Below are 226,540 nucleotides of genomic sequence, written 5' to 3' on the forward strand. Positions count from 1 at the left end.
TTGAAGACCGTATCGCCCAGCTCGGCGGCAAAGCCGATGTTGAGGGTGCCGGTGGCGGTGGCGGGGTCGAAGTTATCGGCGTCGCCCTCGTTGATCGAGGACCACAGGTCCAGCATGTCGCGAATCTTCGGCCCCAGTTCCAAGGCTCGCGGCGTCGGCGTCAGGCCGTGCGGCACGCGGATGAAGAGGGGATCGTCGAAAATTTCGCGAAGGCGGCCCAGCGAATGCGAAACCGCAGGCGCGGTCATATGCATTTTCTCCGCGACATAGGTCGCGTTTCGCTTGCTGAGCAGCTCGGTAAAAATCACGAGCAGCTTGGTATCCACATTCACCATGATCTCACCCAGGTTGGATTGGGAATTGGGAATGACCGTATCGTCACTTGCATTGGCTGCACATCGGTGTTTCCAGCACTTTCACAGTGTAAGAGCAAAGCTGGGAACGGAACAGGAATTCCGCGCCAGCCCCCTGCACCGTGCCGGCCTCGTCCTTTTGCCAAGATCCTGGCAAAAGGACCCGCCCAGGCTTCCGATAGCTGGAGTTGCAAGCAGACGACAAGGCGGCATCCCAGGGAATGCCGCCTTGTTCCGTGCGCAAACCAACCTATCCCGGCAAACTTACTTGGCGACCACGCGAGCCATTTCCAGCACCTTGTTGGAATAGCCCCACTCGTTGTCGTACCAGCTCACGATCTTGACGAAGGTCGAGTCCAGCGCGATGCCGGCTTCAGCGTCGAAGATCGAGGTGCGTGCATCGCCGCGGAAATCCGTGGCAACCACCTTGTCTTCGGTGTAGCCCAGCACGCCCTTGAGCGCGCCCTGGCTCTGTGCCTTCATTTCGGCGCAGATCTCGGCGTAGGTGGCACCCTTTTCCAGCTCGACGGTCAGGTCGACCACCGACACGTCGGAGGTCGGCACGCGGAACGACATGCCGGTCAGCTTCTTGTTCAGCTCGGGAATCACCACGCCCACAGCCTTGGCAGCGCCAGTGCTCGACGGGATGATGTTTTCCAGGATGCCGCGGCCACCGCGCCAGTCCTTGTTGGACGGGCCGTCGACAGTCTTTTGCGTGGCGGTGGTAGCGTGCACGGTGGTCATCAGGCCGCGCTTGATGCCCCACTTGTCGTTCAGCACCTTGGCGACCGGCGCCAGGCAGTTGGTGGTGCAGCTGGCGTTGGAGATGATCGCCTCGCCCTTGTACGTGCCGTGGTTCACGCCGTACACGAACATCGGGGTGTCGTCCTTGGACGGTGCCGACATGATCACCTTCTTGGCGCCCGCGTCGATGTGCTTCTGCGCGCCTTCCTTGGTCAGGAAGATGCCGGTGGATTCGATCACCACGTCGGCGCCGATCTCGCCCCACTTCAGCTCGGCCGGATCCTTGACGGCGGTCAGGCGGATCTTCTTGCCATTGACGATCAGGGTGTTGCCGTCGACCGACACTTCGCCGTCAAAGCGGCCGTGCACCGAGTCGTACTTCAGCATGTAAGCCAGGTAGTCGGGTTCGAGCAGGTCGTTGATGCCGACGACTTCGATTTCCTTGAAGTTGGCGGCGGCTGCGCGGAACACCATGCGCCCGATGCGGCCGAAGCCGTTGATGCCGATCTTGATGGTCATGTTTATCTCCTGAGTAGGCTAACGATCGATGGATGCGGGAAAGCGTCTGCCGGCCCGCGCGGCCGAGTCGACCGCTGCGCGGGCCCGGGAATACCTGTTACTGACCGAGTGTGTCGCGCACGGTGCGCACGACGTTCTCGACCGTGAAGCCGAAGTGCTTGAACAATACGCCAGCGGGGGCCGATTCGCCGAAGGTGTCGATGCCCACCACGGCCTGGACCTGGTACTTCCACCAGAAATCCGTCACGCCGGCCTCGACCGCCACGCGCGGCACGCCGGCCGGCAGCACGGATGCCTTGTAGGCAGCGTCCTGCTTGTCGAATACCGTGGTTGCCGGCACCGAGACCACGCGCACGTGCACGCCGTCCGCAGCCAGTTGCTCGGCGGCGCCCACGGCCAGGCCCACTTCCGAGCCGGTGGCGATGATCACGGCATCCGGACGGCCGGTCTTGGGATTGTTGCCGGCGCGCAGCACGTAGCCGCCCCGCGCGATGTTGGCACGAGTGGCGTCGTCACGCGTCTGGAACGGCAGGTTCTGGCGGCTGAAAATCAAGCAGCTCGGGCCGTTCTCGCGGCGCACGGCCTGGGCCCAGGCCACAGCGGTTTCGGTGGTGTCGGCGGTACGCCACACGTCCATGTTGGGGATCAGGCGCAGGCTGGCAACGTGTTCGATCGACTGGTGGGTCGGGCCGTCTTCGCCCAGGCCGATGGAGTCGTGGGTGAACACGAACAGCGTGCGGATCTTCATCAGCGCCGCCATGCGCAGGGCATTGCGGCTGTAGTCGGAGAAGGTCAGGAAGGTGCCGCCGTAAGGGATGTAGCCACCATGCAGCGTGATGCCGTTCATGATGGCGCTCATGCCGAACTCGCGCACGCCGTAGTTGATGTGGTTGCCCCAGGCATCGCCGCGCACGGCCTTGCTGCCGGACCAGTTGGTCAGGTTGGAGCCGGTCAGGTCGGCCGAGCCACCCAGGAATTCCGGCAGCACCGGCGCGAGCGCCTCGATGGTGTTCTGGCTGGCCTTGCGGGTGGCGATGGTTTCTGCCTTTTCCTCGCACTTGGCCAGGAACGCGTCCACGGCGGCATCGAACGCGCCGGGCAGCTCACCGCGCATGCGGCGCTGGAATTCACCGGCTTCGTACGGGAAGCGCTCTGCATAAGCCTCGAACAGCGCGTTCCAGGCCTTTTCCAGCGAACCGCCACGGGCCTTGGCATCCCATGCCGTATAGACTTCGGCCGGCAGCTCGAACGGGGCGTGGGCCCAGCCCAGCGCTTCGCGCGTGGCCAGGATTTCAGCGCCACCAAGCGGCGCGCCGTGCACATCGTGGCCACCTTCCTTGTTGGGCGCGCCCTTGCCGATCAGGGTACGGCAGCAGATCAGGGTCGGACGGTCGCTGTGCTTGGCTTCGGCGATGGCGGCATCGACGGCGGCGGCGTCATGGCCGTCCACCGCGCGGATCACATTCCAGCCGTAGGCTTCAAAACGCTTCGGGGTGTCGTCGGCGAACCAGTGCACCACGTCACCGTCGATCGAGATGCCGTTGTCGTCCCAGAGCGCGACCAGCTTGTTCAGCTTGAGCGTGCCGGCCAGCGAGCAGGCCTCGTGGCTGATGCCTTCCATCAGGCAGCCGTCGCCCAGGAACACATAGGTGTGGTGGTTGACGATGTCGAAGCCCGGGCGGTTGAATTCCTCGCCCAGCAGGCGTTCAGCCAGCGCCATGCCGACCGCGTTGGTCAGGCCTTGGCCCAGCGGGCCGGTGGTGGTTTCCACGCCCGGGGTGATGCCATATTCCGGGTGGCCTGCCGTCTTGCTGTGCATCTGGCGGAAGTTCTTCAGCTCGCCCAAGGGCAGGTCATAGCCGGTCAGGTGCAGCAGCGCGTAAAGCAGCATCGAGCCGTGGCCGTTGGACAGCACGAAGCGGTCACGGTCAGCCCACTTGGGGTTGCTCGGGTTATGCTTCAGATGACGGCCCCACAGCGCAACCGCGATATCCGCCATGCCCATCGGCATGCCGGGGTGGCCTGAATTGGCCTGCTGGACGGCGTCCATGGCCAGGACGCGGATGGCGTTGGCCATGAGTTGGACGGGCTGCGAAGCGTGCGGACTGGCGGCGGGATGAGCGAGGTGAGACATGCGGCGGGAACCTGGCGGCGGGAAAAGCGCAATTTTACCAGATCAAAGGGGGGAGTTAGGCCACCCGGCGGCCCCGCCTGGCGGCCATCTGCAATGGACCGAATGGCTTTCCCCTGGCGTTGGCACCACCTTGGGCCAGATTCGGCTGCTCGCGGCAATGCGCTCGCCGTACCAGCAAATCGAGATTGGCGAGCATCCCCGCTTTGGCCGGATCTTCCGCCTCGATGGCCGCATCATGAGCGCGGAAGGGGACGCCTTCATCCAGCATGAACTGATGGTGCACCCCATGGCGGTGGCCCACGGCGCGGCGCGCTCCGCGCTGGTGGTGGGTGGCGGCGACGGCGGCTCGGCGCATGAATTGCTGCGCCTGCCGTTCATGCGCGAGGTGGTGGTGGCCGAACTCGACCCCGATGTCGTGACACTGGCGCGGGCCTGGCTGGACGGCATCCACCAGGGCGCCTTCGACGATCCACGCGTGCACCTCGCTATTGGTGATGCACTGGGCTTGATGGAAGCCTTTGGCCGCGCGGGGCGGCAGTTCGACCTGATCGTATTTGATTTAACCGAGGCCGACGACGGCAGCCCGGCGGCGGCGCTGTTCTCCGCCCACGGCCTGCAAACCGCACGGCGCTGCCTGGCGCCCGGCGGCGCGCTGTCCCTGCACCTTGGCCCGCCGGAACACCGGCCCGGCTCGGTCCGCGTGCTCGCCGCGCGCTTGCGGCAGTGCTTTGCGCAAGTCCATCCCATCACCACCTTTATCCCCGTCTACGGCGCGCAATGGGCCGTCGCGCTGGTCAGCGACACCCTCGATGTGCGCGGCGCCGATGCCGCGCAACTCGACGAGCGGCTGCGCGCGTGGAAGCTCGATCGCAAGCTGCGCTGCTACCACGCCGCGCTCCATCCAGCCTTGTTCGCCCTGCCCCTGCACCTGCAGGCGCTTTTCGACAGCGCCTGCGCTCCCGCGTAAGATGCTCACTCGCACCGCGGGTCTTGCCGCCCAGGCAAGCCCCGCGCGGCTTCCCGTAACCAGGAGACGATCATGACAAGACCGGCCAACACCCCCTGGCTCACCCCCTACCTGACGGTCGGCAACGGGCGCAGCGCGCTCGACTTCTACCACCGCGCCTTCGGTTTCAGCGCGGGGAACGTGGTCGACGAGAACGGTGTACCGACCCACGCCGAGATGCACTACCAGGGCGAGCTCATCGTGATGTTCGCGCCCGAAGGCGCCTGGGGCAGCACCGCGCGCTCGCCCCGCTCGCTCGGCGTCGAATGCCCGCAGACGTTCTACGTCTACTGCGATGATGTCGACGCCATGCACGCGCGTGCCGTCGCCGCCGGCGCGGTCAGCCTGATGGCGCCCGCCGACCAGTTCTGGGGCGACCGCTACTGCATGGTCGAGGATCCCGATGGCTACCGCTGGGGCTTCGGCAAGCCGGTGGACAAAGCCGCCGGCAAGAACGAGGACGGATCCGCCTGATGCCACCTCGCTTTTTCATCGATGCCGCGCTGGCTGCCGAGACCGACATGCCGCTGCCCGAAGCCGTGGTGCGCCATGTCCAGGTGCTGCGGCTCAACCCCGGCGACGACATCACCCTGTTCGACGGGCGCGGCGGCAGCCATGCGGCTACCCTGGTCGAGATCGGCAAGCGCCATGCGCTGGCGCGGATCGGCAGCCACGATCCGTTCGAGGCCGAGCCGCCGTTCCGCGTCACCCTGGCGCAGGGGCTGGCGGGCGGCGACAAGATGGACTGGCTGATCGAGAAATCCGTCGAGCTTGGCGTTGCCGCCATCCAGCCGCTGCAGGCGGCCCGCTCGGTGGTCCGGCTCTCGGGGGAACGGGCGCAGAAGCGCCATGCGCACTGGCAGGCGCTGGTCGAGGCCGCATGCGAGCAATGTGGGCGCAATCGCTTGCCGGAGGTCGCACCTGTCGCTAACTTGGAATCCTGGCTGGGCCTGCAGGCGAAGCCTGCAGCGGCCCAAGAAGGGGCACGGCTGCTGGTATCGCCGCGGGCCTCGCAGTCGCTGGTAGCGTTTGCCACCGAGCAGCGCAATGCATTGCTGGACCACGGCGTGACATTGCTGATCGGGCCCGAAGGCGGGCTGGCGCCGGACGAGGAAGCGGCGGCGCTGCGCGCCGGTTTCACCGGCGTGTCACTCGGGCCGCGCATCTTGCGTACAGAAACTGCCGGGCTTGCTTGCCTGGCCACGCTCAACGCGGTACTGGGCGGATTTTGACGGCACCCGGGCCATTCCGGCCCGGCGCCACACTCACCGGAAGGAGTCGATCATGGGACTACTCGATAGCGTGCTGGGCGGAGTGCTCGGGCAGCGCGGCAGCGGCGAAGCGGGAGCTGGCGGCCTGAACCCGAAGATGATGATGGCGCTGGGGCTGCTGGCCATGCTGGCCATGCGCCATAAGGGCGGGGACAGCAGCGGCGGCGCCGCGCAGGATCCGGCCTCGGCAGGTGCGGGGGGCCTCGGCGGCCTTGGCGGACTGCTCGGCGGGCTGATGGGTGGCGGCGCGGCCGGTGGCGCACCAGGCGGCCTCGATCTGGGCGGATTGCTCGGCGGCCTGCTGGGCGGCCAGGCCGGTGGCGCGCCCGAGCTGGGCGCGGCGGCCGCCGGCATCGGTGCCTTGCAGCAGGTCCTGGCCCAGGCCGGCCTGGGCGAACAGGTCAACTCGTGGATCGGCACCGGCGCCAACCAGCCGGTCTCGCCGTCCGCGCTGGCCAGCGCACTGGGTGGTACCGGCGCGCTGGAGAGCCTGGCCGAAAAGACGGGCCTGTCCCAGGACGATGTCGCGGCCCATCTCAGCGAAGGACTGCCAGAGCTGATCGACAAGCTGACGCCGCAAGGCCAGGTACCGCCGGCGGCGTAACCCCGCGCCCTGCCGGCAAAGCAAAAGGCCCGCTGCTAGCGGGCCTTTTTTGCTTGCTGTCTTCGCTACAGGCGGCTGGCGCTCACGCGAAAGAGTAGAACACGCGGAACTGCACCTTGCGCTCGGCCCAGAACTCCGCCGCGTCGCGGAACACATCGAGCAAGACCTCGCGCCCTTCCTTGTCGAACTTCTGGGCAATCGGCAGGCCTTCGAGCACGATCACGAAGCCGGGCTGCGGGCCCGCCTTGTAAATCAGGTCGGTCAGGCAATCGGCCAGCGCATCGAAATTCTTGCCGAAATGCTTGGGAAAGAGGAAGTTGGTGGCGATGGTTTCCAGCACTTCCGCCTTGCTCTGGCAGTGTGCGCAGTTCGCATACAGGAAATGCTGGCCCAGCTCCACCGCGGCCTGCGCGAGTTCGGGCACGCGGAACGCGCGGATCGACTGGACGATGTTTGGACGCACCGTCTTGAACAGGGTCATGGCTCCCTCTTGGCTGCCGTCAGTGCCGGCTGCGGGAACGGGTGCGAGCGGCGTTTGTTGCGAGAGCTCGTTGCGGGGCATCGTCAACACGTTGTCGTAAAGATTCCGGGCCTGGGTCTGGGCCCGCTGCCAGCCATCTCCGGCGCCGCGCTCTTCGCGGGCGGCAAGGGCGTCGCCCAGTCCGAAAATGTCAGTCATCATTTGGCTATCCGTTTGAAACTGTTGTAGTGGTCGTCCGTGTAGTAACAGTCGTTGGTGGCGCGTTGATCACCGCCACATACGATCCGTCGTGCTCCTCGATTTCGGCTGTTTGTCTTCACCGTGTATTCGCGGTAGTAATTGCGCGACCTTTGCGGCAAGGCGCGCTCGTAGTTGCCGAACCTCGAGCCATCCTTGGCGTAGGGAAACGGGCCACCCGCTTCGATCCGCTCCAACGTGGACTGTGCCTCGTTGGGCAACTGTTGTACTGCGATGGTTCCCGTGCCGTCATCGGCCGCCTGGCGTGCCAGCACCGGCTGCGCCAGCGCGCACGACAATGCCACGCCTGCCAGCACCCGGCTTGCCACTCGCGCCAGACCGGCGACTGAAATCCATTGTGATGCGCGCTGCGTCAAAGGAATCTGGGAACCCACGTTGCTTGTCTTGATTTGAGGACACCAACCAAACGATCCCGGCGCCGCTGCGCGGTTGCCGCGCCACCTAAACTGCCCATTTTGCCTGCGCCCCGGACTGCCTGCGCGTAAATCGACAGCTTCGTCGCGCGTGTAACGAGCGCGTACTTCAAAGGCATAAGGTTACGCCCATGCTAATAAATAATCAATCCCCGCCCCCGGGCAGAGTGGAAAACCTCAATTGTTTCAATATGTTAAGCAAATGTGTGTGCACACTGACGGGGTGCCGGTGGCAGTAAAAAGACAATAAAAAAGCCGGGCAAGCCCGGCTTTTCAAGACTAACAGCGGTTTAGCGCTTGGCTGCCGCGTCCACCACCACCAGCGACGTCATATTGACGATACGCCGCACCGTAGCCGAAGGCGTCAGGATGTGGACAGGCGCCTTGACGCCGAGCAGGATCGGCCCGATCGCCACATTGTTGCCCGCCGCGACCTTGAGCAGGTTGTAGGCAATGTTGGCGGCGTCGATATTCGGGCACACCAGCAAGTTGGCCTCGCCTTTGAGGGTGCCATCCGGCACCAATGTGTCGCGCAGCTTCGGGTCCAGCGCGCAATCGCCATGCATCTCGCCATCCACCTCGAGATCCGGGGCACGCTCGCGCAGGATCGCCAGGGTTTCGCGCATCTTCTGCGCCGACGGCGCTTCGGATGTGCCGAAGTTCGAATGCGACATCAGCGCCACCTTGGGGATGATGCCGAAGCGCTTGAGCTCTTCGGCGGCCATCAGGGTGATCTCGGCCAGCTGGCCAGCGGTCGGGTCGATGTTGACGTGGGTGTCGACCAGGAAGATCTGGCGGCCCGGCAGGACCAGCCCGTTCATCGCGGCGTACACCTCGTTGGTGCCACCCAGCACCTGGTCGATGTAGCGCAGGTGCGCGGCGGTGGTGCTGACCGTGCCGCAGACCATGCCGTCGGCCTCGCCCTGCTTGACCAGCATGGCGCCGATCAAGGTGGTGCGGCGGCGCATTTCCAGCTTGGCGTACTGTTGCGTGACGCCCTGGCGAGCCATCATCTTGAAGTACGCCTCGGAGTAGTCGCGGAAACGTGCGTCGTGCTCCGGGTTGACCACGGTAAAGTCGATGCCGCCGCGCAGGCGCAGGCCGAAGCGCTCGATGCGGTGGGCGATGACGGCAGGGCGGCCGACCAGGATCGGGTTGGCCAGCTTTTCGTCGACGATCACCTGCACCGCGCGCAGCACACGCTCTTCCTCGCCCTCGGCGAAGACGATGCGCTTCTTCTCCATGTCGACCTGGCGGGCAGCCGCGTAGATCGGCTTCATCAGGGTGCCGGAGTGGTACACGAACTGCTGCAGTTGCAGGCGGTACGCGTCCATGTCCTTGATCGGGCGCGCGGCCACGCCGGACTTCATGGCGGCCTCGGCCACCGCCGGCGCGATCTTGACGATCAGGCGCGGATCGAACGGCTTCGGAATCAGGTACTCAGGGCCAAAGGACAGGTCCTGGATGCCATAGGCGGTGGCGACGATGTCGCTCTGCTCCTGGCGCGCGAGTTCCGCGATGGCATGCGCCGCGGCGACTTCCATCTCACGCGTGATGGTGGTCGCGCCGCAGTCCAGCGCGCCGCGGAAGATGAAGGGGAAGCACAGGACGTTGTTGACCTGGTTCGGGTAGTCGGTACGGCCGGTGGCGATCACCGCGTCCGGGCGCACTTCCTTGACAAGCTCCGGCAGGATTTCCGGGTTGGGGTTGGCCAGGGCCAGCACCAGCGGCTTGTCGGCCATGCGCTGGACCATGTCCTGCTTGAGCACGCCGGCGGCGGACAGGCCCAGGAAAATATCGGCGCCGTCGATCACTTCAGCCAGCTTGCGCTTGTCGGTCTTTTGCGCGAAGCGGGCCTTTTCCGGATCCATCAGCTCGGCGCGGCCTTCATAGACCACGCCAGCCAGGTCGGTCACCCAGATGTTCTCGAGCTTCATGCCGAGGTCGAGCAGCAGGTCCAGGCAGGCCAGCGCCGCGGCACCCGCGCCGGAGGCCACCAGCTTGACCTTGCTGATATCTTTGCCGACCACGGTCAGGCCATTGACCACGGCCGCGCCGACCACGATGGCGGTGCCATGCTGGTCATCGTGGAAGACGGGAATCTTCATGCGCTCGCGCAGCTTGCGCTCGACGTAGAAGCACTCGGGCGCCTTGATGTCTTCCAGGTTGATGCCGCCGAAGGTGGGCTCGAGCGCGGCGATGATCTGCACCAGCTTCTCGGGGTCCTTCTCGTCGAGCTCGATGTCGAACACATCGATGCCGGCGAACTTCTTGAACAGGCCCGCCTTGCCTTCCATCACCGGCTTGGAAGCCGCCGGGCCGATATCGCCCAGGCCCAGCACCGCGGTGCCGTTGGTGATCACGCCGACCAGGTTGCCGCGCGCGGTGTAGCGGAATGCATTGAGCGGATCGGCGACGATTTCCTCGCACGCGTAGGCCACGCCCGGCGAGTACGCCAGGGCCAGGTCACGCTGGTTGGACAGCGGCTTGGTCGGCGTAACGGAAATCTTGCCCGGGGTCGGAAACTCGTGATATTCCAGGGCAGCTTTGCGCAGCGCCTCACGCTGCTGCTGCTTCAGGTCGTCTTGGGGCGTGGGCTGCTGGGGACTGGTCATCGGCGCATCTTCCGGTCGGTGGAGCCGTTAATCACGTATGGGACACGAAATGGCGGGTCGGCTCCACGTACCCGCAGTCTCTTCCTTTGGAACCTGGCATTTTATATTGTGAAATATTATTTCACAATAAGCGTTTTGCGCGAGGCACCTTTGCGTTTCGGTACAATATGCCGCATGCCGCCAGCGCTGAACAGCAGGGCGAAACCCGCAGCGGCCGCGTCCCGGCGAGGTTTCCCTGGCCCTTCGCAGAATCTCCGCCGCCCCGACCCCCTTCATGCCTGATTCCTCCAGCGCCCAGCTCTCCGAGTTCGACCTGATCCGCCGCTTCTTTACCCGGCCCGCACAGAAGGCGGTACTGGGCGTGGGCGACGATTGCGCACTGATCGAAGGGCGCCCCGGCCACAACCTTGCCATCAGCACCGACATGCTGGTCAGCGGACGGCACTTCTTTCCGGACGTGGCGCCGCGCTCACTTGGGCACAAGGCGCTGGCGGTCAACCTGTCCGACCTGGCGGCCATGGGTGCCGAGCCCCGCGCCTTCACACTAGCGCTGGCGCTGCCCGATGCGCAAGCCGCATGGCTGTCCGAACTGGCCGCCGGCATGCTGGAACTGGCAGACGCCCACGGCTGTGAGCTGATCGGCGGCGACACCACGCGCGGCCCGCTGACGCTGAGCCTGACAGTGTTCGGCGACGTACCTGTGCATAAGGCGCTGCGACGCGATGCCGCACGCCCTGGCGACGATATCTGGGTCTCCGGCACGCTTGGCGATGCCCGCCTGGCGCTTGGCGACTTCCGTGGCGAATGGCTGCTGCCCGAGCCGGATTTCAGCCAGGTGCGCCCGCGCATGGACACGCCAACGCCGCGCATCGCGCTGGGCATGGCACTTCGCGGCGTGGCGCATGCGGCACTCGACATTTCCGATGGCCTGGTCGGCGACCTCGGCCATATCCTGGAGCGCTCCCAGGTCGGTGCCCTGCTCGATGTCGACGCCCTGCCCCGCTCGACGGTGCTGGCCAGCCAGCCGGAGGCGCGCCAGCTGGAATGCACCCTGGCCGGCGGCGACGACTACGAACTGTGCTTTACCGCGCCCGTGGGGGAGCGCGACCACATTGCCGCCATCGGCGCGCGGCTCGGGCTGGCGCTGACGCGCGTCGGCGCCATCACGCCCGAGGCTGGCCTGCGCCTGGTTGACCGCGACGGCAATCCGAGCGCTTACAACGGCACCAGCTTCGACCACTTCGCGTCCCCCTGACAAGCTGGCGTCCGCCATGTCATCATGCAGCCATGCGGGGCACCAGACCCTGCCCGGACACGCCGTCCGGAATCATCCCATCCGAACCAGACGAGCCAACCCCTGATGTCCGCCTACCCGCCCGGGCCTACCGCGCACGATCCCGCCCTGACCCTGGAAGCCGGCCAGGCCGCCAAGGTCACGCGCCCCACGGCGCGTTTCATGCTCTCGCACCCTGCTCACCTGATCGCGCTGGGCTTCGGCTCTGGACTATCGCCAGTCGGGCCCGGCACGGTCGGCACGCTGTACGCCTGGCTGTCCTACGTGGTGATCTCGATGTGGGTGCAGCCGGAAACCTGGCTGTGGCTGATCGTCGGCGGCTTTGTGCTGGGGCTCTGGGCGTGCGCGCGCACGGCACGCGACATGGGCGTGTTCGACCACGGCAGCATGGTCTGGGACGAGATCGTGGCGTTCTGGCTGGTCATGGCCTTTGTCATGCCGACCGGGTTCTGGGGCCAGCTCGCGGCGTTCCTGTGGTTCCGCCTGTTCGATATCGTCAAGCCGGCGCCCATCGGGCATCTCGACCGTACGCTCAAGGGGCACGGCCTGCGCGGCGGCTTCGGCGTGATGTTCGACGACATCATGGCCGCCTTCTACACGCTGCTGGTGTTCGCCCTGTGGCGTTCGCTGTGATTGGCCACTCCCCCCAACCTATCTACTGAATCCGCCATCATGTCCGTCAGCCGCTTGCTCGACCAACTCGCCGTCCAGGTCGGAATCTCCCTGAACGAGAAGTCGCTGTTGCTCGCCACCGCGGAATCCTGCACGGGCGGCCTGGTGGCCGCGGCCGTTACCGATGTATCGGGTTCGTCAGGGTGGTTCGAGCGAGGCTTCGTCACGTACTCGAACGAGGCCAAGTCGACCATGCTGGGCGTGCCGGCCAAGCTGATTCGCGATCATGGCGCGGTCAGCGAGGAAGTGGCGCGCGCCATGGCCGAAGGGGCCTTGCTCAACAGCCGCGCGCAGGTGGCGTTGTCGATCACCGGCGTGGCCGGGCCGACCGGCGGCACGCCGGATAAGCCCGTGGGCATGGTGTGCTTCGGCTGGAGCAACCGCATCACCACCACGGTGGAAACGCAGCGCTTTCGCGGCGACCGGCAGCAAATCCGCCGCCAGGCCGCGGAATACGCGATTCGCGGCCTGATCGAGCTGGTCCGCAACGAGGCCTGAGGGCTCAGGCACGCGCGGCGGCCGGCAAGCCGCCGGCAATGCGGCGGTTCAGCCCTGGCGGAAGCGATTGATGGTTTCGCGCGTTTGCAGCGCGACGTTGCGCGCGGCGGCCGCGAAATCCTTCTCGCGGCTGGCGTAGAGGATGGCGCGCGACGAATTGATCATCATGCCGGCGCCAGCGCCGGTGCGCCCGGCCCGCACGGTAGCCTCGATGTCGCCGCCCTGGGCGCCGATGCCAGGAATCAGCAGCGGCATGTCGCCCACGATCTCGCGCACCTTGGCAATCTCCGCGGGGAAGGTCGCCCCCACCACCAGCGCCATCTGTCCATTGGTATTCCAGCGCGTGGCGGCCGCCTCGGCCACCACCTGGTACACCGGCTTGCCATCCACCGGCAGGAACTGCACGTCGGAGCCGCCCGGGTTGGAGGTGCGGCACAGCACGATCACACCGCGATCCGGATAGGCCAGGTACGGCTCCAGCGAATCCAGGCCCATATAGGGATTGACCGTGACCGCGTCCGCCCGGTAACGCTCGAAGGCTTCGATAGCGTACTGCTGCGCGGTCGAACCGATGTCGCCGCGCTTGGCGTCCAGGATCACGGGAATCCCGGGGTGGGCGTCATGGATATAGGCGATCAACTGCTCGAGCTGGTCTTCGGCGCGCTGCGCCGCGAAATAGGCGATCTGCGGCTTGAAGGCGCAGACCAGGTCGGCGGTGGCGTCGACGATCTCGCGGCAAAAGGAGAAGATCGCGCCGCCCGTGCCCGTCATGGACAGGGGCAGCTTGCCCGGGTCGGGGTCTAGCCCGACGCAGAGGAGGGAATCGTTGCGCTGCCAGGCTGCAGCCAGCTGCTCGGTGAAGGTCATGGGATGCTCGCTAATCTGGGTCGGCCGCGTCGGCTGCGCGCCGGGCTTGTCAAGCCGGGTCGGCGCTCCCCCGCGACAACAGTCGTTACCGCGATTTTACCCGCTGCGTGCTCTGTTCTGCCGTTCTTCCTCGATACAAAGAGCGGCGTCGCACACACAGGCCGGCCGGGGCCTGCGCACGCAAATGATGAAATGCAGCCAGATCGAGATGCCGGTCGGCGTGCCGACCTTCGGATGCTGGTGGCCACTCTGCCCTTCCTGCTGCTCGAACCGCTATTGTGGCGCTGGCGCCAAAGCGCGCGGGCGGCATAACAACGCACTGCGCGCCGGCGCCTCCCATTCACCCACATTTCACTTAACAATCCCCCCCTCGTTGGGCTACACTCGCGGCCATCATAATCCCGGAGAAACTACGTGGGCAGTAGCATCGGGTGTTCGTGTTGCCGCAGCCAGATTGCGATCGCACCGAATGCCATGTCACTGCGGGCTGCGTAACGACGACCGCCGGAGCCGGCTTTATCCCGCTCCACCGCCTCGTCGGACTCGCCCGCAGCACATACTGCGGGTGAGTGTTCTTCCGTGTCCCTGACGGCCGCTGCCGCGCGCCGCTTCGTTCCGGACTAATCCCTCCCCCGGCTTGCCAGCCATGAACGGCAAACGCCATCGCCTTGCGCGCCCTTCAAGCGCACAGCGCGATCACGCTTGCCAGCGGCCCTGTGCTTCGCCGTTTTCGCGCGAAGCATGGGCTCGCCCCATGGCCGGCGAGCCAAGCCTGCGCGTTTCTTCGCCAAACGCAACAAGGAAGCCCTGGGATGATCAACCTGTTCGTCCTGCAGAAAGGCCGGCTCGCACAGGAGCAGGTCGACGATCGCAATGAACTTCTGCAGCACAAGCCGATCTGGATCGATGTCATCAGCCCCGATGACGAGGAACTCGCCTGGATCAAGGAAGCCTACGGCGTAGCCTTGCCGGAGCTGGAAGACCTGGGCGACCTGGAAGCCTCGGCCCGCTACTTCGAGGGCGAGGACGAGAACATCCATATCCGCACCGACTTCCTGCTCGACGAGGAAGACATCTCGCGCAACGTGCGCGTGGCGTTCGTGCTCACGCGCGACGTGCTGTTCTCCATTCACGACGAAGACCTGCCGGTGTTCCGGCTGGTGCGGCTGCGCGCGCGCATGCGCCCGGGCTCGGTGCGCAACGCCAAGGACGTGCTGATGGACCTGTACGCCACCGACGCGGAATATTCGGCGGACTCCATCGAGGAAGTCTACGAGCGGCTGGAGGAAGCCAGCAAGCGCGTGCTGGCGGAGAACGTGACCGATGCCGCGGCGGCCGACGTGCTGGAAACCATCGCCCGCGAAGAAGACTTGAACGGCCGCATTCGCCGCAACGTGATGGACACGCGCCGCGCGGTCTCCTTCCTGATGCGCAGCCAGCTGCTGTCGGCCGAGCAGCAGGACGAAGCCCGCCAGATCCTGCGCGACATCGACTCCATCGAGAACCACACCGCGTTCCTGTTCGACAAGATCAACTTCCTGATGGACGCCACGGTCGGTTTCATCAACATCAACCAGAACAAGATCATCAAGCTGTTCTCGGTGGTCTCGGTGGCGCTGATGCCACCCACGCTGATCGCCAGCATCTACGGCATGAACTTCAAGTTCATGCCGGAGCTGGACTGGGCCGCGGGTTATCCTTGGGCCATCGGGCTGATGGCCGTGTCGGCGGCGATCCCGCTGGTGTACTTCAAGCGCAAGGGCTGGCTAAGCTGAACGGCGCCTGATCGGCACCTGAACCGCGCTGCCCCGGACTCAGTCGGGCAGCGTGGCCGCGCCCATGCGGCGCGCGATGATGTTGGCCTTGACCTTGAAGTTCACGCGCACATTGGCGCAGTACTCCTTCTTGTCGAAGCACTTCGGCGCCGGCAGCGCCGCAGCCAGGCGCGCTGCCTGGCCCACGCTCAGCTTGGCGGCGCTGGTCCTGAAGTAATGCTGGGCGGCGGCCTCCACGCCGAACACGCCCTCGCCCCACTCCACCGAATTCAAATAGATCTCGTAGATGCGCTGCTTGTCGAGCCAGAACTCGAGCATCCAGGTAATGGCCAGCTCCTGGCCTTTGCGCAGGTAGTGCTGCTCGGACGAAAGGAAGAGGTTCTTGGCCAGTTGCTGCGTGATGGTGGAGCCGCCACGCACGATATGCCCGCGCTTCTTGTTGCGCTCCCAGGCATCGAGCATGGCATCGAGTTCGTAGCCGGGATGGTTGACGAAGTCGGCGTCCTCGCTGGCGATCACCGCGCGCTTGAGGTTGCGGGAGACATCGTCATAGCCGACCCAGCGGCGGTCCACCTGGCAGCTCCAGAACTTGAAGCCGCACAGACGCCACTGCTCGGCACGCATGAACGCCGTGGATGACGGGTTCACGGTTTGCCAGGCAGCGATCTGCAGGAAGAAATACACCTGCATGGCCAGCACGCCGGCGATCAGCGTGCCAAGCAGGTAGGCGAGCCAGCGCAGCAGGCTGAGGCCGCCGCCCCTGCCGTCTTGAGCCGCCCCGGGACGGGCGGTGCGCTTGCGCTCAGCCATGTTGGAGCCAGCCGGCCGGCGCTTTAGCGCGCGGCTTCGGCCTGCAGCGCCGCGCGCAGCGTTGCCAGCACGGGCGCGGTGGCGGGCCGCACGCCCCGCCAGTTGTAGAAGGCCTCGGCGGCCTGCTCGACCAGCATGCCCAGCCCGTCGCTGGTGCGCGCGCCACATTGGGCGGCGAACTTCAGGAATACGGTGGGCTCCGCGCCGTACATCATGTCGTAGGCGAGCACGTCCTTGCCCAGCAGTTCCGCCGGCACCGGCGGCAACTCGCCCTGCAGGCTGCTGCTGGTGGCGTTGATGACCACGTCGCAGGCGTCTTCATCGGTCAAACCCGCCAGCGCGTCAAAACCACCGCCCCACAGCTCCACGCCGTATTCGTCCGCTTGCTGGGCCACGTTTTCCAGGATATCGCTGGCGCGCTGGGGCGTGCGGTTGGCCACCACGATGCGATCCGGCCGGCAGGCGATCAGCGGCAGCATGGCGCCCATGGCCGCGCCGCCCGCGCCCAGCAGCAGGATGCGCTTGCCTTCGAGCAAGGTATCGAGATTGACCTCGATGTCGCGCGTGAGGCCGACGCCGTCGGTGTTGTCGCCGTGGATCACGCCGTCCTCGATCCACATGGTGTTGACCGCGCCCGCGCTCTCCGCGCGTGGCGTCAGGCGCTCGGCGAGGTCGTAGGCTTCGAGCTTGAACGGCACCGTCACGTTCAGGCCGTGGCCGCCGCCGTCGAAGAAGGCGCGCACGGTGGCAACGAACCCATCGAGCGGCGCCAGCAGGCGCTCGTACTCGATGGCCTCGCCGGTCTGCTGCGCGAACGCGGCATGGATGGCGGGCGAGCGGCTGTGCGCGATGGGGTTGCCGATCACGACGTAACGGTCGGCGGGAGTCTGGGATTGCATAGTGTCAGGTGATGGCGTCATCGGGACTGCAGGCGAGTTTCCAGCCCACTGCGCGAGAACTTGAATGTAGAGATCACTTCGAGAATATCCTGGCGCGCCTGCATCTGCGCCGTGAACCCGCCGAACGGCGCCGCCGCCCGCACGATGGCAACCGCCTGGCGGTCCAGCACGGGATCGCCCGAGCTCTTGACCACGTCGATGGCGTCGATGTTGTAGCCATCGCGGTTATAGCCAAGCCGCCCTTGCCGGTTAACGTTGATCACCAGGATCAGTTGCCCGTAGATCGGCTTGCCATTGCGTTGGGGGAAATCGATGGTGCCGCGCGCTTCGATCTTCTGGCGCAGGCGGTCGTAGTACTGCGCGTATTCCACTTCCTGCGCGCTGGTGGCGGTGAGCTGGTAGCGCTTGGGCCGCTTGGCGTATTGCTCGAGGTTGCGGCCAATCTCGGCTTCGAGCTTGGCCATCTCGTCGAGCGAGGTGCGTTCGTCCTGGCCGCGCAGCGGGTTTTCCAGGCGCTGCTGGCCGGGCTTGAGCGGCTGGCTGTGCACGGACGGCGCGGCTTCGCGCGACTGCGTCATCAGGCGCTGCTGCTCCTGCTCCATCTGCTCCACGCGGCGTTGCATCTGGCGCACCAGGTCGCCGTCCTTGGTGACGGTCTGGGCCGGCAGCGGCGTGGTGGCGCGCTGCTGGTCGTGCTCGCCACCGCCGTCGAGGTTGGCCTGGGCCAGCACGGTGGGGTTCTGCGGACGCTGCGCCGATTTGGAATTGACCAGCACCACATCGAGCGCGGCATCGGTGCGCTTGATCTCGAACGCCTCCGGCGCCACTACGCGCACGGTCAGCAGCAAGGCATGCGCCAGCAACGAGACGACCAGCGCCTTGGCCATCGTGCTGCTGGCGTTCCACCACTGGCGGGGAGAAAAAGCGGCTTTCACGATGGGCGGGACGTTGGCTGGGAAGCGTCGATCGGGCGAGACTGGGGCCGGGGTCCGTGGGACCCCGGGGTCAGACTGCGATTGTAAGGGAGCGCCTCGTTTTTTCCGAGGAACTCAGACCGCGCCGCCGGTGCCGGTGTCGCGTGTGTCCGACGCAGCGCCTTCGCTTGTGGCAGCTGCAGCACTCGCGGCTTCGTCGTCGCCGGTTTCCCCAGCCGCAGCGTCAACCTCACCTTCAGCTGCCGCTTCGGTTGCCCCTCCGGCCGCGCCCTCGGCAGCGGCTTCGGCGGCCTCCTCGGCCGCGGCTTCAGCGGCGGCTTGCGCCGACACTTCGCCGGCTTCGTCGTCCCGCTCCATCTCTTCCTGCGGCAGCTCGCCTTCGCCGGCAAACACTTCCAGGACCCGGCATGACACTTCCAGCGAGATCTCGTCGATCGCGCCGATCTCCAGCAGCACCTGGGTGCCGCGCGAAGCCTGCATCAGCTCCGGCACGCGCGTGACCAGCGGGATCTCGGCAAAGCGCACCGCGCCTTCCTTGAGCACCGAGCCCATCAGGCGCTCGCGCTTTTCCTGCTGCAGCCAGCGCAGGCACCAGTAGCGCTCCATGGTCGACTGGTGGTCGGCATAAGCGGCGTAGGTGCCTTCGAAATCCGCCACCGCGGCCAGCAGGTCCGAATCCTTGGGCTTGAACGGCGCCACCAGCTTGGCCGTGATGCCATGCTGGGCGACTGCCAGGATCTGCCATTGGTTGACCAGGTCGACGTAGCGGCGCAGCGGCGAGGTGCTCCACGCATATTGCGCCACGCCCAGCCCCTCGTGGGGCGCCGGGTAGGTCTGCATGCGGGTGCGGTTCATGCCCCAGGCCTTCTGCGTGCGGTAGATGCCCGGCACACCGTTGTCGGCAAGCAGCTTGCCCCAGGTGCTGTTGGCCAGGATCATCAGCTCGGCGACGATCTTGTCGAGCGGGGAGCCGCGGCGGCGCTGCTCGATGCGCACGCGTTCGCCGCCGTCTTCCAGCAGGTCGATGTAGAAGCTGTAGTCGGCGCGGTTGTGCGACTCGGGACGCAGCCCGCTGGCAAGACGCGCCTTCTGGCGTTCGTCGTGCAGCCAGCCGGAGAAATGGAACAGCTGGGTCAGCGCGTCGCGGAACGGGTAGTCGCCGGTGCCGGCGGCCAGCGCGGCCTCGGTCACCACATCCTCAAGCAGGTTGTGGCGCAGGTTGGCCGCGATCTTGACCAGCTCGGCGCGGGTTTCGCTGCTGATGATCATCTGCAGGGCCGGGTCGTAGACCACGTACAGCGACAGGGCCGGGCACTCGCGCCCTTCCTGCAGCGTGTAGCGCTCCACCACCGAATCCGGCAGCATGGTGATCTTGTCGCCGGGGAAATAGACCGTCGACAGGCGATGGCGCGCCACGGCATCGAGCGGCTCGCCACGGCGGATGCCCAGGCCGGGCGCCGCGATATGGATGCCCACGCGGATCTTGCCGCCTTCCAGCGGCGTGACCGACAGCGCATCGTCGATCTCGGTGGTGGTGACGTCATCGATGGAGAACGCCTCTACATCCGCACGCGGCAGGTCGCCGGCGGGTTCCGGCACGGCCACGTCGGGAAAGCCGGTGCCCTTGGGGAAGCACTCGGAGAGGAACTTGGCCTCATGCAGCGCGCGCGGGCTGGCAATGCCGCCCACCGCCACCATCAGCCGCATCGGCGACATGCCCAGCGCGGTGCAAGCGGCGTCCATCGCCTTGTATTCGAGGCTGTTCTTGTCGGGCTTGAACAGCAGTTGCAGTGCCTTGCCGCGGAACGCATCGGGCAGGGTCAGGGCCTTGAGCTGGTTCTCGTACTCGGCCTGCACCAGGGCTTGCTGCTTCTTGCGCTCGAGCGCGGCAAGCGCGGCCTTCAACTGGTCTTCCGGCGCGCGCTGGTAGCGCCCGCGGCCCTTGCGGCGGAAATAGACCGGATTGCCGTGCAGCGTCTGCGCCAGCGCGGCTTGCTGCACCACGCTCGCACCTGCGCCGTAGTACTCGGCAGCCAGGTCGACAAAGCCGAACTCGTCCTCCGATGCGCATTCCCACAGGAATTCCAGGTCAACCTCGCCGACCAGGTCGGCGGTCTGGCGCAACAGCTCGATCGCCGACGGCTGCGCGAACTGCAGCAATACGTCGCGCGACTTGACCTTGGTGCGCTTGCCCGCGGGCAGCTCCACCTGGTACGACTCGCCCTGCTGGGTCAGCACGGTGCCGGCGCGAATCTCGCCGCCTTCTTCGAACAGCAACTGCATGGATCGGTACTTTCAGAAATGCCGGGAACCGCACTTGGCAAACCAAGCACCCTGGCGCTTTGTCACGCCTGCGGGAACGGCCCGGTGAGAGAAATGGTGCAAGGCCGCCTTCAGGCAAGACGGCAACCGGACCTGAGATGATACCGCACCGCGCCGGCTGCAAGCCCGGCGCAGGGCGGGCTGTTACAGCGACATGCCGCCGCTGGCCTCGATCGCCACGCCATTGACGTAGCTGGCATCGTCGCTGGCGAGGAAGGTGTAGATGCTGGCGATTTCGGCCGGCTCCGCCAGACGGCGCAGCCAGCAAGACGATTTCATGCCGTCCAGCACCTTCTCCGGCACGGTCTGCAGGATCTCGGTGGCTACGAAACCCGGGCACACCGCGTTGACGCGCACGCCCTTGGGGCCCAGCTCGCGCGCCCACGTCTTGGTGAAGCCGATCACGCCGAACTTGCTCGCCGCATAGTTGGTCTGGCCGAAGTTGCCGTACAGGCCAACCACGCTGGAGGCATTGAGAATCACACCCTTGCCCTGCTCGGCCATGATGTCGGCCACGGCCTGGGCGCAGTTGAAGACGCCCTTGAGATTGACGTCGATCACCGCGTCGAACTGGACTTCGGTCATCTTGGTCAGGCGCGCATCCTTGGTGATGCCAGCGTTATTGACGAGGATGTCGATGCGGCCGTGCCTGGCCAGCGTGGCCGCCACCATGGCGTCGACCTCGTCGCGGCGCGTCACGTCGACCTTGTGGGCGCTCACGGTGGCGCCTGAAGCGGCGAGCGTCGCGGCGGCGGCGCGCACGCGTTCCTCCTGCACGTCGCAAAGCACCACCAGCGCACCTTCCGCGGCAAAGCGCTGCGCGGTGGCAAAACCGATCCCGGCGGCAGCGCCAGTGATGATGGCAACACGTCCCTGCAATTTCATGATGGTCGTCTCTTCTTCGTCGCGATTATCGATTTGGGGAAAGTTCTTGTTCTGGATGGCTACCTGGCGGCTTCTGGCTGGAACCGCTCAGTGCCGGCGCGGGCCGCGCCAGCAGGTCGGGCAGGAATACCTCGGTCACCAGCATGACGCCGTCGCCACGCCGGAAGGCCGAGCGCCGCGCGGGCAACGCCGATGACGCAGCGAGCTCCCGCATGGCCGGCACGGCTAGTTCCAGCCGGCGCCGCAGCGGGTGATGCGCAAGCAGGCGCGCAAAGGCAAACGGCTCGCGCCGCACGCGGGGATCGACGAACAGCGCGCCGCCCAGCGGGCGCTCGCCCAGGCCGCGCAGGAACGGCCAGTCGCGCCGGGCATGGTCAGGCTTCACCACGGTATGGGCAAAGATGGCCGGCACCCCGTCACAGATCAGCAGCACCTCGCGCGCCAGCGCGCGGCGGCGGGCAGGCAGCCCCAGCGCCTGCCATTCATCGGCAAGGGTGAGTTCCATGCGCTGCGCCAGGCGGCGCACCCGAAAAGCGTCCGACGCCGCCACCAGCCGGGCAGTGAGCGAGCCATCACCGGTCACCCAGCGGCGCAGGTTAGCGCTGATGGCGGGATCTTCGGGTAGATGGGCGTGCCAACCACTGCGGCGCAGATGCGCCCCGTTCATGCCGCGCTCATGCCCGTGGCTCCGGGCCGATGGGGTCGATGGCGTCGCCCTGGCCGATCTGGCCATCGGGTCCATAGCCGCAGAAAGCGAGGACTTCGTCGACGTAGCCGGCAAATTCGCTGATGCCGTGGTCGCTGCCCTCGATGACGCGCGTGTGCGCGCCGGGGAAGGCCGCCAGCATCTCGCGGTAGTCCAGCACCTCGTCGCCGGTCGCGGCCAGCAGGAAATAGCGCTCCGGCCGGGTGATGGGCTCGACCCGCAACGCCAGCAGTTCATCCAGGTGGTGGCGTTCCACCCGCACCGAGCCGCCGCCGTGCCAGAGCGGCTGGTCGCCCAGGTGGCGCTCCAGGTCGGTCCAGGGATGCACCGCCGGGTTAAGAAGCACGGCGCGGCAGCCGTGGCGCTCGGCCAGCCAGCGCGCATAGAAGCCGCCCAGCGAGGAGCCGATGATGGTGAGCGGCTGGGCGCCACCGGCCTGCGAGGCCGCGATGGCCGCTTCGGCCTGGGCGATAGCCTGGGCCGGCGACACATTCAGCACCGGACAGGCGTAATAGCGTCCCACGCCCCATTCACGCATGCGCTCCTGGACCAGGCGTGCCTTGAAGGACTGTGGCGATGAGCGGAAACCGTGCAGGTATAGCAGCATGCCAGGCCCCGCTCAGGCGGAAACACCTGCGGCAAAGGCATCCAGCAGCTTCTGGTGGACGCCGCCGAAGCCGCCGTTGCTCATGACCAGCACATGGTCGCCCGGGCGCGCGGCGGCTCGCACCGCGCGGACCAGCTCGGGAAGATCGCTGAACGCCGCCGCGCGCTCGCCCAGCGGCGCCAGCGATTCGGCCAGGTCCCAGCCCAGGGCATCCTTGCCGCTGGCCGCGCCATACCCGAACACCAGGTCGGCCGTCTCGAGGCTGGCCGGGAGCTGCGCCTTCATCACGCCCAGCTTCATGGTGTTGGAGCGCGGCTCCAGCACCGCCAGGATGCGCGCCGCGCCGACCCGCTTGCGCAGGCCGTCGAGCGTGGTCTGGATCGCCGTGGGATGGTGGGCAAAGTCGTCATAGACCGTGATGCCATTGACCACACCACGCACTTCCATGCGGCGCTTCACGTTAGCGAAGCGCGACAGGGAATCGATAGCCTGCGGCGCTGGCACGCCCACATGGCGGGCAGCCGCAATCGCAGCCAGCGCATTCATCCGGTTGTGCGTGCCTTGCAAGGCCCAGTTGAGCCGGCCTTGCAGCGCGTCGCCGAACCAGACATCGAAGCTGTCCTGGGTCACGCTATCGCTGGCGGCATCACCCTCGGCGGGCTCGCCCGCACGCCAGTCGCCGATGCCGAATTGCTCGGTCTCGCTCCAGCAGCCCCGCTCCAGCACGCGCGCCAGGCTTTCCTCAAAGCCATTGACGATCAGCCGGCCCTGCTCCGGCACCGTGCGCACCAGATGATGGAATTGCGTCTCGATGGCGGCTAGATCAGGGAAGATGTCGGCGTGGTCGTATTCCAGGTTGTTCAGGATGGCCGTGCGCGGACGGTAATGGACAAACTTGCTGCGCTTGTCGAAGAACGCCGTGTCGTATTCATCGGCCTCGATCACGAAGAAGTCAGAATCGGTCACCCGCGCCGACACGCCAAAATTCTGCGGTACGCCGCCCACCAGGAAGCCCGGCTGGTAGCCGGCATCTTCCAGGATCCAGGCCAGCATGGAGGTGGTGGTGGTCTTGCCGTGGGTACCCGCCACCGCCAGCGTCCATTTGCCGCGCAGCACATGCTCCCCGAGCCACTGCGGGCCGGAGACATAAGGCAGGTTGCGGTTGAGGATGGCCTCCATCAGCGGATTGCCGCGCGACACCACATTGCCGATGACGAACAGGTCCGGCTCCAGCGCCAGCTGGCCGGGATCGAAGCCCTCGATCAGTTCAATGCCCTGCGCCTCGAGCTGCGTGCTCATCGGCGGGTAGACATTGGCATCGCATCCGGTGACGCGGTGGCCAGCCTGTTTGGCAAGCACGGCGAGGCCGCCCATGAATGTGCCGCAGATACCGAGGATGTGAATATGCATGGGATTTAGGATTGGGCGGGCCAGGGCGGCCGGGCCGGGTTGCTTCTGGATGGAAAGAATTGTACCTGAGGGGGTGACGGCGACGCCGTGCGGGAAAGGCCAGCGGCCGGGCACGGCAGATTTCCGGGCCGGCGCCTTCGCCCCGAGGAATCTCCCCGTCACTGGCCACTCTAAAAAGCAAAACCCGACCCTAGCGCGCAGGCCGCTATCCCTCCGGTATCATCCCCCCATGCCCCGCCGCCCCACCCTCGACCCCATCCGCCTGCGCGAGGAAATCGCCCAGGCCGCCGCCCGCATGATCGCGGAAGATGGCACCGACTACGCCACGGCCAAGCGCAAGGCCGCGCGGCAGCTGCTGGGCGACGTGCGCGTGGCGGGCGAGTGGCTCCCCGACAACGAGGCCGTGGAAGCGGAGGTCCGTCTCTATCAGGCACTGTTCCACTCGGAGAGCCAGCCCCGCGTCTTGGCGCTGCTGCGCCGGCTGGCCGTGCTTGCCATGCGCGACCTCGCCGCATTCCGCCCGTACCTGGCCGGGGCCGTGCTCAATGGCACCGCCACCGAGCATTCCGACGTCTATCTGCAGTGCTTTTGCGATAGCCCCAAGGATCTCACCCTGCACCTGCTCAACGCTGGCGTGGATTTCGACACCAGCAAGACCCGGCACTTCGCCGGCCGCGGCGAGGTCGAGACCCTGAGTTTCCTCTGGAAGGGACAGTGGCCGGCCGTGCGCGATGCGCGCCTGCTGGCGGGAGAGATCCGCACGGAACTTGGCCAGCCCGTCGGCATCCATATAGCGCTGTATGATGCGGATGACGAACGCGGCGCAGTCCGGGCCGCGGCCAGCGGCCGGGTTGCCCGTGCCGATGTGGACGCCGTGCAGGCGCTGCTGGCGGCCGCCGAAGCGGCAGCCCCCCAGATGCCCGACGCGCCCGCAGCGGCCTGAGCGCCACCCTTGACCGGGAGCGCGGGCGAGGCCGGCCACAGGCCCTGCACCCCCTCCCCATGGAGCCCTCCGGGTTCTTACCTCTTCTATCAGCCGCTATCTTTCTTGCTGCCATGACCTCTTCCACCAGCACTCCTGTCCGCCGCAGCCGCCTCTGGGCCTGGCTTGCCGTTGCCGTCGTGGCCGCCGCCGCGGGCGCGCTGGCCGGGCACTATGTGTTTTCGCCCAAGCCGGCATCCGACGAGGCCGTCGAGACGTTCCTGCGCACGCAACTGCCAGATCCGGACGGCACCCAGATCAACTTCGCGCAACTTCGTGGAAAAACGGTGGTTGTGAACTTCTGGGCACCCTGGTGCGGTCCCTGCGTGGAAGAAATGCCCGACCTGAACGCGTTGCACAAGGAATACACGGGACGAAAAGTGGAATTTGTCGGCATCGGCATCGATTCCGCCAACAATATCCAGCAGTTCATCAAGAAGATCCCCGTCTCCTACCCACTGGCCGTGGCCGGATTTGCCGGTACGGAGCTTTCGCGCAATTTTGGCAATGCGGCCGGCGGCCTGCCCTATACAGTGATCATTGCGCCAGATGGCACGGTCAGCTACCGCAAAATGGGCAGGGTTTCCCCCGACGAGCTGCGCGCCGCGCTGCCTCGCAGCTAGCCATAAGATTCTTGATTTGGGGCGATTTTCTCCTAACCTTGTTCGATCATCACGCAATTTGATCGAAACGCGATTTCGCGACCCCAAAGTGCGGAATCGGGCCTGAAAACTCGCCTGCTTCGAAGCTGCCTATGTCTACGCTGCTAGACAAATCACTCTAAGCTACGGTAATCTCCGCGCAATTTCGTTGAAATGGTCGAGCCGCCGTGATCGATACGCCTCCCGAACGCCGCTCCCCCCGCTACCGCAAGGTGCTGGTCCTGCATGGACCGAACCTGAATTTGCTGGGCACGCGGGAGCCGGAAACTTATGGGTACACGAAACTAGCCGATATCGACCTGGCCCTCGCGCAGCGAGCCCGCCAGACCGGCATCACCCTGGCTACCTTTCAGTCCAACCATGAGGGCGCGCTGGTGGATCGTATCCATGCCGCGCGCGGCGAGGGCGTGGATTTCATCATCATCAACCCGGCCGCCTATACGCATACCAGCGTAGCGCTGCGCGATGCGCTGGCCGGGGTGGCGATTCCGTTTGTGGAAGTCCACTTGTCGAACGTGCATCGGCGCGAGAGCTTCCGTCATCACTCTTATTTCTCCGATGTGGCGATCGGAGTGATCTGCGGACTTGGCTGGCAGGGGTATCTGCTGGCGCTGGACTATGCCCTCGGGCAGGAGCGGGAACAGGCGCTGCCCAAGGCCTGATCCGCCCATTGATTTCTTAAACCGTTACAGCGCCCCCGGCGCCTGCCCCGCCGCCATGTTCGCGGCGGACCAAGGCAGCCCGCCGGAGGCGTCAGTTTTTCCCGGACGCAGCCACCAGAGCGGTGGCCGCCGGACAACCCGATTCAGGAGGATAGAAGATGGACCTGCGCAAGCTGAAGACGCTGATCGACCTGGTGGCCGAGTCCGGCATCTCCGAGCTGGAAGTCACCGAAGGCGAAGGCAAGGTGCGGATCGTCAAGGCGCCGCCGCAGGTCATCGCCGCGCCGATGGCCATGCAGCCGATGCAGGCACTGCCTCCGGCCGCCGCGCCGGTCGCGATGCCCGTCGCCGGTAGCGAGCCGGCCGCGCCGCAACTGCCGGTGGGCCACGTCGTGACCTCGCCGATGGTCGGTACCTTCTATCGCGCACCGTCGCCGGGCGCGGCGTCGTTCGTCAATGTGGGCGATACCGTCAAGGAAGGCCAGACGGTCTGCATCATCGAAGCGATGAAGCTGCTCAACGAGATCGAGTCGGACAAGGCTGGCGTGATCAAGGAAATCCTGGTCGAGAATGGCCAGGCGGTGGAATACGGCCAGCCGCTGTTCATCATCGGCTGAAACTGACCGGCATGCCGCGCCGCCCGCAGCCTGCGCCGGAATTCTCCGGCCAGCCACGGCGGCGACGGCCACCGGGCGTTCCTCGTCCCGGTGCCAGCACCCCCGCCCGCACTCCGGCTGCCCTCGCCGGAGACGCCACGATCCGCCGCGGTGGGACCGCCTTTCTCCTCGCAGAGAGTGACTATGTTTGAAAAAATTCTGATCGCGAATCGCGGTGAAATCGCCCTTCGCATCCAGCGCGCCTGCCGCGAGCTCGGCATCAAGACTGTGGTGGTGTATTCGGAAGCCGACAAGGAAGCCAAGTACGTCAAGCTGGCCGACGAAGCCGTCTGTATCGGCCCGGCCCCCTCGCCGCTGTCGTACCTCAACATGCCGGCCATCATCTCGGCCGCCGAGGTGACCGACGCGCAAGCCATCCACCCGGGCTACGGCTTCTTGTCGGAAAACGCCGACTTCGCCGAACGCGTGGAAAAGTCCGGTTTCGTCTTCATCGGCCCGACCTCCGAGAGCATCCGCCTGATGGGCGACAAGGTCTCGGCCAAACAGGCCATGATCAAGTCCGGCGTGCCGTGCGTGCCGGGTTCCGAAGGCGCCCTGCCCGACGACCCCAAGGAAATCCTGGCCACGGCGCGTGCCGTGGGCTATCCGGTCATCATCAAGGCAGCGGGCGGCGGCGGTGGCCGCGGCATGCGCGTGGTGCACACCGAGGCTGCCCTGGTCAATGCGGTCAACATGACGCGCGAGGAAGCCGGCCGTGCCTTCGGCAACCCGGAGGTCTACATGGAGAAATTCCTGGAGAACCCCCGGCACGTCGAGATCCAGATCCTGGCCGACCAGCATCGCCAGGCCATCTGGCTGGGCGAGCGCGACTGCTCGATGCAGCGCCGCCACCAGAAGGTCATCGAAGAAGCACCTGCGCCGCACATCCCGCGCCGCCTGATCGAGCGCATCGGCGACCGCTGCGCCGAGGCCTGCAAGAAGATCGGCTACCGTGGCGCCGGCACCTTCGAATTCCTGTACGAGAACAACGAGTTCTACTTCATCGAGATGAACACGCGCGTGCAGGTTGAGCACCCGGTCACCGAGATGATCACCGGCATCGACATCGTGCAGGAGCAGATCCGCATCGCCTTTGGCGAGAAGCTGCGCTGGCGCCAGAAGGACGTGCAGCTGCGCGGCCACTCGATCGAATGCCGCATCAACGCCGAGGACCCGTTCAAGTTCACGCCGTCGCCCGGGCGCATCACCGCGTGGCACATGCCCGGCGGTCCCGGCGTGCGGGTCGACTCGCACGCGTATGATGGCTACTTCGTGCCGCCCAACTACGATTCGATGATCGGCAAGATCATCACCTACGGCGCCACCCGCGAGCAGGCCATCGCCCGCATGCGGATCGCGCTGTCGGAAATGGTGGTGGACGGCATCCAGACCAACGTACCGCTGCACCGTGAGCTGATGCTCGATGCCAACTTCGTCGAAGGCGGCACCAGCATTCACTATCTCGAGCACCGCCTGGCCCAGAAGAACGTGGCCAAGGGCGGCAAGATCTGAAGCCCCGGCGCGGCCAGTCATAACTGATCGACAAGGATCGCCTGTGGCATTTCAGGAATGTGTGATCGAAATCGCACAAGATCAGGCCGAAGCCTGGTCTGACGCGCTGTTCGACCTCGGCGCGCTGTCGGTCTCGGTGGAAGACGCCGATGCCGATACGCCCGACGAGCAGCCGCTGTTCGGCGAGCCCGGCATGGAGCCGACCCGCCTGGCATGGAACCGCTCACGCGTGGTGGCGCTGTTTGACGACAGCGCCGACCCCGTGCTGGTGGTGGCCGCTGCCGCCAATGCGCTGGGCATCGACCCGGTGCCGGCTTACCAGCTGCGCCCCGTCGAAGACCAGGACTGGGTGCGCCTGACGCAATCCCAGTTCGCGCCGATCCGCATCGGCGAGCGCATCTGGGTGGTGCCGTCCTGGCACGACGCGCCGGACCCCGACGCGGTGGTGCTGGAGCTGGACCCGGGCCTAGCCTTCGGTACCGGCAGCCATCCCACCACGCGGCTGTGCATGCAGTGGCTGGAACAGAACATCAAGGCCGGCGAAACGGTGCTCGACTACGGCTGTGGCTCGGGCATCCTCGCCATCGTGGCGCGCAAGCTGGGCGCCGGCGACACGCTCGGCATCGATATCGACCCCAACGCGGTGGAAGCCTCGCGCTATAACGCCGAGCGCAATCGCGTGGAGGCCACCTTCGCGCTGCCGGAAACCGTCTCCGAGGCCAGCTACGACCTCGTCGTCGCCAATATCCTGTCCAACCCGCTGAAGCTGATGGCGGCCATGTTGAGCGCGCGGGTTCGCCCCGGCGGCCGGCTGGTGCTGTCGGGCGTGCTGGAGCGGCAGGCCGACGAAGTCGCCGCGGCCTACGCGCCCTGGCTGCCCATGTCGGTCTGGCGCAGCGAGGAAGGCTGGGTCTGCCTGCATGGCACCCGCGGTGAAGGCCCCGGCACCCAAAGCTGAGCCCAGCCCATGGCCGCCAAGCTCGTCACGCGTTGCCCGGCCTGTCGCACTGCCTTTCGGCTGGTGGCGGACCAGCTGCGGCTGCGCCAGGGACTGGTCCGCTGCGGCCAGTGCGACACCGTCTTCGATGCACGCGAGCACCTGATCGAGTTGCCGGCGCCCGAGCCGGCAGCCGGCCCTGAGACCGTCGCGCAGGCGGGGGAAGGCATTGCCGCCCCTGCCCCCGCCGCGCCCCCGGCACAGGAGGCGCCCGCCGGGCACGCGCACGAAGAAGCACACGAAGAAGCACACGAAGAAACACACGAAGAAGCACACAAGGCTGCCCGCGCACCGCGCGCCCCGCGCAAGCGGGCGCATGCCGTGGCGCACCCGGACGCGCAAGCGCACCCGGCCGAAGCCACCGCCGTGCCACACGAAGCAGCGCACGTCGACACGCCCCCCCAGCACGACCCCGACGACAGCCGCCCCGCCGCGCCCTTCGACCCCGGCTACGACCCTGGCTACGACGTGCCGGCGCTCGATGCGCCCACCGTCATGCTGTACCAGACGCAGGCGGAAGCGGACGAGGCCGTGCAGGCCGGCAACCATCGGATGGAGCCGGAAGCCGGCAACGCTGACCAGGACGAGGACGAGGACGAGCCTTCCGCGGTGTTCGTACCCGGCATCGTCGAGAGCGAGGAAGCCGGCCTTCCCGCCGAGGCCGAGGCAGAGCCAGAGGCATCGCGGGCAAGCGAAGCACCCGCGCCGGAAGCTGCACCCTGGCCGCGGCTCGATCCCAGCACGCTGGGCGACGACGATGCCACGCACACCGCGGACATCGCCGATACGGAAAGCGCTGCCAACACAGCGAAAGCGGCGAACGAAGCATCCGCCACCAGCCACGCCGCCACGAGTGCCGCCGCCAACACCGACGCCGACGCCGCGGCCATCCCGAGCGCAAGCGGCTACCTGCGCGCCGAAGCGCAGGACGACCTCCCCGAGATTCCCGAAGCGATCTCACGCGAACAGGCCGAGCGGCCGTGGATGCGCAGCGACACGCCTGCCACCCCGTCCTTCGCGCCCGACTTCCTGCGCCATGCGCGCGAGCGCGATCCTGGCCCGGCCAAGCGCAAGCGCATGCTGCAAAGGCTGGCGATCGGGTTCCTCGTGATTGCGGGCCTGGTGCAAGGCACCTACCTGGCGCGCAGCCAGTTGTCCGGCCGCTTCCCCGTATTGCGCCCTGCCCTCGAGGCGGCCTGCGCTGCGCTGGGTTGCGCGGTGGCGCCGTGGCGCGACATCGACGCCTTGCGCATCGAGAGCTCGCTGCTGCAAAAGCAGGATGACGAATCCGACGCCTACCTGCTCGCCGTGACGCTGCGCAACCAGGGCCGCGCCACCGTGGCGCTGCCCGCCATCGAGCTGGTCATGACGGATCTCCAGGACCAGCTCCTGCTGCGCAAGGTGCTCCAACCCGCCGACTACCTTGAAGCCGAGCAGCAGGCCTTTGCCACACATGGCCTGCGGGCAGGCACGGAGCTGCCGGTTCGGGTACGATTCCGGTCGCAGCAAGCGGCGGCAAACTACCGCGTGCTGATCTTCTATCCCTGACTTCCATCTGGGCTCGCCGCCAATCCCGAGCGCCCCCGATTTGCGAGCCCACATTTCACACAGGAGCACATATGAGCAACGTCACCCTCGGCGGCAACGCCATCGAAGTCGGCGGCAAGTTTCCGCAAGCCGGCGACAAGGCCCCCGCATTCTCGCTGGTCGGCAAGGACCTGAAGGATGTCACGCTGGCTGACTTCGCCGGCAAGCGCAAGGTGCTCAATATCGTCCCCAGCCTGGACACCCCGGTGTGCCAGGCTTCGGCGCGCAAGTTCAACGAAGCCGCCAGCGGCCTGGCCAACACCGTTGTGCTGACCGTCTCGGCCGACCTGCCGTTCGCCATGGGCCGCTTCTGCACCGCTGAAGGCCTGGCCAACGTGGTGCCGCTGTCGCTGATGCGCGGCGCCGACTTCAAGGGCAACTACGGCGTGGACATCAAGACCGGCCCGCTGGCCGGCGTGACCGCTCGCGCCGTGGTGGTGCTCGATGAGAACGACACCGTGAAGTACAGCGAACTGGTCTCGGAAATCAAGAACGAGCCGAACTACGACGCCGCACTGGCCGCACTGAAGTAAGCGCGCCACCTGCCAGGCGCGGCCACCCGGCAAAACGGGTGGCCGTTTTTGCATTCAGGGGCACCTGCATGACCCGGTGGCCCCATCAGCCCGCATTACGAGAATTGGAGAGAGCATGTCCAGCCTGATCTGTGGCTCCGTTGCCTACGACACCATCATGACGTTCGAGGGACATTTCCGCGAACATATCCTGCCCGACCAGATCCACATGCTGAACGTGTCCTTCCTGGTCCCGTCCATGCGCCGCGAGTTCGGCGGCTGCGCCGGCAATATCGCCTACACGCTGAAGCTGCTTGGCGGCAACCCGGTGATCATGGCTACCGTCGGCGTCGACGCCGGGCCCTACCTGCAACACCTGCGCGCGCTCGATATCGGCACCGAGCACATCCGTACCCTGCCTGACACCTTCACGGCGCAAGCGATGATCACGACCGACCTGGAGAACAACCAGATCACGGCATTCCACCCCGGCGCGATGAACCAGTCGCAGCTCTCGCAGGTGCAGGACGCGCTCGGCGGCAGCAACGCGCCCGGCCTGGGCATCGTCGCCCCCGACAGCCGCGAAGGCATGCTGCACCACGCGCGCCAGTTCGCCGACGCCGGCGTGCCGTTTATCTTCGACCTGGGCCAGGCCATGCCGCTGTTCAACGGCGACGATCTGCGCCAGTTCGTTGAACTCGCCAGCTACGTGACGGTCAATGACTACGAAGCCCAGGTTCTGCTGTCGCGTACCGGCTGGACCAGCGATGAAGTCGCCGCGCAGGTCAAGGCGTTCATCGTGACCCACGGCGAAAAGGGCGCCACCGTCTTCGCCGACAACCAGAAGTACAATATCGCCTCCGTGAAGGCAGATCGCGTCGTGGATCCGACGGGCTGCGGCGATGCCTTCCGCGGCGGCCTGCTTTACGGCATCGAACAGGGCTTCGACTGGGAAACAACGGGCCGGCTTGCCAGCCTGATGGGCTCCATCAAGATCGCGCACCAGGGTCCGCAGAACCACAAGCCGTCGCGCGACGAAATCGGTGAGCGCTTCCAGTCCGCTTTTGGCTACCGCTACGAGTAACACCTTTTCCGGGATTGATCCTATGCACACCCTGATTCGCACCAGCGCCATCGCGCTCGCCGCCGCAGCCACCCTGGTGGCTGGCTGCGCCGCGCAGTCGAATTCCGCCAGCATCTATAAGCCGGGCCAGGCGCAGCGCGAGCAGACCTTGCGCTACGGCGTGGTCGAGACGGTTCGCGAGGTGCTGATCCAGGGCGACCAGACCGGCGCCGGCACGATCGCCGGTGGCGCCATCGGCGGCATCGCCGCGGGCAGCACCATCGGCAACGGCGGCGGCTCGGTGGCAGCCGGCGTGCTGGGCGCCGTGCTCGGCGGCATCGCCGGCAGCATGGCCGAGAACAAGATCAGCCAGCGCCGTGGCCTGGAAATCACCGTGCGCCTGGACAACGGCGATATGCGCGCCATCGTCCAGGACGCCGACGAAGCCTTCCGTCCGGGCGAGCGCGTGCGCTTGCTGTCGTCGGGCGGCACGACCCGCGTCACGCACTAAGAGGGTACGCGGGACGGCATAGGGTGGCCCTGGGCGGCCCCGGATGGCCGCGCAGCGGGGGTGGCAGCCTAGGTTGCCGCCCCCGCTGCCCGATAGCTCCTGGCACGTTCTGGAGCGGTCTCAGGGACCGCGCCGCACACGCCGCAATACGACCCTGGCAAAGCGCTGCCCCCTTCACCGGAGCAGCGCTTTTTCTTTGCTGCGTTCCCGGGCCGGGCTGCCTTGTCCCGTGTCCTGTGTCCCGCGTTCCGTGCTTCGCTTGCCGTCTTTCGAGCGCCCATGAAAAAACCCGCCGGGCTTGCACCATCGGCGGGTTGGCAAGACTAGCGTCTTGCGGACCGGATACGCGGTATCCGGTCAGTGCGGCACGCCCTGCGTGCCTTGGCAATTCCCAGCGGTGGCCGTTGCCGGCACGCTTACGGACGGGTGCCCGTGGGGAAAGGCCATGCCGCAGCCGGGTTCAGCGCGGTCTTGGCAGCTGCAGCGGGTGCAACAGCAGGTGCAGCGGCAGGCTTGGCAGGCGCGGCCTTCTTGGCAGCAGCCTTCTTGGCCGGTGCCTTCTTGGCAGCAGGCGCCTTCTTGGCCGGAGCAGCCTTCTTGGCAGCAGCAGCCTTCTTGGCGGGCGCGGCCTTCTTGGCAGCCGGTGCAGCCTTCTTGGCCGGTGCGGCCTTCTTGGCGGCGACCTTCTTGGCCGGTGCGGCCTTCTTCGCTACGACCTTCTTGGCGGCAGCTTTCTTGGCCGGTGCGGCCTTCTTGGCTACAACCTTCTTGGCGGCAGCCTTCTTTGCCGGTGCGGCTGCCTTCTTGGCCGGCGCTGCCTTCTTCGCTACGACCTTCTTGGCGGCGACCTTCTTCACTGCGGCCTTCTTGGCCGGTGCAGCTTTCTTGGCCGGTGCTGCCTTCTTGGCGGCGACCTTCTTCACAGCGGCTTTCTTGGCCGGGGCGGCTGCCTTCTTGGCGGCCGGCTTGGCGGCGACCTTCTTAGCCGCCGGTTTCTTCTTTGCAGTCGTTGCCATGGATAACTCCTTCACTAGAGAGTGAATATCGAATGACCTAAGTTGGCGACCCGACCGACCCGAGGCGCGATACAGCGGTGCGACCCCAATCGAGCGAGCGATTCATCGGCGCACGGCGCGCGTTGTGGCCGCACGCTAATGAATTCGGTGGCAGGGGCACCGCGGCGCGCGGTGCGAATGTGGCCAAGCGGAGCCCGCAGCCGGGCTTCTGACGCTTGCCGCGCCCTGGAATTTTCGATCTGCCCGCGCCATCCGCCGGATCGGCGCGCGACATGAAAAGAGAGATATCGGCCGGCATTTCCGTGATGCGGGCTAGGCCACGCACACCACGTACGGCATTTTTTCGGGGGTAGTTCGCCCATCCCGTTACTGGGCCAAAGGAGACTGCACGCGTTTTAGAAAACCAGTACGGCTTGGTCTGCGTCAAAGTTCTAGTGCTCCTGAGCTACCTGTTTCATTGCATCGAAGTGGGTGGCGCTCATCGTTGCGCATCACGTCCAACCTCATCGTTGCATCTTGCTGTCTTGCCTGCCACGCAGGCCATGCAATGAAGTGAGACTCTTGTCAAGGCGAATCATAATTCGTTTGTTGGGCGATGTTAAGAAAAAAGTGCAAAAAAACTTGCGCGCGAGCATGACAACTTCATCGTCTTCATCGTTGCGCTGCGCTGACCTCGTCTTTGCTTGCGCGCGCTGCGCTCTCATCGCGTCTCTCGCACGCTCGCGACGCTGCTCGCGACCCTGGTCGATGCTGCTTCGACACAGCGTCGCGCGAGCGTGAAGACGTCGCTGGCGTGCTCCGGATTTTCAGCGCGCGCATCGCGCTCGGCACCTCTTCCATGCCCTTCGGCGATGCCAATTCCCGATCATTGTGTAAAGCCGGAAACCCGCATGCACAAAGGCTTTTGGGGAAGCAGAAAAGATCCGCGCGACAACCGTCGGCACGCGTTGCGCGAGCGCTGGGACGCGTGTTGCCCGGATGCGAGCGAGCGCTGCGATGACATCGGCAGCGCTATCGCGAAGACGCGCATCCGCAACGCGGCACGCGGCGCGGACCGTGCGCGTCGCCTCGACTCGGCACATACGCTCACGCGCAGCGCGCGCAGTGATGCGCCGACGCAACGGTTTGAGAATCGTCACCGCGACACGCGCTCTCCAACGATGCTCGAACGATGTCGATCGCCCTCTCGCGCTTGCATCTCGCACTTGCATCTCGCAGGCGTCGTCGACGCGTGAGATGCCCTTCCGAGTCTCGCATCGCTGGTGCTGTCACTGGTGATCTCGCCGGTGGTCTCACGGTGGTGTCGGCATGCGTGCGCCAGCGGATGACTTCGCGCGTCGGCAGGACGGCAGATCGCGTGGCGAGGCATCGGCTCGCGCACCATCCGAATGGACGACTGCCAACGGCAGCAGGCGCGCAAGTGCGCGCAAGAAACGAGAGCGTGGATGGCCGCACGCGCCGGCGCCCCTGCGGCGGCAAGCGCGGCATGGCGCCCCCACCTGAAACGCACCGCTAGAGGATTGCTTCGAGTGCCGGGCAGCGGACAATTTGCTGCATGACAGAATCCGCCAGCTTCCAGACGCCAGGCCGGTCTGCGGCGGTTGCCGCGAAGGCTTTGGTGCGTACGCAAAGGCGGGCTGGCGATTGCAGCGCGAGCCCATCGCCAGTAGATTGGCGTACGCGCGCCGACGGGCTGGCCTTGTGCTGGCATCATGGCGCGCACCAACTCGAAGAGGAGATCCCGATGCACTTTACTGCCCCCCGCTCCGTCGCACGCGCCGCCGCCGTCGCGGCACGCACCGCCGTGCTCGCCGGCGCGCTGCTGGGTAGCGCCGCTGCGCTGGCCCAGGCCACCCCCGCCGGCTCATGGAAGACCATCGACGACGCCACCGGCAAGCCGCGCGGCCTGGTGGAGATCAGCGAACAGAACGGCGTCTACAGCGGCAAGCTGGTCAAGAGCTTCACCGAGAACGACGGCAAGACCAAGGTGTGCGACAAGTGCACCGACGCACGCCGCGACCAGCCCATCATGGGGATGACCATCATCACCGGCCTGCGCAAGACCGGCGACAACGAGTGGAGCGGCGGCGAGATCCTCGACCCCGAAAGCGGCAAGCTCTACAAGACCAAGATGTCGCTGGCGGATGACGGCAAGAAGCTCAACGTGCGCGGCTACATCGGCATCAGCCTGCTGGGCCGCACCCAGACCTGGGAGCGCGAACGCTAGCCTGCCACGACCGGCGATGCCGGTGCCACCGACGGCACCGGCATCGCCGCCAGCTTGGCCGCGCGCATCGCCGCCGCGCCACCTCCGCCGCACCCATCCCCGCCCGCCCCCGCCCGCCCCACCGATGCCGCCCGCGCTCCCTTGCGCGGCATGCGGCCCGTTGCCTGCCATGCGCTGCCCGCATGACGACATGCGCAGAATTCGTTTTCGGCCCGGCGGCGCTGCTCCTACCATCGGACTACCTGCCGTGCGCCGATTGATCCCCGACCGCACCGGGCGGCGCTGCCACGCCGACCCGGCATCGACGCGGTGCGCGCACCGGGCCCGCCAACCCAGGAGGATGTCATGCACGCAAGCGCCCACCCAGAAGCGCCATCGAAGCCACCAGGCGTCAGCGGCGCGCAACGCCGCCGCGCCATCGTCGCCACCGTGATCGGCAACGGTCTCGAGTGGTTCGATTTCACCGTCTACAGCTTCTTCGCCGTCATCATCGCGAAGCTCTTCTTTCCCACCGGCAATGACCTGTCGTCGTTGCTGCTCGCGGTTGCCACGTTTGGCGTGGGATTCTTCATGCGCCCGGTCGGCGGCATCATCCTCGGGGTATACGCCGACCGCGTGGGCCGCAAGGCGGCGCTGTCGCTGACCATCCTGCTGATGGCGCTGGGCACCACCATGATCGGCCTGGCGCCCACCTATGATCAGATCGGTGTCTTCGCACCGCTGCTGATCGTGGTGGCACGGCTGCTGCAGGGCTTCTCCGCCGGCGGCGAGATGGGCGGCGCCACCGCCTTCCTGACCGAGTACGCACCGGTGGAGCGCCGCGCCTACTACTCCAGCTGGATCCAGGCGAGCATCGGCGTGGCTGTGCTGCTGGGCGCCGCGGCCGGTACCTTCGTCACCTCCGCGCTGAGCACCGAGGCGCTCAATAGCTGGGGCTGGCGCCTGCCATTCCTGCTCGGCATCGTGATCGGGCCAGTGGGCTACTACATCCGCCATCACCTCGACGAGACGCCGGCCTTCCGCGATGCCACCGACAAGTCGGACTCGCCGCTGACCGAAGTGCTGCGCGACTACCCGCGCCAGACCGCGGCCAGCTTCTCGATGGTGATCCTGTGGACGGTCTGCACCTACGTGCTGCTGTTCTACATGCCGACGTACTCGGTCAAAGTGCTCCATGTGCCGCAGTCGACTGGCTTCATCGCCGGCATGGTGGGCGGCGTGGCGATCATGGTGTGTTCGCCGCTGGTCGGGCTGCTGGCCGATCGCATCGGGCGCCGCGTGCTGCTATCGAGTTCGGCGCTGCTGATCCTGCTGCTGGCTTACCCGATGTTCGCCTACATCAACCAGGCCCCGGGGCTGGCTTCGCTGGTGGTCTTCCAGCTGGTGTTCGGTGTCCTGATCGCCACCTACACCGGCCCGATCCTGGCGGCGTTCTCCGAGCTCTTCCCGGCCAAGGTGCTGTCGACCGGATTGTCGGTCGCCTACAACCTGGCGGTCACCATCTTCGGCGGCTTCGCGTCGTTCATCATCACCTGGCTGATCGCCAGCACGGGCAGCACCATGGCGCCTGCGTTCTACGTGATGTTCGCCGCCGCCATCAGCCTGGCCGGCACGCGCCTGGTGCGCGAGCCAGCCTACCTGCGCCCGGCGCGGGCTATCCAAGCCGCTCAACCCGTCTAATCACCGTCCCGCGCATGAAACAGATCCTACTCAAAGGCGGCAACGTCCTCGACCCTGCCCACGGCAGCCTCCTGCCGCGCCACGATGTGCTGATCGAGGGCGAACGCATCGCCGACGTATCGGCCACGCCGATCCACGCGCCCGCCGCGCACGTGATCGACCTCGCCGGCAAGACCGTGATGCCCGGGCTGATCGACTGCCACGTGCACGTGCTGGCGTCTCTGGCCAACCTCGGCCTGAATGTGGTGCAGCCTAATGTACTGGTGGCGTTGCGCGCCGTGCCGATCATGAAGGCCATGCTCGAGCGCGGCTTCACCACCGTGCGCGATGCGGGCGGCGCCGACTGGGGCTTGTCGCAGGCCATCGAGACCGGCCTGGTGCCGGGCCCGCGCATCTTCCCGTCCGGCAAGGCGCTGTCGCAAACCGGCGGGCACGGCGACTTCCGCCCGCGCGCCGATGTGCTGGAGCCATGCTCGTGCGCCTTCCGTGCCGGCGCCATCGCCCGTGTGGCCGATGGCGTGGATGCGGTGCGCCTGGCGGTGCGCGAAGAGATCCAGAAGGGCGCCACGCAGATCAAGATCATGGCATCCGGCGGCGTGGCGTCGCCCACCGACCCGATCGGCAACACGCAATACAGTGAAGACGAGATCCGCGCCATCGTGGCCGAGGCCGAGGCGGCCCAGACGTACGTGATGGCGCACGCCTATACCGGCCGCGCCATCGCGCGCGCGGTGCGCTGTGGCGTGCGCACCATCGAGCACGGCAACCTGGTCGACCGCGCAGCCGCGCGCGTGATGCGCGAGCATGGCGCGTTCGTGGTGCCTACCCTGGTCACTTACGAAGCGCTCGCGCGCGACGGCGCGCGCCTGGGCTTGCCGGCGGAATCGGTGGCCAAGATCGAAACCGTGCGCCAGGCCGGGCGCGACTCCCTCGCCATCTATGCGGAAGCCGGCGTGCCGATGGGCTTTGGCTCCGACCTGCTGGGCGAGATGCACCAGGACCAGTCGGATGAATTCCGCATCCGCGCGGCGCTGCTCGGCAACCTGGAGGCGATCCGCAGCGCCACCTCGATCGCCGCCGCGATCCTGCAGCGCGAAGGCGAGCTCGGCACCGTGCGCGCCGGCGCGCTGGCCGACCTGATCGCGGTCGATGGCAACCCGCTGGCGGACATCAGTGTGCTGTGCGGCCAGGGCGAACACCTGGCGCTGGTGATGCAGGCAGGACGGCTGCATCGCCAGCCCGCCTGAACGAAGCCAGCGGCCGGGCCAAAGCCCCGCGCTACGACGACGGCTGCCGCTCCCTCTCCCCTCACGGGGAGAGGGAAGCCAACCTGGCGCTGGCGACCAGCCTCTCGCCATCACCGCGGACTATCATGGCGGCTATACCGTTCCACTCGCCGCCATGCGTATCTCCCCCCTTCCGCCCCTGCCTTGCCTGGTCGCCTTCGAGTCGGCCATGCGGCATGGCAGCTTCACCCGCGCCGCCAGCGAACTTCACCTGACGCAAAGCGCCATCAGCCGCCAGGTGGCGCAGCTCGAACACTTCCTTGGCAAGAAGCTCTTCATCCGCGAGCCGCGCGCACTGCGCCTGACCGTAAGCGGCCAGGCTTATGCCGAAGAGGTGCAGCGCCTGCTGTCGGCCTGCGCCGAAGCCACCGAAGATGTGATGAAGCGCAAGGGGCATGCCGAGCTGACGGTGGCCTGCTCCTGCGGCGTCGCGGTGCTCTGGCTCACGCCCAGGCTGGCAGCCTTTCGCACCGCGCACCCCGACATCCACCTGCGCCTGCTGGTCAACGACAGCCTGGCCTCGCTCTCGCCCGCCGAGTTCGACGTGGGCATGTATTACCTGCGCGAGGGGCCGCCGGCGGGACTGGCATCGCGCCGGCTTTACGACGAAGACGTGTTTCCCGTCTGCGCGCCGCACTACCTGGCCGGCCGCCGGCTGGAGCTGGCGGACCTCCCTGGCGAGACCTTGCTGATGCTGGAAGACGGGCAGCGCCAATGGATGTCATGGCAGACCTGGCTGGCGCACAACGGGCTGGCGGACGCGCGGCCAGCGCACAAGCTGGTGGCGAACCAGTATCCGATCCTGCTGCAGCTCGCCATCGAAGGCCAGGGCATCGCCCTGGGGTGGCGCCACATGATCGACCGCTGCCTGCAGGAAGGGCTGCTGGTGCGCGCCTGCGAGGCGAGCGCGAGCCTGGGCGGAGGCTATTACGCGGTGTGGCCGCAAGACCGCGCGGAGGCCGCGGCAGCGCGGACGTTCCGCAACTGGCTGGCACAGCAGAGCGCGGAAAGCCAGTAACGGGGGGCATGCGGATTCAGCGAATTGACAGGTTCGCTGGTTATGATCCGTCGCAGCACCTGAGGACCTAGCACCCGTGCACCCAAAACAGCCAATGGAGACAACCATGCGTATTCCCGCCACCAGCCGCGCGCTGGCCCTCGCCGTTCCCGCCCTGTTCGCCGCCGCCGGCTTCGCCATGCCCGCGCAGGCCGCCGATGCCTGGCCGGCCCATGTGATCAAGTTCGTCGTGCCGTTTACCGCCGGCGGCGCCAATGACCTGGTGGCGCGCGCCGCCGCCGACGCGGTTGGCAAGCGCCTGGGCCAGACCGTGATGATCGAGAACCGCCCGGGCGCTGGCGGCGTGGTGGGTGCGGACTACGTGGCCAAGGCCAAGCCGGATGGCTACACCTTCCTGATCGGCGCTGTCGGCACGGTCACCAACAGCCTGATCCGCGCCAAGATGCCCTACGCGGCCGACGACCTGGTGCCGGTCTCGCTGGTCGCGGTGAGCCCATCCGTGATCGTGGTCTCGCCGTCCCTGCCGGTGAACAACCTGAAGGAGCTGGTCGAGTATTCCAAGAAGCAGGCTTCGGGCGCCAACTTCGCCACCGCCGGCAGTGGCAGCACGCCGCACTTTGTCGAAGAAATGCTCAAGGAGAAAGGCGCGGTGCTGACCGTGGTGCCTTATAAGAGCGGCTCGGAGAGCATCACCGCGGTGATCGGCAACCAGGTCACGGCTACCTCCGAGGCCAGCGTGGTGGTGCTGCCCAACATCAAGGCCGGCAAGCTCAAGGCGCTGGGCGCGACCTGGGACAAGCGCATGAGCGCGGCGCCGAACATCGCGACCACTGCCGAGCAAGGCATGCCGGACGTGCGCATCGGCCACTGGGCCGGCGTGTTCGCACCCAAGGGCACCGACCCCGCCATCCTCAAGAAGATGAACGCCGAAATGAGCGCCGCCATGCAGACACAGGAAACGCGCGACCGGCTGATTCCCAACGGCATCGAACCCGCCGGCGGCTCGCAGGAGAGCTTCATTGCCTTCATCAAGTCGGAGCGCGAGCGCCTTGGCCGTCTCGCAAAAAACGCCAACATGACGGCGGAATAAGAAATATTTTCAGCCGTCCCTTACAACAAGGACGGTGAATGTCTGTATCGGGCCCGTTACGTACGGGCCCGTTTCATTTTATAAATGTGTTTTATGCGCATCTTTACATAGGTCATGTGCGCAATTGAATCCACGAACATCAATTCATGTTTCTAAATTAGAACATTAGACACGGCAACATATTGTCTGTGATCAAAAGACAACGTGAATTGCAACGCAAATCATTCGCATTTATATTCCGGCTCGCCCAACCATCATTGCCTTCCGCCGTTGGCCGAACCGATCCAGACGCGCACCTTCTCGCCGCTGCCGGCCGGCTCGTACCCGCGGCCGCACCGGAACCGAGAAACGACATGAATCGCCGCACGCCGATCGCGACTGCCCTGCTCGCGCTGTTCGCCACGCCCGTTGCCACCCTGGCCCAGACGGCCGCCACCGTCTCCGCGGCGCAGCCTACGACGTTGCATGAAGTGGTGGTGCAAGGCAGCAGCGCCAACGACGACTACAGCGCGGTGAAGAGCTCGATCAGCAAGCTGCCCGCGGAACTGCGCGACATTCCGCAATCCGTCACGGTGGTCAACAAAGCGCTGATCGACGCGCAGGGCGGCACCTCGCTGGCGGATGCGCTGCGCAATGTCCCGGGCATCACCATCGGTGGCGCCGAGGGTGGCCAGATCGGCAACAACATCAACCTCAACGGTTTCTCCGCGCGTACCGACATCTACCTGGATGGCTTCCGTGATCGCGGCCAGTACTATCGCGACGTCTTCGCGCTGGATTCGGTGGAAGTGCTGATGGGTCCCTCGTCGATGCTGTTCGGGCGTGGATCCACCGGGGGCGTGATCAACCAGGTCACCAAGAAACCGTCGCTGAAGGCCGCCACCGAAGTCACCGGCTCGGTCACCACCAACGGCCTGGTGCGCGCCACCGCGGACTACAACACGCCCACCGGCGAGACCTCGGCCTTTCGCATCGCGGCGATGGCCCAGGACGGCTCGGCTAGCACGCGCGACCAGACCAAGGTGAAGGACTTCGGCCTGGCGCCGTCGTGGCGCCTGGGCATCGGCACCCCCACCGAGATCACGCTGTCGGCGCTGCTGCAGCATAACGAGGACCAGCCCGACTACGGCCTGCCGGCCATCAACGGGCACCCGGTCAACGTCGACCGCAAGACGGCCTATGGCTTCAACGACGACCGCACCATCCAGGATGTGGCCTCGCTGGGCGCCACCGTTGATCACAAGTTCTCGCCCAACCTGCGCCTGCGCAACCAGACCCAGTTCAACTACGTCAACACCAACGCGCGCGAAACCGCGCCGAACGCCGTCGGCACGGTCAGGGGCGGCACCTTCGCCCCGCTGACCACCACCACGCTGCCGCTCGATGCGCTGTTCGTGCGCCAGCAAAGCCATGACCGCCATATCCGCGACTACTCGATCTTCAACCAGACCGAGCTGACCGCCAAGTTCGACACCGGCCCGGTCAAGCACACCGTGCTGGTGGGTGCCGAGATCGGCCACGATGGCTATGACAACCAGAACTACTACCGCAACGGCACCTGCAACGGCGTGCCGCTGAACGCTCCGGCAAGCGCCACCGCGGCCGCTGGCACCAGCGGCTACGCGGCGTGCGAGCCGGTCGTCAACCCGACCTACAGCAACTCGCCGGCCACCGCGCCGAGCGTGACCGGCAACCGCCAGGGCGCGGCGGCCAACACGCTGGCGGCCTACATCAACGACTCGGTGGAATTCAGCAAGCAATGGAAGCTGGTGGGCGGGCTGCGCTACGACAAGTACATTGCCAGCATCACCAATTCCGTCAACTCGTCCAACACGCTGGGCAGCACTGTGCTGCCCAGCGCCAACCAGACCGTCAACTTCACCAGCGTGCGCGTGGGCGGCATCTGGCAGCCGACCGAGGCGCAGTCCTACTACCTGTCGTACGGCACGTCGTTCAACCCGTCGCTGGAGCAGCTGGTGGGCACCGTGGGCCAGCAGAACCTGGACCCGGAAAAGAACAAGTCCTATGAAGTGGGCGGCAAGTGGGACCTGCTGGGCGGCGACCTGTCGCTGAATTCGGCGCTGTTCCAGATCACCAAGGACAACGCCCGCAGCCAGATCGACGCCACCACGTACTCGCTGGCCGGCAAGATCCGCGTGCGCGGCTTCCGCGCCGGCGCGACCGGCCGCATCACCAGCAAGTGGCAGGTCTTTGCGGGCTACACCTATCTGGACGGCGAGATCGTCAACGGCATCGCCGCTGGCACCCAGGGCATGGTCCCGACCAATACGCCCAAGCACACCGCGACGGCATGGACCAGCTACCGCGTGCTGCAGGACTGGGAAGTGGGCGGCGGCGCCTTCTATATGTCGCAGCGCTTCGCCAACAACACCAACACCGTGCAGGTCGGTGGCTACGTGCGCTGGGATGGCATGATTGCCTACCATCAGCCGAAGTACGACGTGCGCCTGAACCTGTTCAACGTGTTCGACAAGAAGTACTACGACGCGCTGATCCAGTCGGACGGCGGCCGCTCGGTGCCCGGCACCGGCCGCACCGCGATGCTGTCCTTCATCTATCGCATGTAAGCTGAGGTAAAGTGGCGTGATGCCTTGTCACGCCACGCGGCAGGGCCGGAAACCTCCCGCGCGCTGCCGCCGAACCCTGTCGAGATCGTCATGCTTGTCTGCATTCCCAAGGTCCTCAACGCGGAGCAGCTTGCCGTGCTGCGCCAGCATCTCGACCAGGCCGGCACGGCCTGGGTGGATGGCCGCGTATCGGCTGGCTACTCCGGCGCGCCGGTCAAGTTCAACCAGCAGATCGACGAGCGCGCCGAAGTGGCACAGCAGTGCCAGCACCTGATCCTTGGCATGCTCGAGCGCAATCCGCTGTTCATCAGCGCGGCGCTGCCCAATATCGTCTACCCGCCGATGTTCAACCGCTACAGCGAGGGCATGACCTTCGGCGCCCACGTGGACGGCGGCGTGCGCATTCATCCGCACAATGGCCGCAAGCTGCGCACCGACATCTCGGCCACGCTGTTCCTCAGCGACCCCGCCAGCTATGATGGCGGCGAGCTGCAGGTGGAAGACACCTATGGCACCCACAGCGTCAAGCTGGAAGCCGGCGACATGGTGATCTATCCCGCCACCAGCCTGCACCAGGTCACGCCGATCACGCGCGGCACGCGCGTGGCGAGCTTCTTCTGGATCCAGAGCCTGGTGCGCGACGACGCGCAGCGCGCGCTGCTGTTCGACCTCGACAACGCCATCCAGAAACTCAACCAGACCGGCGCCGACGATGGTGCGCGGCGCTCGCTGGTGGGTTGCTACCACAATCTGCTGCGGCAGTGGACTGAAACCTGAGCGCCGGCGCGCGGTAGCGCGCACCGGCGCCATGCGCTATGCAAACTGCTCCGCCAGCGCCGACCTGACCTTCCCGACCAGCTCCGCCTCTCCGGCCCGTGCCGGCAGCAGGAAAAACTCCGCCGTGGGCAAGGCCGGCAGCTTGAGCCTGGCCAGCGTAGCCGCATCGATCCGCGCCACGCCCGGCCCGATCGCCGACTCGTTCAGGCACGAGATGCCAAGCCCGGCAGCCAGCGCCAGATGCAGGCCAGCCACGCCCGACGCGGAATGGGCGATCACGTGGTCCAGGCGCCGTCTGCGCAGCGTCTGCACCACGTACTGATGCAGCGAGCAGGTATCGGGCAGCAGCACCAGCGGCAGCGGGCCGCTCACGCGCTCCGCCTCGCCTGGCGCCGCGACCCAGGCCAGCGCCTCGCGGCGCAGCACGGTGCCGCGCGCGCCCTTGGCGCCAGCCTGCGGGCTTCCTCCCTTGCCCGGCAACCGCATCGACAAGCCGATATCGAAATCATCGGTGTGCATTCCCGCATCGATGACGCTGCTTTTCGTCACCTGTACGTGCAGCCGCAGGTAGGGATAGCGCTCGCGCAGCGCGCGCAGCATGCCGGCGATCTCGCCCGGCCGGAAGTAGTCCGTCACCGCGAGCCGCAACTCGCCATCCAGCGTGTGGCCGCGCAGGTCTTGCAGCGCCAGTTCGGACAGCGCGAGGATGCGCCGCGCATGCTCGAGCAAGCGCGTGCCGGCGGGTGTCGGCGCCGCGCCCTGCTTGCCGCGCGTGAGCAGCGGCACGCCGGCGCGCTCCTCCAGCTTGCGCAGTTGCTCGCTGACCGAGGACTGCGACAGGAACAGCCGAGGCGCCGCGGCGGACAGGCTGCCGGCGTCCGCCACGGTCACGAACGTGCGTAGCTGGTCGAGTTCAAGTGCGCGCATGGCGGGCTCCCGTCTTGTTTCGGCATGGGTTTATTTCGGCGTGGGTTAATTTCGGTATTAACGATGGATAGTATCGCAAATTCCCGTTTTTCCGATGGAAGGCAAAGACCTAAACTGGCATCACTGACCCGCTGGGCCAAACCCGGCCAACCGAGTGAAACCGCCACAACAAAGGAGTCCGTCATGCCCCACATCAACCTGCAGATCTCCGGCAAGCCCAACGCATCGCTGACCCGCCGCAGCGCCGCCGCCGTCGCCGAGCTGACCCAGCGCGTGCTCGGCAAGAAGCCGGAGGTCACCGTCGTTGCCGTGCAGTACATCGACCACGACGCCTGGATCATTGGCGGCGAGCCGCTCTCGGAGCTTGGCCGCAACGCCTTTCACCTCGACATCAGCGTCACGGACGAAACCAACACCAAGGCTGAGAAAGCGCAGTACCTGAAGGCCGTGTTCGAGGCCCTCTCGGAGCTGATCGGCAACGTGCATCCGGTCTCATACATCCACGTAGTGGATGCGCGCGCCGCCACCTACGGCTACGGCGGCCTGTCGCAGGAATACCGCTACCACCACGGCTGAGCCCGGGCCACGGACGACGGCAAAAAAGCGAGCCTTTGAGGCAGGACATTGTCGCAGCGCAGCAAGCTGTGGCAAAGTCGGCACCTGATCTGCCGCGCGCGGCGCCACGATCGCCGCGCGCGCGGAAGAACCACAAGGAGAACCGATGTCCTTCCTGATCGTCCTGGCCGCCCTGGCCTTCCTGATGTTTGCGGCCTACCGTGGCTACAGCGTCATCCTGTTCGCCCCGGTGGCCGCGCTCGGCGCCGTTCTGCTGACCGAGCCTGCCGCCGTGGCGCCGGTCTTCTCCGGCATCTTCATGGAGAAGATGGTCGGCTTCGTCAAACTGTATTTCCCGGTCTTCCTGCTCGGCGCCGTGTTTGGCAAGGTGATCGAACTGTCGGGCTTCTCGGAGTCCATCGTGGCCGCCGCCATCCGCTATATCGGCCGCTCGCGCGCCAATGCGGTGATCGTCACGGTTTGCGCGCTGCTGACCTACGGCGGCGTCTCGCTGTTCGTGGTGGTGTTTGCCGTCTATCCGTTCGCGGCGGAGCTTTACCGGCAGAGCAATATCCCCAAGCGGCTGATGCCGGGCGCCATCGCGCTGGGCGCGTTCTCGTTCACCATGGATTCGCTGCCGGGCACGCCGCAGATCCAGAACATCATCCCCACCACCTTCTTCAAGACCACGACCTGGGCGGCGCCGGTGCTGGGCCTGCTGGGCTCGCTGTTCATCATCGGGGTGGGCCTCTCCTACCTGGAGTGGCGCCGCCGCGCGGCCATGGCGCGTGGCGAGGGCTACGGCACAGCGTTGCGCAATGAGCCGGAGCGCAGCCAGACCGGCCACCTGCCGCATCCGGCACTGGCGCTGCTGCCGCTGGTGGTGGTGGGCGTGGCCAACTTCGTCTTCACGCGCATGATTCCGCAGTGGTACGGCAGCAGCTACAGCGTGTCGCTGCCCGGGCTGGCCAAGCCGGTGGAGACCCAGATCGCCACCGTGACCGCGATCTGGGCGGTGGAGGCGGCGCTGCTGCTGGGCATCGTGGTGGTGCTGGCGACGGCGTTCGGCGCGGTGCGCGAGCGCTTTGCCGAGGGCAGCAAGAGCGCCATCGGCGGCGCGCTGCTGGCCGCCATGAATACGGCCTCGGAGTATGGCTTCGGCGGCGTGATCGCCGCGCTGCCCGGCTTCCTGGTCGTCAGCGATGCGCTCAAGAGCATCCCCAACCCGCTGGTCAATGCCGCCGTGTCTGTCAGCACGCTGGCGGGCATCACCGGCTCGGCCTCGGGCGGCATGAGCATCGCGCTGGCCGCCATGTCGGACACCTTCATCCACGGCGCGCAGGCCGCCGGCATTCCGCTCGAGGTGCTGCACCGCGTGGTGTCCATGGCTAGCGGCGGCATGGATACGCTGCCGCACAACGGCGCCGTGATCACCCTGCTGGCGGTGACGGGCCTGACGCACCGGGAGTCCTACCGCGACATTTTCGCGGTGACCGTCATCAAGACGCTGGCCGTGTTCTTCGTGATCACGGTCTACTACGCGACCGGCCTGCTCTGAACGCGGCGGCGCGCGCCGCACCTTGTGGATCGCGCCGTCCTTACCTAGTGTGAGTGAGTAGCCGGCCGTGTGCGCGTGCTTTGCGCGCTACATGCCGGCTGCGCCACACTGCACTTCCCACCGGAACACCGCATGAAAACCGTGAGTCTGCCCGGCGGCGAAAGCGTTGCCGCGCTCGGCATGGGCACCTGGAACATGGGCGACCAGCCGGCCGCGCGCGCGGAAGAGCTTGCCACGCTGCGTCTCGGGCTGGACCTGGGCCTGACCCTGATCGACACCGCCGAGATGTACGGCGATGGCCGCTCCGAGGAACTGGTCGGCGAAGCCATCGCCGGCCGGCGCGATGAGGTCTTTCTGGTCAGCAAGGTGTACCCGCACAACGCGGGGCGCACCAGCGCGGTGGCCGCCTGCGAGCGCAGCCTGCGCCGCCTGGGCACCGACCGCCTCGACCTGTACCTGCTGCACTGGCGTGGCGGCGTGCCGCTGGCGGAGACCATGGAGGCCTTCATGGCGCTGCGCAAGGCGGGCAAGATCCGGCACTTCGGCGTCAGCAACCTCGACCTGGACGATATGCGCGCGCTGTGGCGCGTGCCCGGCGGCAAGGCGGTGGCGGCCAACCAGTTGCTCTACAACCTCACGCGGCGCGGCATCGAGTGGGACTTGCTGCCCTGGCTGCGCGAGCATGGCGTCGCCCTGATGGCTTACTCGCCGATCGAGCAGGCCACGCTGCTGCGCAATCCCCGGCTTGCCCACTTTGCCCAGAAGCATGGCATCAGCCCGGTGCAGGCGGCGCTGGGCTGGCTGCTGGCGCAGCAAGGCGTCATCGCGATTCCCAAGACCAGCCACCGCGAGCGCCTGCGCGAGAACCACGGCGCGCTCGCGCTGACCCTCTCCACGCAGCAACTGGCCGAGCTGGACGCGGCCTTCCCGCCACCGGACGGCCCGCACCCGCTGGCGATGCTGTGATGCTGTGATGCTGTGATGCCCAGGAGCCCCGGCCATGACACTCGACTACGACGCCATCATCATCGGCACCGGCCAGGCCGGCCCCCCGCTGGCGGCACGCCTGAGCGCGGCCGGCCAGAAGGTGGCCGTCATCGAGCGCCAGTCGTTCGGCGGGACCTGCGTGAACACCGGCTGCATCCCCACCAAGACCATGGTGGCGAGCGCCTACGCGGCTAACCTGGCCCGGCGCGGCGCCGAGTACGGCGTGGTGCCCACCGGGCCTGTGACGGTGGATATGGCGCGCGTCAAGGCGCGCAAGGACGGCGTCGTCGGCAAGTCCACGCACGGCGTGGAAACGTGGGTGCGCACGCTGGAACACGGCACCGTCCATCTCGGCCACGCGCGCTTCGAGGGCCCGGACACCGTGCGCGTGAACGACACCCTGCTGCGAGCCGGCAAGATCTTCATCAACGTTGGTGGGCGCGCCGCCGCGCCGCCGATGCCCGGGCTGGAACAGGTGGACTACCTGACCAACGCCGGGATGATGCGCGTGGACACCTTGCCGCGGCACCTGCTGGTGGTGGGTGGCAGCTATATCGGGCTGGAGTTCGGCCAGATGTTTCGCCGCTTCGGCAGCGAGGTCACCATCGTGCAGCGCGGCCCGCGCCTGATCGAGCGGGAGGATCCCGACGTGTCCGACGCCGTGCGCGGCATCCTCGCCGCCGAGGGCATCGGGCTGCGCCTCGACGCCGAGTGCATCGCGCTGGAGCAGCGCGCCGCCGAAGTCGTGGTGAAGATGGATTGCGCGCAAGGCGCGCCCGAGATCGTCGGCTCGCACGTGCTGCTGGCGGTGGGACGGCGGCCCAATACCGACGACCTTGGCCTGGACCGCGCCGGCGTCGCCGTGGATGCGCGCGGCTACATCCAGGTGGACGAACAGTTGCGCACCAATGTGCCCGGGATCTGGGCCATGGGCGACTGCAACGGGCGCGGCGCCTTTACCCATACCGCCTACAACGACTTCGAGATCGTCGCCGCCAACCTGCTGGACGCGGCATCCGGCGAGCCGCCCCGCACGCTCGGCGACCGCATCCCCGCCTATGCGCTCTACACCGACCCGCCGCTGGGGCGCGTCGGCATGAACGAGGCCGAGGCGCGCCAGTCCGGGCGCAAGGTGCTGGTTGGCATGCGGCCGATGACGCGGGTTGGCCGCGCGGTGGAAAAAGGCGAAACGCAAGGCTTCATGAAGATCCTGGTGGATGCCGACAGCCGCGAGATCCTTGGCGCGGCGGTGCTGGGCGTGGGCGGCGACGAGGTGATTCATTGCATCCTCGACGCGATGTATGCGCGCGCGCCGTACACGGTGGTCCAGCGCGCCATGCATATCCACCCAACGGTATCCGAGCTGATCCCGACCATGCTGGGCGAGCTGCATCCGCTGGAGCCGGCCGGCCCGGCGGCAGCGTGAAGGGCCCGCACAGCCAGCGCTGAACATGCCCACTACACCGCTGGCCCAGAGCCCGTGCGACGACGCAACGCTGCGGGCGGCCCCTGGCGGGCCGCCCTGTGCCAGGGCCGACGAACCGTGGGTGCTGGCCGCCACCATCCTGGCGTCCAGCATGGCCTTCATCGATGGCACCGTGGTCAACGTGGCGTTGCCCGCGCTGCAAAAGGATTTCGATGCGAGCTTGAGCGGCATGCAGTGGGCGGTGGAGGCCTATGCGTTGCTGCTGGCGGCCTTGCTGCTGGTGGGCGGCGCCTCCGGTGACCGCTTTGGGCGCCGTCGCGTGTTTGCGCTGGGCGTGGCGATTTTCGCGGCCAGCTCGGGTTGGTGCGGCCTGGCCGGCAACATCGGCCACCTGGTCGCCGCGCGGGCCGCGCAGGGCGTGGGCGCGGCGCTGCTGGTGCCGGGCAGCCTGGCGTTGCTGTCGGCCTCGTTCGATGCGAGCCGGCGCGGCAAGGCCATCGGCACCTGGTCCGGCGCTACCGCCATGACCACCGCGCTCGGGCCCGTGGTGGGCGGCTGGCTGATCGCGCATCTGTCGTGGCGCGCGGCCTTCCTGGTCAACCTGCCGCTGGCGGCGGCGGTGCTGGCCATCGTGTTCTGGCGCGTGCCGGAAAGCCGCGCGCCGCAGCATCCCGGTGGACTCGACTGGCCCGGCAGCCTGCTCGCAGCGTTGGGACTGGGGGGCGTGGTCTACGGCCTGATCGAGTCGCCGGCGCGGGGCTGGGGCCACCGGGCCGTGTGGATGCCGTTTGCCGCCGGCTTGGTTGCGCTCGGGCTGTTCGTGCTGGCGGAGGCCCGCGTGGCCAACCCGGTGATGCCGCCCGCGCTGTTCCGCTCGCGCGCTTTCCTGGGTGCCAACCTGCTCACCCTGCTGCTTTACGCGGCGCTGGGCGGTGGCCTGTTCTTCTTCCCGCTTAACCTGATCCAGGTGCAGGGCTATTCGTCGACGCAGGCCGGTGCCGCCTTGCTGCCCTTCATCCTGCTGATGTTCCTGCTGTCCGGCTGGGCCGGCGGGCTGGTGGACCGGCATGGCGCGCGCACGCCGCTGATCGTGGGCCCGCTGGTGGCGGCAGCGGGTTTCGCGCTGTTTGCATTGCCCGATGCCGCGGCCAGCGGCGGCAGCTACTGGCTGACCTACTTTCCCGCAGTGCTGGTGCTCGGCGCGGGCATGACAATCAGCGTGGCGCCGCTGACCACCACCGTCATGAACGCGGTGCCGCCGGGCTCGGCCGGCACCGCGTCCGGCATCAACAATGCGGCGGCACGCGTGGCCACGCTGCTGGCGATTGCCTTGCTGGGGATCGTGATGGTGCGCGTGTTCGACTACCGGCTGGATCGCTCGCTTGGCCAGTCGGTGGCCAGCGGCGCGGTGTCGGCGCAGGTGGCGCGGTCCGTGCAGGCGCAACATGCGAAGCTCGCTGCCATCGCGCTGCCGGCGGCCACGGACCCGCAGGTAAAAGCGGCCGTCCGGCAAGCGGTGGACGGCGCCTTCGTGGCCGGCTTTCGCTGGGTCATGCTGCTGTCGGCGCTGCTGGCGGCCGGCGGGGCAGCATGCGCCTGGGCGTTCCTGAGTCCGGCGCGCGGCAAGACCGGCGCCGGGCATGCCGGCGGCTAGCGCATCTAGCGCCGCGGCGCCGGCGCCGCGCGCTCGCCCAGGTACACCAGCAGCAGCGCCTCGACAGTGAGGCGCCGGAGCCTGGCTTCGCGGCCGATGGCGCGCTCCAGCTCCGAGAGCTGGAAGGCTTCCACGCTCATGCCGACGGCGTGCGCGTGGCGCGGGGTGATGACCTTGAGCAGCGCCACCACTTCGGGGTTGTCGGCGAGAAAACGCTCATGGGCAAGTTGCAAGCGTTCGGGGGAGAGAGTCATCGGGAAGGGACCGCAATAAGGTGTGGCAAGGTAGGCGGGGCACGACGGCCTGGTGAGCAGGTACGAGGCAGGAATGCGCGCCGGCGCCCGCGCATTACACCACAGCCGTGCCGGAGCCCCAAACCGGAGCCCCAAACCGAGCCATCAACCGGAGCCATCAACCGCCGCGCCATCGGAACGCAAGCGCAGGCCTCGCCGCGTTATTGCGCCTTGGCGGTATAGCGCTCCCGCTCGACATAGCGGACCAGGTAGTTGCGGGTCTTGGCTTCGGTATCCCGGCTCACTCGGTCGGCGGCCTGGCGGGCGCCGTCGCGGCCATGCGAGGACACCATCTGTGCATCCAGGTAATCGCGAAACGCCGCGTGCATGGCGTCGAGCCGGGGCCGGCAGGCCTTGAGCGCGGCACTGGTGAGATCCTGCGCAGACGCGCCGCTGGCCATGCCAGCATCGGCCTGGTCCTTGGCGCACGTGGTGTAAGCGGCACGCAGCGATTGCCATTGCTCGTTGGCTTCGGCGGAGGCTTGCGGATTGGCGGGCGCCTGCGAAGCGCAAGCCGCTGCCAGCAAGGTGACGGGGATGAGGGCGAGAACGGATTTCATGTGTCATGGACTTATCTAACCCGGCCGGGTTCCTGTCCAGATGAAACAGGTTGTTGCGAGGCGCCCGTGCGTGTAGGACGCCGCGCTCCAGAATGCAGCCTCCGTCCTACAGCCATCGGCAACATTGTTTTGTATATTTCTACAGAAACGGGGCGAGGCACGCCGGTTTTTCGGGAGTACCCGAGAATCAGGCTTGCGGCGAGATTTCAAGTTTCTACAAGTGCTGATTACGCCTATCCTTTATTGGGATGCGCAGAGTGGCTCCGGGGTATCCGGTGCCGTGAGAGGTAAAACAATCAGGAGAGTGAGCATGGAACGCAGATCGTTTCTGACGGTAGGGGCCGGACTGGTGGTGGCAAGTACAGGCCTGCTGGGCGCGTGTACGACCACGCCCGATGCCCCCACCGACAAGGTCGCCAAGCGCCGCGAGATCGATGGCGGCGTGGATGGTACGCTCAACAAGCTGTATGAAACGGCGAAGGGTTCGCGCGAACTCGCCAACCGCGCGCGCGGCATCCTGGTCTTCCCCAACGTGCTCTCGGCCGGCTTCGTCGTGGGTGGCGAATATGGCGATGGCGCACTGCGCGCGGGCGGCGCCAACCGTGGCTATTACCGCATCATCTCGGGTTCGGTCGGCTGGCAGATCGGTGCGCAATCCAAGGCCATCATCCTGATGTTCATTACACAGGATGCATTCGACAAGTTCGTCGCCAGCAGCGGCTGGACCGCTGGCGTGGACGCTACCGTGGCGCTGGCCAAGATTGGCGCCAATGGCACCCTGGACACCAATACCGCCCAGCAGCCCGTCGTTGGCTTCGTGGTCACCAACGCGGGCCTGATGGCCGGCGTGAGCCTGGAAGGCTCGAAGATCAGCAAGCTCGACATCTGAGACCTGGCAGCGTGCCGGCCTGGCGCCGGCCTGTATGCGGGGGGCCGGGCTGCGGGCAGTCCGGCCCCTGACTTTTTCCGGCCCTGCTGCCACGGCGCCGCCACACCGGCCAGACTCCCTCACGCATTGTTACCGCATGCGCCACGCTAACCGGCTAGAATCCGTCCCTTTGGCCGAATTCACATGTGGTTCAAGAATCTCCAGCTGCACCGTCTGTCCGCACCGTGGTCCCTCGCCGCCGAAGAGGTCGAGGAATGCCTGGCGCGCCACGCATTTTTCCCTGGCACCAGCCTGGAGATGCAAACCCAGGGCTGGGCCTCGCCGCGTGACAACGGCGCGCTCGTCCACCAGGTCGGCAAGCAGTTGCTGCTGACCATGCGCACCGAAAAAAAGCTGTTGCCGTCCACCGTGGTCAACCAGGTCACCAAGGCCCGCGCCGTGGAGCTGGAAGAGCAGCAAGGCTTCAAGCCCGGCCGCAAGCAGATGCGCGAACTCAAGGAACAGGTCACCGAAGAGCTGCTGCCGCGCGCGTTCAGCATCCGGCGCGACACCCGCGTGTGGATCGACCCGGTCAACGGCTGGCTCGCCATTGACGCCGCCGCCCCGGCCAAGGCCGATGAAGTGCGCGGGCTGCTGTTCAAGGCCATCGACCCGCTGCCGCTGGACAACCTGCATGTGAACCAGTCGCCGGTCACCGCCATGACCGACTGGCTGGCCACCGACACGGCCCCGGCCGGCTTTACCCTCGACCAGGAAATGGAGCTGCAATCCAGCGCCGAGAGCAAGGCCACGGTGCGCTATGTGCGCCATCCGCTGGATGCCGAGGACCTGCGCCGCCACATTGCCGCCGGCAAGCGCTGCACGCGCCTGGCAATGACCTGGAATGACCGCGTGTCCTTCGTGCTCACCGAGTCGCTGACCATCAAGCGCGTGGCCCCGCTGGACGTGATCAAGGAGCAGGCCGACCCGAGCGCCCGCGACGACGAAGAACGCTTCGACGGCGACTTCACCATGATGGCCGGCGAACTGGCCAACCTGCTGTCGGACCTGACCGCCGCGCTCGGCGGCGAACGCAAGCTGTAAGCCAGTGCGTCGGGGGGCCGGCCAGGCCGGTTCAACCCGGATTCAGGCGCCGCCGCCCGGCGGCGCCGCGCCGTAGCCCAGCAACCCGCTGGCGACCCGCGCCTCATGGCGCACGGCCACGGCGATGGGCCCGTCCATCGACGCATCGAAGCCGCCGGTGGCGCCCAGCGCGGTAAGCACCGCGCAGATGCGGCCCGTGTAGTCGTACAGCGGCGCCGCCACGGCGCTGATGCCCTTCAGGTTGGTATCGCGCACCACCGCGCACCCGGCGGCCTGCACTTCGCGCCGCAGCGCGCCGATGGGATCGTCGCGATCCAGTTGCGCGCGCAGCTCCGCCGGCGCCGCCGCGAGCTCTTCTTCCGCCATCGCCCGCACGCGCGGCTCGTCCAGCAAGCCCAGCAGCGCGCGGCCCGTGGCCGACCACAGCATCGGCATCACCGAGCCCACCCGCACATTGACCGTCACGGGCAGCCCCGGCTCCTCGAAGCGCACGATGGTCGGACCCTTGTTGCCCATCACCGCCACAAAGCAGGTCACGTCCAGGCTCTCGCGCAGGCGGACCAGCGACGGCTCGGCGATGCGGATCGGATCGACCTGCCGCATCGCTGCCAGGCCGATCAGCATGGCCTCCACGCCCAGGAAATACTGCTGCGATGCCGACGCCTGCGCCACCAGCCCCTCGTCGATCAGGCTGGCCAGGTAGCGGTGCACCTTGGCCGGGCTCTCGCCAATATGCGCGGCCAGCGCGGTCAGGCTGGCGCGCCCGCCGAGGTTGGCCAGGCCCTTGAGCACCGTCATGCCGGTCTGCGCCGATTGCACGCGCTGGCGGCGCTCGCGCACCGGCGGCTCGGCGGGCATGGCGGCTTCGACCGGGTCAGCGGGATCGCCTGAGGTGCCTGAGGTGCCTGAGGTGCTCGATGCGCGTGCGGCGCGTGCGGCGCTTGGGTCGATTCTTGTCTTCATGGGCGGAGATTCTAGTGCCGTGCAAGGGGCGGCGGCATCAAACCCACGTTAACCCGCATCGCCATATTACGCAATGCGTATATCATTTACGCATAACAACGCCGGACCGCGCCACGCCTCGACCGGCACCCAAACGGGAACAGGAGACAACATGATCACCATCCGCAAATGCATCGCCGCAGGCCTTGGCCTGGCCGCCATCCCCGTGCTGGCGGCCACCGCTGCCGCCGAGCCAGCCTACCCCGCCAAGCCGGTGCGCTGGATCGTGCCGTACGCCGCCGGCGGCGGCTCGGACTTCCTGGCGCGCTCCATCGGCCAGGCCCTCTCGACCCGGCTTGGCCAGCCCGTGCTGGTGGACAACAAGCCGGGTGGCAATACCGCCATCGGCGCGGCGGAAACCGCGCGCGCGCCGGCAGACGGCTACACGGTGCTGTCGGCGGACAACGGCACGCTGGTGTTCAACCCGGCGCTGTACAAGACGCTTTCCTACAACCCGGTCAAGGACCTGGCGCCGGTCACCTTGCTGGGCCGCTTCCCGATGATCCTGGTGGTGGGCCCGGGCATGAACGTCAACACCGTGCAGGAGTTCGTCGCCCGCGCCAGATCCAAGCCGGGCGGCATCGACTACGCCTCTGCCGGCGCCGGCAGCCCGCACCATCTCGCCATGGAACTGCTCAAGGTGGAGGCCGGGCTGAACATGGTCCACGCGCCCTATCGCGGCGCCGCGCCCGCGCTGGCCGACGTGGCCGGCGGCCAGGTCCCGGCCATGATGGTCGACCTGGCCGCGGGCGCGGGTTTCATCAAGGGCGGCAAGGTCAAGGCGCTGGCCGTGGCCAACCCGACCCGCCTGCCCCAGTTGCCGGACGTACCGACCTTTGCCGAGGCAGGCTTCAAGAACGTGGAGGCCGCGGCGCTGGTGGGCATGGTGGTGCCGGCCGCCACGCCGCCGGAAATCGTCGCCACGCTGAACAAGCAGGTGGTGGCCGCGATCAAGGACCCGGCCGTCAACAAGCGGCTGGTGGACTTCGGCGTGGAGCCGGTCGGCAACACGCCGGCGCAGTACGCCGAACTGCTGCGCAGCGAGACCACGCGCTGGCACAAGCTGATCCGCGACCTGAAGATCACGCTGGAGTAGCCGCGGCGCACCGCACCCGCCCCCCGCCAACGAGAACACGGAGCAACAAGCATGGCCAACGCCACCCCCAATCCACACGCCTCGGGATGTCCCGTTGATCATCGCTTGCTGACAGCGCAGCGCTCGCCCACCGGCTGCCCGGTCAGCCCAGGCGCAGCCAGCTTCGATCCCTTCGAGGATGGCTACCAGCAGGACCCGCCCGAGTACGTGCGCTGGGCGCGCGAGCAGGAGCCGGTCTTCTACAGCCCCAAGCTGGGCTACTGGGTGGTGACGCGCTACGACGACATCAAGGCGGTCTTCCGCGACAACCTGACCTTCAGCCCCTCCATCGCGCTGGAGAAGATCACGCCGACCGGGCCGGAAGCCAACGCCGTGCTGGCGTCCTACGGCTACGCCATGAACCGCACGCTCGTCAACGAAGACGAGCCAGCGCACATGCCGCGCCGCCGCGTGCTGATGGCGCCGTTTACGCCCGAGGAACTCAAGCATCACGAACCCATGGTGCGCAAGCTCGCGCGCGAGTATGTCGACCGCTTCGTCGACGACGGCCGTGCCGACCTGGTCGACCAGATGCTGTGGGAAGTGCCGCTGACCGTGGCGCTGCATTTTCTCGGCGTGCCCGAGGAAGACATGGACCTGCTGCGCAAATACTCCATCGCGCATACCGTCAATACCTGGGGCCGGCCCAGGCCGGAGGAACAGGTCGAAGTCGCGCATGCCGTGGGCAACTTCTGGCAGCTTGCCGGCAAGATCCTCGACAAGATGCGGCAGGACCCGTCCGGCCCGGGATGGATGCGCTATGGCATCCGCAAGCAGGCGGAGTATCCGGAGATCGTCACCGACTCCTACCTGCACTCGATGATGATGGCCGGCATTGTCGCCGCGCATGAAACCACGGCCAACGCCACGGCCAATGCCATGAAGCTGCTGCTGCAGCATCCGCGCGCCTGGCAGGAGATCTGCGAAGACCCGGGCCTGATCCCGAACGCGGTGGAGGAATGCCTGCGGCACAACGGCTCGGTGGCGGCCTGGCGGCGCCTGGCCACGCGCGACGTGCAGGTAGGCGGCGTCGACATTCCCGCCGGGGCCAAGCTGCTGATCGTGACGTCCTCGGCCAACCACGACGAGCGGCACTTTGCCGATGCGGATCTCTTCGACATCCGCCGCGAGAACGCCAGCGACCAGCTCACCTTCGGCTACGGCTCGCACCAGTGCATGGGCAAGAACCTGGCGCGCATGGAGATGCAGGTCTTCCTGGAGGAACTCACGCGGCGCCTGCCCCATATGCGCCTGGCAGAGCAGCGATTCAGCTACGTGCCGAACACCTCGTTCCGCGGGCCCGAGCACGTGTGGGTGGAATGGGACCCGACGCAAAACCCCGAGCGCGCCAACCCCGCGTTGCTGGAGGTGCAAGTGCCGGTGCGCATTGGCGAGCCTCTGGGGCATGCAATCAGCCGGCCAGTGGTGGTAGCCAGCGCGACGCAAGCGGCCGAGGGCATCGTGCGGCTGCGGCTGGTGTCGCCCGATGGCAAGCCGATGCCGCGCTGGGCGCCGGGCTCGCACATCGACGTGGAATGCGGCGGCACCGGTCTGTCGCGGCAATACTCGCTGTGCGGCGACCCGGACGACAGCGGTGCGCTGGAGATCGCCGTGCTGCGCGAAGCGCAGGGCCGTGGCGGATCTGCTTGGGTGCATGACAGCGTCAAAGCCGGCGACCGGCTGAAGATCCGCGGCCCGCGCAACCACTTCCGGCTGGATGAGGCCGCGGGCAAGCTGATCCTGATCGCCGGGGGCATCGGCATCACGCCCGTCAGCGCCATGGCCCGGCGCGCGAAGGCGCTCGGCATGGACTACGCCTTGCACTACAGCGGGCGCTCGCGTGCGTCCATGGCGCTGCTCGACGAGCTCATCGCGCTGCACGGCGACCGCCTGCATGTCTACGCCAAGGATGAAGGCCAGCGCAACGATCTCGCCAGCCTGCTCGGGCAGCCCCGGGCGGATACGCAGATCTACGCCTGCGGCCCGGCGCGCATGCTCGCGGCATTGCAGGAACAGTGCGCCGGCTGGCCCGGCGATGCGCTGCGCATCGAGCATTTCGAGTCGGCGCTGGCCGCGCTGGATCCCGGCCAGGAGCAAGCGTTCGAAGCCGAGCTGAAGGACTCCGGCATTGTCGTCGCGGTCGCCCCGGGCCAGACGCTGCTGGCCGCGCTGCGCGCCGCCAACATCGACATGCAGAGCGATTGCGAGGAAGGCCTGTGCGGCTCCTGCGAGGTGCGCGTGCTGGCCGGCGAGATCGACCACCGCGACGTGGTGCTCACGCGCGCGGAGCGCGAGGCCAACACCAAGATGATGGCCTGCTGCTCGCGCGCGAAATGCCAGCGGATCGTGCTGGAGCTATAAGCGCGGCGGGTGCTCAGCCGCCCTGCTCTGCTGCCAGCTTCGCATCGATGGCACGCGCCCGCGCCACCGCCGGGCGCGCATTGACGCGGTCGATATAGGCCTGCACCACCGGCGTCGCTTCGACCAGCTTGAACATGGTGGTCCAGGTCAGCGCGGTGCCCCACAGCACGTCGGCCGCGGTGAAGGTGTCGCCCAGCAGGTAGGGGCCTTTCTCCAGCTGGCCCAGCAGCGTGCTGATGGTGGTGTCGTAATCGCCGTAAGGACACATGGCGCGCGGCGTCTCCCGATGCTGCGAGCGGTCCACCAGCGCCGGCTCGAAGCAGGAACCGTAGAACGCCATCCAGCGCAGGTAAGGCCCGCGCAGCGGATCGGTCAGCGCGGGCGCCAGCCTGGCCTGCGGGAACAGGTCGGCCAGGAAGATGAACACGGCCGCCTGCTCCGTCACCAGCGCATCGCCATAGCGGATGGCCGGCACCTTGCCCATCGGATTGATGGCCAGGTAAGCCGGCTCGCGCTGCTCGCCGGCCTTCATATTGAGCGGGTGGAGACGATACGGCACGCCGAGTTCCTCAAGCAGGGTCAGCGCGCCGGTGGAACGCGTGTTGGGCGAATGGAACAGGGTCAGTTCAGGCTGGGACATGGCATTGGCTCCGAGGGAAACATCGTGCAACTCAGGGCGAGGGGGGGCGGCGAAACCATCGCGGATCAAGCGCTGGCGCCGTCGACTTTCTTAGGCTGGAGCTGCGCCAGGTCGACGCCATCGAGGCACCGCACGTTGATCGCGGCCACAGCCGAGCCGTCCGGCATGCTGCCCAGCGCGTAGGCCTCCACGCCGCAGGTTTCGCAGAAGCGGTGGTCGATCACATGCTTGTTGAACTTGTACGTGCGCGTGGCCTGCGCGCCTTCGGTCAGCGTGAATCTATCTGCCGATGTGAACGACCAGATGAAGCCGCGCTTGCTGCACAACGAGCAATTGCACTCGATGGCGCCGGCCAGGTCGACATCCACTGCGTAGCGCACGGCGCCGCAATGGCAGCCGCCGGTGTAGTGGGTTACGGTCATGGTGGTCTCCGATAGAATTTCGTTCATCTTGCGCATCCTGCACATCTTGCGCGTCTTGCATGTCTGCCGCAGTCCGTAGTTTTACACCGATACCCCCATGCCCCGATTGGAAAAACGCGACACGCACGCGCGCGTCACCGCTGCACCCAAAGGCATTGTCGACCCGCTCGGCACGCAGCATCGCATCCGCCTCGGCCGTTACCTGCCGTCGGCGGCGCTGGCGCCCTTTGTCGAACATTACTGGATCGTCGAATGGAACCTGGCGGGACACCCGCCGCAGGTGCAGCGCGTGCTGCCCTATCCGAACGCCAACCTGGTATTCGACCGCGGCCAGACAGCGCTCTTCGGCGTAGTGCGCGGCGTGTTCGACCGCACGCTGGAAGGCGCCGGCCACGTGCTCGGCGTGCGCTTTCGCGTAGGCGGCCTGCGCCCCTTGCTGGACGAGCCTGTCTGCGCGCTGACCGACACCACGCGTCCGGCGCGCGCGCTGCTGTCATGCGACGCTGGCCGGGCCGAATTGCTGGTGCTGGATGCCGGCGATGACGAAGCCATGGTGCGCGCCGCCGAAGCCCTGTTGGGCGGCGCCCTGCCGCCGCCCGACCCCGTCGTGGATCAACTGCAGGCCATCGTCGCGCATGCCGCCAGCGCCGAAGGCCCCGCCAGCGTGGAGTCGCTGGCGCAGCATGCCGGCATGGGCGTGCGCGCCTTGCAACGGCTGTTCCAGGACTACGTGGGCGTATCGCCCAAGTGGGTGCTGCGCCGCTACCGCCTGCAAGAGGCCGCATGGCGGCTCGCGCGCGGCGAGCCGGTCGGGCTGGCGCAGCTCGCCGCCGAGCTCGGCTACTTCGACCAGGCCCACCTGACGCGGGATTTCACCAGGCTGGTGGGCGTGTCCCCGGGCGACTACCAGCGCTCGCAGCAAGGGCCGGCCGGCGCGCGCTGAGCGGCAAGTCAGCCCGCGCTGCCGATCTGCGCGGCCAGGTAATCGATCAATGCCCGCACCTTGGGCGGCAGGAAGCGGTTGGGCGGGTAGAGCAGCCACACCGTCCCCACGTAGGCGCGTGCCTGCAATTCCCAGTCTGGCAACACCTGCACCAGTTCGCCGGCCTGCAAGGCAAGGGCCGCGGTGAACTCCGGCAGGCTGGCGATGCCAAGATCCTGCTGCGCCGCCTCCAGCCGCGCGCCGGCGTGGTTGGCGACATAGCGCCCGCTCACCGTCACGGTCTGCGTCTCGGTGTCGCGACGCAAGCGCCAGCGGTTGTCGTCGGCGGTCTCCCCCAGGTACAGGCAATCGTGCTGCGCGAGATCGCGCGGCTGTGCGGGTGTGCCGCGCGCGCGCAGGTAGGCGGGCGAGGCGCACAGCACCCAGCGCACCGCGCCCAGGCGGCGCCCGGCCAGGCCGGGCGGCGGGTGCTCGGTCAGCCTGATCACCAGGTCGAGGTCGTCGGCAAGAGGATCGGCCTCGTGATCGGTAAACAGCAACTGCAGGTCCACCTCCGGATACGCCTGCAGGAAAGCCGGTACCAGCGGATGGATCACCGTCTTGGCAAACGCGGTCGGCGCGCTGACGCTGACCCTGCCCTGCGGCCGGCCCACCACATGGCCGGCGGCGTCCATCGCCCCCGCCGCGGCGCTCACCACGTCGCGGCAATAGCGGTACACCTCGGCGCCCGATTCCGTCATGCGCACCTTGCGGGTCGAGCGCTCCAGCAAGCGCGTGGCCAGAGCCTCCTCCAGACGCTTGATCTGGCGGCTGACCGTGGACGGCGTGCTGCCAAGCTGGCGCGCGGCAACAGAAAAATTGCCCGCGTCGACCACGCGCGCGAACACCGCCATGTCGGGCAGCAAGGCAAAGAGATCAGCTTGGTTCATGAGGCGGCTCGCGGCAAGCAGGGGCGGATTAATGCGTTTGCGGCATAAAGGCTTTGCGTTTCGACCCGATTATCGCCGTGGATGCAAAGCGGCACAATGCAGGACCGAATGCACAAGGTCCGCCATGCCCGCGCCAAAAAACCTGTTACTGCTGTCCGACCTGATGCTGCTCGCGGTCGCCGTGGTCTGGGGCAGCAGCTACGGCATCGTCAAGAGCGCGCTGGTCTTCTACCCGGTACTCGGCCTGCTGACGCTACGCTTTGGCATCACCTTCGTGGTGCTCTCGCCCACGCTGGCCGGGCTGCGCCGCACCGACGCCGCCACCCTGCGCGGGGTGCTGGGCACCGGCGTGCTGCTGCTCGGCATCTTCCTGTGCGAAACCTTCGGCGTGCTGCTAACGCGCGCCTCCAACGCCGCCTTCCTGATCAGCCTGTGCGTGGTGCTGACACCGCTGGCAGAGTGGCTGCTGCTCAAGCGCCGTCCAAGCCGCATCGAATGGGCGGCGGTGGCGCTCTCCCTGCTAGGCGCGTGGCTGCTGGCGGGCCACGGCGAACTGGGCTTCAACCTTGGCGACGGGCTGATCCTCGCCGCCGCCGTACTGCGCGCGCTGATGGTCTGCGCGACCAAACGGCTGGTGCGGGGCCGGTCCATGCCGGCGCTGACGATGACGGCGGTGCAGTCCGGCGTGGTCGCCGTCGGCAGCGCGGCCGTGGCACTGGCGCTGGTGCCCGCGCAGTGGCAGCCCCTGCCGCCGTTCTCCGGCCACGCTGCGTTCTGGGGCTGCGTGCTGTGGCTGGTGGCCGCCTGCACGCTGTTCGCCTTCTTCGCCCAGAACTACGCCATCCGGCGCAGCAGCCCCACGCGGGTGGCGCTGCTGATGGGCAGCGAGCCCGCCTTCGGCGCGTTGTTCGCCAGCCTGTGGCTGGCAGAGAGCATCTCCGCCACGGCGTGGATCGGCGGGGGGCTGATCGTGGCGGCATCGTTGCTGGCCACGGTGCGCTGGGGCAAGCCCGCAGCCCCCGAGATACCGCAGGGCTCGCAGGCCTGATAACAGGATCCGTCGCAACCAGCGCGGTCATACAATCCGTGCATGCCCATTTGGACAGGCGAGAGGATTCCCTATGACGATGACCGACGTGTACGGCCTGCGCGAGCCGGCCCGGGCCGAAATCGACGCCATCAACGGCCCGGCCGTGATCGAGTTCGGCGCGCCCTGGTGCGGCTACTGCATGCGGGCGCAGCCCCACCTGGCCAGCGCCATGGCCAGCCATCCGCAGGTCGCCCACATCAAGGTCGAGGACGGCAGCGGCAAGCCGCTCGGCCGCTCGTTCCGGGTCAAGCTATGGCCCACGCTGGTGTTCATGCGCGACGGCGTGGAGGTGGCGCGGCTGGTGCGGCCGAGCGAGACGCGGGCGATCGAGGAGGCGTTGAGGCGGATTGCGGGCTGATGCTGGCCCACGATTGAAGATGAAGCTCCACCGCTAACACCGCTAAAACTGACCAACAATGCGCATGCCACGCTCATCTTTCACGGCATAAATCTTCTCTTTTTCGAATGAGAATATGAAATAGGCATCATATTTCTCGTTCAACCTAGCCAAGAATTCATGCATGTCAGCGCTACACTCGTCATAGTTGCTCATGACGTAATAGAAGTTCGCCCTGACTCCAATCTTCCATGTCGCGGCAAAATCAGCTCCCTCCGTTCTTGGAGCCATCTCGTTGGGATCAGACACCCATTTCGCAACCGCAAAAATATTCGAGCGCGGAAAATTTCCACGAACACCATCCGTGTCTTCCTGAGAGATTTCGAACCGCATCTCGCGAAGTAGGTCGAGTACTTCGTCCTTGCTGATTCGATCATCAATCTCAAGATCAAGAGAGAAAGACACCTTAGCCTCCCAATGAAACAACCCGACCATCCTTGATCAGGATAACTGAATTGGCTGCGCCTACAGGATTTCGCTGCAGGTATTGCGTCACCTCTGAGATCGACAACGGCGAATCTGCAAGATTGATGACAACATTTGGGGCCTGCTCCGCGGTCTTCTCCACCACCTTGTCCCGGATAGACTGCAGATTTCCAGATGTTGGAGAATAGACATCCGCAATTTGACCATTGACTTTCAAATCTGGGTTTTTCCTACCCTTCCCGACATTCGGTAGATTCTCCACTGCAAGACCATGATCAGCCAGTATCCTTGCTGCTTCATTCTGTCGATCAATGGAGCGAATCATTTCATCATTGGCATTCTTCGGCGGCATTTCCGGTGGCCCCGAAAGGCTGCCTTGTTTGGGCTTCAGCTCTCGCTCTGCCAGTAAGAATCGCGTCTCGTCAGCCGCAGTGTCGGCCCCCTTGTACTGACCTAAATTCGGACCGCGTTGGCTGTTCGCAGCACTTGCATCCGCCGCCGTGCCTTTGCCGAGCACGGTCGCCGCCTGCTTTGCCAGCGCCGCGTCCGCCACAATCCCCGCCGTGCCGCCTGCCAGACCATACAGCAACTCCGCGGCATGAGGCGAGATGCCGAACACCTGCTGCAACACGATGCCACCCACGGTCGCTTGCGGCTGACCGCTGATCATCGTGCCCACGCCCGCCTTTGCCTGATCCAGCCCCCAGAAACTCAGCGCTACGCCACCAGCTGCAACCAGACAGCTTGCGCCGGCAGTCGGACCACACGCTGCGGCACCTCCGGCCGTAATGGATCCCCCAGCCATGGCCGTCGCTGCGCCGCCCACCGCCTGCACGCCGCCAAGGGCTCGCGTGCTGAGTTGATAGGTGTTGTCGACGCGCGTCGCAGCATCCCCCGCCTTGTCGCTCCAGTCATAGGTGAACAGCAGCTGAATAGGGATTCTGGGCACCACACCCGCCTTGGTCTGGAAACCTGCCTGAGCGGCCAACAAGGTCCGCTCGTCCTTCAAGGCATCGCTTGATCCGATATCCGACAGGTTCTTGTAGAACTTGTATGCCTCGCTGCCCTCCGGATACTCTCGCTCGCAGTGGATCAGGGAGCACGCCGCCGCCGTCAGGCGCGCCTCCTTCTTCGGGTCACCCTGAGAGAGTTGGTGGATGCGCTTGACCTCGGCTGCTGTCGCGAGCCGGTTGTTCTCGGTTTCGATCCGCGCGGCATTGGCGGCTATCGCCGCATTCCCGCCGGCTGCGGCAGTGATACCCGCAACCAGGGTGCTCACCAGATTCGAACGAGCCTCCTTCTCCTCCGGCGTAAGGCTGCCCTTATTGATCTAAGGGCAATGCTCCCGTCGACGGCTTTTTCGCCTCGAGACGAGGCCTCTTCATCCCTCAGGTTCGTGCTGCCCTTCCGGAAGGCGTCGTGTAGCCATCGCTCTACCTGTCCGGAGTCCCACCGGCGAAGGCGCCCCAATTGATGTGCGGCGGCACAAGGTCTCGCGCGATAAGATCCTCCAGCGTTCGAAGACTGATGCCGAGCCTGTCAGCCAATTGCTTTGCGCTAATGAGCTGTGCCATTGGTCGGCCCCCATAATTTCAGTGCAAGTTCGTGCAGTTGAGCGACCTCCGCACCCATTGGCAAAATAATCAATTTTTTAATTCTAACTGCACTACCCCTCACATTAAACGTGAGGCGCATAATAACTTTTGCCAGATAATAACGACTTACGATAATCAGTCGAAAGTCGATAATTTAATCTATTGTAAGTCGACACAGCTGGAATCGTTTGGGGTCGACCCGCCTGATCCTTTGGTAACTATGGTGAACCATGAGAGACATTGACCAAATCTTGGCGATGGACACGCTTGACGCGTTGCCGCCCAAAGACGGATTGCAAGCGATTGCGCAGCTTGTCGATCACGCACTCGACCACGGAGACATCGCGCTGAACTATCGGGCACTGGCCTGGTGCGAGCAGATCGAGTCGCGACTGGCCTCCGAGAAGCAACGTGTCCTTCTCGACTACTTCCGAGCCAATGCGTGGGCAAACCGGCAGAGTGCACATCAATCGAACCGTGCGGCAGCGTGGGCATGGGATCAGGAAGAGTTGCAGCAGCAGGTGTTCTTCCTTCGCCGAGCCCGTAACAGCCCAGCGTTCGAGGAGATCCACGTAGTTCGAAGGTGCCAGATTCTCACGAACCTAGCGAACCAACTTGACACCGCGGGCCGCTTCATTGAATCGAGGGCGCTGTGGAGCGAAGCGCTCCAAGAGCAGCCCACGTTCTGGATGGCACGTGGCAATCGGGGCCGGGGGCTTATGCACTACGCCCATGCTCTCTACGACCCTGGGCACGCGGCGGTATTTGCTCTCGCGGCGCACAAAGACCTGGCAGACGCGATCCAACACATCGATGAACATCCGGAGTTTGGGGACCCAGGACTGCGCGCCTACTTCGCGGACGCCGCTAGTGCCATTGGACGTCATTTTGACCTGCCGAAGATCGCAGCCGACTATCGACCCGAGCAGTTCACTCTGCCGGAAGGCGGAGAGGAGCGTGCGTATCGTAGATGGTGCTTGCAAGAGACTCTGTTTTTGAATCCACTGAACGATCTCGGACCTCAGCCGATCGCCGCCAGAGATGTGCTTACGCTCCCAGATTTCGTCACCTCGCTTGGCGAGCCTCCAGTCCTCGTTGGCTTTTTCAACCAACTCAAGCAAGAATTTGTTTCGGCGCGATGGCTTTACTTTGATGGCATCAACGCCAATGCGCTCCATCTGTCCGACCGCGAGGTGCTGCTATACAACACGCTTGACTATCCGGCTCTTGGCCTCGACGTCGAGAAGGTAAAGATAGCCTTCCGAATGAGTTACTCCCTGCTGGACAAGATCGCATACTTCCTGAATCGCTACCTGAAGCTTGGCATTCCTGAAAAGAGGATCAGCTTCCGGCACGTTTGGCGTGAGAAGGAAAATGGGCCTGTGCGACCAGAGTTCTTATCCTCCGAGAACTGGCCGTTTCGAGGACTCTATTGGCTGAGCAAGGATCTATTTGAGAAGGGCTTCAAGAACATGACCGAGCCTGATGCACGGGAGCTTCACGAACTGCGCAATCACTTGGAACATAAGTACGTCAAAGTCCACGCGATGATGACACCTTCACCACCCCCAGAGGGCTCTGCAACAGATCTGTTCTTCGACAGCTTCGCTCACTCAGTGTCTCGCGACGACCTCGAGCGCAGGACCTTGCGGATCCTCAAGCTCGCGCGATCAGCGTTGATCTACCTCTCGCTCGGCATGCACAAGGAGGAAGGCCGTCGCCGCACGAGCTCCGACCCGGATTCCATCCTGGCCCCGATGCCTCTAACCGAAATAGACGATGAATGGAAGCGCCGGTGGTGACAGTACGGGCGGTAGCCAACGTTGCACCGCAAGCGGACACGAGCCCCTTGTCATTATGTTCATTACGGCAGTAACTCGTTATGGGCTTGGGGTCAGAAGCGTGGCGATGGCGGTGAAGTCCTCAATCAGTCCATCATAGACACTATCGACAGCTCGTCCCCAGCCTGCGGCCTGCGCGGCCGGTACAATGCCGAAAGCCTCTAGGTCACCGGCGAGTGAGTTGGAAAATCCAGCGCCGGTTCGATGGGCGGCCTTCTGTCGCAGCTGATTCACTGCAAACAAGCGGCGCAGGCTGGGAATGCGTAGCTCCTTGTCCCACGCTGCCACTGTTTGCGCTGAGTCGTCTGGCCACCGATAGCCCGCGCTCTTGCCGGCCGTCGCCAGTTGACATAGGCTCGCCAGCAACTTCATGCTTCTGAGATTCGCCAGATGCTGTTTGTCGATCCCCAGTCGAAGAAGGGTGTTCCGAAGCGGTGCCTGTTGCAACGATTCCCAGAAGATGACGACGTCGACAGCGCGATCCAGGAATCCATCTCGTGTGATCCCCAGAGGCACCACATTGGCGAGTGATGAGAGCCCGTCAATAGCCCACCAGCCGCGGTACTCCACGTCCTGCGAACGGTATCCGCCAATTTCGCTCTGGTCGAAGCTCAACCCCAGGCGTTCGATGACCTGAGCAAGAGCACTGGTCATCGCGAGATAGGCGCGCACGAGCTCTTGCGCCCGGATCCCGATGTGCCGGTCACCGTTCGTAGCTCGATCGGCGTCTGCCGCCGCCCGCGGTACCGCAAATCTATGCCAGTGCTCAATGACTGCGTTTCTTGATCCTTCGTACAGCTTCTTGATCTCGACGGCTATGTGATCACGTCCGACACGGTGGCAATAGCTAACTGACCACTGGTTGCGATAAGACACACCGCCCGACAAAGGATAGATCTCGAATTCAGAACGCCCCTCGTACTCCTGAAGAACCTTGTCACTCACATAGGCCATCAAGTGCTCGTGGCCTGCGCGCTCCATGGTCATGGTTCCGGGATGGCCAGGCCATACGAGGTCCGGGTCGCCCACCGCAATGACTCTGGGCTCGCCCCGCGGAAGCACCATCCGCCGCCCCCAAACCTGAGCGAACTGGCGGCCTCGGTCGTTACCGCGGTGATGGTGAGTCTGGAGATTGAGCAGCCGCCCCGGTAGATTGAAGTCCACATTGTCGTGAACTCCGATGACACGATCGAAGACCACGTCGTCCTCCGACCACCGTTGCTCATAGAAGAACGCGACCGCGGCGCAGTGCTTGATGCGGCAATACTCCAACAGATAGTCGCGACGGATCTCTACGTAAGCGCGTTGTCGGAGTTCCTTGGGCCGCTGGTGATCGGAGATCGTCGAGGCGCGCACGACATCATAAACGGGACCGTGAGGGTCATCCCAGGACACCTCGGATTCGCCAGTCTGGCGCGGCACGAGCCCAAACACCATTAGCATGCTGTTGTCGGGAACGACCACATCCGTGTCGCTCCCGCGCCAGCTATTGACGACAGGTTCGAATCGGGTGCCTCTCTCGATGCCCTCGATCCAAAAGCCGCTCCTATGCGGGGCATCGTTATCATCGACGATCGGCAATGGCCCTTGTGCTCGCACTTCATAGCCCGTTGCGGCCGTCGACTGAAGCACCTGTTCGACTAGCGCGTGGGGTACGAGTGCGACGCTGGCTGTCCTGTACCCCACGAACCCGGCCACAGGCGCCTCGGAGATTTCGGCAATCGTCACGTAGTCGGATCCGGCGTTGTCATAGGGAAGCGCCAAGTGAGCCAGTGACGCGGGCCAATACGTGGTTGGGTCATCAACCCCGGCAAGTGTCGCGAGAGGCGGCGCCTCAGCTTCCTCGCGGAGGATGGTTTTGGGCGCCACCGGGGATTGTGGCATCGGCCCCGGACCTGACAGAGAAGCAAAGAGGCGCGAACACCAATGTCTCAAAGATTGCATAAGATCAAGGTAGTGACGGATTGATTAGCTACCTACAGTCAACGGTTGCTGGGAGCCATCTCGGAAATCCCTTGGCTTGTTTCCGTAGCTTGCGGGCACTCGCTCAAGGTATTTCTTCAAGACCCAACCCGTTCGATACTCTTCGTGCAGCCAGTGGTAGTACTCGACCTCAACCCACTTGCCTTGTCGGTCGATAGCTCGCACCACTTCGCTCGGTAGGAGCCGTCCCTCCACAGCAGCACCATGTGCCGGCTTCGAACGGACAGCTGCGGTTCGCTCACGTACGACGAATCGCTCTTCGGGCTCCGTGGCAGCTTGTACCAAAGCCTCCTCGATGAGGGTGTTTAAGCTTTGGATCTGCTGCAACTGCACTTGAAGCGCTGCGATCGTCTGGGCCTGGAACGCCTCGGTCTTCGATTGCTGCTGGGCGCTTGAATACTCCTGATAGGCGAAGATCAAGATCGTCAACAGCAGTCCAATGAGGGACGTGAGGTCTTGCTGCTTTCGACTGAGGATGCCCTTCTCTTGGCCTTGGATCCTTTCAGGGTTCAATGAACCATCAGACTCAATGCCAAGGTGCGAAAGCTGGTCCCGGATTCCATCTTGGCCCAGAAGCTTTGCAAGGACTGCAGCTGAGCCCCAGTCGATGGTGGGTAGAGCTACCTTGCCCAAATGCTCTTGAAGCTCTCGTAGGGCCCCCACCACTCCGAACACTTCGCTTGGAACAACCCACCTCTTGTTGATCTTCTCGAAGTCTTTGAGATAGCTGCGAATGCTGCTACCGACTTGAAGGTCTTCAACGATCTTCCTGGTCTGGGTCCTGACATCCTCCCTCTGCTGGGCCCAATGCTTGGCAGCAGAGCCAATGCCTGCGGCCTGATCCAAGATGTCCTTGAACTGATGACGGATCGAGTTGCCTTTAGCAAGCTCTTTGATGAGATCTTGAGTCGAAGAATCCAGCAGGAGGCTCTTTCTTAAATCCGCAATGGGTTCGAGCATCTTACGGATGCTCTCTTGCTGGGTCCTCTGCGACTCGTGCCATTGCCTGATGGCATGCATGGCAGCAGACCTCTCCCCAATAAGCTCTTTGTACTGCTGGCCGATGGTCAGAACGGCTGGCTGCAAAACCTTCAAGTCCCTCGCAATCTGAGCAACTGCAGAGCCAACCTGTGTGAACTCCCTGACTTGCTGGGCAATGCTGTTGCTTTGCGCCAAAGTCTGGCGCCAGGACGCACGTTCTACTTCGATCCTTGCCACTTTACTCGCAAGGGTGGTGCTCGCTGCCATGGATGCTTTGAGTTTTTCTAAGTCAAGACTCACGGTCTAGCCCCCACTTTGTGTGGCGGTGAAGGGCCTTAGAACGAAACAGGCGACGCTCGTTGCGTCGCCTGTTTTAGGCTTTCAAGCTTTGACTTCAGGAAGTTTCAACCTCTGGCTTGAAACCTTCAAGCTTTCGGAGAGCTAACACCAACCCTGCTCAATCCCAGGACAACGCCCCGCCGGTCTGATACTCGATGACACGCGTCTCGAAGAAGTTACGTTCCTTCTTCAGGTCGATCATCTCGCTCATCCACGGGAACGGGTTTTCCTCGTTCGGGAACAGCTGCTCCAGGCCGATCTGCTGGCAGCGGCGGTTGCAGATGAAGCGCAGGTAGCCCTTGAACATCGGTGCGTTCAGGCCCAGCACGCCGCGCGGCATGGTGTCCTCGGCGTAGCGGTATTCGAGGTCCACGGCCTTCTTGAACAGCGCGGTGATCTCTTCCTTGAACTCGGCGGTCCACAGGTGCGGGTTCTCGAGCTTGATCTGGTTGATCAGGTCGATGCCGAAATTGCAGTGCAGGGACTCGTCGCGCAGGATGTACTGGTACTGCTCGGCGGCGCCGGTCATCTTGTTCTGGCGGCCCATGGCCAGGATCTGCGTGAAGCCCACGTAGAAGAACAGGCCTTCCATGATGCAGGCGAACACGATCAGCGACTTGAGCAGCTTCTGGTCGTTCTCCGGCGTGCCGGTCTTGAAGGCCGGGTCGGTCAGCGTGTCGATGAACGGGATCAGGAACTCATCCTTGTCGCGGATCGACTGCACTTCGTGGTACGCATTGAAGATCTCGGCTTCATTGAGGCCGAGCGACTCCACGATGTACTGGTAGGCGTGCGTGTGGATCGCTTCTTCGAAGGCCTGGCGCAGCAGGTACTGGCGGCATTCCGGCGCGGTGATCTGGCGGTAGGTGCCCAGCACGATGTTGTTGGCGGCCAGCGAGTCGGCGGTCACGAAGAAGCCGAGGTTGCGCTTGATCACGCGGCGCTCGTCTTCGGTCAGGCCGTTCGGGTCCTTCCACAGCGCGATGTCGCGCGACATGTTGATTTCCTGCGGCATCCAGTGGTTGGCGCAGCCGGCCAGGTATTTTTCCCAGGCCCACTTGTACTTGAACGGCACCAGCTGGTTGACGTCGGTCGAGCCATTGATGACGCGCTTGTCGGCGGCGTTCACGCGGCGGTCCGTCGGTGCGTCGGACGCCGGCAGGTTGCCGAGGATACCCGTGCCTGCCGGCTGCGTGGCGGCCGGCGGCAGCACGCCGTGCTGGTCGACAGAGCGTGCGGCAGCAGGCGTGGCGGTGGGATTCGGCGCGGGCTGCGGGGCAGCCTGCGGGGTGGCTTGAACGTCGTCGTCCCAGCTCAGCATGGTGTGGTTCTCCGTGGAATGCTTTGGTTTGCCGCCGTCCTCGCCGCGCGAGCGGCGCGGCGAGGATCAGGGCAGGTAATGACTGACTGGCAGGCGGCTTACTGGCAGGCTTCGCACTCGTCGAAACCGGCGTCGCCCGGGCGCATCGTGCAGACCGCGCCTTCGGCTTCCGGCATGGCCGGTGCGGAGGCGGCGGCCTGGTCGATGCCGGCGGCGCTGATGCCGCCGTCGCTACCCGACGACACGGCGTTGAGCGAGCCGCGCGACACGGTGGACTTCTCCACGTGGGTGGCTGCCATCGTGCGCAGGTAGTACGTGGTCTTCAGGCCGCGCAGCCAGGCCAGCTTGTAGGTGTCGTCCAGCTTCTTGCCCGAGGCGCCGGCCATGTAGATGTTCAGCGACTGGGCCTGGTCGATCCACTTCTGGCGGCGGCTGGCGGCTTCCACCAGCCAGCTCGGCTCGACTTCGAAGGCCGTCGCGTAGATGTCGCGCAGGTCTTGCGGAATGCGGTCGATGCGGGCCAGCTTGCCGTCGAAATACTTCAGGTCGGCGACCATCACTTCGTCCCACAGGCCGCGCGCCTTCAGGTCGCGCACCAGGTAGTCGTTGACCACCGTGAACTCGCCCGACAGGTTGGACTTGACGTACAGGTTCTGGAAGGTCGGTTCGATGCAGGCCGACACGCCGATGATGTTCGAGATCGTTGCCGTCGGCGCGATCGCGATGCAGTTCGAGTTGCGCATGCCGTGCTGCTTGATGCGCGCGCGCAGGCTGTCCCAGTCCATGGTCGAGGAATGATCCACTTCCAGGTAGCCGCCGCGTTCCTCGGCCAGCAGCTTGAGCGAGTCCTGCGGCAGGATGCCACGATCCCACAGCGAGCCTTCATAGGTGCTGTAGCGGCCGCGTTCTTCCGCCAGCTCGCTGGAGGCACGGTAGGCGTAGTAGCACACCGCTTCCATCGAGGTGTCGGCAAACTGCACCGCGGCGTCGCTGGCGTACGGCAGGCGCAGCATGTGCAGGCAGTCCTGGAAGCCCATGATGCCCATGCCGACCGGGCGATGGCGCAGGTTGGAGTTGCGTGCCTTCTCGACCGCGTAGTAGTTGATGTCGATCACGTTGTCGAGCATGCGCATCGCGGTGCGGATGGTCTTCTCGAGCTTGGCGTGATCGAGCACCTGGGTGCCGTCGGCCTGCTGCTTCAGGTGAGCGACCAGGTTCACCGAACCCAGGTTGCAAACGGCGATCTCGCTGTCGTTGGTGTTGAGCGTGATTTCCGTGCACAGGTTGGAGCTGTGCACCACGCCCACGTGCTGCTGCGGGCTGCGGATGTTGCACGGATCCTTGAAGGTGATCCAGGGATGGCCGGTCTCGAACAGCATGCCCAGCATCTTGCGCCACAGCTGCATGGCGGGGATCTTCTTGAACAGCTTGAGCTCGCCGCGGGCGGCCTTGGCTTCGTAGCCCAGGTAGGCTTCCTCGAATGCCTTGCCGACCAGGTCATGCAGGTCCGGGCAGGTGGCGGGCGAGAACAGGGTCCATTCGCCGGCTTCCATCACACGCTTCATGAACAGGTCGGGAATCCAGTTCGCCGTGTTCATGTCGTGGGTGCGGCGGCGATCGTCGCCGGTGTTCTTGCGCAGCTCGAGGAATTCCTCGATGTCCAGGTGCCAGGTTTCCAGGTAGGCGCAGACCGCGCCCTTGCGCTTGCCGCCCTGGTTGACCGCCACGGCGGTGTCGTTCACCACCTTCAGGAACGGCACCACGCCTTGCGACTTGCCGTTGGTGCCCTTGATGTGCGAGCCGAGGGCGCGCACATTGGTCCAGTCGTTGCCCAGGCCGCCGGCGAACTTGGACAGCAGCGCGTTTTCCTTCAGCGCCTCGTAGATGCCTTCCAGGTCGTCCGACACGGTGGTCAGGTAGCACGACGACAACTGCGAGCGGCGGGTGCCCGAGTTGAACAGGGTCGGCGTGGACGACATGAAGTCGAACGACGACAGCAGCTGGTAGAACTCGATGGCACGGGCTTCGCGGTCCTTCTCGCCCAGCGCCAGGCCCATCGCCACGCGCATGAAGAATGCCTGCGGCATTTCGATGCGGGTCTCGTCGATGTGCAGGAAGTAGCGGTCGTACAGGGTCTGCAGGCCCAGGTAGTTGAACTGGAAGTCGCGCTGGGCGTCCAGTGCCGCACCCAGGCGGACCAGGTCATAGGTGGCCAGCTTCTCGTCCAGCAGCTCGGCTTCGATGCCGCGCGCGATGAACTTGGGGAAGTAGTCGGCGTAGCGCGACACCATCTCGGTCTGGGTCACTTCGGCGCCCAGGATTTCCTTGCGGATGGTGTGCAGCAGGATACGCGCGGTGACCTGGCTGTAGGCCGGGTCCTTCTCGATCAGGGTACGCGCGGCCAGGATGGCGGAGTCGTAGACCTGGGTCATCGGCACGCCGTCGTACAGGTTCTTCAGCGTTTCCTTGAGGATCGGCTCGGCGCTGACGGCGTCGCCAAGGCCCGAGCAGGCGTTGTCGATCAGGCCATGCAGCGCGCCCAGGTCCAGCACGCGGGCCACGCCCGCATCGGTCACGTTGAACGTGGCGCCGCCTTCCTGCACGCGGGCCACCGCCTGGGCGTTTGCCTGGGCGCGTTCCTGGGTGCGCTTCTCGCGGTACAGCACGTAGGCACGGGCCACTTCATGCTCGCCCGAGCGCATCAGCGCAAGCTCAACGTGATCCTGCACGTCTTCGATATGGAAGGTGCCGCCGTTAGGGCGGCTGCGCAGCAGCGCGCGGACCACATTCTGGGTCACTTGCTCGACCACTTCGCGCACACGCGCCGAAGCGGCGCCCTGCCCGCCGTTGACGGCGAGGAAGGCCTTGGTCACCGCCACCGAGATCTTGCTCGGCTCGAACGCCACGACGGCGCCGTTACGTCGGATGATCTTGTAGTCCTGGTAGCTGCCAGCGGCGGCAGTAGCGGGGCTCGACTGCGCGTTCGCTGCCGCACCGGCGGCGCTTGCGCCGGTGGAGATTTCGTTCTGGGCTGTCTGCATGAGGAACTCCTGTTCTGACCCGTGTTTTATGAGTGACAAAGAGTCCCGGGCAAAATGCGCAAAAAGGCTCAGACACGCCGGCCGGTCTTACCCGGGAGGGCGCGCTGCTATTGCTGGATTCTGCTGGGACTCTTGTGATGCGCCGGCCCTTCGGCGGACCGCAGCCATTGCTGCGGCGGTAACTGCACACCTAGGCCGGCTCCCCGAAAGCACCACTAGATCTAGTGGTCGATGCGAAAAACTGGACTAAGTATAGTGAAACGGGGCGGATTCACCAGTCTTGACAAGCGCTTTTTTGGCGCGAATTCCAGTGCTGGCGCAGCATGCGGCGCTGCGCCATACCCGCTAGCCCAAGAGACGCAAGGGAATCCGCCCGGCGGTTCGTTACCGCACCATGACGCGAAATTTTTTTGATTGACCTGACCTCTTCGATAGGCGCGGACTTTATCAGGGTTTTCCCCAGATCACGGCTATCCCCCTAGACCTGGCTTGTTGCCCTTGCCTCAGGGCTGTTCTTTGCGGTAAGGCAGTTGCGCGGGCGCCACGCCGGCCGCGGCGGCAAAGCCCGCCCAGTCGAAATGTGGCCCCGGATCCGTCTTGCGCCCTGGCGCGATATCGCTGTGCCCCGCCACGGCCCGCACCGGATAGGTGCCTAGCAGGGCATGCACCAGCGCCGCGGTGGTGTGGTATTGGGCCAACGTGAACGGCTGGTCGTCGCTGCCTTCGACCTCAATGCCGATGGAGAAGTCGTTGCACCGGGGCCGGCCGAAGAACTCGGACTGGCCTGCGTGCCAGGCACGGTCCAGGCAAGACACGAACTGGACCAGCTCGCCCTCTCGCGTCACCAAGAAATGCGCCGACACCTGCACTTGATGGATTGTCTCGAAAAACGGATGGCGGGACGGGTCGAGACGGTTCAGGAAAAAGGCTTCGATATCGCCGCTGCCGAACTGTCCGGGTGGCAGGCTGATGTTGTGGATCACCACCAGGTCCACCGGCGTGTGCGCGGGCCGGGCGTCGAAATTAGGCGACGGCACGCGCCGCGCCGCGGGCACCCAGCCTGCCGGGTCGGGGACGAATGACGAGTTTGGCGCCAACCTGGCGGCCGGGTCGTGGTCAGGCATCGCGATCTCCATCCGCCGCCAGCAGCCCGTCGCGCATCGCTTCGCTGGTTTCGGCGGCACCGTCGGCCGGGTCGTCCCGGCCCTCGCGGATGCCAAGCTGCTGGATGCGGTAGCGCAGCTGGCGAAAGCTCAAGCCCAGCAGCGGCGCGGCGGCTGTCCGGTTGAAGCCGGTCTGCTGCAGCGCCTGCAGGATCAGGTCGCGCTCTAGCGCTTCGAGCCGGCCTGGCAGGTCGATCGGGAAGGTGGCACGGCAAGCGTCCGCGGGCGGCGCAAACAGATCGGGCTGCGCGCCGCGCCGGGATTCGGCCCGCGCATCGTACGCAAGCTCCTGCATGGTGTCGGGCCGCAAGCCGGACGATGCCGGCGCGGCGGCCGGCGCAGCCGTCGTAGCCAGGTAGGCGTGCGGCGCGGGCGGGCGTGGCATGGCCGTATGGCCCATGCCCGCATCCATCTGGCCCAGGTCGTCCACCTCGATGGTATTGCCCTCGGCGAAGGCATAGGCGCGCTCGAGCAGGTTCTCCAGCTCGCGCACATTGCCCGGGAACGGATAGTCGGACAGCCGCTGCAGCGCGGCCGCCGCCAGCCGCTTGGGATGGGGATCGCCATAGCGCACCGCCAGGTGCTCCAGGATGGCGCTGGCCAGCACCGGGATATCCTCGCGCCGCTCGCGCAGCGTGGGCATGCGCAGCGCCAGCACATTGAGGCGGTAGAACAGGTCCTGGCGGAACTGGCCGGAGGCGACCATCGCGGAAAGATCCTTGTGGCTGGCACACAGCACCCGCACGTCCACGCTCTCCTCGCGGCTCGCGCCGATCTTGCGCACGCGCCGCTCCTGCAGCACGCGCAGCAGCTTGACCTGCATCGCCAGCGGCAGGTCCGCCACCTCGTCGAGCAGCAGCGTGCCGCCGTTCGCTGCCTGGAAAAAGCCGCCGCGCTCGGCGTCGGCCCCGGTGAAGGCGCCTTTCACATGGCCAAAGAACTCCGATTCCATCAGGGTCTCGGGGATGGCGCCGCAATTGACCGCGATAAAGGGATGCGCTGCGCGCGCGCTGACCGCGTGGATGGCGCGCGCCGCGCGCTCCTTGCCACTGCCGGACTCGCCGCTGATGACGATCGGCGCCATGCTGCGCGCCAGCCGCGAGAGCGAGCGGCGCACCTCATGCATGGCAGGGGAATGGCCGGGCAGCAGGTTGACGGCGCGGTCCACGGTTTCGTGCGCCCCGCTGCCGCCGTCACCGCCCTCGGCACCCTCGGCGCCGTCACGCTGCTGGCGCCCCAGCGCATTCAGGATCAGGCTGCGCAGCTGGTCCAGCGAGACCGGCTTGGCGATGTAGTCGAAGGCGCCCGCCTTGAGCGCCTCCACGGCATTGTCGGCGCTGCCGTAGGCGGTGATCACGGCCACCGGCACCCGCTCCGGCGCGCTCGAGAGCTGGCGCACGATATCGATGCCAAGCCCGTCGCCCAGCCGCATGTCGGTCAGTACCAGGCTATAGCGGCGCGCGGCGAGCTGCTGGCGCGCCTCGGCCAGCGAGCCGGCCAGCACCACATCGTGGCCCATGCGGCGGATCGAGATATCGAGCAGTTCTCGCAGGTCGGCCTCGTCGTCGATGACGAGAATCGGATCGGGGCCTGGCGTCTTGAGGGGCATGGGTCTGCGTCTGGCGATCTGGCGAAGTGACGAAATGGCGAAGTGGCGAAATGGGGCCGGGACGGCTACCGAACGCGGTGCTGATCGGGTGGCCGGGCACGCCGGCGCGGCTCAGCCACCCGCGCTGTCCGGCGCTTCGATGCGCAAGGTCAGGACAAAGGCCTTGGCCGGCAGTGTATCGCGTGCGGCGGGCGCCAGCATGCCGGTCTGCGCCAGCAGCGCGTCGATGGAAATGGTGCCGTAGCGCACCTGGGCGTCGTTGGCGCCGCATAGCTCGCGCGCCATGAACAGCCCGAGGCCGGTGCCCTGGGCGTTGCTGGTAAAGAAGGGCTCAAACAAGGTGCGCTGGTGCTCGCGCGACACCTCGACGCCATCGTTCCAGACGATCAGCTCGGCATGGTGCTGGTCCAGCGCATGGGCCAGCAGGCGGATCGCCCCGGGCAGGCGGCTGCAATAGCGCCAGGCGTTGTCGAGCAGGTTGCCAAGCACCTGCTGCAACTGGGAGGCATCGAAGATGACCGGGCGTGCCACGTCCACCGTGAGCCGGATGGCATTGGCGTTGATCTCGGCCGGACGCGGCACGCGCCGCGCGCCAACCGGGTCGTCGCTGGCGGAGCGGGCGCGCATCTCCAGCCGCCAGCGGCCGACGATCTCCGGCAGCGCCTGGTTCAGGTCCACCGTGGTGCGCTCGGTGCGCGGGCGGCGCGACATCTGCAGCACATCCGAGACCACCTGGTCGAGCCGGCCCACATTGTCGTGAATGATGCGCAGCAGCCGCGCATCCACATCGCCCTCCGCGCGCCCCGCCTCGCCCGGGCGCGCGGCCCGGCGGCTGGTTTCGGCCAGCAGCTCGCTGGCCTGGCTGATGGCCGCCAGCGGATTGCGGATCTGGTGCGCCACGCTGGCCACCAGGCGCCCCATGGCGGCCAGCTTCTCCTGTTGCACCTGCTCGGCGATGCGCTCCCAGCTTTCGATATGGACCAGCACCGTATCGCGCATCTCGCTGCGCAGCAGGGCCTCGTCCTCCGGGCGCCACGCCATGGCCTCGCTCTGCGCGATGGCTAGGCGCAGCCGGGCCGCCGCCTCGGGCGACAACTCGTTCCAGGCGCCGGTGTTCATGGCGTTCTGCGCACTGAGCGAGACCGACATCGAGGACGCGAAGGTAGAGCGCAGACTGGCCAGCCCCGGCAGCAAGAAGCGCAGCCGCAGCCGCGTATGCAAGATGGGGCCACGCCCCGAGGATGGCCGCGACGGCAGCGGCAGCAATTGCAGGATGCGGGGCGCATCGTCCTTGCTGCGCACCCAGTCGCGCAGCATCTCCATCAACGGCTGCAGGCGGGGGATCTGGCGCAGGTCGAACAGCGCATCGCGCCCATTGGCGGGCGTGTCCGTGGGCTTGCCCCGCTCGGCCGGCTGCACGCCCAGCAGCACCACCGCGGCCGGGTTGGCCGCCACCACCGCGCCGTTGGCACGCAGCAGCATCACCCCGTCCTGCATGTCGTTGACCATCAGGCGGTTGACCAGCTGCTGCAGGCGCAGCTCCTGCTCGCGCGCCAGCGCCAGCCGCTCCTGCGCAAGCTGGCGGTTGGCCAGCAGGTACATCAGCGAGGCCGCGATCATGAAGACCAGCCCATACAGCCCCGAGCCCAGCAAACCCGCGTCGGCCTGGCGCAACAGCAAGGTCTGCGCAAAGGGGGCGCTCATCACCAGCAGCGCCGAAGCTGCCGCGGCAAACAGCGCGAACAGCAGGCTGGTAAGCGCGCCGGCCTGCAGCGCGGGCAGCAGGAAGATCATGGCGAGCCCCTCGCCGCGATGGCCCTGCGCGTGAAAAATCAGGCCCAGCAGGGCGAGGTCGGCCAGCACCTGGAAGCGCACCCGCAGGTGAAAGCCGCGGCGCCACCAGAGCGTGGCGACCACCATCACCAGCGCCACTACGGCATAGGGCACGGCCAGCGGCAGCGCGGCCAGGCCGCTGCCGAACCCGCCGCCCATTCCGCTGGCCAGCGCCTGCGCCGCCCGCTCGGCCTCGGCGCGCTGCGCCGGCAGCCAGGCGTAGCCCAGCAGCAGCGCGGCTACCGCCAGCCGGGTCCAGCAGAAATAGCGCAGCAAGCGCCAGTGGAATTCAGGAGGCTCGGGCTGCCGCCACATCGCCGCGAGGGCGCGCCAGGCATTCAGGCGGGACCAGAACGAGGCAGGCCCGTTCATGCGGCAGGGCTATCCGGATCGCTATCGGCCGGCAGGTGGGCACGCCGGCAGTAATGCAAGCCGCGGAAGGCGATCGCTTCGCCCTGCGGCAGGTGCACCCCGCAGCGCGCGCACTGCACCATGGCTTCCTGCGGGGGGGCAGGCTGGTTGCGCACCGGCGAGCCTTGCGCGGGACCGTGCCGGGCGGCGCGGTCCTCCCGCAGGCGCGCCTCGGCGCGCTGGCGAAGCCACCAGAAACAGGCCAGCACGACAGCCAGGACAAGGAAGATGCGTGCCATGCCGGCCTCAGATTCGGTGCAGTATGACTTCGATGACGAAGCGGCTGCCAACATAGGCCAGCAGCAGGATGCCGAAGGACGCAATCACCCAGCGCAGCGCGGTGCGCCCGCGCCAGCCGTAGAAGGTGCGCCCGGCCAGGATGCCGGCGAACATCGCCCACGACAGCAGCGCGAACACGGTCTTGTGGTCGAGCCGGAAGGCCCGGCCGAACAGTTGCTCGGAGAACAGCAGGCCCGACAGGATCGTCAGCGTCAGCAGCACGAAGCCGGCGCCAATCAAACGGAACAGCAGCTTCTCCAGAGTCAGCAGCGGCGGCAGTAGGTCGAGCCAGCGGCCCACCCACTGGGCCGGCTCGCTGGTCTTGCCCACCTGGGGCGAACGGTTGAAGCCATGCAGGCGGCGCTCGGCCAGCAGCATCAGGAAGGCATGGAAGGCCGCCAGCGTGAACAGGCCATAGGCCACGTTGGCAATGATGAAGTGCAGCTTGAACAGCGGCCGTGCCGCATAGCCCAGGATCTGCGCGCCGGGAAACGCCAGCGGCATCAGGCTCGCGAGCATCGCCACCGGGACCACGATCAGCCCGAGGCCGGCCAGCGAGAAGAAGAAGCTCTCGATCCAGTAGATGCCCACGCCCAGCCAAAGCATGGCCGACAGCGCAAAGGCAAAGCCGAACACCATGCGGTCGGCCGGGAAGATGGTCTCGTGCAGCAGCAGGCCGTGGCTGGCCACCGCGGCCAGCATCAGCGCGTGCCACCAGGCCGGGCGGCCCTCGCCGCGCCCGCCGGCCCCACCGCCGCCGCCGTGCAGCAACGCGGTGGTCGCCGCGCCCCCAATGGCACCGCCGGTGCCGGCAGCCGATAGCTGCGGGTTGCGCGTCGCCCAGCCGTGATAGGCCAGGCCGCAATAGAGAAGTGCCGTCAAGGCATACAGTACAATGGCCATTTGCACAGTTTACCTTAGCGCCCCGTCCCGGTGGCGCCCCGCTTGAGCCGGGCCAAGAGCCAGCCTCAAGCCTCGATCAAGCTCTATCCCCCGGACTTCTGCCATGCTGGACAATCTCACTCAACGCCTGGCGCGGGTCGTCAAGACCATGCGCGGCGAGGCTCGCCTGACCGAAGCCAATACCGCCGAAATGCTGCGCGAAGTGCGCCTGGCCATGCTGGAGGCCGACGTCGCCTTGCCGGTGGTGCGGGAATTCATCGCCCGCGTGAAGGAAAAGGCACTGGGCGAGGACGTGGTGTCCAGCCTGACGCCGGGCCAGGCGCTGGTGGGCGTGGTGCAGCGCGAGCTGACCGCCGTCATCGGCGGCGAGGAAAGCCTGTCCGCCGACAACAAGAGCGGCGAGCTGAACCTGGCGGTGCAGCCGCCCGCGATCATCCTGATGGCCGGCCTGCAGGGCGCCGGCAAGACCACCACCGTCGGCAAGCTGGCCAAGTGGCTGAAAGAAAACAAGAAGAAAAAGGTGCTGACGGTCTCGTGCGACGTCTACCGCCCCGCCGCTATCGCCCAGCTCAAGACCGTATCCGAGCAGGTCGGCGCCGATTTCTTCCCCTCCGAGCCTGACCAGAAACCGGTGGACATCGCGCGCGCCGCGGTGGACTGGGCCCGCAAGCATTATCACGATGTGCTGATTGTCGACACGGCTGGCCGCCTGGGTATCGACGAAGCCATGATGCAGGAAATCGCCGCGCTGCACGCCGAGATCAAGCCGGTCGAAACCCTGTTCGTGGTCGACGCCATGCTGGGCCAGGACGCGGTCAACACCGCGCGCGCCTTCAATGACGCCCTGCCCCTGACCGGCGTGGTGCTGACCAAGCTGGACGGCGATGCGCGCGGCGGTGCCGCGCTGTCGGTGCGCCACATCACCGGCCGCCCGATCAAGTTCGTCGGTGTTGGCGAAAAGCTGGACGGCCTCGAGCCCTTCTACCCCGATCGCATGGCCCAGCGGATCCTGGGCATGGGCGACATCCTCGCGCTGGTCGAGGAAGCCCAGCGCGGCGTGGACATGGAAGCGGCCGAGAAGCTGGCCAAGAAGATCAAGAAGACGGGCGACTTCGACCTGGAAGACTTCAAGGCGCAGATCGGCCAGATGAAGAAGATGGGCGGCCTGGGCAGCCTGGTCGACAAGCTGCCGGCGCAGTTCGCCCAGCAGGCGCAGGGCGCCAATATGGACGTGGCCGAGAAGCAGGTGCGCCGCATGGAAGGCATCATCAACAGCATGACGGCCGCCGAGCGCGCCAAGCCCGACCTGATCAAGGCCAGCCGCAAGCGCCGCATCGCCACCGGCGCCGGCGTGCCGGTGCAGGAAGTCAACCGCCTGCTCAACCAGTTCGACCAGATGCAGAGCATGATGAAGAAGCTCAAGGGCGGCGGCATGATGAAAATGATGCGCTCGATGGGCGCGATGAAGGGCGGCATGAAGGGACTCTTCAACCGCTAGGCCGTCTGGCACGGCGGTGCCCGCTCCCCGGGCGCCGCGTCACCCGCAAAAGACAAAGACTGAGACAGGATCCACATCATGATGACCGCCGAACAGGCCCGCGAACTGTGGGCCAACTCCGAGGAAATCGTCAGCGCCGAGGCCGTCCAGGCGTCGCTGGACCGCATGGCGGGCGAGATCACGGAAAAGATGGGCGATACGTTCCCGCTGGTGCTGTCGGTGATGGGCGGCGCAGTCGTCTTCACCGGCATGCTGCTGCCCAAGCTGGCGTTCCCGCTGGAGTTCGACTACATCCACCTCTCGCGCTACAACAACAAGACGGTTGGCGGCGAGATGCAATGGCGCGTGGCGCCGCGCGAATCGGTCAAGGGCCGCACGGTGCTGGTACTGGATGACATCCTGGACGAAGGCGAGACCATGGCGGCCATCCGCGAGCGCATCATGGACATGGGCGCGACCAATGTCTACGCCGCCGTGCTGTGCGAAAAAGTGCTGCAAAAGGCAAAACCCATGCACCCGGACTTCTGCGGCTTCACCGTGCCCGAGCGCTATGTCTTCGGCTGCGGCATGGACGCCCATGGCTACTGGCGCAACCTGCCCGCCATCCGGGCCTTGCGCTAAGGCCTTGTAAGGCCTTGTATGGCCTTGCGCCCAGGCCTCGCGCCCGGTCTGCGCGTTACGGCCTGGCGCTGACGATCGGCCACAGCGAGGCCAGCAGCAACAGCGCCATCGCCACGTTGAACAGGCGCAGCACCCGGGGCTGCGCCAGCCAGCGCCGCATGGCCGAGCCGAACACGGCCCACATCGCCACGCTGGGCAGGTTGATCACGGCGAACAGGCCGGACAGCAGCAACACATTGAGCCAGACATTGCCGTGCAGCACGTAGGTACTGCACGCGCCCACCGCCATCACCCAAGCCTTGGGATTGACCCACTGGAACGCGGCGGCCGCCAGGAAGCCCATGGGCTTGCCCACCTCCTGGTCCTGGATGCCGCCAGCGGTCGCCAGCTTCCACGCCAGCCAGGTGAGATAGACCACCGCCACCACGCGCAGCGCCTGCCAGGTCCACGGAAACACCGCGAACAGCGAGCCCAGCCCGAGGCCGACCACCGCCACCATCAGGCCGAAGCCGATGCTGATGCCCAGCACATGGGGCACGGTGCGGGCAAAGCCGAAATTCACGCCCGAAGCCAGCACCATGGTGTTGTTGGGCCCCGGGGTGATCGACGACACGAGGGCAAACGCGCAGAACGCGGCAAACACGCCGGATCCGGCAACAAGCTCGGGCACTGCCATGACTGGCTCCATCGAATACGAAAAGGAATGGAGCTAGTCTAGCCATGCAGAACTGTACAGTACCGGTACAGTTGACCAGAAAACTGGCGATACGGCTTGGCGAGTAGCAGCCGCATCATGCCGCGTCATGCCGCCTTATGCCGCCTTATGTCGCATTGAGCGCGTTCGCCGCCACCACCAGCGCGATGCCCCACAGCACCACACCGGTAGCCCGCTCCACGCCGCGAACCGAGCGGGCAAAACGCGTGCGTACCAGCGGATGGCGCACGCCCCAGGCCACCAGCATGTCCCAGGCGAACACCATGGCAAACATCCAGGCGCCGTAGCCCAGCTGTGCTGCCAGCGGCGTGCGGGTGCCGGCCAGCACCGAGAACAGGCTGGCGTAGAACAATGCATTCTTGGGATTGAGCACGGCAGACAGGAAGCCCGTCACCAGTTGCGCCGCGTACGCCGAGCGGCCGGTGCCCTGCACTTGCTGGCTACCTGTGCCGTTTGCCCCATCTGCGCCATCTGCACCATCGGCGCCGGGCAGCGTCGTCTCGCCGCTGGCACGCAGCAGCCGCCAGCCCAGCCACGCCAGGTACAGGCAACCCGCCCACTGCAGCAGCATGAACACGCCTTGGCTGGCGCGGGTAGCAGCCAGCCCGGTGATGGCCAGCCCGATGAACACGCCGTTTCCCAGCGCGATGCCCAGGCAGACGGCGCTGGCGCGGCCCACGCCATGTACCAGCGCGCTGCGCACTACCAGGAAAAAGTCGGGGCCCGGGCTGAGCAGGGCAAGAAAATGCGCGCCCGCCACCATGGCAAATTGGCCGAGGCCGGAATCAACAGGGAAATCCACGCCAGTCCTTTCGTGTCTTCGGATGAAGCACGAAGTCTGGGCCGCGAGGGGGTGGCTAGTATTGGAGAAAATTGCGCGCGGCGGCTCAGCCGCTGCGCCGCTGATAACTGCGCGGCGTCAACGCCACGCGCTGCTTGAAGGCGCGCTGGAAGTGGCTTTGGTCGGAAAAGCCCAGCGCCTGGGCGATCTCCGCCGGCGCCCCGCCCGCGCGCAGCAGCTGGCGCGCGTGGTTGATGCGCAGATCCAGCTGGTAGGCATGCGGGGTCATGCCGAGGTCGGCCCGGAAGGCGCGGATCAACTGGTAGCGGCTCATGCCGGCGCCGCGCGCCAGTTCCGCCAGCGGCAGTGGCTCCGCGTGATGCGCATGCAGGAGCGCGACCAGGCCGGCTAGCCGCGCCTCCGGCGTGACTGGCTGGCGCGGCGCGCGCACCGCCTGGCGCTGGTCGGCACCGCCGAGCAGCGCGGCCACGAAGCCGCCTAGCGCCGCTTCCTTGGTGGCCTGCGGGGCTGCGGAGAACAGCACATCGTTCAGCCGGCACAGGCCGGCATAGGTATCTGGCGCGCTGGTGACGCGCACCCGCGCCAGCGCCGCGGGCAACACCGCCACGCCACGCGCCTCCAGCACCGTGCCCACCCATGCCGGGTCCAGGTGCAGCATCTGGTAGCTCCAGCGCGCGTCGGGCTCCGGATTGCAGGCGTGCACCTGCCCGGCCGGGATCACCACCACGTCGCCGGGCGCCAGCCGTACCGACTCGGTCTCGGTGCCAAACAGGCTGTGGCCGCCATCGACAGCGCCAATCGACAAGGTGGGATGGGTATGCGGCAGGTAGGCCGCGCCGCTGTCGCTGGCGCAGCGGCTCTCGACGTACGGCATGGCGGGATCGAACCAGTAGCGTGCCTGCCCTGCGGTGTTGCCGGCGCGCATCAGTCGGTCCGGTACGGACGTTCGCGCAGCCACTTGGTGGCGATCCATTTCTCGCCCGCTGCAACGGGCAGGCCCGCATGCAGGGTGCGCTCGTCCAGCGCGCCGTCGGACTTGCGATAGCTGAAATAGACCGCGTTGCCCTTGACCGGCGCCACCTCCAGGCCAAGCCTGGGGAAGGCCGTGGCGCCACCCGCCGGCGGGCTGTTCAGGTAGATCACCAAGGTGGCGACGCGTTGCCCGCCGACCTTGAGCTGGCGCGCCTCGCCGGGGCGCTGCGGGTTAAAGAAATCGTAGTGCGGCTGGTACTCGCCGCCAGGCTTGTAGTTGAGGATCTGCAGGCCTTCACCGCGGTCCGCGGCAATCCCGGTCACGGCGGCGATGCAGTCCTCGATGCGCTCGATCAGCGCATGCTCGCCGACCTGGAACATCGCGCCCAGGCTGGTGCGCGCCTCGATCAGGTTCTCGTCGCCGGTGTCGGGGTTGATCACGGGTGAGCGCACCAGGCGGCCGCGCGCCAGCTCCACCAGGGCGTCGCACTCGGCATCGGTCAGGAGTTGCTGGTACAGGGTCACGCGCGGTGCCGCGAGCGTGAACAAGATGGGAATCTCGCGGCCGGCAAAATGCGCTGCGTTGCGCCTGCCTTGCGCGCCAGTCTGGTCACGGCCACCAGCCTGGTCCCCTGCGCGCCCGGCCGGCTTGCCGATGCCCAGCTCCGCGGCCATCTCCGCGGCGTTGTCCGGCGGCGCCCCCCGCACCTCAGCCCGTGCCGCGGCGGACAACGCCGCGGCCACGGTGGCTTGCGCGAAGGCCTGCTCGTAGCCGGACTGGCACATCGACTGCACCAGCGCCTCGGCGCCAAAGCCCTGTCCGATATGGCGCCGCAGCCAGCGCTCCAGGTCCGCCGAGGAACTGGTGTAGCCCGCCTTGCCGGCGGTGTCGCCAGTGGCGCTGGTGGCGCGGGTGTTGCTCATGATGGATTGGCCAGCCGCTGCGGCGAAAACGGGTTGCGCGCCGGCGCTTCGGGCGGCACCACGCGGCTGCGGGTGCCCGTGCCGGCTTCGGGGTCGCCGGCGACGGTGACCGTGGCTTCGGAATACTGCCAGCGCTTCCACGCTGCCAGCACCGCATTGGGATAGTCGGGGCGGCCGCGGCTGCCGTTATACCGGCCCAGCGCCAGGAACAGGTCGCCCTGCTCGCGGTCCAGGTAGTAGCGCAGGATGGTGCAGCCGTAGCGCAGGTTGCTCTGCAGGTGGAACAGCTTGCGGCTGTCGCTGTCGCCGATGCTGCGCACCCAGAAGGGCATCACCTGCATCAGCCCGCGGGCACCGGCCGAGCTGATCGCGTATTTGCGGAAATTGCTCTCGACCTGCACCAGGCCTAGCACCAGCGCCGGTTCCAGCCCGGCGCGCTTGGCCTCGTAGTAAGCGGTCTCGATCAGTTCGATGCGCACCTGCGGCTCGGGGATGCGCCCCGCGAGCCGGTGCGACATTTCTTCCAGCCACTTGAGGTAGGCCAGCTGCTCGCCGCCAGTGGCAAAGGCCGGGCGCAGCGGGCGGCTGTCGGCGATGGCCGCGGCCAGCGCGCCGCGCACCGAGTCGGCCAGGTCCTCTTCCTTCTGGGCCCCGGCGTGGGCGGCGGCGCTGAGCACCAGCAGCAAGCCGGCACTGGCCCGCGCCACGCCAAGGCGGCCCGGGAACAGGCCCGGCAGACGCAGCGGGTCCAGGAGACGCATGGCGCTCAGGCGGACAACAGCCCGCGCACGTGGGCGACCACGTCCGCGACCGCCAGCTGGGTGGCTTCGGCGTCGCGCCGGCCCTGGTACTCCACGCGGCCTTCCTTCAGGCCACGGTCGCCCACCACCACGCGGTGCGGCACGCCAATCAGCTCCCAGTCGGCAAACATGGCGCCGGGGCGCTCGCCGCGGTTGTCCAGGATCACATCGACGCCGGCCGCCAGCAGCTCAGCATGGATACGGTCGGCCTCGGCCTTGACGGCCTCGGAGCGATCGTAGCCAACCGGGCAGACCACCACCGCGAACGGGGCGATCGAAGCGGGCCAGATGATGCCGCGCTCGTCGAAGTTCTGCTCGATGGCGGCGCCCAGGATACGGGTCACGCCGATGCCATAGCAGCCCATCTGCATGGGCTGGGTCTTGCCGTTCTCGTCCAGGAAGGTGGCGCCCATCGATTCCGAATAGCGCGTGCCGAGCATGAACACGTGGCCGACTTCGATGCCGCGGCAGATGGCGAGCGTGCCCTTGCCGTCCGGCGAAACGTCGCCCTCCACCACATTGCGCAGGTCAGCCACCACGGGCTCGGGCAGGTCGCGGCCCCAGTTCACGCCAGTCAGGTGGTAGTCGCGTTCGTTGGCGCCGCAGACGAAGTCGCTCATGTTGGCGACCGTGCGGTCCGCCACCACGTTGACAGGCTTCTTGGCGCCGATGGGGCCCAGGTAGCCCGGGGGCGTGCCGAACGTCTCGACGATCTCGGACTCGGTCGCGAAGCGGAACTCGGCCAGGCCGGCCACCTTGGACGCCTTGATCTCGTTGAGCTCATGGTCGCCACGCAGCAGCAGCAGCCAGATCTGCACGCCGGCCTCGCCTTCGGTGGCCAGCACGATCGACTTGACCGTGCGCGCCAGCGGGATGCCAAGCAGCTCAGCCACGTGCTCGCACTTGGCCTTGCCCGGGGTGGGCGTGTTGACCATGGCTTCAGCCGGCGCGGCGCGCTGGGCCAGCAGCGGCAGGGCCTCAGCCGCTTCCATGTTGGCGGCGTAGTCCGAGTCGGGGCAGTAGACGATGGCGTCTTCGCCGGTCTCGGCGATCACGTGGAACTCGTGCGAGCCGGAGCCGCCGATGGCGCCGTTGTCGGCCGCGACGGCACGGAATTCCAGGCCGAAACGCTGGAAGATGCGCACGTAGGCGTCGAACATCTTGTCGTAGGACACCTTCAGGCCAGCGGTGTCACGATCGAAGGAGTAAGCGTCCTTCATGGTGAACTCGCGCCCGCGCATGATGCCAAAGCGCGGCCGGCGCTCGTCGCGGAACTTGGTCTGGATCTGATAGAAATTGATCGGCAGTTGCTTGTAGCTGCGGATTTCGCTGCGGGCGATGTCCGTCACCACCTCTTCGGAGGTGGGCTGCACGGCAAAGTCGCGCTCGTGGCGGTCCTTCAGGCGCAGCAGCTCGGGGCCCATCTTGTCCCAGCGGCCGGTTTCCTGCCACAGCTCGGCGGGCTGAATCACCGGCATCGACAGCTCGACCGCGCCGGCGCGGTTCATTTCCTCGCGCACGATGGCTTCCACCTTGCGGATCACCCGCAGGCCGACCGGCATGTAGTTATAGATGCCGGCGCCAAGCTTCTTGATCATGCCGGCTCGCATCATCAACTTGTGCGACACGATTTCCGCGTCGGAAGGGGCTTCCTTTTGGGTGGAAATGAAGAATTGCGAGGCTTTCATCCGTTGCTTTCTCGTGAGGCCATGCACGCCCTGGCAGGTGCCGGGGGCGAGATGGCGCGAATCCGTGGCGCGCGTGCATTATGCGACGCTTTTTGCTCGGGGAAAACCAGCACCCCGTTGCATAAAGCCCCATTACGCGCTTCCTTTATAATCAACCTAATTCTAAAGGATTCGAGGTGCAGTCATGCTCGATCGTGAAGGCTTTCGCCCGAACGTCGGCATCATCCTCATCAACGCACGGAACGAGGTGTTCTGGGGCAAGCGCATCGGCGAACATTCGTGGCAGTTTCCTCAAGGCGGCATCAAATACGGCGAAACGCCGGAACAGGCGATGTACCGCGAGCTACATGAAGAAGTCGGTCTGCTGCCCGAGCATGTCAGGATTGTCGGTCGCACACGCGACTGGCTGCGTTATGAGGTGCCGGACAAGTTCATCCGCCGCGAAATCCGCGGCCATTACAGGGGACAGAAGCAGATTTGGTTCCTGTTGCGCATGGCGGGCCGCGATTGCGACATCCGCCTGCGCGCCACCGACCACCCGGAGTTCGATGCCTGGCGCTGGAGCCATTACTGGGTCCCGCTAGACGCTGTCATCGAGTTCAAGCGCGATGTCTACCAACTCGCGCTGACCGAGTTGTCCCGCTTCCTGCAGCGCAATACCCGTGCGCCGCTGAGCCCCTACGGCACCCATGGCCGGCACGGTTCGGTGCGCGCAGGTTATGCTCGCGCGGGGCTGGACGAGCATCCCGACAGCGTTCCGGACCTGGTGCATCAGGACCTGGCCCACGATCCGGGCCCAATTTCGCCGGCCCAGCCGGCGTCCACAGAACGGAGTACCGATGATTGATTTTGCCGGCCGCGGCTTGCGCCCGAGCCTGCCCGCCGCCTGCTTGCTGGCTGCAACCCTTTGCCTTGGCCTGGCCGGCTGCGGCAGCACGTCCAAGCCGCAGCATGTGCCCATGCCGGACGAATCCGAGGATTACACGCCGAAGAAGGAGTTCAGCATCCTCGATCCGTTCGCTGCGAAGGAATTCAAGGAAGTGGAGACAGCGCTGCCTGCGCTGCCGCGGGATGCGGACCTGATCCCGTTCGAAGTCAGCCCCGCCGGCAACTTTACCTTTGCCGTCGACGGCAAGTCTGTGGCCGTGGGCGCGGACGGCGCGGTGCGTTATACGGTGGTCATCACCGGTGCCGGCGGCATGCGCAATGTGAGCTTCGAGGCCGTGCGCTGCGACACCTTCGAGCGCAAGATGTACGCCACCTTGCCCAGGGGCGCGACCGAGTGGGTCCGCAACCGCTCCGACGACCGCGCTGGCTGGGTCCAGCTGGCAGGCATCGCGCGCAATAACTATGGCGCGGCGCTGGCCAAGGATTTCCTGTGCGAGGGCCGCTCCGCGGCAGGCAAGGCGCAGGACATCGTCAAGGAATTGCGTGGCGAAGCGCCGCGCAAGAGCGCGATCACGCGTTGATGGCGGCAACGGCGCGGTAGTACGGCGCCGGACGATGCAAAAAAGCCCGCGAGCGATCGCGGGCTTTTTTGCATCGTGCCTCGGGACAATCTGTCCGCTCAGACCAGTACCAGGTTGTCCCGGTGGATCAGCTCGTGCTCGTTCTGGTGGCCAAGCACCCGCTCGATCTCGGACGAGGGCTTGCGTGCGATCAGCTTGGCTTCCGAGCTGGCGTAGTTGGTGATGCCGCGCGCCACCTCATGGCCCGCCGCGTCGATGCAGGCAATGACCTCGCCGCGCGCGAACTCGCCCTGCACTTCCACCACGCCGATCGGCAGCAGCGACTTGCCGCCGCTGGTGAGCTTGTCCACCGCGCCGGCATCGATCACCACCCGCCCGCGCAACTGCAGGTGGTCGGCCATCCATTGCTTGCGCGCGGTCAGGCGGCCAGTGGGGGCCAGCAGTTGCGTGCCGATGCCTTCCCCCCCGGCCAGCCGCTCCAGCACATTGGCTTCGCGCCCGGATGCGATCACGGTATGCGCGCCCGACTTGGCGGCGCGCTTGGCGGCCAGAATCTTGGTCAGCATGCCGCCGCGGCCAATCGACGTGCCGGCGCCGCCGGCCATGGCCTCGAGCTCCACCGCGCCAGCCAGCGCCTCGTCCACGAACTGGGCCTGCGGGTTGCTGCGGGGGTCGGCGGTATAGAGGCCCCGCTGGTCGGTCAGGATCACCAGCGCGTCGCCCTCAATCAGGTTGGTGACGAGCGCGCCCAGGGTGTCGTTGTCGCCGAACTTGATTTCGTCGGTGACCACGGTGTCGTTCTCGTTGATGATGGGCACGACACCCAGCGACAGCAGGGTCAGCAGGGTCGAGCGCGCATTGAGGTAGCGCTCGCGGTCGGCCAGGTCGGCATGGGTCAGCAGCACCTGGGCGGTGCGGATGCCGTAGCGGCCGAACTGGCTTTCGTAGACCTGGGCCAGGCCCATCTGGCCCACCGCCGCGGCGGCCTGCAGTTCGTGGATTTCCTTGGGGCGGCGCACCCAGCCGAGGCGCTGCATGCCCTCGGCGATGGCGCCGGAGCTGACCAGCACGACTTCCTTGCCGGCCATGCGCAGCTTGGCGATCTGTGCCGCCCAACGGGCGATGGCCTCGTGATCGAGGCCCTTGCCGTCGTTGGTCACCAGGCTGGACCCAACCTTCACGACGATACGTTTTGCCTGGGCGATGACCGATTGCATGGCGGGAATCCTGTCTGCTGGGTGCTGCTGTTCTTGTCGTTAATTCTGCTCGCCGCCGGACTGGTCGACGTTGTGCAGGCGGTCATCCAGGCGGATGTCCGGCTCCGCCAGCGCGGCGACTTCCTCGGCCTTGATCGCGGCCAGGTGATCCTTGATCGCGTAGATCAGTTCGCGGCAGCCTTCGCCGGTCAGGGCGGAGATGCGGAACACCGGGCCCTTCCACTTGTAGCGCTTGACGAAGTCCTTGACGCGCGCATCGCGCTCTTCCTCGGGCACCACGTCCAACTTGTTCAATACCAGCCAGCGCGGCTTTTCGTACAGGCTTTCGTCATACTTCTTCAGCTCGTTGACGATGGCGCGGGCTTCGGCCACCGGATCCACGGCTTCATCGAACGGCGCCAGGTCGACGATATGCAGCAACAGCCCCGTGCGCTGCAAATGGCGCAGGAACTGATGGCCCAGCCCGGCGCCTTCCGCAGCGCCTTCGATCAGGCCGGGGATGTCAGCCACCACGAAGGACTGCTCGTGATCGACCCGCACCACGCCCAGGTTGGGATGCAGGGTGGTGAAGGGATAATCGGCCACCTTCGGGCGCGCATTGGAAATGTGCGAGATAAAGGTCGACTTGCCGGCGTTCGGCATGCCCAGCAGGCCCACGTCGGCCAGCACCTTGAGCTCCAGCTTGATCATGCGGCGCTCGCCCGGCTTGCCGTCCACCTGCTGGCGGGGCGCGCGGTTGGTACTGGACTTGAAGTGCAGGTTACCCCAGCCGCCCAGGCCACCCTCGGCCAGGCAGACGGTCTGGCCGTGTTCGGTCAGGTCGGCGATCAGCTCGCCGGAATCCATGTCGAGGATCTGCGTGCCGACCGGCATGCGCAGGTTCACATCTTCGCCGCCCGCGCCATAGCAATCGGCGCCCCGGCCATTCTCGCCGTTGCGCGCCACGTGCTTCTTGGCGTAGCGGAAGTCGATGAGCGTGTTGATGTTGCGGTCGGCCACCGCGTAGACGCTGCCGCCGCTGCCGCCGTCGCCACCGTCGGGGCCACCGAAGGGCACAAATTTCTCGCGCCGCATCGATGCGCTGCCATTGCCGCCGTTGCCGGCGATGACTTCAATTCTGGCTTCGTCGATGAACTTCATGATGACCTTCCGTGGTGTAGCGGCCGCAAAGCGCGCGCCCGGCCAGGATGGCAAGGCCGCGGGCGCGGCGAATGGCAACAATGACATTGTCGCCAGAAAAGAAAAAGCCCCGCAAGTACTGCGGGGCCTTCATGCTGCAAAGGCTGTGATCAGACTGCCGGAACGACGCTGACCTGCTGCTTCTTGGCAGCGCCCTTGACGGCGAACTGCACGTGGCCGTCGACGAGAGCAAAGAGGGTGTGATCCTTGCCAATGCCAACGTTATCGCCCGGGTGCACGCGGGTACCGCGCTGACGCACGATGATGCTGCCGGCGTTGATGGCTTGACCACCAAACACCTTGACGCCCAGACGCTTCGATTCGGAATCGCGGCCGTTCCGTGTGGAACCGCCGCCCTTTTTCTGTGCCATGACTAACTCCTGTCGCTTTACTTTACCTAGTTACGCTTGAATTCGATTTCGACGATGACTGAGCGCTGGCTCAGCCAATGATCTCTTCGATGCGCAGCTCGGTGTAATTTTGACGATGGCCTTGACGCTTTTGATAGTGCTTGCGACGGCGCATCTTGAAGATCTTCACCTTATCGTGACGACCTTGGGAGATAACGGTAGCCTTGACGGAAGCCCCGCTAACCAGCGGCGTACCAAACTTGAGTTGGTCGCCTGCGCCCACTGCGAGCACCTGGTCGAGCGTGATTTCTGCGCCAATGTCTGCCGGTATCTGTTCTACTTTAAGTTTTTCGCCAGCAGCAACCTTATATTGCTTGCCGCCGGTTTTTACGACCGCGTACATTGTCGAACCTCTCGATGTGAAATAAAACGCCGAAAGCCAACGCCGGCGCGCCCTTGCGTCCGTTTCATCCCGATCCAGGCAACAACCAGGACAGGGAAAACAGACAAGCCGGACGGCCCAATTGGCCCGGTTATCTCCCACCAGCGCATCTGCAGACAACACAAAGCTGCCGGAGGAAACCCACGATTCTATACCAAAGCCGGGAAAAGTACAAAGAAAACAGACACATAGCCTGCCCGGCGCCGCGTGGCGCCGCCTGAAGCACTTCTCCGCCCACCCGGGTCAGATCAGATCCGCGAGCAGGAAACCCGCCAGGGCGGCGAAAGCTGCCCACAGTGCGGTGCGCCGGAGCTGGCGGCGCGAGGAGGAAGGTGGCTGGGTCATGGCGGCATTATAGGTGCACGGGACCGCCACACCCGCTTTGCGCGTGCAGCGTCCGGGCGCCTTGCCACACCCCCCGTTCAGGGGACATACATACACCCGCATCGCTTATAATCGACGGGTTTTGCGTAACGGTGAACATCTTGTCCCAGTCTTCCGCCACTGCCTTGCTTGCCCCGGTCGCTGCCGACATGCGCGCCGTTGATTCGGTTATCCGCCAGCGCCTCGCTTCGGAAGTGCCCCTGATCGAGCAGATCGGCGAGTACATCATCAGTGCGGGCGGCAAGCGCCTGCGCCCGGTGATCCTGCTGCTGTCCGCACGGGCCTTCGGTTACGACGGCAACCGGCACCACGAACTGGCCGCGGTGGTCGAGTTCATCCATACCGCCACGCTGCTGCACGACGACGTCGTCGACGAGTCGGAGCTGCGCCGCGGCCGCCAGACCGCCAACGCGGTCTTCGGCAACGCCGCGAGCGTGCTGGTAGGCGACTTCCTCTATTCCCGCGCCTTCCAGATGATGGTGGACGCCGGCAGCATGCGCATTATGGAGATCCTCTCCAATGCCACCAATGTGATCGCCGAAGGCGAAGTGCTGCAGTTGCTGAACATGCACGATCCCGAGGTCACGGTGGAGCGCTACCTGCAAGTGATCCGCTACAAGACCGCCAAGCTCTTCGAAGCCTCGGCCCAGCTCGGCGCTGTGCTGGCCGGTGCGGACGCGGCCACCGAAGAAGCTGCCGCGGAATACGGACGGCGCATCGGCACCGCGTTCCAGCTGATTGACGACATGCTGGACTACACCGCCAGCGCCGAGCAGATGGGCAAGAATGCCGGCGATGACCTGCGTGAAGGCAAGCCCACCCTGCCGCTGCTGCACCTGCTCGAGCACGGCACTGTGGAACAACGCACACTGGCTCGCGAAGCCATCGTGCAAGGCGGCACCGAGCATTTCGATGCGGTGTTCACCGCGATCCACGCCAGCGGCGCGCTCGAGGTCACCTTCCAGGCAGCCCAGCGCGAAGCCGAAGCTGCGGAGAAAGCCGCCCAGCAGTTCCCCGACTCCCCACTGAAGCAAACGCTGATCGACCTGTGCGCGTTCTCGCTGCAACGGCAGTCCTGATGCCGAGGCGCGCCGTGCCGGCGCCCTCTTCCATTCCGGAAAAAAGGCTGCTACACTTGTGTGCTTTCGCGCTGCAGCAGTAATTAGGCAGGCAACGCAGAGAAAAACAAACGGGGTGTAGCTTAGCCTGGTAGAGCGCTACGTTCGGGACGTAGAGGCCGGAGGTTCGAATCCTCTCACCCCGACCAGTTTCACGGTCCCCGAGACCGTACAAGAAAGGCCGCACAGCAATGTGCGGCCTTTTTTCATTGGCGTGCCCGGCTCGCCAATCCTGATTCCCACCCCTTCCCCATCCCCCCGCGCAAGTAGGGTTGCGCCCGTGTCGTGCAAACGCCAACACCCTGTCCGGTGCGCCTTTACAAAAAGTGACCCCGGCGGCAAACTGCCCCGATTCGGGGTCCTCGGCCGCTTGCGGCCAATCGTTTTTTGCCATGACACTTGGTCTAGCTCTTGCACAGAGCCGGCGTATCGCGCCGGCCCTGCTCGCCCAGCTTGAACAGTCGGCACGAGAAAAAAAGTCGCAGCTGATCGACGAGATCATCGCCAGCGGCACCATGACTGCACATGATGTGGCGATCTTCGCGGCTGATAAGTATCAGCTGCCGCTGGTCGATCTGAATCAGTACAACCTCAACAAGGTGCCGCCGGCACTGGCGGGCAATCGCGAGTTCCACGCGCACCGCCTGCTGCCGCTGGGCCGGCGCGAGAACCGCCTGGTGCTGGCGTTGTCCGACCCGGGCAACCAGGCCGGGCTGGACGCCATCAAGCAGAAATACAACCTGCCGGTGGAACCCGTCGTGGTCGAGCACGACAAGCTGATGCAATACGTGCGCTCGGCTTCCGACGACAGCGGCGGCACGATCAAGTCGATCGGCCCGGGCCATGTCGAGCGCAAGATGATCGACTACGACCCGGTGGCATCCGCCGGGGCGCTGCGCAACAAGACCGCGGCCGACATCGACGACGCGCCCGTGGTTCGCTTCCTGCACAAGCTGCTGACCGAAGCCTTCCATCGCGGCGCCTCCGATCTTCACTTCGAGCCGTTCGAGACCTTCTACCGCATCCGCTTCCGGGTGGATGGCGTGCTGCAGGAAGTGGCACGGCCGCCGGTGGACATCCGCGACAAGATCTCCACCCGGATCAAGGTGCTGTCGCGCCTGGACATCTCGGAAAAGCGCGTGCCGCAAGACGGCCGCATGAAGCTGCTGATCGCGCTGCCCAAGGAAAAGGGCGGCGACAAGGACGGCAAGGACAGCAAGGAGCCCAAGGAAACCGTGGAGAAGGCGATCGATTTCCGCGTCTCCACGCTGCCGACGCTGTTCGGCGAGAAGATCGTGATCCGGATCCTGGAGTCGTCGTCCGACAAGCTCGACATCGACCAGCTCGGCTACGAGCCGGCGCAAAAGGCGCTGTTGCTGGACGTGATCAAGCGCCCCTACGGCATGGTGCTGGTGACCGGCCCCACCGGCAGCGGCAAGACGGTGTCGCTGTACACCTTCCTGAACCGGCTGAACCAGGGCGACATCAATATCTCGACCGCCGAGGATCCCGCGGAAATCCAATTGCCCGGCATCAACCAGGTCAACGTCAACGAAAAGGCCGGCCTGACTTTCTCCGCCGCGCTGCGCTCCTTCCTGCGCCAGGATCCCGACATCATCATGGTCGGCGAAATCCGCGACCTGGAAACCGCCGACATCTCGATCAAGGCGGCGCAGACTGGCCACCTGGTGTTCTCGACGCTGCATACCAACGACGCGCCGACCACGCTCACGCGCCTGATGAACATGGGTGTCGCGCCCTTCAATATCGCGTCGAGCGTGCTGCTGATCACCGCGCAGCGGCTTGCGCGGCGGCTGTGCACCTGCAAGCGCCCCGGAGAGCTGGCGCGCGAGGTGCTGGCCGACGCCGGCTTCCAGGACGAGGATCTCGACGGCAGCTGGCAGCCTTACCATCCGGTCGGGTGCGAGCGCTGCAACGGCAGCGGCTACAAGGGCCGCTGCGGCATCTACCAGGTGATGCCGATCACCGAGCCGATGCAACAGATCATCCTCGCGCATGGCACGGCACTGGAAATCGCCGAACAAGCGCGTAAAGATGGCGTGCTATCGTTGCGCGAAGCTGGCCTGGCCAAGGTGAAGCAGGGTCTCACCTCGCTCGAAGAAGTGCTGGCCACAACAAATATGTAAAACAACAAAAGATGTCATTAGGGGTCAATCATGGCGACACGCGCACCAGCCGCAGCCGCTCGCAAGGCGGCCGCGCCCAAGGGGAAACCAGGGCGTAAAGCGCCCACGCAGTACCTGTTCGAGTGGGAAGGCAAGGACCGCAAGGGCAAGGCGTTCTCGGGCGAGCTGCGCGCGGAGAGCCAGGCCGAGGTCAATGCCACGCTGCGAAAGCAGGGGCTGACGGTCGTCAAGCTGAAAAAGCGGCGGGCCGCGCGCGGGCGGAAGATTACCCAGAAGGACATCGCGTACTTCACGCGCCAGCTCTCCACCATGCTCAAGGCGGGCATCCCGCTGCTGCAATCGATCGACATCATCGCGCGCGGGCATGCCAACCCCAACTTCACCCAGCTGCTGTCCGAGATCCGCTTTGACATCGAATCCGGCAGCAGCATGGCGCAGGCCTTCCGCCGCCATCCGCGCTACTTCGACACGCTCTACTGCAACCTGATCGATGCCGGCGAGCAGGGCGGTATCCTGGACTCCCTGCTGGAGCGCTTGTCGCTCTATATGGAAAAGACCATCGCGCTGAAGAGCCAGATCAAGTCGGCCATGATCTACCCGATCGCCGTGCTGACCGTGGCCTTCGCGGTGACGGTCATCCTGATGATCTTCGTGATCCCCGCGTTCAAGGGCGTGTTCTCCAGCTTCGGCGCCAACCTGCCGGCGCCGACCCTGGTCGTGATCGCCATGTCGGACTTCTTCGTCGACAATTGGTACCTGATCATCGGCGCGCCGATCATCGGCATCACGATGTATTTACGCGGGCTAAAACGCTCGGAGAAGGTCCAGCGCGCCAGCGACCGCCTGCTGCTCAAGCTGCCGATCTTCGGCTCGCTGTTCCGCAAGGCGGTGATTGCCCGCTGGACCCGCACGCTTGCCACCATGTTCGCCGCCGGCACGCCGCTGGTGGAGTCGATGGAATCGGTCGCCGGCGCCGCCGGCAACTGGGTCTACTACGACGCCACCAAGGAAATCGAGCAATCGGTGCGCATCGGTACCAGCCTGACCAACGCCATGCAGGCCACCCATGTCTTCGACAGCATGGTGTTGCAGATGACGCAGATCGGCGAGGAGTCCGGCGCGCTGGACAATATGCTGCTGAAGGTGGCGGAGTTCTACGAGCGCGAGGTGGATGACGCTGTCGCCGCCATTTCCAGCCTGATCGAGCCGCTGATCATCGTGATCCTGGGCGTGCTGATTGGCGGCATGGTGGTGGCAATGTATCTTCCGATCTTCAAACTGGGACAGGTGGTGTAAGGCATGTGGCTGTTTTCCGCGGATGGCGCCAGTGGCGCGATTTCTTCACTGGCTGCCCCCGCGCAGACCATTGCCGAGCTGGCGGCGCTGCCGCCCTGGTTCCTGGTCGCCGCCGCCGCGCTGATCGGCTTGCTGGTCGGCAGCTTCCTCAACGTGGTGGTGCACCGCCTGCCGCGCATGATGGAGCATGACGAAGCCAACTACATCGCGTCGCTGCGCGACGACCCGATCCCCCACCCCGAGCCCTACAACCTGATGGTGCCGCGCTCGGCGTGCCCGCACTGCGGACACGCCATCGGCGCGCTGGAGAACATCCCGGTACTGAGCTACTTGTTCCTGCGCGGGCGCTGTTCATCGTGCGCCGCGCCCATCGGCACGCGCTATCCGCTGGTGGAAGCGGGCACCGCACTGCTCACCGCGCTGGCCGCCGCGCACTTCGGCCCGACCTGGCAGGCTCTCGCGGCCATCGCCCTGATCTGGGCCCTGATCGCCCTCACCCTGATCGACGCCGACACACAGCTACTGCCCGACCAGATCACGCTGCCGCTGGTATGGCTGGGCCTGCTGCTCAATCTCGGCGGGCTGTTCGCACCGCTGGCGGATGCCGTGATCGGCGCGGCCGCTGGCTACCTCCTGCTGTGGTCGGTGTACTGGATCTTCAAGCTGGTGCGGGGCAAGGAAGGCATGGGCTATGGCGACTTCAAGCTGATGGGCGCGCTGGGCGCCTGGTTCGGCTGGCAGGCCCTGCCGGCGCTGGTGCTGCTCTCCTCCGTGGTGGGGCTGGTTTTCGCGCTTGCCAATATCGCGCTGCGCCGTCAGGATCGCGATACGCACTTCGCCTTCGGCCCCTATATCGCCGGAGCCGGGCTGCTTGTGCTGTTCTTTGGGCCCAATGTGCTGCCGCTGGGCATTGCGGGCTGAACGGGCGCCGGCCGCCGGGCGCCGCAAGGCTGCCCTTATCACACCCACAGCAAGCTTCGAGACCTACATGCTGCAAATCGGACTGACCGGGGGCATCGGCTCTGGCAAGACCCGCGTGGCGGACCTGTTCGCCGCGCGCGGCGCCGCCCTGATCGACACCGACCTGCTCGCGCACGAGATCACCGCGCCGGGCGGGCTGGCCATCCCTGCCCTGCTGGAAGCCTTTGGCCCCGCCTGCCTGCGCGCGGACGGCGCCATGGACCGCAATGCCATGCGCGAGCTGGTGTTCTCGGACCCGGCGGCCAAGGCCCGGCTGGAAGGCATCACCCACCCCCTGATCCGCCAGTTGACCGAGGCGCGCGCCGCGGCGATCCGCGCCTCCGGGCTGCATCCCTACCTGATCTACGTGGTCCCGCTGCTGGTCGAATCGGGCTCATGGCGCGCGCGGGTAGACCGGGTGCTGGTGGTGGATTGCAGCGAGGCCACGCAGATTGCACGGGTCATGGCACGCAACGGCTTTTCCCAGGGCCAGGTCGAGGCCATCATGGCCAGGCAGGCCAGGCGCAGCGAACGCCTGGCCGCTGCCGACGATGTGGTCGACAACGAGGGCCCGCCGGAGGCCCTGCCCGCGCAGGTGGATCGCCTGGACCAGTTGTACCGCACGCTGGCTGGCGCCCGGGCAGTCACGGACTGAGCGACTGGCCGCATTCGCACCAACTTTGTGCAGTGCTGCATGCGGCACCGCAAGTCGGACGTTTCATTGTCCTGTTTGGCGGTCTCGCATAGAATGCGCTGGAATCACGCGGGAAATGGCCGCATACTGCCGATATTGCGGGCCCGGGCCGATTCGCATCGCGCAGGCCCGGATACACCGGAAGCCTCGCCGCTCCGGCAATGCCGCCCGGGTCAGATTGCCCACCCGCCAACCCGCCCTGTTGCACGGATACACCCATTGATTCTGTACGAATATCCTTTTAACGAACGCATCAGGACTCTCCTGCGCCTGGAAGACCTGTTCGATCGGCTGGATTATTTTCTCGGCCAGGATCACGCCCTGCAGCATCACGTGGCGTTGACGACGCTGTTCGAGATCATCGACGTCGCCGGCCGCGCAGACCTGAAGACCGACCTGCTCAAGGAACTGGAACGCCAGCGCCAGGCGCTTGCCGCGCTGCGCGCCAATCCGCAGATCGACCAGGGCGCGCTGGATAGCGTCATCAGCGAGATCGAGCAGGCGATCACCCAGCTTAACCAGTCGGTTGGCAAGGCCGGCCAGCTGCTGACCGACAACGAGTGGCTGACCAGCATCCGCAGCCGCGCCATCATCCCTGGCGGCACCTGCGAGTTCGACCTGCCGGCCTACTACGCCTGGCAACACCGTCCCGTCGAAGACCGCCGCGCGGACATCCTCAAGTGGGCGCGCCCGCTGGTGCCCCTGCGCCTTGGCACCAACACCGTGTTGCGCCTGCTGCGCGAGTCCGGCCAGAGCGGCAAGGTCATCGCCACCGGCGGCAGCTACCAGCAGATGCTGTCCGGTCGCAGCTACCAGCTGATGCAGGTACTGCTGGATGAATCGCTGCTGGCCTTCATCCCCGAGATGAGCGCCAACAAGTACATGCTGTGGGTCCGTTTCACGCAGCAGGATGGCGACTTGCGTCCCCGTTCGGTCGACGCCGACATCCCCTTCCTGCTCAAGCTCTGTAATTTCTGAAGCAATGACAACCGTAGTCAAATGCCCCACCTGCGGCACGGACGTGGCCTGGGTACCCGAGAGTAAATTCCGTCCCTTCTGCTCGAACCGCTGCAAGCAGATCGACCTGGGCGCGTGGGCGTCCGAGAAATACGTGATTGGCGGCAAACCCGGCGAGGAGCCCTCGCCGGACGAGCAAGACGAGGACTAAGCACCGCGCGGCCGTTGCGGCCCCGGTGACCCCGACGACGGCCCCGACGGTTCAGGCGGTGCCGCTCTCGGCAGCCAGCCAGTCCACCACGGGGATCGTAGCCGGCAGCAAGGGGCCCACGTCCACCGGCGCCGATTGCCACGAGAAGGCCTGGCCCTCACGGCCGACCAGCTCGCCCGTCCACGCGGTGACCTTGCAGAAATGCAGGCGCACATAGGCATGCGGATAGTCATGCTCCAGCACGTGCCAGCGCACGCTGGCGCCCACCTCGATGCCGAGCTCCTCATGCAGCTCGCGCGCCAGCGCTTCTTCGACGGATTCGCCCGGTTCCAGCTTGCCGCCCGGGAACTCCCAGTAGCCTTCATAGGGCTTGCCCGCCGGCCGCTGGGCCAGCAGGAAGCGCCCGTCGGGCTGCACCAGCACGCCAACGGCAACCTCGGTCACCTTGCGCGCCGGCGCCGCTGCATCGGTTACCTGCGATGCCTCGCTCATGCCTGGCCGTCCTGCGCCGAGGCCATATAAGGCTTGCCATGCTTGCCGCCCCAGTCGCGGGCGAACTGCCAGGCCACCCGCCCCGAGCGCGAGCCGCGCTCCAGCGCCCACACCAGCGCATCGCCACGTGCTGCGGCGATGTCTTCGGCGCTGCAGCCAAAGTGCCCGAGCCAGTGGCCGACGATGGTCAGGTACTCGTCCTGCTTGGGCGGATAGAACGACAGCCACAGCCCGAAACGCTCGGACAGCGAGATCTTTTCCTCCACCACTTCGCCGGGATGGATCTCGCCATCGTCGGTGTGCCGGTAGGTCTCGTTGTCCTTCATGTACTCGGGCAGCAGATGGCGGCGGTTGGAAGTGGCATAGATCAGCACATTGTCCGACTGCGCGGCCACGGAGCCGTCCAGCGCCGACTTCAGCGACTTGTAGCCCGATTCGCCTTCTTCGAACGACAGGTCGTCGCAAAAGATGGCGAAACGCTCGGGACGCGCCGACAACTGCTCGACGATATCGCCGAGGTCGCCCAGGTCATCCTTGTCCACTTCCACCAGGCGCAGGCCATCCTTGACGAAGGCATTGAGGCAGGCCTTGATCAGCGAGGACTTGCCGGTGCCGCGCGCGCCCGTCAGCAACACGTTGTTGGCCGGCAGGTGCTGCACGAACTGGCGCGTATTGGCCACGATGGCATCCTTCTGCCGCTCGATGTTCTTCAGGTCGTCGAGATGGATCGGCGGCAGCTGGCGGATCGCCTGCAGGTAGCCGATGTTGCCGAACAGGCTCTGCCGCTTGCGCCAGCGGAAGGCGACGGCCTGCTCCCAGTCAGCGTCGGTCAGCTGGGGCGGCAGCCATTGTTCAAGGCGGGCGAGGAAACTATCGAGGCGGGCAGCAAGGTCTGACATGGCGGCTTGGGGGAAAAGCGGATCGTTGGCAGGAAGGCTGGCGGGCGGGCGGGCAGCTGGCGTGCCGCGCCCGCGCTGGCGGGAGCGGCACGCACGCAATGCGTGCCTGGCTGGTGCTTACGAACGATAGTCCGCGTTGATCGAAACGTAGTCGTGCGAGAGGTCGCAGGTCCAGACCGTGGCGGCGGCGTCGCCGCGGCCCAGCGCGATGCGCACCGTGATTTCGGCCTGCTTCATCACACGCTGGCCGTCTTCCTCACGATACTCGGGGTTGCGGCCACCGTCGCGCGCGACCAGGACATCGTCCAGCCACAGATTGACGCGCTCCACTTCGAGATCGTCCACGCCGGCATAGCCCACCGCGGCCAGGATGCGGCCCAGGTTGGGGTCCGAGGCGTAGAAGGCGGTCTTGACCAGCGGCGAATGCGCCACCGCGTAGGCGATCAGCCGGCATTCGGCCACGTCCTTGCCGCCCTCGACCTGGATGGTCATCAGCTTGGTGGCGCCTTCGCCATCGCGCACGATCATCTGCGCCAGTTCCTGCGACAGGTCGGTCAGCGCGGCTCGCAGCGCCTCGAAGTCCGCACCGTCGGCACGCTCGATGGCCGGCGCGCCGGCCTTGCCGCTGGCGATCAGCACGAAGGAGTCATTGGTCGACGTGTCGCCGTCGATGGTGATGCTGTTAAAGGAGTGATCCGCCGCGTACGACACCAGCGCCTGCAGCACATCCTGCGACACGGTGGCATCGGTGGCGACGAAGCCGAGCATGGTGGCCATGTTGGGGCGGATCATGCCCGCGCCCTTGCTGATGCCGGACAGCGTCACGGTCTTGCCGCCGATCTGCACGGTGCGCGAGGCGGCCTTGGGCTGGGTGTCGGTGGTCATGATCGACTCTGCCGCGGCCAGCCAGTTGTCGGGCTTGGCATTGGCGATGGCAGCCGGCAGCGCGGCGGTGATGCGGTCCACCGGCAGCGGCTCGAGAATCACGCCGGTCGAGAACGGCAGCACCTGCTCGGGTGCAATGCCGAGCTGCGCGGCCAGCGCATCACAGGTGGCGCGCGCATTGGCCAGGCCCGGCTCGCCCGTGCCGGCATTGGCGTTGCCGGTGTTGACCACGATCGCACGGATGCCCTTGCCGGCGGCCAGGTGCTCGCGGCAGACCTGCACCGGCGCGGCGCAGAAGCGGTTGCGGGTGAACACGCCCGCCACGGTGCTGCCTTGGGCAACGCGCACCACCAGCACGTCCTTGCGGTTGGCCTTGCGGACACCCGCTTCGGCCCAGCCGAGCTCGACGCCGGCGACAGGTTTCAGGTTTTCTGCCAGCGGCAGGGGCAGGTTGACGGCCATGTGCGTTCCTCTATGCGTTCGACGTTGCTGGTTTTGCTCGTGCCAGACGGCGGCGCTTTCTACTGAATGCACCGCCCCTGACGAACATGCCCGCTTGCGCGGGCATGTTTGCTGACTTCACGGTGCGCGGCTTAGCTGAGCTTGCCGTGGCACTGCTTGAACTTCTTGCCGGAGCCGCATGGGCAGGGATCGTTGCGCCCCACCTTGGCCATGCCCGCAGCTTCCGCCGCGGCGGCGTAGGCAATGCCGGCGCGCTCGGGCGCGCTGCTGCCCACGCTCTCCGCGCCCTGCGTGGCCTCGTCGAACTCCTCGTGCTTGTACTGCACGTTGGCGAGGTGCGACAGGCCTTCCTCGATCTGCTCCGAGGCTTGCTCGAGCTCTTCCGGCGACTGGATCTGCACGTTGAAGATCACGCGGGTGACTTCCACCTTGATCACGTCCAGCAGGCGGGCGAACAGCTCGAACGACTCGCGCTTGTACTCCTGCTTGGGATCCTTCTGCGCATAGCCGCGCAGGTGGATGCCCTGGCGCAGGTGATCCAGCGCGGCCAAGTGCTCACGCCAGTGCGTATCGATGCTTTGCAGCATCACCGAGCGCTCGAAGCCAGCAAACGATTCGCGGCCAACCTGGTTGACCTTGGCGTCGTAGCGCTCGTCGGCCGCGTGCATGATCTTGTCCAGCAGCACTTCGTCCTCGATGCTCTGGGCGGCCTCGATGGTCGCGGCCAGCGGCACGTCCAGGGACCATTCCTCGCGCAGCTTGGTCTCCAGGCCCTTGATGTCCCACTGCTCTTCCATGGTGTCGGCCGGCACGTGGTCGCGGAACATCTCGACCAGCACGCTCTGGCGCAGGTTCTTCACCATCTCGCCCACGTCTTGCGACTCGAGCACTTCGTTGCGCAGCTTGTAGATTTCCTTGCGCTGGTCGTTGGCCACGTCGTCGTACTGCAGCAGCTGCTTGCGGATATCGAAGTTGCGGCCCTCCACCTTGCGCTGGGCGGATTCGATCGAGCGCGTGACGATGCCCGCTTCGATCGGCTCGCCTTCCGGCATCTTCAGGCGTTCCATGATGGCGCGCACGCGGTCGCCGGCGAAGATGCGCAGCAACTGGTCGTCCAGCGACAGATAGAAGCGCGAGGAGCCCGGATCGCCCTGGCGGCCGGCACGGCCGCGCAGCTGGTTGTCGATACGGCGCGACTCATGGCGCTCGGTGCCCACGATATGCAGGCCGCCAGCGGCCTTGACCTGCTCGTGCAGCGACTGCCATTCGCCTTCCAGATGGGCAATGCGCGCGGCCTTGTCGGCGTCGGCGAGGCTTTCGTCGGCTTCGATGAAGCCAGCCTGCTTCTCCACGTTGCCGCCCAGCACGATGTCGGTGCCACGGCCCGCCATGTTGGTGGCGATGGTGATCATCTTGGGGCGGCCGGCCTGCGCCACGATCTCGGCTTCGCGCTCGTGCTGCTTGGCGTTAAGCACCTGGTGCGGCAGCTTGGCCTTGTCGAGCAGGCCGGACAGGTATTCCGAGGTCTCGATCGAGGTGGTGCCCACCAGCACGGGCTGGCCGCGCTCGTAGCAGTCGCGGATATCGCGTACCACGGCGTCGTAGCGCTCGTTCGAGGTCTTGTAGATCTGGTCCTGGAAGTCCTTGCGCTGGGCGCCACGGTTGGTGGGGATGACCACCACTTCCAGGCCGTAGATCTCCTGGAATTCGTAGGCTTCCGTATCGGCCGTGCCGGTCATGCCGGACAGCTTCTCGTACATGCGGAAGTAATTCTGGAAGGTGATCGTCGCCAGCGTCTGGTTTTCCTGCTGGATCGTCACGCCTTCCTTGGCTTCCACGGCCTGGTGCAGGCCGTCGGACCAGCGCCGTCCGGTCATCAGGCGGCCGGTGAACTCGTCGACGATGACGACCTCGTCGTTCTGCACCACATAGTGCTGGTCGCGATGGAACAGGCTCTGCGCGCGCAGCGCGGCGTAGAGGTGATGCATCAGCGTGATGTTCTGCGGCGCGTAGAGCGATTCGCCCTCGCCGATCAGGCCTTGCTGCATCAGGATCTCTTCGGCCTTCTCGTGGCCCGCCTCGGTCAGGTAGACCTGGTGGCCCTTTTCGTCGACGAAGTAGTCGCCCGGCTTCTCGACGCCGGTGCCGTCGGCCTTTTCCTCGCCGATCTGGCGCACCAGCAGCTTGGGCACGCCGTTCATGCGCTGGTACAGGTCGGTCTGGTTCTCCGCCTGGCCCGAGATGATCAGCGGCGTGCGCGCTTCGTCGATCAGGATCGAGTCCACCTCGTCGACGATGGCGTAGTTCAGCGGACGTTGCACGCGCTGGCCAGGGTCATAGACCATGTTGTCGCGCAGGTAGTCGAAGCCGAACTCGTTGTTGGTGCCGTACGTGATGTCGGACGCATAGGCAGCGGCCTTCTGGTCGTGCGGCATCTGCGACAGGTTCACGCCGACCGACAGGCCGAGGAAGTTGTACAGGCGCCCCATCCACTCGGCGTCACGCTGTGCCAGGTAGTCGTTGACCGTGACAACGTGCACGCCGCGGCCGGTAATGGCATTGAGGTACACCGGCAGCGTCGCGGTAAGGGTTTTGCCCTCGCCGGTGCGCATTTCAGCGATCTTGTTGTCGTTGAGCACCATGCCGCCGATCAGCTGGACGTCAAAGTGGCGCATCTTCATGATCCGCTTGCTGGCCTCGCGGCACACCGCGAAAGCCTCGGGCAGCAACGCCTCGAGCGACTCCCCGGCGGCATGGCGCTGCCGGAAAATCTCGGTCATGCCACGCAGGTCGTCATCCGAAAGTGCCTCGAACTTCGGTTCCAGCGCATTGATCTGCGCGACGGTCCTGCCATATTGTTTGATCAGCCGTTCATTACGGCTGCCGAAGACTTTCTTGAGAAGGCCCGTGATCATCGATTGCTTTCACCTACGCGAGTGGTACGCCGCCGTGGTACGCACTAGGGCGGCCTAGCCGCCGGCTTGGCCGGCTGCCCAGGGCGGACCGCGCGAGGAAATAGGAAGATTGGCGCAAAACGCCGAGTTTATCATGCGCGCGGGTCACGACCGGAACCAAGCGGCAGGTGAAACGCTGTGCAAACCACACCACGCGTCCCCCGCCACTTGACGGCCCGGACACAACCCGCACATCCAATCCTTCCGACATCGGGGCGGCGCCCTGGTTCTTCAACGGATGAGATTGCGATCGGTGGGGTCCGGCGCCTGGGCGACCTGGGCCGGCGCAGGCTTGGCGATGGCCAGGAAGCGATTCGGGTTTTGCGGCACACCGTCCACATGCACCTCGAAATGCAGGTGCGCGCCGGTGGAGCGCCCGGTGGAGCCCACCAGGGCGATCTGCTGGCCAGGCTTGACGAGGTCGCCGGCCTTCACCTGCAGCTTGGACGCGTGCGCATAGCGGGTCTTGAGGCCGTTGCCGTGGTCGATGTCGATCAGGTTGCCATATTCTGGATGCCATTCCGCCGCCACCACCACGCCGCCGGCCGCCGCCACGATCGGGGTACCCGTGGGTGCCGAAAAATCCACACCATCATGCGGGGTGCGGCGTCCGCTGAACGGGTCGAAACGCCAGCCGAAGCCGGATGCATCGTAGCCGCTCGCCACCGGCAGCACGCGCGGGACACGGCGGCTCTCGCTCTGGCGGTCCAGCAAGGTGCTCGCCACCACGTCGAAATAGTCCGCGTGCTGCTCGGCCTGGTCCGACAGGCGTGCCAGCGCGAGCTGCAGCTCCGGCAGGCTCGAGGTGCGCGACTGCGCGGATGCAGCCAGGCCGCCGCGCCCGGGTGGCTGCTGGAAGTTGAATTCCTTGGGCGCGATGCCGGCAAGCCCCGAGACCCGCTCGCCAAGCGCGTCCAGCCGCACCATCCGGGCCTGGATCTCACCCACACGGGTCGCGAGCACATTGAGGTTGGCCCGCAGGTAAGCATCGTCGCCCGGCGCGCGGGCCGGCGCTGTCATGCCCGAGCGCGCCACGATCCAGGTCAGGGCCGACGACACCAGCGCAACGACGAGGCACAGCAACGCGATGCCGGCAAGGACCTTGCCCCGCGACAGGGTGAAATGGCGAACACGCGGTAGGCGTGGATGAAGCACGATGATCTGCATGGCGCAACTCCTTCTCATGCCCGGCCGGCGCCGGCCGGGCAGCCGCGGCGCATAAGCCGCCGCACTGACGCGAACGGCACGCTAGAATGCGCGCATGCGCATGTTTACCCATTACGCCCTCCAGACGCCCGCCGCCAAGCCGCTTAACGACTGGCTGGACAAGGCAGGCCCGGTCTCGGCCCTGATGCAGACGGCACGGGAACTGGCGGTACTGGAAGCTGAGGTGCTATCGCTCCTGCCACGCGGACTGCAGGATGGCATCGCTGTAGCCGGCGTCAAGCAAGACGCCCGCGGCATCGGGCAAGGCCAGTCGGAGCGAACTTTGCTGTTGCTTGCAGCCCATGGGGCCGCAGCGGCACGAGTCCGGCAAGTGGTCCCGACACTACTTTCGAGACTGCAACAGCGGGGATCGCAGATTACCGCAATCCGGGTGAGGGTACAACCGGAGGTCGGGCGGCAGAGCGATTGGGACACCGGGCCGGTGGTGAAGCCCAAGGTGGCGCGGATGTCGGCGACCGGCTTGTCCAGCCTGACCCAGCTGGCCCAGGAACTACCCGAATCGCCGTTGCGCGATGCGCTGAATACGCTGTTGTCCCACCATCGGTGAAAGCGTCGGCGGGCGCCGATTCGACGCCCAAACGTGAAAAAGCCGGCCTGGCGGCCGGCTTTTTCATGGGACCGTGCAGCGGCCCTGGATTCCCTTCCCGCGCTACGCGAACGCCGGCGCCAACTGCGGCAGGAAGGCTGGCGGCGCATCCTCAACGCGCTCGAACGTCACCATCTCGTAGGCTTCCTGATCGGCCAGCAACGCGCGCAACAGCTGGTTGTTGAGCCCGTGCCCGGACTTGTTGGCGATATACGCGCCAATCAGCGGATGCCCGACTACGTACAGGTCGCCAATCGCATCCAGGATCTTGTGGCGCACGAACTCGTCGCCGTAGCGCAGTTCTTCGTTGTTCAGCATGCGGTGCTCGTCGAGCACGATCGCATTGTCCAGGCTGCCGCCGCGCGCCAGGCCCATCTCGCGCAGGGCTTCCACTTCATGGGCGAAGCCGAAGGTGCGGGCGCGGGCGATTTCGCGCACGTAGCTGGTGTCGGCGAAGTCGATGGCGAAGGTCTGGCCCGTCTTGTCCACCGCAGGATGGCGGAAATCGATGGTGAACGCCAGCTTGAAGCCAAAGAAGGGCTCCAGCCGCGCCAGCTTGTCGCCTTCACGCACTTCCACGGCTTTCTTCACGCGGATGAAACGCTTGGGAGCCGATTGCTGCTCGATCTCGGCCGACTGCAGCAGGAAGACGAACGACGCGGCGCTGCCATCCATGATGGGGATTTCTTCAGCGTCGACATCCACATACAGGTTGTCGATGCCAAGGCCCGCGCAGGCGGACATCAAATGCTCCACGGTCGAGACGCGTGCGCCGTCCTTCTGCAGGACCGACGCCAGGCGCGTGTCACCGATGGCCGACGCGCTCGCGACGATTTCGACCGTTTCGGGCAGGTCGACGCGAGTGAATACGATGCCGGTATCCACCGGGGCCGGGCGCAGCGTCAGCGTCACTTTACGGCCCGAGTGCAAACCAATGCCAACGGTCTTGACCAGGGATTTGATGGTGCGCTGTTTTAGCATGACAGTCTCAGCTATTATTAAAATCTATCAAGTACACTTTCTAATATAGCGATTTTACCACTGCTTCGTTTGCTGCGCTGCGTCACTTTGTTTCGGTGTGTTATCAAGAAGAAATAAATCGCCATAAGTGCACAATACGTCATTTTTGTGCCGTGTACTGACACACTCTCGTATTACGCGCGCAACGCGGCCAGCACGGCTTCGGCGCTGCTGACCTTGAACTCGCCGGGCGCCTCAAGCCACAGATGGGACACTACGCCATCGTCAAGCACCATGGCATAGCGCTTGGAGCGCACGCCCATGCCGCGCGCGGTCAGGTCTTGCTCCAGGCCCAGCCGGCAGGTCCATTCGGCACTGCCGTCGGCCATCATGCGCACACGGTCGCCGGTCTTCTGCTCGCGGCCCCAGGCGCCCATGACAAAGGCGTCGTTGACCGATACACACCAGATCTCGTCCACGCCGGCTGCGCGCAGCGCGTCTGCCTGCGCGACAAAGCCCGGCACATGCTTGGCCGAACAGGTCGGCGTAAAGGCGCCGGGCAGGCCGAACACCACAATCTTGCGGCCACGCGCAAGTTCCGCCACCGAGAAGGCATTGGGCCCAAGGGCGCAGCCGCCGGTTTCGACCTCGAAGAATTCATTCAGCGTGGCGTCCGGCACACGCGCTCCAATAGCGATCATGCTGTGTCTTCCTGTCTCGGTAAAAACCCTGTTTAGCATCATAGTGCGCCCACCGCGGGTGCCCAAGGCGGTTCACCGCCCGCTGCGTCGTCGGCATCCTCCGACAAGGCGGCGCACAGGCTCTTGCGCACTCTTGCGCAGGGAACATCAGGCGCCTCGCGCCATGTGGCGCACGACGATTACATCACTGCAAGGCGGCTTTTCATGCTGCGGGCCGCACTGTTCTTGAAATAAATCCGCGCGCCGATCTTGCGATCGGCGCGCGGACGACGGCACATCCCGGCCGGGAGGGGCGGGAGACCAGTCCGGGGAGGCGGCCGGAGGCACGCCTGTCCCGGCGACGGGATGCAGCCTGAGGGTCAGCGAAAGGACAACCTGGCGGGTTGCCGCTCAGTCCGAAACCACCGGGCGGAACACGCGCGTAGGGAGCGCTTGCGTGTTTCGCTGGTCCGGGGTCGCGGCCTGCTGGCAACCGGCCCTGCCGGCACCTTGCCGAGCCAACTCAGTCCGCCTGCTTGCGCAGGAAGGCCGGGATGTCGTACGTATCCACACCCTTTTCCTGCAGCGCAGCCACGTGGGCGGACGCAGACTCGCGCGAGCTGCGCCATACCGCCGGCGTGTCCAGATTGCTATAGTCCGGCGCGCTGCTGTGGCTTACGCCCACGTTGCTGGTCATGTTGCCCATCATCTGCACCGGCATGTTGTCGGTACCGGTCTTGAGCAGGGTCATCGGCTGTTGCTTCTTGGCCGAACGGCCCAGGCCCGTCGCCACCACCGTCACGCGCAGTGCATCGCCCATGGCGTCGTCATACACCGTGCCGAAGATCACGGTGGCATCTTCCGCGGCGTAGCTGCGGATGGTGTTCATGACTTCCTTGGTTTCCGACAGCTTGAGCGAGCGGCTGGCCGTGATGTTGACCAGCACGCCGCGTGCGCCCGACAGGTCCACGCCTTCCAGCAGCGGGCTGGCGACAGCCTGCTCGGCAGCCAGGCGGGCGCGGTCAACGCCCGACACCGTGGCCGTGCCCATCATGGCCTTGCCCTGCTCGCCCATGACCGTCTTCACGTCTTCGAAGTCGACGTTCACCAGGCCATCGACATTGATGATCTCGGCAATGCCGGCAACCGCGTTGTGCAGCACGTCGTCAGCGCACTGGAAGCACTTGTCCATCTCGGCGTCATCGCCCATCACTTCGAACAGCTTTTCGTTGAGCACAACGATCAGCGAATCGACGCAGGACTCCAGCTCGCCCGAGCCAGCTTCCGCCACCTTGGCGCGGCGCGCGCCTTCGAACTCGAAGGGCTTGCTGACCACGCCCACGGTCAGGATGCCCATTTCCTTGGCAACCTGGGCCACGACCGGGGCAGCGCCGGTACCGGTGCCGCCGCCCATGCCGGCAGTGATGAAGACCATGTGCGCACCACGCAGCGAGTCGGCGATCTGCTCGCGCGCCTGGTCTGCGCAATTGCGGCCGACCTCCGGCTTGGCACCGGCCCCCAGGCCGGTGTTGCCGAGCTGCAGCACGCGCGAAGCGCTGGAGCGCTTAAGCGCCTGCGCATCGGTGTTCATGCAGATAAATTCGACGCCTTGCACGCCACGGCTGATCATGTGCTGCACAGCGTTGCCGCCCGCGCCGCCCACGCCGATCACCTTGATGATGGTGCCGTCCTGCAATTCCGTTTCGATCATGTCAAAGTCCATCACTGCCTCCAAGAAGAATCAGCCGCCAAACGCTGCAGCCTCCCCGCCGCAACCCTTGGTTACTGAACAAGAAACCATCAAAAAACTGCGTGTTCAACGGCCTGCCCGCCATTCGGTGGACAGGCCAGCCATTCAAACCAGTGCAATCCAGTCGCCTGCAACGTTCAGAAGTTGCCGACGAACCATTCCTTCATGCGGGTCCACACCTGCTTGACCGAGCCGCTCTGCACCGCTACCTTGCGCCCGCGCATGCGCTGCACGCGGCCTTCGAGCAGTAGTCCCATTACGGTCGAATAGCGCGGACTCTTTACTACTTCGTGCAAATTTCCGCGATATTCCGGCACGCCGACCCGAACCGGCTTGAGGAAGATGTCCTCGCCCAGTTCCACCATGCCCGGCATCATCGCCGTGCCGCCGGTGATCACGACCCCCGACGACAGCAATTCTTCATAGCCCGACTCGCGCACCACCTGGTGCACCAGCGAGTACAGCTCCTCGATACGCGGCTCGATCACGGCCGCCAGCGCCTGGCGCGAAAGCGAGCGCGTGCCGCGGTCGCCAACGCCGGGGACCTCGATCATGTCTTCCGGGTCGGCGATGGCCTGCTTGGCGATGCCGTACTGGATCTTGACGTCCTCGGCATCGGGCGTGGGCGTGCGCAGCGCCATGGCGATGTCGTTGGTGATCTGGTCGCCGGCGATGGGAATCACGGCCGTATGCCGGATCGCGCCTTCGCTGAAGATGGCGATATCGGTGGTGCCGCCACCGATGTCGACCAGCACCACGCCGAGTTCCTTCTCGTCCTCGGTCAGCACCGCCAGGCTGGAAGCCAGCGGCTGCAGGATCAGGTCGTGCACCTCCAGGCCGCAGCGGCGCACGCACTTGACGATGTTCTGCGCCGCGCTGACCGCGCCGGTGACGATATGCACCTTCACTTCCAGCCGGATGCCGCTCATGCCGATCGGCTCGCGCACGTCTTCCTGGCCGTCGATGATGAATTCCTGCGTGAGGATGTGCAGGATCTGCTGGTCGGTCGGGATATTGACCGCCTTGGCGGTCTCGATCACCCGGGCCACATCGGTCTGGGTGACCTCCTTGTCCTTGATCGCCACCATGCCGCTGGAATTGAAGCTGCGGATATGGCTGCCGGCAATGCCGGTAAACACCTCGGAGATCTTGCAGTCGGCCATCAGTTCAGCCTCCTCCAGCGCACGCTGGATGGACTGCACGGTGGCCTCGATATTGACCACAACCCCTTTCTTCAGACCCTTGGACTCTGACTGGCCCATCCCGATCACTTCGTAGCTGCCGTCGGGGCGCAACTCCGCCACTACCGCGGCCACTTTGGAAGTGCCGATATCGAGACCGACCAGTAGGTCCTTGTATTCCTTGCTCATCGGTTTTTCTCCGCGTTCTTGCTCTTGAGTCGCGTCGGATTGTTGTTCGGATTGCTGCTGGCGTTCGTGTTCGCGCTGGTGCTCGTGCTGGAACCGGCAGCTCTCGCCTTGGCCGCCGCCGCTGCCTGGGCATCGGTGAGGAAGCGCACGTTAGCCGCGCGAATCGCGAACCCGTTGGGGTATCGCAGGTCCGCATACTCGATCTGCTTGCCCCACTGCTCCGTGACCTGGGGCCAGGCCACCACGAACCGCTTGACGCGCTGGCCCATGGCGTCGCGCTCCTCGTCGTTCTGTTCACGGCCAAGCTCCACCACCATGCCGTTGGAGAGCTTGGCGCGCCAGGCGTAGCGGGACGACAGCGTGACCGCCAGCGGCTCCACCTTCAGCGGCTTGAACCACTCGCGCATGACTTCGAGCTTGTCCACCACGTCGCCCTCGCTGTCCGGCGGGCCATCGAGTGCGAGCAACTGGGCATCTTCCTCGGCTTCGGCCGGATTGGCGACGAAAACTTCGCCATAAGTGTTGATCAGGCGGCCACTGTCGGCATTGCCCCACGTACCGAGGGCTTCGTGCTCCTCGACCTCGACCGCCAGCCCGTTGGGCCATTCGCGCCGCACGCTGGCACGGCGCACCCAGGGCACCGACTCGAAGATCTGGCGCGCCTCGTTCAGGTCGAGCGTGAAAAAGCTCCCCGACAGCTTGCCCAGCGCGTTGGCGCGCACGCTCGGCGCATTGACATGGCGCAGGGTGCCGCCTTCCATCGACACCAGCTCGACGTGGGTAATGGCAAACACCGGCCGCTGCGCCAGCCATAGCAAGCCGGCCGCGAACGCCATCATCGCCACCAGCGCATAGAGCGTGGAGGCGATCAGGTTAAGCAGGCGAGTGTTGTGCCACATGGCGTTGGGTTGTCCCGGTTCCGGTCAGTCAGGGTTCAGTGTTGGCTCGGTCTATGCTCAATCGGGCTTCCAGGCCGCGCTGGGATGCAGGTCCAGCGTGGCCGCGGCAATCACCTGCATGACGAAGTCCTCGTAGCTGATGCCCACCGCGCGCGCCGCCATCGGCACCAGCGAATGGCCGGTCATGCCGGGCGAGGTATTCATCTCGAGCAGGTAAGGCTTGTTGTCGGCGCTGAGCATCACGTCGGCGCGCGCCCAGCCGCGGCAACCCAGCACGCGGAAGGATTGCACCGCCAGGCGCCGGACTTCGGCTTCCACATCGGCCGGCAGGCCCGACGGGCACAGATACTGGGTATCGTCAGTAAAGTACTTGTTTTGATAGTCGTAGTTCGCGCCGGGGGCGACGATGCGGATCACCGGCAGCGCTTCGGCGGTGGCGCCCTCCCCCACGATCGGGCAGGTCAGCTCCGCGCCGTCGATAAAGGTTTCGGCGATCACGTCGTTGTCCAGCGCCGCGGCCTTCTCGAAGGCGGCACGCATCTGGCCGGCTTCGGTCACCTTGGACAGGCCGATGGACGAGCCCTCGCGCGCCGGCTTGACGATCAGGGGCAGGCCCAGGTCGGCCACCACGGCGTCGAAATCGGTATCGGCGTGCAGCATGGCGAAGCGCGGCGTCGGCAGGCCGTGCGTGGTCCACAGGCGCTTGGTGGCCTGCTTGTCCATGGCCAGCGCCGAGGCCAGCACGCCGCTGCCGGTATAGGGCACGCCGAGCTGCTCGAGCAGGCCCTGGATGGTGCCGTCCTCGCCGTAGCGGCCATGCAGGGCAATAAAGACGCGGTCGAAGCCAGCCGTGGCCAGCTCCGCCACCGACTGCAGGCCGGGATCGAAGGCATGGGCATCGACGCCGCGCGAGCGCAGCGCTGCCAGCACGCCGTTGCCCGACAGCAGCGAGATCTCGCGTTCGGCCGAACGGCCGCCGAGCAGCACGCCAACCTTGCCCAGCGCTTTGGGATCGATATTGGGATGGGCGACGAAGCTCATGCCTGCCCCCCGGCTTGCTGCGAAACCAGTTGTCCGGGCACGGTACCAATCGTGCCCGCGCCCATCGTCACCACCACATCGCCGGGACGCACGGCGTTCAGGATAGCCTGCGGCATTTCGTCGATCTGCTCCACAAAAACGGGTTCAACCTTGCCTGCCACGCGCAGCGCGCGCGTCAGCGCGCGGCCATCGGCGGCCACGATCGGGGCTTCGCCGGCGGCATAGACCTCCGCCAGCAGCAGCGCATCCACGGTGCCCAGCACCTTGACGAAGTCCTCGAAGCAGTCGCGCGTGCGGGTATAGCGGTGCGGCTGGAACGCCAGCACCAGCCGGCGCCCCGGGAACGCACCGCGCGCGGCGGCCAGCGTCGCGGCCATCTCGACCGGATGGTGGCCGTAGTCGTCGACCAGCGTGAAGGTGCCTGCGCCCTTGGCCGCGCCCTGCTCGTTGGTGCCGGCGCAGGCCACTTCGCCATAGCGCTGGAAGCGGCGTCCCACCCCGTGGAACTCGCGCAGCGCCTTGACGATGGCGGCGTCCGGCACCTCCAGCTCGGTCGCGATGGCAATCGCCGCCAGCGCGTTCTGGATGTTGTGCATGCCCGGCAGGTTCAGCACCACCTCCAGCGGCGCCTCGGCGTGTCCGTTCAACTGGCGCAGCACGGTGAAATGCATCTGGCCGTCGACGGCGCGGGCATTGACCGCGCGCACCTGCGCATCTTCGGCAAAGCCGTAGCGCACGATTGGCTTGGACACGAACGGCATGATCTCGCGCACGTTGGGGTCGTCCACGCACAGCACGGCGATGCCGTAGAACGGCAGGCGCTGGGTGAACTCCACGAACGCCTGCTTGAGCCGGGCAAAGTCATGCCCGTAGGTGTCCATGTGGTCGGCGTCGATGTTGGTGATGACCTCGATCACAGGGAACAGGTTCAGGAACGAGGCATCCGACTCGTCGGCCTCGGCCACGATGAAGTCGCCCGTACCCAGGCGCGCGTTGGCGCCCGCCGAGTTGAGCCGGCCGCCGATCACGAAGGTGGGATCGAGCCCGCCTTCGGCCAGCACCGACGCCACCAGGCTGGTGGTAGTGGTCTTGCCATGCGTGCCGGCGATCGCCACGCCCTGCTTCAGGCGCATCAGCTCGGCCAGCATCACCGCGCGCGGCACCACCGGGATACGCTTGGCGCGCGCAGCCAGCACCTCGGGGTTGTCGTTGGTCACGGCGGTGGACACCACCACGGCGTTGGCGCCGTTGACGTTGGCGGCATCATGCCCGTGCATCACGGCCGCGCCGAGCGACGCGAGGCGCCGCGTGGCGGCATTGCTGCCCACGTCGGACCCTGAGACCTTGTAGCCCAGGTTCAATAGGACCTCGGCGATGCCGCTCATGCCGGCGCCGCCGATGCCTACGAAATGGATGTTCTTGACGATGTGCTTCATGAATCCGTTGGTTCAATCCCTGGCCATCTGGCTGCAGATCTCCGCCACGCGCCGGGTCGCTTCGGGCTTGGCAAGACCGCGCGCCTGATGCGCCATCTCTCTGAGTCGGGGCCGCGACAGCGAGGCCAGCGTCTGCGCCAGCCCGCTCGCGGTCAGTTCGTTCTGTTGGACCAGCAAGGCGGCATCCTGGGTCGAGAGGAATTCCGCATTGGTGGTCTGGTGGTCATCGACCGCATGCGGGAACGGCACGAACAGTGCCGCCACGCCTGCCGCCGCCACCTCCGACACGGTCATTGCGCCCGCGCGGCAGATCACCAGATCCGCCTCTGCGTATGCCGCCGCCATGTCGTCGATAAAGGGCAAGGCTTCCGCCGCCACGCCGGCAGCCTGGTAGTTGGCGCGCAGCGTGTCGATCTGCTTCGCGCCGGCCTGGTGCTTGACCAGCGGGCGCTCGCCTTGCGGCAGCAGCGCCAGCGCCTTGGGCACGACCTCGTTGAGTGCCGCCGCGCCCAGGCTGCCGCCCACCACCAGCAGCCGCAACGGGCCGGTGCGGCCGTCGTAGCGCGCTTCGGGCGCCGGCATGTGCGCCACTTCGTCTCGCACCGGGTTGCCGGTCCACTCGCTGTCCGGCAGGGCATTCGGGAAGGCGCACAGAACCCGGTCCGCGACCTTGGCCAGCACCTTGTTGGCCAGCCCGGCAATCGAGTTCTGCTCGTGCAGCACCAGCGGGCGCCCCAGCAGCGAGGCCATCATGCCGGCGGGGAACGTGATATAGCCACCCATGCCCAGCACCACATTGGGCCGCACCCGGCGCAGCGCCTGCAGGCTCTGCCAGAAGGCGCGCAACAGGTTCAGCGGCAGCATCAGCTTGGTCAGCGGGCCCTTGCCGCGCAGGCCGCCAAACTGGATAAACTCCATCGGGATGTCGTACTTGGGCACCAGCGTGGCTTCCATGCCGGTGCGATTGCCCAGCCATACCACCCGCCAGCCCTGCTCACGCAGCGCGCGCGCGACCGCCAGCCCGGGGAAGACATGCCCCCCGGTGCCGCCAGCCATCACGAGCAAGGTGCGCGGTGCGCTCATACCTTGCCCCCGCGCATCATGACCCGGTTCTCGTAGTCGATGCGCAGCAGGATCGCCAGCGCTACGCAATTCATCAAAATGCCCGAGCCGCCGTAGCTCACCAGCGGCAAGGTCAGCCCCTTGGTCGGCAGCAGGCCAAGGTTCACGCCCATATTGATAAAGGTCTGCCAGCCAACCCAGATGCCGATGCCCTTGGCCACCAGGCCGGCAAAGGTACGGTCGAGCTGCAGCGCGGTGCGGCCGATGCCAAAGGCGCGGCGCACCATCCAGTAGAACAATACGATCACCACCAGCACACCCACAAAGCCGAACTCCTCGCCAATCACGGCGAGGATGAAGTCGGTATGCGCCTCGGGCAGGTAGTGCAGCTTCTCGATGCTGCCGCCCAGCCCCACCCCGGTCCACTCGCCGCGGCCGAAGGCGATCAGCGAATGGGTGAGCTGGTAAGCCTTGCCCAGCGCGTTGGCTTCTTCCCACGGGTTGAGATAAGCGAAGATCCGCTCGCGCCGCCAGGGCGACGCCGTGATCAGCAGCGCGAACGCGCCCACCGCCACGCCAACCAGGCCGGCGAACAGCTTGCCGTTGATGCCGCCGAGGAAGAGGATGCCCATGGCGACGGTGGCCACCACCAGGAAGGCGCCCATGTCGGGCTCCAGCAGCAGCAGCATGCCGACCACCACCACGGCCACGCCCATCGGCAGGAAGCCCTTGCCCACGTTCTGCATCCACTCCTGCTTGCGCACGGTGTAGTTGGCGGTGTACAGCACCACCGCCAGCTTCATGAGCTCGGAGGGCTGGAAGTTCATGATGCCCAGCGGAATCCAGCGCCGCGCGCCATTCACGCCCTTGCCCACGAACGGCACCAGCACGACGATCAGCATCAACAGCGCGATCACGAACAGCTTGGGCGCGTACTTATCCCAGAACTTGACCGGGATCTGGAAGGCCAGCAGGCCCATCGACAGGCCGATGAACAGCGCAAACGCGTGGCGCGCGAGGAAGTGGCTCTCGCGGTAGTTGGCATAGCGCGGCGAGTCAGGCAGCGCGATCGAGGCCGAATAGACCATCACCAGGCCAAGCGCGAGCAGCACGATCGCCACCCACAGCAGTGGCTGGTCGTACTCCATCATGCGCGAGCGCGTCGGCTTGACGCCGGACACCGCATCGCGCAGGCCGCCCCAGGCGTTGCCGATGGTGGCCCCGATAAAGCCGCTACGCTTGACCTGTGCGTCGCTCATGGCACGATCCCCCTGGACATCGCCAGTTCTTCCACCGCGGCGCGAAAGACTTCGGCACGGTGCACATAATTACGGAACATGTCGAGGCTGGCGCACGCCGGCGACAGCAGCACGGCGTCGCCGCCCTGCGCCGCACCGGCTGCCAGCGTGACGGCCTGCTCCAGCGTGGCGGCATCGGCCAGCGTGACGCCGGTATCCTGGAGCGCGCGGCGCAGCTCGCCGGCATCCTTGCCGATCAGCACCACGGCGCGCGCGTACTGTGCCACCGGCGCGGCAAGCGGCGAGAAATCCTGCCCCTTGCCTTCCCCGCCGGCAATCAGCACCACCCGCTTGTCCAGGCCGGACAACGCGGCGACGGTGGCGCCCACATTGGTGCCCTTGCTGTCATCGAAGAACTCGACATCATCCACCGTGGCGACCCACTCCACGCGGTGCGGCTCGCCGCGGTACTCGCGCAGGCCATGCAGCAACGCGTTCATCGGCAGGTCGATGGCGCGGCACAGCGCCAGCGCGGCCATGGCGTTGGTGGCGTTGTGCATGCCACGGATATGCAGCGCGTCGGCAGGCATCAGGCGCTTGTGGCGCACCGGCACGGCTTCCACGGTCTCGGCGGCCGCGGCCTTGCGGCGGCGCGGCTTGTTCTCGCCTTCGGCTTCGCTATCGGGCTCGGCCACCACCAGCCAGGGCATGCCGCCCTCGCGCTGGACGCCGAAGCAGCCCGGGAACTCGGGCAGATCGGTGCCGAAGGTCACCAGTGCGCCTGCCGGGCGGGCCATATCCAGGCTGAGACGGTCGTTGCGGTTCAGGATCTGCAGGCAGCCGGCTTCGCCGGGCGCCGGCGCCGGGCCGAAGATCCGAGCCTTGGCGGCGGCATAGGCTTCCATGCTGCCGTGCCAGTCCAGATGGTCCTGGGTGATGTTGAGCACCGTGGCCGCGTGCGGCGCCAGCGTGTGCGTGGTCTCCAGCTGGAAGCTCGACAGTTCCAGCACCCAGACCTCGGGCAGCGTGGCCGAGGCGATGCAGGCGGACAGCTTGTCCAGCGCCGACGGACTGATATTTCCCGCCACCGCCACGCTCTTGCCGGCGCGCTCCACCAGGCGGCCGGTCAACGCGGTAGTGGTGGTCTTGCCGTTGGTGCCGGTGATGGCCAGCAGCTTCGGCGCGTAGCCGGACTCTGCCCGCAGATGCGCGAGCGCGCGCGCGAACAGCTCGATTTCGCCCCAGACTGGAATGCCACGCTCGCGCGCCACCGCCAGCAGCGCGGCGGTACCCGTCTCCAGCGGCGACAGGCCAGGGCTGATCGTTACCAGTTCGATGCCGTCCAGCAGCGTTTCGGCCAGGGCGCCGCCATGAAACTCGGCCGAGGGCAGCTCGGCCTGCAGGAAGACCAGGTTGGCGGGAGCCTCGCGCGTGTCGGCAACGCGCACGGGGGCACCATACAGGCCGCACCAGCGCGCCATCGCCAGCCCCGATTCGCCGAGGCCCAGCACCAGCACATGAGGTTTTTGCAACTCGCCAAACACTTCGATTCCCGCCTTTATTGCGTTACTGCGTTAGTAGATACGCGCTGGTTTCAGCGCAGCTTGAGCGACGACAGCCCAATCAGCACCAGCAACATGGTGATGATCCAGAAGCGCACCGTCACCTGCGTTTCCTTCCAGCCCGACAATTCGAAGTGGTGGTGCAGCGGCGCCATCTTGAACAACCGCCTGCCCTCGCCGTAGCGCCGCTTGGTGATCTTGAACCAGCCCACCTGCAGCATCACCGACAGCGTTTCCACCACGAAGATGCCGCCCATCACGAACAGCACAATCTCCTGGCGCACGATCACCGCCACGGTGCCCAGCGCGCCGCCCAGCGCCAGCGCGCCAACGTCGCCCATGAAGACCTGGGCCGGGTGCGCGTTGAACCAGAGGAAGGCCAGGCCCGCCCCCGCCAGCGCCGAACAAAAGATCAGCAACTCGCCAGCCCCGGGAATATGCGGGAACAGCAGGTACTTGCTGTAGACCGAACTGCCCATCACGTAGGCAAACACGCCCAGCCCGCTGCCAACCAGCACCACCGGCATGATCACCAGGCCGTCCAGGCCATCGGTCAGGTTCACCGCATTGCTCGAACCCACAATCACCAGATAGGTCAGCACGATGAAGCCGGCCACGCCCAACGGATAGCTCACTTCCTTGAAGAAAGGCACGATCAGGTTGGACTTGTAAGGCATGTCGAGCGACAAACCGCCTTCGACCCAGCCCAGGAACAGGTCCCACACCCGCACATTGCTGCTTTCCGATACCGAGAACGCCAGGTAGACCGCGGCCACCAGGCCGATCAGGGTCTGCCAGAAAAACTTCTCGCGGCTCGACATGCCGCGCGGATCGCGATAGACCACCTTGCGGTAGTCATCCACCCAGCCAATCGCGCCGTAGCCCAGGGTCACCAGCATCACGACCCAGATGAAGCGGTTGCCCCAGTCGCACCACAGCAACGTGGAGATGGCGATCGACACCAGCACCAGCACGCCGCCCATGGTGGGCGTGCCGGCCTTGACCAGGTGCGACTGCGGGCCGATGGTGCGCACCGCCTGGCCGATCTTGAGTTCGGTCAGCTTGCGGATCACCCACGGCCCAAGGCCGAGCCCGATCAAAAGCGCGGTGAGGTTAGCCATCACCGCGCGGAAGGTCAGGTAGTTGAAGACCCGCAGGAAGCTGTAGTCGTTTTGCAGCCACTGGGCCAGAGCCAATAACATCGTGTGTCCGTATTCCTTTCGACAACCGCCCGGTCGGGCCGGGCTATCAGATTGATTCGTTAATTACTGTTGATGACGATTAATGCGTGGGAGTGTTTGCGACCAGCGCATCGACCATCCGTTCCATCCGCATGAACCGAGATCCCTTCACCAGTACCGCGCTTGCCGCCGCCACGGTACCGTCCTTGTCTTGCGCCAACGCCTGGGCGAGGTCCTCGGCCCGTTCAAAATACCGGGCTGTGGCGCCAAATGCCTGCACGGCGTGCACCATGGCCTCGCCGGTTGCCCACAGCGCCTCGATGCCGCGCGCGTTCGCATAGGCGCCGATCTCCGTATGGAAGGCCGGCCCCTGGTCGCCCACTTCCGCCATGTCGCCCAGCACCAGCAGGCGCGGCGCGGCAAATCCCGCCAGCACGTCGATGGCCGCTCGTACCGAATCGGGATTGGCGTTGTAGCTGTCATCGATCACCAGCGTGCCGCCGGCGGCATGCTTGACCTGCAGCCGGCCCTTGACCGCGGCAAACCCGGCCAGCCCTGCCTGGATCGCCTCGATGCCGATGCCGGCGCCCAGCGCGCAGGCGATCGCCGCCAGCGCGTTGCGCACGTTGTGAGTGCCAAGCACCGACAGGCGGACCTCGAACGCAGCACCGGGCGCGCTGACCTGCATCACTTGCACGCCGTCGTCCAAAGCCACATCGGCGCGGACATCGGCGCTGGCATCCAGGCCAAACGACAGCACGCGGCGCGCACCGGCTGCCTGGCGCCAGATGCCCGCATGCGTGCCGCCGCCTTCGGCGTCGAGCGGGAATACCGCCACGCCGTCTGCGGGCAACGCAGCGATCGCCGCGGCGTGTTCATGCGCCACGGCCTCGACGTTCACCATGAACTCCTGGTGCTCGCGCTGCGCGTTGGTCACCACCGCCACGGTAGGCTGGGCGATGCTGGCCAGGTAGACGGTCTCACCCGGGTGGTTCATGCCGAGCTCGAGCACGGCGAGCCGGTGCGCGGCGGACAGCCGCAGCACGGTCAGCGGCAAGCCGATATCGTTGTTCAGGTTGCCGCCCGTTGCCAGGCGGGCGCCCTCCCCTACCGCCGCCGCGAAGATCGCGGCGATCATCTCCTTGACGGTGGTCTTGCCGTTACTGCCCGTCACCGCGACCGCGGGCAGGCTGAAACGGCAGCGCCAGCCGGCGGCCAGCTGGCCCAGTGCCAGGCGGGTATCGGGCACCACGATGGCGGGAATACCAAGCGCGGCGTCGGGCTCACGGTCCACCAGCACCGCGGCGGCGCCACGCGCCACCACGTCGGCCAGGAAATCGTGCGCGTCGAAGCGCTCGCCCTTGAGCGCGACGAACAGGTCGCCCGGCTGAACCGTGCGGCTGTCGGTCAGCACGCGCGAGAACGCCCGGCTGGCTGCGCCATCGGGCCCGGAAAGACGCGCGCCGGCGATCCAGCCGGCGGCTTGCTGCAAATCGGTCATGGTGTATTGCGTCATGCTGACACCCCACGCGTGCCCAGCGTCAGCCGGACATGCTCGCGGTCGGAGAAAGGCCGCTTGCGGCCCTGCACCTCCTGGGTAGCTTCATGCCCCTTGCCGGCCACCAGCACCACATCGGCTACGGTGGCGTGCTTGATGGCGTACAGGATGGCGGCTGCGCGGTCCTCGATCAGGTGCGCGCGGCTGCGGTCGGCCATGCCGTCGGCAATGGCGTTCAGGATGTCTTGCGGGTCTTCGCTACGCGGGTTGTCGCTGGTCAGCACCACCTCGTCGGCAAGCCGCTCGGCCACTTCGCCCATCAGCGGGCGCTTGATCGGGTCGCGGTCGCCGCCACAGCCGAACACGCACCACAGCCGGCCCCGGCGGGCCTGTGCCACTGGGCGCAGCGCGTCCAGCGTCTTTTCCAGTGCATCCGGGGTATGGGCGTAATCGACCACCGCCAGCGGCCCGTCCTGGCCGCCATGGCTGCCGCCGAACAACTCCATGCGGCCGTCGACCGGCTTGAGCGTGCGCAGCGCGTCGAGGGCAGCGTCCCAGGCAATGCCGTTGGCCAGCGTGGCGCCCAGCACGGCGAGCAGGTTGCTGACATTGAAGGCGGCGATCATCGGCGTGCTGACATCGGCGCTGCCGAAGCTGCCATCCACATGGAAGGCGGTACCTGCCGCGGTGGCGCGCACGTTGGTCGCGCGCAGCCACTGGCCGGTCTTGCGGGTCGGGGCGGCCGCGCCATCGATGCCGTATTCGATCACCTGCGCGGCGAGCGCGGGGCTGGCCAGCAGGCGGCCACCCATGGCATCGTCGCGGTTGATCACGGCGGCACGCAGGCCGGGCCATTGGAACAGCAGGGCCTTGGCCGCCTCGTACTCGGCCATGGTGCCGTGGTAGTCGAGATGGTCCTGGGTCAGGTTGGTCAGCACCGCCACCGCAAAGTGGGTGCCGTCCACGCGGCCTTGCTCCAGGCCGTGCGAGGACACTTCCATGGCGACCGCGCGCGCACCGGCGCCATGCAGCGCGGCCAGGCTGTCCTGCAGCTGGACGGCGTCGGGCGTGGTGAAGCCGGTCGCCGTGAGCGCGTCAGGAAAACCGGTGCCAAGCGTGCCGATGGTGGCGCAGCGCTTGCCCGTGGCCTGCAGCACGCGCGCCAGCCACTGGCTGCACGACGTCTTGCCATTGGTGCCGGTGATGCCGGTCACAGCGAGATCGCGCGCGGCGTTGTCATACCAGCCGGCGGCAATCGGGCCGGCGAGCTGGTGCAGGCCCGACACGCCAAGGTGCGGCACGCCTTCGCCATGCGGCCAGGCGAAGCCATCGGCCTCAAAGACCACGGCGCTGGCGCCGCGGGCGATCGCCTGGGCGATATGCGGGCGCCCATCGGTCGACAGGCGCGCATTGCCCAGCACATAAGCAAAGAACACGTCGCCCTGGGCCAGCCGGCGCGTGTCGCCGGTCAGCTTGGCGCCGGCGGGGGCGTGCTGGCGCAGCCAGGCCAGCGCGTCGGCGGCCTGGGCGGCGATCTCGAGGGGAAGCAGCGTCCGGGTCATTGCGTCGCGCTCCACGGTTCGCTTTCCTGCACCTTGTCGCTCACGACCAACTGGCGGATCGGCGAATCCGGTTGCACATTGAGTGCACGCAGCGCGCCGCCGGTAATCGCGGAGAAGGCCGGGCCCGCCGCGGCGCCACCGTAGTGGCTGCCCGAAGTAGGCTCATCCACGCTCACGGCCACGATCACGCGCGGGTTGGACATCGGCGCCAGGCCGATGAAGGAAGCCCGGTACTTGCTGCGGTCGTAGCCGCGGCCCACGTGCTTGTACGCCGTGCCCGTCTTGCCGCCGACCCGGTAGCCCATCACCTGGGCTTCGGGGGCAGTGCCGCCGGGCGCCGTCACCGTCTCCAGCATGGCCCGCACCTGGCGCGCCACCTCGGGCGACAGCACGCGCTCGCCAGTGACCGGGCCCTGGTTCCGGAACATGGTGACCGGGATCAGTTCGCCATCATGGGCGAAGATGGTGTAAGCGTGGGCGATCTGGAACAGCGACACCGACAGGCCGTAGCCATAGGACATGGTCGCCTGCTCGATGGGCCGCCAGCTCTTGTACGGGCGCACCCGTCCGGCCACGGCGCCGGGGAAGCCGATCTTGGGCGCCTGGCCCAGGCCCACGCTCATATACATATCCCACATTTCCTGCGGCTTGAGCAGCATCGAAATCTTGGTCGTGCCGATGTTGCTGGACTTCTGGATGATGCCGGCCACGGTCAGCGCCCCGTAGTTATGGGTGTCGCTGATGGTGGCGCCTTCGTAGGTGAACTTGCCGGTCGTGGCAAATACCGTCGACGGCGTGACCCGCTTGAGCTGCAGCGCCAGGCCGATCGTGATCGGCTTCATCATCGAGCCCGGCTCGAAGGTGTCGGTCAGGACCCGGTTGCGCAGCTGCTCGCCCGACAGGCGGGTGCGGTCGTTGGGGTTGTAGGTCGGCCAGTTGGCCAGCGCCAGCACCTCGCCGGTCTGCGCGTCGAGCACCACGGCGCTGGCCGCCTTGGCCTTGCTGCGCTCGACGATGGCCTTGACCTCGTTGTAGGCCAGGTACTGGATCTTGGCGTCGATGGAGAGCTGCTGGTCCTCGCCGTCGCGCGGCGTCTTGAGGATGCCCACATCCTCCACCACGCGGCCAAGGCGGTCCTTGATCACCTGGCGCGCGCCGGACTTGCCGGCCAGCACGCCCTCGCGCGCCAGCTCCACGCCTTCCTGGCCGCGGTCTTCGACATTGGTAAAGCCGACGATGTGCGCCATCGCCTCGCCTTCCGGATAGAAGCGCTTGTATTCGCGGGTCTGGTGAATGCCTTCGATCTTGAGCGCGGCGATCTTGTCGGCGACATCCGGCAGCACCTGGCGCTTCAGGTAAACGAAGCTCTTGTCTTCCGTGAATTTGCGGCGCAGCTCCTTGTCGCTCATGTCGAGCAGCTTGCTCAACTGGCGGATCTTGTCAGCGTCGATCTCGTCGGGCACATCCTCCGGGACCGCCCAGATGGCCTTCACGGGCAAGCTGGTCGCCAGCACCAGCCCATTGCGGTCGAGGATCTTGCCGCGCGTTGCGGGCAGCTCGAGCGTGCGCTGGAAGCGCTTCTTGCCTTCGGCCTCGTAGAACTGGTTGCCCGGGCCCTGGATCCAGAGCGCGCGCCCGGCCAGGGCGACGAAGGCGGCGAACATCATGAACACCACCAGCTTCGAGCGCCACATCGGCAGGCGCAGGCCAAGCACGGGGCTAGCGGCGAACTGGCCGGTGCGCGGGCGCGAAGGGTTGCCGCGCTGGGCGTTTTGCGAGGGCCGGGCGATGGTCATGGCTTACTCCCCTCGGGTGCTGCAGCCGCGGGCGCGCTGGCGGGCGGCGCGTCCAGCACCACGCCGGCCAGGTATTGGGTCCTGCCGGGAAGCACCGGCGTCATCTTCAGCTGTGTCCGCGCTGCATCCGCTATGCGCGCGCTCTTGCCGAGCGAGCTCTGCTGGTACTGCAAGCGGGACCAGTCGATGTCGAGCTGCTTTTCTTCCGCCTGCGCGCGCTCGTGGGCGACGAACAGGGTGCGGGCCTGGTGCTGCGCGCTCACCAGCGAGAGCGCGCACAGCATCAGGGCAGCCAGCAGGAAGAAAGTCAGGCGGTTCATGGGCGGCCCGCCTTCTGGGTGGAGGCGGACGAAGGGGACGCCGGGGACGGCAGCTTCTCGGCCACGCGCATCACTGCGGAGCGGGCACGCGGATTGGCGGCGACCTCGTCGGCGCCCGGCTTGACCCGGCCGAGCAGCTTCAGCGTGGGCTGCGGCAGCTGGTCCGCGCGCAGTGGCGCGCGGCGCATGGCGGGATCGGCATTCTGCTGCGGACGGGCGTGCGCCTGCATGAACCGCTTGACGATGCGGTCCTCAAGCGAATGAAAACTGATGACCACCAGCCGCCCGCCTTCCTGCAACAAGTCGTAAGCGGCGCTCAGGCCGCTTTCGAGGTCCGCAAGCTCTTGATTGACGTGAATCCGTAGAGCCTGAAAGGTGCGGGTCGCAGGGTCCTGACCCTTCTCGCGTGTTTTGACGGCTTTCGCCACGAGCGCGGCAAGCTCGGCAGTAGTGGTAAGCGGTCCGCCATGGCCGGGTTCGCTCCGGCGAGCAACAACCGCCTTTGCAATCTGTACAGCAAACCGTTCTTCCCCATAGTCCCGTATCACCCTCGCGATGTCTTGCTCATCCGCTTGCGCCAGCCACTGCGCGGCGGTCATGCCGCGCGTGGTGTCCATGCGCATGTCCAGCGGTCCCTCGAAGCGAAAGGAAAACCCCCGCTCCGCGTCGTCGATCTGGGGTGAGCTGATGCCCAGGTCAAGCAATATCCCGGCGACCTTTCCCCGGCCCGCCAGCGCCGCCGGCATCTCGGCGAAGCTGGTGTGCTCAATGGAGAAGCGGGCATCCTTGATGGTGCCCGCCTCTGCGATTGCTGCCGGATCCTTGTCGAAGGCCACCAGTGCCCCGGCCGGGCCCAGCCGGGCCAGAATTGCCCGGCTGTGCCCCCCTCTGCCGAAGGTGCCGTCCACATAGACGCCATCGGGCCGCCAGACCAGGGCTTCGACAGCCTCGTCCAGCAACACGGTGCGATGGCGCAGGGCGGTGGTCCCCGGCGTTTGGGTTGAGCTCATGACCTCGTCAAAAAGAGAAATTCTTTAATGCTTCCGGCATGCCCTGCGCCATCGCCTGCTGTTCCTTGGCGGCGTAGGTTGCGGCATCCCAGACTTCGAAATGGCTGCCCATACCGAGCAGCATGACTTCCTTGTCGAGCAAGGCGGCGCTACGCAGCTCGGGCGCGATCAGCACCCGGCCCGCGCCGTCCATGTCGACATCAGCGGCATTGCCCAGGAAGATGCGCTTCCACCAGTGCGCGTCCATCGGCAAAGCCGCAATGCGACCACGGAAGTTTTCCCATTCAGGGCGCGGAAACAGCAGCAGGCAGCCGTCCGGGTGCTTGGTCAGCGTTACCCGGCCCTCGGCCTGCTGTTGTAGCGCTTCACGGTGCCGCGCCGGAATCGACATCCGGCCCTTGGCATCCAGTGACAGCGCCGATGCGCCCTGAAACAAGCTAGCTCCCCGGTCCGCGCCGGCATGCTTGCCACCGGCTGGCGCGTGAATCCTTTAAATCCGACGTTGGGCGATGATCCCATAGCCAGACTGCGTTTTCACACAAAATCACACTTCCTCACACTATTTCCCACTTTAGAGGAAGCGATTTCACGGGTCAAGGCTCGTTATGGGGCAACAATCCGGGTTTTTTTAATTAGAACAATGACTTAGCGCGCACACCTCGCGCACCGAAAAAGTGAATTCCCAATGAAATGAAGATCTTATGGAAGAAAGCAGAGAAACCACCTGAGAACAACTGAGGAAGGAACTGCCTGCAGCAGGAAAAACGGCCGAGCCGGACCGATGGAAGGATACAACGTTTTCACGTCTACCCCGCGTGCGGGGGGTACCTGACTTGCCGGCGCGCGAGGCGATGATGGGGCGGGGCTTCCCGCTCCGGCGCCGTCCCTCAGATCCGATACGCGGCGGTGGTCATCACCTTGGAGGCCGCCCGCATCATCGCGCGCACCGGCGAGGGCAACGGCATGCCGCCCGCCTCGCGTGCGGCAGCGCCGTGCCTCACCTCGTCATCGCGCATCTGCTCCAGGATCGCGCGCGACCGGTCGTCGGCAACGGGGATCTGCTCGAGATGGCCATTCAGGTGCTGCTCGACCTGGTACTCGGTCTCGGAGACGAATCCCAGGCTGACCCGGTCGCCCGCTCGCCCCGCCGCCCAGCCAATGGCAAACGCGCCGGCGTACCAGAGCGGGTTGAGCAGGCTGGGACGCGAGCCGAGCTCGCGCAGGCGTTCGGCGCACCAGCCGAGGTGGTCTTCTTCCTCGCGCGCGGCCTCATCCATCTGTGCGCGAACCTGCGGCGTGCGCGCGGTCAGCTTCTGCGCCTGGTAAAGGGCCTGCGCGCAGACCTCACCCACGTGGTTGATGCGCATGAGCCCGGCGACGTGGCGGCGTTGCGTCTCGTCGAGGCTCTGCGCATCGGGCGCAAGCGCCTCGGCGGGATTGGCACGACTGGCGCGGGTGACGCCTGCGATCGCGCGCAAGGCCACATCGAATTCGCGAATCAAGGTATCCATGGATGCATGCGCTGGTGGTTGCTCGGAGCGGTTCCGCGTCCCACGCCCTGGCGAAGGGGAGATGGACCGATGAATACGCTCTCGGGATTTCCCGCATTGTACCGTGGCCGACTTGCCGGGCCTCTCCCGCCCGGCCTGCGTTGGCAAGGGCCGGATACTCCAAAACCCTGAGTTGTGAAAAGCTGACAAGGGCAGTGAACCCGATTGTGAATCAAGGGCGGTTTGTTACAGTAGTTGGCAGCTTCTGACGAAGTTGGGTAAGCGGAAAATGGAGACTCAGGAGGTTTCTCCGCTGGCCACCAATAATTCTTACACGGAGATCATCGAGCATGAAAAAATCGCTTCTCGCGCTGGCTGCGTTGGGTGCATTCGCGGGTGCCGCACAGGCCCAGTCCAGCGTGACGCTGTACGGCGTTGCGGATATGAACCTCGAATACGTCAGTCACCTCGGCGTTGCACCGGCGGCCACCAACGGCTTCAGTACCGGCCGCGGCAACTCCGTCTTTCGCATGTCCTCCGGTGGCCTGTCCGGCTCGCGTTGGGGCCTGCGCGGCGTGGAAGACCTGGGCGGCGGCTTGAAGGCGCTGTTCGTGCTCGAAAACGGCTTCGCCCTCGACACCGGCTCGCTGCAGCAAGGCGGCCGCCTGTTCGGTCGTCAAGCGTACGTGGGGATCGAAAGCGCCCAGGTTGGCCGCTTCACCTTTGGTCGCCAGTACACCACGCTGTTCGACCTGCTCGCCAACTTCTCGCCCAGCGGCTACGCCACCCAGTATGAGCCGGTGGTCGCCCAGCTCGGCCTGAACTTCCGCTCCGACAACACCGCCAAGTACACGGGCGTATTCGGTCCGGTGACCGCGATCGCGCACTGGTCCTTCGGCAACGGCGTGGCAGGCAACGGCGAAGTCCCGGGCCAGTTCCGCCGCGACACCGGCTATGGCGCCGGCGTGGCCTACGCTGCCGGTCCGTTCGGCGCGACCATCGCCTACGACCAATACAACCCGACCCTGAGCGCGACCGGCGACACCGGCACGTTCAAGAAGGCGGCAGTGGCAGGCAGCTACGCCTTCGGCCCGGCCAAGATCATGGGCGGCTATCGCTGGGGCCAGGCCAAGGCACAGAACGGCGCGTCCATTCTGCGCGACAACTACTACTGGATCGGTGCCAACTACCAGGTCACCGCACCGCTGGGCCTGACGCTGCAGTACAACTATGACGACGTCAAGAGCCTCGGCGGCGTCAACGTCAAGAACCCGTGGCAGGTTTCGTTCATCGCCGACTACAACCTGTCCAAGCGCACCGACGTTTATCTGACCGCTGCGTTCGCGAAGAACGCAGGCCTGAACCTCGACACGTCGGCGATCAGCTTCGCCAATACCTACTTCCTCGGCAGCAACAACAACAACATGCTGGGCGCCGGCGTGGGTATCCGCCACAAGTTCTAAGCGCATCCGCGCGACACGGCAAAGGCACCTTCGGGTGCCTTTTTTTCATGGCGCGGCCTCGCCTCTCGGTCCTAGGGCATCACCTCATCGGCAGATTGTTATGCCGACACTACAATGCAGCAGCCTTCCGGATGCATCGGCGATACGTACCGCGTCATTGCGCCATCGCGCCGTCCGGCAAAACGCAGGCACCCATAAGGAGACCCCATGCACCGCACCCGCCGCCGCGCGACCCTCAGGCTGCTTGCCACCATCGCCGGTGCCTGCCTTGGCCCCCTTGCCTGGCAAGCGCCCGCGCAAGCCGCGGACCCCTACCCCAACAAGCCGATCCGCCTGGTGGTGCCGTTCCCTGCCGGCGGCACGACGGACATCCTGGCGCGCGCAGTGGCCGCCGAGCTATCGAAGCTCCAGGGCTGGAACGTAGTCGTCGACAACCGGCCGGGCGCAGGCGGCAACATCGGCGCCGACATGGTCGCCAAGGCCGCGCCGGACGGCTACACGCTGCTGATGGGCACGGTGGGCACGCATGGCATCAACCAGTCTCTGTACGGCAAGCTGCCGTTCGACCCGGTCAAGGACTTCGCCCCCATCACCGAGGTGGCCTCGGTGCCCAATGTGCTGGTGGTCAACCCCGCCTTCGCGCAGCAAAACCGCATCAACAACGTCACGGACCTGATCGCCTATGCGCGCGCCAACCCCGGCAAGCTCAATATGGCGTCGAGCGGCAACGGTACCTCGATCCACCTGGCAGGCGAGCTGTTCAAGACCCAGACCCGTACCTTCATGGTGCACTTCCCCTACAAGGGCAGCGGCCCGGCCCTGACCGACCTGGCGGGCGGCACCATGCAGCTGATGTTCGACAACCTGCCCTCGTCGATGGCGCTGATCAAGAGCGGCAAGCTCAAGGCGCTGGCGGTCACCAGCGCCAAACCCTCGCCGGCGCTGCCGGGCGTGCCAACGGTGGCAGAGACGGCCCGCCTGCCGGGCTTCGAGGCCAGTTCCTGGTTCGGCTTGCTGGCGCCCGCCGGCACGCCGCACGACATCGTCGCGCGCGTCCAGCAGGAAGTCGCGCGCGCGCTGGCCACGCCGGCCATGCGCGAAAAGATGCTGGCCCAGGGTGCCGACCCGGTCGGCAACACGCCGGAGCAGTTCGCCGCCGTTATCCGCGCCGAGCTCGCCAAGTGGGCCAAGGTGGTCAAGGACTCGGGCGCCAAGGTCGATTGAGGCGCGGGCCGGCCCGTGGCGGCGTGCGAGCGCATATACTTGAGGCATCAAACAACCAGCGTGCCGCGATGCCCATCCCACCTGCCGCCGAGGCCCCGCCCAAGGCCGGCGCCGAAGAAGCGCCGGTCGATCTCGAAACCAGCGCCGACGATAACGCCCACGACGCCCTGCGCCTGTGGCTGCGTCTGCTGACCTGCACCAATCTGGTCGAGGCCGACATCCGCTCCCGGCTGCGCCAGGATTTCGCCTGCACCCTGCCGCGCTTCGACCTGATGTCCCAGCTCGACCGCCATCCGGAAGGCCTGAAGATGGGCGAGCTATCGCGCCGCATGATGGTCACCGGCGGCAACGTCACCGGCATCACGGACCAGCTCCAGCAGGAAGGCCTGGTCTCGCGCGAGGCATTGCCAAGCGATCGCCGCGCTTACCTGATCCGGCTCACGCCGGCGGGGCGCACCGCATTCTCCAAGATGGCGCGGGCGCACGAAGACTGGATCGAGCAATTGTTCGGCGGCCTGCCCCAGACCGATCGGCGCGCCCTGTTCCGCTTGCTGGGCCGGCTCAAGACCGGGCTGGTAAGCGCATGAACGCGACCCGTTCGGCAGCGGGCACGCTTTGCGCCTCGCTGCTGACGCTACTCCTCGTGGCTTGCCAGAGCACGCCGCCGGGACCCAAGGTGTCACCGCTCAACGTCAGCATCAAGCTTGGGCGCATCGGCGCGAAGACGCTGGTGGGCCAGGTCGACATGCCGGGCAACGGTGCGGCGAGCACCGCCGTGGGCGTTGGCGGCGGCGCATGGAACGGCGGTGGCTGGAGCGGCGCAGGCGTTGGCTTTTCCGTCGACCTGAATACGTTGCTACGCCCGCGGCCGCGCATGGACCTGTTTCAGTACACGGTGGCGCCACTGGATGGCAGCGGCGGCAACGTCATCGTCAATGGCCCCGCGGCGCCTGGCCTGGAACCCGGCGCCTGCGTGCGGATGGTCTATCCCGACGGCGCCCCCGAGCCGCTGCTCGTGCCCTCCCGGGAATGCTGACGCGCCCCGCTGAATGAAGAACGGCCTCCCTTGCGGGAGGCCGTTCTTGCTGCGGCGTGCGTGGCTGGCTTGCGCCCTTCGCTCAGGCCGCCTTGCGGCTGTCGCGCAGCTCGCGGCGCAGGATCTTGCCCACATTGGTCTTGGGCAACTCGCTGCGGAACTCCACGAACTTGGGCCGCTTGTAGCCGGTCAGGCGCTCCTTGCAGAAGGCGATCAGCTCGGCTTCCGTCAGCGCGGGATCCTTGCGGACCACGTACAGCTTGACCACTTCGCCCGAATGCTCGTCGGGCACGCCCACCGCTGCCACCTCCAGCACGCCCGGGCACTCTGCGGCCACGCCTTCGACCTCGTTCGGGTACACGTTGAAGCCGGACACCAGGATCATGTCCTTCTTGCGGTCGACGATCTTGGTGTAGCCGCGCGCGTCCATCACGCCGATGTCGCCGGACTTGAAGAAGCCGTCAGCCGTCATGACCTTGGCGGTCTCGTCCGGGCGGTTCCAGTAGCCAGCCATCACCTGCGGGCCACGGATGCAGATCTCGCCAGCCTGGCCGAGCGGCACGTCCGCGCCGTCGTCGTCACGAATGGCGATGTCGGTCGACGGCAGCGGCAGGCCGATGGTGCCGGAGAACGCGTCGGAATCAGTCGGGTTGCAGGTAGCCGAAGGCGAGGTCTCCGACAGGCCGTAGCCCTCGATGACCGGGCAGCCCGTCCTGGCCAGCCACTTCTTGGCCACCGCCTCCTGCACCGCCATGCCCCCGCCGTTGGCCACTCGCAAGCCGGAGAAGTCGACCTTGTCGATATCCGGGCTGTTGATCAGCGCGTTGTACAGCGTATTGACCGCCGGGAACATGTTGAACTTGTACTTCTGCAGCTCCTTGATGAAGCCGGGGATATCGCGCGGATTGGGGATCAGCACGCTCAGGCCGCCGCTGCGCATGCCCAGCAGGCAGCAGACCGTCAGCGCGAAGATGTGGTACAGCGGCAGCGCCGTGATGGTGATCACCTGGTCGATCGGTGCGCCCTTGGCCAGCGCCGGCTGCATCCAGGCTTCGGACTGCAGCACGTTGGAGACGATGTTCCGGTGCAGCAGCACGGCGCCCTTGGACACGCCAGTGGTGCCACCGGTGTATTGCAGGAAGGCGATGTCGTCCGGGCCCGTAGTGGCGGGCTGCAGCTGCATGCCGCGCCCCTCTGCCAGCACCGCGTTGAAGCGCACGCAGTTGGGCAGTTCCCAGGCCGGCACCATCTTCTTGACGTTGCGCACCACGAAATTGACGATCGCGCCCTTGAGGCCGCCCAGCAGGTCACCCATGCTGGCCACCACCACATGCTTGACCGGCGTGGCGGGCAGCACTTGCTGCAGCGTGGTAGCGAAGTTCTCGAGGATGACGATGGCCTCGGCGCCGCTGTCCTTGAGCTGATGCTCGAGTTCGCGCGGGGTGTAGAGCGGATTGACGTTGACCACGACAAAGCCGGCACGCAGCACGGCGGCCAGCACCACCGGATACTGCAGCACGTTGGGCATCATGATAGCCACGCGCGCGCCCGGCTTGAGCCCGCGCGACTGCAGCCACGCCGCGAACTGCCGCGACATGCGGTCGAGCTCGCCGTAGGTGATCGACTTGTCCATGCACACAAAGGCACGGCGATCAGCGTAGGTGCGGAAGGACGCCTCGAGCAATTCGGCCAGCGAGCGGAACTGACTGCTATCGATCTCGGCAGGCACGCCGGCCGGGTAATGCTTCAGCCACAGTCTTTCCATGCACCGTCTCCTGATTTTCTGAATGGTCGTTCGATTTTCGACAGATGCTAAACGCGCGACCCGGTTAAGACAACACGTTAGATGAAGTCCTCTGGACCCGATCCACCGTCTGACGTGAAGTTTAGCGCACAGTTCAATCCGGACTGGGGAATTCCCCTAGCGGCTTGCGCCAGGCCGCAACGAAAAGCCTTGCCGAAGTCAGGCGTTCACCGGCAACACCATCTTCATCATGCTCGTGGCCAGCTCTTCCGCCAGCGCCTGCGCCTCCATGCGCTCGGGCTGGTGCCAGGTGTACATGAAGCCAACCACGCTGCCGATCGCATGGGCGGTCACGCGCGCGTCGCCATAGCTGAACACGCCCGCTCGCTTGCCTTCCTCCAGCAGCGCATAGAGGTCGCGGTAGAAGGCGCGCGCCATATTGCCCAGCCACGTCACCGTTTCCGGCCGCAGGTACTGGTTGTCGCGAAAGCTGAGCGTGGCGGGCACGTAGCAGGCAATGCAACGCCGCGCCATTTCCAGCAGGCAGGCATGCAGGCGCTCGCGCACCGGCAAGGCCGGGTCGGCGGTCTCGCGGATGACCGGCAGGCAGGTCTGCGCGGACTCGCGGCACAGGATGTCGAAGATCTCGTACTTGTCGGTGAAGTAGTAGTACACCGCCGGCTTGGTCACGCCCAGCGCGCGGCACAGGTCGTTCATCGTCATGCCAGGATAGCCCTTGGTATAGAACAGCTGGGCAGCGGCATCGAGGATCTGGCGGCGGCGCGCTTCCTGCCGCTCGGCGATATGCGAGCGGGCGGGTACGGCGTCCGGAGCGATCTCCGGTGCGGCCTCGGCGGCGGGAGCGGTTTTCTGTGCAGTCGGCATGTCGCGATTCTCGCATGGCGCCGCGGCTGGAAGGCCCGGCAGTCCGTTTTGGCGTTGACCCGCTCCCCATGAACCATGGATTCACGCGGGCGGCACCTGGCTTGACGCATGACGGCAATGCCAATACGATCATACCGAAGGGTAAACAAATATACCAAAGAGTAAATTTCGCCAACCCAAGCCGGCTTGGCGGCCCACCAGCAAGGAGACACCGCCAATGGACGAGACCACCTACCTGGCCGACATGCATGCGCGCTGGCAGCGCGCATGGCCCGAGCGCACCCCGCGCACGCCGCAATATCCGCTGGGGCGCCTGCCGCTCACAGATATGCTGCGCCACTGGGGCCGCACCCGGCCGGATCGCCCCGCGGTGATCTTCTACGGCCACGAAACCACCTACGCGGAGCTGGACGCGCAGAGCGACCGCTGCGCCGCGCTGCTGGCAGCACACGGCATCGGCGCCGGCGACCGCGTGGCGGTGCTGATGCCGAATTGCCCGCAGTTCCACATCGTGTTCTTCGGCATCCTCAAGCTAGGCGCCGTGTACGTGCCGATCAGCCCGCTCTCGCAGCGCGCCGAGCTGCAGCACGCACTCGCCGACAGCACGCCGCGCGCGCTGATCGCGCTCGACCAGCTGGTGCCGCTGGTGCGCGAAACGCGCGCCGCGCTGGGCGCGCAGGATCCGCTCGCCCTGCTGTTTTCAACCAGCTTTGCCGATGTGATTCCCGCCGAGCCCACACTGCCGCTGCCGCCCATGGTGCAGGCGCCGCGCCATGACTGCGAAGCCGACGACCACGCCATCGACCTGCTGTGCGCGATGGCGGCGTGCACGCTCGCAGCCCCTGCCACACCGGCCTCGCTCGATGCCGTGGCCGCGCTCAACTACACCGGCGGCACCACGGGCCTGCCCAAGGGCTGCATCCACACCCAGGGCGATATGGTGGACATGGCGGCCGCGTTCGGCGCGGTCTCGCTCGACATCGCCGACGACAGCGTCATGCTGGGCTTCTTCCCCGAGTTCTGGATCGCGGGCGAAAACCTCTGCCTGATCTTCCCCGCCTTCTTCGGCATCCCGCTGGTACTGCTGGCGCGCTGGGATCCCGAGACCTTCATGGCGGCGGTGCAGCGCTACCAAGTCACCAACGCGTCGATGCTGGTGGACAACGCGGTGGAGGTGATGGAGCACCCGCGCGCGGCGCAGTACGCATTGCGCTCGCTGCGCTACGTGGGCGTATCGTCCTTCGTCAAGAAGCTCAACCTGCCTTACCGCCGCGCGTGGCAGGCGCTGACCGGCTCAGTCATCGCCGAGACCGCCTGGGGCATGACCGAGACGCAAACTTGCAACACCTTTGCCTACGGCATGCAGGACGATGACCTGGACCTGCGCGCCCAGCCCATCTTTGTCGGCCTGCCCGTGCCCGGCACCGAGTTCAAGATCTGCGACTTCGCCAGCGGCGAGCTGCTGCCGCCGGGCGCCGAGGGCGAGCTGTGCGTGCGCACGCCGACCCTGCTCAAAGGCTACTGGAACAAACCCGACGCGACGCGCGAATCGCTGCGCAACGGCTGGTTCCACACCGGCGACATCGGCCTGATCGACGAGCACGGCTACCTGCACTACCTGGGGCGGCGCAAGGAGATGCTCAAGGTCAACGGCATGAGCGTGTTCCCGGCCGAGATCGAGGCGCTGCTGGGCCAGCATCCGGCCATTCTCGGCTCGGCGGTGCTGGGCCGCGCGGATGAGGACCGCGGCCAGTTGCCCGTGGCCTTTGTCATGCTCAAGCCCGAGGCCATCGGCACGGTGGACGACGCCGCGCTGGTGCAATGGTGCCGCGCCAACATGGCCGTCTACAAGGTGCCGCTGGTGCATATTGTCGACGCCCTGCCGCTGACCGCCACGGGCAAGGTGCGCAAGCAGGACCTCGCGCCGCTGGCCGAGCAGCTTGGCTGATCCCGCGATGCCCTTCCCGATGAAATCCGCCACATTCACCTTCTTCGCATCATGACGTTCCGCAAGCTACTGATCGCCAATCGCGGTGAAATCGCCATCCGCATCGCCCGCGCCGCCGCGGCAATGGGCCTGGAAAGCGTGGCGCTGTACAGCGAGGACGATCGCGACGCCCTCCACGTGCGCAAGGCCGATGGCGCGGTAGCGCTGCCCGGCACCGGCCCGCGCGCCTACCTCGATATCGCGCAGGTAGTGGAGGCTGCGCGCCGCAGTGGCTGCGACGTGGTCCACCCGGGTTACGGCCTGCTGTCCGAGAACGCCGAGTTTGCCCAGGCCTGCCTGGATGCCGGCCTGGCCTTCGTCGGCCCCGCACCCGATGTGCTGCGCCTGTTCGGCGACAAGGCGCGCGCGCGCGCGCTGGCGCGCGAGTGCGACGTGCCGGTGGTGCCGGGCTCCACCGGGCCGACGACGCTGCAGGCTACGCACGCGTTCTTTGCCTCGCTGCAAGCGCCAGGCAAGGCGGCCGGCATGATGATCAAGGCGCTGGCCGGCGGCGGCGGGCGCGGCATGCGCGCGGTGCACGCGGCAGCGGACATCGACGAGGCTTATGCCCGCTGCGTTTCCGAAGCCACGGCTGCGTTCGGCAACGGCGCCGTCTACGTGGAGCGCATCGTGCATGCGCCGCGCCATATCGAGATCCAGGTGGTGGCAGACGCGGCCGGCGGCGTGATCGCCCTGGGCGAGCGCGAATGCAGCCTGCAGCGCAGGCACCAGAAGCTGGTTGAAGTGGCGCCCAGCCCTTCGCTCGATGCAGGCATGCGTGCGCGCCTGGCCCAGGCCGCGATCACGCTGGCGCGCGCCAGCGCCTATCGCGGCATTGGCACCTTCGAGTTCCTGCTGGGTGCGGATGGTGCGGATGGTGCGGATGGCGAGTTCTGGTTCATGGAGGCCAACCCGCGCCTGCAGGTGGAGCACACCGTCACGGAAATGGTGACCGGCGTGGACCTGGTCCAGGTGCAGCTGGCCATTGCCGCCGGGCAGGATCTCGGCCACCTCGGGCTGGCGCAAGCGCCCGCGCCGCGCGGCATTGCAGTGCAGTTGCGCATCAACGCCGAGCACCTCGACGCGCAAGGCCAGTTGCGCCCCGCCAGCGGCCGCATCGATGCCTACGAGCCGCCCAGCGGCCCCGGCGTGCGCGTCGATGGCGCGGGCCATGCCGGCATGACGGTCAACCCGCGCTTCGACTCGCTGCTGGCCAAGCTGATCGTGCACGAGCCCGGCGGCAACTACGCGCGCGCGCTGGCCCAGGCCTATCGGGCGCTGTGCGAGTTCCGCATCGAGGGCATCGACACCAACCGCAGGCTGCTGCAGGACCTGCTGCTGCGCGACGATGTGCGGCGCAATGCAGTCCACACGCAGTACCTGGACGCGGCGCTACCGGCCCTCGCGGCGCAGTCGCTGGGCAGCGATCCCGGCCATCCGGCGCTGCATGCGGTGACCGCGGCCAGCAGCGCGCAAGCGCTCGCATCCACGCTGCCGGACGACCTGCCCAACGATGCGGCGCTGCTCAGCGCACCCATGGACGGCGCGCTGGCAGCGGTGCAGGTGCGCCCCGGCGAGCGCGTGCGGCGCGGGCAATCGCTGGCCATCATCGAAGCCATGAAGATGGAGCACCCGCTGGAAGCGCCGGGGGCGGGCGAAGTGCTGCGCGTGCTGGCCGCGCCCGGCGACGTGCTGCGCGCGGGCGCGCCGGTGATCGTGCTGTCGCTGGACGAAGACGGCCATCATGGGGCACAGGCCGGCGCCGCCGTGGATCCCGCCCATATCCGGGCTGACCTGCGCGACGCCCTGGCCCGCCACGCGCTCACGCAGGACGCGGCCCGCCCGCAAGCGGTGGACAAGCACCATGCCAGGGGCGGGCGCACCGCGCGCGAGAACATCGCCCAGCTGTGCGATGCCAGCTCATTCATCGAGTACGGCGCGCTCGCCATCGCCGCGCAACGCCAGCGCCGCAGCGTGGAGGACCTGGAGCGCGCGACGCCGGCCGACGGCATCGTCACCGGCATTGGCACCGTCAATGCCGGGCACTTCCCGGCAACGGATGCGCGCTGCATGGTGCTGGCGTACGACTACACGGTGCTGGCCGGCACCCAGGGCTTCTACGGCCACAAGAAGCTGGACCGCATGCTGGCGCTGGCGCGCCAGTGGCGCCTGCCGGTGGTGCTGTTCGCCGAAGGCGGCGGCGGGCGGCCCGGAGACACCGACACCCCGGTGGTGGCCGGGCTGGATTGCACGTCCTTCATCCAGTTCGCGCGCCTGTCCGGCCAGGTGCCGCTGGTGGGCATCGTCTCCGGGCGCTGCTTTGCCGGCAATGCCGCGCTGCTAGGCTGCGCCGACGTGATCATCGCCACGCGCAACGCCACCATCGGCATGGGCGGCCCGGCCATGATCGAAGGCGGCGGGCTCGGTGTGTTCGCTCCCGAGGAAGTCGGCCCGGTGAGCGTGCAAGCACCCAACGGCGTGATCGATGTGCTGGTCGACGACGAGATAGCGGCGGTGGAGACGGCGCGCCGCTACCTGTCCTATTTCCAGGGCGACCTCACCGGCTGGGAGGCCGGCGATGCGCGCGCGCTGCGCCACCTGATCCCCGAGAACCGCCTGCGCAGCTACGACATGCGCGGCGTGCTCGCGGCGCTGGCCGATCACGACTCCGTGCTGGAGCTGCGCGCGGCCTTTGGCGCGGGCATCATCACCGCGCTGATCCGCATCGAAGGGCGCGCCTTCGGCTGCATCGCCAACAACCCGCGGCACCTGGGCGGCGCCATCGATGCCGCGGCCGCCGACAAGGCCGCGCGCTTCATGCAGCTATGCGATGCGCACGGCTTGCCCATCGTCTCGCTGTGCGACACGCCCGGCTTCATGGTGGGACCGGAGGCGGAGAAGACCGCCACGGTGCGCCACGTCTCGCGCCTGTTCGTCACCGCCGGCGCACTGCGCGTGCCCTTCTTCACGGTGGTGCTGCGCAAGGGCTATGGCCTGGGCGCGCAAGCCATGGCCGGCGGCAGCTTCGGCGCGCCGTTCTTTACCGTAGCCTGGCCCAGCGGCGAGTTCGGCGCGATGGGCATCGAGGGCTCGATCCGGCTGGGCTTTCGCAAGGAACTGGAAGCGGTGGCCGACCCGGACGAGCGCGAAGCCTTGTTTGCGCGCATGATCGAGGGCGCCTACCAGCGCGGCCGAGCGCTTAATATGGCTAGCCACCTGGAAATCGACGCCGTCATCGACCCGGCCGACACACGCCACTGGCTGCTGCGCGGCCTGGCTTCGGCGCTCCCGGCATCGGCCGCGCCCGATACGCCGGCGGCCGGATCGCGCCGTTTCATCGACACGTGGTGACAAGCAGAAGGAGAGGATCGATGTCCCATGATTTGAGGCGCGCGCCACGCGCCACCGCCAGGGCCGCCGCGCTGGCGCGTGGCGTGTTCACGCGCTGCGTTGCCGTTGCCGCACTCGCGCTGGTCGGCGCGCTGCCGCTACAGGCCCAGGAAAACGCGCAGGAAAAAACACAAGACAACGCCGCCGCGCCCATCAAGGTGGCGTTCATCGACCAGTTGTCCGGGCCGCTGGCCAACGTGGGCCAGATCTTCCAGGCCAACCTGAAGTTCGCGCTCGATGACGCCAACGCACAGGGCGGCGTGCTCGGGCGCAACTACGCGCTGGTGAGCTTTGACAACAAGCTCTCTGCACAGGAAAGCCTCATCGCGCTGCAAAGCGCGATCGACGCCGGCGTGCGCGTGGTGTTCACCGGCGCATCTGGCTCGCCGGTGGTCACGGCGCTGGTGGAGGCCGTCAACCGGCACAACGAGCGCAACCCCGGGCAGCGCGTGCTGATCATGAACTACGCCTCGCTCGACCCCGACCTGACGGGCGCGCGCTGCAGCTTCTGGCATTTCGCCACCGAGGCGAACACGGCGATGAAAATGCGCGCGCTGGCCAATTTCGCGCGCGAGCAAAAGGGCATGCACAAGGTCTACCTGCTTAACCAGGATTACACCCAGGGCCGCATCTGGGCAGCACTGGGCCGGCAGATGATCGCGGGAGCGCGGCCCGACGTGCAGTTCGTCGGCGAGGCGCTGCACCCGCTGGCGCGAGTCAAGGACTTCGCGCCGTACATGAGCCGGATCAAGGAAAGCGGCGCCGATACCGTGGTCACGGGCAACTGGGGCCAGGACCTCAGCCTGCTGATCAAGGCCGGCGGCGAGGCCGGCTACGAACTGAACTACCTGAACCATAGCGGCGGCGGCGCTCCCGGCACCGTGCTGGCCGTGTCGCAGGCAAAGAACGCGCACCTGACCTGGGTGGCCGAGTACCTGCCCAACGGCGACGATCCGGTGCTGGCTGCACTGGCGGCGCGGGTCAGGCAAACCCCGGCGGGCGAGTACTTCGCCCCGCGCGTGCTGATCGCCGTGCAAATGCTCAGCGAGGCGATTCGCCGCGCCAGATCCGACGACCCGACCAGCATCGCGTTCGCGCTCGAGGGCATGCAGTACCGCTCGCCCGTTGGCGACGTGCTGATGCGCAAGAGCGATCACCAGTTGCTGCTGCCGCAGGTGGTCTCGACCATCGCGCCGGTGGACGGCAAGACCGTCAAGGTTGGCGTGGAAGGCACGCAGTACGGCTTCCGCCTCGACAGCACGACGGCAGGGGGCGATCTGAACCTGCCGTCGGTCTGCCGGATGAAGCGCCCATCGGGCACCTAGTCAGCTCATCAAGGCCTGGCACCCGGCACAGGCGCGGATGGCGTGTCAGGTGCGCCGCTGGCGCGTGCCGCGCCGATCGCCGCCCCTACCGCGGTCCCGCTCTCGCCGGCGGTCAGCGCGTCGCCGCCACTGGCCGGTGGCGCCAGCTGGCGCAGGCGGGCATCGCGTTCGGCGCGCGGCAGATCGCCGATGCGCCGGACCTCGGCATAGAACGCCGTCCAGTCGCCACCGTTTTGCGCCAGGAGCACCATAAAAGCCGGCACCCATTGCTGGTAGGTCGCCACCGCGGCAAGCTGCGCATTGGTCAGCGGCCGCTCGAACCAGCGATCGTAGCCGCTGTAGCCGCCCCACCCTTGCTTGAGCTTCGCATAGCGCGCACGCAGGCCGGCGAAGATTTCCGCCTTGCCCGCACGCTTGGCATCGTCTGGCAGGGGCGAGTGATAGAGCGCATCGAGCCGATCGCGCGCGTCCAGCAGCATCGCGCGAAATTGCTGGCGGCGCAGGTCGTACTGGCGGTAGCTGGCGCGGGCATCGGGCGACGCCGCCAGCGCCAGCCAGCGCTCCACCCCGGCCGTTTCCACCGCGGTGGCGAAAGACTCGTTGAAGGTGGTGTCATTGCGCACATAGACCACCTGGTGCGCCAGTTCGTGGAAGATCAGCCGTGCCAGCTCGCCTTCGGGCTGGTAGACGAAGGTATTGAGCAGCGGGTCGTCAAAATAGCCCAGCGTGGAATACGCCGGGATGCCGGCGACATAGGGCTCCAGGCCCTCCTTGCGCAGGCCCTGCGCATAGCCGTCGGCATCCGCCTGCGCGTAATAGCCGCGGTAGCTGATGCAGCCCACCACCAGGAAGCACCACTTGTGCAGTTCCATCGACAGCTCGGGGGTGGCGAACACGCTCCACACCACATACGACCGGTGCAGGTTGGCGTAGCGCCGGTAGCTGCCGTTGTCCGGCAGCTTCAGCTCATGCGAGGCAAAGTCGCGGATGGTGCCGGCGAGAGCCAGGCGCTGAGCCAGCCGCGTGTCCTTGGCTTGCTGCGCCGCGGCAATGGCGTCGGGCAATGGCCGAGCGTCCGCCATCACCCCAAGGTGGCCACCGATCGACTGCGCGTAGTAGCCGACCGTGTCGCAGCCGGACAGCAGCGCGGCAAGCCCCAGTGCAGCCAGGGCTTGAAGCGTGCGTGCCGGGCGCAGGTTCATGGTGGCTAGGCGGTGGCGGTGGCGGTGGCGGTGGCGGTGGCGGTGGCGGTGGCGGTGGCCGGCGCAGCTTCCACTTGCACCAGGCAATCGTAGAACACCGGCGCACGGCCCAGGTCGGTCAGCCGCTGGCTGGTGAGCTCGTTGGCGTTCTTGCCATCCGGCGCCAGCTTTTTCCACCAGATCGACAGCCCCACCACCAGCCCGCGCCGGGCCCGGTCGGTCACGCGGGCCCGCGCCAGCATGCTGCCGCGGTCGTTGAAGGCCCGCACCATGCTGCCGCTGGCGATGCCGCGCGGGGCGGCGTCCTCAGGATGGATGTCCAGGTGCGGCTCGCCTTCGGTGGCGCGCAGGCTATCGACGTTGACGAACGAGCTGTTGAGGAAATTGCGCGCCGGCGGCGAGATCATCGCCAGCGGATAGCGCGCAGCCAGTTCCGGCGCGGTCGCGGGGGTCTCGTACGGGGGCACGTAGTCAGGCAAGGGATCGAGGCCGTCGCGGCGCATGATCTCCGAGTAGAACTCGCACTTGCCGGACGCCGTGGCAAAGCCGCCTTCGGCGAGCGGCGCCGCCGGCAGGTTGAGCTTTTGCCAGCCCTGTGCCTTGAGGGACTCCCAACTGATGCCTGCCGCGCGCGGGTCCGTGGCCACGATGGCCTGGGCGGCGATATCTTCGTCGCTATCCGCAAAGCACGGCTCGGCAAAGCCCATGCGCTGGGCCAGGCGGCGGAAGATCTCGGTGTTGGGCACGGCCTCGCCCAGCGGCGCGATGGCCTGGTTGTTGGCCAGGAAGTACGTATGGCCGTAGGCCTTGTGCACATCCACGTGCTCGAGCTGGGTGGTGGCCGGCAGCAGGATGTCGGCGTAGTCAGCCGTATCGGTGCGGAACTGCTCCAGCACCACGGTGAAGAGGTCCTCACGCGCGAAGCCTTCGGCCACCTTGGCCGACTGCGGCGCCACCGCCACCGGGTTGCTGTTGTAGACCACCAGCGCCTCGATCTTCGGGTTGCCCGCGCCGTCGCCGGCATCCAGCAGCGCGTCGCCGATGGTGCTCATGTTGACCGTGCGCGGCAGCGCCGGCAGGCCCGGCAGCAGGTCCGGGCGCTGCAGCGCCAGGTTGTCCACCGGGAAGAAGCCCGATGTGGACAGCTGCAGGCCCCCGGCCGCGTGGCGCCAGGCACCCACGAGCGACGGCAGGCAAGCCACCGCGCGCACCGCCTGGCCGCCGCCGTGCGAACGCTGCATGCCATAGTTCAGGCGGATCGCCACCGGCTGGCGCTCGCGCACCGCGAGTTGCCCGTAGAGGCCGGCCAGCCATTCGATGTCGTCCACGCTGACGCCGCAAATCTCGGCCGCGCGCTGCGGCGTGTAAGCCTGGGCACGCTCGCGCAGCGCCTCGAAGCCCACCGTGTGGTTCGCGATGTACTCGAAGTCGAGCAGGCCGTCGCGCATCAGCACGTGCATCATCGCCAGCGCCAGCGCGCCGTCGGTGCCGGGCATCAAGGCGATGTGGCGATGGCATTTCTCGGCGGTCAGCGAGCGGTACGGGTCGATCGCCACCAGGGTGGCGCCGCGCCGCTTGGCTTGCTGCACCCGCGTCCAGAAATGCAGGTTGGAGGCGATGGGGTTGCCGCCCCAGATGATGATGAGCTTGGCATCGGGCACATGCTCGATATCCATGCCGATGCTGGCGCCGTAGGTGTAGCGCAGCGCGGTGGCACCGGCGCTGGCGCAGATCGTGCGGTCAAGCAGCGAGGCGCCCAGCTTGTGAAAGAAGCGCGCCGCCATGCTCTCGCCCTGCACCAGCCCCATGGTGCCGGCATAGCTGTACGGCAGGATGGCCTGCGGGTCGCGCGCGGCGATGGCGGACAAGCGGGTGGCCACGGTGTCCAGCGCCTCGTCCCAGGAAATCGGCTCGAACTTGCCTTCGCCCTTGCGGCCGACCCGCTTCATCGGCGTCAGCAGGCGGTCGGGGTGGTAAGTGCGGTCCGTGTAGCGCGAGACCTTGGTGCACAGCACGCCCTGGGTGCCAGGATGATCGGGATCTCCCGCCACCTTGGTCGCGCGGCCGTCCTCGACGGTGACGAGCAAGGCACAGGTATCGGGACAATCGTGCGGGCAAGCGGCACGGACGATGCGGGAAGCCATGGATTCTCCTGGCAAGCAATTGGGAGCGGGCGGCGCGACTGCCATGGGGCAACATGCATTGGGGCGGCTGAGCGGCCACACGCGGCGGGACCTGGTCACCGTGCAGGAAAGGCCGTTGCCGGACTAGCCTGGCGGCGTCGCGTGTTGTATGCCGGCGTCGCCCCGACGGGCGCCGCCGGGGGAAATTGTTAGGCTCCGATTGTATTCGATTATGATAGCCCGACGCTGCGCCAGGGGATGGCGCCAGGGCAGCGCCGGCACAGACCGGCAAGGCATTCACGGGTAAAGAACACACCGTTTTTCACGGGGAAACCATGCAAGTGCATTCTGGGGTCAGGGGCTGGCGCATTGCCGGCCTGCTGGTGGCATGCGCCATCGGCTCATTCGTTGCCAATGCCAGCGCCGAGAACGGCGTCAGCGCGGACACCATCCTGCTGGGCCAGTCGGCTGCGCTCACCGGGCCAACCGCCATGCTAGGCAAGCAGCTCAATTCCGGCGCGCAGCTCTACTTCGACTACATCAACCAGCACGGCGGCATCTACGGCCGCAAGATCGAGCTCAAGGTGCTGGACGACTTCAACGAGCCGGAATCCGCCGCCAAGAACACCCGCGCGCTGATCGACGAGGACCACGCCTTCGCGCTGTTCGGCTACGTCGGCACGGAGACCGGCGAGGCCTCGCTGCCGCTGGCCACCCAGGCCAGGGTGCCGTTCTTCGCCCCCTACAGCGGCGCCCAGTCGCTGCGCGAGCCGTTCAACCGCTATGCCTTCCACGTGCGCGCCGGCTTCAACGAGGAAGCCGCGGCCATCCTGCGCCAGGTCCGTGTCACTGGCCTCAAGCGGGTCGCCGTGGTCTACAACGAGGACGCCTACGGCAAGGCCGGCCTGGAAGCGCTCGAACGCGCCCTCAAGGCCGCGCCCGACAGCGGCGTGCAGATCGTCGCCCGCGAGGGCGTGGTGCGCAATACGGTGGAGATCGGCGACGCCATGCAGGGCTCCATGAAGTCCAAGCCCGACGCGGTGGTGATGATCAACGCGTACCGGACCACTGGCGCATTCGTGAAGGAAGCGCTGCGCCGCGGCTTCAATGGCCAGTTCTATAACGTCTCGTTCGTCGGCACCCAGGCACTCGCCAAGGAAGTCGGCGCCAAGGGCAGCGGCGTGATCATCTCGCAAGTCATGCCCCACCCTGGCAACGCCACGCTGCCGGTGGTGCGCGAATACCTGCGCCTGCTGCAGGCGGCAGGCAAGCCCAACGAGTTCGACTACGCCAGCATCGAAGGCTTCATCGCCGCCAAGGCCTTTGTCGAAGGCACGCGCCGCGCCGGCAAGGACCTCACCCGCGAAAAGCTGATCACCGCGCTGGAAAGCATGAGAAACGTCGACCTCGGCGGCTACATCATCAACTTCAGCCCGGACAGCCACGTTGGTTCGAAATTTGTCGAGATGACCATCATCAACTCGCGGGGGCAGGTCATCCGCTGATGGGCACATGGCCCGTCTCGCGCACGCGTGAGACGGGCACGATGCTGAGCGCACCTACGCCATGTCGTTCAGGTGGCAAGCCGAAAACCGCATCGGCGCGATTTCCTTCAACAGCGGCTGCTCCTCCCGGCAACGCGGCATCGCATGCGGGCAGCGCGGATGAAAATGGCAGCCCGGTGGCGGGTTCAGCGGCGAGGGAATCTCGCCTTTGATCGCCACGAAGGTCTTCTTGCCCACCTCCAGCTTCGGGGCCTCGGCCAGCAGCGCCTGCGTGTAGGGATGGTTGGGGCTGGCGAAGACATCTTCCGCCGGCGCCGACTCCACCACCCGCCCCAGGTACATGATCACCACCCGGTCGCTGATGTGCTTGACCACGCCCAGGTCGTGGCTGATGAACAGGTAGGTCAGGTTCAAGTCCTGCCGCAGGCGCATGAAGAGATTCAGCACCTGCGCCTGGATCGAGACATCCAGCGCCGCCACCGACTCATCGCACACCAGGAATTCCGGCTTGACCGCCAGCGCCCGCGCAATGCCGATGCGCGCGCGCTGCCCGCCCGAGAACTGGTGCGGAAAACGGCGCAGCACGGTGGGATCCATGCCCACGCGCACCAGCATGTCTTCCACGTAGCGCTTCTGCTCGCTGGCCGGCACCATGCCGTGCACGACCGGCGCCTCGCCAACGATATCCATCACGCGCAGGCGCGGATTCAGCGATGCATAGGGATCCTGGAAGATCATCTGGATCGCCAGCTGCTTCTCGCGCTTCTTTTCCGGCGGCAGGCGGTCCAGGTCAACGCCCCGCCACAGGCGGGAGCCTTCGGTCAGCGAATGCAAGCCCACCGCCATGCGGCCCAGCGTGGACTTGCCACAGCCAGACTCGCCGACGAGGCCCACCACCTCGCCCGCGCGAATGGACAGGTCGACCCGGTCGACCGCATGCACCACCTCCTCCTTCGCCCCTGCGCCGAAGAGGTTGGCGATCCTGGCTGCGGCGTCGAGCGATTTGACGAAGCGCTTGGACACGCCTTGCAATTCGAGGATGGGCGCGCTGGGCGTGGGTTCGGCGCTGGGATCAGTCGTCATGGCGGCGAGGGCGGGATCAACAACGGCGGCGCTCATGCGGCCTCCTGCTGGGAGAGAACCGGATGAAAGCAGCGCAGGCGGCGCCCGTCTGCCGCGGTGTCGAGCGGCGGCGTGGTCTTGCACACATCGGTGGCGTAGGCGCAGCGCTCGCGGAAAGCGCAGCCGGCCGGCAGGTTCAGCAACGATGGCGTCATGCCGGGAATCTGCCGCAGCGGCGCGCCACGCGGGTTGCGCGACGGCGCGGAGCTGATCAGGCCGTGCGTATAGGGATGCTCGGGCCGCTCCAGCACCTGGCGCACATCGCCGGCTTCGACGATCTTGCCTGCGTACATCACGCACACGGTATCGGCCAGGCCGGCCACCACGGACAGGTCGTGGGTGATCCAGATCAGCGCGGTGCCGGACTCGCGGCACAGCTTCTGCATCTCGTACAGGATCTGGCCCTGGATGGTTACGTCCAGCGCGGTGGTGGGCTCGTCGGCGATGATCAGGTCGGGCTTGTTCAGCAGCGCGATGGCAATCGCCACGCGCTGGCGCATGCCGCCCGAGAACTGATGGGGATAGGCGCGCAGGCGCTCGTCCGGCGAAGGAATCCCGACGCGTGCCAGCGCATTGCGGGAGCGCTCGCGCGCCACCGCCTTGTCGACCTTCTCATGCGCCAGCACGGCCTCGATCATCTGCGTGTCGATGCGCAGGACCGGGTTCAGCGTCATCATCGGATCCTGGAAGATCATCGCGATGCGGTTGCCGCGCACATCGCGCATCTGCGCCGGCGTGAGGTTGCGCAGGTCGCGCGTGACGCCGTCGCGGCTGGTCAGCTCGATACGGCCATCCACCACTTTGCCGGGCGGATCGATCAGGCCCATGATCGAGTAGCCGGTCATCGACTTGCCCGATCCGGACTCGCCCACCAGGCCCATGATCTCGCCGCGGCCAACCGAGAACGAGACATCGTCGACTGCGCGCGCGACACCGCCGCGCGTGGAAAACTGGGTTTTGAGGCCTTCCACCACTAGGGTCGGTTTGCTCATATTCGCTCCTGTCGTGCTGCGTTACTGCGTTTGCAGGCGCGGATTGAGTACATCGCGAAGCTGGTCGGCGACCAGGTTCATGGCCACGATGGTGACCACCAGCGCAATGCCCGGGAAGAAGCTGATCCAGTACTTGCCGGACAACATGTATTGCTGTCCGTTGGCGATCAGCGAGCCCAGCGACGGCTCGGTAATGGGCACGCCCAGGCCGAGGAAGGACAACGTGGCCTCCAGCGTGATGGCGGACGCCACCTGCAGCGCCGCGATCACGATCAGCGGCGGCAGGCAGTTGGGCAGCAGGTGGCGGAACATGATCCGCCCCGGCGGCAGGCCCAGGCAGGTGGCGGCCTCGATATATTCCTTGCGCCGCTCCACCAGCGCCGCGCTGCGGGTGGTGCGGGCGTAGTAAGCCCACTGCACCGCCACCAGCGCGATCACGATATTGCCGATGCCGGGCCGCAGGAATGCCAGCAGGATCAGCGCCAGCAGGATGGGCGGGAACGACAGCTGCAGGTCGGCCACGCGCATGATGATGGCCTCGACGCGGCCGCCGAGGAAACCGGCGATCAGGCCGAGCGTGGCGCCCAGCAGCAGCGCGATCACGGTGCTGACCACGCCCACGCCGATGCTGATGCGCAGGCCGTACATCACGGCCGAAAGAATGTCGCGGCCCTGCTCGTCCGAGCCAAGCAGGAAGGTCATGCCACTGCCGGACTGCTCGCCCGGGGCCATGCGCGCATCAAGCACATCGAGCGTAGCGAGGTCATATGGGTTCTGCGGCGACAGCCAGGGCGCCAACAGCGCGATCAGCAGGATGATGATCAGCAAGGTCAGGCCGGTCACGGCGATCTTGCTCGAGAAAAACTGGCTGGCGAAGCGCCGCAGCGGGGTCTGCTCGGCTAGCGGCGGCGGGGCCGCGGTGGTTTCGGTTGCGGTTGTCATGAGCTCAGCCCTTGTTGTCGGCGATACGCACGCGCGGATCGAGCACGCTGTAGATGATGTCCACCAGCAGGTTGATCAGGATGAACAGCGTCACGATCACCATCAGGTAGGCCACGATAACCGGCCGGTCGAGCAACTGGATGGAATCGATGATCAGCTTGCCCATGCCGGGCCAGGCGAAGATCGATTCGGTCACGATGGCGAAGGCGATGATCGAGCCGAACTGCAGCGCAATCACCGTGACGATCGGAATCATGATGTTCTTGAGCACGTGCACGCCGACGATGCGGGTATTGGACAGGCCCTTGGCCCGCGCGAACTTTACGTAGTCCATCAGCATCGCTTCCTGCGTGCCGGCCCGCGTGAGACGGATCACCATGGCGATATTGAGCAGCGACAGCGTCACCGCCGGCAGCAGCAGGTGGCGCAGGCCATCCACCGTCATGAAGCTGACGGGGATGCCGAGCAACGAGGTGGTTTCACCGCGCCCGTTGGACGGCAGCCAGCCCAGTTGCACCGCGAACACCATGATCAGCATCAGCCCGACCCAGAAGGTGGGCAGCGAAAAGCCGAGGATGGAAACGCCCATGATGGTCTTGCCAGCCACGCCGCCAGGACGCAGGCCCGCCCACAGCCCGAGCGGGATGCCGAGCAGCACGGCCAGCAGGATGGCGCATACGGCCAGCTCCATGGTGGCCGGCATGCGCTCGAAGATCAGCTTGAGCGCGGGTGTGCCATGCGCGAACGAGGTGCCGAGGTCCCCGTGCAGCGCGTTGCGCAGGAAGATCCAGTATTGTTCCCAGAGGGGCTTGTCGAGCCCGAGCGCCGCGATGGTGCGCTTGATGTCCTCCTGGTCGGCCTGAGGATTGATCAGGATATCGACCGGGTTGCCGATGGCAAAGACGCCCAGGAAAACCAATAGCGACATGACGAAGAGCACGACTACGCTCTGCATCAGGCGCCGAATAATGAAAACCAGCATGTTCGGAAGCTTTCCTTCGCCGATGACAGGCCGCGGCGCCTGTGGGCGCCGCCTGGCTGCACCGGCAGTCGGCTCGTGGCTAGGCCCGGCTACCGTCCGGGGATGATTCGCCGGGAAGCGGCCACCCAGACCGCGGACGCTTCCCGCTTTTACCTGCAGATGATCTTGTGCCCGGGGGGCGCGGCGTTGTGGTCGCGCTCCCCGGCCTCACCTCTAACCTCTAACCTCTGACCTCTACTGCCCAGGCCTTCGTTTCACTGCGGCTTGAAATTGTGCGCGTAGGTCCGTTCGTCGGTACGCGGCACATAGGTGATGCCCTTCTGGGTGGCCCAGGTGGTCACCTGCTGGTGGATCGGGATGATACCGCCATCGTTGATGGCAATCGCGGTAGCTTCCTGCAGCAGCTTGGAACGCTCGCCGTCATCCACGGTGGCCAGCGCCTTTTCCAGCACTACGTCCATCTTGGGATTGCAGTACTCGCCCCAATTGGTCGTGCCAAAGCCCTTCTTCGGATCCTCGCACGCCAGCAGCGCGCGCAGCGGCGAGCTCACTTCGCCGGTTTGCGCGCCCCAGCCCAGCAAGCCGAACGAGAATTCGTGCTTGATACCCTTGGAAGAATAGGTTGCCATCGGCATCCCCTCTACCTTGGTCGCAATGCCGATGCGGGTCAGGTTCTGCGCGATGGTCTGGGTGATCTTCTCGTCGTTGACGTAGCGGTTGTTCGGCGTGTGCAGCGTAATGCCGAAACCGTTCGGATAGCCCGCCTCGGCCAGCAGCTTCTTGGCGCCTTCCGGGTCGTACTTGACCGTCTTCAGGTTCGGGTTGTAGCCGAACAGCGTGGGTGGCACCAGGTTGTTGGTCGGCTCGGCGAGGCCTTCCATCAGGCGGTCCTTGATGCCCTGGCGGTTGATGGCCATGCTGATGGCATTGCGCACGCGCGCATCCTTCAGCGGATTCTTGTCCATCGGCGCGCCTTCCTTGGTGGTGACAAAAGGCGACTTGTCTTTCTTGTCATCGGTGTACAGGTAGATCACGCGGTGCGAGATCTTGGAGAAGAAGGACAGCTTCGGATCCTTGCGCACCTGCGGCAGGTCCGGCGTCGGCACGTTCTCGATGGCCTGCACGTCCCCGGACAGCAACGCCGCCATGCGGGTGGCCGGGTTCGGGATGAAGCGCAGCGTCACCTTGTCCCAGGCGGGCTTGGGGCCCCAGTAGTCGGGGTTCTTCGTCAGCTCGACCCGGTCGTCGCGCGCGTAGCTGACGAACTTGAAGGGGCCGGTGCCGATCATGCCCTTGCCTTGCGCGAAGTCGTCCGAGGTCAGGCCCTGCGTGGCCTTCTTCTGCACGATGAAGATCGACGTCAGGTCGTTCAGCATCAGCGGGTACGGCGTGTTGGTGGTGAGCTGGATGGTGTACTTGTCGATCACCTTCTTGTTGATGATCGCCTTGGTGTAGACGTCGAACTTGCCCGGGCTGTTCTGGATGGTGGACGGACGCTCGAGCGACCAGACGATATCGTCGGTGGTGAGCTCCGAGCCGTCGTGGAACTTCACGCCCTTGCGGATCTTGAATTCCCAGGTCAGGTTGTTCACCAGCTTCCAGGACTCGGCCAGGCCGGGAATGATCTTGCTGTCCGCATCCATCTTCACCAGGCACTCGAACATGTGCTCGGAGACGTTGATGTTGGAGAACAGGTTGTAGAAGTGCGGATCCATCGAGGTCGGGGGCGAACTCATGGCCAGCTTGAAATCGACCGCGTGGGCCTGGCTGGCAAAACCGAAGCTCATGGCCGCGGTTACCACCATGGCACCGAATGCCTTCTTGCATGTGCGAAGGGACATTGCGCAACTCTCCAGGGAAGAAATGTAGCAAATGACTACTAAGGGCAGCGCAGGCAAATCGGGCCAAGCGCCGCAATTTGGTGCGGCTACGTACGCGGCAGGCAGCAACGTTGCCAGGCAAGCACATCAAGCATGAACTGTTCCAGCACAGCACCATGCGGGGCAATGCGGGGAAACCCCCGCGCTGGTTGGCGGTGATGCGCTGCGGGAGCGGTGGTGAAAGTGGCGGAAGTGTCGTGCCGGGCGCCTGTTTTGGCGCTTTGGACTAAGGCGTCGTATGATCGGGGTATCCAACGCCCTCACTGGCATCATGACACTCATCCCCGAAATTCTTCAGGCGCAGCCTGAAATCCGCAGCATCCGACGCGACATCCATGCCCATCCGGAGCTTTGCTTCAAGGAAGAACGGACTTCCGACGTGGTGGCGCAGAACCTCGCTGCCTGGGGCATCGAGGTCCATCGCGGCCTTGGCACCACTGGCCTGGTCGGCGTGATTCGCAATGGCAGCGGCAAGCGCAGCATCGGCCTTCGCGCCGACATGGATGCCCTGCCGCTACAGGAGGCCAACACCTTCGGCCACCGCTCGCAGCACGACGGGCGCATGCATGCCTGCGGCCATGACGGCCACACCGCGATGCTGCTGGGTGCGGCACGCTATCTGGCCGAGCACCGGAATTTCGATGGCACCATCAACCTGATCTTCCAGCCGGCCGAAGAAGGCGGAGGCGGCGCGCGCGAGATGATCAAGGATGGCCTGTTCGAGCGCTTCCCGTGCGATGCCGTGTTTGGCATGCACAACTGGCCCGGCATGCCGGCCGGCAGCTTCGGCACCACCGCCGGCCCGCTGATGGCGTCGAGCAATGAATTCCGCATTGTCGTGCGCGGCAAGGGCGCGCATGCTGCGCTGCCGCACAACGGCAACGACCCGGTTTTCACCGGTGCGCAGATCGTGTCCGCGCTGCAGGGCATCATTACCCGCAACAAGCGCCCGATCGATGCTGCCGTGATCTCGGTCACGCAGTTCCATGGTGGCGATGCCACCAATATCGTGCCGGACCAGGTCTGGATCGGTGGCACCGTGCGCACCTTCACGCTGCCGGTGCTGGACCTGATCGAGCGCCGCATGGAAGAAGTGTCCAAGGCGGTTGCGAGCGCCTTCGATTGCACCGTGGAATTCGAGTTTCACCGCAACTATCCGCCCACCGTCAACAGCGCAGCAGAAACCGCGTTCGCCGTCGAAGTGGCGAGCGAGCTGGTGGGCGCGGGCAATGTCGACGGCAAGATCGAGCCGACCATGGGCGCCGAGGACTTCTCCTTCATGTTGCTGGAAAAGCCCGGTTGCTACCTGTTCATCGGCAATGGCGAAGGGGTGCACCGCGAAGCCGGCCACGGCCTTGGTCCCTGCATGCTGCACAACCCCAGCTACGACTTCAACGATGAGATCCTGCCGGTCGGCTCGACCTTCTTCGTGAAGCTGGCGGAGAAGTGGCTGGCGCCGGCTTGAGCGCGCGTCAGTCCAGCGCGATGTCGCCGTACCAGCTTTCGGCGCGGCTCCTGGTGTTGTCGGTATCGGTCATGAGGCCGATCGCCACCACCTTGCCCGGATCGGCCCCGAAGGCCTTGCGATAGTCGGCGCGCAGGTCGCGCCGGTGGCAACGCCATTCGCCGGTATGCCGGGTACCGGAGTCGACCACGATCATCCGCACACGTTCGGTGTGCGGATTCGACACCACGGATCCTTCAGGCTTGCGCCCGCCCCAGATGTACATCAGCGTGGCATAGGGCATGTCGCGCCCGGTTGTCAGCCGCGCCATTTCGTACATCAGCTGATCCTTTAGGGAGAGGCTGCCTTTGTCGCCATCGAAGGCGACGAAGATGCGCAGCGGCGAGTCTTCGCGCGGGGCCAGTGAATTGTCAGCGCTACGGATGACGTCGCGCGTCTTCCATGCCCAGTTCAGCATGCCCGGCTCGCGCCCGACCAGTGGTACGTACAGGCCGGATGCCGAACTGTCGGCTTCGGCATGCAACACCATGCGTTGGTCGACTTCTGTCAGGGTATATCGCGTGGGAATTTTGTTGCGATTGACGGTCCAGGGCTGCCAGCCTGCCGGCTTGCTAAGCCCGCTTGGCGTCGCGGAGAACAAGGGCAGGTGCTTCAGCGTGGGGTGCTCTTCCGGCTCGCTGGGCCCACTGGCATGATCAGCTTCCGCTGAATTCTGGCTCGTTGCGATCAGGCCCGCTGTCACGCTCTCGGCGGACACCGGCATCTGCGCCGGTTCGGCTAACCTGATTTGCTCAATGTGCGCGGCAAAGCTGCCGCAGTCGTTTGACGAGAGCGCAGCCATGGCGCCGGGCCCCGACAGCGGGATCGGTCCCCGCGGCATGGACGCCGTTCCGAGTGTGCCGCAACCCGTCAAAACAAGCGCACCTACCACGCTGGTCAGCGCCAACAGGCAAAATCTGGCCGCCATTCATCCCCCAAACCTGGATGCCACCACCTGGTCGCGCCTGCTGGCGCGCACCGGCCCGGACTTTTTTTCAATCTTTCGAACTGCGTCAATGCATCGAATTGCGTCACGCCGGGCCAAGCCGGGGCTTGAGGCAAACGGTAACAGAAGGATATGGGGGAAGGAAGGCTCCGGTACCCTGACGCTGGGATTCCGGGTGTGGCGGCAGCGCAAAACCGCAGCCATAAATCGTCACCACAAAAGCAAAACCCCCCAGTACTTTCGTACTGGGGGGTTTCAAGGGAGAGCCTGGCGATTACCTACTTTCACACGGGTATCCGCACTATCATCGGCGTGGAGTCGTTTCACGGTCCTGTTCGGGATGGGAAGGGGTGGTTCCAACTCGCTATGGTCACCAGGCATAAACGGTGGCCGCGCTGAGGTTTGCTCAACGCAGCGAATAGGGATGTAGTAGGGGTTGTGCGTATCGGCCTAGCTGCTGGGCAGCGGCACGCGACACTCACACCAGGTAGAAACACACTGGTTATAGGATCAAGCCTTACGGGCAATTAGTACTGGTTAGCTTAACGCATTACTGCGCTTCCACACCCAGCCTATCAACGTCCTGGTCTCGAACGACCCTTCAAGGAGCTCAAGGCTCCAGGGAATCCTCATCTTCAGGCGAGTTTCCCGCTTAGATGCTTTCAGCGGTTATCTCTTCCGTACATAGCTACCCTGCGATGCCTCTGGCGAGACAACAGGTACACCAGCGGTACGTCCACTCCGGTCCTCTCGTACTAGGAGCAGCCCCCGTCAAGATTCCAACGCCCACGGCAGATAGGGACCAAACTGTCTCACGACGTTTTAAACCCAGCTCACGTACCTCTTTAAATGGCGAACAGCCATACCCTTGGGACCGGCTACAGCCCCAGGATGAGATGAGCCGACATCGAGGTGCCAAACACCGCCGTCGATATGAACTCTTGGGCGGTATCAGCCTGTTATCCCCAGAGTACCTTTTATCCGTTGAGCGATGGCCCTTCCATTCAGAACCACCGGATCACTATGTCCTGCTTTCGCACCTGCTCGACTTGTCGGTCTCGCAGTTAAGCACGCTTTTGCCATTGCACTTTAGGTACGATGTCCGACCGTACCAAGCGTACCTTCGAACTCCTCCGTTACACTTTGGGAGGAGACCGCCCCAGTCAAACTGCCTACCATGCACTGTCCCCGATCCGGATTCACGGACCAAGGTTAGAACCTCAAACAAACCAGGGTGGTATTTCAAGGACGGCTCCACGCAGACTAGCGTCCACGCTTCAAAGCCTCCCACCTATCCTACACAGATCGGTTCAAAGTCCAATGCAAAGCTACAGTAAAGGTTCATGGGGTCTTTCCGTCTAGCCGCGGGGAGATTGCATCATCACAAACACTTCAACTTCGCTGAGTCTCGGGAGGAGACAGTGTGGCCATCGTTACGCCATTCGTGCAGGTCGGAACTTACCCGACAAGGAATTTCGCTACCTTAGGACCGTTATAGTTACGGCCGCCGTTTACCGGGACTTCAATCAAGAGCTTGCACCCCATCATTTAATCTTCCGGCACCGGGCAGGCGTCACACCCTATACGTCCACTTTCGTGTTTGCAGAGTGCTGTGTTTTTATTAAACAGTCGCAGCCACCATTTTATTGCAACCCCTTCACCCTCCTGGCGCAGGCCAGTCAAGCTACAAGGGCGTACCTTATCCCGAAGTTACGGTACCAATTTGCCGAGTTCCTTCTCCCGAGTTCTCTCAAGCGCCTTAGAATACTCATCTCGCCCACCTGTGTCGGTTTGCGGTACGGTCTCGTATGACTGAAGCTTAGAGGCTTTTCTTGGAACCACTTCCAATTGCTTCGCAGCACTAGGCCGCTCGCCCCATATCCTTGAATTCCGCGCCCGGATTTGCCTAAGCGCCTTCTCCAATACAGGGACCGGGACTTCCAACACCCGGACAACCTTCCGCGATCCGTCCCCCCATCGCATCATACGACGGTGCAGGAATATTAACCTGCTTCCCATCAGCTACGCATCTCTGCCTCGCCTTAGGGGCCGACTCACCCTACGCCGATGAACGTTGCGTAGGAAACCTTGGGCTTACGGCGAGGGGGCTTTTCACCCCCTTTATCGCTACTCATGTCAGCATTCGCACTTCTGATACCTCCAGCATCCTTTACAAGACACCTTCACAGGCTTACAGAACGCTCTCCTACCATGCACTTACGTGCATCCGCAGCTTCGGTGACTGGCTTAGCCCCGTTACATCTTCCGCGCAGGACGACTCGATCAGTGAGCTATTACGCTTTCTTTAAAGGATGGCTGCTTCTAAGCCAACCTCCTGACTGTTTTAGCCTTCCCACTTCGTTTCCCACTTAGCCAATCTTAGGGACCTTAGCTGGCGGTCTGGGTTGTTTCCCTCTTGACACCGGACGTTAGCACCCGATGTCTGTCTCCCGTGATTGCACTCTTCGGTATTCGGAGTTTGCTATGGCGGGGTAATCAGCAATAGACCCCCCAACCATGACAGTGCTCTACCCCCGAAGGTGAGACACGAGGCACTACCTAAATAGTTTTCGGAGAGAACCAGCTATTTCCAGACTTGTTTAGCCTTTCACCCCTATCCACAGCTCATCCCCTAACTTTTCAACGTTAGTGGGTTCGGTCCTCCAGTACGTGTTACCGCACCTTCAACCTGGCCATGGATAGATCGTCTGGTTTCGGGTCTACACCCAGCGACTGAACGCCCTATTCGGACTCGCTTTCGCTACGCCTTCCCTAATCGGTTAAGCTTGCCACTGAATGTAAGTCGCTGACCCATTATACAAAAGGTACGCCGTCACCCGTTTCCAGGCTCCGACTGTTTGTATGCATGCGGTTTCAGGATCTATTTCACTCCCCTCCCGGGGTTCTTTTCGCCTTTCCCTCACGGTACTGGTTCACTATCGGTCGATCACGAGTATTTAGCCTTGGAGGATGGTCCCCCCATCTTCAGACAGGATTTCACGTGTCCCGCCCTACTTGTCGTACACCTAGTTCCACAACGCTGTTTTCGCATACAGGGCTATCACCTGCTATGGCCGGGCTTTCCATCCCGTTCTGCTAACAATGCTGCTAAAGAGTACAAGGCTCTTCCCATTTCGTTCGCCACTACTCTGGGAATCTCGGTTGATTTCTGTTCCTGCAGCTACTTAGATGTTTCAGTTCGCCGCGTTCGCTTCCCTGACCTATGTATTCAGTCAGGGATGACCCATTCGGGCCGGGTTTCCCCATTCGGACATCTCCGGATCAAAGCTTGTTTGCCAGCTCCCCGAAGCTTTTCGCAGGCTACCGCGTCCTTCATCGCCTGTGATCGCCAAGGCATCCACCACATGCACTTGTTCGCTTGACCCTATAACGAGTGTGTCTCAAACTTGCGTTCAAGCCGTGCTCGCTACAGGATGAGTTCTCGCATTTGTGCCGTATTCCAAGTCATCTTTCGATCACTTAAATACATTTCGGTTGATACAATCACAACCCGGTATCGTGTTTTTACTACAGCGTCTCATCAACGCTCACGACACCTTTACTACATCCCATATTGTTAAAGAACAGCCGTGCGAGACTTGGTCTCGCAACGTCTTGGCCAAGGCCAAAGGCAAACGCTCAATCCTAAGCGCTTGCCTTTGACGACCAATCCAAGGTACCAGGTAATTGGTGGAGGATGACGGGATCGAACCGACGACCCCCTGCTTGCAAAGCAGGTGCTCTCCCAGCTGAGCTAATCCCCCAAATACTACTGACGCCGGAAGCTCAACATCGAACCACCGTCTATAACTTGGTGGGTCTGGTAGGACTTGAACCTACGACCCCCGCCTTATCAAGACGGTGCTCTAACCACCTGAGCTACAGACCCTTGGCTGTAACAGCAAACAAACCGATAAGTGTGAACGCTCGACTTAAGATGCACGCTCTTGAAAGGAGGTGATCCAGCCGCACCTTCCGATACGGCTACCTTGTTACGACTTCACCCCAGTCATGAACCCTGCCGTGGTAATCGCCCTCCTTGCGGTTAGGCTAACTACTTCTGGCAAAACCCACTCCCATGGTGTGACGGGCGGTGTGTACAAGACCCGGGAACGTATTCACCGCGGCATGCTGATCCGCGATTACTAGCGATTCCAGCTTCACGTAGTCGAGTTGCAGACTACGATCCGGACTACGATGCGTTTTCTGGGATTAGCTCCCCCTCGCGGGTTGGCAACCCTCTGTACGCACCATTGTATGACGTGTGAAGCCCTACCCATAAGGGCCATGAGGACTTGACGTCATCCCCACCTTCCTCCGGTTTGTCACCGGCAGTCTCTCTAGAGTGCTCTTGCGTAGCAACTAAAGACAAGGGTTGCGCTCGTTGCGGGACTTAACCCAACATCTCACGACACGAGCTGACGACAGCCATGCAGCACCTGTGTCCACTTTCCCTTTCGGGCACCTGATGCATCTCTGCTTCGTTAGTGGCATGTCAAGGGTAGGTAAGGTTTTTCGCGTTGCATCGAATTAATCCACATCATCCACCGCTTGTGCGGGTCCCCGTCAATTCCTTTGAGTTTTAATCTTGCGACCGTACTCCCCAGGCGGTCAACTTCACGCGTTAGCTACGTTACTGAAGAAATGAATCCCCAACAACTAGTTGACATCGTTTAGGGCGTGGACTACCAGGGTATCTAATCCTGTTTGCTCCCCACGCTTTCGTGCATGAGCGTCAGTGACGTCCCAGGGGGCTGCCTTCGCCATCGGTATTCCTCCACATCTCTACGCATTTCACTGCTACACGTGGAATTCTACCCCCCTCTGACATACTCTAGCCTTGCAGTCACAAGCGCCATTCCCAAGTTGAGCTCGGGGATTTCACGCCTGTCTTACAAAACCGCCTGCGCACGCTTTACGCCCAGTAATTCCGATTAACGCTCGCACCCTACGTATTACCGCGGCTGCTGGCACGTAGTTAGCCGGTGCTTATTCTTCCGGTACCGTCATCCCCCCGCCGTATTAGGGCAAGGGATTTCTTTCCGGACAAAAGTGCTTTACAACCCGAAGGCCTTCTTCACACACGCGGCATTGCTGGATCAGGGTTGCCCCCATTGTCCAAAATTCCCCACTGCTGCCTCCCGTAGGAGTCTGGGCCGTGTCTCAGTCCCAGTGTGGCTGATCGTCCTCTCAGACCAGCTACTGATCGTCGCCTTGGTGGGCCTTTACCCCACCAACTAGCTAATCAGACATCGGCCGCTCCTATCGCGCGAGGCCTTACGGTCCCCCGCTTTCACCCTCAGGTCGTATGCGGTATTAGCTAATCTTTCGACTAGTTATCCCCCACGACAGGGCACGTTCCGATGTATTACTCACCCGTTCGCCACTCGCCACCAGGATTGCTCCCGTGCTGCCGTTCGACTTGCATGTGTAAGGCATGCCGCCAGCGTTCAATCTGAGCCAGGATCAAACTCTTCAGTTTAATACCTGTGTGGTTCCGCGCAGTTGCCTGCTGAAACCTCGCTCTTTCGAGCGGTCGCTCACTCTCAGAAAACTGACTGGTTACATCCGAAGACATAACCAACATGTTTTACTGTGCGAGCACTTTATAACTTGTAAGCTAAAAGACCGAAGTCTTCCGCATCCGCTATCAAGCGCCCACACTTATCGGTTGTTTGTTTGTTTGTTAAAGAACTTGCCACGGTTCGCTTTGCTTACCGCGTCGCTGCGTTTGCTGCAGCAGAGAAACGAGATTATGAAGCGTGATCATCGTTTCGTCAACAGGTTTTTTTCCTTCAGCTCGCTGCGCCATCCGCGCCGCCAACCACCCTGCCGACCCCGCAACCCTTGTCCCGTCTGCTTTGCAGCGGTGTTTCGTGTTGCGAGGGGGCGAATCATATGCGCCTCCCCGGACCTTGGCAATCGTTTTGTCACATGAGTATGCGAGGCATGCCGAAGGCGCTGGAACAACCCATTGATCTATAAAGAAAATACAGCCCGCTTAACCCGCACCGGAAGGTGAATACCCGATGAAGTTGCTCGGGTATTCACCTATCAAGTTTTAGCGATGCTTGAAATCGGGCGCCCTCTTCTCCACAAAAGCAGCCATCCCTTCCTTCTGGTCTTCCGTCGCAAAGGTGGAGTGGAACAAACGGCGCTCCAGGTGCACGCCCTCGGAAAGGCTGGTTTCGTAAGCCGCGTTGATCGACTCCTTGATCATCATCACCACCGGCAGCGAGAAACCGGCGATGGTCTCGGCAGCGGCCAGCGCATCGTCGAGCAGCTTGTCGGCGGCAACCACGCGCGACACGAGGCCGGCGCGTTCGGCTTCCGCCGCGTCCATCATGCGTGAGGTCAGGCACAGGTCCATGGCCTTGGCCTTGGAGACCGCGCGCGGCAGGCGTTGGGTGCCGCCGGCGCCGGGCATCGTGCCCAGCTTGACCTCGGGCTGGCCGAAACGGGCGGTATCGGCGGCGATGATGATGTCGCACATCATCGCCAGCTCGCAGCCGCCGCCGAGCGCGTAGCCGGCCACGGCCGCGATCACCGGCTTGCGGATGCGGCGGATCGTTTCCCAGTTGCGCGTGATGTAGTCGCCCTTGTACACATCCATGTAGGAGTACTTGGCCATCATGCCGATATCGGCGCCCGCGGCAAAAGCGCGTTCGCTGCCGGTGATCACGATGCTGCCGATGGCTTCATCGGCGTCGAATGCGAGCAGCGCCGCGCCCAGTTCATCCATCAGGGCGTCATTGAGCGCGTTCAGGGCCTTGGGGCGATTCAGCGTCACCAGGCCGACGCGCCCGCGCGTTTCCACCAGAATGTTCTCGTACGGCATGTGTTCTCCTCTTGCTTGGAATGGGAAGTCGGAAAGCGGAAAGTGGATCGATTCGTTACCCTGCGAGACGATACTCGCGTGCGCAAATTAGTGCTACCATTTGCCGACCGACTGGTCGGTTAATTTAAACGGCGATCCGGACCCTCCTATAAATAAGAGTGACCGCGTGCCGCCAGACATTGCCTCCACTGACATGGCAGGAGACGAAAGATGCCAGATACGCCCCCACAGACCAGCCTGACTACCGGCCCGATACTGCTCGCCTGGCATGGCCAGGTTGCGGTCATCACGCTGAATCGCCCCGACAAGCTCAATAGTTTTACCCGCGAAATGCACGCCGTGCTGCAGCAGGCACTCGACCATGTGGAGGCCGGCGGCGCCCGCGCCCTGCTGTTGACGGGTGCCGGGCGCGGCTTCTGCGCGGGGCAGGACCTGGCCGACCTGGATTTCACGCCCGGCGCCATGACCGACCTTGGCGAGTTGATCGACGTGTGGTTCAACCGGCTGGTCCGGCGCCTGCAAAAGCTGCCGCTGCCGGTGATTGCCGCCGTCAACGGCACGGCGGCCGGCGCGGGGGCCAACCTGGCGCTGGCTTGCGACATGGTGCTGGCGGCGCGCTCGGCCAGCTTTATCCAGGCCTTCGTCAAGATCGGGCTGGTGCCGGATTCTGGCGGCACCTGGCTGCTGCCCAAGCGCATCGGCATGGCCCGCGCCATGGGCCTGGCCATGACGGGCGACAAGCTCAGCGCCGACGAGGCCGAGAAGTGGGGGCTGATCTGGGAGGCGATGGACGATCCGCTGCTGCCCGTGCAGGCGTTGGCGCTGGCCACGCACCTGGCGGCCCAGCCGACGCGCGCCCTGGCCGCCATCAAGCAAGCCATGTACGCCGGCGCGAGCCAGGGGCTCGATGCCCAGCTTGACCTGGAACGCGACCTGCAGCGCGAGCTGGGCGCGTCGCCCGACTATGCCGAGGGCGTGAACGCCTTCCTGGAAAAACGCGCACCGCGCTTCACCGGGCGATAGGATCGCCAATACCGCAGCGCAGCCAACAGCACGAACAGGAGACCAGCTTGACCCACGATCCCCAGGCCCTCGCGGAAGCGGCCGCCGCCAGCATGTACGAAGCCGACGCCTGCAGCCGCTGGCTGGGCATCATCGTCGAGGCCGTGCGGCCCGGCTACGCGCGCTTGTCCATGCCGGTGCGCCGGGAATTCCTCAACGGCCACGGCATCTGCCACGGCGGCCTGATGTTCACGCTGGCCGACTCGACCTTTGCCTTCGCCTGCAACAGCCACAATATCAACACGGTGGCGGCAGGCTGCAGCATCGAGTTCCTCAAACCCGTGCACGGCGACGACGTGCTGACGGCAGAAGCCACGGAGCAGGTCCTGTCGGGCCGGCATGGCATCTACGATATCCGGGTGACCAACCGCGCCGGCGAGCCGGTAGCGATGTTCCGCGGCAAGTCCGCGCAGATCAAGGGGCATGTGGTCGCCCCGCCGGGCGCGGCGCAGTGATGCCTGGCCCAGACGAATATAAATACAAAGACAAGCAAACATAAGCCCCGCGCAGGAGACACCATGACGCGCCTGACAGATCTGCCGCTCGAGCCGATCGAGACCGCCAGCCGCGATGCATTGCAGGCGTTGCAACTGGAACGCCTGCAATGGTCGCTCAACCACGCCTATCAGAACTCGCCGGTCTACCGCCGCAAGTTCGATGCCGCCGGCGTCCACCCGAACCAGATCCGTACGCTGGCCGACCTCGCCCGCTTTCCGTTCACCACCAAGCAGGACTTGCGCGATAGCTACCCATTCGGGATGTTCGCCGTGCCGCAGGACCGCGTGGCACGCATCCATGCCTCGTCGGGCACAACCGGCAAGCCCACGGTGGTGGGCTACACCTTGAAGGACATCGACACCTGGGCCACGGTGGTGGCCCGCTCGATCCGCGCGGCCGGTGCGCGGCGCGGCGACAAGGTGCATATCAGCTACGGCTACGGGCTCTTTACCGGTGGACTCGGCGCGCACTATGGCGTGGAAAAGGCAGGGCTGACGGCGATCCCGTTCGGTGGCGGCCAGACCGAGCGGCAGGTGCAGCTGATCCAGGACTTCAAGCCGGAAGTGATCATGGTCACGCCCAGCTACATGCTGGCCATCGCCGACGAGTTCGAGCGCCAGGGCATCGACCCGACCTCCAGTTCCCTCAAAGTCGGTATCTTCGGCGCGGAGCCGTGGACGCCTGAGATGCGCCTGGCCATCGAGAAGCGCATGGACATCTCGGCGGTGGATATCTACGGGCTGTCGGAAGTCATGGGGCCGGGCGTGGCCAGCGAGTGCGCAGAGACCAAGGATGGCCCGACCATCTGGGAGGATCATTTCTACCCCGAGGTGATCGATCCCATCACCGGCGAGGTGCTGCCCGACGGTGAATTCGGCGAGCTGGTCTTTACGTCGCTGTCCAAGGAGGCCCTGCCGATTGTCCGTTACCGGACCCGGGATCTCACCCGGCTGCTGCCCGGCAGCGCCCGCGGCGCCTTCCGCCGCATGGAGAAGGTGACCGGCCGCACAGACGACATGATGATCATCCGCGGCGTCAACGTGTTCCCCTCGCAGATCGAGGAGCTGATCCTCAAGCACGCCGAACTGGCGCCGCACTACCAGTGCGTGCTGACCAAGGATGGCCATCTCGATGTGCTGACCGTGCGCGTGGAATGCGCGCATGGCGTCGACCCGGCGGCCACGCAGCAGGCCAGCGCCCAGCTGACCTACGACATCAAGGCGTTTATCGGCGTGACCGTTGGCATCGAGATCCTGCCTAGCGGCGGCGTGGAGCGCTCGGTGGGCAAGGCGAGGCGCATCGTCGACCAGCGCCCGCGCTGAAGCGCCGAAGGTGGAGAGGTAATAACAAGGGCCGGCCAGGAATGGCCGGCCCTTGTTTTCATGCCTTAGCTGCGCGGCATCAGCACCCACATGCGCCCGCCCTGCTTCATCCGTCCGGCGGTCTCGCCAGCTGCATCGCCAGCCCCCCAGAAGAAGTCAGCCCGCACCCCGCCCTTGATGGCGGAGCCCGTATCCTGCGCGAACATCAGGCGCTGGATCGGCTCGGACGACAGCGGCCGCGTGGTCGAGAGGAAGACCGGCACGCCCAGCGGGATGGTCGCGGGATCGACCGCGATGGAGCGCTCGGCAGTCAGCGGCACGCCCAGCGCGCCAACCGGGCCATCGTTATTAGGCGGCAGCTCGCGGAAGAACACGAAGCGCGGGTTCACGTTGAGCATCTCATCCACGCGCCCCGGGTTGGCCCGCGCCCAGGCCTTGATGCCTTGCATGGTGGCCTGCGCCGGCGTGATCTCGCCGCGGTCGAGCAGCCACTTGCCGAAGGAACGGAACGGCTGGTCGTTGGTGCCGCCGAAGCCCACCCGCATGACGCTGCCGTCCTGCAGGCGGATCCGGCCGGAGCCCTGGATCTGCAGGAACGCCGCTTCCACGGGATCATCCACCCAGACCAGTTCCTGGCCGCGCAGGGCCGGGTTCTGCAGCAGTTCGCCGCGCGCCGGCAGCGGCCGGTTGCCCCACTGGGGCGGCTTGCGATACAGCGGGACCTGGTACTGTCCCTGGCGCATGCGTGCGCCGTGCAGGATCGGCTCGTAGTAGCCGGTGATCAGCCCGCTGTCTGTGCCATCGCCGTTGACCACGCGGAAGGGCTGGAAGTTGGACTCGAAGTAGGCGCGCATCGCGCCCAGGTCGCCGGCGTCGACCATCAGGCCGAGCGCGCAGACGCGGTTCCACTCGGCGCGCTTCTTCAGGGCCTGGCAACTGGCCTGCAGCGCCGGCCAGGCGGCGCGCATGTCGTCCTGGCTCCAGCCGCCGATCTCGCCCCAGCTGGCGGCTTGCAGCACGCCCTTCTGGGTGGAACCGGTGGGCGGCGTCACGGGCCGGGTGCCCGGGCCTTCAATGCGGGGCGGCGGGCCGCTCATGCAGCCGGCCAGCAGCGTGGCGGCGGCGGCAAGCCCGAGCCAGCCAAGCCGGCGGCCGCTGGCAGCGGTACTTGCCTGTCCCGACGAGGAGCGGGAAGACGAAATAGGAAAGCGGAAAAGGGAATGCAGGTGTGCCATCTTGATTGGGTGAAAACTCAGCGTATCGCGGCCGGACGCATCTGCCGATGGCCTACAATGCCCACCGTCGCCTCCACGTAGCCCTGTCATGAGCAAGTTCTTTGAAGCCCATCCCATGCTGCTCTTCGCCCTCGAGGCCGGACTGGCGCTCTTCCTGCTGATCTTCATCGTGGTCTGGACCATGGGCACGGCCAAGAAGAACCCGCGCCCCAGCCGCGCTCCGGACGATCATCCGTCGCGTGCTGGACATGGAGGAAATGCGGGACAAGGCACGGCGCGTACCCAACAGGATCAGGACAGCACTTCGGGCCAATAGGTTCCGCCGCGTTCAGTACAACGTCTCAGTGCAGCATGCGCGGCAGGACCAGCGCAAACTCGGGGATCGGCACCTCGAAGCGATGGCCATCCTCGGCCACGCAGAAATACTCGCCCTTCATCGAGCCCACCGGGGTCGAGATGGTGGCCCAGCTGGTGTACTCGAAATGCTCGCCCGGCTTGAGCAGGGGCTGGTGCCCGACCACGCCAAGGCCAGCCACTTCTTGGGTACCGTTGTCGCTATCGGTGATGACCCAGTGCCGGGAGATCAGCTGCGCAGCCACCTCGCCGGTATTGTGGATCGTGATGGTGTAGGCGAAGGCATGGCGCCCGCGCTCAGGGTCGGACTGGTCGGCCAGGTACTGGGTACGTACGGCCACGGAAAACGCGTATTCGCTCATTGTCGACACATCAGGGCGGGATCAGGGTAGCCGCATTGTGCGGCATGGCTCCGGGGGCGGCAAGCTAAGCCGCCGCAAGCTGCCTGTCGGACGGCAGCGGCGCCCCGCGCGGGGAGGGTAAAATACCGGCTTCCCCCTTGAAGCACCCTCCTTTCGAGCCCCGCCATGAGCACGCCCACCTACCGCATCGCCCCGTCCATCCTGTCCGCCGACTTTGCCCGCCTGGGCGAGGAAGTGCGGCGCGTGACCGCGGACGGCGCCGACTGGATCCATTTCGACGTGATGGACAACCACTACGTGCCGAACCTGACGGTGGGCCCGCTGGTGTGCGAGGCGATCCGCCCCCACGTAACCGCCCCGATCGACGTGCACCTGATGGTGCGCCCGGTGGACCGCATCATTCCGGACTTCGCCAAGGCAGGCGCCAATATCATCACCTTCCACCCGGAAGCCAGCGAGCATATCGACCGCTCCCTGGCGCTGATCCGCGAACACGGCTGCCAGGCCGGCCTGGTGTTCAACCCGGCCACGCCGCTGCACCACCTGGACCACGTGATGGACCGGATCGACGTGATCCTGCTGATGTCGGTCAACCCCGGCTTTGGCGGCCAGTCCTTCATTCCCGAGACGCTCAACAAGCTGCGCGCGGCCCGCAAGCGCATCGACGCGTACGCCGAGCGCACCGGACGCCGCATCCTGCTGGAAGTGGACGGTGGCGTGAAGATCGACAACATCGCCGAGATCGCCGCGGCCGGGGCCGACACCTTTGTCGCCGGTTCCGCCGTGTTCAGCAAGCCGGACGCCGACGGCGGCTACAAGGGCGTGCTGTCGGCCATGCGCAGCGAGCTGGCCAAGGTCGGCAAGGCAGGCCAATGAGCTCGGCGCAGATGAAGCGCACCGACTGGCGCGGCATCCGCGGTGTCATCGTGGACCTGGACGGCACCATGGTGGACACCGCCGGCGACTTCCACGCGGCGGTCAATGCCATGTTGAAGGCGCTGGTCCACCTGCATCCGCAGCTTGGCAACGCCGCGCCGATGAGCAAGGAAGAGATCGTCAGCTTTGTCGGCAAGGGCTCGGAGAACCTGATCCGGCGCGTGCTGGATGCGCGCTTCTCGCCGGCCCACGCCAACGGCATGTTTGCCGATGCGCTGGCGCTGTACGACCGCGAATACCTGCGCATCAACGGTCAGTTCTCGCAGGTCTACCCCGGCGTCGCCGAAGGCCTGGCGGCCCTGAAGGCAGCTGGCCTCCGGATGGCCTGCGTGACCAACAAGCCGCATAGCTTCACCGAGCCGCTGCTGGCCAAGACCGGCCTGGGCCGGTTCTTCGAGCTGGTCTACGGCGGCGACGCCTTCGCCCTGCGCAAGCCGGATCCCCTTCCGCTGCTCAAGGTAGCGGAGGTGTTCCACCTGGAGCCAGCCGAAATGGCCGCGATCGGCGACTCGGAAAACGATGCGCAGGCGGCCCGCGCGGCGGGCATGGGAGTGCTGCTTGTGCCCTACGGCTACAACCACGGCAATCCTGTACAAGGCGTTGACGCCGATGGTATAGTCGATTCCATTGTTCGCGTTGCCGAGCTGTTGGCGGCACACCGGGCATGACCCCGGCGGCCGCAAGGCCGCCGAAGCCAAGGCACCACCCAACATCCAAACCATAAATCGCTGAACACGATTTCATGTTTCTGAACCGCAAACGCATCTCTTCTGGCAGTGATCGGCAGGCCTGGCCCTGGCGTCGCTGGCGCGCCTCCCAACAGGCGTAAAGTGCGTTCGCGAGTCTCCTGACCGCCCCTTTCCCGCATCCCCGCGATGCATCCGCACCAGGAAAGGGCCGGCCAGACCGGCAGGTTGCCGGACCTTCCCTGATTTTCCAGCCGCCCGACATCCAGCCCTTGCGCCGGTGTCTTCCGAACGCGCTGCACGCCCACCCCGGCCGTGCGTGGACACTCGTCCGCGCCATGGTCTCTCCGGGGCGGGTCTGACGACCTTCCAGCCCCAAGTTGCCGACACCGCGGCGTGCGCCATACTGATACGCAGGCGCCGCAGCACAAGAGGATCGACATGACCGAACTGGAATTCAAATCGCTGGCCGAGCAGGGCTACAACCGTATCCCCCTGATCACCGAAGCCTTCGCCGACCTGGAAACGCCGCTGTCGCTGTACCTGAAGCTGGCGCAATCGCAAACGCGCGGGGTCAACACCTTCTTGCTGGAATCCGTGGTGGGCGGCGAGCGCTTCGGACGCTACTCGTTCATCGGCCTGCACGCCCGCACCCTGCTGCGCGCCTCGGGCATGCGCACCGAAGTGGTCACGGATGGCCGCGTGGTGGAAACCCACGAAGGCAACCCGCTCGACTTCATCGCCGACTTCGAGAAGCGCTTCAAGGTGGCGCTGCGCCCCGGCCTGCCGCGCTTTTGCGGTGGCCTGGCCGGCTACTTCGGCTACGACGCGGTGCGTTATATCGAGAAGAAGCTCGCCAACACGCAAAAGCCGGACGACCTGAACCTGCCCGACATCCAGCTGCTGCTGTGCGAAGAGCTGGCCGTGATCGACAACCTGTCCGGCAAGCTTTACCTGATCGTCTACGCTGACCCGACCACGCCGGAAGCCTACGCCCGCGCCCGCCAGCGCCTGCGCGAACTGCGCATGAAGCTGCGCCAGCCGGTGGATGTGCCCATCACCAGCCCCTCGGTGCAAACCGACGTCTACCGCGAATTCGAGAAGGCCGACTACCTCGCCGCCGTGCACAAGGCCAAGGAATACATCATGGCTGGCGACATGATGCAGGTGCAGATCGGCCAGCGCCTGGTCAAGCCGTACCGCGACTCCCCGCTGACGCTGTACCGCGCGCTGCGCTCGCTGAACCCGTCGCCATACATGTACTTCTACAACTTCGGCGACTTCCAGATCGTGGGCGCCTCGCCCGAGATCCTGGTGCGCCAGGAAACCCGCCGTGTGGGCAGCAACGGCGACCAGCGCGAGGATCACATCGTCACCATCCGCCCGCTGGCCGGTACCCGTCCGCGCGGCAACACGCCAGAGAAGGACGCGCAACTGGCCACCGAGCTGCTCAACGATCCCAAGGAAATCGCCGAGCACGTGATGCTGATCGACCTGGCGCGCAACGACATCGGCCGCATCGCCGAGATCGGCTCGGTCAAGGTCACCGACCAGATGGTGATCGAAAAATACTCCCACGTGCAGCACATCGTCAGCTCGGTGGAAGGCACGCTCAAGCCCGGCATGAGCAACCTCGACGTGCTGCGCGCCACCTTCCCGGCCGGCACGCTGTCGGGTGCGCCCAAGGTGCACGCGATGGAGATCATCGACGAGCTGGAGCCGCGCAAGCGCGGCATCTACGGCGGCGCGGTGGGCTACCTGTCCTTCGGCGGCGAGATGGACCTGGCCATTGCGATCCGTACCGGCATCGTCAAGGACGGCAATCTCTATGTGCAGGCTGCCGCCGGCATCGTTGCCGACTCGGACCCCGAAGCCGAATGGAGGGAAACCGAAGCCAAGGCGCGCGCCGTGATCCGCGCCGCCGAGCAGGTCCAGGACGGCCTGGACTCGGATATTTAAGGTAAAGGGAACAGGGGAACCGCCATGCTGCTGATGATCGACAACTACGATTCGTTTACCTACAACATCGTCCAATACTTCGGCGAACTCGGCGCCGACGTGCGCACCTATCGCAACGACGAAATCACGCTGGAAGACATCGAGGCGCTCAAGCCCGACCATATCTGCGTTTCGCCCGGCCCGTGCAGCCCGCGTGAAGCCGGCATTTCCGTGGCAGTGCTGCAGCACTTTGCCGGCCGCATCCCGATGCTGGGCGTGTGCCTGGGCCACCAGGCCATCGGCGAAGCCTTCGGCGGCAAGGTGATCCGCGCCAAGCAGGTCATGCACGGCAAGGTCAGCCGCATCGAGACCACGCAGGAAGGCGTGTTCGCCGGCCTGCCCAAGCACTTCGACGTGACGCGCTATCATTCCCTGGCGATCGAGCGCGAGACCTTGCCGGATTGCCTGGAAGTGACGGCCTGGACACCGGATGGCGAAATCATGGGCGTGCGCCACAAGACGCTCGCCATCGAGGGGGTGCAGTTCCACCCCGAGTCCATCCTGTCCGAGCACGGCCATGCGCTGCTGGCCAACTTCGTCAAGGCGCCCCGATGAGACTGCTCGATACGCCTAGCGCGCCGGTCCCCGGCGCGGCCCACACCAACGCAAAGACCGAGACCGCCATGTCCATCACGCCCCAGGAAGCCCTCACCCGCTGCATCGAACACCGCGAGATCTTCCATGACGAGATGCTGCACCTGATGCGGCAGATCATGCAGGGCCAGATGTCGCCGGTGATGGCCGCGGCCATCCTGACCGGCCTGCGGGTCAAGAAGGAGACCATCGGCGAGATCTCGGCGGCGGCGCAGGTGATGCGCGAGTTCGCCAACAAGGTGCCAGTCAAGGACCGCGAGAACTTCGTCGACATCGTCGGCACCGGCGGCGACGGCTCGCATACGTTCAATATTTCCACCGCGTCGATGTTCGTGGCGTCCGCCGCCGGCGCGCGCATTGCCAAGCACGGCAACCGTGGCGTGAGCTCCAAGTCGGGCAGCGCCGATGTGCTGGAGGCGCTGGGCGTGAACATCATGCTGACGCCGGAGCAGGTCGGGCACTGCATCGAGCAGACCGGCATCGGCTTCATGTTCGCCCCTACCCATCACCCGGCCATGAAGAACGTCGCCCCGATCCGCAAGGAAATGGGCGTGCGCACCATCTTCAATATCCTGGGCCCGCTGACCAACCCGGCCGACGCGCCCAATATCCTGATGGGCGTGTTCCACCCCGACCTGGTCGGCATCCAGGTACGCGTGATGCAGCGCCTGGGCGCGCGCCATGCGCTGGTGGTCTACGGCAAGGACGGCATGGATGAGGTCTCGCTGGGCGCCGCCACGCTGGTGGGCGAACTCAAGGACGGCGAAGTGCGCGAGTACGAAGTCCACCCCGAGGATTTCGGCCTGCAGATGATCTCCAACCGCGGCCTGAAGGTGGCCGATGCCGCCGAGTCGAAGGAAATGCTGCTGGAAGCGCTCACCGATGTGCCCGGCACCCCGCGCGAGATCGTCACGCTCAACGCCGGCACGGCGCTGTATGCGGCCAATGTGGCCAGCTCGATCGAGGACGGCATCCAGCGCGCGCGCGAGGCCATCGCCAGCGGCGCGGCGCGCGAGAAGCTCGACCAGTTCGTGCGCGCCACGCAGCAGTTCAAGTAAGCCCGAGCCATCCAGCCCCGCGAGAGAATTACCGCATGTCCGATATCCTGCAGAAAATCCTGGCCGTGAAGGCCGACGAAGTGAACGCGGCGCGCAAGAAGCGCGCCCTGCCGAGCCTGCGCGCCGAGGCCGAGAGCCTGCGCGCCGAACCGGGCCTGGCGCCGCGCGGCTTCGAACGCGCGCTGCGCGAGAAGATCGCCGCCGGCAACGCCGGGGTGATCGCCGAGGTGAAGAAGGCCTCGCCCTCCAAGGGCGTGTTGCGCGCGAACTTCGTGCCGGAAGCCATCGCCGAGAGCTACGCCACGCATGGCGCGGCCTGCCTTTCCGTCCTGACGGACGTGAACTTCTTCCAGGGCCACGCTGACTTCCTCAAGCGCGCCCGCGGCGCCTGCCCGTTGCCGGCCTTGCGCAAGGACTTCATGATCGACCTGTACCAGGTCTATGAAGCGCGCTGCTGGGGCGCCGACGCCATCCTGCTGATCGTGTCCGCGCTGGACCCGGGCCTGATGGCCGAACTGGAAGCCTGCGCGCATGAGCTCGGCATGGACGTGCTGGTGGAAGTGCACGGCGGCGAAGAGCTCGACGCCGCGCTGCGCCTGAAAACGCCGCTGCTGGGCGTGAACAACCGCAACCTGCGGACCTTCGAGGTATCGCTCGACAACACGCTGGACCTGCTTGCGCGCATCCCCGACGACCGCCTGGTGGTGACCGAATCCGGCATCATCGGCCCGGACGACGTGCACCGCATGCGTGACGCCAATGTGCACGCCTTCCTGGTGGGCGAGGCCTTCATGCGCGCACCCGACCCGGGTGTCGAGCTGGCCCGCCTGTTCGCCTGAACGGAAACATAAAACCACAATGGCCCAGGAAATCGAACTCAAGCTGGCGGTGCCGGACGGTGCCATGCCGGCGCTGGCGGCCTGGCTGGATGGACAAGGACAGGCGCGCGGCGAGCACACGCTGCTCAACGTCTACCTTGACACGCCCGCGCGCGACCTCGCCAGCGCACGCGCCGCCCTGCGGCTGCGCCGCCGCGGCGAGCAATGGCTGCAGACGCTGAAGACCGCGGGCAAGAGCGAAGCCGGGCTGGCCGCCCGTCACGAGTGGGAAACCAGGGTGGCGGCCGAAGCCATCGAGCTGGACGCCTTCCCGCCCGAGGCGCGCGCCCTGCTCGCGCCACTGGCCGCCACTCTGGCACCGGTATTCCGCACCGATTTCACGCGGCGCACCTGGCTGGTCGAGCAGGACGGCGTAAGCATCGAGGCCGCGCTCGACGTCGGAACCATTTCAGCGCCCGCCAGCGCCGCGCAAGAGACGATCCAGGAACTGGAGCTTGAGTGGCTGCCCGGCGACACCGGACAGGCGGCGCCCACCCAAGCACAGGCTGAAGCCGCGCTGCGCGCGCTGGCGCTGCGGCTGCAGCACGTTGCGCCCCTCAAGCCGTCCGACCAGAGCAAGGCCGCGCGCGGCTATCGGCTCGCCGCCGGTGCCGGCCACGCCTGAGCTGGCGCGCCCGCGCCCTCTCGCCCCTCCCTAAAAGAACAGGTACTCCTCCAGCATGACCAAGCACAACAGCGCACAGGCCGACCTGTTCGCAGCCCCGGCCGTTGCCGCGGCCGAAACCGAAAACGCCGCCGTGCCTGCCCCGGCCGCCGCCAGCCTGTCGGAGCAAGCCGCCGCGCTGCCTGCGGCCTGGCGCGCATTGCTGGCCCCCTGCATGAACACCGCCGGCTGGCAGGAACTGGCCGCCTTCGTCGACGGCGAGCGCGCGAGCGGCAAGCCGGTCTTTCCGCATGACGTGTTCCACGCCTTGCACCTGACGCCGCCCGAGACCGTGAAGGTAGTCATCCTCGGCCAGGACCCGTATCACGGCACCGGCGTGGTCAACGGCAGCGAGGTTCCGCAGGCGCATGGCCTGGCCTTCTCGGTGCCGGACGGCGTGCGCGTGCCGCCCAGCCTGCGCAACATCTTCAAGGAAATCGCCGCGGAGTATGAAGGCGGCGCTGCACCGGCTTCCGGCAATCTCGAAGGCTGGGCGCGCCAGGGCGTGCTGCTGCTCAACACCGTGCTGACGGTGGAGCAAGGCCAGGCCGCCAGCCACGCCAAGCGCGGCTGGGAAGCGGTGACCGATTGCCTGATCCAGGCCTTGTCGGCCGCGCGCCCGCACCTGGTCTTCCTGCTGTGGGGCAGCCATGCACAGGCCAAGAAGCCCTTGCTGGCCGGCACGCACTGCGTGCTGGAAGCGCCGCATCCGTCACCGCTGTCGGCACACCGGGGTTTCCTGGGCTGCGGGCACTTCCGGCTGGCCAACGATTGGCTGCAACAGCACGGCACCGCGCCGGTGGACTGGCGCGCCACCTGAGCCGCCGCGCAGCCGCCCCCTTGCCGGGCACGCCTCAAGCGGTCGGCAGGCAGTCGAAATCCTCGAACTCACCCGCGCCGGGCAACGCCACCAGCGCGTTGACCTGCGCGTCCGGCGGCCCGCGCCGCATCCAGTTGCAAAGGGCCTCCAGCCGATCCGGCGGCCCATAGGCCATGACCTCGACCGAGCCGTCGTGCCGGTTGCGCACCCAGCCGTTGATGCCAAGCGCCCCGGCCTGCCCCGCGCAGGCCACGCGGTAGCCCACGCCCTGCACCCTCCCCTTGACCACGATGTGCCATGTTTCCATCTGGCTTCCCCTTGCCGCGCGCGAGCGCTGAAACATCCGTTGAAACGGTTACGACACGCATAACAGGTAAACTAGACCGCCATGCAAAGCGTTACCAGTAAGGGCAGGCCAATACAGGTAACGTCCGCAGCACAACGACGCGCAAGGTGCGCCCTGTCGACAACCCGAAAGCCCTGTTCCTAACCTGAGCCAGCGCAGCGCAAGGCGCCCACGCCCTGGCTGGCACCACCGATCCGATCCATCCCGGCCCCCGGACCGCCCGGCCCCACCCGGCCCATACGGCAACCGCAGCCAACGTTTCCACTGCCAAGATAATGCAGCAAGCCGAATACGACCAGGCCAGCTCGGTCACTTCCCGTGGCTACGCCAGCCAGTTGCTGACCGCGCCGCCGAACCGCTTCGACCTGGCGCTGCTGCCCATCATCCTGGCGGTGATCGTGCTGGTGGCCTTTGCCGCCCGCCAGATGAACGTGCCCTACCAGCCCGGCGAACCGCTGGACGTGCACCTGGACATCGCCTACCTGCCCTACTACCTCATGCGCACCAGCATCCGCATGATGATTGCGCTGGGCGCCTCGCTGCTGTTCTCCTTCGCCTTCGCGGCGCTCGCCTCCAAGAACCGCATCGCCGAGAAAGTGATGGTACCGGCGCTGGACATCCTGCAGTCGATCCCGGTGCTGGGCTTCCTGTCGATCACCGTGACCGGCTTTATCGCGCTGTTCCCCGGGAGCCTGGTCGGGGTGGAATGCGCCGCCATCTTCGCCATCTTTACCTCGCAGGCCTGGAACATGGCGTTCAGCCTGTACCAGTCGATCCGCACCATCCCGACCGACCTGGTGGAAGCGGCAGCCATGTTCCGGCTCTCGCCGTGGCAGAAGTTCTGGCGCCTCGAAGTGCCTTTCGCCATGCCGGGCCTGCTGTGGAACATGATGATGTCGATGTCCGGCGGCTGGTTCTTCGTGGTGGCGTCGGAAGCCATCTCGGTATCGGGCAACGACATCCGGCTGCCGGGTATCGGCTCCTACATCTCGCTGGCGATCCAGCAGCAGAACCTGGCGGCGATCGGCTGGGCCATCCTGGCCATGCTGATCGGCATCATCCTCTATGACCAGTTGCTGTTCCGGCCGTTGATTGCCTGGGCCGACCGCTTCCGCTTCGAGATCATGGCGCAGGAGACCGAGCCGCAATCGTGGCTGCTCAACCTGCTGCGCCGCTCGGAATGGGTACGCGTGCTGCTGGGCCGCACGGCGGCGCTGGCCGAGCGCACGCTGGCCTGGGGATCCGGGCGCAAGGCGGTAGCGCCGAAGGCCAACGATGGCCGGCGCGCCATGTGGATCGAGCGCGCCGGCAACATCATCATCATCGCGATTGCCATGCTGGCCCTGTATCGCGTGATGCACTTCGTGCGCACCGAGGTGGGTTGGGCGGAAGTTGGCCATGTGCTGTGGCTGGGCACCCTGACCATGGTGCGGGTGATCGTGCTGATCGCGCTGGCCGCGGTGATCTGGGTGCCGATTGGCATCCGCATCGGCCTGAACCCCAACGTGGCGCGCGTCGCCCAGCCGGTGGCGCAGTTCCTGGCCGCCTTCCCGGCCAACCTGATGTTCCCGCTGGTGGTGATGCTGATCGTGCGCTTCGGGCTGAACCCGGAGGTCTGGCTCAGCCCGCTGATGATTTTCGGCACGCAGTGGTACATCCTGTTCAACGTGATCGCCGGTGCTTCCGGCATCCCCACCGAACTCAAGCTGGCCGCGCGCAACTTTGGCCTGCGCGGCTGGCTGCTGTGGAAACGCTTCCTGATCCCCGCCGTGTTTCCCAGCCTGCTGACCGGCCTGGTGACCGCGGCCGGCGGCTCTTGGAATGCGAGCATCGTGTCCGAGTACGTCACCTGGGGCGACCGCACGCTGGTCGCCACGGGTCTTGGCAGCTATATCGCGGAGATGACCTCCAAGGGCGACTTCCCCCGCATCGCGCTAGGCATCGGCGTGATGGCGGTGTTTGTGGTGGGCTTCAACCGCCTGCTGTGGAACCGCCTCTACCTGCTAGCGCAGGAACGCACGCGCCTTTGAACCGCCATGCGCAGCCAATACACTGCCAATACGCCGCCCATTTGAAGCCCTGAATCTGAACGGAATTCCATCATGGCAAGCCCCACCGCAGACGCAGCCGAATCCGTAGTCGAACTGCGCGGCGTCTCAAAAATCTTCCGCACCGCGGACCGCTCCGACCGCGCCGTGCTCGAAGGCGTGGACCTGACCCTCAAGCGCGGCGAGATCGTCGCCATGCTGGGCAAGTCCGGCTCTGGCAAGTCCACCCTGCTGCGCATCATGGCCGGTCTGGTCGGCGCCGATCGCGGCGAGGTGTGCTTTCGCGGCGAGCCGCTGCGCGGCACCGCCGAAGGCATCGCCATGGTGTTCCAGTCGTTCGCGCTGTTTCCCTGGCTCACCGTGCAGCAAAACGTGGAGCTCGGGCTGGAAGCCCAGGGCGTGCACAAGGAAGAGCGCGCGCGCCGGGCCGAGGCGGCGATCGACATGATCGGGCTGTCGGGCTTCAACAGCGCGCTGCCGCGCGAGCTCTCCGGCGGCATGCGCCAGCGCGTGGGCATTGCCCGTGCGCTGGTGACCGAGCCCGACCTGCTGCTGATGGACGAGGCCTTCTCCGCGCTCGACGTGCTGACCGGCGAGACCCTGCGCGACGAAATGCTCGACCTGTGGGAAGACGGCCGCACCAACATCAAATGCATCCTGATCGTCTCGCACAATATCGAAGAAGCGGTGATGATGGCCGACCGCATCGTGATCCTGTCGAGCGATCCGGGCCGTATCCGCGCCGAGGTGAAGATCCCGTTCCCGCGCCCGCGCAACCGCGACTCTTCCCAGGTACGCGGGCTGATCGACGAGGTCTACACACTGATGACGTCGCCCGCCGCGATGGGCCCGCGCGTCACCGCGCTGGCGGCCGCGCGCGATATCGGCTACCGCCTGCCGGATGCCGACATCAGCCAGATGGAGGCCATTCTCGACCTGCTGTGCGAAGCACCCTTTTTCGGCAGGGCCGACCTGCCGCACCTGGCCGAGGAAGCCGGGCTCACCGACGATGACCTGCTCCCCGCCTGCGAAGCGCTGCACCTGCTGCAACTGGCCACCATCGAGCGCGGCGACATCAGCGCCACCGGCCTGGGCCGCGCGTACTACGAGACGGAGCCGCCCGAGCGCAAGGTGCTGTTCGGCAAGCAATTGCTGCAACACGTGGCACTGGCCGCGCAAATCCGCCGCGAGCTGGAGCAGTCCGAGGACGGCGAGATCCGCGAGGAACACGTGCTGCGCGAGCTCGAAGCCTTCCTCAAGCCAGACGAAGCCGAGCGCGTGCTGACCCTGGCAATCGAATGGGGCCGCTATGGCGAGGTGTATGAATACAGCTACAACAGCGGCATGCTGACGCTGCCCCGCGAGGAGCAGCCGGCGCCAGGCACGGGCACGCAGGCCTGACTGGGCACAGCCTGGGATTCTGGTTCTTCAGGTTCCTAGCGCTCGCGCATGGCCCGGCCGATCGCGCCGGTACGCAGGGCGATCTTGGCGGTGTCCTCGCGCAGCGCGCGCAGGCGGCGCTCCAGGATGGCATTGGCGGTGCGCCCGGTGGAGCTCGCCGTGCTGGCGGTGCCGCCGGCCTCGCCGGCAGCCCGGGTCAGCTCGCCCGAGGCCGCGGCCTGTACCAGCACATCGGCGCGGCGGCGGTCGGCGGAATCGGCCAGGCGGGCGCGACGCTCGCTGGCGTCTTCGGCCGCGGGCGGCGCGGCGAGCGCTTCCGTGCCGATGGCAGCATCGGCGGCGCGCACGGCCTGGGTATCGGACACCGCCACAACATTGGCACCATCGGCGCCATCGGCACCATCATCGGCAACACCAACGGCGGCCGCCACGTTGGCACCAACGCTAGCGTGCACCAGCCCTGCTGTCTCCGTGGCTTTCACCGGCGCCTTCGCCTTCGCCGGGTCCTTCACCGCGCGGATGAAACCCGCACCCCGCCCACCGGCACGATCGTCCTCGGCCAGCCGTTCGCTGGCCAGCTGCAGGCTGTTGGCTGCGGCATCGGTGGCCTGGCGGATGGCGGCTTCGGCGGCCGGCAGGTCCAGCTCGCCGTAGTGTTCGCGCACCTGGATGCGCGCCGCGGCCACGTGCGCCGCCACCAGATAGTTCTGCACGATGAAGCGGTTCAGGTTGTCCACCGCGCGATGCCGGCTCTTAGGCTCGTCGAGCATGCGCTGGAACGACCCGATCAGCGCGGACAGGCTGTCCATGAACTGCTTGCGCTGCACCCGGTAGGCAAAATCGTCCTTGGCCACGCGCAGCAGCAGGTCGCGCGTGGCGGCAATGTAGCGGCGGTTGGCCTGCAGCACGTTTTCCACCAGCGCGGGCAGCGCGCGATATTCCCAGCTGGGCAGCACAAAGCTGAACACCGTGGCGATCACGCCGCCGATCACGGTATCGATCAGCCGCTCGCCCGCTACCGTGGAACTGCCCGGCACCAGCAGGTTGATCTGGATCAGCACCTGCACGCAGGCGGCAACGGCCGTGTAGCGGTACTTGATCGTGGAGAACGCCGTGCTGGCCACCAGCGCCAGGAACAGCACGCCCAGCAGGATCAGCGGCTGGTGCACGACCTTGAGCACGCCCACCGCGATCACGCAGCCGATCAGCGTGCCGATCAGGCGGTCGTTGTAGCGCTGCTTGGTCATGCTGAAATTGGGCTTCAGGATGACGATGATGGTCAGCAGGATCCAGTAGCTGTGCGACACATACGGCAGGTGCTCGGCAATCCACAGCCCCGCGCCCACCGCCATGGTGATGCGCAGCGCAAAGCGGAACGCCGGCGACTTCCAGTTCAGATTGTCGCGCAGCACCTTGAGCTCGTAGCGCTGGCGCGTCAGGAACGGCGTCATGTCCGGCCCGGGCAGCACCTTGCTGGGCTCCACCGGCGTGCGCGATGCTTCGTGCAGCTGCTCCACCAGCACGATGGCGCCCTTGATCATGTCGAGCGTTTCCACCGCCGCCGTCATCGCCGCCGGGTTGATGTGGTGGTACCGCAATTGCGCGATCTCGTGCGCGACGGCGCGCAGCTCGTCCCGGTAATCCACGGAAGCGTAGGAAGGCCGGCCGCGGGTGATGTCGTAGGCGATCCCCTCCACGTCCTTGCACATCAACTGCACCAGGCGGCGCAAGTGATCGAGTACCGGCGTGCTGCCAAAGGTCTGGCGCAGCAGCGGGTAATCGGTATTGGTGGAGAGGATGTACTCGTACAGGTCCAGCATGCGCATGTGGACCTGCACCAGCAGCCCGTCATGCGTCGTGCGGTTGCCGCGCAGCACCAGGTCGCGCGCGGCCTGCTGGCGCTCCGCCACCACGATCTGCTGGCGCACCAGCTGGTTGAACAGCACCTCGTAGTCGTTGCCGGCATCGTAGAAGCCTGCCTTGATCTCGAGGTACCCGGCCATCTCGTACAGCGACTCGGCCAGCACCTGCTGCTTGGTACGCCGCTGCGTGGCCCAGCTCACCGCCATCGCGTACGCCATATAGGCCACCGCGCCGATACCGAACAGCAAGGAATGCTCGAGCGCGCGCCGCACCACGAAGTCCTCGTTGATGGTGAGCGTCATGACGAACAAGGCCGAGAACTGCAATGGCAAGGTCTTGTTGCCATACACAGTCATCATGCCCGCCATGAAGGTCACCAGCACCAGCACCAGCGGCATCACGCGCGGGAACGGCGTGGCCATGGCCACCAGCAAGGTCACCGCCGTGCACAGCAGCACGCTGGCCAGCATCTCGTTGAACTTGTGGTTGAACGGGCTGGGCAGATCCATCAGGCTGGTGCACAGCGCGCCCATCGACACCACCATGGCGGTGGGCAGGTCCGCGAACTGCAAGGCGATCAGCGTGGCGCCGATCACCCCGGTCGCGGAGCGCAGCCCGCGATACACGTAATGCGAATAAACGAAGGTGCGGGCGTCGTGCGCGTATTGCATGTGGTGGCGATCGGCGGCGTTGGGGGCTAATCGGCCTACAGGCCCAGCCAGCGCGCACGCATGGCCTGGCGGCCGCCTTCGGCCGTCACGGTGTACTGCGCCGCCGGCTCGCGCGCGAAGGTCAGCGGCAGCACATGCAGCTCATCGCGGCGGAACACATGGCACTCGGCGCTATCGCCGTCGCGGTAGCGCGCCAGCAGCTTGTCGAGCTGGCCAGGGGCGACACGCAGGCCGTCCACCGCGGCCAGCAGGTCGCCCGCCGAGATCCCGGCCGCCTGGGCCGCGCCGCCGTCGAGCACCTGGGTCACGCGCACCCAGCCATCCTCGGTCTTGGTCTTGATGCCAAGCGCGGCGTTGCGCTCTGGCTTGGTCGGCACCGCCTTGATGCCGAAGGGCTTGAGGAGCGCGGCGAGTTGCAGCTCGCTGGTGCCTTCGGTAAGCGAGCGCAGCAGCGCACCCAGGCGCAAGCCGCTGACCTCATCGAACAAGGCGTGCACCTCGGCCTCGGTCACGCCGCGCTGCTGCGCGCCTGGCGCGTAGAAGCCGCTGCCGTAGCGCTGCCACAGCGCGCGCATGATGTCGTCGAGCGAGCGGCGGTTGCGGGTCTTGGTGCGGATGGTGAGATCCAGCGCCAGGGCAACGAGCGAGCCCTTGGTGTAGTAGCTGACGATGGCGTTGGGCGCGTTTTCGTCCTGGCGGTAGTACTTGGTCCAGGCATCGAACGAGCTATCGGCCACGCTCTGCTTGGTGCGGCCGTTGCCGCGCAGCACGCCGTTCCAGGTCTTGGCCAGCAGCTCCACGTACTGCTTCTCGGTGATGCGGCCGCTGCGCACCAGCATCAGGTCATCGTAATAGCTGGTGAAACCCTCGAACAGCCACAGCAACGGCGTGTAGGTTTCCTCGCGCAGCCGGTAGGGCACGAACGCTGCGGGCTTGATGCGCTTGACGTTCCAGGTATGGAAATACTCGTGGCTGCACAAGCCGAGGAAGGTGCGGTAACCCTCGGTGGCGTCAGCCTTGCCGCGCGCCGGCAGGTCAGCGCGCGCGCACATCAGCGCGGTGCTGGCGCGATGCTCCAGGCCGCCGTAGCCGTCCGTCGTGACCATGGTCATGAACACGTAGCGGCGGTTGCTGTCGAGGAACGGCGCGGCCTCGGTCTTGGGCTCGAACAGCCGGATCTGCGCTTCGCAGATCTGCTTCAGGTCGCGGCAGACGCGCTCCAGATCGAGCTGCGGCACGCGGCCCGTGAACACCACGTCGTGCTGGGCGCCGCAGGCGCGGAAGCTGCCCATGGTGAAGTTGCCCATCTCAACCGGGTGATCGACCAGTTCGTCGTAGTCGGCCACCTGGTAGCGGCCGAAGCCGTAGCGCTTGGCGCCACCGCGGCCGGGCGCTTCGCGCATGGCCGTGGCGACCCGCCACCCGGCATAAGCCTCGCCGGCGGGTGCATGGATATCGACTGTGCAGGGCTGGTCTTCCTGCCCTTCGGCGCAGAGGAAGACCGAGCTGCCGTTGAAGAAGCCGTGCGTGGCGTCCAGGTGCGCGGCGCGCACCGACAAGTCCCAGGCGTAGACCTCATAGCTGAGCGTAAGCGGCCCGTCCACCGGGGCCGCCTGCCAGCTCTGCTTATCCAGCTTGGTCAGCGCCACCGGCTTGCCGCCGGCCTGCGCGCGGATGCGCACGATATTGCGCGCGAAGTCACGGATCATGTAGCTGCCGGGAATCCACGCCGGCAGGTAGAACTGCTGGCCGGCGGGATGGGGGGCGTCTACCGTGACGGTGACGGCGAACAGGTGCGCTTCCGGTTGAAGCGGGGCAATGGCGTAATGGATCGGCTTCATGAGCGTGATTGTAGCGCCATGCCCGCCCCGGACTACGCGCCGGCTCAGGCGTTGACGTTCACCACCACGCGGCCGCGCATGCCACCGTCGACGATCTTGCGCCCGGCCTCGATCGCCTCCGACAAGCCGATCTCGCGGGTGATCGCGCGCAGGCGATCCGGCTCCAGGTCCTGCGACAGCCGCTGCCAGGCCTGCTCGCGCAAGGCCATCGGGGCCATCACGCTATCGATGCCGTAGAGCGTGATGCCACGCAAGATGAAGGGCGCCACCGAAGCCGGGAAATCCAGCCCTTGCGCCAGCCCGCACGCGGTGACCGCGCCGCCGTAGCGCACCTGCGCGCAGGCATTGACCAGCGTGTGCGAGCCAACCGAGTCCACCACCGCGGCCCAGCGCTCCTTCTGCATCGGCTTATTGGGCTTGCCCAGTTCCGTTCGGTCGATCACCTCGGCCGCGCCCAGCGCTTTGAGGAAATCCGCCTCGGCCGTCTTGCCGGTGGAGGCCACCACGCGATAGCCCAGCTTCGACAGGATGGCGATGGCCACCGAGCCCACGCCGCCCGAGGCGCCGGTCACCAGCACCTCGCCATCGCCCGGCTTGATGCCAGCGCGCTCCAGCGCCAGCACTGACAGCATGGCGGTATAACCGGCAGTGCCGATGGCCATGGCCTGCTGCGTGGTGAAGGCAGGCGGCAGCGCCACCAGCCAGTCGCCCTTGAGGCGGGCGCGCTGCGCCAGGCAGCCCCAATGCGTCTCGCCCACGCCATAGCCGTTGAGCACGACCTTGTCGCCGGCCTTCCAGCGCGCATGGGTGGATTCCAGCACCGTGCCGGCACCGTCGATGCCCGCCACCATCGGCCACTTGCGCACCACCGGCGAGCGGCCGGTAATGGCCAGCCCGTCCTTGAAATTGATGGTGGAGTAGTCGATGGCCACCAGCACATCGCCCTCGGCGGGCAGGCTGGATTCGTCGAGCGCGGTAACGGCGGCCTGGGTCGCGCCGTCGGCCTGGGTCAGCAGCAATGCCTGGAACGTCATGGAGTCTCCATCCGGTTTTTGATTGTTAACCAAAGACGACCGGCCGGCTCCGGCACGGCAGCGCCGGGAAGGCCGCCGGCGCGACGTGCTTACTTCTTGAGGCTGGCGAGCTTGCGCTCGAGCGTGGCGGCGTCGGCGGCGCCGGGAATGCGGGTGCCGTCCATGAAGAACACGGCCGGGGTGCCGGTGATGTTCAGGCTCTGGCCGAGCGCCAGGTTGTCATCCACCGGCGTCTTGCAGCTGCCGTTGCCGGTCAGCGCCACGTGGCTGATCATCCAGTCGCGCCAGGCCTTGGTGCGGTCGGCCGCGCACCAGACTTGCTTGGCTTTTACCGACGAATCCGGCGACAGCACCGGGTACAGGAAGGTGTAGACCGTGATGTTGTCCATCTGCTGGAACGTCTGCTCGATGCGCTTGCAGTAACCGCAGTTGGGGTCGGAGAACACCGCCACCTGGCGGCTGCCATCGCCCTTGCTCCACTTGATCGCGCGCGCCAGCGGCAGGTCCGACCACTTGATGCGGTTGATGTCGGCCAGCCGCTCCTCGGTCAGGTTGGTGCCGGTCTTGGAGTCCACCATCTCGCCGTTGATGATGTAGCGGCCGGTGGCATCGGTGTAGACCACCTGGCCACCGATGTTGACCTCGAACAGGCCGGGTACGGGAGTCTTGGCCACGCTCTTCACTTCAGCGCGCCCGCCCAGCATCTTTTGCACCGATTCCTTGATGCGGTCGGTGCCGGGCTCGCCCGCCGCCATGGCGTGCAGCGCGAAGCCGGCAGCCGCAATGCCGCCAACGATGGTGGCGGACAGGGCGGGACGGCGGCGCAGGAAATGCAACATGATGACTCCAGTAATTCGATGATTCGGTTCGCGCGAGCGAGCTCGGGATTCAAGGTTCAAGGGTTGAGCGCTCAGCCCAGCGCGCGGCCGATAAGAAAACGCTTGAGCAGCGACTGGCCGCCCACGACCCGCATGCCGGCATTGCGCACCGTGCGCGCCACGCCGCCAGGCAGGGAAAACAGCCGATGCAGGCCATCGGTAGCCGCGGTCAGCGACAACAAATCGGTGGCGCGCGCGCGCTCGTAGCGGCGCAGCAAGCGCAAGTCGCCTTCTGCGCGGAAAGACTCTTTGGCGGCCATCACGCGGCCAAGTTCCGCCACATCGCGCAAACCCAGGTTCATGCCCTGCCCCGCCAAGGGGTGCACCACGTGGGCGGCGTCGCCCACCAGCGCCACATGCGGCTGCACAAACTGATCGGCGCGCTGCAGCACCAGGGGGAAGCCCTGCGCCGGCGTCACGCAGCGCAGCGCGCCAAACTGGCGCCCCACGGCACCGCTGGCGGCCTGCATCACGGTATCGGCCAGCGCCTCGGGCGACAGCGCCAGCAGTTCGCTCGCATGGGCATCGTCGGCCGACCACACCATCGACACGCGCCGGCCCGGCAACGGCAGCAACGCCAGGATCTCGCCGTTGGCCGGCTCCTCGTCCGCCATCAGCTTGGGCGGCGTGCCCAGGAACCACTGCCAGGCCGTGTCCTGGTGCGGCAGCTCGCATTCAAAATTCGCCACGACGCCAAGCTGGCGATAGTGCCGCTTGGTGACCGGAATGTGGCATTGCTCGCGCACCCACGAGCGCGCGCCGTCGGCGCCCACCACGCAAGCCGCGCGCACCTTGTCGCCGCCGGCCAGGGTCAGCGTCACGCCATCATGGTCGCGCGCGAACGCCGCAGCGGTATCGTCGAGCCAGTGCACCTGGGGCTGGAAGCGCAGCGCGGTATCGAGCACGCGCTCCACATGGCCGGATTCGATGATCCACGCCAGTTGCGCAACGGTGGCCGCGTAGGCCGAGAAATGGAGATCGGCGGTAGCCGAGGCATTGGCCTGCGCCGCGCTCGCATCGCCGAACACGCGCATGTCGCACACCGGCTGCATCCGCGCCGGGTCCAGCGCCTCCCACACGCGCAACTGCTCCAGCAAGGCTTGCGAGCTTGCCGAGAAGGCGTAGATGCGGCTGTCCCACTGGCCAGGATCCGCCGTAGCGGCAGAAGCAGGAGAGCGCGGCGCAACCAGCGCCACCTGCATACCCTGCTGGGCCAGCAGCAACGCACAAGCCTTGCCGACGATGCCGCCGCCAACCACGGCAACCTGGAAACGGGAGGGAGATGGACGAGTCATGCGTGGATTATAGCCACCCCGGCACGATGGCTTTGGTGCGCTCTCGCGCGCATGAGGCGGCGCCCAGGCGCCTGCGGCAAAGGGGCGCACGCCCTCGATGCGCACAAATTGAGCAGGCGGCAGGCGCGGCCAGCCGGTTCAGCGCAACGTCCGGCGAGGTTACAATAGCCATCTTTCTGATGGCACCCCAGCACAAAACCGGTGAGCAACGCCCCGCTTTGGCTGTGTTGTCTCGTGCTGAACCCTCCCCTCTGCGTCCCCATCGCTGCGCCATTCCAGTGCGCCGGACGCACCCAGGGTGAACCGCAACCCATTGATTTTTAAAGGTTTCCCATGAGCCTCAAATGCGGCATCGTCGGCCTGCCCAACGTCGGCAAGTCCACGCTGTTCAACGCCCTGACCAAGGCCGGCATCGCCGCCGAGAACTACCCGTTCTGCACCATCGAGCCCAATGTGGGCGTGGTGGAAGTGCCGGATACGAGGCTCGCCAAGCTGGCCGAGATCGTCAAGCCCGAGCGCATCCTGCCGGCCGTGGTCGAATTCGTCGACATCGCCGGCCTGGTGGCGGGCGCCTCCAAGGGTGAAGGCCTGGGCAACCAGTTCCTGGCCAACATCCGCGAAACCGACGCCATCACCCACGTGGTGCGCTGCTTCGAAGACGAGAACGTGATCCACGTCGCCGGCCGGGTCGACCCGCTGTCCGACATCGAGGTGATCAACACTGAACTGGCGCTGGCCGACCTCTCCACCGTCGAAAAAGCCCACGCCCGGTACATCAAGCCCGCCCGCGCCGGCGACAAGGAAGCGCTGCGCCTGGTGGCCGTGCTGGAAAAAGCCCAGGCCGTGCTCAACGAAGCCAAGGCCGTGCGCACGCTCGACCTGTCCGATGAAGAATGGGCCGCCATCAAGCCGCTGTGCCTGATCACCGCCAAGCCCACCATGTACGTAGCCAACGTGCGTGAAGACGGCTTCGAGAACAACCCCCACCTGGACGCCGTGCGCGCCCACGCCGCCAAGACCAAGTCGCCGGTCGTGGCCGTCTGCGCCGCCATCGAAGCCGAAATCGCCGACCTCGACGACGAAGACAAGGCCGTGTTCCTGGCCGACCTCGGCATGGAAGAACCCGGCCTGGACCGCGTGATCCGCGCCGGCTTCACCCTGCTCGGCCTGCAGACCTACTTCACCGCCGGCGTGAAGGAAGTCCGCGCCTGGACCATCCACGTGGGCGACACCGCCCCGCAGGCGGCCGGCGTGATCCACACCGACTTCGAACGCGGCTTCATCCGCGCCCAGACCATCGCCTATGAGGACTTCATTACCTTCAAGGGTGAGCAAGGCGCGAAGGAAGCCGGCAAGATGCGCGCGGAAGGGAAAGAGTATGTGGTGAAGGATGGCGACGTGATGAACTTCTTGTTCAACGTCTAAGCCGTACGCAAGGGTTCACGAGACCCCAGCCGACTTCACGATTGCCCTACAGCCCGCATCCCAGCGGGCTTTTTTACGTCAGGAGGCATCGGAAGGGTTCACACCAGCCCAGCAAAAAGCGGGTATAAGAGCGGGTACGACGAGCCGGAACTCATCAACCGGCCAGAACACCGTACCCGCTTTTTCCCGCAAAACCTTACTACAGGCCGCTTTCCGCCGCCTACAGGCCATGCTGACCGATACCCAGTGCCGTACCGCCAAGCCGAAGGACAAGCCATACAAGTTGACCGATGGCCAGGGGCTATATCTGGAAGTGAAGCCAAACGGCGCCAAGGCCTGGCGCTACCGCTTCCGAATGGGAGCTGGCGCCGACGCCAAGGAAAACGTGTTCGCCATCGGCAACTATGGTGCAGCGCCTGCGGGCGAAGCACCCGAGCAAACCGAGCTACGCCGTCATGGCGGTAACCTGACGCTGGCCGAGGCCCGCGAGGAACGCGCCAAGGCCCGCAGCCTGGTGGCACAGGGGATCAACCCCGCCGACCATCGAAAGCTAGAGCGCATCCGACGCGAGCAAGCGAGAGCCATCACCTTCCGTGCCGTCGCGCTGGAATGGCTCGCCCTCAAGGACTGGCAGGAGAGCACCAGGGCGCGGCGGCTCGACATGCTGGAGCGTATCGTCTTCCCGAAGGTTGGAGCGCTGCCGATCAACACCATCAAGCCAGCCCACGCCCTAGACGTGCTCCAGACTGCCGCCAAGGACAACGGTCCCACCGTCGCGGCCGAGGCCAAGCGCACCATGTCGGGGGTGTTCGAGCTGGCCGTCTCGACGCTGCGTGCCGACACCGACCCGGTATATCCGGTGCGCCGCGCACTGCCACCGAACAAGACGCAGCACAAGCGCCCCTTGGAACCCGGGGAAATTGGCCAGCTCTTGCGCGACCTGGAGGGATATGACCGCAACCGCCTGACGGTGGCCGCCTTTCGCCTCATGTGGTGGACCCTTCGCCGCCCCGGCGAGATCACGGGCGCACGCTGGAGTGAAATCGACCTAGACGCCGGCACCTGGTGCACGCCGGCCGAGCGCATGAAAATGCGGAAGGCCCATACCGTGCCGCTACCTCGCCAAGCGGTGGCCGAGCTGCGCACGTTGCACGCACTGACCGGACGGCATGAGCACGTCTTTCCCCATCGTGACGACTTGATGATGCCAATGACGGACGCGGCGCTGCGCCAGGCCTTGAAGTCTCTCGGCTGGGCAGGCACGTACAGCCCGCACGCGACCCGCACCACGGGCAGCACGCGCCTCAATGAGATGGGCTTCCCTGCGGATTGGATTGAGCGCCAGCTCGCCCACACCGAGCCGAACGCCGTGCGCCGTACCTACAACCATGCCGACCACCTGGCGGACCGGACCACGATGATGCAGCAGTGGGCCGACTACCTTGACGCATTGAAGCAGGGGGCCAAAATCGTGCCAATTGGGAGGCAGCTTTCAGCTTCTGGCGCGACATAAACAAGCCCAGCAGTGAACGCGCAAGGCCGGACGGCGAAATAGTGCGCAATTGCGCGTTAGAGTCACTTGTACCCCTCGGTGTAAGGTGTTGTTGTGGCCGGCTTCCCACGGCAACATCTCTGTTGTCCTTCCACGTTGGTCAATCACCTCGAAAAAACATATGGGTCCGATTGCGCTCTTCGACAAATCATTCCTTCAATCGCTATCGATCGATGAGTCTGTTTGGTTCGACCGCTTCTTCTATCCCAACATCTGCCCATTGTTTTACGTTGAAACGCTTGCCGACCTGACAAAGAGCACAACTTCGTCAGGCCGCACCGCAGAAGACGAAGTCAGGATAATTGCGGACAAGACACCGGAGCTGTCTGGCGGACCTTGCATCCATCATCGGGAGCTTTGCATTTCGAATCTCATGGGAATCCGACTGCCCATGGATGGCCAGATTCCCGTCGCCGGCGCTCGCCCGGTGCAATCCGAAGAAGGACACAAGGGCGTTGTGTACGACTCAACTCCCGAGGCGCAGGCGTTCACTCGATGGCAGCATGGCGACTTCAAAGAGGTCGAGCGCCGCTTTGCAAAAGGCTGGCGCACGATGCTGACGACGCTTGATCTAGCGGGAACAGCGAAGCGTATGCAGGCACTTGGGGTCGACTCAAAATTCTGTAAGACCGTCGACCAGGCGCATCAGATTGCAACGACCCTAGTTCACTCAAATTCCCGCCCCTTTGAGCTGATGGGACTGCTCTTCACATTCGTCGATATACCGCACCAGCTACATCGACCGATACTCGAGCGCTGGTCAATCGATCAATACCGCCCGCTCGCTCAATACGCCCCATACGCAGCGCATGTGCTGTCGGTCGAACTCTTCTTTCAGATTTGCATAGCGGCTAATCTCATTTCAACAGAACGGGCATCGAATCGCATAGACATCGGGTATTTGTTCTACTTGCCATTTTGTATGCTATTCACGTCATCCGATAAGCTCCATAGAAAATGCGCCGCACCGTTTCTGCGCCCAAACCAGACCTTCGTTTGGGGCCAGGACCTCAAAGCGGAGCTAGGTCGTCAGAACAGGCACTTTGCCCAACTGCCCCAGAGCGAGCGTGAGCGCGGCATCATGAATTTTGCGCGGTCTCCGGTCGGCGACGATGACGCATTGATCATTCAGTTGTGGGATAAACACGTTCCCGGCTGGCGAGAGCGTGACAAACGACCACCTGAGGTTGATTCCGAAGCGACTAGGAAGCTTGTCGAGAGCCTTCGTAGCTTCACGAACGCTCCGACCGTCACGCCGGACCCAGAAGACCCACATTTTGCTGATCCTGACCGGCTTGCCATCGAACGCTTCGTCCGGAAGAAAAAGGGAAATTGGTGGGTTCTTCCGGAAGATCTAAAGGGCGAAGATGACTGATAAGCAGGAAGGTGACTAAGACGCCCTCCGAGGGTCGGGCCGCGTGGCTCAACGCTGCTTTCAGCGTTAGATGCGCGCCAACAGTCCAATCCCCCATCTATCTACCAGTCGGTAATTAACTAACCCTAGGAGGCATTTCGTCTAGAAAACGAATGCGGTGCGAATGACCCCCATGAGATCGGACCCCGGAAGGACCCGCGTGCCCCTGGCTGCACCCGAAGGGGTGCCCCCGGCCTAACCGGGGAGGCGCCCCCCCCTCTTGCACGGGGTACTAGATGCCATTCATATTTTCTGATTGATCCGACCACATCCCCACGCACTTCCGTCGATCAACTTGGAAGTCGTTTTCAAAACATGGTGACAGTGGTGACACCCTGTGGATAAGTACCGCTAGCCGCTCTAAATCAACGGTTTGCGCGTCACCAAAAGCGGCTGGTGACGCGGGTCCCGAGCTGGTGACACTGGTGACAAGTGGCACCAGGCCTGACAGTAAATCAACGGCCTCCGGGCGACTGCAAGCACCAACAGGCGGCGCAAACCCGCCTCCGCGATTATTCAGATATTTTCAATAAATTACCCTCTAAAACCTCGCCGCTGCCCCTTCCACCTATTGGGGCTAGGTTCAATCAGCCCATTTTGTCGCGCGAATAGAGCCCCCACCAGGCCACCACCGCCGCACCGCCAGGCGCTCACGCTACAGGCCATCACGGCACGCCTGAGCGGGACGCAGGGCGTCACCACCTGGTCCGCATCGAGCTGCGAGCCTTGCGGCCCGCTGCGGGCGTTACCGTTCCTTCAGCGTGCTGCTCAGCGACTCGGATCGGCCAGTTGCAGTCATTCGACATCTGTACCTAGATCGGTGACAATCCGACGCACATTTGCGTCAGTCTTTCGTCTTTCATTCATAAAGAATGTCCAACGGAGATATCAGCGATGGACTCGAAAAGCATCCGCCGGGCAACGGCAGAGGATGTCCCGGTGCTCACACAGATCCGCAACGAAGCACACGCATGGAAGGTAGCGCACCGCGACTACGCGTGGGGCAAGGAAGGAGACGGCGTTTCCGAGCGATGGATGCGAAACACTGTCGATCAAAAGGAAGTGTATGTCGCTGAGCTGGACGGCACTCCGGCGGGCATGTTTTCGCTCGAACTGGACGATGAGCAGCGCTGGGGGCCTCAGGAGCCGATCGCGGCTTACGTGCACGGGCTGAGTGTACGCACTGGCTTTAACGGACGAGGACTCGGCGGCTTCATGCTTGACGGCTGCGCTAGCAAAGTGCGCGGCTTGAACCGGCGCTATGTCCGGCTTGACTGCCCCACTCACAACGCAAAGCTATGCGCCTGGTATGAGTCGCTTGGTTTCATCCGCGCAGGACTGTGGCAGGAGCCCGGTCCCGGTGGCTATGTCTGGTCACTGTACGAAAAACCAGCTCATTAACGTTGCAGGACAAGATCATGAAAATCGAAGTCACTGACCTGCGGAATGATCGGGATGACTCATTCGTGGCATCGCAACTCGGTACCTACAACGCCACCTTCACAGTTAGAGATTTTAGGTTGTTGCGCGTATTTGCACGCGACGCGGACGGCAGCATCATTGGCGGCTTGTTGGCGGATACCTACTGGCAATACCTCGAAGTCCACAAGCTTTGGGTAAGCGAGGCACATCGAAACAAGGGGCATGCTTCTCGATTAATGAACGCCGCAGAAGACGAAGCAAGTTTGCGCGGCTGCAAGCACGCCTTTCTCGATACATTCAGTTTTCAGGCGCTCGGCTTTTATCAACAGCTCGGCTATACGGAGTTCGGTCGGCTTGAGGCGTTCAGCGGCAAACATGAACGGCATTACATGCATAAAAGGCTCGATGACATGCACCGGTAGTGCGTGCCCCGGCGTGGCGCTCAAGGCGCACGCAACATTCGACCAGTGGGCTGAAGGTCCGCTTTCCTGTGGGTCAAACGGCCGAAACGGCAACGGCCTGTCGGGAGGAGGTCTTGTCCATACGGCGTACCTTGTGGTGTTCGCGTCCATGGGCTGCGCACCTTACCGTTTGCTGGCCACTGGCATTGAGACATGGGCACGTCGCCGGCACGCGTGGCTTGGAACTGGCCAACAGCTCGCCGGCTGCGGCGCGAATAGCGCCTCCACCAGGCCGCCACCGCCGCACCGCCAGGCTCTCACGCTACAGGCCACCACGGCCCGCCTGAGCGGACGCCGGGCACCACCACCTCGTCGGCATCGAGCGGCGAGCCTGCGGCCCGCTGCAGGCCCTGCCGGCGCGTCACCGTTGAGAGGGTAGTTCCAAAGGCAGGGGGCGAGCTGCAAGCCACCGGTAAGAGCCCACTCAATAGGGAATATCGATGCCCTCACGCCAGTCATCCAGACGGATCGACACCGGCCGCAACAGCGGGTCTTGCCGGGCCGCCTGACGGGCGAGCTGCAGAAAGGGATATTGGCACTCGATCTGCTCCACTCGGGCACGATAAGCGCCCCCCGATTCCCACAGCTCAAACGCAGCGCAGATCCTTACGCGATAGCGTAGCCATCGCAGGCGGAGACGCGTCCGCCGATAGTCATCCTCGGTGCGAACAGGTTTCATACATCCAGCTCGAAAAGCCCGGCCGAGACGCAGTACACGCGCGCTCGCGCCACACCGGGTATGCGCATCAGCTTGTCCGGCCGGCCGCTCGATTCTTCGTGCTGCAGCACGCCCATCGCCATCAACAGCGCGGCCACCGCCTTCGGGTCATAACCCTTACACACCTCCCTGCGCCAGACCTCGGGCTGGATGAAGTACTCGCACGCAGATGCCTCGGCCGCTTCCGGGCTCATCTTGTCGCCAAACTCGCGTAGGTAGTCAGTATTCGTGTTTATCGGTGTACCGCTGCCCGTTACCAGGCGCTTGTATCCCGCCCGATTCATCGTATTGGGCTTGTGATCATCCGCCGCACGATTCACCCAGGTAAAGCGCGCATCCCCGTGCAGTTCCAGAAAGCTGCGTACCTGCCGAACCATTGACTTATGCTCGCCGCTGCCTGCCCCGCCGCGTTCAGTCAGCCACGCATCAAAGCAAGCCCGCGCCGCCGATGTGGCCCAGCCCGCCGGCCAGCCAGTTAGGCCGGCACTGGTGGACAGTTCGCCGGCTACCCCCACCAGTGCAAATCGCGATGCCACGCGAAATACCTGGCCGTGAGCGCTGCCCGCCACCCAATCACTCACCAGGGCGCTAACCCCCTCCCGCAAGACCTCCGCAAGCTCGGCTTGGTTGGCCACCGCCCACTCAATGAAGCCCATGCCCGCCGTGCCGTAGTAGCTTCGCGTGGCCTCCTGCAGGTGATCGGACAAGGCCTTGCCCGAGACGAACCCGCAAAGGTCTTCAAACACGCCCAGGCCCTTACCGGCATCGGCCGGGATGTTGGCTAAGCGGATCTCTTGTCCCGACTTGGCCACCTTGCCGGCCTCGGCCATGTGATCGGATAGTTTGATTTCGCCATCGGACAAGAACAGCAGCCGCCACGTGAGCGCCGGCCGTGCTGTGGCGGTGCGAGTGGCGCGACCCTTGCCGGCCTCATTGGCCAGCATATAGACCGTATCCCCGATGATTTTTGGATCGACCTGGCCAATCTCATCCAGAATGAGTAGCGCGTCCGAATGCTGCGCAGCGGTCAGTTCTAAGGCGTTGTCAGTTGCCCGCCAGCTCCGCGCATAGTCACGTCCGCCAAACACTGAGGCCGCGACGCGTAGGCCCGTTGTCTTGCCGCTGGAGCTATCCCCTACCAGGTGAAAGCCGCCCGACTGCAAGCCCGCATGATGCAGGAGCGGCGCCGCGAATGCCGCAGAGGCACAGAAGGTCAACCGCGTGTTACCAACGCACGCCGCCGCAACCTGCGTTTTCCACTCATCGAGCGTGCCACGTTGCTTGAACTGCGACACAACGCCCGCAGCCGACTGGAACAGCACGCGCTCACCCTCCGCCTCCCCTATGGTGCGATCCGGCAACACAAACGCGCTCCCATGCCAGCCGATGCGATCCGTACAGCGCGCCCGCGTTTCCGTCGCGGCCGTCTGGATGTACGTTGTCAGCAGGTTCTTTGCCTTCGAACCAGGTGCGATGTTGACGCCCATGGAAAGCAACGTCGCCCGGTATTCCGTGCCATCGCCAGCCAACATGCGCGCAGGCATCGCCCATTGCTTCGGGTGGCCGTCTGCATCGTTGGCCACCAGGAGAAAACCCCACTCGCCATTGTGTTCGTCGCGGGTCTTGGCCTCGACATCGAGCCGCGAACAGACCCAGTATGGCGGCAACGGGTCGCCCTGATCGCTAAAGCCGTGATACCAAACCCCTTTGCTGTCCACATCGAACCATGGGCGGCCAGCCGGCCGGGCCGATTTAGCGGCCTTAGGCGCTTTCGCTTTGGTGGCGGCCACCTCACCCCCGCCCTGCACCTTTACGTCGCGCGTAGCGGCTGCCTGCTGGCTTGCCGCAGCTCTATCGATGCTCTCCGCTGCAGGCACTGCCGAAAGCTCCGGCCGCATAGCTGCCTCAAGCTGCAGGCGCACCTGCTCAGTTCCAGAAGCCCGAGCCAGGTCGTTAAAGTCGCTGCCATCGTCTGGCAAGCCTGCCGGCGCCACCATCTGACCACGTGCCCGCCGCGCGGCGTCCTTGGCCGCCAGCAGCCCCGGATTCTTGCCCGTCTCCGCTTCGGTGGCCCGGTCATCATCGGCGCAGATAAGCAGTTGCACATCCGGGAAGAGCCGCCGCATGGTTTCTGCCACGTGCCGCAGGTTCGACGCATTGAAGGCCACCACCACCGGCAAGCCGCACACCTGGTGCAACGTCGCGGCCGTGGCATATCCCTCGGCCACCAGCAGCCATCCGGTTGCATCCGGTGTGCCAATCACGTGATAGCAGCCCGACACGCGCCCACCCTTCAAAAAGATCTTGTCATTGCCACCGGCCAGGGGTCTGCCATAGATCCGCTGCAGGTTCCACAGTTGGCCGGCAGCGTCACGCACCGGCACCAGGATGCAGCCTTTGCCAAAGCGCACGCCGTGGGCCTCCACGCCCTTGCGCTTGAGATAGGGCGAGTTGCCTGACTCGGCCGCCGCCCCCCACAGCTCAGCAGCCTTGGCGGCAGCCTCGCGCTGCCCGTCCTCCTGTTTTGCCTTGTCACTCAACTCACGTTGTTTGCGCTCGGCATTGCGGCGCGCCGTCTCTTCTTTCGACAAGGCCGGCACCGGCCCAAACCGCTTAGGATCGAAGCCGCGCCCCATGGCTTCGCGCCACAGCGTGCCAAGGCCCACGCCTCCCGAAGCCTTGCAGCTCTTCCAGGTAGCAGCAGCGGCCGCCGCATCGTAGTTCGCCGCGGATGCGCTCCACTCGTTGAAGAGAGGCCAACCATCGTCGCCGTACTCGTTTTTGAGGGCCATGCCCATCCGCAGCCACAATTCCCGGTCGTCAGCCGGGATACAGGCCAGTGCGGCGCGTATCTTTTCCGGGGTGTGCTCTCGTTGCATCAAGCTTCCTCTACAGATTCCGGGCGCGAGTGCGCCCCGCCAGCTCCTAGTGGAGCCAGCACGGGTTTGCATTTCATCGGTATTGGCGCTTAGTGGACGCTGGGTGCGTCCTGCGCTTCCTCGTCGGTGGGAAGGCCCATGCCCGCAATGAGGTGCTGCTGAAGCCGTCCGACCAAGCCAGCCATGTACGCATCTACGGACGCCGCTATCAGCCGCTCGTCGGGCGGCTCCGGCACCAACTTGGCACCACTGAGCAAGGCTCGCTTAAGTTGCTGCGCCGAGTCGCGCATGAGCTCATGCAATCGCAATCGGCCCAGGTAGGGCAGCATTTCTTCCGCTGCGCCAACGCCAAGATCGACGGCCCATTGCAGTTCCAAAGGAAAGGCGACGCAGAAGCTAGGGGCGCGCTTGATGGCCGGCACAGTGGCCGTCTTCGTTCGAGTCGTAGTGGTCACGCCTTATCCTCCGCGTTGGTGATCCTGGCTGTAGACCAGGGAAACAGATCATTCAGACAGCGGCCAACAACATCAGAGTTGACGCGCATGGTCGCCCTCCCTGTTCGCGGGCGCAAAATAGCCAATAGGCGTGCCACCCAATGCGCTGTGCACCGTCTCCAGTTCCGCGCCGACGTGGGGTAGCACAGCATCGATCAAGCACAGGAAGGCGTCTATATCGTCCTCAGAATGGGCATGGCCGGCCGCCCAGCGAATCCCGTGCAGGGCACTGATCGCATTCGACACCTTTCCCTTGGCTACGTCTCCCAAGGCGGCCTGAGCCTGACTCACTCGCTCGCGCGCCTGGCACGTGCGGCATTCGCATGACTTACACATGGCACGCCTCCCCTCTTGGCGCGGATTGCAGTTCGCTCAAGAGCTGAACCTCTAGCGCTAGGCCAGAGGCAAGGGTCAGCAACGCCTCTTGCAGGGGCTTGTCCAGCCTGGTGAAGTATTCGAAGCCCTCGCCACGAGTCATCGTCAGGAGCGCGTGAAGCTGCTCAGCCCTGCCTACGGCCATATCCACGGGCTCCGAAAGCACCGCGCGGTTTGAAAGTATTGTGTCGTCTCCCGCACGATGCGCCGTAACGCCATATCGCGTGATCGAGAGGTGGTGGAGCGCTTCCGATGATTCAGACATGGCTCGGCTCTCCAACAAGCCTGCGCCACCGCGCCTGGAACTCGTCCCGGCGCAGGTCTACGTCATTGTGAGTCTCGTCGGCCATACGCGCGCCTAGGCGGGCAAGCCCTTCGATAGCATCCAAGTTGTCGGGCTTGTGTTTGACGGACGCCAGACGAATGATGGCCTCGCAGATCGCTGTCAGGCCTGTGAAGCAATCCATAGCTACGATGCAGACGTGCTCTGCCGTCTCCGCAGTTTCGCGCAGACCCTCGCGGGTGGCTTGCTGCTTACACATGGCGCGCCTCCCCTTGCATGGCACGCACACGCTCAGCAACAGCCACCAGGGCGGCGCCGGCCACGTCGAGCGATTCGCGGTCTGTGGACGCGGAAACGGCATCACGCAACGCGGTGCGGACGATAGCGAGGATTTCGGGAAGGGGTGATTGCCCAGTATGGGCGAGCGGAGATTGGCGCATTGTGCGGCCTCCTTCTTGGGCGGTTCGAACCCCGCTCCCCGACGCCAATCGGGGTGGGCGGGCGCAAGGCAGGGTTGGCGTACCGGCAAGAAGGAACCGGCGAGCCCGAAGGCTCCCCCGCCCAGGCCCGCCCAATGAAGGCGCGCAAAGGCATGACGGACGTAAAAATACCGCCTGGCGGCGGTCGTCCGCCTTCTTGTTCGGGACGCCAATCCCGGCCGCTGTGGTTGCAGCGACAGGCACAGTATAGCGCGAGCTAGCCGCCGTGGCGAAAGCCCACGCTGGCGAAGCCTGCGAGGCCAGTACCAAGGCAAGGGGCTCGGGGCCGCAGCGGGCGAGCGTCAGGGCGGCGGAGATGGCCACCAGGCGCAGGCGGGAACACATCATGCCCCGCCCTCCAGCGCATATACCGCCACCTTGTGTCGCTTGCCATCCGACGTAACGCGCCACTCCAGGTGCGTCGTAATTTTGTAGCCTTGCGCCCGCAGCTCAAGCACGCGACGCGGTACGTCCTGGATGCAATGGACGCGAGCTGCAGCGAGGCTATCCAGCGCCCCCCGGCGCAGGCCGGCGAGCAGGCGGGCGCGCTCGGCTTCTGCACGTCTGCCGCCCTCAATGCTCTTGCACATCATCCGACGATCCGCCGGCACTTTCACCTGGTACGGGGCATTGCCCAGGTAGGCGCTCACGTGACGCAGGCGGACATTTCCATAGCGGTCCACTTCCCCCGGGCGCAGCGTAGCAATCGAACGCTGGGCGGCATCAGGCTTTCCGTTATTTCCGTTACGCGCCATCATGGTCCGCCTCACCCTCACCAGAAACGGCCGCAGCACCCGCCGCCCAATCGCACGCCCGATTGGATGCGGCTGCGATCATTTCGGGGTTTTCATGTCCACCGCCCGCCAAGCGGCCAGCCTTTTGGCCGCGCAGCTCGGCGCCATAAGCACGAAGCGCTGCCTTGCGCTCTTCGTAGGCGACATCACGTGCCAGAAAGAACGTATTGCGCTGCTCAAGTAAGGTGAGCTGCTGCAGTTGCTTTTCCGCCGATGCGCTGCGATCCAACGTGGCAAACTGCCCAGTGAGCGCCCAGCAGACCAAGCGCGCTTCGTTGCTGTAGTGGTGATGTCGGGTCTCTTTTCCATCGAGCTGGCGGGCGAAGAAAACGGCATCCGTCATCACTCGAAACGTGGCCGATGCGTCAGCACGCCAAGTGCACCAATCATCGAGGCCCGGGCCGCGCAACAGGTCATCAATGCGCGCATCGCACCAGACGGCAAAACGCACGTCGAGCCAGCGTGCGAATACCACCCCCAACTTCGGGTGCAGCCAGGTTCCGCCGTTGTGGCCCCGGCGCGTACGAACCAAATCCCCGGGATTCCGGGTATTTAGTATCGCCGCCAGCGCGGATAGGTACTTCTGCGTTTCGGCATTGGCAAGCCAGTGATCGAGTCGCTTGCCGAATGAGGCAGCTACCGCTGTAGCGTTGATCCAGCCATCTGCGGTAAAGCTCACCGCCTCGCCCTGATAGTCGAAAGGAACGACGCGTGTCATGGTCACTCCGGCACCGAAAGCGAAGCCATCCATGCTGATATGTCTGCGGAGCGCCAAGCGACCGTTCTGGTGCCCAACTTGAGGGGGGCGGGAAACTCCCCTTTCTTGATCTTGCGATCAATCGTGGATGACGAAAGGCCAGTGATCGCGCTGATCGTGGCCTTTCGGTAGAGCTGCCCACCGAGAACGCCCACGGCAATTTCCACCGCAGCGGCTGCATGGGGGCGCCGAGGCTCTTCCTTCGTTCCCGGCAATGGGTGGTGGGCGACTGATGCCGTCGCAGTCATGGGCGACGGGAGATGCGCTTTCATGTTGGGACCTCTTGGCTTGAGTGGCGCGGCATGCGCCGCAAGAGGCTTCACAATAAAGAACAACAGCCAAACAAAACATTACGCCCGGCAACCCAAACTAGGTTTCAGCTACAAACCTATATTTATTTTCCTCCCGCTTTCCCTTTTTTGTCATTGAGGTTGTGCAGGCGCGCTCTCTGGATCCTCGAAGGTGGACGGCCTGTCTTCAGCGTGAAGTCTGGCTCGATCTTTTGCATAGCACCGAGATACCAATCTTTCAATGTGCCTAAGATTGGCCAGTCGGATGGCTCGCCAAGGCAAGCCCTTAGATCATCTTCATAAGGTTGAGCATCCAGTTCTACGATCCATTCAAGTCGCGGCTGCCTCAATGTCACCCACGTATAGAAGGCCTCTTGCTGGGGCCTACTTGCATGACTCAGCTTCGCAATATCAGACCGCAGTTTTCGGAGCGCTTTAGGGGAGTCCTCCCGCATCTGGCGGTCTATGTCTTCGCGGGTTTCCTGTTCCGCATCCCAACCGGCAAGCTGTCTCTCGCGCTGCACAAATCGTCGCAAAAATGCGGCGCTGATCGATCCGGATGCCAGCCTCTCATTAATCTCCGGGTCAGCATTCTCGGAGCGCAAAAGCAAATCGGCAAAGGCTTCGCACTGCTGGTTCTCGATCATTGCCCGAGCAAAAATCAACGCCATGTCCGCTTCCCGAACGAGTGCAATAGCATTCGCATCACGCGTCATGACAGGACCCCAAGTTCCATGCGGGCATAGCTCGCCTAAGGTCTCCTCAAGACGCGCAACAACCTCCGGCTGCAAGGGGCGCAACCTGAGCTTGAGCGTGTCATCCCGCAGCGCCTCTAGCAATGCTGGTGCGCGATCCAGGCGTTGCCGGTGCTCATCGGCCATCGCAGCTCGCTGCGCATCCTGCTGCGCCAACCCCTGCTTCACCGCGAGGCCTCGCCCACCCGCCTTGAGCTCAAGCGCTTGCTGCTCAGGTGCCAACGACTCCCACCACTCTATATCCGCCATCCATTGACTGAATACCAACACGCTTGCCTCCTAGCGACCTTCAGAGGGATGCGAGGCCAACCGGTGAAGGTATCCGGCTTTCGGGTGGCCGCCCTAGGCCTCACCGGGGCGATTCTACCGCCATAGAAACCCACCGCCCCCCGTTCCGACCTAGGCTCTGTGCGGGCCACTGGAAGCCCAGCTACCCATTGCAAGCCGTCACCGCCCGGCACGCATAAGCGGCGAGCCCACGGCCTGGTAGCGGCCCCGCTGGCCGGCTACACGCGATCTACCGTGAAGGTGGATCGACTCCGGCAGCGCTAGGTGACAGACCACGTCACCACGCCAGCATCGCCCTGGTGCTAGCCGGCTGCCCACCAGGTGCAGCGCGAATGGAACCTCTGCCACACCGCTACCGACACCGCCAGGTGCTAACGCTGGCCGCCACGACACGCATGAGCAGGGCATAGGGCGCACCACCTGGTCGGCATCGAGGGGCGAGCCTGCAGCCCGCTGCGAGCGCTGCAGCGGCACCACCGCCCGATCTATCGTGATGGTGGACGGCGTTGCCACGCTGGATGGCTGGCCGCACGCATCGAGTGTGGGCACGTCGCCGGCACGCATGTCTTGGGGCTGGTCAGCAGCTCGCCGGCCGCCGCGTGAATAGGGCCTCCACCAGGCCGCCACCGCCGCACCGCCAGGCTCTCACGCTACAGGCCACCACGGCCCGCCTGAGCGGACGCCGGGCACCACCACCTCGTCGGCATCGAGCGGCAAGCGTGCGGCCCGCTGGATGCCTCACCGGTGTGTCACGGCCGATCTACACGGAGAACCTGGGCGCAGCCATCCTGCGGGGGGCACGGGTGGCGCGGGGAGATTCCCTCCGCGCTGCTCTTCGGCCGGCGTCAGGCAACACCAGCTCCAGTAAGGGGGAGAAATCTACCCAGCGCCATTACCATCAACCATATTGAAAGGCAAATATCACGACGCCAAGCGGGTTTGCGGGAAGAAACGGCCCGCAAAGCCTTATTCCACCGTGGCCGATTTAGCGCTGTCACCAACTTTGTCACCAAAATATATGTGTGTCACCAAAAAACACAAAGATAGTTGGTGACACTGAAACCGTTGACTGGCATGGCTTTCCGGACGATTCCATAGCTTGTCACCAATGTCACCAAGCACTTTTGCCGCTAGCTTTTCCTGGCACTCCTTCCATGCCTGCCTTAGCACGGGCCAGCAGGCTGGCACCAGGGTCGGCGCTGGCTCGCCCGAGGGGGACACTTTTCAAAAAGCGGGTATAAAAGCGGGTACGAAATGGGGATCAAGCCCACCACTCCTAGCACCGGCGCTGGTTTCTGGCATCTATTGCGGTTTAACGTCTAAGCCGAATATCGGCCGTCGGAGAACTTCCTCCGACAACAAAAACCCCCGCCACCCCTTGAGGTGGCGGGGGTTTTTGTTTTTGCCCGTGGCGTCGGTTAGTTATGCGTGAGCGTCCGGCACTGTCGTGAGCTTCACGCCGAGCGCGTGCAGGAGTTTCATGATGGTGTCGAAGCGAGGCTTTGCGCCCGGAACGAGTGCTTTGTAAAGGCTCTCACGGCCAAGTCCAGAGTCGGCAGCCACTCTGGTCATACCACGTGCCTTGGCAATGTCCGCAATAGCGGCAAGCAGCACTGCAGTGTCGTCCTCATCCAAGGCTGCATTGAGGTACTCAGAGATCATTTCTTCGCTGTCGAGATAGTCCGAGGCATCGAAGCGCGCCACTTCGATCTTGTTCATGATGACTCCTTCTTGATCGTTTTCCGCATTTCCTTAGCTCGCTTGATGTCGGCTTTCTGAGTCGACTTATCGTCGCCTGAAGTGCGAAGTGGGCGAATAGGCGAAAAAATGGCTCGGCGGCAGGGTGAGAATCCATTCGCATGTAAACAAACAGAAGCCCCGCGAGACCAAACGCCTGCGGGGCTTCTTATTTCACGAGACTGCTGACGCAGCCCGCTCGCACAAGCCCGCCACAAGCTCACCCATCACGTGTCCCCTCCGAGTCCCGCAAGACCGCGAGTTCGCTCAACACCAGCGCTTCGTTAGCGAGTGTCGCCGCCAGCGAGAGCAGATGGCCCTGGGTCTCCTCCGTCAAGTTGGCAAGGGTGCCACCGGCAGCGTTCTCGATGGCGACCGACAGCAGCGCGTTGAGTTGCGCAGCCTTTTCGGCGGCGAGGCTAAGCGGGCTTTCGGATGCAGCGTGCGCGGTCACGAAGATATCGCGGCCTGTCTGTTCGGCGCTGATGTTGTAGTGGGGGTGCTTACACATCGAACGCCCTCCGTTGGGAAGCGCGCTCGCGCTGACCGGGAGGAGTTTGGGGAAATACAGATTGCCCGAAATGGGCGTACGAAGACTGGGGCATGCAGATGCCTCCTACGTTGCGGTTTCAACTCCGCTCCCCGACGCCAATCGGGGTGGGCGGGCGCAAGGCAGGGTTGGCGTACCAGAACGTAGGAACCGGCGAGCCCGAAGGCTCCCCCGCCCAGGCCCGCCCATAGGGACGTGCGAAGGCGCGACGGAAAAAACCGCCTGGCGGCGGTTATCCGCCTACGTTTTCGGGACGCCAATCCCGGTCGCTGTGGTTGCAGCGACTCGTCTAGTATAGCGCTGCCAGCCATGCTCTTGTGCATTCCTGAGGCATGGCGGCTGCAGACTCCAAGAGGACGCGCAAACAAAGCTTGGGGTTTCTTCCCAATAGACTTACGCGAGTCAGGCACCCGAGCGTGTTAACGAAAACATGACAACTGCACGCCCGCGAAGCCACTAAAATATCCAGATTCGCCGCCGGCATTTAGCTGGCAGGACACTACGTGGAAGGAGGGGCAATGATGACGTTGACTGGCATTGGCCTATACACCTTCCATGAAGCTGCGAGGCTCACCGGCATCCCCGTGCGCGACCTGCGGCGCTGGCTAGACGGCTATGCATATCGGGACAAGACGACCCGGCATGCGGTCCCGGTTGCTCCACTTTGGGAGACCGAACTGGCGGAAGCGGACGTGGATGGGATCAGTTTTCATGATCTGCTGGAAGTCCGATTCGTCCGAGCGTTTCGCCAGCACGGCGTCAGCCTGCAAACGATACGCCTCGCCAGCCGCAAGGCACGCGAGCTTTTTGCACTGCTACATCCCTTTACGTCCCGCCGTTTTCAGACGGACGGCCGCACAATCTTCGCGTCGACCATACAAGAATCTGGTGAGACCGAACTGCTGGACTTGGTGAGAAGCCAGTATGCGTTTCAGAAGATCATCGAGCCCTCTTTGTATCGTGGCATCGAATTTGGTGCTGACGATGCCGCCGCGCGCTGGTACCCGACGCTGCGCAGCAAGGCCGTGGTCTTAGATCCTGAAATCGCCTTCGGTAAGCCCATTGTCACCGATGGCGCCATCAGGACTTCGATCCTCGCCGAGGCATTCCAGGCCGAAGGCGACAAACAGCTTGTTGCCAGGTTGTATGAAGTGCCTGTTGCCTCGGTGGAGGCAGCAGTCGCCTTTGAAGAACGCCTGGTAGCGTGAAGTTCTTCGCTGACAACAATCTCTCTCCAGCGCTGGCACGGGCGCTCCACTCGCTATCCGAACCATACGGGCACTCCGTCGCTCCCTTGCGAGACCGCTTCCCACAAGACACAACGGATGCGGCCTGGATCAACGCGCTCTCGCAAGAAGGCGGATGGGCTGTCATCACGCACGACAAGCTGAACAAGGGCCTCGACCGAGAAGCACTGCGCCGTGCGGGGCTAATTGTCTTCTTTCTCGACAAGGGCTGGTCAAACCATAGGTTCTGGGATATCGCGCACAATCTGGTGCGGTGGTGGCCACGGATCATCGAGCAATCTGAAGGTATCAAAGGCGGAGCCGCCTTCAAGGTTCCATTCAACTTCTCTGGCAAAGGCCAGTTCGAGCAAGTCAAGCTCTAGGACAGGCGCAAAGCGGCGTCTCACGACGCCCTATGCCAATGGCTGATCTCTACCTGAACAGCCCACCCCACTCACAGCGCCCCCAAATCCTCCCCTCGCAGCCCCACCAGCAGCGCCTGCCCATCCGGCCCGACACGGAACTCGCCATACCGCGCCTTCTCGAACCGCGCCCCCTGCCCTTCCTGGAAGAAGTACGCATCGGTGGACACCTGCGCCTGCACGCCGCCCCAGCGGGCCGGCACGTTCTGGAAGCGCAGCAGTTGCTCGCCGGCGGCCAGTGCCTCGCCCGTGTACAGGCGCACGAAGGTAGCTTCGCCGCGTGCATCGCGGCGGATCACGGCCACTTGCTCGCGGGTGGGCTCGATGCCTTGCAGCTTGCCCGCCTGGCGGATGGACTCGGCGATGGCGAAATTCAGCGCCATGTAGTCGCCTTGCATGAGCGAGCGCGGATCGACGGGCGCCAGGCGCAGGTAGACGGTGTCGCCATGCGCCAGCAGCCGTTCCTTGCCGGTGATGGCGAAGGCGGCCAGCCCGAGTGTGAGCACCCATGCCAACAGTATCCAGCGTTTCATGCTTGTCTCCTTGCATCGTCGCGACGCAGCGCCATGCGCAGCAGCAGCACGGCGATGCCGGCGCCGGCGAGCGTGGCGGACTTGATCAGCAGCGTCCAGTGCAGCGCGCTGTAGTACCAGATAAAGCCGCTGCCGAGCGCGGCGACGGCCAGGCCCAGCCACGGCAGCGAGCCGCGGCGCAGCGCCAGGCCGAGCGCGAGGGCCGCGGCGACGACCGCCGGCGCACCGGCGAGCAAGGCGCTGAACAGCACCGCGCCGACAAGCGCGGTGCCCCGCACCGCCGGGCTTAGCTGCAGCCGGCCTGCTTCGGCAAGGACAAACGCGGCGAGCACCGCGCCAAACAGCGCGCCGGCCATCCAGTAGTTGCCGGCGTGGCGCCCGGTGTCGGCGTCGAACAGCAGCGCCTGAGGCTGGCTGAGGCCGGTCACCACCAGGGCCGCGCCCAGTGCGAACAGCAGCGTGGCATCCGCGGCCGGCTCGATCCAGCTGTGCAGCCCGGCGGCGCAGAGCCGCCCTTCCGCCAGCACGAAGCCGGTGAGCAGGGTCATGGCAAAGGGCGCGAGCCAGCCTAGCGAGAAGCTCATGGCTTGCCAGACGTGGCGCAGGCCGGGCGTCATGGCCAGGTGGAGCGCCAGGGCTACGCCGGTCCATATGCCAAGCGCGGCCAGGAAGCGATGGAGACGGTTGCTGACCAGTACATAGAGCACGGCCTCCAGCAGCGCGAGCGCGCCCCAGAAGGCAGCCGATTCGAGCAGGCGGCTGCCGCCGTAGGCCTGGCTCGCGCCGTAGACGAGCAGGCCCTGGCCGCTGAGGCTGACGGCCAGCGCGAATTGCTCGAGCGCGGTGGCACCCGCGCGGCGCCGGTACAGCACTGCCGCCAGCGCGATCATGGCGGCGCCGCAGAGCGCCATTGCCGTGGCGTTGTCGCGCGCGGCCACAAAGACCGAGCCGAGCAGGAAGGCGAGGAAGAACACGGCGCCGAGCCAGCCCGCGAGGCCCATCAGCAGCCTGACGGCCCATGGCGTGCGCCCTTGTGCGGCTTGCGGCTGCCCGTGCACCAAGCCGCGCGCGGCCAGGTCCTGCCACAACCTTTGTACTACGTGAACGTGACGGTCGCTGGTCATGCCGGCTCTCCGTTGGGCGCGCCGCTTTGGGCTTGCCCGTGGTGTCGATAGGCGCGCAGCAGCCAAGCCGCCGCCGCGGCGGACAGGCCGATGGTCAGCAGCCCAAGGATGAGGAAGGCGCCGAACGCGTCCCGGTTGCCCTCCAGCAGTAGCCGGGCAACCCCGGTCACCAGCAGCACGATGACCGAGAAGCTGGCCAGGCTGAGCGCCACCACATCGAACGCCCGCAGCCGGAACCACGCAAGCAGCCCGCCCAGCGTGAGCATGGCCACGCCGAACATGGCGGGATCGAAGTGGTTGTGCAGGAGGCTGGCAAGGCCGAGCCAGCCAGCGTAGGCGCACGCCAGCGTGGCAAGGATGCGCGCGCCGGCCAGCCCGCGAAAGCCGTAGGCCGGCGCCAAAGCGCGCAGCGCGAACCACAGCACCAGTTGCAACAGCGTGGCCGCCAGCAGCGAGAGCGTGGTGGCCCGCTCGCCAGCCGCGCCAAACAGCAGGTCGAACATGCCGCCCACGCCAAGGCGCACGCTGAAATACCGCAGCAGCGCCACATTGGCCAGCACGATCACCACCCACCAGTGCGGCGCCGCGCGCGCGGCCAGCGCCCATGGGATCGCCAGCAGTGCCCACAGGGCGAACAGCTGCCACGCGTCGGCGCCGGTCTGGTAGACCTGCCCGATCACGGCCAGCAGCACGCCGGCCACCACCTGGGCGCCGCAGAGCGCCGCCAGCCCCGCCATGTCGGTGGCCGGGCGCAGCCAGGCGAATCCCGCCAGCAGGGTCAGCGCGCCGGCCAGCAGGCCAAACTTGGCGAACTTGTGCAGGTCCTGCCAGTTGAAGGCGAAGAACACGATCACACCGGCGCAGAGCAGCGCGGCGCCCAGCATCAGCAACGTGCGATCGAGCCAGGTCCGCCACTGCGCCGCGTCGGGCTCGGTCCCTGGCCAGCTGGCGGCCACGCCGTCGGCGCCGAGCACGCCCTGCTCGCGCCAGTCTGCCAGCGCCTGGCGCGCTGCCCGCCGGTCTTGAAAGCCCTGCGTTGTGGTTGCCTGCATCTAAGCCCCATGTGATGGATACGCCAGCGCACTGTAGCAAAGGCGCCGCCATCTGCGCAGCTTTCCTTGCGTGCGCGGGAGCATGCAACAGCGCTGCTTTGCCGCCTTGCCCCGGCCCGGTATGCTGTGCGTTTCTCCCATCCAGCCACACCCCGCCATGACCCTTGGTATCCTCGCCGCCATCCACGATGAAGTCGACGGCCTGATCGCCGCCATGCGCCACGATGATGCCCGCGCCACCGTGCAGACAATCGGCATGCGCGACTATCACGTTGGCCATCTCTACGGCCAGCGCTGCGTGCTGGTGCTAGCGCGCATGGGCAAGGTGGCGGCGGCGGCCACCACGGTCACCCTGGTGCGCGAGTTCGGCGTGGATGAGATCGTCTTCACCGGCCTGGCCGGCGGCATCGGGGCCGAGACGCGGGTCGGGGATGTGGTGGTGGCGGACCGCACGCTGCAGCACGACCTGGACGCGCGGCCGTTTTTTGCCCGGCACGAGGTGCCGCTGCTGGAGCGCGCTGAATTCCCCACCGATCCGACGCTTACCGCTGCGCTGCGCGAGGCCGCGGCAGGCTACCTGCGGGATGACCTGCCGGCCTCCGTCCCGTCCGAGGTGCTGGCGCGCTTCGGGGTCAGCGCGCCCAGGCTGCATATGGGGATGATCGCCAGCGGCGACCAGTTCATCGGCTCCCCCGCCGCCGCGGCCGATTTGCGCGAGCGCTTGCCTGGCGTGCTGGCGGTGGAAATGGAAGGCGCCGCGGTGGCGCAGGTTTGCCATGAGTATGGCGTGCGGCATGCGGTGATGCGCACGCTATCGGATCGGGCCGACGATACCGCGCACGTGGATTTTGCGGCGTTTCTGACCGACGTGGCCAGCCATTATTCGAGCGGCGTTTTGAAACGGTTCCTGGAGCAGCGCGGGTAACCAGACCAAAGCGGCATTGGCGTTAATTCGAGATTCGAGATTGGGAGGCATGCATTCAATCTCACCGCCCCCTGGCCACGCCCCCGACCCCAACCAGCACGGCCGCGCCCAGGATGGCCGCGAACCAGCCCGCCATCTGCCCGTCGACAAACCAGTGCAGCCCACGGCCGCCGTAAAACGCGGCCAGCGCGCCCAGTGCACCGAACACCACGGCGGCCAGCAGGCTAACCCGGCCCACGGGGTGCAGCCACCGCGCCGCCAGTCCAACCAGCACCCCTACCACCAGCATACCCAACATCACATTCCCCCGATTATCTGAATCTGGCGCGCTGCCTGGGAAGGCCCGCCAGGCACCGCGCGTGGCTGTAGCAATATGGTAAACCCGACCGCGCTCCGGCAAGATCCGCGCCGGGCGGTATAATGTAGCCCGGTTCGGCGGCGCTTTGCGCCGGAATCCGCGCTTGAATTCATGCCCGGATTGCACCTGACTCCCGCGCTGCGGCCAGCAAAGCCGCCGCCCGGAGCCCGGCCAGAGAGACATGCTCCCCACCATGCAACTGCTCGCGATCGGTATCAATCACACCACGGCGCCCGTCTCGCTGCGCGAGCGAGTGGCGTTTCCGCTTGAGCAGATCAAACCCGCCCTGGGCGCCTTGCGCACCCACCTGGCCGGCAAGAATGGCACCGAAGCCGCCATCCTTTCCACTTGCAACCGCACCGAGATCTATTGCGCCACCGATGTGCTGTTGTCGGGTTCGGAAGGCTTCGAGCACACGCTGCGCTGGCTGGCGCAGCACCATAACGTGCCGGCCGGCGAACTCGCTCCCCACCTGTACTCGTTGCCGCAGTCCGAAGCCGTGCGCCATGCCTTCCGCGTGGCCAGCGGGCTGGACTCGATGGTGCTGGGCGAAACCCAGATCCTGGGCCAGTTGAAGGATGCCGTGCGCACCGCCGGTGAAGCCGGCGCGCTGGGCACCTACCTGAACCAATTGTTCCAGCGCACGTTCGCGGTGGCCAAGGAAGTCCGCGGCCAGACCGAGATTGGCGCGCATTCGGTATCCATGGCCGCTGCCGCGGTGCGCCTGGCCCAGCGGATTTTTGAAAGCGTCTCGACCCAGCGCGTGCTGTTCATCGGCGCGGGCGAGATGATCGAGCTGTGCGCCACGCACTTCGCGGCGCAAACGCCCCGCCAGATCGTGGTGGCCAACCGCACCGTGGAGCGTGGCGAGCGGCTGGCCGAGCAGCTCGCCGGCCAGGGCCTGACCACCGAGGCCATCCGCCTGTCGGACCTGGGCGCGCGCCTGCATGAGTTCGACATCGTGGTGTCATGCACCGCCAGCTCCCTGCCCATCATCGGGCTGGGCGCGGTGGAACGCGCCGTCAAGCTGCGCCGCCACCGCCCCATCATGATGGTGGACCTGGCCGTGCCGCGCGACGTGGAGCCCGAAGTCGCGCGTCTGGACGACGTCTTCCTGTACACCGTGGACGACCTCGGCGCCATCGTGCGCGAGGGCAATGCCATGCGCCAGGCCGCCGTTGCCCAGGCGGAAGCCATCATCGAAAGCCGCGTGCAGAATTTCATGCATTGGCTGGAAACCCGCAGCGTGGTGCCTGTCATCCGCGAACTGCAGGTGCAGGGCGAGGCCATGCGCCAGGCTGAGCTGGAGCGCGCGCGCCGCATGCTGGCGCGCGGCGACGACCCGCAAGCCGTGCTCGAAGCCCTGTCCGGCGCGCTCACCCGCAAATTCCTGCACGGCCCGACCCATGCCCTGAACCACACCCAGGGCGAAGACCGCGAGACCTTGCTGCGCCTGGTGCCGGGCTTGTTCCGCCACAGCAGCCACTCCGAGCGCTAGCCGCGCTCGCCTCGGCCGTGCGTGTCCTGCGCGCGGCCAGCTTTGCGTTGCCTGCGGCCATTGGCCCGCACGCATCCCGGCAGCAACATCCGTCTCCACCCGTTTCACCGCGCCCCTTCGGACCCCCATGAAAGCCAGCATGCTTGCCAAGCTCGACCAATTGTCCGAGCGACTCGACGAAGTCAACGCCCTGCTTGCGCGCGAAGATGCCACCGCCAAGATCGACCAGTACCGCAAGCTCACGCGCGAACACGCCGAGCTGACGCCGGTGGCCGATCAATATGCGCAGTACTGCCAGGCACAGGAAGACCTGTCCACCGCGCAAGCGCTGCTGGACGATCCCGAGATGAAGGAGTTCGCGGCCGATGAGATCACCGCGGCCCGAGAGCGGCTGGAAACACTGGAAGGCAGCCTGCAGACGTTGCTGCTGCCCAAGGATCCCAATGACGACCGCAACCTGCTGCTGGAAATCCGCGCGGGTGCCGGCGGCGAGGAGAGCGCCCTGTTCGCCGCCAATTTGCTGCGGATGTACACACGCTATGCCGAGCGCCAGCGCTGGCAGGTGGAGGTGATGAGCGAATCGGCGTCCGACCTGGGCGGCTACAAGGAAGTGATCATCCGGATCGCCGGGGATGCGGCCTTTTCCCGGCTGAAGTTCGAATCCGGCGGCCATCGCGTGCAGCGCGTGCCAGCCACCGAGGCCCAGGGGCGCATCCACACTTCGGCCTGCACGGTGGCAGTCATGCCCGAGGCCGACGAGGTGACCGAGGTGGAAATCAATCCATCGGACCTGCGTGTGGATACCTTCCGCGCCTCCGGCGCCGGCGGCCAGCACGTGAACAAGACTGACTCGGCCGTGCGCCTGACCCACCTGCCCACCGGCATCGTGGTGGAGTGCCAGGACGACCGCAGCCAGCATCGCAACAAGGACAAGGCCATGAAGGTCCTAGCGGCCCGGTTGATGGACGCGAAGCTGCGCGCGGCCCAGGCGAAAGAAGCCAGCACCCGGCGCAACCTGATCGGCACCGGCGACAGAAGTGACCGTATCCGCACCTACAATTTCCCGCAGGGGCGCGTGACGGATCACCGCATCAACCTGACGCTCTACAAGATCGACATGATCATGGACGGCGATCTCGACGAGCTCCTGTCCGCCTTGTCCGCGGAACACCAGGCAGATCAACTGGCGGCGCTGAGCGAGGCGCATTAATCGCTTGGCAATAGCAGGTTATTGCGACGAATTACCTGTCATTAAGGCAAATTTTTGGATCGCACTGCATAAATCGTGATTTCTGAACGAAAACCTTTGTATCTGTTGTAAATGCTTGCAACAGCACTGGCGTGCCATTTTTCGCTGTCTATAATCGATTTCGACTGAGCCGCCATAAGAGGTCGGCGTGTCGCCACTCGAATACGGACAAAAGGACGAAATCATGAAGAAATTGCTCGCGCTGTTGATGATCACCGCCGCCATGGCTGCCTGCAGCAAGAAGGAAGAAGCCCCCGCCACGCCGAGCGCCAACAGCGCCATGCAAAGCGCCGCTGAATCCGCCAAGGCCGCCGCCAGCGATGCAGCATCCGCCGCCAGCAACGCCGCCGATGCTGCCAAGGCCGCTGCCAGCAGCGCGGCTTCCGACGTTTCCGCTGCCGCCGAAAAGGCCAAGGTCGACGCCGGCAATGCCATGGAAAAGGCTAAGGACGCCGCCAAGGATGCTGTCAACGCCAGCGCGGACAAGGCCAAGGACGCCGTCAACAAGTAATCCGCACGCCACGGCGGCAAGAGGCTGGCGCATTGCGGCCAGGCACCGCCGCACAAGCAAGCGCGTTACACTGCAAACCCCGTCAGGGACCTCCCGGCGGGGTTTTGTTTTTTGCCTTCACCATGCCCAGCACCACGTCCACCGCCACCTCCCCCAGCCCCAATGCCACCACGCCGGTCTCACTGCCTGAGACGGCTACGGTACGCGACGCCCTGGCCGTGGCTGCGGCAGCCGGCTTGCCGGCGCTGGAGGCGCGCCTGCTGCTCAGCCATGTCACCGGGCTCACCCGCACCCAGCTGATCACGCGCGACCACGAAACGCTTGCCCCGGCCCAGCGCGACAGCGTGGCCGCCTTGCTTGGGCGCCGCCTGGGCGGCGAACCGGTGGCCTACTTGCTGGGGGAGCGGGAATTCTTCGGGCGCGCCTTCCGCGTGACCCCGGATGTGCTGATTCCGCGCCCGGACACCGAAATCGCCGTGGAAGCGGCCCTGAAGCTGCTGGCGCCGCTGGCTGCCCCCCGCGTGCTCGACATGGGCACCGGCTCGGGCGCGCTGGCCGTCACGCTGGCCTGCGAACGGCCCGACGCCGAGGTCTGGGCGACCGATATCTCGCCCGGCGCGCTGCAGGTGGCGCAAGATAACGCGCGCGCCCTGGGCGCCGGCAATGTGCGCTTTCTTGCCTCCGACTGGTACGCCGCGCTGCCGGCAGGCCTGCGCTTCGACCTGATCGTGAGCAATCCGCCCTATATTGCCGCCGCGGACCCGCACCTGGGCCAGGGCGACCTGCGCTTCGAGCCGATCGATGCGCTGACCGATCATGGCGATGGCTTGTCGGACCTGGGTGCGATCGTGGCCGGGGCCGCCGCGCGCCTGCATGCGGGCGGCTGGCTGCTGATGGAGCACGGCTACGACCAAGGCCAGGCTGCCCGCGACCTGCTGGCCGCCGCCGGCATGGCCGAGATCTTTACCGCGCGCGACCTGGCCGGCCATGAACGCTGCAGCGCGGCTCGCCTGCCAGCGCAGTCCGGGGCAGCCGCCTGAAGCCGGCAGCCGATTCCGGTAAAATCAAATACTTGATTGCATCAAGGCGCGCGCATCACGCTCGCCCTTTCCGATTTCCCGATAGCGGCGCCGGCCAGTGCCTGCACCGCGAGCAACTGAAAAGAGACATCATGAGTGACGTGCAGCAAAAGATCGACCAGATCGTCAAGGGCAGCCCGGTGGTCCTGTTCATGAAGGGCACCGCCCAGTTCCCGATGTGCGGCTTCTCCGGCCGTGCGATCCAGATCCTGAAGGCCTGCGGCGTCGACGCACCGACCACGGTCAATGTGCTGGAAGACGACGGCATCCGCCAAGGCATCAAGACTTACGCCAACTGGCCGACCATTCCGCAGCTTTACGTGAACGGCGAGTTCGTCGGCGGCTCGGACATCATGATGGAGATGTACCAGAACGGCGAGCTGCAATCGCTGCTCAAGGCCTGAGCGCGACATGACCGCAGCGGGTGCAGCGGATGCAGCGGGTGAAGGCAAGCCGCGGCGCATCGTCGTTGCGATCACCGGCGCCACCGGCGCGGTCTATGGGGTCCGCCTGGTACAGATACTGGGCGCCGCGCCTGGCGTGGAGGCCCATCTGCTGATCTCGGCGGCGGGCGTGATGAACCTGCAGCACGAACTCGACATCAGCAAGGCCGAGGTGGAAGCCTTTGCCCAGGTGGTCCACAACGTGCGCGATATCGGCGCCACCATTGCCAGCGGCTCCTTTGCTGCCCATGCGATGGTGGTGGCGCCCTGCTCCATGCGCACGCTCGCGGCCGTCGCGCATGGCCTGTCCGACAATCTCATCACCCGCGCCGCGGATGTCACGCTCAAGGAGCGCCGCAAGCTGGTGCTCATGGTGCGCGAAACGCCGTTGAACCTCGCGCACCTGCGCAACATGACCGCCGTCACCGAGATGGGCGGCATCATCTTTCCCCCGGTGCCCGGCTTCTATCAGAAGCCGCAAAGCGTGGCGGAACTGGTCGACCATACGGTTGGCCGCGTGCTGGACCTGATCGACGTGCCGCAAACGCTGGCGCCGAGCTGGGCCGGACTCAACGGCCAGGCCTGACGAACGCGGTTAACCTCGTTCTGTCCCGTGTCAGCCCGTGTCAGCCCGTGCTACCGCTCTCGCTTCAACGCCAGTAGCGATAGCGGCGGCCGCCGCCATAGTAGCCGCCGCGATAGCCATAGTAGCCACCGTAGAAGCCAGGGGCTACCACCACCGGCGGCGCAGCATAGACCGGCGCCGGCGCCACTGCGACCTCTCCGCCCCCATAGCCATAGCCGGGATAAGCCGGGTAGACCGCACAACCGCCAAGCATGGCGGCGCCAACCATCGCGAGTCCCAACGTCAACGTCTTCATCTCATCGTCCTTGTGGCTTGTTTAGCCTTGGTTTAGCCATAAGAACGTTATACGGGGCGGTTTAGTAATACAGGGTCAACCTGCTGTAACCCTTGTTACGAATCGCAACGTTTGGATGAACGTAAAGGACTCGGGCCTCAAACCTCAAAACGTCAAACCTCAAACCGCACCCCCTGCGCCAACGGCAGCGTATCCCCATAGTTCACGGTATTGGTAGCGCGCCGCATATACCCCTTCCAGGCGTCCGAGCCGGATTCACGCCCGCCGCCAGTCGCCTTCTCACCACCGAACGCACCGCCAATCTCCGCCCCGCTGGTGCCGATATTCACATTGGCAATGCCGCAATCGCTGCCGCTTGCCGACATGAAGCGTTCCGCCTCGCGCAGCGACTCGGTGAAGATGCAGGACGACAAGCCATGCTCCGACGCATTGTTCAGCGCGATGGCTTCGTCCAGCTTGGTGTACGGCATCACGTAGAGAATCGGCGCAAAGGTTTCGCTCAGCATCGTCTCGTGCTGGCGATCGGTCAGCACCAGCGCGGGCCGCACGTACTCGGCATTGGGGTACTTTTCGGCCAGCACGCGCTCGCCGCCGTGCACGGTGTTGCCATGCCCGCGGCAGCGCAGCAGCGCGGCGGCCATGGCGGCACCCGCGGCGCCATCGATCAGCGGACCGACCAGCGTTGTCTCGGCCAGCGGATCGCCCACCGGCAGGCGGCCGAACACCTGGATCAGGCGCGTGGTGACGGCCTCCAGCACATCGACATGCACGAAGGCGCGGCGCAGCGACGTGCAGCGCTGCCCGGCCGTGCCCGCCGCCGAGAAGGTCATGGCGCGCACGGCGAGTTCGAGATCGGCCGAGGGCGCGATGATCGCGGCGTTGTTGCCACCGAGTTCCAGGATGGCGCGCTTGAACCGCTCGGCGCAAGCGATGCCCACGGCGCGGCCCATGCGGGTGGAGCCGGTGGCGCTCACCAGCCGCACAGCGGCGTGTTCCACCAGATGCTGGCCCAGCGCCGGGCCGCCCGCGAGCACGGTGGCGATGCCAACGTGCTGTGGCGCGGCAATCTCCAGCACGCCGTCAAGCAAGCTCTGCATGGCCAGCGCGGTGAGGGGCGTTTTCTCCGACGGTTTCCAGATCACGCCATTGCCGCACACCAGCGCCAGCGCCGCATTCCAGGCCCAGACCGCCACGGGAAAGTTGAAGGCCGAGATCACGCCGCACAGGCCATAGGGATGCCAGGTCTCGCGCATCGCATGCTGTGGCCGCTCGGAGGCAATGGTAAGGCCATGCAACTGGCGCGACAGGCCGACGGCGAAGTCGCAGATGTCGATCATCTCCTGCACCTCGCCTAGCCCTTCCTGCAGGATCTTGCCGGCCTCCAGCGAAACCAGCTCACCAAGATGCTTCTTGTGTTCGCGCAACACTTCGCCAAAGCGCCGCACCACCTCGCCACGCACTGGTGCGGGCACCAGCGCCCAGCTGGCTTGCGCCACGCGGGCGCGCTCGATGCGCGCATCGGCCTCGGCAAGGCTGCAGGCGGGCAGGTGCCCGAATGCCTCGCCGTCGATCGGCGAGCGCACCGGCAAGGCGCCGGTGGGGCCTTCGCCGCCGCGCCACGGCGGCGTCAGCCCGATGGCCTGCCAGCAGGCCGCGAATTCCTTTGCTTTCATACCGTTGCCTCTTGAAGCGGATGACGGGTGTAGTGTCGGCCAAAACGGTTGGCCAGGAAAACGTCCAGCGGCATCGCCTCTTGCGCAATGAAGCCGGCCTGTGGCAGCTCGCCATTGGCAACCAGGTCCAGCGCGGTGCAGATGCCAGCCGCCGTGGTGAGCTGGATCGCATTGACATGGCCGTCAGCCGTTTGCGCGCCACCGATGCGCACCGAGAACGACGCCTGGGTCAGCGGGCCGCGCCCGCCCTTGCCATCGCCGGCAGCATAGCCGGTGGCGTTGGCGAACACGATCACCACGTCCTGCTGCGTGGCGGGAATCGCGCTCTCGAAGATCTCCCGCATCCAGTCGCGGCGCTCGCGCAGGCGCAGATCGTTGAGCAGCAGCTTCATCACCGCGCAGTGGCCGGGATAGCGTATCGACTTGTAGTCCACGTCGCGCGCCCGGCCCGCCAGCGTCTCGGGCAAGGTGCCAAGCCCTCCTGAAGTATTAAAGGCCTCGTACTCGATGCCGTCCAGCGCGAAGCTCTCCAGCCCCTCCAGCGCCGGCACTTCCACGCGGCGGCCGTTGACGATGGCCTCGCAAGGGTTGCAGTATTCGTTGATCAGGCCTTCGGTGCTCCAGGTCAGGTTGTACTTGAGCGCATTGCTCGGGTAGCGCGGCAGCGCGCCAACGCGCATCTTCAGGTCGAGCAGTTCGCCGCCGCCGCGCAGGAAGCGCTGGGCGAGGTCATTGCCGACCACGCCGATAAAGCCGGGCGCCAGCCCGCATTGCGGCATCAGCACAGAGCGCGCGCCCTCGGCCACGCGGCGAATGGCGTGGGTGGCGGCAACGTCTTCGGTCAGGTCGAAGTAATGCACGCCGAGCTTGGCCGCTACCGTGGCCACGCCGACCGCGGCATGGAATGGCAGTGCGTTGAGCACGGCCTGCGCGCCGCCGAGCAGCCCGGCGCAATCCTCGGTCTGGCCCGGGTCGCCGACGCGCACGGCGATGCCCTCCGGCACGCCCTCGAGATGGGTGGGTTCACGGTCGACCAGGGTCACGCGGTAGTCGCCGCTGTCATGCAGCATGACGGCGATGGTGCGGCCGATCTTGCCCGCGCCCAGCACGACCACGTGCATCGGCGTCTGCCTGCCTTGACGAACCGGGGTGGCGGGCGGCCCGGCTTGGGTGTTCCGTCCAGTTTGGTCGAGATGGCCGGTTGGCGTGATGCAGGTCATGATGTCCCTCGTGGAAGTGGTTCAGCGGAGTGCGGCCATGACTGAAGTATGGTTGCGGGCACAGTCAGAATGAAGGAACAAGATTGACGAAAAGGCCTCACAATCAAACGATTCGGCAAGATAAACGGTCGAATCGACGAACCCCATGCTTTTGACCTGCCCGCCGCCCCTAGCCCGCCACTAGCCTGTCCATGACCGAACTCGACCAGACCGACCGCCACCTGCTCTCCCTGCTGCAGGCCAACGCGCGCGAGAATGCCGCCAATCTCGCGCGTAAGCTCGGCATTGCCCGCACCACCGTGGTGGCGCGCATTGCGCGGCTGGAGCGCGATGGCGTGATCGCCGGCTACGGCGTGCGGCTGGGCAAGGAAATGGAAGACAACGCTATCCTGGCGTTCTGCGGCCTGTCGGTGATGCCCAAGAGCGCGCCCGCGGTGGTGCGGGCGCTGCAGCGCTTTCCTGAAATCGAGGAGCTGAACTCGGTCAGCGGCCCGGTGGACTACATGGCGGTGATCCGCTGCGACACCCATGCCCGGCTGGACAAGCTGCTGGACGAAATCGGCGCGCTGGATGGCGTCAACCACACCACCACCTCGATCGTGCTGGCGCGCAAGATCGACCGGCGCCGCGCCGCGGGCTGAGCCAGCGGCGCGCGCGCAAAAGGCTTATGCTGCACAACCTGGCAGCCAGCCCGGCGCAGTTGGGCACCCCGAAATCCATCCAGATCAGGAGAGCAAGACGATGAGCAATCGCATTCGAGTCGCCGTAGGCGGCGTGACCGGCTGGGCCGGCGGCGAACTGGCGCGCGGCGTGGCGCACGCGGACGACATGACGCTGGTGGCCGGGCTGTCGCGCGGCGCGGCCGGCCAGGCCTTGGCGGCGCTGACCGCGCACAAGGGCACGCCCGGCGTGGCGGTGGCCAGCATCGACGAGCTGGCGCAAGGCGCCTTCGACGTTTATGTGGAATACACCAAGCCGGACATTGCCAAGCGCAACATCCTGCAAGCGCTGGCCAAGGGCGCGCACGTGGTGGTGGGCACCTCCGGGCTATCCGACGAGGACTATGCCGAGATCGATGCCGCCGCGCGCCAGGCCGGGCGCGGCGTGCTGGCCTGTGGCAACTTTGCCATTACCGTGGTGCTGCTGCAGAAGTTCGCAGAGATGGCCGCACGCCACCTGGAACACTGGGAAATCATCGACTACGCCAAGGCCGGCAAGATCGACGTGCCCTCCGGCACCGTGCGCGAGCTGGCTTATCGGCTGGGACAGGTCCGCGAGGCCAAGCAGGTGGTGCCCATCGACCAGGTCAAGGGCCCGAAGGAGGCGCGTGGCGCGACGATGTCCGGCAGCCAGGTGCACGCCGTGCGCCTGCCGGGCTATCAGTTGGGCGTGGAGGTGATCTTCGGCGCCGACGGGCAGCGCCTGCACCTGAAGCATGAGTCCGGCGACGGCTCCAAGCCCTATGTCTCGGGCGCCCTGCTGGCGATCCGCAAGGTGCAGACCTTGACCGGGCTGGTGCGCGGGCTGGACAAGGTGATGGAAGGGCTTTGAGGGCTTTGAGGGCTCTTGCGGCGCGCGGCGCACCGCATCGCCACAAACACTACCAGCCGCCTTCCTTGCCCTTCTTCTCCGCGGCCTTGCCGCCGGGCGCCGCTTGCGGGGCGGATGCCGCCTTGGGGTTGAGCTGTTGCGCCATCGCGTTGTCCTGGTTGGCCATCAGGACGCGGGCCTGGGGCAGCAGCAGTTCGATGGTGCCGGTATTGGGATCCTCCGGAATGGCGTAGAGCTCCACGGTCAGGGGCTTTTTCATCCAGCCGGCGTGGACACTGGTGATGGGCTGGCCGGCCTTGTCCTTCATCTTCACCTGCTCGGAACGAAAGGGCTTGCCATAGCGCGCGGTCAGGCTGTCCAACGCGGCTTTCTCGGAGCGGATGCCGTCGGTCGGCACGATCAGCCCGACCAGGGCACTGCGGTCGACAAAGGCCACCACGTGGGGACCGTCCATGAAGGCCGGCCGCTTGTCGCGCGGCACGCCAACCTGGCGCATCACGCCGTCGCCACGCACTTCGACGCACAGGCCGGTCACGTCGCGGCCGTCAGGGGTGCGCTTGTCGGCGCAATCGGGCAGCGTGGGCAGCGGGCTGCCGATCTCCAGGCTATCCATCATCGGCGCCAGTTTGTCGGCGGCACCATCGTTGGGGGCAGCGCCAGCCCAAGGCGAAATCAGCAGCAGGCTGGCAACAGCCAGCCCGGCGAGGGGGTATTTCATCCAGACTCCTGAGATAAGCTCCGGATTGGAGCGCCCCCTATGCGCGTGGTTCCTGCCACCTGCCACAAGATGGCATGCAAGCACACTGCCGGGGGTTAATGCGTCATATTCATCACCGCGCGGGCCATCACCGCCAGCACCATCAGCAGCAAGCCCCACAGCAGCAGGCGCGGCACCCGGCTGGGCGGCAACGGCCGCCGTGGCGATCGTGCCGACGACGGTAGCGGCGCGCGCTGGCGGGTATGGCCATGCAGGCCACGCGTGTGCCAGACGGTGTCCGGCCCGAGGTCGCGCAAGGCAGTGCCTTCCTTGCCCTGCGGCTTGCGCGGAATCTGCGACTGCGACTGCGACTGCGGGCGTGGTACGCCGTCACTGCCTGGCGGTCGTTTTGTGGCCATCTGTGCTCCCCGGTTCGTCGTGCCGGCGCGGATCCTCATGTGCCGCCGGTACACAGCGCCGGGTGCATGGCCCGGGCGCCGCCCATGGTAAGACAAAGCGGCACCGGGCACCATGGCCACGGCCTCTCCTTATGAGGCGGGAGCCACTTTCCGCGTGGCTGCAAGCGCCTCGCGCCGGAAAGCATGGCCCACTTGGTGATAGAACGGGTGCGGGCAGAACTGGCGAGCCAGGAACGAGGCCAGCAGCGACGACGCCAGCAGGAACAAGGTGAGGTCCTGCGAGCGCGTCATCTCCATCACGATCACGCTGGCGGTGATGGGCGCCTGGGTGGCGGCGGCCAGGAAGGCGGCCATCGACACCAGTGCCAGCACGCGTGGCTCGGCCATGCCGCCGAAGAGGTGGCCGACCCAGTCCGCCACATTGGCGCCGATGCCGGCACCGATGGCCAGCGACGGCGTAAAAATGCCACCGGGAATGCCGGCGAAATACGAGACCACGGTCGCCGCCAGCTTGGCCAGGCCGAACCACAGCGTGGCGTGCGGCTCACCGTTGATCAGGCCTGCGGCCTGCCCGTAGCCGGTGCCGAAGGTGGCGCCCCCGGTGGACCAGCCGATCGCCGCGGCCACCAGGCCGCACAGGAACGCCACCTGCACGGGATGCTGCGTTGGCCAGGCGCGCAGCCGTGCCGGCATCAGCGCGGGCACGCCGCCGGTCAGCAGCTTGGCAAACAGGCCGCCCAGCGTACCGTTGACGAGGGCGCACAGCAGTACCGGCCCCCAGGCATCATGCAGCGCGAGGATCGGCGTCTTGACGCTGAAATAGGGATTGTTGCCAAGGATCGCCAGCGAGAGAAAGCCGGCGGTCAGCACCCCTGACAGCACCAGCCGGTCCCAGCGCACGGCGGTGCCGCGGCCGAGCTCCTCGATGGCGAACACCACGCCCGCCAGCGGCGTATTGAAGGCGGCGGCAAGGCCCCCGGCAGCGCCGGCGGCGATCAGCGCGTTAGGATGAAAGCCGATGCGAAAGCGCAGCTTCTCCTGGCACCAGCGCCCCCAGGCGAGCATGGCCGCGGCGCCTACCTGCACCGATGGCCCTTCGCGCCCGATGGAGGCGCCCGCCAGCAGCCCGCCGGTGGTCAGCAGCACTTTCCACATGGACTGGCGGAACGACACCAGCAGGGTCTGCGCCGGCCCCGCCGGGGGCAGGCCGAATGAGGCAATCACCTGCGGGATGCCGCTGCCGCGCGCCTGCGGCGCCAGGCGAATAGTGAGCCAGCGCAGCGCGGCCAGCCCGAACGGCAGCAGCACGAAGGCCAGCCAGGGCGTGGCCGCTGTCAGGTGCGCGTTCCAGCGCAGGGCCACCTCGGCAATCCAGGCGAAGATCAGGGAGAACAGCGCTACGCACCCGGCGCCGCACATGAAGACGGCGTAGCGCAGCGTGGTGCGGGAGATACGCCACATCTGGCGCGATTTGCGGCCCGCGGCCATGTGAGCGCGGCGGCGCAGCGCGCGCAGCCGGTTGCGCTCGGCGGCCCGCCCGGGAACGTTGTCAGGATCGGACGGCTCGGGATCTTGGCTGCGATTTGGCGTGACTTCGTTCATGGAGCGGCAGGCGTGGGCGAAGAAACGCCGTGACAAGCCCGAGGGCCGGATTCATCACGGCGTGATGGAACTATACGCCGATCGCCGCCAGGCATGCCGCGCGCAACGTGCGCGCCAGAGGCCCCTGGCTCAGTCCAGGCTGATGTTGTTGGCGCGAATGACCTTGCCCCAATGCTCGCGATCCGCCTCGATGTAGCGGTCGATCTCGGCCTGGGTGCGCGGCGGCTGGATCACCAGTCCCAGTGCGCTGAAGGTCGCCCGGAAATGCGGATCCTTGAGGACCTGCGCGGCCGCGGCCTGCAGCTTTTCCACCACGTCCGGCGGTGTCTGCGCCGGCACGGCGAGCCCGAACCAGGTTGCGGCCTGGAAGTTGGGATAGCCGCTTTCGGCCACGGTCGGCACGTTGGGCAGCACTTCCAGCCGGGTGCGGCCGGTGACCGCCAGCGCGCGCAGCTTGCCGCCCTTGATGTGGGGCAGCGAGGTGCTGACCACGTCCACCATCAGTTGCACATCGTTGGCGAGCAGCGCCGAAAGCGCCGGCGCGCTGCCGTTGTACGGCACATGGGTGACCGAAATCCCGAGTTCGGTCTTGAGCATTTCGGTAGCGAGCTGCAGCGCGTTGCCCAGGCCGACCGAGGCGTAGTTGAGCTTGCCGCCGCTGGCCTTGGCGTAGGCAGCGAACTCGCGGATATTGGTGGCCGGCACCTGGCTGTTGGTCACCACCACCAGCGGCGCCTCGGCGCCAACGGTGAAGATCCGGAAATCGCGCGGCGGATCGTAGGCGATCTTCTTGTAGAGCATGGGATTGAGCACCATGCTGCCGTTGGTGGCAAGCACCATGGTGTAGCCATCGGCGGGTGCGCGCGCCACGCTTTGCGTGCCGATCATGGTAGCGGCGCCGGGGCGGTTCTCCACCACCACCGTCTGCTTGAGCACGCGGCTCATGCCATCGGCCAGCCCGCGCCCGAACTGGTCGGTGGAGCCGCCCGGCGTGTAGGGCACCACCAGCTTGATGGGGCGGTCGGGGTAGGCGGCAGCGGCCAGTTGCGAGCAGGCGAAGACGGCGGCGCCGGCCCAGGCGCGCCATCCGGTTTTCCAGCAATGCATTGCGTAGTCTCCTTGGGTTTTCTTGACGTCTGGTGTTCGGTACTCAGTACTCGGTGCCCGGTGCGGCTCAAACCCGCCGCGTGCGCCCTTCCCAGTACTTGTCGCGCAGGCGGCGCTTGGCCAGCTTGCCGGTATCGTCGCGCGGCAGCAGCGCCTCCACCACGATGGTGCGCGGCACCTTGAAGCCGGACAGGCGCTGGCGCAGCCAGTCGATGATGGCACCCTCTTCCAGCGTGGCGCCCGCCACCGGTTGCACCATGGCCAGCAGCCGCTCGCCGTATTCGTCGTCGGGTACGCCGAACACCACGCAGTCGGCCACGCCGGGATAGCGCACCAGTTCGTGCTCGATCTCGGCCGGGTAGATGTTCACGCCGCCGGAGATCACCATGTCGGAGGCGCGGTCGCAGATGAAGAGGTAGCCGTCGGCGTCCAGGTAGCCCATGTCGCCCAGGCTGACCAGGCCGTCGCGATCGATAGCGCGGCGGGCTGCCTCGTTGTTGCGATAGGTGAAGTCCGGGTAGGCGGGCTGGCGCACATAGACCAGGCCGATCTCGCCGGGGGCGCAGGCAACGCCCTGCTCATCCAGGATGCGCACCTCGCCCTGGTCAACCGGGCGCCCCGCCGTGCCGGGCTTGGCCACGGCGTCGGCCGGCGTGGCCACGGTAATCATGCCTGCCTCGCTCGAAGCATAGGTTTCGTGGATCACCGGGCCGAACCAGTCCAGCATGGCGCGCTTGACCTCGGGCGCGCACGGCGCCCCGGTCGAGGCGACAAAGCGCAGCGAGGACAAGTCATAACGGGCGCGCACTTCGGGCGGCACCTTGAGCATGCGCACATACATGATCGGCACCAGGTACAGCACGTCGATGCGGTGCTTCTCCACCAGCGCCAGCACCTGCTCCGGATCGAAGCGCGCGCACAGCACCAGGCGCTCCCCGAGCTGCAGCGCATTCTGGATGAACACGCCCGGCGCGCTGTGGTACAGCGGCGCGGCCATCAACGCGCGCGTGCCTTGCACGATGCCCATGGTCTGCGCCACCACCGAGCGCATGCGCGCAAGCTGCTCGTCCAGCATGGCCAGCGGCGGCGCGGCGCGCAGCACGCCCTTGGGGCGGCCGGTGGTGCCGGAGGTGTAGGCCATGTGGCCGCGCGGCGCGACCCGCGGGCCGTCGTAGGGCTGCTGCTCGGCAAGCCAGCGCTCGTAGCCGGTCGCGCCCGCGGGGCTGTCCTTGCCGGGCGCCGTCACCGCCAGCACCTGTACGCCTGCGGGCACCACCGCGCGCACGCCGTCCAGCAGGTCGGCGCTGACGATCAAGGCCCGGGCGCCGCTGTCGGTCAGCAGGAAGCGGATTTCTTCCGCGGTGAAGTGCCAGTTGATCGGGCAGTAATAAGTGCCGGCCGTGCGGCAGGCATGGACGATATCGGCAAAGACCGGGTCATTGCGCAGCAGCACCGCGACCACGTCGCCTTCGCCCAGGCCAAGCGCGCGCAAGCCGCCGGCCAGGCGCGCGCCACGCTCGCTCAGTTCGGCCCCGGTACGGTGGATGTCTTCAAACAAGAGGTCAGCGGCCATCAGTTGTCTCCAGCCTGGCTAGGCTTGGTGGTAGAGCGTGTCGGGGCCGGTGCGTTGACGGTGCGCCCGGCACGATCGGCGGCGTTCCTGGCCGCGATGCGCTCGCGCGCGGCTTGCCATTCGGCATCGCCCCAATCCAGGTACTGCTTGAAATAAGCGCCGTTGGCAAGGTAATCGCCGCCATCCAGCGCAATGGTCTGTCCGTTGATCCAGGAGTTGTCGCGAGCCAGCAGGAAGGCGGCCAGGTTGCCGATGTCCTGCGGCTGGCCGATGCGGCCCGTGGGGTTCTGGCCGCTCATCGCGTCTTGCTGCGCATCCTGCGGACGCAGGCGCGAGCCCGCGCCTTCGGTGGGGATCACGCCCGGCGCGATGGCGTTGCAGCGGATGCCGTGGCGGCCCCACTCCACGGCCAAAGACTTGGTCATGGCATCCACGCCCGCCTTGGACATGGCGGACGGCACCACGAACGGCGAGCCGGTCCAGACCCAGGTCACGACGATGGACAGGACCGAGCCGGGATGGCCATCGCGGATCCAGCGCTTGCCCACGGCCTGCGTGGTGTAGAAGGTGCCCCGGAAGACGATGTCGGAGATGGCGTGAAAGCCGTTGGGCGACAGGTCCTCGGTGCGGCTGATGAAATTGCCCGCGGCGTTGTTGACCAGGCAATCGAGCGGGCCGTGCCGGGTCCAGATGGTCTCGATCATGGCGTCGACGGCAGCCGCGTCGCGGATGTCCACCGCGTGGGTCACGACCTTGGTGCCGTGCTGGTGGCGCAGCATCTCGGCGGCCTCGTCCAGCACCGCCAGCCGGCGCCCGCACAGGTGCAGCTCCGCCCCCAGCCCCGCCAGGCGCTCGGCCATGATCAGGCCCAGCCCGGTGCCGCCACCGGTGATCAACACGCGCTGGCCGGCGAAAAGATCGTTCTTGAACATGGTGTCTCCTGCTTGTTTTAGGGCGGCGTCGCGCCTGCCTGGCCCCGCCTTGGCGATCCGGCAGGACATGGCCACTGTAGCCCCGGTTCCCGGCATCGACAATTCCCTTGCAGCGACTCACAATGTTGCGCCATACGCGACAATTCTCCATGGATTCCCGGATGGACCTCAACCTGATCCAGGCCTTCGTCGACATCGTCGAAGCCGGCAATTTGTCCGAGGCGGGGCGGCGGCGCGGCGTCACGCGCTCGCAGGTCAGCCGCCAGCTGCGCGAACTGGAGCACCAGACTGGCGCGCAGTTGCTGCGCCGTACCACGCGCCGGCTGGAGCTGACCGAGGCGGGCCGCTCGCTGTACCAGCACGGCCTGCGCATCCTGCAGGAAGTGGCGTCCGCCCAGGCGGAGATCGACAGCCTGGGCACCACCCTGCGCGGCCACGTGCGCGTGAGCGTGCCCACCGGGCTGGGCGACACCTTCCTCGCGCCGCTGCTGCTGGAATTCACCGGGCAGCATCCCGGCATCTCGCTGCGGGTGTTCTTTGCCAACCGCGTGGTGGACCTGATCGCCGCGGAGAT

The 226,540-nt window shown here is 65.7% G+C and carries 205 protein-coding genes, 3 tRNA genes and 3 rRNA genes (2 of these 211 running past the window's edge); 92 read left to right on the plus strand and 119 right to left on the minus strand.

Annotated features, from left to right (window positions below):
• The 3 genes from ACX12D_RS16615 to tkt all read right to left on the minus strand — a co-directional run.
• On the minus strand, positions 1 to 335 hold the 5' end (the start) of the coding sequence (locus ACX12D_RS16615) for a LysR family transcriptional regulator (RefSeq protein WP_459371979.1). It extends 655 nt beyond the left edge of the window; only the first 335 of its 990 coding nucleotides appear in the window; it begins with the start codon at positions 333 to 335; its stop codon lies off the left edge, out of view.
• A 282-nt stretch (positions 336 to 617) separates the two neighbouring features.
• Entirely contained in the window at positions 618 to 1,616 is a 999-nt protein-coding gene (gene gap / locus ACX12D_RS16620; RefSeq protein WP_459371980.1) for a type I glyceraldehyde-3-phosphate dehydrogenase, read from the minus strand.
• Positions 1,617 to 1,713: 97 nt separating this feature from the next.
• A complete protein-coding gene (gene tkt / locus ACX12D_RS16625) occupies positions 1,714 to 3,750 on the minus strand; it encodes a transketolase (protein WP_441633798.1) in 2,037 nt (678 codons plus the stop codon).
• 130 nt (positions 3,751 to 3,880) lie between these two features.
• On the opposite strand from tkt, the gene ACX12D_RS16630 reads away from it, so the two are divergent.
• From ACX12D_RS16630 to ACX12D_RS16645, 4 genes are all read left to right on the plus strand, one after another.
• Positions 3,881 to 4,717, plus strand: a complete 837-nt coding sequence (locus ACX12D_RS16630) for a spermine/spermidine synthase domain-containing protein (RefSeq protein ID WP_441633800.1) — start codon at positions 3,881 to 3,883, stop codon at positions 4,715 to 4,717.
• A 72-nt stretch (positions 4,718 to 4,789) separates the two neighbouring features.
• Positions 4,790 to 5,230, plus strand: a complete 441-nt coding sequence (locus tag ACX12D_RS16635) for a VOC family protein (protein WP_441633802.1) — start codon at positions 4,790 to 4,792, stop codon at positions 5,228 to 5,230.
• On the plus strand, positions 5,230 to 5,988 hold the full coding sequence (locus ACX12D_RS16640; protein WP_459371981.1) for a 16S rRNA (uracil(1498)-N(3))-methyltransferase: 759 nt from the start codon (positions 5,230 to 5,232) through the stop codon (positions 5,986 to 5,988). The genes ACX12D_RS16635 and ACX12D_RS16640 overlap by 1 nt, the downstream gene beginning before the upstream one ends.
• A gap of 52 nt (positions 5,989 to 6,040) precedes the next feature.
• Positions 6,041 to 6,631, plus strand: a complete 591-nt coding sequence (locus tag ACX12D_RS16645) for a YidB family protein (protein ID WP_459371982.1) — start codon at positions 6,041 to 6,043, stop codon at positions 6,629 to 6,631.
• Positions 6,632 to 6,713: 82 nt separating this feature from the next.
• Here the strand turns inward: ACX12D_RS16645 and ACX12D_RS16650 are convergent, their stop codons facing one another.
• The 3 genes from ACX12D_RS16650 to ACX12D_RS16660 all read right to left on the minus strand — a co-directional run bounded on the left by ACX12D_RS16650 (position 6,714) and on the right by ACX12D_RS16660 (position 10,398).
• A complete protein-coding gene (locus tag ACX12D_RS16650; protein ID WP_459371983.1) occupies positions 6,714 to 7,313 on the minus strand; it encodes a barstar family protein in 600 nt (199 codons plus the stop codon).
• On the minus strand, positions 7,310 to 7,666 hold the full coding sequence (locus ACX12D_RS16655; RefSeq protein WP_318230911.1) for a guanyl-specific ribonuclease: 357 nt from the start codon (positions 7,664 to 7,666) through the stop codon (positions 7,310 to 7,312). The genes ACX12D_RS16650 and ACX12D_RS16655 overlap by 4 nt, the downstream gene beginning before the upstream one ends.
• Positions 7,667 to 8,073: 407 nt before the next feature.
• On the minus strand, positions 8,074 to 10,398 hold the full coding sequence (locus ACX12D_RS16660) for an NADP-dependent malic enzyme (protein WP_441633810.1): 2,325 nt from the start codon (positions 10,396 to 10,398) through the stop codon (positions 8,074 to 8,076).
• Positions 10,399 to 10,672: 274 nt separating this feature from the next.
• Between ACX12D_RS16660 and thiL the strand changes: the two genes are divergently transcribed.
• From thiL to ACX12D_RS16675, 3 genes are all read left to right on the plus strand, one after another.
• On the plus strand, positions 10,673 to 11,653 hold the full coding sequence (gene thiL, locus ACX12D_RS16665) for a thiamine-phosphate kinase (RefSeq protein ID WP_459371984.1): 981 nt from the start codon (positions 10,673 to 10,675) through the stop codon (positions 11,651 to 11,653).
• 105 nt (positions 11,654 to 11,758) lie between these two features.
• Complete coding sequence (locus ACX12D_RS16670; RefSeq protein ID WP_459371985.1) at positions 11,759 to 12,325, plus strand: phosphatidylglycerophosphatase A family protein; 567 nt, start codon at positions 11,759 to 11,761, stop codon at positions 12,323 to 12,325.
• 39 nt (positions 12,326 to 12,364) lie between these two features.
• On the plus strand, positions 12,365 to 12,862 hold the full coding sequence (locus tag ACX12D_RS16675) for a CinA family protein (RefSeq protein ID WP_441633816.1): 498 nt from the start codon (positions 12,365 to 12,367) through the stop codon (positions 12,860 to 12,862).
• Positions 12,863 to 12,910: 48 nt separating this feature from the next.
• Here the strand turns inward: ACX12D_RS16675 and pyrF are convergent, their stop codons facing one another.
• Positions 12,911 to 13,729 carry an orotidine-5'-phosphate decarboxylase gene (gene pyrF / locus ACX12D_RS16680; RefSeq protein WP_459371986.1) on the minus strand — a complete coding sequence of 273 codons (819 nt, stop codon included), beginning with the start codon at positions 13,727 to 13,729 and terminating at the stop codon, positions 12,911 to 12,913.
• 812 nt (positions 13,730 to 14,541) lie between these two features.
• On the opposite strand from pyrF, the gene corA reads away from it, so the two are divergent.
• Complete coding sequence (gene corA / locus ACX12D_RS16685) at positions 14,542 to 15,504, plus strand: magnesium/cobalt transporter CorA (RefSeq protein ID WP_043349592.1); 963 nt, start codon at positions 14,542 to 14,544, stop codon at positions 15,502 to 15,504.
• Between the two features lie 39 nt (positions 15,505 to 15,543).
• Here the strand turns inward: corA and mtgA are convergent, their stop codons facing one another.
• The 8 genes from mtgA to mpl all read right to left on the minus strand — a co-directional run bounded on the left by mtgA (position 15,544) and on the right by mpl (position 24,078).
• On the minus strand, positions 15,544 to 16,245 hold the full coding sequence (gene mtgA / locus ACX12D_RS16690) for a monofunctional biosynthetic peptidoglycan transglycosylase (protein ID WP_459374047.1): 702 nt from the start codon (positions 16,243 to 16,245) through the stop codon (positions 15,544 to 15,546).
• Between the two features lie 92 nt (positions 16,246 to 16,337).
• Complete coding sequence (gene aroE, locus ACX12D_RS16695) at positions 16,338 to 17,213, minus strand: shikimate dehydrogenase (protein WP_459371987.1); 876 nt, start codon at positions 17,211 to 17,213, stop codon at positions 16,338 to 16,340.
• 17 nt (positions 17,214 to 17,230) lie between these two features.
• Entirely contained in the window at positions 17,231 to 18,100 is an 870-nt protein-coding gene (locus ACX12D_RS16700; RefSeq protein ID WP_441633824.1) for an energy transducer TonB, read from the minus strand.
• Positions 18,101 to 18,262: 162 nt separating this feature from the next.
• Complete coding sequence (locus ACX12D_RS16705) at positions 18,263 to 20,431, minus strand: ribonuclease catalytic domain-containing protein (protein ID WP_459371988.1); 2,169 nt, start codon at positions 20,429 to 20,431, stop codon at positions 18,263 to 18,265.
• 183 nt (positions 20,432 to 20,614) lie between these two features.
• The gene (fabG, locus tag ACX12D_RS16710; protein ID WP_459371989.1) at positions 20,615 to 21,355 is read right to left on the minus strand and encodes a 3-oxoacyl-ACP reductase FabG; all 741 of its coding nucleotides are present in this window, start codon (positions 21,353 to 21,355) and stop codon (positions 20,615 to 20,617) included.
• A gap of 25 nt (positions 21,356 to 21,380) precedes the next feature.
• On the minus strand, positions 21,381 to 22,022 hold the full coding sequence (locus ACX12D_RS16715) for a chorismate--pyruvate lyase family protein (protein ID WP_459371990.1): 642 nt from the start codon (positions 22,020 to 22,022) through the stop codon (positions 21,381 to 21,383).
• Between the two features lie 7 nt (positions 22,023 to 22,029).
• Complete coding sequence (locus ACX12D_RS16720) at positions 22,030 to 22,668, minus strand: YqiA/YcfP family alpha/beta fold hydrolase (RefSeq protein WP_459371991.1); 639 nt, start codon at positions 22,666 to 22,668, stop codon at positions 22,030 to 22,032.
• 12 nt (positions 22,669 to 22,680) lie between these two features.
• Positions 22,681 to 24,078, minus strand: a complete 1,398-nt coding sequence (gene mpl, locus ACX12D_RS16725) for a UDP-N-acetylmuramate:L-alanyl-gamma-D-glutamyl-meso-diaminopimelate ligase (protein WP_459371992.1) — start codon at positions 24,076 to 24,078, stop codon at positions 22,681 to 22,683.
• A 229-nt stretch (positions 24,079 to 24,307) separates the two neighbouring features.
• Here mpl and ACX12D_RS16730 point away from each other — a divergent pair, with 229 nt between their 5' ends.
• The 10 genes from ACX12D_RS16730 (at position 24,308) to ACX12D_RS16775 (ending at position 33,222) form a co-directional block, all read left to right on the plus strand.
• Entirely contained in the window at positions 24,308 to 25,021 is a 714-nt protein-coding gene (locus tag ACX12D_RS16730) for a UDP-N-acetylmuramate--alanine ligase (protein WP_459371993.1), read from the plus strand.
• Positions 25,022 to 25,134: 113 nt separating this feature from the next.
• A complete protein-coding gene (locus ACX12D_RS16735; protein ID WP_174423081.1) occupies positions 25,135 to 25,683 on the plus strand; it encodes a TlpA family protein disulfide reductase in 549 nt (182 codons plus the stop codon).
• 206 nt (positions 25,684 to 25,889) lie between these two features.
• Entirely contained in the window at positions 25,890 to 26,384 is a 495-nt protein-coding gene (gene aroQ / locus ACX12D_RS16740) for a type II 3-dehydroquinate dehydratase (protein ID WP_459371994.1), read from the plus strand.
• Positions 26,385 to 26,542: 158 nt separating this feature from the next.
• Entirely contained in the window at positions 26,543 to 27,001 is a 459-nt protein-coding gene (gene accB, locus ACX12D_RS16745) for an acetyl-CoA carboxylase biotin carboxyl carrier protein (RefSeq protein ID WP_441633840.1), read from the plus strand.
• Between the two features lie 183 nt (positions 27,002 to 27,184).
• Positions 27,185 to 28,552, plus strand: coding sequence for an acetyl-CoA carboxylase biotin carboxylase subunit (gene accC / locus ACX12D_RS16750; protein ID WP_043349611.1), 1,368 nt, complete (start codon positions 27,185 to 27,187; stop codon positions 28,550 to 28,552).
• 43 nt (positions 28,553 to 28,595) lie between these two features.
• Positions 28,596 to 29,510 carry a 50S ribosomal protein L11 methyltransferase gene (gene prmA, locus ACX12D_RS16755; protein ID WP_416049695.1) on the plus strand — a complete coding sequence of 305 codons (915 nt, stop codon included), beginning with the start codon at positions 28,596 to 28,598 and terminating at the stop codon, positions 29,508 to 29,510.
• A 9-nt stretch (positions 29,511 to 29,519) separates the two neighbouring features.
• Positions 29,520 to 31,097 carry a DUF3426 domain-containing protein gene (locus tag ACX12D_RS16760; protein ID WP_459371995.1) on the plus strand — a complete coding sequence of 526 codons (1,578 nt, stop codon included), beginning with the start codon at positions 29,520 to 29,522 and terminating at the stop codon, positions 31,095 to 31,097.
• A gap of 71 nt (positions 31,098 to 31,168) precedes the next feature.
• Positions 31,169 to 31,669 carry a thiol peroxidase gene (tpx, locus tag ACX12D_RS16765; RefSeq protein ID WP_043349617.1) on the plus strand — a complete coding sequence of 167 codons (501 nt, stop codon included), beginning with the start codon at positions 31,169 to 31,171 and terminating at the stop codon, positions 31,667 to 31,669.
• Between the two features lie 115 nt (positions 31,670 to 31,784).
• On the plus strand, positions 31,785 to 32,732 hold the full coding sequence (locus ACX12D_RS16770) for a carbohydrate kinase family protein (RefSeq protein ID WP_459371997.1): 948 nt from the start codon (positions 31,785 to 31,787) through the stop codon (positions 32,730 to 32,732).
• Positions 32,733 to 32,754: 22 nt separating this feature from the next.
• A complete protein-coding gene (locus ACX12D_RS16775) occupies positions 32,755 to 33,222 on the plus strand; it encodes an outer membrane lipoprotein (RefSeq protein WP_441633849.1) in 468 nt (155 codons plus the stop codon).
• Positions 33,223 to 33,638: 416 nt separating this feature from the next.
• Here the strand turns inward: ACX12D_RS16775 and ACX12D_RS16780 are convergent, their stop codons facing one another.
• On the minus strand, positions 33,639 to 34,238 hold the full coding sequence (locus ACX12D_RS16780; protein WP_183032596.1) for a histone H1-like DNA-binding protein: 600 nt from the start codon (positions 34,236 to 34,238) through the stop codon (positions 33,639 to 33,641).
• Between the two features lie 890 nt (positions 34,239 to 35,128).
• Here ACX12D_RS16780 and ACX12D_RS16785 point away from each other — a divergent pair.
• Together ACX12D_RS16785 and ACX12D_RS16790 are read left to right on the plus strand one after the other, a co-directional pair.
• A complete protein-coding gene (locus ACX12D_RS16785) occupies positions 35,129 to 35,473 on the plus strand; it encodes a hypothetical protein (protein ID WP_459371998.1) in 345 nt (114 codons plus the stop codon).
• A 509-nt stretch (positions 35,474 to 35,982) separates the two neighbouring features.
• Entirely contained in the window at positions 35,983 to 36,465 is a 483-nt protein-coding gene (locus tag ACX12D_RS16790; RefSeq protein WP_459371999.1) for a DUF2147 domain-containing protein, read from the plus strand.
• Here ACX12D_RS16790 and ACX12D_RS16795 read toward each other — a convergent pair.
• Positions 36,462 to 36,617 (minus strand): hypothetical protein, encoded by a 156-nt coding sequence (locus tag ACX12D_RS16795; protein ID WP_459372000.1) that lies wholly within the window; start codon positions 36,615 to 36,617, stop codon positions 36,462 to 36,464. The genes ACX12D_RS16790 and ACX12D_RS16795 overlap by 4 nt on opposite strands.
• 193 nt (positions 36,618 to 36,810) lie before the next feature.
• On the opposite strand from ACX12D_RS16795, the gene ACX12D_RS16800 reads away from it, so the two are divergent.
• The 6 genes from ACX12D_RS16800 (at position 36,811) to ACX12D_RS16825 (ending at position 44,904) form a co-directional block, all read left to right on the plus strand.
• Entirely contained in the window at positions 36,811 to 38,145 is a 1,335-nt protein-coding gene (locus ACX12D_RS16800; protein ID WP_459372001.1) for an MFS transporter, read from the plus strand.
• Positions 38,146 to 38,159: 14 nt separating this feature from the next.
• Entirely contained in the window at positions 38,160 to 39,392 is a 1,233-nt protein-coding gene (locus tag ACX12D_RS16805) for a metal-dependent hydrolase family protein (RefSeq protein WP_459372002.1), read from the plus strand.
• A gap of 154 nt (positions 39,393 to 39,546) precedes the next feature.
• Positions 39,547 to 40,449 carry a LysR substrate-binding domain-containing protein gene (locus tag ACX12D_RS16810; protein WP_459372003.1) on the plus strand — a complete coding sequence of 301 codons (903 nt, stop codon included), beginning with the start codon at positions 39,547 to 39,549 and terminating at the stop codon, positions 40,447 to 40,449.
• A gap of 106 nt (positions 40,450 to 40,555) precedes the next feature.
• Positions 40,556 to 41,539 (plus strand): Bug family tripartite tricarboxylate transporter substrate binding protein, encoded by a 984-nt coding sequence (locus tag ACX12D_RS16815; protein ID WP_459372004.1) that lies wholly within the window; start codon positions 40,556 to 40,558, stop codon positions 41,537 to 41,539.
• A gap of 353 nt (positions 41,540 to 41,892) precedes the next feature.
• Positions 41,893 to 44,127 (plus strand): TonB-dependent receptor, encoded by a 2,235-nt coding sequence (locus ACX12D_RS16820; protein WP_459372005.1) that lies wholly within the window; start codon positions 41,893 to 41,895, stop codon positions 44,125 to 44,127.
• Positions 44,128 to 44,217: 90 nt separating this feature from the next.
• Positions 44,218 to 44,904 carry a Fe2+-dependent dioxygenase gene (locus tag ACX12D_RS16825; protein WP_150986891.1) on the plus strand — a complete coding sequence of 229 codons (687 nt, stop codon included), beginning with the start codon at positions 44,218 to 44,220 and terminating at the stop codon, positions 44,902 to 44,904.
• A gap of 36 nt (positions 44,905 to 44,940) precedes the next feature.
• Here ACX12D_RS16825 and ACX12D_RS16830 read toward each other — a convergent pair whose 3' ends face one another.
• Positions 44,941 to 45,831 carry a LysR family transcriptional regulator gene (locus ACX12D_RS16830; RefSeq protein WP_459372007.1) on the minus strand — a complete coding sequence of 297 codons (891 nt, stop codon included), beginning with the start codon at positions 45,829 to 45,831 and terminating at the stop codon, positions 44,941 to 44,943.
• Between the two features lie 183 nt (positions 45,832 to 46,014).
• On the opposite strand from ACX12D_RS16830, the gene ACX12D_RS16835 reads away from it, so the two are divergent.
• From ACX12D_RS16835 to ACX12D_RS16855, 5 genes are all read left to right on the plus strand, one after another.
• A complete protein-coding gene (locus ACX12D_RS16835; protein ID WP_441633865.1) occupies positions 46,015 to 46,407 on the plus strand; it encodes a tautomerase family protein in 393 nt (130 codons plus the stop codon).
• Positions 46,408 to 46,552: 145 nt separating this feature from the next.
• Entirely contained in the window at positions 46,553 to 47,944 is a 1,392-nt protein-coding gene (locus ACX12D_RS16840) for a GntP family permease (protein WP_441633867.1), read from the plus strand.
• A 132-nt stretch (positions 47,945 to 48,076) separates the two neighbouring features.
• Positions 48,077 to 48,910, plus strand: a complete 834-nt coding sequence (locus ACX12D_RS16845) for an aldo/keto reductase (protein WP_459372008.1) — start codon at positions 48,077 to 48,079, stop codon at positions 48,908 to 48,910.
• A 34-nt stretch (positions 48,911 to 48,944) separates the two neighbouring features.
• Complete coding sequence (locus ACX12D_RS16850) at positions 48,945 to 50,357, plus strand: FAD-containing oxidoreductase (protein WP_459372009.1); 1,413 nt, start codon at positions 48,945 to 48,947, stop codon at positions 50,355 to 50,357.
• A 25-nt stretch (positions 50,358 to 50,382) separates the two neighbouring features.
• On the plus strand, positions 50,383 to 52,011 hold the full coding sequence (locus ACX12D_RS16855) for a DHA2 family efflux MFS transporter permease subunit (protein WP_459372010.1): 1,629 nt from the start codon (positions 50,383 to 50,385) through the stop codon (positions 52,009 to 52,011).
• A gap of 5 nt (positions 52,012 to 52,016) precedes the next feature.
• On the opposite strand, the gene ACX12D_RS16860 is transcribed toward ACX12D_RS16855, so the two are convergent.
• Together ACX12D_RS16860 and ACX12D_RS16865 are read right to left on the minus strand one after the other, a co-directional pair.
• A complete protein-coding gene (locus tag ACX12D_RS16860; RefSeq protein ID WP_459372011.1) occupies positions 52,017 to 52,265 on the minus strand; it encodes a DUF6388 family protein in 249 nt (82 codons plus the stop codon).
• Positions 52,266 to 52,465: 200 nt separating this feature from the next.
• On the minus strand, positions 52,466 to 52,864 hold the full coding sequence (locus ACX12D_RS16865) for a hypothetical protein (RefSeq protein WP_459372012.1): 399 nt from the start codon (positions 52,862 to 52,864) through the stop codon (positions 52,466 to 52,468).
• Between the two features lie 310 nt (positions 52,865 to 53,174).
• On the opposite strand from ACX12D_RS16865, the gene ACX12D_RS16870 reads away from it, so the two are divergent.
• Together ACX12D_RS16870 and ACX12D_RS16875 are read left to right on the plus strand one after the other, a co-directional pair.
• Complete coding sequence (locus tag ACX12D_RS16870; protein ID WP_459372013.1) at positions 53,175 to 53,753, plus strand: BPSL1445 family SYLF domain-containing lipoprotein; 579 nt, start codon at positions 53,175 to 53,177, stop codon at positions 53,751 to 53,753.
• A gap of 183 nt (positions 53,754 to 53,936) precedes the next feature.
• Positions 53,937 to 54,836, plus strand: coding sequence for a recombination-associated protein RdgC (locus ACX12D_RS16875; protein WP_043349676.1), 900 nt, complete (start codon positions 53,937 to 53,939; stop codon positions 54,834 to 54,836).
• A gap of 42 nt (positions 54,837 to 54,878) precedes the next feature.
• On the opposite strand, the gene ACX12D_RS16880 is transcribed toward ACX12D_RS16875, so the two are convergent.
• Positions 54,879 to 55,694 (minus strand): IclR family transcriptional regulator, encoded by an 816-nt coding sequence (locus ACX12D_RS16880; RefSeq protein ID WP_459374048.1) that lies wholly within the window; start codon positions 55,692 to 55,694, stop codon positions 54,879 to 54,881.
• Between the two features lie 256 nt (positions 55,695 to 55,950).
• Here ACX12D_RS16880 and ACX12D_RS16885 point away from each other — a divergent pair, with 256 nt between their 5' ends.
• Positions 55,951 to 56,934 (plus strand): Bug family tripartite tricarboxylate transporter substrate binding protein, encoded by a 984-nt coding sequence (locus tag ACX12D_RS16885; RefSeq protein WP_459372014.1) that lies wholly within the window; start codon positions 55,951 to 55,953, stop codon positions 56,932 to 56,934.
• 51 nt (positions 56,935 to 56,985) lie between these two features.
• On the plus strand, positions 56,986 to 59,334 hold the full coding sequence (locus ACX12D_RS16890; RefSeq protein ID WP_459372015.1) for a cytochrome P450: 2,349 nt from the start codon (positions 56,986 to 56,988) through the stop codon (positions 59,332 to 59,334).
• Between the two features lie 13 nt (positions 59,335 to 59,347).
• Here the strand turns inward: ACX12D_RS16890 and ACX12D_RS16895 are convergent, their stop codons facing one another.
• Both ACX12D_RS16895 and ACX12D_RS16900 read right to left on the minus strand, forming a co-directional pair.
• Positions 59,348 to 59,974 carry a glutathione S-transferase family protein gene (locus ACX12D_RS16895; RefSeq protein WP_459372017.1) on the minus strand — a complete coding sequence of 209 codons (627 nt, stop codon included), beginning with the start codon at positions 59,972 to 59,974 and terminating at the stop codon, positions 59,348 to 59,350.
• A 65-nt stretch (positions 59,975 to 60,039) separates the two neighbouring features.
• Positions 60,040 to 60,423: a GFA family protein gene (locus ACX12D_RS16900; RefSeq protein WP_459372019.1), complete on the minus strand. Its 384-nt coding sequence runs from the start codon at positions 60,421 to 60,423 to the stop codon at positions 60,040 to 60,042.
• Between the two features lie 70 nt (positions 60,424 to 60,493).
• On the opposite strand from ACX12D_RS16900, the gene ACX12D_RS16905 reads away from it, so the two are divergent.
• Positions 60,494 to 61,339 carry a DUF6597 domain-containing transcriptional factor gene (locus ACX12D_RS16905; protein WP_459372020.1) on the plus strand — a complete coding sequence of 282 codons (846 nt, stop codon included), beginning with the start codon at positions 60,494 to 60,496 and terminating at the stop codon, positions 61,337 to 61,339.
• Positions 61,340 to 61,347: 8 nt separating this feature from the next.
• Here the strand turns inward: ACX12D_RS16905 and ACX12D_RS16910 are convergent, their stop codons facing one another.
• On the minus strand, positions 61,348 to 62,268 hold the full coding sequence (locus tag ACX12D_RS16910; RefSeq protein ID WP_459372022.1) for a LysR family transcriptional regulator: 921 nt from the start codon (positions 62,266 to 62,268) through the stop codon (positions 61,348 to 61,350).
• Between the two features lie 124 nt (positions 62,269 to 62,392).
• Between ACX12D_RS16910 and ACX12D_RS16915 the strand changes: the two genes are divergently transcribed.
• Together ACX12D_RS16915 and ACX12D_RS16920 are read left to right on the plus strand one after the other, a co-directional pair.
• On the plus strand, positions 62,393 to 63,316 hold the full coding sequence (locus ACX12D_RS16915; RefSeq protein WP_459372023.1) for a DMT family transporter: 924 nt from the start codon (positions 62,393 to 62,395) through the stop codon (positions 63,314 to 63,316).
• Between the two features lie 73 nt (positions 63,317 to 63,389).
• Entirely contained in the window at positions 63,390 to 63,716 is a 327-nt protein-coding gene (locus ACX12D_RS16920; RefSeq protein WP_459372024.1) for a thioredoxin family protein, read from the plus strand.
• 42 nt (positions 63,717 to 63,758) lie between these two features.
• Here ACX12D_RS16920 and ACX12D_RS16925 read toward each other — a convergent pair whose 3' ends face one another.
• Entirely contained in the window at positions 63,759 to 64,160 is a 402-nt protein-coding gene (locus ACX12D_RS16925; protein WP_459372025.1) for a hypothetical protein, read from the minus strand.
• 1 nt (position 64,161) lies between these two features.
• Positions 64,162 to 65,460, minus strand: coding sequence for a CdiA C-terminal domain-containing protein (locus ACX12D_RS16930; protein ID WP_459372027.1), 1,299 nt, complete (start codon positions 65,458 to 65,460; stop codon positions 64,162 to 64,164).
• Between the two features lie 546 nt (positions 65,461 to 66,006).
• On the opposite strand from ACX12D_RS16930, the gene ACX12D_RS16935 reads away from it, so the two are divergent.
• A complete protein-coding gene (locus tag ACX12D_RS16935) occupies positions 66,007 to 67,578 on the plus strand; it encodes an LA2681 family HEPN domain-containing protein (RefSeq protein WP_459372028.1) in 1,572 nt (523 codons plus the stop codon).
• A gap of 78 nt (positions 67,579 to 67,656) precedes the next feature.
• On the opposite strand, the gene ACX12D_RS16940 is transcribed toward ACX12D_RS16935, so the two are convergent.
• The 9 genes from ACX12D_RS16940 to ACX12D_RS16980 all read right to left on the minus strand — a co-directional run bounded on the left by ACX12D_RS16940 (position 67,657) and on the right by ACX12D_RS16980 (position 81,480).
• The gene (locus ACX12D_RS16940) at positions 67,657 to 69,501 is read right to left on the minus strand and encodes a hypothetical protein (RefSeq protein WP_459372029.1); all 1,845 of its coding nucleotides are present in this window, start codon (positions 69,499 to 69,501) and stop codon (positions 67,657 to 67,659) included.
• Positions 69,502 to 69,585: 84 nt separating this feature from the next.
• Positions 69,586 to 70,848 (minus strand): SH3 domain-containing protein, encoded by a 1,263-nt coding sequence (locus tag ACX12D_RS16945; protein WP_459372030.1) that lies wholly within the window; start codon positions 70,846 to 70,848, stop codon positions 69,586 to 69,588.
• A gap of 190 nt (positions 70,849 to 71,038) precedes the next feature.
• Complete coding sequence (locus ACX12D_RS16950; protein WP_150986839.1) at positions 71,039 to 72,241, minus strand: ribonucleotide-diphosphate reductase subunit beta; 1,203 nt, start codon at positions 72,239 to 72,241, stop codon at positions 71,039 to 71,041.
• Positions 72,242 to 72,339: 98 nt separating this feature from the next.
• Entirely contained in the window at positions 72,340 to 75,282 is a 2,943-nt protein-coding gene (locus tag ACX12D_RS16955) for a ribonucleoside-diphosphate reductase subunit alpha (RefSeq protein WP_459372031.1), read from the minus strand.
• Between the two features lie 503 nt (positions 75,283 to 75,785).
• Complete coding sequence (gene ampD / locus ACX12D_RS16960; RefSeq protein ID WP_459372032.1) at positions 75,786 to 76,406, minus strand: 1,6-anhydro-N-acetylmuramyl-L-alanine amidase AmpD; 621 nt, start codon at positions 76,404 to 76,406, stop codon at positions 75,786 to 75,788.
• Positions 76,399 to 78,054 carry a sigma-54-dependent transcriptional regulator gene (locus ACX12D_RS16965; RefSeq protein WP_459372033.1) on the minus strand — a complete coding sequence of 552 codons (1,656 nt, stop codon included), beginning with the start codon at positions 78,052 to 78,054 and terminating at the stop codon, positions 76,399 to 76,401. The genes ampD and ACX12D_RS16965 overlap by 8 nt, the downstream gene beginning before the upstream one ends.
• A 111-nt stretch (positions 78,055 to 78,165) precedes the next feature.
• Complete coding sequence (locus ACX12D_RS16970; RefSeq protein WP_459372034.1) at positions 78,166 to 80,259, minus strand: sensor histidine kinase; 2,094 nt, start codon at positions 80,257 to 80,259, stop codon at positions 78,166 to 78,168.
• Positions 80,256 to 80,537, minus strand: a complete 282-nt coding sequence (locus ACX12D_RS16975; protein WP_459372035.1) for a PP0621 family protein — start codon at positions 80,535 to 80,537, stop codon at positions 80,256 to 80,258. The genes ACX12D_RS16970 and ACX12D_RS16975 overlap by 4 nt, the downstream gene beginning before the upstream one ends.
• A 7-nt stretch (positions 80,538 to 80,544) precedes the next feature.
• A complete protein-coding gene (locus ACX12D_RS16980; RefSeq protein ID WP_441633911.1) occupies positions 80,545 to 81,480 on the minus strand; it encodes a cytochrome C assembly family protein in 936 nt (311 codons plus the stop codon).
• A 103-nt stretch (positions 81,481 to 81,583) separates the two neighbouring features.
• Here ACX12D_RS16980 and ffh point away from each other — a divergent pair, with 103 nt between their 5' ends.
• Both ffh and ACX12D_RS16990 read left to right on the plus strand, forming a co-directional pair.
• Positions 81,584 to 82,978, plus strand: a complete 1,395-nt coding sequence (ffh, locus tag ACX12D_RS16985; RefSeq protein WP_006162498.1) for a signal recognition particle protein — start codon at positions 81,584 to 81,586, stop codon at positions 82,976 to 82,978.
• Positions 82,979 to 83,056: 78 nt separating this feature from the next.
• Positions 83,057 to 83,599, plus strand: a complete 543-nt coding sequence (locus ACX12D_RS16990; RefSeq protein WP_459372036.1) for a hypoxanthine-guanine phosphoribosyltransferase — start codon at positions 83,057 to 83,059, stop codon at positions 83,597 to 83,599.
• Between the two features lie 55 nt (positions 83,600 to 83,654).
• On the opposite strand, the gene ACX12D_RS16995 is transcribed toward ACX12D_RS16990, so the two are convergent.
• From ACX12D_RS16995 to ACX12D_RS17020, 6 genes are all read right to left on the minus strand, one after another.
• A complete protein-coding gene (locus ACX12D_RS16995; RefSeq protein WP_459372037.1) occupies positions 83,655 to 84,275 on the minus strand; it encodes a LysE family translocator in 621 nt (206 codons plus the stop codon).
• A gap of 145 nt (positions 84,276 to 84,420) precedes the next feature.
• Entirely contained in the window at positions 84,421 to 85,116 is a 696-nt protein-coding gene (locus ACX12D_RS17000; RefSeq protein WP_459372038.1) for a LysE family translocator, read from the minus strand.
• Positions 85,117 to 85,201: 85 nt separating this feature from the next.
• Positions 85,202 to 86,041, minus strand: a complete 840-nt coding sequence (locus ACX12D_RS17005) for a helix-turn-helix domain-containing protein (protein ID WP_459372039.1) — start codon at positions 86,039 to 86,041, stop codon at positions 85,202 to 85,204.
• Positions 86,041 to 87,012: a 2OG-Fe(II) oxygenase gene (locus ACX12D_RS17010; RefSeq protein ID WP_459372040.1), complete on the minus strand. Its 972-nt coding sequence runs from the start codon at positions 87,010 to 87,012 to the stop codon at positions 86,041 to 86,043. The genes ACX12D_RS17005 and ACX12D_RS17010 overlap by 1 nt, the downstream gene beginning before the upstream one ends.
• Positions 87,009 to 87,773 (minus strand): transglycosylase SLT domain-containing protein, encoded by a 765-nt coding sequence (locus tag ACX12D_RS17015; protein WP_459372041.1) that lies wholly within the window; start codon positions 87,771 to 87,773, stop codon positions 87,009 to 87,011. Before ACX12D_RS17015 ends, ACX12D_RS17010 begins: the two co-directional genes overlap by 4 nt.
• A 5-nt stretch (positions 87,774 to 87,778) precedes the next feature.
• Positions 87,779 to 89,500, minus strand: coding sequence for a proline--tRNA ligase (locus ACX12D_RS17020; RefSeq protein ID WP_459372042.1), 1,722 nt, complete (start codon positions 89,498 to 89,500; stop codon positions 87,779 to 87,781).
• 184 nt (positions 89,501 to 89,684) lie between these two features.
• Between ACX12D_RS17020 and ACX12D_RS17025 the strand changes: the two genes are divergently transcribed.
• Both ACX12D_RS17025 and ACX12D_RS17030 read left to right on the plus strand, forming a co-directional pair.
• Complete coding sequence (locus tag ACX12D_RS17025; RefSeq protein ID WP_043349734.1) at positions 89,685 to 90,347, plus strand: RNA pyrophosphohydrolase; 663 nt, start codon at positions 89,685 to 89,687, stop codon at positions 90,345 to 90,347.
• A complete protein-coding gene (locus ACX12D_RS17030; protein ID WP_459372043.1) occupies positions 90,340 to 90,969 on the plus strand; it encodes a CNP1-like family protein in 630 nt (209 codons plus the stop codon). The genes ACX12D_RS17025 and ACX12D_RS17030 overlap by 8 nt, the downstream gene beginning before the upstream one ends.
• Positions 90,970 to 91,067: 98 nt before the next feature.
• On the opposite strand, the gene proB is transcribed toward ACX12D_RS17030, so the two are convergent.
• The 5 genes from proB to rplU form a co-directional block, all read right to left on the minus strand.
• Positions 91,068 to 92,186 carry a glutamate 5-kinase gene (proB, locus tag ACX12D_RS17035; protein ID WP_441633929.1) on the minus strand — a complete coding sequence of 373 codons (1,119 nt, stop codon included), beginning with the start codon at positions 92,184 to 92,186 and terminating at the stop codon, positions 91,068 to 91,070.
• A 39-nt stretch (positions 92,187 to 92,225) separates the two neighbouring features.
• Positions 92,226 to 93,326, minus strand: coding sequence for a GTPase ObgE (gene obgE, locus ACX12D_RS17040; RefSeq protein ID WP_441633931.1), 1,101 nt, complete (start codon positions 93,324 to 93,326; stop codon positions 92,226 to 92,228).
• Complete coding sequence (locus tag ACX12D_RS17045; RefSeq protein WP_459372044.1) at positions 93,298 to 93,459, minus strand: hypothetical protein; 162 nt, start codon at positions 93,457 to 93,459, stop codon at positions 93,298 to 93,300. The genes obgE and ACX12D_RS17045 overlap by 29 nt, the downstream gene beginning before the upstream one ends.
• Positions 93,460 to 93,475: 16 nt before the next feature.
• Positions 93,476 to 93,736: a 50S ribosomal protein L27 gene (gene rpmA, locus ACX12D_RS17050; RefSeq protein ID WP_006162509.1), complete on the minus strand. Its 261-nt coding sequence runs from the start codon at positions 93,734 to 93,736 to the stop codon at positions 93,476 to 93,478.
• Positions 93,737 to 93,806: 70 nt separating this feature from the next.
• The gene (rplU, locus tag ACX12D_RS17055; RefSeq protein WP_006162510.1) at positions 93,807 to 94,118 is read right to left on the minus strand and encodes a 50S ribosomal protein L21; all 312 of its coding nucleotides are present in this window, start codon (positions 94,116 to 94,118) and stop codon (positions 93,807 to 93,809) included.
• Between the two features lie 572 nt (positions 94,119 to 94,690).
• Between rplU and ispB the strand changes: the two genes are divergently transcribed.
• From ispB to ACX12D_RS17095, 8 genes are all read left to right on the plus strand, one after another.
• On the plus strand, positions 94,691 to 95,620 hold the full coding sequence (gene ispB, locus ACX12D_RS17060) for an octaprenyl diphosphate synthase (protein ID WP_459374049.1): 930 nt from the start codon (positions 94,691 to 94,693) through the stop codon (positions 95,618 to 95,620).
• A gap of 111 nt (positions 95,621 to 95,731) precedes the next feature.
• Positions 95,732 to 95,808 (plus strand) — tRNA-Pro (locus ACX12D_RS17065).
• A gap of 243 nt (positions 95,809 to 96,051) precedes the next feature.
• Complete coding sequence (pilB, locus tag ACX12D_RS17070; RefSeq protein WP_441633935.1) at positions 96,052 to 97,806, plus strand: type IV-A pilus assembly ATPase PilB; 1,755 nt, start codon at positions 96,052 to 96,054, stop codon at positions 97,804 to 97,806.
• A gap of 30 nt (positions 97,807 to 97,836) precedes the next feature.
• Positions 97,837 to 99,102, plus strand: coding sequence for a type II secretion system F family protein (locus tag ACX12D_RS17075; RefSeq protein WP_459372045.1), 1,266 nt, complete (start codon positions 97,837 to 97,839; stop codon positions 99,100 to 99,102).
• A 3-nt stretch (positions 99,103 to 99,105) separates the two neighbouring features.
• Positions 99,106 to 100,023, plus strand: coding sequence for a prepilin peptidase (locus ACX12D_RS17080; protein WP_459372046.1), 918 nt, complete (start codon positions 99,106 to 99,108; stop codon positions 100,021 to 100,023).
• A 67-nt stretch (positions 100,024 to 100,090) separates the two neighbouring features.
• A complete protein-coding gene (gene coaE, locus ACX12D_RS17085) occupies positions 100,091 to 100,717 on the plus strand; it encodes a dephospho-CoA kinase (protein WP_459372047.1) in 627 nt (208 codons plus the stop codon).
• A 258-nt stretch (positions 100,718 to 100,975) separates the two neighbouring features.
• Positions 100,976 to 101,734: a cell division protein ZapD gene (gene zapD, locus ACX12D_RS17090; protein WP_459372048.1), complete on the plus strand. Its 759-nt coding sequence runs from the start codon at positions 100,976 to 100,978 to the stop codon at positions 101,732 to 101,734.
• A gap of 4 nt (positions 101,735 to 101,738) precedes the next feature.
• Entirely contained in the window at positions 101,739 to 101,924 is a 186-nt protein-coding gene (locus ACX12D_RS17095) for a DNA gyrase inhibitor YacG (RefSeq protein ID WP_043349767.1), read from the plus strand.
• Between the two features lie 51 nt (positions 101,925 to 101,975).
• Here the strand turns inward: ACX12D_RS17095 and ACX12D_RS17100 are convergent, their stop codons facing one another.
• The 5 genes from ACX12D_RS17100 to ACX12D_RS17120 form a co-directional block, all read right to left on the minus strand.
• Positions 101,976 to 102,416, minus strand: a complete 441-nt coding sequence (locus ACX12D_RS17100; protein ID WP_183037048.1) for an NUDIX domain-containing protein — start codon at positions 102,414 to 102,416, stop codon at positions 101,976 to 101,978.
• Positions 102,413 to 103,315: an ATP-binding protein gene (locus tag ACX12D_RS17105; RefSeq protein ID WP_459372049.1), complete on the minus strand. Its 903-nt coding sequence runs from the start codon at positions 103,313 to 103,315 to the stop codon at positions 102,413 to 102,415. Before ACX12D_RS17105 ends, ACX12D_RS17100 begins: the two co-directional genes overlap by 4 nt.
• A gap of 117 nt (positions 103,316 to 103,432) precedes the next feature.
• The gene (gene argJ, locus ACX12D_RS17110; RefSeq protein ID WP_459372050.1) at positions 103,433 to 104,662 is read right to left on the minus strand and encodes a bifunctional glutamate N-acetyltransferase/amino-acid acetyltransferase ArgJ; all 1,230 of its coding nucleotides are present in this window, start codon (positions 104,660 to 104,662) and stop codon (positions 103,433 to 103,435) included.
• Between the two features lie 131 nt (positions 104,663 to 104,793).
• The gene (gene secA / locus ACX12D_RS17115) at positions 104,794 to 107,577 is read right to left on the minus strand and encodes a preprotein translocase subunit SecA (protein ID WP_441633953.1); all 2,784 of its coding nucleotides are present in this window, start codon (positions 107,575 to 107,577) and stop codon (positions 104,794 to 104,796) included.
• A gap of 270 nt (positions 107,578 to 107,847) precedes the next feature.
• Entirely contained in the window at positions 107,848 to 108,783 is a 936-nt protein-coding gene (locus ACX12D_RS17120; protein ID WP_459372051.1) for a M23 family metallopeptidase, read from the minus strand.
• A 94-nt stretch (positions 108,784 to 108,877) separates the two neighbouring features.
• On the opposite strand from ACX12D_RS17120, the gene ACX12D_RS17125 reads away from it, so the two are divergent.
• A complete protein-coding gene (locus tag ACX12D_RS17125) occupies positions 108,878 to 109,390 on the plus strand; it encodes a DciA family protein (protein WP_150986814.1) in 513 nt (170 codons plus the stop codon).
• Positions 109,391 to 109,492: 102 nt separating this feature from the next.
• Here the strand turns inward: ACX12D_RS17125 and lpxC are convergent, their stop codons facing one another.
• The 18 genes from lpxC to coq7 all read right to left on the minus strand — a co-directional run bounded on the left by lpxC (position 109,493) and on the right by coq7 (position 130,305).
• On the minus strand, positions 109,493 to 110,410 hold the full coding sequence (gene lpxC / locus ACX12D_RS17130) for a UDP-3-O-acyl-N-acetylglucosamine deacetylase (protein ID WP_441633957.1): 918 nt from the start codon (positions 110,408 to 110,410) through the stop codon (positions 109,493 to 109,495).
• A gap of 173 nt (positions 110,411 to 110,583) precedes the next feature.
• Complete coding sequence (locus tag ACX12D_RS17135; RefSeq protein WP_459372052.1) at positions 110,584 to 111,090, minus strand: redoxin family protein; 507 nt, start codon at positions 111,088 to 111,090, stop codon at positions 110,584 to 110,586.
• Between the two features lie 502 nt (positions 111,091 to 111,592).
• Positions 111,593 to 112,792, minus strand: a complete 1,200-nt coding sequence (ftsZ, locus tag ACX12D_RS17140; RefSeq protein WP_006162527.1) for a cell division protein FtsZ — start codon at positions 112,790 to 112,792, stop codon at positions 111,593 to 111,595.
• A 164-nt stretch (positions 112,793 to 112,956) separates the two neighbouring features.
• Entirely contained in the window at positions 112,957 to 114,189 is a 1,233-nt protein-coding gene (gene ftsA, locus ACX12D_RS17145) for a cell division protein FtsA (RefSeq protein WP_035875601.1), read from the minus strand.
• Entirely contained in the window at positions 114,186 to 115,088 is a 903-nt protein-coding gene (locus ACX12D_RS17150) for a cell division protein FtsQ/DivIB (RefSeq protein WP_459372053.1), read from the minus strand. Before ACX12D_RS17150 ends, ftsA begins: the two co-directional genes overlap by 4 nt.
• A gap of 57 nt (positions 115,089 to 115,145) precedes the next feature.
• Complete coding sequence (locus ACX12D_RS17155) at positions 115,146 to 116,129, minus strand: D-alanine--D-alanine ligase (RefSeq protein ID WP_441633965.1); 984 nt, start codon at positions 116,127 to 116,129, stop codon at positions 115,146 to 115,148.
• Positions 116,126 to 117,565: a UDP-N-acetylmuramate--L-alanine ligase gene (murC, locus tag ACX12D_RS17160; RefSeq protein ID WP_459372055.1), complete on the minus strand. Its 1,440-nt coding sequence runs from the start codon at positions 117,563 to 117,565 to the stop codon at positions 116,126 to 116,128. The genes ACX12D_RS17155 and murC overlap by 4 nt, the downstream gene beginning before the upstream one ends.
• Before the next feature lie 12 nt (positions 117,566 to 117,577).
• Positions 117,578 to 118,648, minus strand: a complete 1,071-nt coding sequence (gene murG / locus ACX12D_RS17165; protein WP_441633969.1) for an undecaprenyldiphospho-muramoylpentapeptide beta-N-acetylglucosaminyltransferase — start codon at positions 118,646 to 118,648, stop codon at positions 117,578 to 117,580.
• Positions 118,645 to 119,886 carry a putative lipid II flippase FtsW gene (gene ftsW, locus ACX12D_RS17170; RefSeq protein ID WP_459372056.1) on the minus strand — a complete coding sequence of 414 codons (1,242 nt, stop codon included), beginning with the start codon at positions 119,884 to 119,886 and terminating at the stop codon, positions 118,645 to 118,647. The genes murG and ftsW overlap by 4 nt, the downstream gene beginning before the upstream one ends.
• A complete protein-coding gene (murD, locus tag ACX12D_RS17175) occupies positions 119,883 to 121,409 on the minus strand; it encodes a UDP-N-acetylmuramoyl-L-alanine--D-glutamate ligase (protein ID WP_459372057.1) in 1,527 nt (508 codons plus the stop codon). The genes ftsW and murD overlap by 4 nt, the downstream gene beginning before the upstream one ends.
• Positions 121,410 to 121,459: 50 nt before the next feature.
• Positions 121,460 to 122,629 carry a phospho-N-acetylmuramoyl-pentapeptide-transferase gene (mraY, locus tag ACX12D_RS17180; protein ID WP_017227540.1) on the minus strand — a complete coding sequence of 390 codons (1,170 nt, stop codon included), beginning with the start codon at positions 122,627 to 122,629 and terminating at the stop codon, positions 121,460 to 121,462.
• Positions 122,630 to 122,708: 79 nt separating this feature from the next.
• On the minus strand, positions 122,709 to 124,124 hold the full coding sequence (locus ACX12D_RS17185; protein WP_459372058.1) for a UDP-N-acetylmuramoyl-tripeptide--D-alanyl-D-alanine ligase: 1,416 nt from the start codon (positions 124,122 to 124,124) through the stop codon (positions 122,709 to 122,711).
• Positions 124,121 to 125,668: a UDP-N-acetylmuramoyl-L-alanyl-D-glutamate--2,6-diaminopimelate ligase gene (locus ACX12D_RS17190; protein WP_459372059.1), complete on the minus strand. Its 1,548-nt coding sequence runs from the start codon at positions 125,666 to 125,668 to the stop codon at positions 124,121 to 124,123. Before ACX12D_RS17190 ends, ACX12D_RS17185 begins: the two co-directional genes overlap by 4 nt.
• On the minus strand, positions 125,665 to 127,464 hold the full coding sequence (locus tag ACX12D_RS17195; RefSeq protein WP_459372060.1) for a peptidoglycan D,D-transpeptidase FtsI family protein: 1,800 nt from the start codon (positions 127,462 to 127,464) through the stop codon (positions 125,665 to 125,667). The genes ACX12D_RS17190 and ACX12D_RS17195 overlap by 4 nt, the downstream gene beginning before the upstream one ends.
• Complete coding sequence (ftsL, locus tag ACX12D_RS17200; protein ID WP_043349840.1) at positions 127,461 to 127,784, minus strand: cell division protein FtsL; 324 nt, start codon at positions 127,782 to 127,784, stop codon at positions 127,461 to 127,463. The genes ACX12D_RS17195 and ftsL overlap by 4 nt, the downstream gene beginning before the upstream one ends.
• Complete coding sequence (rsmH, locus tag ACX12D_RS17205) at positions 127,781 to 128,794, minus strand: 16S rRNA (cytosine(1402)-N(4))-methyltransferase RsmH (RefSeq protein ID WP_459372061.1); 1,014 nt, start codon at positions 128,792 to 128,794, stop codon at positions 127,781 to 127,783. Before rsmH ends, ftsL begins: the two co-directional genes overlap by 4 nt.
• A gap of 7 nt (positions 128,795 to 128,801) precedes the next feature.
• Complete coding sequence (gene mraZ / locus ACX12D_RS17210; protein WP_150986800.1) at positions 128,802 to 129,230, minus strand: division/cell wall cluster transcriptional repressor MraZ; 429 nt, start codon at positions 129,228 to 129,230, stop codon at positions 128,802 to 128,804.
• A gap of 451 nt (positions 129,231 to 129,681) precedes the next feature.
• Complete coding sequence (coq7, locus tag ACX12D_RS17215) at positions 129,682 to 130,305, minus strand: 2-polyprenyl-3-methyl-6-methoxy-1,4-benzoquinone monooxygenase (protein WP_174423057.1); 624 nt, start codon at positions 130,303 to 130,305, stop codon at positions 129,682 to 129,684.
• 329 nt (positions 130,306 to 130,634) lie between these two features.
• On the opposite strand from coq7, the gene ACX12D_RS17220 reads away from it, so the two are divergent.
• The 4 genes from ACX12D_RS17220 (at position 130,635) to ACX12D_RS17235 (ending at position 134,007) form a co-directional block, all read left to right on the plus strand.
• Positions 130,635 to 131,747, plus strand: a complete 1,113-nt coding sequence (locus ACX12D_RS17220) for a porin (protein WP_459372062.1) — start codon at positions 130,635 to 130,637, stop codon at positions 131,745 to 131,747.
• A 207-nt stretch (positions 131,748 to 131,954) separates the two neighbouring features.
• Positions 131,955 to 132,971: a Bug family tripartite tricarboxylate transporter substrate binding protein gene (locus ACX12D_RS17225; protein WP_459372063.1), complete on the plus strand. Its 1,017-nt coding sequence runs from the start codon at positions 131,955 to 131,957 to the stop codon at positions 132,969 to 132,971.
• 68 nt (positions 132,972 to 133,039) lie between these two features.
• Positions 133,040 to 133,558: a MarR family winged helix-turn-helix transcriptional regulator gene (locus ACX12D_RS17230; protein ID WP_441633989.1), complete on the plus strand. Its 519-nt coding sequence runs from the start codon at positions 133,040 to 133,042 to the stop codon at positions 133,556 to 133,558.
• Positions 133,555 to 134,007: a hypothetical protein gene (locus ACX12D_RS17235; protein WP_459372064.1), complete on the plus strand. Its 453-nt coding sequence runs from the start codon at positions 133,555 to 133,557 to the stop codon at positions 134,005 to 134,007. The genes ACX12D_RS17230 and ACX12D_RS17235 overlap by 4 nt, the downstream gene beginning before the upstream one ends.
• Before the next feature lie 82 nt (positions 134,008 to 134,089).
• Here the strand turns inward: ACX12D_RS17235 and ACX12D_RS17240 are convergent, their stop codons facing one another.
• Both ACX12D_RS17240 and ACX12D_RS17245 read right to left on the minus strand, forming a co-directional pair.
• A complete protein-coding gene (locus ACX12D_RS17240) occupies positions 134,090 to 135,772 on the minus strand; it encodes a long-chain-fatty-acid--CoA ligase (protein ID WP_459372065.1) in 1,683 nt (560 codons plus the stop codon).
• A 198-nt stretch (positions 135,773 to 135,970) separates the two neighbouring features.
• The gene (locus ACX12D_RS17245; RefSeq protein WP_459372066.1) at positions 135,971 to 136,636 is read right to left on the minus strand and encodes a TetR/AcrR family transcriptional regulator; all 666 of its coding nucleotides are present in this window, start codon (positions 136,634 to 136,636) and stop codon (positions 135,971 to 135,973) included.
• Positions 136,637 to 136,853: 217 nt separating this feature from the next.
• On the opposite strand from ACX12D_RS17245, the gene ACX12D_RS17250 reads away from it, so the two are divergent.
• The 3 genes from ACX12D_RS17250 to ACX12D_RS17260 are packed head-to-tail and all read left to right on the plus strand — an operon-like array spanning position 136,854 to position 143,338.
• Positions 136,854 to 138,584, plus strand: a complete 1,731-nt coding sequence (locus ACX12D_RS17250) for an AMP-binding protein (RefSeq protein ID WP_459372067.1) — start codon at positions 136,854 to 136,856, stop codon at positions 138,582 to 138,584.
• Positions 138,585 to 138,635: 51 nt separating this feature from the next.
• On the plus strand, positions 138,636 to 141,974 hold the full coding sequence (locus ACX12D_RS17255) for an acetyl-CoA carboxylase family protein (RefSeq protein ID WP_459372068.1): 3,339 nt from the start codon (positions 138,636 to 138,638) through the stop codon (positions 141,972 to 141,974).
• A 20-nt stretch (positions 141,975 to 141,994) separates the two neighbouring features.
• Positions 141,995 to 143,338, plus strand: coding sequence for a branched-chain amino acid ABC transporter substrate-binding protein (locus ACX12D_RS17260; RefSeq protein WP_459372070.1), 1,344 nt, complete (start codon positions 141,995 to 141,997; stop codon positions 143,336 to 143,338).
• 8 nt (positions 143,339 to 143,346) lie between these two features.
• Here the strand turns inward: ACX12D_RS17260 and ACX12D_RS17265 are convergent, their stop codons facing one another.
• The gene (locus tag ACX12D_RS17265) at positions 143,347 to 144,540 is read right to left on the minus strand and encodes an aminopeptidase (RefSeq protein ID WP_459372071.1); all 1,194 of its coding nucleotides are present in this window, start codon (positions 144,538 to 144,540) and stop codon (positions 143,347 to 143,349) included.
• 5 nt (positions 144,541 to 144,545) lie between these two features.
• Positions 144,546 to 146,684, minus strand: coding sequence for a molybdopterin-containing oxidoreductase family protein (locus ACX12D_RS17270; RefSeq protein WP_459372072.1), 2,139 nt, complete (start codon positions 146,682 to 146,684; stop codon positions 144,546 to 144,548).
• A 314-nt stretch (positions 146,685 to 146,998) separates the two neighbouring features.
• Here ACX12D_RS17270 and ACX12D_RS17275 point away from each other — a divergent pair, with 314 nt between their 5' ends.
• Complete coding sequence (locus ACX12D_RS17275; protein ID WP_441634005.1) at positions 146,999 to 148,168, plus strand: ABC transporter substrate-binding protein; 1,170 nt, start codon at positions 146,999 to 147,001, stop codon at positions 148,166 to 148,168.
• 54 nt (positions 148,169 to 148,222) lie between these two features.
• Here ACX12D_RS17275 and ACX12D_RS17280 read toward each other — a convergent pair whose 3' ends face one another.
• From ACX12D_RS17280 to ACX12D_RS17300, 5 genes are all read right to left on the minus strand, one after another.
• Positions 148,223 to 149,287: an ABC transporter ATP-binding protein gene (locus ACX12D_RS17280; RefSeq protein WP_459372073.1), complete on the minus strand. Its 1,065-nt coding sequence runs from the start codon at positions 149,285 to 149,287 to the stop codon at positions 148,223 to 148,225.
• Entirely contained in the window at positions 149,284 to 150,282 is a 999-nt protein-coding gene (locus ACX12D_RS17285; protein ID WP_441634009.1) for an ABC transporter ATP-binding protein, read from the minus strand. Before ACX12D_RS17285 ends, ACX12D_RS17280 begins: the two co-directional genes overlap by 4 nt.
• A gap of 21 nt (positions 150,283 to 150,303) precedes the next feature.
• Entirely contained in the window at positions 150,304 to 151,224 is a 921-nt protein-coding gene (locus ACX12D_RS17290) for an ABC transporter permease (protein ID WP_441634011.1), read from the minus strand.
• 4 nt (positions 151,225 to 151,228) lie between these two features.
• On the minus strand, positions 151,229 to 152,206 hold the full coding sequence (locus tag ACX12D_RS17295) for an ABC transporter permease (RefSeq protein ID WP_459372074.1): 978 nt from the start codon (positions 152,204 to 152,206) through the stop codon (positions 151,229 to 151,231).
• Between the two features lie 254 nt (positions 152,207 to 152,460).
• Positions 152,461 to 154,047 (minus strand): ABC transporter substrate-binding protein, encoded by a 1,587-nt coding sequence (locus tag ACX12D_RS17300; protein ID WP_459372075.1) that lies wholly within the window; start codon positions 154,045 to 154,047, stop codon positions 152,461 to 152,463.
• A gap of 310 nt (positions 154,048 to 154,357) precedes the next feature.
• Between ACX12D_RS17300 and ACX12D_RS17305 the strand changes: the two genes are divergently transcribed.
• The gene (locus tag ACX12D_RS17305; RefSeq protein WP_441634019.1) at positions 154,358 to 155,551 is read left to right on the plus strand and encodes a M20 aminoacylase family protein; all 1,194 of its coding nucleotides are present in this window, start codon (positions 154,358 to 154,360) and stop codon (positions 155,549 to 155,551) included.
• 7 nt (positions 155,552 to 155,558) lie between these two features.
• Here the strand turns inward: ACX12D_RS17305 and ACX12D_RS17310 are convergent, their stop codons facing one another.
• From ACX12D_RS17310 to ACX12D_RS17340, 7 genes are all read right to left on the minus strand, one after another.
• Entirely contained in the window at positions 155,559 to 156,518 is a 960-nt protein-coding gene (locus tag ACX12D_RS17310) for a DUF3047 domain-containing protein (RefSeq protein WP_459372076.1), read from the minus strand.
• 283 nt (positions 156,519 to 156,801) lie between these two features.
• Positions 156,802 to 156,914: ribosomal RNA gene (gene rrf / locus ACX12D_RS17315) — 5S ribosomal RNA — on the minus strand.
• 128 nt (positions 156,915 to 157,042) lie between these two features.
• A 23S ribosomal RNA gene (locus ACX12D_RS17320) occupies positions 157,043 to 159,921 on the minus strand.
• A gap of 303 nt (positions 159,922 to 160,224) precedes the next feature.
• A tRNA-Ala gene (locus tag ACX12D_RS17325) sits at positions 160,225 to 160,300 on the minus strand.
• A 48-nt stretch (positions 160,301 to 160,348) separates the two neighbouring features.
• Positions 160,349 to 160,425: transfer RNA gene (locus tag ACX12D_RS17330), tRNA-Ile, on the minus strand.
• A 61-nt stretch (positions 160,426 to 160,486) separates the two neighbouring features.
• Positions 160,487 to 162,018: ribosomal RNA gene (locus ACX12D_RS17335) — 16S ribosomal RNA — on the minus strand.
• The 16S, 23S and 5S rRNA genes sit together here with 2 tRNA genes alongside, the layout of an rRNA operon.
• Before the next feature lie 579 nt (positions 162,019 to 162,597).
• Positions 162,598 to 163,374 carry an enoyl-CoA hydratase gene (locus ACX12D_RS17340; RefSeq protein WP_253928978.1) on the minus strand — a complete coding sequence of 259 codons (777 nt, stop codon included), beginning with the start codon at positions 163,372 to 163,374 and terminating at the stop codon, positions 162,598 to 162,600.
• A 210-nt stretch (positions 163,375 to 163,584) separates the two neighbouring features.
• Between ACX12D_RS17340 and paaG the strand changes: the two genes are divergently transcribed.
• From paaG to paaK, 3 genes are all read left to right on the plus strand, one after another.
• Positions 163,585 to 164,397, plus strand: coding sequence for a 2-(1,2-epoxy-1,2-dihydrophenyl)acetyl-CoA isomerase PaaG (gene paaG / locus ACX12D_RS17345; protein ID WP_459372078.1), 813 nt, complete (start codon positions 163,585 to 163,587; stop codon positions 164,395 to 164,397).
• Positions 164,398 to 164,444: 47 nt separating this feature from the next.
• Positions 164,445 to 164,891, plus strand: coding sequence for a hydroxyphenylacetyl-CoA thioesterase PaaI (gene paaI, locus ACX12D_RS17350; RefSeq protein WP_459372079.1), 447 nt, complete (start codon positions 164,445 to 164,447; stop codon positions 164,889 to 164,891).
• A gap of 63 nt (positions 164,892 to 164,954) precedes the next feature.
• On the plus strand, positions 164,955 to 166,256 hold the full coding sequence (gene paaK / locus ACX12D_RS17355; protein WP_459372080.1) for a phenylacetate--CoA ligase PaaK: 1,302 nt from the start codon (positions 164,955 to 164,957) through the stop codon (positions 166,254 to 166,256).
• A gap of 65 nt (positions 166,257 to 166,321) precedes the next feature.
• On the opposite strand, the gene mltA is transcribed toward paaK, so the two are convergent.
• On the minus strand, positions 166,322 to 167,491 hold the full coding sequence (gene mltA, locus ACX12D_RS17360; RefSeq protein ID WP_459372081.1) for a murein transglycosylase A: 1,170 nt from the start codon (positions 167,489 to 167,491) through the stop codon (positions 166,322 to 166,324).
• A gap of 88 nt (positions 167,492 to 167,579) precedes the next feature.
• On the opposite strand from mltA, the gene ACX12D_RS17365 reads away from it, so the two are divergent.
• Positions 167,580 to 167,807 (plus strand): hypothetical protein, encoded by a 228-nt coding sequence (locus ACX12D_RS17365; protein ID WP_006162581.1) that lies wholly within the window; start codon positions 167,580 to 167,582, stop codon positions 167,805 to 167,807.
• Between the two features lie 25 nt (positions 167,808 to 167,832).
• On the opposite strand, the gene apaG is transcribed toward ACX12D_RS17365, so the two are convergent.
• Complete coding sequence (gene apaG / locus ACX12D_RS17370; protein WP_006162582.1) at positions 167,833 to 168,207, minus strand: Co2+/Mg2+ efflux protein ApaG; 375 nt, start codon at positions 168,205 to 168,207, stop codon at positions 167,833 to 167,835.
• 165 nt (positions 168,208 to 168,372) lie between these two features.
• Between apaG and rpe the strand changes: the two genes are divergently transcribed.
• The 8 genes from rpe (at position 168,373) to ACX12D_RS17410 (ending at position 175,841) form a co-directional block, all read left to right on the plus strand.
• Positions 168,373 to 169,083: a ribulose-phosphate 3-epimerase gene (rpe, locus tag ACX12D_RS17375; RefSeq protein WP_006162583.1), complete on the plus strand. Its 711-nt coding sequence runs from the start codon at positions 168,373 to 168,375 to the stop codon at positions 169,081 to 169,083.
• Positions 169,080 to 169,811 (plus strand): phosphoglycolate phosphatase, encoded by a 732-nt coding sequence (gene gph / locus ACX12D_RS17380; protein WP_459372083.1) that lies wholly within the window; start codon positions 169,080 to 169,082, stop codon positions 169,809 to 169,811. Before rpe ends, gph begins: the two co-directional genes overlap by 4 nt.
• Positions 169,812 to 170,270: 459 nt before the next feature.
• Positions 170,271 to 171,788, plus strand: a complete 1,518-nt coding sequence (gene trpE, locus ACX12D_RS17385) for an anthranilate synthase component I (protein WP_150985644.1) — start codon at positions 170,271 to 170,273, stop codon at positions 171,786 to 171,788.
• A 24-nt stretch (positions 171,789 to 171,812) separates the two neighbouring features.
• Positions 171,813 to 172,382 (plus strand): aminodeoxychorismate/anthranilate synthase component II, encoded by a 570-nt coding sequence (locus ACX12D_RS17390; RefSeq protein WP_441640273.1) that lies wholly within the window; start codon positions 171,813 to 171,815, stop codon positions 172,380 to 172,382.
• Positions 172,383 to 172,450: 68 nt separating this feature from the next.
• Positions 172,451 to 173,479: an anthranilate phosphoribosyltransferase gene (trpD, locus tag ACX12D_RS17395; protein ID WP_441640283.1), complete on the plus strand. Its 1,029-nt coding sequence runs from the start codon at positions 172,451 to 172,453 to the stop codon at positions 173,477 to 173,479.
• Between the two features lie 35 nt (positions 173,480 to 173,514).
• Positions 173,515 to 174,318, plus strand: coding sequence for an indole-3-glycerol phosphate synthase TrpC (gene trpC / locus ACX12D_RS17400; protein WP_459372084.1), 804 nt, complete (start codon positions 173,515 to 173,517; stop codon positions 174,316 to 174,318).
• Between the two features lie 19 nt (positions 174,319 to 174,337).
• A complete protein-coding gene (locus ACX12D_RS17405) occupies positions 174,338 to 174,982 on the plus strand; it encodes a CYTH domain-containing protein (protein WP_459372085.1) in 645 nt (214 codons plus the stop codon).
• A 55-nt stretch (positions 174,983 to 175,037) separates the two neighbouring features.
• A complete protein-coding gene (locus ACX12D_RS17410) occupies positions 175,038 to 175,841 on the plus strand; it encodes a uracil-DNA glycosylase (RefSeq protein WP_459372086.1) in 804 nt (267 codons plus the stop codon).
• A gap of 34 nt (positions 175,842 to 175,875) precedes the next feature.
• Here ACX12D_RS17410 and ACX12D_RS17415 read toward each other — a convergent pair whose 3' ends face one another.
• Entirely contained in the window at positions 175,876 to 176,148 is a 273-nt protein-coding gene (locus ACX12D_RS17415) for an acylphosphatase (RefSeq protein WP_174428369.1), read from the minus strand.
• A gap of 314 nt (positions 176,149 to 176,462) precedes the next feature.
• On the opposite strand from ACX12D_RS17415, the gene ACX12D_RS17420 reads away from it, so the two are divergent.
• The gene (locus ACX12D_RS17420) at positions 176,463 to 178,217 is read left to right on the plus strand and encodes an ABC transporter permease (protein WP_459372087.1); all 1,755 of its coding nucleotides are present in this window, start codon (positions 176,463 to 176,465) and stop codon (positions 178,215 to 178,217) included.
• Positions 178,218 to 178,289: 72 nt separating this feature from the next.
• The gene (locus ACX12D_RS17425) at positions 178,290 to 179,636 is read left to right on the plus strand and encodes an ABC transporter ATP-binding protein (RefSeq protein ID WP_459372088.1); all 1,347 of its coding nucleotides are present in this window, start codon (positions 178,290 to 178,292) and stop codon (positions 179,634 to 179,636) included.
• A 35-nt stretch (positions 179,637 to 179,671) separates the two neighbouring features.
• On the opposite strand, the gene ACX12D_RS17430 is transcribed toward ACX12D_RS17425, so the two are convergent.
• The 5 genes from ACX12D_RS17430 to ACX12D_RS17450 all read right to left on the minus strand — a co-directional run bounded on the left by ACX12D_RS17430 (position 179,672) and on the right by ACX12D_RS17450 (position 187,218).
• A complete protein-coding gene (locus ACX12D_RS17430; protein ID WP_459372089.1) occupies positions 179,672 to 182,170 on the minus strand; it encodes an FUSC family protein in 2,499 nt (832 codons plus the stop codon).
• Between the two features lie 35 nt (positions 182,171 to 182,205).
• The gene (locus tag ACX12D_RS17435) at positions 182,206 to 184,011 is read right to left on the minus strand and encodes a M61 family metallopeptidase (protein ID WP_459372090.1); all 1,806 of its coding nucleotides are present in this window, start codon (positions 184,009 to 184,011) and stop codon (positions 182,206 to 182,208) included.
• A gap of 44 nt (positions 184,012 to 184,055) precedes the next feature.
• Positions 184,056 to 185,045 carry an acrylyl-CoA reductase (NADPH) gene (gene acuI, locus ACX12D_RS17440; RefSeq protein WP_459372091.1) on the minus strand — a complete coding sequence of 330 codons (990 nt, stop codon included), beginning with the start codon at positions 185,043 to 185,045 and terminating at the stop codon, positions 184,056 to 184,058.
• A gap of 89 nt (positions 185,046 to 185,134) precedes the next feature.
• Complete coding sequence (locus ACX12D_RS17445) at positions 185,135 to 185,884, minus strand: DsbC family protein (RefSeq protein ID WP_183034139.1); 750 nt, start codon at positions 185,882 to 185,884, stop codon at positions 185,135 to 185,137.
• Positions 185,885 to 185,955: 71 nt separating this feature from the next.
• Positions 185,956 to 187,218 carry a UbiH/UbiF family hydroxylase gene (locus ACX12D_RS17450; protein WP_459372092.1) on the minus strand — a complete coding sequence of 421 codons (1,263 nt, stop codon included), beginning with the start codon at positions 187,216 to 187,218 and terminating at the stop codon, positions 185,956 to 185,958.
• A gap of 333 nt (positions 187,219 to 187,551) precedes the next feature.
• Here ACX12D_RS17450 and ychF point away from each other — a divergent pair, with 333 nt between their 5' ends.
• The 5 genes from ychF to ACX12D_RS17475 all read left to right on the plus strand — a co-directional run bounded on the left by ychF (position 187,552) and on the right by ACX12D_RS17475 (position 193,453).
• Complete coding sequence (gene ychF, locus ACX12D_RS17455; protein ID WP_441640263.1) at positions 187,552 to 188,643, plus strand: redox-regulated ATPase YchF; 1,092 nt, start codon at positions 187,552 to 187,554, stop codon at positions 188,641 to 188,643.
• A gap of 229 nt (positions 188,644 to 188,872) precedes the next feature.
• Positions 188,873 to 190,156 (plus strand): tyrosine-type recombinase/integrase, encoded by a 1,284-nt coding sequence (locus tag ACX12D_RS17460; protein ID WP_459372093.1) that lies wholly within the window; start codon positions 188,873 to 188,875, stop codon positions 190,154 to 190,156.
• A 160-nt stretch (positions 190,157 to 190,316) separates the two neighbouring features.
• Complete coding sequence (locus tag ACX12D_RS17465) at positions 190,317 to 191,570, plus strand: hypothetical protein (RefSeq protein WP_459372094.1); 1,254 nt, start codon at positions 190,317 to 190,319, stop codon at positions 191,568 to 191,570.
• Between the two features lie 933 nt (positions 191,571 to 192,503).
• Positions 192,504 to 193,010 carry a GNAT family N-acetyltransferase gene (locus ACX12D_RS17470; RefSeq protein WP_459372095.1) on the plus strand — a complete coding sequence of 169 codons (507 nt, stop codon included), beginning with the start codon at positions 192,504 to 192,506 and terminating at the stop codon, positions 193,008 to 193,010.
• Positions 193,011 to 193,027: 17 nt separating this feature from the next.
• Positions 193,028 to 193,453 (plus strand): GNAT family N-acetyltransferase, encoded by a 426-nt coding sequence (locus ACX12D_RS17475; protein ID WP_459372096.1) that lies wholly within the window; start codon positions 193,028 to 193,030, stop codon positions 193,451 to 193,453.
• Between the two features lie 463 nt (positions 193,454 to 193,916).
• Here the strand turns inward: ACX12D_RS17475 and ACX12D_RS17480 are convergent, their stop codons facing one another.
• From ACX12D_RS17480 to ACX12D_RS17540, 13 genes are all read right to left on the minus strand, one after another.
• Complete coding sequence (locus ACX12D_RS17480) at positions 193,917 to 194,171, minus strand: hypothetical protein (RefSeq protein WP_459372097.1); 255 nt, start codon at positions 194,169 to 194,171, stop codon at positions 193,917 to 193,919.
• Positions 194,168 to 197,089, minus strand: coding sequence for a DUF927 domain-containing protein (locus ACX12D_RS17485; RefSeq protein ID WP_459372098.1), 2,922 nt, complete (start codon positions 197,087 to 197,089; stop codon positions 194,168 to 194,170). The genes ACX12D_RS17480 and ACX12D_RS17485 overlap by 4 nt, the downstream gene beginning before the upstream one ends.
• 89 nt (positions 197,090 to 197,178) lie before the next feature.
• Complete coding sequence (locus tag ACX12D_RS17490; RefSeq protein ID WP_459372099.1) at positions 197,179 to 197,544, minus strand: hypothetical protein; 366 nt, start codon at positions 197,542 to 197,544, stop codon at positions 197,179 to 197,181.
• A gap of 72 nt (positions 197,545 to 197,616) precedes the next feature.
• The gene (locus ACX12D_RS17495) at positions 197,617 to 197,874 is read right to left on the minus strand and encodes a hypothetical protein (protein ID WP_459372100.1); all 258 of its coding nucleotides are present in this window, start codon (positions 197,872 to 197,874) and stop codon (positions 197,617 to 197,619) included.
• 37 nt (positions 197,875 to 197,911) lie between these two features.
• A complete protein-coding gene (locus ACX12D_RS17500; RefSeq protein ID WP_459372101.1) occupies positions 197,912 to 198,223 on the minus strand; it encodes a hypothetical protein in 312 nt (103 codons plus the stop codon).
• Positions 198,216 to 198,500 (minus strand): hypothetical protein, encoded by a 285-nt coding sequence (locus tag ACX12D_RS17505; protein WP_459372102.1) that lies wholly within the window; start codon positions 198,498 to 198,500, stop codon positions 198,216 to 198,218. The genes ACX12D_RS17500 and ACX12D_RS17505 overlap by 8 nt, the downstream gene beginning before the upstream one ends.
• Entirely contained in the window at positions 198,493 to 198,681 is a 189-nt protein-coding gene (locus tag ACX12D_RS17510; protein ID WP_459372103.1) for a hypothetical protein, read from the minus strand. Before ACX12D_RS17510 ends, ACX12D_RS17505 begins: the two co-directional genes overlap by 8 nt.
• Before the next feature lie 383 nt (positions 198,682 to 199,064).
• Positions 199,065 to 199,478: a helix-turn-helix domain-containing protein gene (locus tag ACX12D_RS17515; protein WP_459372104.1), complete on the minus strand. Its 414-nt coding sequence runs from the start codon at positions 199,476 to 199,478 to the stop codon at positions 199,065 to 199,067.
• Positions 199,465 to 200,232, minus strand: coding sequence for a KilA-N domain-containing protein (locus tag ACX12D_RS17520; RefSeq protein WP_459372105.1), 768 nt, complete (start codon positions 200,230 to 200,232; stop codon positions 199,465 to 199,467). The genes ACX12D_RS17515 and ACX12D_RS17520 overlap by 14 nt, the downstream gene beginning before the upstream one ends.
• Positions 200,233 to 200,234: 2 nt before the next feature.
• Complete coding sequence (locus ACX12D_RS17525) at positions 200,235 to 200,543, minus strand: helix-turn-helix transcriptional regulator (protein ID WP_459372106.1); 309 nt, start codon at positions 200,541 to 200,543, stop codon at positions 200,235 to 200,237.
• Positions 200,544 to 200,665: 122 nt separating this feature from the next.
• A complete protein-coding gene (locus tag ACX12D_RS17530) occupies positions 200,666 to 201,586 on the minus strand; it encodes a hypothetical protein (RefSeq protein ID WP_459372107.1) in 921 nt (306 codons plus the stop codon).
• Between the two features lie 1,440 nt (positions 201,587 to 203,026).
• On the minus strand, positions 203,027 to 203,323 hold the full coding sequence (locus ACX12D_RS17535; protein WP_459372109.1) for an addiction module antidote protein: 297 nt from the start codon (positions 203,321 to 203,323) through the stop codon (positions 203,027 to 203,029).
• Between the two features lie 238 nt (positions 203,324 to 203,561).
• Positions 203,562 to 203,852: a hypothetical protein gene (locus ACX12D_RS17540; protein WP_459372110.1), complete on the minus strand. Its 291-nt coding sequence runs from the start codon at positions 203,850 to 203,852 to the stop codon at positions 203,562 to 203,564.
• A gap of 557 nt (positions 203,853 to 204,409) precedes the next feature.
• On the opposite strand from ACX12D_RS17540, the gene ACX12D_RS17545 reads away from it, so the two are divergent.
• Both ACX12D_RS17545 and ACX12D_RS17550 read left to right on the plus strand, forming a co-directional pair.
• On the plus strand, positions 204,410 to 205,099 hold the full coding sequence (locus ACX12D_RS17545) for a DUF433 domain-containing protein (RefSeq protein WP_459372111.1): 690 nt from the start codon (positions 204,410 to 204,412) through the stop codon (positions 205,097 to 205,099).
• Positions 205,096 to 205,500 (plus strand): PIN-like domain-containing protein, encoded by a 405-nt coding sequence (locus tag ACX12D_RS17550; protein WP_459372112.1) that lies wholly within the window; start codon positions 205,096 to 205,098, stop codon positions 205,498 to 205,500. Before ACX12D_RS17545 ends, ACX12D_RS17550 begins: the two co-directional genes overlap by 4 nt.
• 71 nt (positions 205,501 to 205,571) lie before the next feature.
• Here the strand turns inward: ACX12D_RS17550 and ACX12D_RS17555 are convergent, their stop codons facing one another.
• From ACX12D_RS17555 to ACX12D_RS17565, 3 genes are read right to left on the minus strand one after another with little or no spacing between them, the layout of a single operon-like run.
• The gene (locus ACX12D_RS17555; RefSeq protein ID WP_459372113.1) at positions 205,572 to 206,072 is read right to left on the minus strand and encodes a GDYXXLXY domain-containing protein; all 501 of its coding nucleotides are present in this window, start codon (positions 206,070 to 206,072) and stop codon (positions 205,572 to 205,574) included.
• Complete coding sequence (locus ACX12D_RS17560; RefSeq protein WP_459372115.1) at positions 206,069 to 207,196, minus strand: DUF4401 domain-containing protein; 1,128 nt, start codon at positions 207,194 to 207,196, stop codon at positions 206,069 to 206,071. The genes ACX12D_RS17555 and ACX12D_RS17560 overlap by 4 nt, the downstream gene beginning before the upstream one ends.
• Entirely contained in the window at positions 207,193 to 208,248 is a 1,056-nt protein-coding gene (locus ACX12D_RS17565) for a DUF2157 domain-containing protein (RefSeq protein WP_459372116.1), read from the minus strand. The genes ACX12D_RS17560 and ACX12D_RS17565 overlap by 4 nt, the downstream gene beginning before the upstream one ends.
• 157 nt (positions 208,249 to 208,405) lie before the next feature.
• Between ACX12D_RS17565 and ACX12D_RS17570 the strand changes: the two genes are divergently transcribed.
• Positions 208,406 to 209,173 (plus strand): 5'-methylthioadenosine/adenosylhomocysteine nucleosidase, encoded by a 768-nt coding sequence (locus ACX12D_RS17570; RefSeq protein ID WP_459372117.1) that lies wholly within the window; start codon positions 208,406 to 208,408, stop codon positions 209,171 to 209,173.
• 61 nt (positions 209,174 to 209,234) lie between these two features.
• On the opposite strand, the gene ACX12D_RS17575 is transcribed toward ACX12D_RS17570, so the two are convergent.
• Positions 209,235 to 209,471, minus strand: a complete 237-nt coding sequence (locus tag ACX12D_RS17575) for a hypothetical protein (protein ID WP_441640257.1) — start codon at positions 209,469 to 209,471, stop codon at positions 209,235 to 209,237.
• 253 nt (positions 209,472 to 209,724) lie between these two features.
• On the opposite strand from ACX12D_RS17575, the gene hemA reads away from it, so the two are divergent.
• The 6 genes from hemA (at position 209,725) to ACX12D_RS17605 (ending at position 214,897) form a co-directional block, all read left to right on the plus strand.
• Positions 209,725 to 211,029, plus strand: coding sequence for a glutamyl-tRNA reductase (gene hemA / locus ACX12D_RS17580; protein WP_459374050.1), 1,305 nt, complete (start codon positions 209,725 to 209,727; stop codon positions 211,027 to 211,029).
• Positions 211,030 to 211,156: 127 nt separating this feature from the next.
• Positions 211,157 to 212,239: a peptide chain release factor 1 gene (gene prfA / locus ACX12D_RS17585; protein WP_459372119.1), complete on the plus strand. Its 1,083-nt coding sequence runs from the start codon at positions 211,157 to 211,159 to the stop codon at positions 212,237 to 212,239.
• Between the two features lie 223 nt (positions 212,240 to 212,462).
• Positions 212,463 to 212,789 (plus strand): hypothetical protein, encoded by a 327-nt coding sequence (locus ACX12D_RS17590; RefSeq protein ID WP_459372120.1) that lies wholly within the window; start codon positions 212,463 to 212,465, stop codon positions 212,787 to 212,789.
• Between the two features lie 122 nt (positions 212,790 to 212,911).
• A complete protein-coding gene (gene prmC, locus ACX12D_RS17595; RefSeq protein ID WP_459372121.1) occupies positions 212,912 to 213,829 on the plus strand; it encodes a peptide chain release factor N(5)-glutamine methyltransferase in 918 nt (305 codons plus the stop codon).
• A 131-nt stretch (positions 213,830 to 213,960) separates the two neighbouring features.
• Complete coding sequence (gene grxD / locus ACX12D_RS17600) at positions 213,961 to 214,272, plus strand: Grx4 family monothiol glutaredoxin (protein ID WP_150985669.1); 312 nt, start codon at positions 213,961 to 213,963, stop codon at positions 214,270 to 214,272.
• 7 nt (positions 214,273 to 214,279) lie between these two features.
• Positions 214,280 to 214,897 carry a UbiX family flavin prenyltransferase gene (locus ACX12D_RS17605; protein ID WP_459372122.1) on the plus strand — a complete coding sequence of 206 codons (618 nt, stop codon included), beginning with the start codon at positions 214,280 to 214,282 and terminating at the stop codon, positions 214,895 to 214,897.
• A gap of 64 nt (positions 214,898 to 214,961) precedes the next feature.
• Here ACX12D_RS17605 and ACX12D_RS17610 read toward each other — a convergent pair whose 3' ends face one another.
• The 3 genes from ACX12D_RS17610 to ACX12D_RS17620 all read right to left on the minus strand — a co-directional run bounded on the left by ACX12D_RS17610 (position 214,962) and on the right by ACX12D_RS17620 (position 217,986).
• Positions 214,962 to 215,192, minus strand: a complete 231-nt coding sequence (locus tag ACX12D_RS17610; RefSeq protein ID WP_459372123.1) for a hypothetical protein — start codon at positions 215,190 to 215,192, stop codon at positions 214,962 to 214,964.
• A gap of 152 nt (positions 215,193 to 215,344) precedes the next feature.
• Positions 215,345 to 216,865, minus strand: coding sequence for an L-piperidine-6-carboxylate dehydrogenase (gene amaB, locus ACX12D_RS17615; protein ID WP_459372124.1), 1,521 nt, complete (start codon positions 216,863 to 216,865; stop codon positions 215,345 to 215,347).
• Positions 216,862 to 217,986 carry a saccharopine dehydrogenase family protein gene (locus tag ACX12D_RS17620; protein ID WP_459374051.1) on the minus strand — a complete coding sequence of 375 codons (1,125 nt, stop codon included), beginning with the start codon at positions 217,984 to 217,986 and terminating at the stop codon, positions 216,862 to 216,864. Before ACX12D_RS17620 ends, amaB begins: the two co-directional genes overlap by 4 nt.
• Before the next feature lie 290 nt (positions 217,987 to 218,276).
• On the opposite strand from ACX12D_RS17620, the gene ACX12D_RS17625 reads away from it, so the two are divergent.
• Both ACX12D_RS17625 and dapB read left to right on the plus strand, forming a co-directional pair.
• Positions 218,277 to 218,726, plus strand: a complete 450-nt coding sequence (locus ACX12D_RS17625; RefSeq protein WP_459372125.1) for an Lrp/AsnC family transcriptional regulator — start codon at positions 218,277 to 218,279, stop codon at positions 218,724 to 218,726.
• Between the two features lie 100 nt (positions 218,727 to 218,826).
• Positions 218,827 to 219,636 carry a 4-hydroxy-tetrahydrodipicolinate reductase gene (gene dapB, locus ACX12D_RS17630; RefSeq protein WP_459372126.1) on the plus strand — a complete coding sequence of 270 codons (810 nt, stop codon included), beginning with the start codon at positions 218,827 to 218,829 and terminating at the stop codon, positions 219,634 to 219,636.
• A gap of 49 nt (positions 219,637 to 219,685) precedes the next feature.
• Here the strand turns inward: dapB and ACX12D_RS17635 are convergent, their stop codons facing one another.
• The 6 genes from ACX12D_RS17635 to ACX12D_RS17660 all read right to left on the minus strand — a co-directional run bounded on the left by ACX12D_RS17635 (position 219,686) and on the right by ACX12D_RS17660 (position 225,966).
• A complete protein-coding gene (locus tag ACX12D_RS17635; protein ID WP_459372127.1) occupies positions 219,686 to 220,354 on the minus strand; it encodes a hypothetical protein in 669 nt (222 codons plus the stop codon).
• A gap of 95 nt (positions 220,355 to 220,449) precedes the next feature.
• Positions 220,450 to 220,752, minus strand: a complete 303-nt coding sequence (locus ACX12D_RS17640) for a hypothetical protein (protein WP_459372128.1) — start codon at positions 220,750 to 220,752, stop codon at positions 220,450 to 220,452.
• A 129-nt stretch (positions 220,753 to 220,881) separates the two neighbouring features.
• On the minus strand, positions 220,882 to 222,354 hold the full coding sequence (locus tag ACX12D_RS17645) for a chloride channel protein (protein ID WP_459372129.1): 1,473 nt from the start codon (positions 222,352 to 222,354) through the stop codon (positions 220,882 to 220,884).
• A 129-nt stretch (positions 222,355 to 222,483) separates the two neighbouring features.
• On the minus strand, positions 222,484 to 223,461 hold the full coding sequence (locus ACX12D_RS17650; protein ID WP_459372130.1) for a Bug family tripartite tricarboxylate transporter substrate binding protein: 978 nt from the start codon (positions 223,459 to 223,461) through the stop codon (positions 222,484 to 222,486).
• A 67-nt stretch (positions 223,462 to 223,528) separates the two neighbouring features.
• On the minus strand, positions 223,529 to 225,034 hold the full coding sequence (locus ACX12D_RS17655) for an acyl-CoA synthetase (RefSeq protein WP_459372131.1): 1,506 nt from the start codon (positions 225,032 to 225,034) through the stop codon (positions 223,529 to 223,531).
• Positions 225,034 to 225,966 carry an SDR family oxidoreductase gene (locus ACX12D_RS17660; RefSeq protein WP_459372132.1) on the minus strand — a complete coding sequence of 311 codons (933 nt, stop codon included), beginning with the start codon at positions 225,964 to 225,966 and terminating at the stop codon, positions 225,034 to 225,036. The genes ACX12D_RS17655 and ACX12D_RS17660 overlap by 1 nt, the downstream gene beginning before the upstream one ends.
• 161 nt (positions 225,967 to 226,127) lie before the next feature.
• Between ACX12D_RS17660 and ACX12D_RS17665 the strand changes: the two genes are divergently transcribed.
• Positions 226,128 to 226,540 carry the 5' portion of a LysR family transcriptional regulator gene (locus ACX12D_RS17665; RefSeq protein ID WP_459372133.1) on the plus strand. Its footprint extends 520 nt past the window's final position, so 413 of the gene's 933 nt are visible here — the first part of the coding sequence; the start codon lies at positions 226,128 to 226,130; its stop codon lies off the right edge, out of view.

It is taken from the genome of Cupriavidus sp. PET2-C1 (assembly GCF_054515855.1).

Bases quoted from the DNA above. Each gene is read 5' to 3' on its own strand.
- gap (WP_459371980.1), bottom strand. From the start codon at position 1,616: ATGACCATCAAGATCGGCATCAACGGCTTCGGCCGCATCGGGCGCATG.
- tkt (WP_441633798.1), bottom strand. From the start codon at position 3,750: ATGTCTCACCTCGCTCATCCCGCCGCCAGTCCGCACGCTTCGCAGCCC.
- ACX12D_RS16635 (WP_441633802.1), top strand. From the start codon at position 4,790: ATGACAAGACCGGCCAACACCCCCTGGCTCACCCCCTACCTGACGGTC.
- ACX12D_RS16640 (WP_459371981.1), top strand. From the start codon at position 5,230: ATGCCACCTCGCTTTTTCATCGATGCCGCGCTGGCTGCCGAGACCGAC.
- ACX12D_RS16645 (WP_459371982.1), top strand. From the start codon at position 6,041: ATGGGACTACTCGATAGCGTGCTGGGCGGAGTGCTCGGGCAGCGCGGC.
- ACX12D_RS16650 (WP_459371983.1), bottom strand. From the start codon at position 7,313: ATGATGACTGACATTTTCGGACTGGGCGACGCCCTTGCCGCCCGCGAA.
- ACX12D_RS16660 (WP_441633810.1), bottom strand. From the start codon at position 10,398: ATGACCAGTCCCCAGCAGCCCACGCCCCAAGACGACCTGAAGCAGCAG.
- thiL (WP_459371984.1), top strand. From the start codon at position 10,673: ATGCCTGATTCCTCCAGCGCCCAGCTCTCCGAGTTCGACCTGATCCGC.
- ACX12D_RS16670 (WP_459371985.1), top strand. From the start codon at position 11,759: ATGTCCGCCTACCCGCCCGGGCCTACCGCGCACGATCCCGCCCTGACC.
- ACX12D_RS16675 (WP_441633816.1), top strand. From the start codon at position 12,365: ATGTCCGTCAGCCGCTTGCTCGACCAACTCGCCGTCCAGGTCGGAATC.
- pyrF (WP_459371986.1), bottom strand. From the start codon at position 13,729: ATGACCTTCACCGAGCAGCTGGCTGCAGCCTGGCAGCGCAACGATTCC.
- corA (WP_043349592.1), top strand. From the start codon at position 14,542: ATGATCAACCTGTTCGTCCTGCAGAAAGGCCGGCTCGCACAGGAGCAG.
- aroE (WP_459371987.1), bottom strand. From the start codon at position 17,213: ATGCAATCCCAGACTCCCGCCGACCGTTACGTCGTGATCGGCAACCCC.
- ACX12D_RS16700 (WP_441633824.1), bottom strand. From the start codon at position 18,100: ATGGCCAAGGCGCTGGTCGTCTCGTTGCTGGCGCATGCCTTGCTGCTG.
- ACX12D_RS16705 (WP_459371988.1), bottom strand. From the start codon at position 20,431: ATGCAGTTGCTGTTCGAAGAAGGCGGCGAGATTCGCGCCGGCACCGTG.
- fabG (WP_459371989.1), bottom strand. From the start codon at position 21,355: ATGAAATTGCAGGGACGTGTTGCCATCATCACTGGCGCTGCCGCCGGG.
- ACX12D_RS16715 (WP_459371990.1), bottom strand. From the start codon at position 22,022: ATGAACGGGGCGCATCTGCGCCGCAGTGGTTGGCACGCCCATCTACCC.
- ACX12D_RS16720 (WP_459371991.1), bottom strand. From the start codon at position 22,668: ATGCTGCTATACCTGCACGGTTTCCGCTCATCGCCACAGTCCTTCAAG.
- mpl (WP_459371992.1), bottom strand. From the start codon at position 24,078: ATGCATATTCACATCCTCGGTATCTGCGGCACATTCATGGGCGGCCTC.
- ACX12D_RS16730 (WP_459371993.1), top strand. From the start codon at position 24,308: ATGCCCCGCCGCCCCACCCTCGACCCCATCCGCCTGCGCGAGGAAATC.
- ACX12D_RS16735 (WP_174423081.1), top strand. From the start codon at position 25,135: ATGACCTCTTCCACCAGCACTCCTGTCCGCCGCAGCCGCCTCTGGGCC.
- accB (WP_441633840.1), top strand. From the start codon at position 26,543: ATGGACCTGCGCAAGCTGAAGACGCTGATCGACCTGGTGGCCGAGTCC.
- accC (WP_043349611.1), top strand. From the start codon at position 27,185: ATGTTTGAAAAAATTCTGATCGCGAATCGCGGTGAAATCGCCCTTCGC.
- ACX12D_RS16760 (WP_459371995.1), top strand. From the start codon at position 29,520: ATGGCCGCCAAGCTCGTCACGCGTTGCCCGGCCTGTCGCACTGCCTTT.
- tpx (WP_043349617.1), top strand. From the start codon at position 31,169: ATGAGCAACGTCACCCTCGGCGGCAACGCCATCGAAGTCGGCGGCAAG.
- ACX12D_RS16770 (WP_459371997.1), top strand. From the start codon at position 31,785: ATGTCCAGCCTGATCTGTGGCTCCGTTGCCTACGACACCATCATGACG.
- ACX12D_RS16775 (WP_441633849.1), top strand. From the start codon at position 32,755: ATGCACACCCTGATTCGCACCAGCGCCATCGCGCTCGCCGCCGCAGCC.
- ACX12D_RS16780 (WP_183032596.1), bottom strand. From the start codon at position 34,238: ATGGCAACGACTGCAAAGAAGAAACCGGCGGCTAAGAAGGTCGCCGCC.
- ACX12D_RS16785 (WP_459371998.1), top strand. From the start codon at position 35,129: ATGCACAAAGGCTTTTGGGGAAGCAGAAAAGATCCGCGCGACAACCGT.
- ACX12D_RS16790 (WP_459371999.1), top strand. From the start codon at position 35,983: ATGCACTTTACTGCCCCCCGCTCCGTCGCACGCGCCGCCGCCGTCGCG.
- ACX12D_RS16795 (WP_459372000.1), bottom strand. From the start codon at position 36,617: ATGCCGCGCAAGGGAGCGCGGGCGGCATCGGTGGGGCGGGCGGGGGCG.
- ACX12D_RS16800 (WP_459372001.1), top strand. From the start codon at position 36,811: ATGCACGCAAGCGCCCACCCAGAAGCGCCATCGAAGCCACCAGGCGTC.
- ACX12D_RS16805 (WP_459372002.1), top strand. From the start codon at position 38,160: ATGAAACAGATCCTACTCAAAGGCGGCAACGTCCTCGACCCTGCCCAC.
- ACX12D_RS16810 (WP_459372003.1), top strand. From the start codon at position 39,547: ATGCGTATCTCCCCCCTTCCGCCCCTGCCTTGCCTGGTCGCCTTCGAG.
- ACX12D_RS16815 (WP_459372004.1), top strand. From the start codon at position 40,556: ATGCGTATTCCCGCCACCAGCCGCGCGCTGGCCCTCGCCGTTCCCGCC.
- ACX12D_RS16820 (WP_459372005.1), top strand. From the start codon at position 41,893: ATGAATCGCCGCACGCCGATCGCGACTGCCCTGCTCGCGCTGTTCGCC.
- ACX12D_RS16825 (WP_150986891.1), top strand. From the start codon at position 44,218: ATGCTTGTCTGCATTCCCAAGGTCCTCAACGCGGAGCAGCTTGCCGTG.
- ACX12D_RS16830 (WP_459372007.1), bottom strand. From the start codon at position 45,831: ATGCGCGCACTTGAACTCGACCAGCTACGCACGTTCGTGACCGTGGCG.
- ACX12D_RS16835 (WP_441633865.1), top strand. From the start codon at position 46,015: ATGCCCCACATCAACCTGCAGATCTCCGGCAAGCCCAACGCATCGCTG.
- ACX12D_RS16840 (WP_441633867.1), top strand. From the start codon at position 46,553: ATGTCCTTCCTGATCGTCCTGGCCGCCCTGGCCTTCCTGATGTTTGCG.
- ACX12D_RS16845 (WP_459372008.1), top strand. From the start codon at position 48,077: ATGAAAACCGTGAGTCTGCCCGGCGGCGAAAGCGTTGCCGCGCTCGGC.
- ACX12D_RS16850 (WP_459372009.1), top strand. From the start codon at position 48,945: ATGACACTCGACTACGACGCCATCATCATCGGCACCGGCCAGGCCGGC.
- ACX12D_RS16855 (WP_459372010.1), top strand. From the start codon at position 50,383: ATGCCCACTACACCGCTGGCCCAGAGCCCGTGCGACGACGCAACGCTG.
- ACX12D_RS16860 (WP_459372011.1), bottom strand. From the start codon at position 52,265: ATGACTCTCTCCCCCGAACGCTTGCAACTTGCCCATGAGCGTTTTCTC.
- ACX12D_RS16865 (WP_459372012.1), bottom strand. From the start codon at position 52,864: ATGAAATCCGTTCTCGCCCTCATCCCCGTCACCTTGCTGGCAGCGGCT.
- ACX12D_RS16870 (WP_459372013.1), top strand. From the start codon at position 53,175: ATGGAACGCAGATCGTTTCTGACGGTAGGGGCCGGACTGGTGGTGGCA.
- ACX12D_RS16875 (WP_043349676.1), top strand. From the start codon at position 53,937: ATGTGGTTCAAGAATCTCCAGCTGCACCGTCTGTCCGCACCGTGGTCC.
- ACX12D_RS16880 (WP_459374048.1), bottom strand. From the start codon at position 55,694: ATGCCCGCCGAGCCGCCGGTGCGCGAGCGCCGCCAGCGCGTGCAATCG.
- ACX12D_RS16885 (WP_459372014.1), top strand. From the start codon at position 55,951: ATGATCACCATCCGCAAATGCATCGCCGCAGGCCTTGGCCTGGCCGCC.
- ACX12D_RS16890 (WP_459372015.1), top strand. From the start codon at position 56,986: ATGGCCAACGCCACCCCCAATCCACACGCCTCGGGATGTCCCGTTGAT.
- ACX12D_RS16895 (WP_459372017.1), bottom strand. From the start codon at position 59,974: ATGTCCCAGCCTGAACTGACCCTGTTCCATTCGCCCAACACGCGTTCC.
- ACX12D_RS16900 (WP_459372019.1), bottom strand. From the start codon at position 60,423: ATGAACGAAATTCTATCGGAGACCACCATGACCGTAACCCACTACACC.
- ACX12D_RS16905 (WP_459372020.1), top strand. From the start codon at position 60,494: ATGCCCCGATTGGAAAAACGCGACACGCACGCGCGCGTCACCGCTGCA.
- ACX12D_RS16910 (WP_459372022.1), bottom strand. From the start codon at position 62,268: ATGAACCAAGCTGATCTCTTTGCCTTGCTGCCCGACATGGCGGTGTTC.
- ACX12D_RS16915 (WP_459372023.1), top strand. From the start codon at position 62,393: ATGCCCGCGCCAAAAAACCTGTTACTGCTGTCCGACCTGATGCTGCTC.
- ACX12D_RS16920 (WP_459372024.1), top strand. From the start codon at position 63,390: ATGACGATGACCGACGTGTACGGCCTGCGCGAGCCGGCCCGGGCCGAA.
- ACX12D_RS16935 (WP_459372028.1), top strand. From the start codon at position 66,007: ATGAGAGACATTGACCAAATCTTGGCGATGGACACGCTTGACGCGTTG.
- ACX12D_RS16940 (WP_459372029.1), bottom strand. From the start codon at position 69,501: ATGCCACAATCCCCGGTGGCGCCCAAAACCATCCTCCGCGAGGAAGCT.
- ACX12D_RS16945 (WP_459372030.1), bottom strand. From the start codon at position 70,848: ATGGCAGCGAGCACCACCCTTGCGAGTAAAGTGGCAAGGATCGAAGTA.
- ACX12D_RS16950 (WP_150986839.1), bottom strand. From the start codon at position 72,241: ATGCTGAGCTGGGACGACGACGTTCAAGCCACCCCGCAGGCTGCCCCG.
- ACX12D_RS16955 (WP_459372031.1), bottom strand. From the start codon at position 75,282: ATGCAGACAGCCCAGAACGAAATCTCCACCGGCGCAAGCGCCGCCGGT.
- ampD (WP_459372032.1), bottom strand. From the start codon at position 76,406: ATGCCTGACCACGACCCGGCCGCCAGGTTGGCGCCAAACTCGTCATTC.
- ACX12D_RS16965 (WP_459372033.1), bottom strand. From the start codon at position 78,054: ATGCCCCTCAAGACGCCAGGCCCCGATCCGATTCTCGTCATCGACGAC.
- ACX12D_RS16970 (WP_459372034.1), bottom strand. From the start codon at position 80,259: ATGAACGGGCCTGCCTCGTTCTGGTCCCGCCTGAATGCCTGGCGCGCC.
- ACX12D_RS16975 (WP_459372035.1), bottom strand. From the start codon at position 80,537: ATGGCACGCATCTTCCTTGTCCTGGCTGTCGTGCTGGCCTGTTTCTGG.
- ACX12D_RS16980 (WP_441633911.1), bottom strand. From the start codon at position 81,480: ATGGCCATTGTACTGTATGCCTTGACGGCACTTCTCTATTGCGGCCTG.
- ffh (WP_006162498.1), top strand. From the start codon at position 81,584: ATGCTGGACAATCTCACTCAACGCCTGGCGCGGGTCGTCAAGACCATG.
- ACX12D_RS16990 (WP_459372036.1), top strand. From the start codon at position 83,057: ATGATGACCGCCGAACAGGCCCGCGAACTGTGGGCCAACTCCGAGGAA.
- ACX12D_RS16995 (WP_459372037.1), bottom strand. From the start codon at position 84,275: ATGGCAGTGCCCGAGCTTGTTGCCGGATCCGGCGTGTTTGCCGCGTTC.
- ACX12D_RS17005 (WP_459372039.1), bottom strand. From the start codon at position 86,041: ATGCGCGCCGGCAACACCGCAGGGCAGGCACGCTACTGGTTCGATCCC.
- ACX12D_RS17010 (WP_459372040.1), bottom strand. From the start codon at position 87,012: ATGAGCAACACCCGCGCCACCAGCGCCACTGGCGACACCGCCGGCAAG.
- ACX12D_RS17015 (WP_459372041.1), bottom strand. From the start codon at position 87,773: ATGCGTCTCCTGGACCCGCTGCGTCTGCCGGGCCTGTTCCCGGGCCGC.
- ACX12D_RS17020 (WP_459372042.1), bottom strand. From the start codon at position 89,500: ATGAAAGCCTCGCAATTCTTCATTTCCACCCAAAAGGAAGCCCCTTCC.
- ACX12D_RS17025 (WP_043349734.1), top strand. From the start codon at position 89,685: ATGCTCGATCGTGAAGGCTTTCGCCCGAACGTCGGCATCATCCTCATC.
- ACX12D_RS17030 (WP_459372043.1), top strand. From the start codon at position 90,340: ATGATTGATTTTGCCGGCCGCGGCTTGCGCCCGAGCCTGCCCGCCGCC.
- proB (WP_441633929.1), bottom strand. From the start codon at position 92,186: ATGCAATCGGTCATCGCCCAGGCAAAACGTATCGTCGTGAAGGTTGGG.
- obgE (WP_441633931.1), bottom strand. From the start codon at position 93,326: ATGAAGTTCATCGACGAAGCCAGAATTGAAGTCATCGCCGGCAACGGC.
- ACX12D_RS17045 (WP_459372044.1), bottom strand. From the start codon at position 93,459: ATGAAGGCCCCGCAGTACTTGCGGGGCTTTTTCTTTTCTGGCGACAAT.
- rpmA (WP_006162509.1), bottom strand. From the start codon at position 93,736: ATGGCACAGAAAAAGGGCGGCGGTTCCACACGGAACGGCCGCGATTCC.
- rplU (WP_006162510.1), bottom strand. From the start codon at position 94,118: ATGTACGCGGTCGTAAAAACCGGCGGCAAGCAATATAAGGTTGCTGCT.
- ispB (WP_459374049.1), top strand. From the start codon at position 94,691: ATGCGCGCCGTTGATTCGGTTATCCGCCAGCGCCTCGCTTCGGAAGTG.
- pilB (WP_441633935.1), top strand. From the start codon at position 96,052: ATGACACTTGGTCTAGCTCTTGCACAGAGCCGGCGTATCGCGCCGGCC.
- ACX12D_RS17075 (WP_459372045.1), top strand. From the start codon at position 97,837: ATGGCGACACGCGCACCAGCCGCAGCCGCTCGCAAGGCGGCCGCGCCC.
- ACX12D_RS17080 (WP_459372046.1), top strand. From the start codon at position 99,106: ATGTGGCTGTTTTCCGCGGATGGCGCCAGTGGCGCGATTTCTTCACTG.
- coaE (WP_459372047.1), top strand. From the start codon at position 100,091: ATGCTGCAAATCGGACTGACCGGGGGCATCGGCTCTGGCAAGACCCGC.
- ACX12D_RS17095 (WP_043349767.1), top strand. From the start codon at position 101,739: ATGACAACCGTAGTCAAATGCCCCACCTGCGGCACGGACGTGGCCTGG.
- ACX12D_RS17100 (WP_183037048.1), bottom strand. From the start codon at position 102,416: ATGAGCGAGGCATCGCAGGTAACCGATGCAGCGGCGCCGGCGCGCAAG.
- ACX12D_RS17105 (WP_459372049.1), bottom strand. From the start codon at position 103,315: ATGTCAGACCTTGCTGCCCGCCTCGATAGTTTCCTCGCCCGCCTTGAA.
- argJ (WP_459372050.1), bottom strand. From the start codon at position 104,662: ATGGCCGTCAACCTGCCCCTGCCGCTGGCAGAAAACCTGAAACCTGTC.
- secA (WP_441633953.1), bottom strand. From the start codon at position 107,577: ATGATCACGGGCCTTCTCAAGAAAGTCTTCGGCAGCCGTAATGAACGG.
- ACX12D_RS17120 (WP_459372051.1), bottom strand. From the start codon at position 108,783: ATGCAGATCATCGTGCTTCATCCACGCCTACCGCGTGTTCGCCATTTC.
- ACX12D_RS17125 (WP_150986814.1), top strand. From the start codon at position 108,878: ATGCGCATGTTTACCCATTACGCCCTCCAGACGCCCGCCGCCAAGCCG.
- lpxC (WP_441633957.1), bottom strand. From the start codon at position 110,410: ATGCTAAAACAGCGCACCATCAAATCCCTGGTCAAGACCGTTGGCATT.
- ACX12D_RS17135 (WP_459372052.1), bottom strand. From the start codon at position 111,090: ATGATCGCTATTGGAGCGCGTGTGCCGGACGCCACGCTGAATGAATTC.
- ftsZ (WP_006162527.1), bottom strand. From the start codon at position 112,792: ATGGACTTTGACATGATCGAAACGGAATTGCAGGACGGCACCATCATC.
- ftsA (WP_035875601.1), bottom strand. From the start codon at position 114,189: ATGAGCAAGGAATACAAGGACCTACTGGTCGGTCTCGATATCGGCACT.
- ACX12D_RS17150 (WP_459372053.1), bottom strand. From the start codon at position 115,088: ATGTGGCACAACACTCGCCTGCTTAACCTGATCGCCTCCACGCTCTAT.
- ACX12D_RS17155 (WP_441633965.1), bottom strand. From the start codon at position 116,129: ATGAGCTTCGTCGCCCATCCCAATATCGATCCCAAAGCGCTGGGCAAG.
- murC (WP_459372055.1), bottom strand. From the start codon at position 117,565: ATGAAGCACATCGTCAAGAACATCCATTTCGTAGGCATCGGCGGCGCC.
- murG (WP_441633969.1), bottom strand. From the start codon at position 118,648: ATGAGCGCACCGCGCACCTTGCTCGTGATGGCTGGCGGCACCGGGGGG.
- ftsW (WP_459372056.1), bottom strand. From the start codon at position 119,886: ATGAGCGACGCACAGGTCAAGCGTAGCGGCTTTATCGGGGCCACCATC.
- mraY (WP_017227540.1), bottom strand. From the start codon at position 122,629: ATGTTATTGGCTCTGGCCCAGTGGCTGCAAAACGACTACAGCTTCCTG.
- ACX12D_RS17185 (WP_459372058.1), bottom strand. From the start codon at position 124,124: ATGACGCAATACACCATGACCGATTTGCAGCAAGCCGCCGGCTGGATC.
- ACX12D_RS17190 (WP_459372059.1), bottom strand. From the start codon at position 125,668: ATGACCCGGACGCTGCTTCCCCTCGAGATCGCCGCCCAGGCCGCCGAC.
- ACX12D_RS17195 (WP_459372060.1), bottom strand. From the start codon at position 127,464: ATGACCATCGCCCGGCCCTCGCAAAACGCCCAGCGCGGCAACCCTTCG.
- ftsL (WP_043349840.1), bottom strand. From the start codon at position 127,784: ATGAACCGCCTGACTTTCTTCCTGCTGGCTGCCCTGATGCTGTGCGCG.
- rsmH (WP_459372061.1), bottom strand. From the start codon at position 128,794: ATGAGCTCAACCCAAACGCCGGGGACCACCGCCCTGCGCCATCGCACC.
- coq7 (WP_174423057.1), bottom strand. From the start codon at position 130,305: ATGGATACCTTGATTCGCGAATTCGATGTGGCCTTGCGCGCGATCGCA.
- ACX12D_RS17220 (WP_459372062.1), top strand. From the start codon at position 130,635: ATGAAAAAATCGCTTCTCGCGCTGGCTGCGTTGGGTGCATTCGCGGGT.
- ACX12D_RS17225 (WP_459372063.1), top strand. From the start codon at position 131,955: ATGCACCGCACCCGCCGCCGCGCGACCCTCAGGCTGCTTGCCACCATC.
- ACX12D_RS17230 (WP_441633989.1), top strand. From the start codon at position 133,040: ATGCCCATCCCACCTGCCGCCGAGGCCCCGCCCAAGGCCGGCGCCGAA.
- ACX12D_RS17235 (WP_459372064.1), top strand. From the start codon at position 133,555: ATGAACGCGACCCGTTCGGCAGCGGGCACGCTTTGCGCCTCGCTGCTG.
- ACX12D_RS17240 (WP_459372065.1), bottom strand. From the start codon at position 135,772: ATGGAAAGACTGTGGCTGAAGCATTACCCGGCCGGCGTGCCTGCCGAG.
- ACX12D_RS17245 (WP_459372066.1), bottom strand. From the start codon at position 136,636: ATGCCGACTGCACAGAAAACCGCTCCCGCCGCCGAGGCCGCACCGGAG.
- ACX12D_RS17250 (WP_459372067.1), top strand. From the start codon at position 136,854: ATGGACGAGACCACCTACCTGGCCGACATGCATGCGCGCTGGCAGCGC.
- ACX12D_RS17255 (WP_459372068.1), top strand. From the start codon at position 138,636: ATGACGTTCCGCAAGCTACTGATCGCCAATCGCGGTGAAATCGCCATC.
- ACX12D_RS17260 (WP_459372070.1), top strand. From the start codon at position 141,995: ATGTCCCATGATTTGAGGCGCGCGCCACGCGCCACCGCCAGGGCCGCC.
- ACX12D_RS17265 (WP_459372071.1), bottom strand. From the start codon at position 144,540: ATGAACCTGCGCCCGGCACGCACGCTTCAAGCCCTGGCTGCACTGGGG.
- ACX12D_RS17270 (WP_459372072.1), bottom strand. From the start codon at position 146,684: ATGGCTTCCCGCATCGTCCGTGCCGCTTGCCCGCACGATTGTCCCGAT.
- ACX12D_RS17275 (WP_441634005.1), top strand. From the start codon at position 146,999: ATGCAAGTGCATTCTGGGGTCAGGGGCTGGCGCATTGCCGGCCTGCTG.
- ACX12D_RS17280 (WP_459372073.1), bottom strand. From the start codon at position 149,287: ATGAGCGCCGCCGTTGTTGATCCCGCCCTCGCCGCCATGACGACTGAT.
- ACX12D_RS17285 (WP_441634009.1), bottom strand. From the start codon at position 150,282: ATGAGCAAACCGACCCTAGTGGTGGAAGGCCTCAAAACCCAGTTTTCC.
- ACX12D_RS17290 (WP_441634011.1), bottom strand. From the start codon at position 151,224: ATGACAACCGCAACCGAAACCACCGCGGCCCCGCCGCCGCTAGCCGAG.
- ACX12D_RS17295 (WP_459372074.1), bottom strand. From the start codon at position 152,206: ATGCTGGTTTTCATTATTCGGCGCCTGATGCAGAGCGTAGTCGTGCTC.
- ACX12D_RS17300 (WP_459372075.1), bottom strand. From the start codon at position 154,047: ATGTCCCTTCGCACATGCAAGAAGGCATTCGGTGCCATGGTGGTAACC.
- ACX12D_RS17305 (WP_441634019.1), top strand. From the start codon at position 154,358: ATGACACTCATCCCCGAAATTCTTCAGGCGCAGCCTGAAATCCGCAGC.
- ACX12D_RS17310 (WP_459372076.1), bottom strand. From the start codon at position 156,518: ATGGCGGCCAGATTTTGCCTGTTGGCGCTGACCAGCGTGGTAGGTGCG.
- ACX12D_RS17340 (WP_253928978.1), bottom strand. From the start codon at position 163,374: ATGCCGTACGAGAACATTCTGGTGGAAACGCGCGGGCGCGTCGGCCTG.
- paaG (WP_459372078.1), top strand. From the start codon at position 163,585: ATGCCAGATACGCCCCCACAGACCAGCCTGACTACCGGCCCGATACTG.
- paaK (WP_459372080.1), top strand. From the start codon at position 164,955: ATGACGCGCCTGACAGATCTGCCGCTCGAGCCGATCGAGACCGCCAGC.
- mltA (WP_459372081.1), bottom strand. From the start codon at position 167,491: ATGGCACACCTGCATTCCCTTTTCCGCTTTCCTATTTCGTCTTCCCGC.
- ACX12D_RS17365 (WP_006162581.1), top strand. From the start codon at position 167,580: ATGAGCAAGTTCTTTGAAGCCCATCCCATGCTGCTCTTCGCCCTCGAG.
- apaG (WP_006162582.1), bottom strand. From the start codon at position 168,207: ATGAGCGAATACGCGTTTTCCGTGGCCGTACGTACCCAGTACCTGGCC.
- rpe (WP_006162583.1), top strand. From the start codon at position 168,373: ATGAGCACGCCCACCTACCGCATCGCCCCGTCCATCCTGTCCGCCGAC.
- gph (WP_459372083.1), top strand. From the start codon at position 169,080: ATGAGCTCGGCGCAGATGAAGCGCACCGACTGGCGCGGCATCCGCGGT.
- trpE (WP_150985644.1), top strand. From the start codon at position 170,271: ATGACCGAACTGGAATTCAAATCGCTGGCCGAGCAGGGCTACAACCGT.
- ACX12D_RS17390 (WP_441640273.1), top strand. From the start codon at position 171,813: ATGCTGCTGATGATCGACAACTACGATTCGTTTACCTACAACATCGTC.
- trpD (WP_441640283.1), top strand. From the start codon at position 172,451: ATGTCCATCACGCCCCAGGAAGCCCTCACCCGCTGCATCGAACACCGC.
- trpC (WP_459372084.1), top strand. From the start codon at position 173,515: ATGTCCGATATCCTGCAGAAAATCCTGGCCGTGAAGGCCGACGAAGTG.
- ACX12D_RS17405 (WP_459372085.1), top strand. From the start codon at position 174,338: ATGGCCCAGGAAATCGAACTCAAGCTGGCGGTGCCGGACGGTGCCATG.
- ACX12D_RS17410 (WP_459372086.1), top strand. From the start codon at position 175,038: ATGACCAAGCACAACAGCGCACAGGCCGACCTGTTCGCAGCCCCGGCC.
- ACX12D_RS17415 (WP_174428369.1), bottom strand. From the start codon at position 176,148: ATGGAAACATGGCACATCGTGGTCAAGGGGAGGGTGCAGGGCGTGGGC.
- ACX12D_RS17420 (WP_459372087.1), top strand. From the start codon at position 176,463: ATGCAGCAAGCCGAATACGACCAGGCCAGCTCGGTCACTTCCCGTGGC.
- ACX12D_RS17425 (WP_459372088.1), top strand. From the start codon at position 178,290: ATGGCAAGCCCCACCGCAGACGCAGCCGAATCCGTAGTCGAACTGCGC.
- ACX12D_RS17430 (WP_459372089.1), bottom strand. From the start codon at position 182,170: ATGCAATACGCGCACGACGCCCGCACCTTCGTTTATTCGCATTACGTG.
- ACX12D_RS17435 (WP_459372090.1), bottom strand. From the start codon at position 184,011: ATGAAGCCGATCCATTACGCCATTGCCCCGCTTCAACCGGAAGCGCAC.
- acuI (WP_459372091.1), bottom strand. From the start codon at position 185,045: ATGACGTTCCAGGCATTGCTGCTGACCCAGGCCGACGGCGCGACCCAG.
- ACX12D_RS17445 (WP_183034139.1), bottom strand. From the start codon at position 185,884: ATGTTGCATTTCCTGCGCCGCCGTCCCGCCCTGTCCGCCACCATCGTT.
- ACX12D_RS17450 (WP_459372092.1), bottom strand. From the start codon at position 187,218: ATGACTCGTCCATCTCCCTCCCGTTTCCAGGTTGCCGTGGTTGGCGGC.
- ychF (WP_441640263.1), top strand. From the start codon at position 187,552: ATGAGCCTCAAATGCGGCATCGTCGGCCTGCCCAACGTCGGCAAGTCC.
- ACX12D_RS17460 (WP_459372093.1), top strand. From the start codon at position 188,873: ATGCTGACCGATACCCAGTGCCGTACCGCCAAGCCGAAGGACAAGCCA.
- ACX12D_RS17465 (WP_459372094.1), top strand. From the start codon at position 190,317: ATGGGTCCGATTGCGCTCTTCGACAAATCATTCCTTCAATCGCTATCG.
- ACX12D_RS17470 (WP_459372095.1), top strand. From the start codon at position 192,504: ATGGACTCGAAAAGCATCCGCCGGGCAACGGCAGAGGATGTCCCGGTG.
- ACX12D_RS17475 (WP_459372096.1), top strand. From the start codon at position 193,028: ATGAAAATCGAAGTCACTGACCTGCGGAATGATCGGGATGACTCATTC.
- ACX12D_RS17480 (WP_459372097.1), bottom strand. From the start codon at position 194,171: ATGAAACCTGTTCGCACCGAGGATGACTATCGGCGGACGCGTCTCCGC.
- ACX12D_RS17485 (WP_459372098.1), bottom strand. From the start codon at position 197,089: ATGCAACGAGAGCACACCCCGGAAAAGATACGCGCCGCACTGGCCTGT.
- ACX12D_RS17500 (WP_459372101.1), bottom strand. From the start codon at position 198,223: ATGTCTGAATCATCGGAAGCGCTCCACCACCTCTCGATCACGCGATAT.
- ACX12D_RS17505 (WP_459372102.1), bottom strand. From the start codon at position 198,500: ATGTGTAAGCAGCAAGCCACCCGCGAGGGTCTGCGCGAAACTGCGGAG.
- ACX12D_RS17510 (WP_459372103.1), bottom strand. From the start codon at position 198,681: ATGCGCCAATCTCCGCTCGCCCATACTGGGCAATCACCCCTTCCCGAA.
- ACX12D_RS17515 (WP_459372104.1), bottom strand. From the start codon at position 199,478: ATGATGGCGCGTAACGGAAATAACGGAAAGCCTGATGCCGCCCAGCGT.
- ACX12D_RS17520 (WP_459372105.1), bottom strand. From the start codon at position 200,232: ATGACACGCGTCGTTCCTTTCGACTATCAGGGCGAGGCGGTGAGCTTT.
- ACX12D_RS17525 (WP_459372106.1), bottom strand. From the start codon at position 200,543: ATGAAAGCGCATCTCCCGTCGCCCATGACTGCGACGGCATCAGTCGCC.
- ACX12D_RS17535 (WP_459372109.1), bottom strand. From the start codon at position 203,323: ATGAACAAGATCGAAGTGGCGCGCTTCGATGCCTCGGACTATCTCGAC.
- ACX12D_RS17540 (WP_459372110.1), bottom strand. From the start codon at position 203,852: ATGTGTAAGCACCCCCACTACAACATCAGCGCCGAACAGACAGGCCGC.
- ACX12D_RS17545 (WP_459372111.1), top strand. From the start codon at position 204,410: ATGATGACGTTGACTGGCATTGGCCTATACACCTTCCATGAAGCTGCG.
- ACX12D_RS17555 (WP_459372113.1), bottom strand. From the start codon at position 206,072: ATGAAACGCTGGATACTGTTGGCATGGGTGCTCACACTCGGGCTGGCC.
- ACX12D_RS17560 (WP_459372115.1), bottom strand. From the start codon at position 207,196: ATGACCAGCGACCGTCACGTTCACGTAGTACAAAGGTTGTGGCAGGAC.
- ACX12D_RS17565 (WP_459372116.1), bottom strand. From the start codon at position 208,248: ATGCAGGCAACCACAACGCAGGGCTTTCAAGACCGGCGGGCAGCGCGC.
- ACX12D_RS17570 (WP_459372117.1), top strand. From the start codon at position 208,406: ATGACCCTTGGTATCCTCGCCGCCATCCACGATGAAGTCGACGGCCTG.
- ACX12D_RS17575 (WP_441640257.1), bottom strand. From the start codon at position 209,471: ATGTTGGGTATGCTGGTGGTAGGGGTGCTGGTTGGACTGGCGGCGCGG.
- hemA (WP_459374050.1), top strand. From the start codon at position 209,725: ATGCAACTGCTCGCGATCGGTATCAATCACACCACGGCGCCCGTCTCG.
- prfA (WP_459372119.1), top strand. From the start codon at position 211,157: ATGAAAGCCAGCATGCTTGCCAAGCTCGACCAATTGTCCGAGCGACTC.
- ACX12D_RS17590 (WP_459372120.1), top strand. From the start codon at position 212,463: ATGAAGAAATTGCTCGCGCTGTTGATGATCACCGCCGCCATGGCTGCC.
- prmC (WP_459372121.1), top strand. From the start codon at position 212,912: ATGCCCAGCACCACGTCCACCGCCACCTCCCCCAGCCCCAATGCCACC.
- grxD (WP_150985669.1), top strand. From the start codon at position 213,961: ATGAGTGACGTGCAGCAAAAGATCGACCAGATCGTCAAGGGCAGCCCG.
- ACX12D_RS17605 (WP_459372122.1), top strand. From the start codon at position 214,280: ATGACCGCAGCGGGTGCAGCGGATGCAGCGGGTGAAGGCAAGCCGCGG.
- ACX12D_RS17610 (WP_459372123.1), bottom strand. From the start codon at position 215,192: ATGAAGACGTTGACGTTGGGACTCGCGATGGTTGGCGCCGCCATGCTT.
- amaB (WP_459372124.1), bottom strand. From the start codon at position 216,865: ATGAAAGCAAAGGAATTCGCGGCCTGCTGGCAGGCCATCGGGCTGACG.
- ACX12D_RS17620 (WP_459374051.1), bottom strand. From the start codon at position 217,986: ATGCACGTGGTCGTGCTGGGCGCGGGCAAGATCGGCCGCACCATCGCC.
- ACX12D_RS17625 (WP_459372125.1), top strand. From the start codon at position 218,277: ATGACCGAACTCGACCAGACCGACCGCCACCTGCTCTCCCTGCTGCAG.
- dapB (WP_459372126.1), top strand. From the start codon at position 218,827: ATGAGCAATCGCATTCGAGTCGCCGTAGGCGGCGTGACCGGCTGGGCC.
- ACX12D_RS17635 (WP_459372127.1), bottom strand. From the start codon at position 220,354: ATGAAATACCCCCTCGCCGGGCTGGCTGTTGCCAGCCTGCTGCTGATT.
- ACX12D_RS17640 (WP_459372128.1), bottom strand. From the start codon at position 220,752: ATGGCCACAAAACGACCGCCAGGCAGTGACGGCGTACCACGCCCGCAG.
- ACX12D_RS17645 (WP_459372129.1), bottom strand. From the start codon at position 222,354: ATGAACGAAGTCACGCCAAATCGCAGCCAAGATCCCGAGCCGTCCGAT.
- ACX12D_RS17650 (WP_459372130.1), bottom strand. From the start codon at position 223,461: ATGCATTGCTGGAAAACCGGATGGCGCGCCTGGGCCGGCGCCGCCGTC.
- ACX12D_RS17655 (WP_459372131.1), bottom strand. From the start codon at position 225,034: ATGGCCGCTGACCTCTTGTTTGAAGACATCCACCGTACCGGGGCCGAA.
- ACX12D_RS17660 (WP_459372132.1), bottom strand. From the start codon at position 225,966: ATGTTCAAGAACGATCTTTTCGCCGGCCAGCGCGTGTTGATCACCGGT.